Source organism: Paractinoplanes hotanensis (assembly GCF_023717965.1).
GTDB classification, from domain to species: domain Bacteria; phylum Actinomycetota; class Actinomycetes; order Mycobacteriales; family Micromonosporaceae; genus Actinoplanes; species Actinoplanes polyasparticus.
In genome coordinates, this window is the sequence record NZ_JAMQOL010000030.1 from 1 (window position 1) to 168,178 (window position 168,178).

161 protein-coding genes and 1 pseudogene are annotated in these 168,178 nt (G+C 71.6%); 75 read left to right on the top strand and 87 right to left on the bottom strand.

Going from position 1 to position 168,178, the window contains the following annotated elements; all coding sequences use genetic code 11:
• The first annotated feature begins 203 nt into the window (after nucleotides 1-203).
• From LXN57_RS21625 to LXN57_RS21635, 3 genes are read left to right on the top strand one after another with little or no spacing between them, the layout of a single operon-like run.
• Nucleotides 204-1,838: an ABC-F family ATP-binding cassette domain-containing protein gene (locus LXN57_RS21625; RefSeq protein WP_251799985.1), complete on the top strand. Its 1,635-nt coding sequence runs from the start codon at nucleotides 204-206 to the stop codon at nucleotides 1,836-1,838.
• A gap of 60 nt (nucleotides 1,839-1,898) precedes the next feature.
• Complete coding sequence (locus LXN57_RS21630; RefSeq protein ID WP_251799986.1) at nucleotides 1,899-3,203, top strand: neutral zinc metallopeptidase; 1,305 nt, start codon at nucleotides 1,899-1,901, stop codon at nucleotides 3,201-3,203.
• Nucleotides 3,204-3,212: 9 nt separating this feature from the next.
• A complete protein-coding gene (locus tag LXN57_RS21635) occupies nucleotides 3,213-3,683 on the top strand; it encodes a molybdenum cofactor biosysynthesis protein (RefSeq protein ID WP_251799987.1) in 471 nt (156 codons plus the stop codon).
• A gap of 14 nt (nucleotides 3,684-3,697) precedes the next feature.
• On the opposite strand, the gene LXN57_RS21640 is transcribed toward LXN57_RS21635, so the two are convergent.
• Entirely contained in the window at nucleotides 3,698-4,600 is a 903-nt protein-coding gene (locus LXN57_RS21640) for a DMT family transporter (protein ID WP_251799988.1), read from the bottom strand.
• A gap of 282 nt (nucleotides 4,601-4,882) precedes the next feature.
• Here LXN57_RS21640 and LXN57_RS21645 point away from each other — a divergent pair, with 282 nt between their 5' ends.
• The 3 genes from LXN57_RS21645 to LXN57_RS21655 are packed head-to-tail and all read left to right on the top strand — an operon-like array spanning nucleotide 4,883 to nucleotide 7,914.
• Nucleotides 4,883-5,902, top strand: a complete 1,020-nt coding sequence (locus tag LXN57_RS21645; RefSeq protein WP_251799989.1) for an LLM class flavin-dependent oxidoreductase — start codon at nucleotides 4,883-4,885, stop codon at nucleotides 5,900-5,902.
• A 44-nt stretch (nucleotides 5,903-5,946) separates the two neighbouring features.
• Nucleotides 5,947-7,473: an Hsp70 family protein gene (locus tag LXN57_RS21650; protein WP_251799990.1), complete on the top strand. Its 1,527-nt coding sequence runs from the start codon at nucleotides 5,947-5,949 to the stop codon at nucleotides 7,471-7,473.
• A gap of 9 nt (nucleotides 7,474-7,482) precedes the next feature.
• Nucleotides 7,483-7,914, top strand: a complete 432-nt coding sequence (locus LXN57_RS21655; RefSeq protein ID WP_251799991.1) for a GNAT family N-acetyltransferase — start codon at nucleotides 7,483-7,485, stop codon at nucleotides 7,912-7,914.
• On the opposite strand, the gene LXN57_RS21660 is transcribed toward LXN57_RS21655, so the two are convergent.
• Nucleotides 7,911-8,702 (bottom strand): SMI1/KNR4 family protein, encoded by a 792-nt coding sequence (locus tag LXN57_RS21660; RefSeq protein ID WP_251799992.1) that lies wholly within the window; start codon nucleotides 8,700-8,702, stop codon nucleotides 7,911-7,913. The two genes, LXN57_RS21655 and LXN57_RS21660, sit on opposite strands and share 4 nt — an antisense overlap.
• Between LXN57_RS21660 and LXN57_RS21665 the strand changes: the two genes are divergently transcribed.
• Nucleotides 8,701-9,732, top strand: coding sequence for a sialidase family protein (locus LXN57_RS21665; protein ID WP_251799993.1), 1,032 nt, complete (start codon nucleotides 8,701-8,703; stop codon nucleotides 9,730-9,732). The two genes, LXN57_RS21660 and LXN57_RS21665, sit on opposite strands and share 2 nt — an antisense overlap.
• Here LXN57_RS21665 and LXN57_RS21670 read toward each other — a convergent pair.
• The 5 genes from LXN57_RS21670 to LXN57_RS21690 form a co-directional block, all read right to left on the bottom strand.
• A complete protein-coding gene (locus tag LXN57_RS21670; protein ID WP_251799994.1) occupies nucleotides 9,720-10,268 on the bottom strand; it encodes a tetratricopeptide repeat protein in 549 nt (182 codons plus the stop codon). The two genes, LXN57_RS21665 and LXN57_RS21670, sit on opposite strands and share 13 nt — an antisense overlap.
• Nucleotides 10,265-10,711, bottom strand: coding sequence for a hypothetical protein (locus LXN57_RS21675; protein ID WP_251799995.1), 447 nt, complete (start codon nucleotides 10,709-10,711; stop codon nucleotides 10,265-10,267). The genes LXN57_RS21670 and LXN57_RS21675 overlap by 4 nt, the downstream gene beginning before the upstream one ends.
• Entirely contained in the window at nucleotides 10,711-11,271 is a 561-nt protein-coding gene (locus tag LXN57_RS21680; protein ID WP_251799996.1) for an RNA polymerase sigma factor, read from the bottom strand. The genes LXN57_RS21675 and LXN57_RS21680 overlap by 1 nt, the downstream gene beginning before the upstream one ends.
• The gene (locus LXN57_RS21685) at nucleotides 11,187-12,362 is read right to left on the bottom strand and encodes a S8/S53 family peptidase (protein ID WP_251799997.1); all 1,176 of its coding nucleotides are present in this window, start codon (nucleotides 12,360-12,362) and stop codon (nucleotides 11,187-11,189) included. Before LXN57_RS21685 ends, LXN57_RS21680 begins: the two co-directional genes overlap by 85 nt.
• A gap of 120 nt (nucleotides 12,363-12,482) precedes the next feature.
• Nucleotides 12,483-13,082, bottom strand: coding sequence for a TetR/AcrR family transcriptional regulator (locus LXN57_RS21690; RefSeq protein ID WP_251799998.1), 600 nt, complete (start codon nucleotides 13,080-13,082; stop codon nucleotides 12,483-12,485).
• 61 nt (nucleotides 13,083-13,143) lie between these two features.
• Here LXN57_RS21690 and LXN57_RS21695 point away from each other — a divergent pair, with 61 nt between their 5' ends.
• The 4 genes from LXN57_RS21695 to LXN57_RS21710 all read left to right on the top strand — a co-directional run bounded on the left by LXN57_RS21695 (nucleotide 13,144) and on the right by LXN57_RS21710 (nucleotide 18,670).
• Nucleotides 13,144-14,307: an acyl-CoA dehydrogenase family protein gene (locus LXN57_RS21695; RefSeq protein ID WP_251799999.1), complete on the top strand. Its 1,164-nt coding sequence runs from the start codon at nucleotides 13,144-13,146 to the stop codon at nucleotides 14,305-14,307.
• A 69-nt stretch (nucleotides 14,308-14,376) separates the two neighbouring features.
• Nucleotides 14,377-15,579, top strand: coding sequence for an acetyl-CoA C-acetyltransferase (locus LXN57_RS21700; protein ID WP_251800000.1), 1,203 nt, complete (start codon nucleotides 14,377-14,379; stop codon nucleotides 15,577-15,579).
• Nucleotides 15,579-17,594 (top strand): 3-hydroxyacyl-CoA dehydrogenase NAD-binding domain-containing protein, encoded by a 2,016-nt coding sequence (locus tag LXN57_RS21705; protein ID WP_251800001.1) that lies wholly within the window; start codon nucleotides 15,579-15,581, stop codon nucleotides 17,592-17,594. Before LXN57_RS21700 ends, LXN57_RS21705 begins: the two co-directional genes overlap by 1 nt.
• Nucleotides 17,591-18,670, top strand: coding sequence for a CaiB/BaiF CoA transferase family protein (locus LXN57_RS21710; protein ID WP_251800002.1), 1,080 nt, complete (start codon nucleotides 17,591-17,593; stop codon nucleotides 18,668-18,670). Before LXN57_RS21705 ends, LXN57_RS21710 begins: the two co-directional genes overlap by 4 nt.
• Before the next feature lie 12 nt (nucleotides 18,671-18,682).
• On the opposite strand, the gene LXN57_RS21715 is transcribed toward LXN57_RS21710, so the two are convergent.
• The gene (locus LXN57_RS21715; protein ID WP_251800003.1) at nucleotides 18,683-19,393 is read right to left on the bottom strand and encodes an alpha/beta fold hydrolase; all 711 of its coding nucleotides are present in this window, start codon (nucleotides 19,391-19,393) and stop codon (nucleotides 18,683-18,685) included.
• Between the two features lie 62 nt (nucleotides 19,394-19,455).
• Between LXN57_RS21715 and LXN57_RS21720 the strand changes: the two genes are divergently transcribed.
• Nucleotides 19,456-20,412: a helix-turn-helix transcriptional regulator gene (locus LXN57_RS21720; protein ID WP_251800004.1), complete on the top strand. Its 957-nt coding sequence runs from the start codon at nucleotides 19,456-19,458 to the stop codon at nucleotides 20,410-20,412.
• A 9-nt stretch (nucleotides 20,413-20,421) separates the two neighbouring features.
• Nucleotides 20,422-21,180, top strand: coding sequence for a maleylpyruvate isomerase family mycothiol-dependent enzyme (locus LXN57_RS21725; protein WP_251800005.1), 759 nt, complete (start codon nucleotides 20,422-20,424; stop codon nucleotides 21,178-21,180).
• Nucleotides 21,181-21,212: 32 nt separating this feature from the next.
• Here LXN57_RS21725 and LXN57_RS21730 read toward each other — a convergent pair whose 3' ends face one another.
• Nucleotides 21,213-21,962 (bottom strand): SDR family NAD(P)-dependent oxidoreductase, encoded by a 750-nt coding sequence (locus LXN57_RS21730; protein ID WP_251800006.1) that lies wholly within the window; start codon nucleotides 21,960-21,962, stop codon nucleotides 21,213-21,215.
• Between the two features lie 89 nt (nucleotides 21,963-22,051).
• On the opposite strand from LXN57_RS21730, the gene LXN57_RS21735 reads away from it, so the two are divergent.
• Both LXN57_RS21735 and LXN57_RS21740 read left to right on the top strand, forming a co-directional pair.
• Nucleotides 22,052-22,651, top strand: a complete 600-nt coding sequence (locus LXN57_RS21735; RefSeq protein ID WP_251800007.1) for a TetR/AcrR family transcriptional regulator — start codon at nucleotides 22,052-22,054, stop codon at nucleotides 22,649-22,651.
• 106 nt (nucleotides 22,652-22,757) lie between these two features.
• Nucleotides 22,758-27,848, top strand: coding sequence for a P-loop domain-containing protein (locus LXN57_RS21740; protein ID WP_251800008.1), 5,091 nt, complete (start codon nucleotides 22,758-22,760; stop codon nucleotides 27,846-27,848).
• 81 nt (nucleotides 27,849-27,929) lie between these two features.
• Here the strand turns inward: LXN57_RS21740 and LXN57_RS21745 are convergent, their stop codons facing one another.
• The 13 genes from LXN57_RS21745 to LXN57_RS21800 all read right to left on the bottom strand — a co-directional run bounded on the left by LXN57_RS21745 (nucleotide 27,930) and on the right by LXN57_RS21800 (nucleotide 38,972).
• Nucleotides 27,930-28,742 carry a M15 family metallopeptidase gene (locus LXN57_RS21745; RefSeq protein WP_251800009.1) on the bottom strand — a complete coding sequence of 271 codons (813 nt, stop codon included), beginning with the start codon at nucleotides 28,740-28,742 and terminating at the stop codon, nucleotides 27,930-27,932.
• A gap of 60 nt (nucleotides 28,743-28,802) precedes the next feature.
• A complete protein-coding gene (locus LXN57_RS21750; protein ID WP_251800010.1) occupies nucleotides 28,803-29,822 on the bottom strand; it encodes an ABC transporter ATP-binding protein in 1,020 nt (339 codons plus the stop codon).
• A complete protein-coding gene (locus tag LXN57_RS21755) occupies nucleotides 29,819-30,670 on the bottom strand; it encodes an ABC transporter permease (protein WP_251800011.1) in 852 nt (283 codons plus the stop codon). Before LXN57_RS21755 ends, LXN57_RS21750 begins: the two co-directional genes overlap by 4 nt.
• Nucleotides 30,658-31,557 (bottom strand): ABC transporter permease, encoded by a 900-nt coding sequence (locus LXN57_RS21760; RefSeq protein ID WP_251800012.1) that lies wholly within the window; start codon nucleotides 31,555-31,557, stop codon nucleotides 30,658-30,660. The genes LXN57_RS21755 and LXN57_RS21760 overlap by 13 nt, the downstream gene beginning before the upstream one ends.
• Nucleotides 31,550-32,668 (bottom strand): ABC transporter substrate-binding protein, encoded by a 1,119-nt coding sequence (locus LXN57_RS21765; RefSeq protein ID WP_251800013.1) that lies wholly within the window; start codon nucleotides 32,666-32,668, stop codon nucleotides 31,550-31,552. The genes LXN57_RS21760 and LXN57_RS21765 overlap by 8 nt, the downstream gene beginning before the upstream one ends.
• 177 nt (nucleotides 32,669-32,845) lie before the next feature.
• Entirely contained in the window at nucleotides 32,846-33,994 is a 1,149-nt protein-coding gene (locus LXN57_RS21770; RefSeq protein ID WP_251800014.1) for an RNA polymerase sigma factor, read from the bottom strand.
• Nucleotides 33,991-34,398, bottom strand: a complete 408-nt coding sequence (locus tag LXN57_RS21775; RefSeq protein ID WP_251800015.1) for a YciI family protein — start codon at nucleotides 34,396-34,398, stop codon at nucleotides 33,991-33,993. The genes LXN57_RS21770 and LXN57_RS21775 overlap by 4 nt, the downstream gene beginning before the upstream one ends.
• A 12-nt stretch (nucleotides 34,399-34,410) precedes the next feature.
• Complete coding sequence (locus tag LXN57_RS21780; protein ID WP_251800016.1) at nucleotides 34,411-34,908, bottom strand: pyridoxamine 5'-phosphate oxidase family protein; 498 nt, start codon at nucleotides 34,906-34,908, stop codon at nucleotides 34,411-34,413.
• Nucleotides 34,909-34,978: 70 nt separating this feature from the next.
• The gene (locus tag LXN57_RS21785) at nucleotides 34,979-35,422 is read right to left on the bottom strand and encodes a VOC family protein (RefSeq protein ID WP_251800017.1); all 444 of its coding nucleotides are present in this window, start codon (nucleotides 35,420-35,422) and stop codon (nucleotides 34,979-34,981) included.
• Nucleotides 35,423-35,491: 69 nt separating this feature from the next.
• A complete protein-coding gene (locus LXN57_RS47940) occupies nucleotides 35,492-35,623 on the bottom strand; it encodes a hypothetical protein (protein ID WP_285904655.1) in 132 nt (43 codons plus the stop codon).
• A 69-nt stretch (nucleotides 35,624-35,692) separates the two neighbouring features.
• Complete coding sequence (locus LXN57_RS21790) at nucleotides 35,693-36,001, bottom strand: putative quinol monooxygenase (protein WP_251800018.1); 309 nt, start codon at nucleotides 35,999-36,001, stop codon at nucleotides 35,693-35,695.
• 76 nt (nucleotides 36,002-36,077) lie between these two features.
• A complete protein-coding gene (locus LXN57_RS21795) occupies nucleotides 36,078-36,710 on the bottom strand; it encodes a DUF2087 domain-containing protein (protein ID WP_251800019.1) in 633 nt (210 codons plus the stop codon).
• 42 nt (nucleotides 36,711-36,752) lie between these two features.
• A complete protein-coding gene (locus LXN57_RS21800) occupies nucleotides 36,753-38,972 on the bottom strand; it encodes a glycoside hydrolase family 9 protein (RefSeq protein ID WP_251800020.1) in 2,220 nt (739 codons plus the stop codon).
• Nucleotides 38,973-39,093: 121 nt separating this feature from the next.
• Between LXN57_RS21800 and LXN57_RS21805 the strand changes: the two genes are divergently transcribed.
• The 3 genes from LXN57_RS21805 (at nucleotide 39,094) to LXN57_RS21815 (ending at nucleotide 43,447) form a co-directional block, all read left to right on the top strand.
• Nucleotides 39,094-39,552, top strand: coding sequence for an SRPBCC domain-containing protein (locus LXN57_RS21805; protein ID WP_251800021.1), 459 nt, complete (start codon nucleotides 39,094-39,096; stop codon nucleotides 39,550-39,552).
• Nucleotides 39,553-39,809: 257 nt separating this feature from the next.
• The gene (locus LXN57_RS21810; protein ID WP_251800022.1) at nucleotides 39,810-42,209 is read left to right on the top strand and encodes a glycogen/starch/alpha-glucan phosphorylase; all 2,400 of its coding nucleotides are present in this window, start codon (nucleotides 39,810-39,812) and stop codon (nucleotides 42,207-42,209) included.
• Between the two features lie 62 nt (nucleotides 42,210-42,271).
• Entirely contained in the window at nucleotides 42,272-43,447 is a 1,176-nt protein-coding gene (locus LXN57_RS21815; protein ID WP_251800023.1) for an ROK family transcriptional regulator, read from the top strand.
• A gap of 97 nt (nucleotides 43,448-43,544) precedes the next feature.
• Here LXN57_RS21815 and LXN57_RS21820 read toward each other — a convergent pair whose 3' ends face one another.
• From LXN57_RS21820 to LXN57_RS21830, 3 genes are all read right to left on the bottom strand, one after another.
• A complete protein-coding gene (locus tag LXN57_RS21820) occupies nucleotides 43,545-44,960 on the bottom strand; it encodes an NB-ARC domain-containing protein (protein WP_251800024.1) in 1,416 nt (471 codons plus the stop codon).
• A 300-nt stretch (nucleotides 44,961-45,260) separates the two neighbouring features.
• Nucleotides 45,261-45,866, bottom strand: coding sequence for a TetR/AcrR family transcriptional regulator (locus tag LXN57_RS21825; protein ID WP_251800025.1), 606 nt, complete (start codon nucleotides 45,864-45,866; stop codon nucleotides 45,261-45,263).
• Between the two features lie 22 nt (nucleotides 45,867-45,888).
• Nucleotides 45,889-47,478 carry an MFS transporter gene (locus LXN57_RS21830; RefSeq protein WP_251800026.1) on the bottom strand — a complete coding sequence of 530 codons (1,590 nt, stop codon included), beginning with the start codon at nucleotides 47,476-47,478 and terminating at the stop codon, nucleotides 45,889-45,891.
• Between the two features lie 179 nt (nucleotides 47,479-47,657).
• Between LXN57_RS21830 and LXN57_RS21835 the strand changes: the two genes are divergently transcribed.
• Complete coding sequence (locus tag LXN57_RS21835; protein WP_251800027.1) at nucleotides 47,658-49,922, top strand: putative bifunctional diguanylate cyclase/phosphodiesterase; 2,265 nt, start codon at nucleotides 47,658-47,660, stop codon at nucleotides 49,920-49,922.
• A 12-nt stretch (nucleotides 49,923-49,934) separates the two neighbouring features.
• Here LXN57_RS21835 and LXN57_RS21840 read toward each other — a convergent pair whose 3' ends face one another.
• Nucleotides 49,935-51,203 (bottom strand): acetyl-CoA C-acetyltransferase, encoded by a 1,269-nt coding sequence (locus LXN57_RS21840; protein ID WP_251800028.1) that lies wholly within the window; start codon nucleotides 51,201-51,203, stop codon nucleotides 49,935-49,937.
• Nucleotides 51,204-51,275: 72 nt separating this feature from the next.
• On the opposite strand from LXN57_RS21840, the gene LXN57_RS21845 reads away from it, so the two are divergent.
• Genes LXN57_RS21845 through LXN57_RS21860 form a run of 4 tightly spaced genes read left to right on the top strand, consistent with a single transcriptional unit; the run spans nucleotide 51,276 to nucleotide 56,171 of the window.
• Nucleotides 51,276-52,604, top strand: coding sequence for a 3-oxoacyl-ACP reductase (locus LXN57_RS21845; protein WP_251800029.1), 1,329 nt, complete (start codon nucleotides 51,276-51,278; stop codon nucleotides 52,602-52,604).
• A gap of 26 nt (nucleotides 52,605-52,630) precedes the next feature.
• Nucleotides 52,631-53,410: a MaoC family dehydratase gene (locus LXN57_RS21850; RefSeq protein WP_251800134.1), complete on the top strand. Its 780-nt coding sequence runs from the start codon at nucleotides 52,631-52,633 to the stop codon at nucleotides 53,408-53,410.
• Between the two features lie 35 nt (nucleotides 53,411-53,445).
• Entirely contained in the window at nucleotides 53,446-54,657 is a 1,212-nt protein-coding gene (locus LXN57_RS21855; RefSeq protein ID WP_251800030.1) for an acyl-CoA dehydrogenase family protein, read from the top strand.
• A complete protein-coding gene (locus tag LXN57_RS21860) occupies nucleotides 54,657-56,171 on the top strand; it encodes an AMP-binding protein (RefSeq protein ID WP_251800031.1) in 1,515 nt (504 codons plus the stop codon). The genes LXN57_RS21855 and LXN57_RS21860 overlap by 1 nt, the downstream gene beginning before the upstream one ends.
• Here LXN57_RS21860 and LXN57_RS21865 read toward each other — a convergent pair.
• Complete coding sequence (locus LXN57_RS21865) at nucleotides 56,154-56,384, bottom strand: CDGSH iron-sulfur domain-containing protein (RefSeq protein WP_251800032.1); 231 nt, start codon at nucleotides 56,382-56,384, stop codon at nucleotides 56,154-56,156. The genes LXN57_RS21860 and LXN57_RS21865 overlap by 18 nt on opposite strands.
• A gap of 74 nt (nucleotides 56,385-56,458) precedes the next feature.
• Here LXN57_RS21865 and LXN57_RS21870 point away from each other — a divergent pair, with 74 nt between their 5' ends.
• Both LXN57_RS21870 and LXN57_RS21875 read left to right on the top strand, forming a co-directional pair.
• The gene (locus LXN57_RS21870; RefSeq protein WP_251800033.1) at nucleotides 56,459-57,454 is read left to right on the top strand and encodes an iron-containing redox enzyme family protein; all 996 of its coding nucleotides are present in this window, start codon (nucleotides 56,459-56,461) and stop codon (nucleotides 57,452-57,454) included.
• 32 nt (nucleotides 57,455-57,486) lie between these two features.
• A complete protein-coding gene (locus tag LXN57_RS21875) occupies nucleotides 57,487-58,353 on the top strand; it encodes an MBL fold metallo-hydrolase (protein ID WP_251800034.1) in 867 nt (288 codons plus the stop codon).
• Here LXN57_RS21875 and LXN57_RS21880 read toward each other — a convergent pair.
• Nucleotides 58,314-59,681, bottom strand: coding sequence for a hypothetical protein (locus LXN57_RS21880; protein WP_251800035.1), 1,368 nt, complete (start codon nucleotides 59,679-59,681; stop codon nucleotides 58,314-58,316). The genes LXN57_RS21875 and LXN57_RS21880 overlap by 40 nt on opposite strands.
• Before the next feature lie 108 nt (nucleotides 59,682-59,789).
• On the opposite strand from LXN57_RS21880, the gene LXN57_RS21885 reads away from it, so the two are divergent.
• Nucleotides 59,790-60,245 carry a GNAT family N-acetyltransferase gene (locus LXN57_RS21885; RefSeq protein WP_251800036.1) on the top strand — a complete coding sequence of 152 codons (456 nt, stop codon included), beginning with the start codon at nucleotides 59,790-59,792 and terminating at the stop codon, nucleotides 60,243-60,245.
• A gap of 40 nt (nucleotides 60,246-60,285) precedes the next feature.
• Here the strand turns inward: LXN57_RS21885 and LXN57_RS21890 are convergent, their stop codons facing one another.
• On the bottom strand, nucleotides 60,286-60,795 hold the full coding sequence (locus LXN57_RS21890) for a MarR family winged helix-turn-helix transcriptional regulator (RefSeq protein WP_251800037.1): 510 nt from the start codon (nucleotides 60,793-60,795) through the stop codon (nucleotides 60,286-60,288).
• An 87-nt stretch (nucleotides 60,796-60,882) separates the two neighbouring features.
• Between LXN57_RS21890 and LXN57_RS21895 the strand changes: the two genes are divergently transcribed.
• The 3 genes from LXN57_RS21895 (at nucleotide 60,883) to LXN57_RS21905 (ending at nucleotide 62,884) form a co-directional block, all read left to right on the top strand.
• On the top strand, nucleotides 60,883-61,824 hold the full coding sequence (locus LXN57_RS21895) for a DUF2332 domain-containing protein (protein ID WP_251800038.1): 942 nt from the start codon (nucleotides 60,883-60,885) through the stop codon (nucleotides 61,822-61,824).
• Between the two features lie 39 nt (nucleotides 61,825-61,863).
• Nucleotides 61,864-62,283, top strand: a complete 420-nt coding sequence (locus tag LXN57_RS21900; protein WP_251800039.1) for an MmcQ/YjbR family DNA-binding protein — start codon at nucleotides 61,864-61,866, stop codon at nucleotides 62,281-62,283.
• 130 nt (nucleotides 62,284-62,413) lie between these two features.
• The gene (locus tag LXN57_RS21905; protein WP_251800040.1) at nucleotides 62,414-62,884 is read left to right on the top strand and encodes a GvpU-like protein; all 471 of its coding nucleotides are present in this window, start codon (nucleotides 62,414-62,416) and stop codon (nucleotides 62,882-62,884) included.
• Between the two features lie 47 nt (nucleotides 62,885-62,931).
• Here the strand turns inward: LXN57_RS21905 and LXN57_RS21910 are convergent, their stop codons facing one another.
• Nucleotides 62,932-63,162 carry a hypothetical protein gene (locus LXN57_RS21910; RefSeq protein WP_251800041.1) on the bottom strand — a complete coding sequence of 77 codons (231 nt, stop codon included), beginning with the start codon at nucleotides 63,160-63,162 and terminating at the stop codon, nucleotides 62,932-62,934.
• 167 nt (nucleotides 63,163-63,329) lie between these two features.
• Here LXN57_RS21910 and LXN57_RS21915 point away from each other — a divergent pair, with 167 nt between their 5' ends.
• Nucleotides 63,330-64,535 carry a cytochrome P450 gene (locus LXN57_RS21915; RefSeq protein ID WP_251800042.1) on the top strand — a complete coding sequence of 402 codons (1,206 nt, stop codon included), beginning with the start codon at nucleotides 63,330-63,332 and terminating at the stop codon, nucleotides 64,533-64,535.
• On the opposite strand, the gene LXN57_RS21920 is transcribed toward LXN57_RS21915, so the two are convergent.
• The 9 genes from LXN57_RS21920 to LXN57_RS21960 all read right to left on the bottom strand — a co-directional run bounded on the left by LXN57_RS21920 (nucleotide 64,528) and on the right by LXN57_RS21960 (nucleotide 79,668).
• Nucleotides 64,528-65,583, bottom strand: a complete 1,056-nt coding sequence (locus LXN57_RS21920) for a glycoside hydrolase family 26 protein (protein ID WP_251800043.1) — start codon at nucleotides 65,581-65,583, stop codon at nucleotides 64,528-64,530. The genes LXN57_RS21915 and LXN57_RS21920 overlap by 8 nt on opposite strands.
• Nucleotides 65,584-65,829: 246 nt before the next feature.
• Nucleotides 65,830-67,485 carry a sulfatase-like hydrolase/transferase gene (locus LXN57_RS21925; RefSeq protein ID WP_251800044.1) on the bottom strand — a complete coding sequence of 552 codons (1,656 nt, stop codon included), beginning with the start codon at nucleotides 67,483-67,485 and terminating at the stop codon, nucleotides 65,830-65,832.
• Nucleotides 67,486-67,547: 62 nt separating this feature from the next.
• Entirely contained in the window at nucleotides 67,548-68,660 is a 1,113-nt protein-coding gene (locus LXN57_RS21930) for a hypothetical protein (protein ID WP_251800045.1), read from the bottom strand.
• 272 nt (nucleotides 68,661-68,932) lie between these two features.
• Complete coding sequence (locus LXN57_RS21935) at nucleotides 68,933-69,493, bottom strand: endonuclease V (RefSeq protein ID WP_251800135.1); 561 nt, start codon at nucleotides 69,491-69,493, stop codon at nucleotides 68,933-68,935.
• A gap of 131 nt (nucleotides 69,494-69,624) precedes the next feature.
• Nucleotides 69,625-74,376 carry a diguanylate cyclase gene (locus LXN57_RS21940; RefSeq protein WP_251800046.1) on the bottom strand — a complete coding sequence of 1,584 codons (4,752 nt, stop codon included), beginning with the start codon at nucleotides 74,374-74,376 and terminating at the stop codon, nucleotides 69,625-69,627.
• A gap of 109 nt (nucleotides 74,377-74,485) precedes the next feature.
• The gene (locus tag LXN57_RS21945) at nucleotides 74,486-76,462 is read right to left on the bottom strand and encodes a beta-galactosidase (protein ID WP_251800047.1); all 1,977 of its coding nucleotides are present in this window, start codon (nucleotides 76,460-76,462) and stop codon (nucleotides 74,486-74,488) included.
• 19 nt (nucleotides 76,463-76,481) lie between these two features.
• Nucleotides 76,482-77,825, bottom strand: coding sequence for an ABC transporter substrate-binding protein (locus LXN57_RS21950; protein ID WP_251800048.1), 1,344 nt, complete (start codon nucleotides 77,823-77,825; stop codon nucleotides 76,482-76,484).
• Nucleotides 77,826-77,848: 23 nt separating this feature from the next.
• Nucleotides 77,849-78,766, bottom strand: coding sequence for a carbohydrate ABC transporter permease (locus tag LXN57_RS21955; RefSeq protein ID WP_438872898.1), 918 nt, complete (start codon nucleotides 78,764-78,766; stop codon nucleotides 77,849-77,851).
• The gene (locus LXN57_RS21960) at nucleotides 78,766-79,668 is read right to left on the bottom strand and encodes a carbohydrate ABC transporter permease (protein ID WP_221377300.1); all 903 of its coding nucleotides are present in this window, start codon (nucleotides 79,666-79,668) and stop codon (nucleotides 78,766-78,768) included. Before LXN57_RS21960 ends, LXN57_RS21955 begins: the two co-directional genes overlap by 1 nt.
• A gap of 170 nt (nucleotides 79,669-79,838) precedes the next feature.
• Here LXN57_RS21960 and LXN57_RS21965 point away from each other — a divergent pair, with 170 nt between their 5' ends.
• The 4 genes from LXN57_RS21965 to LXN57_RS21980 all read left to right on the top strand — a co-directional run bounded on the left by LXN57_RS21965 (nucleotide 79,839) and on the right by LXN57_RS21980 (nucleotide 84,660).
• Nucleotides 79,839-80,837, top strand: coding sequence for a LacI family DNA-binding transcriptional regulator (locus LXN57_RS21965; RefSeq protein ID WP_438872899.1), 999 nt, complete (start codon nucleotides 79,839-79,841; stop codon nucleotides 80,835-80,837).
• A 77-nt stretch (nucleotides 80,838-80,914) separates the two neighbouring features.
• Entirely contained in the window at nucleotides 80,915-81,802 is an 888-nt protein-coding gene (locus LXN57_RS21970) for a GIY-YIG nuclease family protein (RefSeq protein ID WP_251800050.1), read from the top strand.
• Nucleotides 81,803-81,807: 5 nt separating this feature from the next.
• Nucleotides 81,808-83,307 (top strand): serine/threonine-protein kinase, encoded by a 1,500-nt coding sequence (locus tag LXN57_RS21975; protein WP_251800051.1) that lies wholly within the window; start codon nucleotides 81,808-81,810, stop codon nucleotides 83,305-83,307.
• 96 nt (nucleotides 83,308-83,403) lie between these two features.
• Nucleotides 83,404-84,660: an RICIN domain-containing protein gene (locus tag LXN57_RS21980; RefSeq protein ID WP_251800052.1), complete on the top strand. Its 1,257-nt coding sequence runs from the start codon at nucleotides 83,404-83,406 to the stop codon at nucleotides 84,658-84,660.
• A 23-nt stretch (nucleotides 84,661-84,683) separates the two neighbouring features.
• On the opposite strand, the gene LXN57_RS21985 is transcribed toward LXN57_RS21980, so the two are convergent.
• The 4 genes from LXN57_RS21985 to LXN57_RS22000 all read right to left on the bottom strand — a co-directional run bounded on the left by LXN57_RS21985 (nucleotide 84,684) and on the right by LXN57_RS22000 (nucleotide 87,529).
• Nucleotides 84,684-85,097: a VOC family protein gene (locus tag LXN57_RS21985; protein ID WP_251800053.1), complete on the bottom strand. Its 414-nt coding sequence runs from the start codon at nucleotides 85,095-85,097 to the stop codon at nucleotides 84,684-84,686.
• A gap of 9 nt (nucleotides 85,098-85,106) precedes the next feature.
• Complete coding sequence (locus LXN57_RS21990) at nucleotides 85,107-86,540, bottom strand: flavin-containing monooxygenase (protein ID WP_251800054.1); 1,434 nt, start codon at nucleotides 86,538-86,540, stop codon at nucleotides 85,107-85,109.
• Entirely contained in the window at nucleotides 86,537-86,701 is a 165-nt protein-coding gene (locus tag LXN57_RS21995; RefSeq protein ID WP_251800055.1) for a hypothetical protein, read from the bottom strand. Before LXN57_RS21995 ends, LXN57_RS21990 begins: the two co-directional genes overlap by 4 nt.
• Nucleotides 86,702-86,770: 69 nt before the next feature.
• Nucleotides 86,771-87,529 (bottom strand): alpha/beta fold hydrolase, encoded by a 759-nt coding sequence (locus LXN57_RS22000; RefSeq protein WP_251800056.1) that lies wholly within the window; start codon nucleotides 87,527-87,529, stop codon nucleotides 86,771-86,773.
• A 37-nt stretch (nucleotides 87,530-87,566) separates the two neighbouring features.
• Between LXN57_RS22000 and LXN57_RS22005 the strand changes: the two genes are divergently transcribed.
• Nucleotides 87,567-89,222 (top strand): GMC oxidoreductase, encoded by a 1,656-nt coding sequence (locus LXN57_RS22005; protein WP_285904656.1) that lies wholly within the window; start codon nucleotides 87,567-87,569, stop codon nucleotides 89,220-89,222.
• On the opposite strand, the gene LXN57_RS22010 is transcribed toward LXN57_RS22005, so the two are convergent.
• Nucleotides 89,147-90,283, bottom strand: coding sequence for an NAD(P)/FAD-dependent oxidoreductase (locus LXN57_RS22010; RefSeq protein WP_251800057.1), 1,137 nt, complete (start codon nucleotides 90,281-90,283; stop codon nucleotides 89,147-89,149). The genes LXN57_RS22005 and LXN57_RS22010 overlap by 76 nt on opposite strands.
• A 63-nt stretch (nucleotides 90,284-90,346) precedes the next feature.
• Nucleotides 90,347-91,282 carry a sigma-70 family RNA polymerase sigma factor gene (locus tag LXN57_RS22015; RefSeq protein ID WP_251800058.1) on the bottom strand — a complete coding sequence of 312 codons (936 nt, stop codon included), beginning with the start codon at nucleotides 91,280-91,282 and terminating at the stop codon, nucleotides 90,347-90,349.
• A gap of 56 nt (nucleotides 91,283-91,338) precedes the next feature.
• Here LXN57_RS22015 and LXN57_RS22020 point away from each other — a divergent pair, with 56 nt between their 5' ends.
• Nucleotides 91,339-92,808: a HEAT repeat domain-containing protein gene (locus LXN57_RS22020; protein ID WP_251800059.1), complete on the top strand. Its 1,470-nt coding sequence runs from the start codon at nucleotides 91,339-91,341 to the stop codon at nucleotides 92,806-92,808.
• A 313-nt stretch (nucleotides 92,809-93,121) separates the two neighbouring features.
• Here LXN57_RS22020 and LXN57_RS22025 read toward each other — a convergent pair whose 3' ends face one another.
• The gene (locus LXN57_RS22025; protein ID WP_251800060.1) at nucleotides 93,122-94,795 is read right to left on the bottom strand and encodes an alpha-amylase family glycosyl hydrolase; all 1,674 of its coding nucleotides are present in this window, start codon (nucleotides 94,793-94,795) and stop codon (nucleotides 93,122-93,124) included.
• A gap of 359 nt (nucleotides 94,796-95,154) precedes the next feature.
• The gene (locus LXN57_RS22030; protein WP_251800061.1) at nucleotides 95,155-96,009 is read right to left on the bottom strand and encodes an NmrA family NAD(P)-binding protein; all 855 of its coding nucleotides are present in this window, start codon (nucleotides 96,007-96,009) and stop codon (nucleotides 95,155-95,157) included.
• Between the two features lie 83 nt (nucleotides 96,010-96,092).
• Between LXN57_RS22030 and LXN57_RS22035 the strand changes: the two genes are divergently transcribed.
• The gene (locus LXN57_RS22035; RefSeq protein ID WP_251800062.1) at nucleotides 96,093-96,815 is read left to right on the top strand and encodes a TetR/AcrR family transcriptional regulator; all 723 of its coding nucleotides are present in this window, start codon (nucleotides 96,093-96,095) and stop codon (nucleotides 96,813-96,815) included.
• Between the two features lie 775 nt (nucleotides 96,816-97,590).
• Here the strand turns inward: LXN57_RS22035 and LXN57_RS22040 are convergent.
• Nucleotides 97,591-97,995, bottom strand: coding sequence for an HIT family protein (locus tag LXN57_RS22040; protein ID WP_251800063.1), 405 nt, complete (start codon nucleotides 97,993-97,995; stop codon nucleotides 97,591-97,593).
• Between the two features lie 51 nt (nucleotides 97,996-98,046).
• Nucleotides 98,047-98,661: a DinB family protein gene (locus LXN57_RS22045; RefSeq protein WP_251800064.1), complete on the bottom strand. Its 615-nt coding sequence runs from the start codon at nucleotides 98,659-98,661 to the stop codon at nucleotides 98,047-98,049.
• 58 nt (nucleotides 98,662-98,719) lie between these two features.
• On the opposite strand from LXN57_RS22045, the gene LXN57_RS22050 reads away from it, so the two are divergent.
• Nucleotides 98,720-99,634 (top strand): alpha/beta fold hydrolase, encoded by a 915-nt coding sequence (locus LXN57_RS22050; RefSeq protein WP_251800065.1) that lies wholly within the window; start codon nucleotides 98,720-98,722, stop codon nucleotides 99,632-99,634.
• On the opposite strand, the gene mmsB is transcribed toward LXN57_RS22050, so the two are convergent.
• The 3 genes from mmsB to chvE are packed head-to-tail and all read right to left on the bottom strand — an operon-like array spanning nucleotide 99,561 to nucleotide 103,464.
• Nucleotides 99,561-100,808, bottom strand: coding sequence for a multiple monosaccharide ABC transporter permease (gene mmsB / locus LXN57_RS22055; protein ID WP_251800066.1), 1,248 nt, complete (start codon nucleotides 100,806-100,808; stop codon nucleotides 99,561-99,563). The genes LXN57_RS22050 and mmsB overlap by 74 nt on opposite strands.
• Nucleotides 100,805-102,337 carry a multiple monosaccharide ABC transporter ATP-binding protein gene (gene mmsA, locus LXN57_RS22060; protein WP_251800067.1) on the bottom strand — a complete coding sequence of 511 codons (1,533 nt, stop codon included), beginning with the start codon at nucleotides 102,335-102,337 and terminating at the stop codon, nucleotides 100,805-100,807. The genes mmsB and mmsA overlap by 4 nt, the downstream gene beginning before the upstream one ends.
• On the bottom strand, nucleotides 102,337-103,464 hold the full coding sequence (gene chvE / locus LXN57_RS22065) for a multiple monosaccharide ABC transporter substrate-binding protein (protein WP_221377270.1): 1,128 nt from the start codon (nucleotides 103,462-103,464) through the stop codon (nucleotides 102,337-102,339). The genes mmsA and chvE overlap by 1 nt, the downstream gene beginning before the upstream one ends.
• Nucleotides 103,465-103,671: 207 nt before the next feature.
• On the opposite strand from chvE, the gene LXN57_RS22070 reads away from it, so the two are divergent.
• From LXN57_RS22070 to LXN57_RS22085, 4 genes are all read left to right on the top strand, one after another.
• Nucleotides 103,672-104,490, top strand: a complete 819-nt coding sequence (locus LXN57_RS22070) for a class I SAM-dependent methyltransferase (protein WP_251800068.1) — start codon at nucleotides 103,672-103,674, stop codon at nucleotides 104,488-104,490.
• A gap of 113 nt (nucleotides 104,491-104,603) precedes the next feature.
• Nucleotides 104,604-105,005, top strand: a complete 402-nt coding sequence (locus LXN57_RS22075; RefSeq protein ID WP_251800069.1) for a GNAT family N-acetyltransferase — start codon at nucleotides 104,604-104,606, stop codon at nucleotides 105,003-105,005.
• Nucleotides 105,006-105,181: 176 nt separating this feature from the next.
• Nucleotides 105,182-105,334 (top strand): hypothetical protein, encoded by a 153-nt coding sequence (locus LXN57_RS22080; RefSeq protein WP_251800070.1) that lies wholly within the window; start codon nucleotides 105,182-105,184, stop codon nucleotides 105,332-105,334.
• The gene (locus tag LXN57_RS22085; protein ID WP_251800071.1) at nucleotides 105,331-105,933 is read left to right on the top strand and encodes a P-loop nucleotide/nucleoside kinase family protein; all 603 of its coding nucleotides are present in this window, start codon (nucleotides 105,331-105,333) and stop codon (nucleotides 105,931-105,933) included. The genes LXN57_RS22080 and LXN57_RS22085 overlap by 4 nt, the downstream gene beginning before the upstream one ends.
• Nucleotides 105,934-106,018: 85 nt before the next feature.
• Here LXN57_RS22085 and LXN57_RS22090 read toward each other — a convergent pair whose 3' ends face one another.
• Both LXN57_RS22090 and LXN57_RS22095 read right to left on the bottom strand, forming a co-directional pair.
• Nucleotides 106,019-106,468, bottom strand: a complete 450-nt coding sequence (locus LXN57_RS22090) for a hypothetical protein (RefSeq protein ID WP_251800138.1) — start codon at nucleotides 106,466-106,468, stop codon at nucleotides 106,019-106,021.
• A 257-nt stretch (nucleotides 106,469-106,725) separates the two neighbouring features.
• Nucleotides 106,726-106,872: a hypothetical protein gene (locus LXN57_RS22095; RefSeq protein WP_251800072.1), complete on the bottom strand. Its 147-nt coding sequence runs from the start codon at nucleotides 106,870-106,872 to the stop codon at nucleotides 106,726-106,728.
• A gap of 75 nt (nucleotides 106,873-106,947) precedes the next feature.
• Here LXN57_RS22095 and ybiA point away from each other — a divergent pair, with 75 nt between their 5' ends.
• Nucleotides 106,948-107,511, top strand: a complete 564-nt coding sequence (gene ybiA, locus LXN57_RS22100) for a riboflavin biosynthesis intermediates N-glycosidase (RefSeq protein ID WP_251800073.1) — start codon at nucleotides 106,948-106,950, stop codon at nucleotides 107,509-107,511.
• Nucleotides 107,504-107,827, top strand: coding sequence for a cupin domain-containing protein (locus LXN57_RS22105; protein ID WP_251800074.1), 324 nt, complete (start codon nucleotides 107,504-107,506; stop codon nucleotides 107,825-107,827). The genes ybiA and LXN57_RS22105 overlap by 8 nt, the downstream gene beginning before the upstream one ends.
• On the opposite strand, the gene LXN57_RS22110 is transcribed toward LXN57_RS22105, so the two are convergent.
• The gene (locus LXN57_RS22110) at nucleotides 107,800-108,675 is read right to left on the bottom strand and encodes an MEDS and STAS domain-containing protein (RefSeq protein ID WP_251800075.1); all 876 of its coding nucleotides are present in this window, start codon (nucleotides 108,673-108,675) and stop codon (nucleotides 107,800-107,802) included. The genes LXN57_RS22105 and LXN57_RS22110 overlap by 28 nt on opposite strands.
• Before the next feature lie 250 nt (nucleotides 108,676-108,925).
• Between LXN57_RS22110 and LXN57_RS22115 the strand changes: the two genes are divergently transcribed.
• From LXN57_RS22115 to LXN57_RS22125, 3 genes are all read left to right on the top strand, one after another.
• On the top strand, nucleotides 108,926-109,858 hold the full coding sequence (locus tag LXN57_RS22115; protein ID WP_251800076.1) for a glycosyltransferase family 2 protein: 933 nt from the start codon (nucleotides 108,926-108,928) through the stop codon (nucleotides 109,856-109,858).
• A complete protein-coding gene (locus tag LXN57_RS22120) occupies nucleotides 109,851-110,948 on the top strand; it encodes a glycosyltransferase (protein WP_251800077.1) in 1,098 nt (365 codons plus the stop codon). The genes LXN57_RS22115 and LXN57_RS22120 overlap by 8 nt, the downstream gene beginning before the upstream one ends.
• Before the next feature lie 77 nt (nucleotides 110,949-111,025).
• The gene (locus tag LXN57_RS22125; RefSeq protein ID WP_251800078.1) at nucleotides 111,026-111,475 is read left to right on the top strand and encodes a hypothetical protein; all 450 of its coding nucleotides are present in this window, start codon (nucleotides 111,026-111,028) and stop codon (nucleotides 111,473-111,475) included.
• Between the two features lie 6 nt (nucleotides 111,476-111,481).
• Here LXN57_RS22125 and mraY read toward each other — a convergent pair whose 3' ends face one another.
• The 3 genes from mraY to LXN57_RS22140 form a co-directional block, all read right to left on the bottom strand.
• Entirely contained in the window at nucleotides 111,482-112,585 is a 1,104-nt protein-coding gene (gene mraY, locus LXN57_RS22130) for a phospho-N-acetylmuramoyl-pentapeptide-transferase (protein WP_251800079.1), read from the bottom strand.
• Between the two features lie 97 nt (nucleotides 112,586-112,682).
• Nucleotides 112,683-114,128: a class I SAM-dependent methyltransferase gene (locus LXN57_RS22135; RefSeq protein WP_251800080.1), complete on the bottom strand. Its 1,446-nt coding sequence runs from the start codon at nucleotides 114,126-114,128 to the stop codon at nucleotides 112,683-112,685.
• The gene (locus tag LXN57_RS22140; protein ID WP_251800081.1) at nucleotides 114,125-114,994 is read right to left on the bottom strand and encodes a hypothetical protein; all 870 of its coding nucleotides are present in this window, start codon (nucleotides 114,992-114,994) and stop codon (nucleotides 114,125-114,127) included. Before LXN57_RS22140 ends, LXN57_RS22135 begins: the two co-directional genes overlap by 4 nt.
• A gap of 223 nt (nucleotides 114,995-115,217) precedes the next feature.
• Between LXN57_RS22140 and rho the strand changes: the two genes are divergently transcribed.
• Nucleotides 115,218-116,333 (top strand): transcription termination factor Rho, encoded by a 1,116-nt coding sequence (rho, locus tag LXN57_RS22145; protein WP_251800082.1) that lies wholly within the window; start codon nucleotides 115,218-115,220, stop codon nucleotides 116,331-116,333.
• A gap of 5 nt (nucleotides 116,334-116,338) precedes the next feature.
• On the opposite strand, the gene LXN57_RS22150 is transcribed toward rho, so the two are convergent.
• From LXN57_RS22150 to LXN57_RS22160, 3 genes are all read right to left on the bottom strand, one after another.
• Nucleotides 116,339-117,100, bottom strand: a complete 762-nt coding sequence (locus LXN57_RS22150; RefSeq protein WP_251800083.1) for a hypothetical protein — start codon at nucleotides 117,098-117,100, stop codon at nucleotides 116,339-116,341.
• Nucleotides 117,097-117,627: an RNA polymerase sigma factor gene (locus LXN57_RS22155; protein ID WP_251800084.1), complete on the bottom strand. Its 531-nt coding sequence runs from the start codon at nucleotides 117,625-117,627 to the stop codon at nucleotides 117,097-117,099. Before LXN57_RS22155 ends, LXN57_RS22150 begins: the two co-directional genes overlap by 4 nt.
• A 127-nt stretch (nucleotides 117,628-117,754) precedes the next feature.
• Nucleotides 117,755-118,438: a nucleotidyltransferase domain-containing protein gene (locus tag LXN57_RS22160; protein WP_251800085.1), complete on the bottom strand. Its 684-nt coding sequence runs from the start codon at nucleotides 118,436-118,438 to the stop codon at nucleotides 117,755-117,757.
• A 12-nt stretch (nucleotides 118,439-118,450) separates the two neighbouring features.
• Between LXN57_RS22160 and LXN57_RS22165 the strand changes: the two genes are divergently transcribed.
• Entirely contained in the window at nucleotides 118,451-118,594 is a 144-nt protein-coding gene (locus LXN57_RS22165; protein WP_251800086.1) for a hypothetical protein, read from the top strand.
• Between the two features lie 160 nt (nucleotides 118,595-118,754).
• Here LXN57_RS22165 and LXN57_RS22170 read toward each other — a convergent pair whose 3' ends face one another.
• From LXN57_RS22170 to LXN57_RS22180, 3 genes are all read right to left on the bottom strand, one after another.
• Entirely contained in the window at nucleotides 118,755-120,647 is a 1,893-nt protein-coding gene (locus LXN57_RS22170) for a pectate lyase-like domain-containing protein (protein WP_251800087.1), read from the bottom strand.
• A gap of 201 nt (nucleotides 120,648-120,848) precedes the next feature.
• Entirely contained in the window at nucleotides 120,849-122,012 is a 1,164-nt protein-coding gene (locus tag LXN57_RS22175; RefSeq protein ID WP_251800088.1) for an RNA polymerase sigma factor, read from the bottom strand.
• Nucleotides 122,009-122,347 (bottom strand): YciI family protein, encoded by a 339-nt coding sequence (locus tag LXN57_RS22180; RefSeq protein ID WP_251800089.1) that lies wholly within the window; start codon nucleotides 122,345-122,347, stop codon nucleotides 122,009-122,011. Before LXN57_RS22180 ends, LXN57_RS22175 begins: the two co-directional genes overlap by 4 nt.
• Before the next feature lie 182 nt (nucleotides 122,348-122,529).
• On the opposite strand from LXN57_RS22180, the gene LXN57_RS22185 reads away from it, so the two are divergent.
• Nucleotides 122,530-123,906 carry an FAD-binding oxidoreductase gene (locus LXN57_RS22185; RefSeq protein ID WP_251800090.1) on the top strand — a complete coding sequence of 459 codons (1,377 nt, stop codon included), beginning with the start codon at nucleotides 122,530-122,532 and terminating at the stop codon, nucleotides 123,904-123,906.
• Between the two features lie 125 nt (nucleotides 123,907-124,031).
• On the opposite strand, the gene LXN57_RS22190 is transcribed toward LXN57_RS22185, so the two are convergent.
• Complete coding sequence (locus LXN57_RS22190) at nucleotides 124,032-124,772, bottom strand: hypothetical protein (protein ID WP_251800140.1); 741 nt, start codon at nucleotides 124,770-124,772, stop codon at nucleotides 124,032-124,034.
• A gap of 215 nt (nucleotides 124,773-124,987) precedes the next feature.
• Between LXN57_RS22190 and LXN57_RS22195 the strand changes: the two genes are divergently transcribed.
• The 3 genes from LXN57_RS22195 (at nucleotide 124,988) to LXN57_RS22205 (ending at nucleotide 126,770) form a co-directional block, all read left to right on the top strand.
• Nucleotides 124,988-125,452, top strand: a complete 465-nt coding sequence (locus LXN57_RS22195; protein ID WP_251800091.1) for a hypothetical protein — start codon at nucleotides 124,988-124,990, stop codon at nucleotides 125,450-125,452.
• A 158-nt stretch (nucleotides 125,453-125,610) separates the two neighbouring features.
• Nucleotides 125,611-126,351, top strand: a complete 741-nt coding sequence (locus tag LXN57_RS22200; protein ID WP_251800092.1) for a hypothetical protein — start codon at nucleotides 125,611-125,613, stop codon at nucleotides 126,349-126,351.
• Entirely contained in the window at nucleotides 126,348-126,770 is a 423-nt protein-coding gene (locus LXN57_RS22205; RefSeq protein WP_251800093.1) for an RDD family protein, read from the top strand. Before LXN57_RS22200 ends, LXN57_RS22205 begins: the two co-directional genes overlap by 4 nt.
• Here the strand turns inward: LXN57_RS22205 and LXN57_RS22210 are convergent.
• Nucleotides 126,767-127,684: a LysR family transcriptional regulator gene (locus LXN57_RS22210; RefSeq protein WP_251800094.1), complete on the bottom strand. Its 918-nt coding sequence runs from the start codon at nucleotides 127,682-127,684 to the stop codon at nucleotides 126,767-126,769. The genes LXN57_RS22205 and LXN57_RS22210 overlap by 4 nt on opposite strands.
• A gap of 65 nt (nucleotides 127,685-127,749) precedes the next feature.
• Here LXN57_RS22210 and LXN57_RS22215 point away from each other — a divergent pair, with 65 nt between their 5' ends.
• On the top strand, nucleotides 127,750-131,133 hold the full coding sequence (locus LXN57_RS22215; RefSeq protein ID WP_251800095.1) for a bifunctional proline dehydrogenase/L-glutamate gamma-semialdehyde dehydrogenase: 3,384 nt from the start codon (nucleotides 127,750-127,752) through the stop codon (nucleotides 131,131-131,133).
• A gap of 153 nt (nucleotides 131,134-131,286) precedes the next feature.
• On the opposite strand, the gene LXN57_RS22220 is transcribed toward LXN57_RS22215, so the two are convergent.
• Nucleotides 131,287-131,901 carry an MSMEG_1061 family FMN-dependent PPOX-type flavoprotein gene (locus tag LXN57_RS22220; RefSeq protein ID WP_251800096.1) on the bottom strand — a complete coding sequence of 205 codons (615 nt, stop codon included), beginning with the start codon at nucleotides 131,899-131,901 and terminating at the stop codon, nucleotides 131,287-131,289.
• A 9-nt stretch (nucleotides 131,902-131,910) separates the two neighbouring features.
• The gene (locus LXN57_RS22225) at nucleotides 131,911-132,852 is read right to left on the bottom strand and encodes a phosphoglycerate dehydrogenase (RefSeq protein WP_251800097.1); all 942 of its coding nucleotides are present in this window, start codon (nucleotides 132,850-132,852) and stop codon (nucleotides 131,911-131,913) included.
• A gap of 24 nt (nucleotides 132,853-132,876) precedes the next feature.
• On the opposite strand from LXN57_RS22225, the gene LXN57_RS22230 reads away from it, so the two are divergent.
• Both LXN57_RS22230 and LXN57_RS22235 read left to right on the top strand, forming a co-directional pair.
• Nucleotides 132,877-133,965 carry an aminotransferase-like domain-containing protein gene (locus LXN57_RS22230; RefSeq protein WP_251800098.1) on the top strand — a complete coding sequence of 363 codons (1,089 nt, stop codon included), beginning with the start codon at nucleotides 132,877-132,879 and terminating at the stop codon, nucleotides 133,963-133,965.
• Between the two features lie 134 nt (nucleotides 133,966-134,099).
• Complete coding sequence (locus LXN57_RS22235; protein WP_251800139.1) at nucleotides 134,100-134,714, top strand: HNH endonuclease family protein; 615 nt, start codon at nucleotides 134,100-134,102, stop codon at nucleotides 134,712-134,714.
• 232 nt (nucleotides 134,715-134,946) lie between these two features.
• Here LXN57_RS22235 and LXN57_RS22240 read toward each other — a convergent pair whose 3' ends face one another.
• The 3 genes from LXN57_RS22240 to LXN57_RS22250 form a co-directional block, all read right to left on the bottom strand.
• Nucleotides 134,947-135,399 (bottom strand): helix-turn-helix transcriptional regulator, encoded by a 453-nt coding sequence (locus LXN57_RS22240; protein WP_251800099.1) that lies wholly within the window; start codon nucleotides 135,397-135,399, stop codon nucleotides 134,947-134,949.
• Nucleotides 135,372-136,091, bottom strand: a complete 720-nt coding sequence (locus LXN57_RS22245; RefSeq protein ID WP_251800100.1) for a hypothetical protein — start codon at nucleotides 136,089-136,091, stop codon at nucleotides 135,372-135,374. The genes LXN57_RS22240 and LXN57_RS22245 overlap by 28 nt, the downstream gene beginning before the upstream one ends.
• Before the next feature lie 148 nt (nucleotides 136,092-136,239).
• A complete protein-coding gene (locus LXN57_RS22250; RefSeq protein WP_251800101.1) occupies nucleotides 136,240-136,806 on the bottom strand; it encodes an HdeD family acid-resistance protein in 567 nt (188 codons plus the stop codon).
• Between the two features lie 350 nt (nucleotides 136,807-137,156).
• Between LXN57_RS22250 and LXN57_RS22255 the strand changes: the two genes are divergently transcribed.
• The 7 genes from LXN57_RS22255 to LXN57_RS22280 all read left to right on the top strand — a co-directional run bounded on the left by LXN57_RS22255 (nucleotide 137,157) and on the right by LXN57_RS22280 (nucleotide 142,889).
• Nucleotides 137,157-138,059 carry an acetyltransferase gene (locus LXN57_RS22255; RefSeq protein WP_251800102.1) on the top strand — a complete coding sequence of 301 codons (903 nt, stop codon included), beginning with the start codon at nucleotides 137,157-137,159 and terminating at the stop codon, nucleotides 138,057-138,059.
• Between the two features lie 11 nt (nucleotides 138,060-138,070).
• Nucleotides 138,071-138,979, top strand: coding sequence for a phosphotransferase family protein (locus LXN57_RS22260; protein ID WP_251800103.1), 909 nt, complete (start codon nucleotides 138,071-138,073; stop codon nucleotides 138,977-138,979).
• 9 nt (nucleotides 138,980-138,988) lie between these two features.
• Nucleotides 138,989-139,708 carry a lysophospholipid acyltransferase family protein gene (locus LXN57_RS22265; RefSeq protein WP_251800104.1) on the top strand — a complete coding sequence of 240 codons (720 nt, stop codon included), beginning with the start codon at nucleotides 138,989-138,991 and terminating at the stop codon, nucleotides 139,706-139,708.
• A 174-nt stretch (nucleotides 139,709-139,882) separates the two neighbouring features.
• On the top strand, nucleotides 139,883-140,398 hold the full coding sequence (locus LXN57_RS22270; protein WP_251800105.1) for a monooxygenase family protein: 516 nt from the start codon (nucleotides 139,883-139,885) through the stop codon (nucleotides 140,396-140,398).
• A gap of 106 nt (nucleotides 140,399-140,504) precedes the next feature.
• The gene (locus tag LXN57_RS22275) at nucleotides 140,505-142,043 is read left to right on the top strand and encodes a glycosyltransferase (RefSeq protein ID WP_251800106.1); all 1,539 of its coding nucleotides are present in this window, start codon (nucleotides 140,505-140,507) and stop codon (nucleotides 142,041-142,043) included.
• 97 nt (nucleotides 142,044-142,140) lie between these two features.
• Nucleotides 142,141-142,272 (top strand): hypothetical protein, encoded by a 132-nt coding sequence (locus LXN57_RS47945; RefSeq protein WP_285904657.1) that lies wholly within the window; start codon nucleotides 142,141-142,143, stop codon nucleotides 142,270-142,272.
• Between the two features lie 137 nt (nucleotides 142,273-142,409).
• The gene (locus LXN57_RS22280) at nucleotides 142,410-142,889 is read left to right on the top strand and encodes a VOC family protein (RefSeq protein WP_251800107.1); all 480 of its coding nucleotides are present in this window, start codon (nucleotides 142,410-142,412) and stop codon (nucleotides 142,887-142,889) included.
• Here LXN57_RS22280 and LXN57_RS22285 read toward each other — a convergent pair.
• Nucleotides 142,852-144,252: an aminotransferase-like domain-containing protein gene (locus LXN57_RS22285; protein WP_251800108.1), complete on the bottom strand. Its 1,401-nt coding sequence runs from the start codon at nucleotides 144,250-144,252 to the stop codon at nucleotides 142,852-142,854. The two genes, LXN57_RS22280 and LXN57_RS22285, sit on opposite strands and share 38 nt — an antisense overlap.
• 22 nt (nucleotides 144,253-144,274) lie before the next feature.
• Here LXN57_RS22285 and LXN57_RS22290 point away from each other — a divergent pair, with 22 nt between their 5' ends.
• On the top strand, nucleotides 144,275-145,201 hold the full coding sequence (locus tag LXN57_RS22290; protein ID WP_251800109.1) for a DMT family transporter: 927 nt from the start codon (nucleotides 144,275-144,277) through the stop codon (nucleotides 145,199-145,201).
• Between the two features lie 38 nt (nucleotides 145,202-145,239).
• Here the strand turns inward: LXN57_RS22290 and LXN57_RS22295 are convergent, their stop codons facing one another.
• Complete coding sequence (locus tag LXN57_RS22295; RefSeq protein ID WP_251800110.1) at nucleotides 145,240-145,608, bottom strand: VOC family protein; 369 nt, start codon at nucleotides 145,606-145,608, stop codon at nucleotides 145,240-145,242.
• Nucleotides 145,609-145,671: 63 nt separating this feature from the next.
• Here LXN57_RS22295 and LXN57_RS22300 point away from each other — a divergent pair, with 63 nt between their 5' ends.
• Nucleotides 145,672-146,130, top strand: a complete 459-nt coding sequence (locus LXN57_RS22300; protein WP_251800111.1) for a MarR family winged helix-turn-helix transcriptional regulator — start codon at nucleotides 145,672-145,674, stop codon at nucleotides 146,128-146,130.
• 51 nt (nucleotides 146,131-146,181) lie between these two features.
• On the opposite strand, the gene LXN57_RS22305 is transcribed toward LXN57_RS22300, so the two are convergent.
• Nucleotides 146,182-146,352, bottom strand: coding sequence for a hypothetical protein (locus tag LXN57_RS22305; RefSeq protein ID WP_251800112.1), 171 nt, complete (start codon nucleotides 146,350-146,352; stop codon nucleotides 146,182-146,184).
• A gap of 112 nt (nucleotides 146,353-146,464) precedes the next feature.
• Between LXN57_RS22305 and LXN57_RS22310 the strand changes: the two genes are divergently transcribed.
• The gene (locus LXN57_RS22310; protein ID WP_251800113.1) at nucleotides 146,465-146,992 is read left to right on the top strand and encodes a GNAT family N-acetyltransferase; all 528 of its coding nucleotides are present in this window, start codon (nucleotides 146,465-146,467) and stop codon (nucleotides 146,990-146,992) included.
• Here the strand turns inward: LXN57_RS22310 and LXN57_RS22315 are convergent.
• The 4 genes from LXN57_RS22315 to LXN57_RS22330 all read right to left on the bottom strand — a co-directional run bounded on the left by LXN57_RS22315 (nucleotide 146,952) and on the right by LXN57_RS22330 (nucleotide 149,102).
• Nucleotides 146,952-147,788, bottom strand: coding sequence for a metallophosphoesterase (locus tag LXN57_RS22315; protein ID WP_251800114.1), 837 nt, complete (start codon nucleotides 147,786-147,788; stop codon nucleotides 146,952-146,954). The two genes, LXN57_RS22310 and LXN57_RS22315, sit on opposite strands and share 41 nt — an antisense overlap.
• Before the next feature lie 10 nt (nucleotides 147,789-147,798).
• Nucleotides 147,799-148,149 carry a UBP-type zinc finger domain-containing protein gene (locus LXN57_RS22320; RefSeq protein WP_251800115.1) on the bottom strand — a complete coding sequence of 117 codons (351 nt, stop codon included), beginning with the start codon at nucleotides 148,147-148,149 and terminating at the stop codon, nucleotides 147,799-147,801.
• Between the two features lie 30 nt (nucleotides 148,150-148,179).
• Nucleotides 148,180-148,647 carry an aminoacyl-tRNA deacylase gene (locus tag LXN57_RS22325; protein WP_251800116.1) on the bottom strand — a complete coding sequence of 156 codons (468 nt, stop codon included), beginning with the start codon at nucleotides 148,645-148,647 and terminating at the stop codon, nucleotides 148,180-148,182.
• Between the two features lie 62 nt (nucleotides 148,648-148,709).
• Nucleotides 148,710-149,102, bottom strand: a complete 393-nt coding sequence (locus LXN57_RS22330) for a hypothetical protein (RefSeq protein WP_251800117.1) — start codon at nucleotides 149,100-149,102, stop codon at nucleotides 148,710-148,712.
• 227 nt (nucleotides 149,103-149,329) lie between these two features.
• Here LXN57_RS22330 and LXN57_RS22335 point away from each other — a divergent pair, with 227 nt between their 5' ends.
• On the top strand, nucleotides 149,330-149,710 hold the full coding sequence (locus LXN57_RS22335) for a DUF427 domain-containing protein (protein WP_221377215.1): 381 nt from the start codon (nucleotides 149,330-149,332) through the stop codon (nucleotides 149,708-149,710).
• A 40-nt stretch (nucleotides 149,711-149,750) separates the two neighbouring features.
• The gene (locus LXN57_RS22340) at nucleotides 149,751-150,644 is read left to right on the top strand and encodes an alpha/beta hydrolase family protein (protein ID WP_251800118.1); all 894 of its coding nucleotides are present in this window, start codon (nucleotides 149,751-149,753) and stop codon (nucleotides 150,642-150,644) included.
• Here the strand turns inward: LXN57_RS22340 and LXN57_RS22345 are convergent.
• The 4 genes from LXN57_RS22345 to LXN57_RS22360 form a co-directional block, all read right to left on the bottom strand.
• A complete protein-coding gene (locus tag LXN57_RS22345) occupies nucleotides 150,616-151,605 on the bottom strand; it encodes a TIGR03617 family F420-dependent LLM class oxidoreductase (protein ID WP_251800119.1) in 990 nt (329 codons plus the stop codon). The two genes, LXN57_RS22340 and LXN57_RS22345, sit on opposite strands and share 29 nt — an antisense overlap.
• 7 nt (nucleotides 151,606-151,612) lie before the next feature.
• Nucleotides 151,613-152,851 (bottom strand): hypothetical protein, encoded by a 1,239-nt coding sequence (locus tag LXN57_RS22350; protein ID WP_251800120.1) that lies wholly within the window; start codon nucleotides 152,849-152,851, stop codon nucleotides 151,613-151,615.
• Nucleotides 152,852-152,941: 90 nt separating this feature from the next.
• Complete coding sequence (locus LXN57_RS22355; protein WP_251800121.1) at nucleotides 152,942-153,439, bottom strand: RICIN domain-containing protein; 498 nt, start codon at nucleotides 153,437-153,439, stop codon at nucleotides 152,942-152,944.
• A 24-nt stretch (nucleotides 153,440-153,463) separates the two neighbouring features.
• A complete protein-coding gene (locus LXN57_RS22360; protein WP_251800122.1) occupies nucleotides 153,464-154,324 on the bottom strand; it encodes an alpha/beta fold hydrolase in 861 nt (286 codons plus the stop codon).
• A gap of 34 nt (nucleotides 154,325-154,358) precedes the next feature.
• Here LXN57_RS22360 and LXN57_RS22365 point away from each other — a divergent pair, with 34 nt between their 5' ends.
• Nucleotides 154,359-156,392 carry an AfsR/SARP family transcriptional regulator gene (locus LXN57_RS22365; RefSeq protein WP_251800123.1) on the top strand — a complete coding sequence of 678 codons (2,034 nt, stop codon included), beginning with the start codon at nucleotides 154,359-154,361 and terminating at the stop codon, nucleotides 156,390-156,392.
• Here LXN57_RS22365 and LXN57_RS22370 read toward each other — a convergent pair.
• Nucleotides 156,367-156,939 carry an NADPH-dependent FMN reductase gene (locus tag LXN57_RS22370; RefSeq protein ID WP_251800124.1) on the bottom strand — a complete coding sequence of 191 codons (573 nt, stop codon included), beginning with the start codon at nucleotides 156,937-156,939 and terminating at the stop codon, nucleotides 156,367-156,369. The genes LXN57_RS22365 and LXN57_RS22370 overlap by 26 nt on opposite strands.
• Nucleotides 156,940-157,180: 241 nt before the next feature.
• Here LXN57_RS22370 and LXN57_RS22375 point away from each other — a divergent pair, with 241 nt between their 5' ends.
• From LXN57_RS22375 to LXN57_RS22395, 5 genes and pseudogenes are all read left to right on the top strand, one after another.
• A complete protein-coding gene (locus tag LXN57_RS22375; RefSeq protein ID WP_251800125.1) occupies nucleotides 157,181-160,126 on the top strand; it encodes an alpha-mannosidase in 2,946 nt (981 codons plus the stop codon).
• An 11-nt stretch (nucleotides 160,127-160,137) separates the two neighbouring features.
• Complete coding sequence (locus tag LXN57_RS22380; RefSeq protein ID WP_251800126.1) at nucleotides 160,138-160,629, top strand: LURP-one-related/scramblase family protein; 492 nt, start codon at nucleotides 160,138-160,140, stop codon at nucleotides 160,627-160,629.
• Nucleotides 160,626-160,817 (top strand): annotated as a pseudogene (locus LXN57_RS22385) (sulfite exporter TauE/SafE family protein); the annotation flags it as partial. The gene LXN57_RS22380 and the pseudogene LXN57_RS22385, both read left to right, overlap by 4 nt.
• Before the next feature lie 228 nt (nucleotides 160,818-161,045).
• Nucleotides 161,046-161,831: a CAP domain-containing protein gene (locus LXN57_RS22390; protein ID WP_251800127.1), complete on the top strand. Its 786-nt coding sequence runs from the start codon at nucleotides 161,046-161,048 to the stop codon at nucleotides 161,829-161,831.
• A gap of 122 nt (nucleotides 161,832-161,953) precedes the next feature.
• A complete protein-coding gene (locus LXN57_RS22395) occupies nucleotides 161,954-162,385 on the top strand; it encodes a deaminase (protein ID WP_251800128.1) in 432 nt (143 codons plus the stop codon).
• 45 nt (nucleotides 162,386-162,430) lie between these two features.
• Here LXN57_RS22395 and LXN57_RS22400 read toward each other — a convergent pair whose 3' ends face one another.
• Complete coding sequence (locus LXN57_RS22400) at nucleotides 162,431-164,668, bottom strand: PAS domain-containing hybrid sensor histidine kinase/response regulator (RefSeq protein ID WP_251800129.1); 2,238 nt, start codon at nucleotides 164,666-164,668, stop codon at nucleotides 162,431-162,433.
• Between the two features lie 261 nt (nucleotides 164,669-164,929).
• Here LXN57_RS22400 and LXN57_RS22405 point away from each other — a divergent pair, with 261 nt between their 5' ends.
• The gene (locus LXN57_RS22405; RefSeq protein ID WP_251800130.1) at nucleotides 164,930-165,760 is read left to right on the top strand and encodes a hypothetical protein; all 831 of its coding nucleotides are present in this window, start codon (nucleotides 164,930-164,932) and stop codon (nucleotides 165,758-165,760) included.
• Here LXN57_RS22405 and LXN57_RS22410 read toward each other — a convergent pair.
• The 3 genes from LXN57_RS22410 to LXN57_RS22420 all read right to left on the bottom strand — a co-directional run.
• Entirely contained in the window at nucleotides 165,753-166,367 is a 615-nt protein-coding gene (locus LXN57_RS22410; RefSeq protein WP_251800131.1) for a maleylpyruvate isomerase N-terminal domain-containing protein, read from the bottom strand. The two genes, LXN57_RS22405 and LXN57_RS22410, sit on opposite strands and share 8 nt — an antisense overlap.
• Nucleotides 166,364-167,515 carry an alpha/beta hydrolase-fold protein gene (locus LXN57_RS22415; protein ID WP_251800132.1) on the bottom strand — a complete coding sequence of 384 codons (1,152 nt, stop codon included), beginning with the start codon at nucleotides 167,513-167,515 and terminating at the stop codon, nucleotides 166,364-166,366. The genes LXN57_RS22410 and LXN57_RS22415 overlap by 4 nt, the downstream gene beginning before the upstream one ends.
• Before the next feature lie 81 nt (nucleotides 167,516-167,596).
• A partial coding sequence (locus tag LXN57_RS22420; RefSeq protein ID WP_251800133.1) for an NAD(P)(+) transhydrogenase (Re/Si-specific) subunit beta occupies nucleotides 167,597-168,178 on the bottom strand: 582 nt, incomplete at its 5' end.

Sequence of the window (168,178 nt, forward strand, 5' to 3'; positions counted from 1 at the left end):
CGGCAACCACACCAACCACGACGTCCCAGGCCTGGCCAGCCGCCCAACCACCCAACACCGCAACCGGCGGCAACCACACCAACCACGACGTCCCAGGCCTGGCCAGCCGCCCAACCACCCAACACCGCAACCGGCGGCAACCACGACACTCCCAGGCCCGGCCAAGACCGCCCTCTCGCTGCCTCCCCTAAGATGACCCCGCGATGAGTGCCACGTTGATTGCCCGGGATCTCGCCGCTGGGCACGGCGACCGCGTTCTGTTCTCCGGCCTCGACCTGGTGGTAGCCCCAGGCGACGTCATCGGCCTGGTCGGGGTGAACGGCGCCGGCAAAACCACCCTCCTGCGCACCCTGGCCGGACTGGTGCCGGTCGAGAGCGGCACAGTCACCCTGAGCCCGCCCACGGCGAACGTCGGCTACCTCCCGCAGGAACGGGAGCGCCGCGAAGGCGAGACCGTGCGCGGCTTCTTGGCCCGGCGCACCGGCGTCGGGCCCGCCCAACTGGCTCTCGACAGGGCCACCGAAGCCCTCACCGAGGGGCGGCCGGGCTCGGACGACGAATACTCGGGCGCGCTGGAGCGCTGGCTCGATCTGGGTGGCGCCGATCTGGAGGAGCGGGCCGAGCAGGTGGCGGCTGACCTGCACCTCACGGTCAGCCTCGACCATGCGATGACTGCGCTCTCGGGTGGGCAGGCCGCCCGGGCCGGCATGGCTTCGCTGCTGCTCAGCCGGTATGACATTTTTCTGCTCGACGAACCTACCAACGACCTCGACCTGGACGGGCTGCGGCGGCTGGAGCGGTTCGTGGGTGGGCAGACCAAGGGGACGCTGCTGGTCAGCCACGACCGGGAGTTTCTCACCCGTACTGTCACCAAGGTTCTGGAACTTGATCTGGCTCAGCAGCAGGTGAACCTGTTCGGCGGTGGCTACGGCAGCTATCTCGAGGAGCGGGAGCGCGGGCGCCGGCACGCGCGGGAGCAGTTCGAGGAGTACTCGGACAAGAAGGAGGATCTGCTCGAACGCGCCCGCACCCAGCGTGCCTGGATGGACAAGGGGGTGCGCAACGCGCGGCGTAAGGCTCCCGACAACGACAAGATCGCCAAGCATCAGCGGGGCGAGACCAGTGAGAAGCAGGCGGCCAAGGCTCGGCAGACCGAGAAGATGATCGAGCGGCTGGAGGTGGTCGAGGAGCCGCGCAAGGAGTGGGAGCTGCGGATGGAGATCGCCGCGGCGCCGCGGTCGGGATCGGTCGTGGCGACTCTGCGCGATGCCGTGGTGCAGCGGGGGGACTTTCGGCTCGGGCCGGTCACGGTGCAGATCGACTGGGCCGACCGGGTGGCGATCACCGGGGCGAACGGGGCCGGCAAGTCCACCTTGCTGGGGGCGATGCTGCAGCGGATCCCGCTGTTCGAGGGCAGCGCGCACCTCGGGGCGGGGGTGGTCGTCGGTGAGATCGATCAGGCTCGGGGGCTTTTCCTGGGCGAGAAGTCGCTGATGGTGGCGTTCGGGGAAGCCGTGCCGGAGCTGAGCGACGCCGAGGTGCGCACCCTGCTGGCCAAGTTCGGGCTGCGTACGTCGCATGTGCCGCGGCCGGCGGCCAGCCTGTCGCCCGGTGAGCGCACCCGGGCGGCGCTGGCGTTGCTGCAGGCCCGGGGCGTGAATCTGCTGGTGCTGGACGAGCCGACCAACCACCTCGACCTGGCCGCCATCGAGCAGCTCGAATCTGCCCTGGCGTCGTACCAGGGAACGCTTCTGCTCGTCACGCACGACCGGCGCATGCTGGAGGCGGTGACGGTCACCCGCCGTCTGGAGGTGGCCGACGGTAAAGTCACAGGTTGAGAACCCATCAATGTGGGGAAGCACCGTGGCGCAGGCCGGGATCTCGACTGGGAGTGGCCCATGGCTACGAAACGTCTGTTCACCACCGCGCTGGTCGCGGCGATCGGCCTGCTCGGCGGGTGCTCGATCGTGGACATTCAGGAGGAACGCCAACAGGGCCGGCCCAGCGGCGACGTAGTCACGTCGGCCCTCAAGGACGTCGAACGGTTCTGGGCGGCCAACTTCGGGTCAGTGGCTGAGGGCGCCGAGTTCGTGCCGGTGCAGGGTGGCAAGTTCCCGTACACGGAGAACGATCCGCCTCCGCCGTGCGGCGGGCAACCGAGCGAGTACCAGCCGAACGCCTTCTACTGCCCGCCGGACGACTTCATCGCCTGGGACGCTCAGCAGTTGATTCCGGAACTCCAGGAGACGTACGGCGAACTGCTGGTCGGCTTTGTCATGGCGCACGAGTACGGGCACGCCATCCAGGCCCGGATCGGCCCCGGGAACCAGCCGACCGTGGTGCTGGAGCAGCAGGCCGACTGCTACGCCGGGGCGTGGCTGGCGGACGTGCTGGCCGGGAAGTCGTCGGCGTTCAAGGAGGTGACACCGGCCCAGCTCGACGACACCGTCGCCGGCATGCTGTCGCTGCGGGATCAGCCCGGCACGTCCGCGCTGGCCGAGGGCGCGCACGGCAACGCGTTCGACCGCATCCGCGCCCTGCAGGACGGTGTGGACGAGAGTGTGACCACCTGCGCCGGCTACCGCACGAACAACCTGCCGGTCACCGAGGTGCCGTTCACCACCCGGGAGGACGCGGCGAGCGGCGGCAACCTCAGCTACGACGACGCGGTCAGCGCGCTGGCCGACGACGCCCAGAAGTATTGGCAGAAGACGTACCCGCGGCTGACCGGCCAGGCCTGGGCCGACCTGGCGATCCAGCCGTTCCGGGCCGGTGAGCCGCCGGACTGCGCGCAGCCGGACGCCTCGGCCGAGGGCGCCGCGTTCTACTGCCCGGACGGCGACTTCGTGGCTTTCGACAGCACCCGGCTGGGCCCCGCGCTGCACCAGCGGATCGGCGACTTCGCGATCGGCATGCTGCTGGGCGACCTGTTCGCCCGGGCCGCGCAGACCCGCCGCAGCCAGCCCACCCGCACCGAACAGGGCCAGCTGACGGTCGACTGCCTGGCCGGCTCGTGGACGAACGACCTGCTGCTGCGGGACCCGAAGAGCGGCCTGACCCTCTCCCCCGGCGACCTCGACGAGGCCGTGCAGGCGCTGCTGGCGTTCGGCCGCAGCACCGAGGGCAGCGGCCCGACCGCGTTCGAACGGATCGGCGCCTACCGCGAGGGCACCCTCGAAGGGCTGAGCGCCTGCACCGACTAAGATCGCCGGATGCCGGTGATCGTGGAGCTGCTCGCGTCGCCGGTGCACCGGTTCGAGGGGCGCCCGTCCGACGGGCCGGCGCCGGCCCCGCCCGGTGAACTCGTCGATCACGTGCGGGTGCGGGCCGGGCTCGGCATCGTCGGCGACCGCTACTTCGGGCAGGCGGCCCACCGCGACGCGAGCGTCACGGTGATCAGCCAGGAGTCGCTGCCGCCGGGCGCCGGCCTGGCCGCCGTGCGCCGCAACGTGCTGCTCGCCGGTCTGGCGGTCGACGACCTGATCGGCTCGGTGCTGACCCTCGACTCGGGCGACGGGCCGGTGCGGCTGCAGGTCAACCAGCGGGCCCACCCGTGCGCGTGGATGGACGTGACGGTCGGCCCGGGCGCGTGGAAGGCGCTGCGCGGCAAGGGCGGCATCCGCTGCACCCCGCTCGATGACGGCATCCTGCGGGTCGGACCGGTGCGGGCGACCGTCGGCTGACATGCCGGCTCGGCTCAGCGCCGGGCGCTGAGCCGGCTCTCCACCGCGAGGGCGACGATCAGCAGCACCGCGCCCGCCCCGCCGGCCAGGGCCAGCCGCTCGCCCAGGATCAGCACGGCCAGGGCCGTGCCGACCAGCGGTTCCAGCAGCGCCATGAGGGCCGCGGTGCCGGGCGCGGTGGTGCGCAGGCCCCGGAAGTACGCGGCGTAGCCCAGCGCCGTCGGGCCGAGCCCGAGCAGCAGGAGCAGGCCGACCGAGGCCGGGGTCGCGGTGAAGCTGAGCCCGCCGGCGACGGCCAGCGGGGCCAGGGCGACCGCGCCCAGGGTGAAGCCGAGACCGGTGGAGGCCAGCTCGTCGAGGCCCTCGACCGGGCGCGCGCCGACCAGGGTCATGGTCGCGAAGCCGGCGGCGGCCAGCAGCGCGAAGCCGGTTCCGGTCAGCATCCGGCCCAGGTCGAGACCGTCCGCCGGCACGCCGACCAGTAGTCCCAGTCCGGCCAGGGCCAGTGCGGCGGTGCCCACCGCCCCCGCGGTGAGCCGTCGGCGGCCGGTGACCGCCTCGGCCAGCAGCACGAGCACCGGGGCGGCGCCGATGGTGAGCAGGGTGGCCAGGCTGACGGTGGTGTGCGCGACGGCCGCGAAGTAGCAGGCCTGGAACTCGGCGGCGAGCAGGCCGACCACGACGATCCGGGTCCGGGCGGCGCGTCCGCGCGGGACGGGCTGCCGGGTGAGGACGAGGAAGGCGACCAGCAGCAGGCCGCCGACGCCGAGCCGGCCGGCGGCCACGCCCAGCGGGGACAGGCCGCCCTCGCGGGCCAGCAGGGTGCCGGTGAGACCGCCGGCGCCCCACAGGCAGCCGGCGACGATCAGAGGGACGAGTCCATGGGTGGCCCGACGGGCCGGGGTGATGACAAGCACGGGTTATCGCTCCTGCGACGAAGGAAGACATGGTCGCGGAAGCGGGACGAACGAGCCCGGTGAGGCGCCGCCGCGCGGAGAGGGTCGCGCGGAGGATCAGGAAGCCGTCCCGCTCAGGAGCGGGGCGGGGAGAACGCGATCGGGCGGCGCATGGGGTCATCGTAGCGGCACGTCCCCGGGCCGGCACGCTGCGCACCGCCTCCGGCGGACGGCCGTAGCGCGTACGAGAAAGGTCCGTGACCGGCGGGAATCGCCGGACCACCGGCGGGGTTGGGGCCAAGCGTGAAGAAGAAGATCGGGTTCCTGTCGTTCGGGCACTGGCGCGCCGCCACCGGGTCGCAGACCCGCACGGCCGGCGACTCGCTGCTGCAGACCATCGAGCTGGCCGAAGCCGCCGAGGAGCTCGGCGTCGACGGCGCGTTCGTGCGGGTGCATCACTTCGAGCGGCAGCTCGCGTCCCCGTTCCCGCTGCTGGCCGCGATCGGCGCGCGCACCTCGCGCATCGAGATCGGCACCGGCGTGATCGACATGCGCTACGAGAACCCGCTCTACATGGCCGAGGAGGCGGCGGCGGCCGACCTGATCAGCGGCGGGCGCCTGCAGCTGGGCGTGAGCCGGGGATCGCCGGAGACGGTGCTGCGCGGGGCCGAGGTGTTCGGCTACGTGCCGCCGGAGGGCGCCACCGCCGCCGATCTGGCCCGGTCCAAAACGGAGATCTTCCTGGACGCGATCTCGGGCGCGGCGGTGGCTCGCACCGACCCGGCGCGCACCGGCGTCAGCGGCGGGCTGGCGATCCAGCCGCAGTCGCCCGGCCTGCGCGAGCGCATCTGGTGGGGCGCGGGCACCCGGGCCACGGCGCAGTGGGCGGCCGGCATCGGCGTGAACCTGCAGAGCTCGACGCTGCTGTCGGAGGACACCGGCGTGCCGTTCGACGAGTTGCAGGCCGAGCAGATCTCGCTCTACCGCGCGGCGTGGGCCGAGGCCGGTCACGACCGGGAGCCGCGGGTGTCGATCTCGCGCAGCGTGCTGCCGATCACCGAGGAGATCGACCGCGTCTACTTCGGGCGGCAGGAGAACGAGGACCAGGTCGGTCTGCTCGAGGGGGTCCGGTCGCGCTTCGGGCGTACGTACGCCGGAGAGCCGGACCAGATCGCGGCCGAGCTCGCGGCCGACGCCGCCGTGCGGGCCGCCGACACGATCCTGTTCACCGTCCCCAACCAGCTCGGCGTGGCCTACAACGCCCGGATCCTCGAGACGATCACCCGGCACATCGCCCCGGCCATCGGCTGGTCACGCGCGTAATCAAGCGCAGCGCGACGGCGTGATCACGTGGCACTATGCCTGGCATGACCATGTCGGCACGGGCATGGCGGGCCGGGATCAGCATCGGCACCGCGCACACGGTCGCGATGCTGCGCGCGCCGGGCACGCTTCCCCGGCCCATCCTGGCCGGCGGGTCGCCACTCATGCCGTCGTCGGCCGACCCGGTCTATCCGGGCCACCGTGATCCGCTGCTCCCGGGCTCGCCGCTGCCGCGGCACCTGGCCCGCGTCGCCGTCGAGGTGCGGCGGGCAGCCGGCGCCGACGCCGTCGAGACGACGGTGGCCTGCCCGCCCGAGTGGGCGGCGCCCCGGCGGGCCGCCCTGGCCGACGCGGTGAGCCGCACCGGATTGACCGGCGTCGAGGTCGTCGGCGAGACGGTGGCGGCCGCCGCCCTCCTCGGTGAGCGGCTCGCCACCGGCAGCACGCTACTGGTGGTCGACGCGGGCGCGAGCAGCTGCGACGTCGGCCTGGTGCGGCGCACGGCCGGCGGCTACGTACAGGCCGGCTTCGAGACGCTCCCCGACACCGGCGGCATCCGGCTCGACGTCGACCTCGTCACGCTGGCCGGCGCCCGGATAGCCGAGCACGACCGGACAGTCTGGCACCGCCTGGACGACCCGCTGACGCCGGTCGACCGGGCCGCGCGGCTGCTGCTCCGGGAAGAGGCGCGGGCGCTGAAGGAGCGGCTGTCGTCCGACGAGTCGGCCTCGTTCACCGTGCCGCTGGCCGACACCGAGCTGACGGTCACGCGGACGGAATTCGAAGCTCTGGCCCGGCTGGTCCTCCTGCGCGTCGTCCAGGCGGTGACCGGCATGGGACCGGCCTCGGCCCTGCTGGTGGTGGGCGGGGGCAGCCGCATCCCGCTGCTGCGCGCGCTGCTCGAGTCGGCGACCGGGCTCGAACCGATCACGGTGCGACAGCCCGAGCTGGCCGTGGCCGAGGGATGCGCGCTGCTGCCCCGGCTCGAGGCGCCGCTGCCCGTCGTCCCGCACCGGGCGGCGCCACCGCCGGTTGCCGCCCCGCGATCGCCGATGCCGCTGCCACCGGCATCGGGGACGCGGGCGCGAGCCTGCCTCCACGTGGCGGGGGCTGCCACCCAGTTCACCCTCCCCACGGAGCGCGCGGTGCTGATCGGCACGGCCCTCACCGCGGATCTGCGGCTGACCGATGCGTACGCCAGCCGCCGGCACGCCGAGGTCAGCTGGTCCGGCGGCCGCCACTGGGTCGCCGATGCGGGCAGCACGAACGGCACGAGTTTGAACGGCCACCGGGTGGGGCAACCCGAGCCGCTGCGCGCCGGCGATGTCATCGGCGTCGGCAAGACGCGGCTGACCTACGCCACCGCCCCCGCGACCGACCCTTCACCGGCCGAGGACCCGGGCACCCGGCGGGGGGCCGTGGCAGTCATCGCAGCCGGCGTCGGGCTGGCGGTGGCCGGCCTCGGGTGGTGGCTGCTCTCGGCGTACGCCGCCCTGGTTGTCGGTCTGAGCGCGCTGGCCGTGGGGCTGGTGCTGCTGGCGGTGGGCGTGGCCCGGATCGGGAGGGGGTGACCTGTGGACGTGGAGCTCGCGCGCGACGCCGGCGGAGTGCGGCGGCTGGTCGACGAGGCGTTCACGCACTACATCCCGCGCGTCGGCGGCAAGCCGATGCCGATGCTGGCCGACTACGACGAGCTGGTCGGCGCGGGCCGCTGCTGGGTGGTGGCCGGCGGCGGCGAGCTGCTCGGGATGGTACACCTGGAGGCGCTCGACGACCACCTCGAGGTGGTGACCGTCGCGGTGGCGCCGGCGGCCCAGGGGCGCGGCATCGGCGCGCGGCTGCTGGCGTTCACCGACGAGCGGGCACGGGCGCTGGGCCTGCCCGAGGTGCGGCTCTGCACGAACGAGGCTATGACCGAGAACATCGCCTACTACCCTCGGCGGGGCTTCCGCGAGGTCGGGCGCTCGACGGAGCAGGGCTTCCGGCGCGTCTTCTTCGCGAAGAAACTCTAGTCCTTGCCGAAGTCGAACTCGAACGTGCCGGACTCGATCCGCGCGATCAGCTGCGAGACGTCGGCCGACTGGCGGAACGTGGTGTTCCAGCCCTCGCTGGCCAGGCCGGCCAGCAGCACGGGGGCCGGGTCGTGCCGCAGGTCGAGCACCAGCTGCTCGCGCGAACCGTCGCCGCCGATGATGGCGATGCCGGGGTGGCCGGCCACGGAATCCTGCCAGGCCCGGTGGATCTCGAGCATCTCGCGCGGGGTGTGCAGCCAGACGTACGCGCCGCTCGCGGTCAGCCAGCCCCGGCGGAGCCACGACGGGGACTGCAGGTGCTCGCGCCACGCTGCCGGCAGCGGCCGCCCGAGAGCGGCCTCGGCCTCGGCGAACTCGTCGTCGCCGACCGGCCCGCGATAGTCGGCCTCTTCGACGATGGCGCCGGTGATGTGCTTGTTGAACTCGTCGACCTCGTCGGCGGCGATCTCGACGACGTCGCCGCGGCCGTCGACACCGGCCCGCTCGACCTCGAAACGTGTCACGTAGCCGACGCCCTCGGCGGGCACGTGCTGCTCGCGCGCGAGCCGCGTGGCCTCCCGCCGGTCGGCCACCGCCACCAGGTCGGCCCGCGGCCACGCCCGCCAGCCCGACCCGGCGACTTCGTCGAGTTCGGCCTGTCCGGTGGTCCGCCAGAGCGTGACTGTGCTGTCGATGGCACCGACTCTACCCGCCGGGGGCGGGGGCCACAGCCGGTCGCGGGAACGGTTAGATGGGTGCGGACACGCCGAACTTGGAGGTTTGAGCATGCCGACGCCGTTCACTGTGGCCCGGGCCCGAGACGGTCTGCTGGCGCACTTCCCCGACATCGTCAAACTGGCCGACGGCCGCCTGCTGGCGGGCTACCGCGAGGGTACGGCCCACGTGCGTTCGGACGGGCGGATCAGCCTGGTCGAGAGCGCCGACGACGGCCGCACCTGGTCGGAGCCGCGGGTGGTGGTCGACGGGCAGTGGGACGACCGCGACCCGAAGCTGGGCGTGCTGGCCGACGGCACCGTCCTGCTGAGCTACTTCGTGATCAACTGGAGCACCAACCCGCCGCTGCACTCGACGTACGGCACGTTCGTGCACCGCAGCACCGACGGCGGCCGCACCTGGAGCGACGCCATCGAGGTCGGCACCAACATGATCCACGAGAACGGCCGCTACCACCCCGCCGTGCCGACGTGGGCGGCCTCGCACGGCGCGGCCACCCAACTGCCCAACGGTGACGTGCTGCTGCCGCTCTACGGCCGGCTGCCCGGTCGCACGTGGATGCAGGCGACGGTCGTCCGCAGCACCGACGGCGGCCTGACCTGGCCGGCCGACAGCGAGGTGCTGCTGGCCGAGGACGAGGCCGGCGGCATCCACTTCCAGGAACCGACGCTGACGCTGCTCGACGACGGCGAGCTGGTCGCCCTGATCCGGACGACGGACAACCGGGCGTACCTCAGCCGCTCGGCCGACGGCGGCCACACCTGGACCGAGAAGCAGCCGACCGACATGCCGGCGTCGTCGCACCACGCGCTGCCGCTGAGCTCGGGCGAGGTGCTGGTGACCTACGGCGACCTGTCGTCGCGGTGGGTCGAGCACCGCGAGACGGTGGGCCGGCTCGTCCGCGACCCCCGCAAGACCTGGGACGGGTACGGCGACGTGCAGCTGTACGACTCGGGCCACGCCGACCAGGCCAACCCGTCCAGCGTGGAGCTGGCGCCGGGCCGGTTCCTGACGCTCGGCTTCGACGTCAACGAGGCCACGGTGATCGGCTTCTGCACGACGCTCGACGACTACCCGGCCTGACCCCCGCCGAGGCACACGAAGCCGGTTCCCGCGGCCGCCCCGGCCAGGGCCGCCGCGGGCGACCGGCCGGCCACCAGCGCACGGTGGAAGCGCACCGCGTGGCTGAGGTCGGCACGGGCGGCCGCCACCCGGCCCGCGTCCGGGTGCACCAGGCTCCGGTTGTTGAGGGCCTTGATCAGATCGAGCGGCTCACCGGCGGCCACCAATCCGGCTATCGCACGGTCGAACTCCGGCAGCGCGCGTTCCCCGCGGCCGTTGCGGTGCAGCAGCACCGCCCGCTGGGCGTACAGGACGGCCCGGGCCGCTTCCGGCAGCAACGGCTCGGCCTCGTCGAGCAGGCGGAAGCCGAGGTCGACCCGGCCCCGCTCGCTCTCGGCCCAGGCCAACGTGACGAGCACCCGGCCTCGTACGGCATCGGAAGCGGTCAGCCGCAGCGCCGCCCGCAGCCGGCGCACCGCGAGAGCCGGCCGCCCGTCCTCGCTGGCCTCGACCCCGGCCGCGTACAGCCGACCGGCCCGGCCCTCGAGCAGCGTCACAGCAGCAGCGATGGCGTCACCACCCGGGCGGTGCCGTTGTCGCCGTGCACCAGCAGCTGGGCCAGGCCGTGCGGCACCTCGTCGAAGACGAACCGGCCGGTGTCGTCGGCCGTCACCGTGCGGGCCGGAGCCGGTTCGGGCCGGCGCAGCTCGACTCGCAGCGCGGCGCCGGGGGCGAGCCAGCCGTCGATCCGGACCAGGTTGTCGGGGCGATCGACCACGGTGATCATCACCGAGCGGCTGTCGGCGTCGAACGTGATCGTGCGGGTGCGCTCGCCCGCCGCCCGGGCGCCCGAGCCGACCAGCGTCTCCTCAGCCCGGTGAGCCACCTCGGCTTCCGGCGAACCGAGCTCGACGGCGAACAGGACCCGGTCGTCCAGGTCCGGTGGGGGTGGGTCGAAGCGCGCGATCCGGTCGAGGATCTCGGCGTCCAGGGGATCCATCACGCGCCCCAGGTGGGGTCGGCCAGCAACATCTCGCGCAGCTTGGCCAGGCAGCGGCCGCGGGTGGGCCCGATGCTGCCGTGCGGCATCCCGAACGCCTCGGCGATGGCCGAGTAGTCGGGCCGGGACACCTGCGCGACGATGCCGAGCAGGTCGCGGCAGCGTTGCGAGAGCCGGGAGAAGTGGGTCCACAGCACCCTGTCCCGCTCGTCGGTGAGCAGGCGCTGGTCGGGCGGCGGGCCGGGGTCGGCCACGCCGTCGAGCGCGAGCGCCCCGTCCGGCACGTCGCGCCGGCCGCGGTGCCGGCGGTGCCACGCCTCGCGGCGGGTGGCCGTGATGAGCCAGGCGGTCACGGCCCGGGGCGTACGGATCTCGTGCAGCCGCCACAGCAGTTCGAGCCATGAGGTCTGCACCACGTCGGCCGCGTCCTCGGCGGTCAGTCCCTGCCCGCGGGCGACCCGCCACAGCACCGGGTTCAGCTCGCGCACCAGCTCCTGCAGCGAGTCGCGGTCGCCGTCCCGGGCCCGTTCGAGCAGCGCGCCCAGGCGCACGTCAGACATGGCCGCGGTCGACCTGCGGCCGGGCCAGGTCGGCGGCGAAGGCGGCGGCCGCGAACGACGTGCCGCTCCACTTGACCCCAGCGTCCTTCGGAGCCGTCGACGGCCGCGCCGGGCAGGATGCCCACGACGTCGACGCCGTCGCGGTAGCGGTTCACCCAGTCGCCGTAGTTGCTGAAGTCGGCGTGGTAGCGGCCGAAACCGGCGCCGACCGCGATCACCGCCTCCGAGGCGGCCGGCTTCACCTCCTTGTCGGTGTGGTCGTTGCCGGCCGAGGCGACCAGCGGGATGCCGGCGTCGGTGAACGGTTTCATCGCGTTCTCGACGTCGGCGAACGGATCGGGGTCGTCGGGCTCGCGTCCGAACGCCATGCACACCACGTCGACCGGGCGGCCGGCGCCCAGGTCGGGGCCGGTCAGCCCGGCGTAGTCGGACAGCCAGGACAGTGCCTCGAGAACCCGGGACTCCTGCACCTTGCCCCGGTCGTCCATCACCTGCAGCGAGAGGATCCGCGCGCTGGGCGCGGCGCTGCGGATCAGCCCGGCGATGAAGGTGGCGTGCCCGGCGTCGCGGCCCGGTCCCTCGCCCGGCGAGAACACCGGCAGCATCCGGGGGAACGGCCGCGGCCGGTCGACCTCTTCGGCGTGGATGACGAACGGGTCGTCGGGCGTGCCGACCCGGATCCACGGATGCTGTTCGACCCCGGTGTCGAGCAGGGCGATCACCGGGCGGCGCAGGCCGGCGGGAAGCTTCTCCCACGGGGGCCGGGGCGGCTTGTCCGCCTCCAGCAACGCGAGTTCCGACCAGGTGAAGCCGTGTCCCCAGTGCTTGCCCATGAACTCCCAGCCGCCGACGTGCAGGTTGTCGAGCCGCAGATCGAGGCCCGAGCCGCACAGCGCCTCGAACGCCGGCACCGCCTGGCCCTTCTCGACCGTGACGATCCTGCGGGCGCCGGCGCGGCGTCCGGGCGCTACGAAGGGCCGGCCGAGGCCGTCCCGGTCGAGCCGGTCGTTCAGTTCTTCGACGTCGACCTCGCCGCCGATCGTGAGGGTGTCCGCGCTGTATCGATCCTTGTCGAGCTTGGTGTCAGCCATGTCAGGCTCCGGGAACGAGAGGTTTGGGTACCCGTGACGGGTGTGAGCGGAGCACGCAGATACCCATCGTTCCCACGGGAGCGATCCCGCACAGTCCGTCGATCGGCTGGACGCGGACCACTAAGCGTCCGGGAAGACCTGCTCCACCATGGTCAGCAGGGTGGCGGCGAGCAACCGGTGCACCTGGGCCCGGGTGAGCACGCCGCGTTGCAACCACTCGCTGGCGGTCGAGACGGCCAGGCCCACATAGGACCGGGCCATCGCGTGCGGGGCCGGGCCGGGGGCCGGGTGGCCGACAGCGTGCAGCACGGCGTCGGCCGCGGCGTCGATGGCCTCGGCGATCACCCGGTCGACGTCGGTGTCGCCGGCCATGCCGCCGGCGGTGATCGCGGCCAGCCACGAGCGGCTGTGCCGGGAGACGACGTCGAGGAACCAGGTGACGATCGCGTCGATCCGGGTCGGCAGGTCGCCCTCGGGCAGCCCGGCGATGGCCACCCCGGGCACGGTCAGCATGACCCGGATGACCTCGAGGTAGAGGTCTTTCTTGGTGCCGAAGTAGTGGTTGACCAGCCCGCGGGCGACGCCGGCGCCGCGGGCGACGTCGGTGGTGGAGACGTCGGCGTAGCCGCGTTCCCCGAACAGGCGCACGGCCACGGACAGGATCTGCGCCCGCCGCGCGTCCGGTTCCAGCCGCCGGCGCGGTCCCGCCTGCACACTCACGGCGATGACCTTACGGCAAGTCATTGTTGACACTGCGCCAACAAGTCGAAAGGGTAGGACGATGCCCACCCCCGGACTGGACGGGTACGCCCCGGCGTGGCTCGCGCCCGAGCACGAGGCCCTCGCCGAGCTGGCCCGCGACTTCTTCGTCAACGAGGTGCTGCCCCACGCGGCCCGCCATGAACAGCAGGGACATCCCGACCGCGAGCACTATCGCGCGGCAGGCAAGCTGGGCCTGCTCGGGCTGAGCGTGCCCGAACAGTACGGCGGCGGGGGTGGCGACTTCACCCACGAGGCGGTGCTGCTGCACGAGCAGATGGCATGCGGCGAGGGCAGCCTCGGCCTGGCGGTGCACAGCGGCATCGTGACGGGCTATCTGGTGGCGTACGGGAACGAGGATCAGAAGCGGCGGTGGCTCCCCGGTCTGTGCTCGGGCGAGCTGGTCGGCGCGATCGGCATGACCGAGCCCGGCGGCGGCTCCGACCTGCAGGAGATCCGGACCCGCGCAATCCGGGACGGGGACGACTACCTGGTCAGCGGGTCGAAGACCTTCATCACCAACGGCGGCCTGGCCGACCTGCTGATCCTGGCCGTCAAGACCGACCCGTCGCAGCGGGCGGCCGGCATCAGCCTGCTGGTCTGTGAACTCGGCGACGACCGGCCCGGCTTCCGGCGCGGCCGGCTGCTGGAGAAGATCGGCCTGCACGCCAACGACACCGCCGAGCTGTTCTTCGACGACTTCCGCGTGCCGGCGGCCAACCTGCTCGAGACCGAGGGCTCGGGCTTCCTCCAGATGATGCGCCAGCTGCCCCAGGAACGCCTCGTCATCGGCGTGGGCGCGGTGGCGGCGATGCAGCGCGCGGTCGAGCTTTCCACGGCGTACGCCAAGGAACGGACCGCCTTCGGCAAGCCCCTGATCGGGCACCAGAACACCCGGATGGTCCTGGCCGACTGCGCGACCCGGACGAGGGTGTCGCGCGTGTTCCTGGACGACTGCGTCACCCGGCACACGAGAGGGGAACTCGACGTCGCCACGGCCGCGATGGCCAAGGCCTGGCTCACCGAGGGCCAGTGCGAGGTGGTCGACCGCTGCCTGCAGATCTTCGGTGGCTACGGGTACACCACGGAGTACCCGATCGCCCGGATGTACGCCGACGCGCGCGTGCAGAAGATCTACGGCGGCACGAACGAGATCATGAAGGAGCTGATCGCCCGTGCGCTGTAACGCCCCGCGGCGGAAAACAGAGACCAAAACCATGGGTAACGCCCCGCGGCGGAAAACCGAGGCCAAAACATGAACGAGGCTTATGTGTACGACGCGTTGCGCACCCCCCGGGGGCGGGGCAAGCCGGACGGCGCGCTGCACGGCGTGAAGCCGATCTCGCTGGTCACCGGCCTGCTCGGCGCGTTGCGGTCCCGGCAGCCCCGGCTCGACCCGGCCCGCATCGACGACCTGGTGCTCGGCATCGTCACCCCCGTCGGCGAGCAGGGCGGCGACCTGTCGCGCGCCGCCGCGTTGCTGGCCGGCCTGCCCGACACGGTCGCCGGCGTGCAGCTCAACCGCTTCTGCGGCTCCGGCCTCGAGGCGGTCAACCAGGCCGCGGCCCGCGTCCGCTCCGGCTGGGAACACCTGATCGTGGCGGGCGGCGTCGAGTCGATGTCGCGCAACCCGATGGGCTCCGACGGCGGCGCCTGGTTCCTCGACCCCGAAACGGCGTTCGCCACCGATTTCGTGCCGCAGGGCGTCAGCGCCGACCTCATCGCCACGCTCGAGGGCTTCACCCGTGAGGACGTCGACACGTACGCCGTGCAGTCGCAGGACAGGGCGGCCAAGGCGCAGGCCGGCGGGCACTTCGCCCGGTCGGTCGTGCCCGTCCGCGACCCCAACGGCCTCGACATCCTCACCGCCGACGAGCACCCCCGGCCCGGCACCACGGTCGAGGGGCTGGGCCGGCTCCGGGCCTCGTTCGCGCGCACCGAGTTCTTCGACTCCGTCGCCCTGCGCAAGTTCGGTTGGCTGGAGAGGATCGAGCACGTCCACCACGCCGGCAACTCGTCCGGCATCGTCGACGGCGCGGCTCTCGTGCTGATCGGCAGCGCCGAGGCCGGCGAGCAGCTGGGTCTCACCCCGCGCGCCCGCATCGCCGGCGCCGCGGTCACCGGCGCCGACCCGACGCTGATGCTCACCGGGCCCGGCCCGGCCACCCTCAAGGCGCTGGCCGTGGCCGGCCTCACCCCGGCCGACATCGACCTGTACGAGATCAACGAGGCGTTCGCCGCGGTGGTCCTGAAGTACGTCCGCGACCTCGGCCTCGACCCCGAGCGGGTCAACGTCAACGGCGGCGCGATCGCGCTCGGGCACCCGCTCGGCGCGACCGGCGCGATGCTGCTCGGCACCGCGCTCGACGAGCTGGAACGGCGCGACCAGCGCCGGGCCGTGGTCACCCTGTGCATCGGCGGCGGCATGGGCGTCGCCACCGTCCTCGAGAGGCTCTGATGATCACGTACGAGCGCGACGGCGACGGCGTCGTCACCCTCACCCTCGACGACCCCGGCCAGTCGGCCAACACCATGAACGCGACCTACGTGTCCGCCATGACCGCGGCCGTCGACCGCCTCGAGGCCGAGCGCGAGCAGGTCACCGGCGTGATCGTGACCAGCGCCAAGACGACGTTCTTCGCGGGCGGCGACCTGCCCACGATGGCCCGCGCCACCCCGGAGGACGCTCCGGCGCTGTTCGAGTTGCTCACCACGATCAAGCGCGACTTCCGGCGGCTCGAGACGTACGGCCGCCCGGTCGTCGCCGCGATCAACGGCGCCGCGCTCGGCGGCGGCCTCGAGGTGGCGCTCGCCTGCCATCACCGCATCGCGCTCGACACGCCGGGCACCCGGCTCGGCTTCCCCGAGGTCACGCTCGGGCTGCTGCCGGGCGCGGGCGGCGTCACCCGCACGGTCCGCATGCTCGGCCTCGCCCCGGCGCTGACCGTCTGGCTGCTCACCGGCCGCCGGCTGCGCCCGGCCGACGCCCGCGACAACGGCCTGGTCGACGACGTCGTGTCCACGCCGGACGAGCTGCTCGCCCGGGCCCGCGAGTGGATCGCCGCCAACCCCGGCGCGGCCCAGCCCTGGGATCGTGAGGGTTACCGGATGCCCGGCGGCACACCGTCGTCTCCCCAGCTCGCCGCGCAGCTGCCGGCCTTCCCGGCCACCCTGCGCCGGCAGCTCAAGGGCGCCTCCCTGCCCGCGCCCGAGAAGATCCTGGCCACCGCGGTCGAAGGCGCCCAGGTCGACTTCGAGACCGCGCAGGTCATCGAGACCCGCCACCTGATCACCCTGCTCACCGGTCAGATCGCCAAGAACCTGATCGGCGCCCTCTTCTTCGACCTGCGCGCGGTCAACGGCGGTCTGGCCCGGCCCCGGGCCGAGGTGCCCCCGGCCCGCAGGGTCGCGGTGCTCGGCGCGGGCATGATGGGCGCCGGCATCGCCCTGGCCTGCGCCAAGGCCGGCCTCGACGTGGTCGTCATGGACGTGACACCCGAGCTGGCCGCGCGGGCCGCCCAGCACGAGCGGATCACCACCACGGCCGAGGTGGCCGGCCTGGCCGGTTGCGACGTGGTGATCGAGGCCGTCTTCGAGGACCCCGCGCTCAAGCGAGCCGCCTTCGCCGAGGTCGAGCCCGTGCTCGCGCCGGGGGCGCTGCTGGCCTCGAACACCTCCACGCTGCCGATCAGCGGGCTCGCCGAGGGCGTCGAGCGGCCGGCCGATTTTGTCGGCATGCACTTCTTCTCCCCGGTCGGCCGGATGCCGCTGCTCGAGATCGTCGTCGGCGCGGCCACGAGCGACGAGACGGTGGCGCGGGCGTTCGACCTGGGACGGCGCATCGGCAAGACGCCGATCGTGGTCAACGACGGGCGCGGCTTCTTCACCAGCCGGGTGATCGGCCGGTTCATCGACGAGGCGATCGGCATGCTCGCCGAGGGGGTGCCCGCGCCGGCGATCGAGCACGCGGCGCTGCAGGCCGGGTATCCGACCGGTCCGCTGGCCCTGGCCGACGAGGTCAGCCTCACGCTGGTGCAGCACATCCGCCACCAGACAGCGGCCGCGGCCGGGCCGGCCTTCGTCACGACACCCTCCCACGCCGTGGTCGACGCCATGGTCGACGAGCACGACCGGCCGGGCCGCGCGGCCGGGCGCGGCTTCTACGCGTACGAGGAAGGAAAGCGCACCGCCCTCTGGCCGCACCTGGCCGGCATGGCCACGGCCGAAGGCCGCGCCGTGCCGTTCGACGACCTGAAGGACAGGTTCCTGTTCGCGGAGGCGATCGACGCCCGCCGCTGCCTCGACGAGGGTGTGCTGCGCACCGCCGAGGACGGCAACGTCGGCTCGATCCTGGGCATCGGCTATCCGGCGTGGACGGGAGGGGTGCTGCGCTTCGCCGAGCAGCACGCCGACTTCCGCGGCCGGGCCCTCGCGCTCGCGGCCCGCTACGGCTCGCGCTTCGAGCCCGCATGACGGCCCTTCAGGGGGTACGGGTCGTCGAGCTGGCCGGTCTCGCGCCGGGCCCCTTCGGCTGCATGATCCTGGCCGATCTGGGCGCCGACGTCGTGCGCGTCGACCGGCCGGGCGGGCCGCTCCTGCCCGACGGCCCGCTCGACCGGGGCCGGCGCACGGTCACGCTCGACCTGAAAACCGAGGCGGGCCGGGCCGACTTGATGCGCCTCGTCGAGCACGCCGACGTCCTGGTCGAGGGCTACCGGCCCGGCGTCGCGGAACGCCTCGGCTTCGGACCCGCCGAGTGCCGGACGATCAACCCGGGCCTGGTGTACGCCCGGATGACCGGCTGGGGCCAGGACGGGCCCCTGGCCGAGCGGGCCGGGCACGACATCGACTACATCGCCGTCGCCGGAGCCCTCGAGCCGCTCGGCCGGGCCGGGCAGCGCCCGCACGCGCCGATCAACCTGCTGGGCGACTTCGCGGGCGGCGGCATGCTGCTGGCGGTCGGAGTGCTGGCCGCGCTGCTGGAACGCACCCGGTCCGGGCTCGGGCAGGTGGTCGACGCGGCCATGGTCGACGGGTCGGCGCTGCTCACCACGTTCCTGCACGGCATGATCGGCGGCGGCGCGTGGCCGGGCGGGCGGGGGGCCAACCTGCTCGACGGCGGGGCGCCGTTCTACGACACGTACGAGACGGCCGACGGCGGGTTCATGGCCGTCGGGGCGCTCGAACCGCCCTTCTACCAGGCTCTGCTGAGCGGACTCGGGCTGCAGGACGAGGAGCTCCCCGGCCGGGACGACCAGTCGGGCTGGCCCGAGCTGCGGGACCGCTTCGCGTCGCGCTTCGCGTCCCGGTCCCGCGACGAGTGGACGGAGGTGTTCGCCGGCCTGGACGCCTGTGTGGCACCCGTCCTCTCCCCCGCCGAGGCGCCCGCCCATCCGCACAACCGGGCCCGGCGTACGTTCCTCGACGTCGCCGGGGTCACCCAGCCCGCGCCGGCGCCGCGCTTCGGCCGTACGCCCGCCCGGGAACCGCAACCACCCGCGGCCGCGACCGTCGCCGAGGTCCTCGACGACTGGACCGCGCGGAACTGATCGGCGGTCCGCTCATTCGCCGCCCACGGAGGCGAGGATGCCGGCCAGCTTCCCGGGCTCGCTCAGCATCGGCCAGTGGCCGGTCGCCAGCGGGATGATCTCGGCTTCCGCCAGGCCCGCGAAGAACGGGTGACCGGCGGCCATCATCTCGTGGATCTGGTCGAGCGGGAACGTGCACGCGATCAGCACCGCCGGCAGGTCGGCCGAGGTGGCCCGGGCGCCCAGCGGCTGCTTCACCGAGGCCAGCGGGTGGCCCGTGCTGCGCGTACGCAGGAGATCGAGCGCCGTGCCGTCGAGGCCGGCCAGCAGCACCGGATCGGCCGCCGCGTCCCACGGCCGGGGCGGCACGGCGTCGCCGGCCGGTTCCGTCCCGTCCGCCGAGACGTCCAGCTGGGACATGCCCTCGGGCAGCGGCCCGCTGTCGACGTAGACGACCGCCCGGATCCGGTCGCGCAGCCGCAGCGCGGCCGCGCTCACCGGCAGGCCGCCGTAGCTGTGGCCGACCAGCACGATGTCGCGCAGATCCTCGGCCTCGGCCAGCCGCACGATGTCGGTGATGTGCGTGTCGAGGCCGACGTCCGGGCCGAGCAGGTGCGACCGGTCGGCGACGCCGGTGAGGGTGAGCGGATGCACGTCGTGGCCGCCCGCGCGCAGCTCCGAGGTGACCTGCCGCCACGCCCAGGCGCCGATCCACATGCCAGGTACCAGGATGTATGTGCTCATGGGACGAGCCTAGGAGCGATACCGGACAGGTTCCGCCCGGTATTGCTGGAAAACTGGGCGGCATGGCTCATTCCGCGTCCCGGGTGCTCGCGATGCTCGAGATCCTGCAGGCCCACCGGCGGATGACCGTGGGCGACCTGGCGGCCCGCCTCGGTGTCGACGAGCGGACCGTACGGCGCTACGCGACCACCCTCACCGACCTGGGCATCCCGGTCACCGCCGAACGCGGCCGCTACGGCGGCTACCGCCTCTCCCCCGGCTTCCGTTTGCCGCCGCTGATGCTCACAGGCGACGAGGCGGTGGCCGTCGTGCTGGGCCTGATCGCCGCCCGGCAGATCGGTCTGACCGCCGAAACCCCCGCCGCCGAGGCGGCCGAAGCGAAGATCAACCGGGTGCTCCCGGCCGACCTGGCCGACCGGCTCGCCGCGCTGCGGTCGGCGCTGGGATTCACCCGGGCCGCCGCCGGTAGCGGCCAGGACAGCCCCGCTTCGCAGATCCTGCTCGTGCTGGGCGCGGCGACCCGGGCGGGCGAACGCCTGACGATCACCTACCGCGAGTCCGGCGACCGCGACCTCGACCCGTACGGCCTGGTCTTCCACTCCAGTCGCTGGTACGCCGTCGGCCTCGACCACCGCAGCGGCGAGATCCGCTCGTTCCGCGCCGACCGCATCGCCGCCGCCCGCCCCACCGGCCACCATTTCGACCCGCCGCCCGGCTTCGACGCGGTCGCCCACCTCAATCGGCAGTGGGCCCGGCGCGGCTACCGCTGGCAGGTGGAGGTGCTGCTCCAGGCCGACCTCGCGACCGTACGGCGCCGGATCCCTGCCAGTGTGGCCGAGCTGACGCCGGCCGACGGCGGCCTGCTGCTGACCTGCCAGGCCGAACACCTCGACGGCATGGCCCAGATGCTGGCCGGCCTGGGCCACCCGTTCACCGTCCGGGCCCCGGCCGAGCTGAGAACCGCGATCGAGCGGTACGCGGCCCGCCTCACCGAGTGGGCCCGGCAGGGAACGATCTAGGGTTTGGTCATGACAACTCTCGCGGCCCGCACCATCGCGGCCCTGCGCGCCGAGCACGACGGCCTCGTCGCGTTCTCGTCCGAGCAGCTCACGGCCCCGTCCGGCGCGTCCGACTGGACGGTCGCGCAGGTCTTCTCACACCTGGGCAGCGGCGCCGAGATCGCCCTGGCCGGCCTCCGATCACCGACGGGGCCGGACTTCAACCAGAGCGTCTGGGACCGCTGGAACGCCCTGACCCCCGACGCTCAGGCAGCCGGCTGGCTGAAGTCGGACGACACCCTCGTCTCGGCTCTCGAGGCCCTGACGCCGGAGCAGCGGGAGACGATGGAGATCAACCCCGGCTTCCTCCCTCAACCGGTCCCCCTGGCGTCGATCGCCGGCCTGCGGCTCAACGAGGTGGCCCACCACAGCTGGGACATCCGCGTCGCCACCGACCCCGCAGCCGGCCTCTCCCCCGAGTCGGCCACCCTGCTGGCCGAGCACCTGAGCGGCGGCCTGAGCTTCCTGCTCGGCTTCATCGCCAAGCCCGACCTGATCGCCGAGCCGGCCGTGGTCGACATCGCCGGAACCCCGTACCGCATCGTCATCGGCGACGACAGCCGCCTGACCACCGAACCATTGCCGGCCACTGCCACCTTCACCGGTTCCCTCGAGGCCGCGTTGCGCCTGCTGGCCGGTCGTCTCGGCCCGTCGTACACCCCCGCCGACGTCACGGTGACCGGCAATGTCACCCTCGACGACCTCCGGGCAGCGTTTCCCGGCTTCTGAGGCAGCACAGATCTGACCCGGCGGGCGCCGGGTCAGATCTGGTTCTCGCCCCCGTCGACGTAGAGGTTGGCGCCGAGCATGAAACTGCTGTCGGACGAGGCCAGGAAGGCCACCGCGGCGGCGATCTCGTCCACGTGCGCCATCCGCCCGATGGCGATCCGGGCGGCCTCGCTCGCCTTGAAGGGCGCCGAGTTCTGCTCACCCACGAGCTCGGTGATGCCGGAGGTGTCGGTCGGCCCGGGCGAGATGGCGTTGACCCGGATGTCGCGGCCCTTGAGCTCAGCGGCCCACGAGCGGGCGAAGGTACGCAGGGCGGCCTTGGACGCGGCGTAGGCCCCGAAACCAGGCGTGCCCCGGTCTGCGGCGGTGGAGGCGTTGATGATGACCGAGGCCCCCTTGTTCAGCACCGGAAGCGCCTTCTGGACCGTCAGCATGGTGCCCTTGACGTTGACGCCGAAGACCTGGTCGAGGTCCTCTTCGGTGATCGTCTCGATGGTGGCGAACGACGCCGTGGCCGCGTTGGCGAACAACACATCGAGCCCCTGCCCACGAGCGGCGACCGTCTCGTAGAGCCGCTCCAGGTCGCCCGGGTCGGTGATGTCGCCCGGCACCGCCGTCACACCCTGGCCGATGACCTCGACCGCCTCGTCCAGCTCGGCCCGGCGCCGCCCGGTGATGAACACGTGCGCCCCCTCGGCCACCAGCCGGGCGGCGGTGGCCCGCCCGATGCCTCGCGTGCCGCCGCCCGTGACGACGGCGGTCTTCCCTTCGAACCTGCGCATCTCAACCTCCCCAGATTCAGCACCGATCGGTGCTGAATGCGACCGTAGCACTTCGGCACCGACCGGTGCACAAGAGGTACGATGCGGAGGTGGAGAAGGCACAACTGGGCCGGCCGCGGGCCTTCGACGCCGACGAGGCGCTCGACAAGGCGATGGTGGTCTTCTGGCAGCAGGGCTACGAGGGGGCCAGCCTCACCGACCTCACCGAGGCCATGGGCATCTCCCGCAAGAGCCTGTACGCGGCCTACGGCAACAAGGAAGAGCTGTTCCGAAAGGTGCTGCGGCGCTACACCGACGGCCCGGCGTCCTATGTGGTCGACGCCCTGAAGGCCCCCACCGCCCGCGAGGCGGCAGCCATGTTTCTGACAGGCTCGGTCCACGCCAACACCACGCCCGGCTGGCCCACCGGCTGCCTGGGCGTGCAGGGCGCACTGGCCGTCGGCGAGACCGGCCAGGTCGCCCACGACGTCCTGGCCGAGTGGCGCGCCCTGGGCCAGATGCACCTGCGCGACCGCTTCCGCCGCGCCGTCCGCCAGGGCGACCTGCCCGTCGAGGCCGACCCGGAAATGATCGCCCGCTACGTCATGACGATCGCGAACGGCCTGGCCGTGCAGGCCTCGGGCGGCGCCTCCCGCGACGACCTCCAGCAAGTGGCCGACGCCGCCCTGCGCAACTGGCCACCCACGTAGCGGCGCCAGGCAATCGGGACGTTCCTCAGGAGGGTGATCGCCCCCAAGGCCCACAAGCGGATCGGACAGGCGCGACAGCTGCGCATCATGCGTCACAATGACGGGTGTGGAGGACCAAGCCGACCTGGATCTGCGCGGTGCCCGCGGGGTCATCATCGGCGACCACGGCACGATGCATCTTCATCTTCACCATGGGCGCCCGTCCTGGTGGACTCGTTCGGGGTACCTGGACCAGGTCCGTGACATCGCGCCCGGTCACGGCGTCCCAGGCGCTCTGCTCGACCGTGAACAGGTTCTCGCGGAGCTGGCGGCGTTCTGCGCGGGCGAAGACAGCTACCTGTGGTGGATGGCCGGACCGTGGGCGGGCAAATCGGCGCTGCTGTCCACTTTCGTCTTGCAGCCACCACCCAAGGTGGAGATCGTCTCCTTCTTCATCACCGCACGTCTTGCGGATCAGTCCGACAGCACGGCCTTCACCGACATGCTCATCGATCAGCTGTCGGCCATCATGGGCGAAAGCGTTCCGGGGTCGCTGACGCCGGCAGCCGCAAACACCTACCGGCGTGCGTTACTGAGCGCCGCCGCCAAGAAGGTCCGTGATGAGGGACGCCGACTCGTACTGGTCGTGGACGGTCTCGACGAGGACATTGGCGGGCGGCCGGGATCCAAGATCGCCAGCGTTGCCTCGCTGCTGCCGGCGGTGTCCGAGCACGGGCTCAAAGTCGTGGTGTCGAGCCGTCCGCATCCCGAACTTCCCCAGGACGTCCCGTCCGATCACCCGCTTCGGGTGAACTGCCGGATCCGTCAGCTGGATCCCTCGACCCATGCGGGCGAGGTGGCCGAACGCGCAAACGGAGAGCTGCTCGAACTGCTGAGCGGGGACAAGCTGCAACGGCAGACCCTCGGGCTCATCACCGCCAGCGGAGGCGGCCTTACCGTCCGGGAGCTGGAGCACCTCACCGGCAAGCCGCCATACGCCCTGGAGCAGATGCTCGGCGGTGTCTTCGGTCGCACCGTGGTGGGGCGTGCTGACGCAGATCAGGGCCGCTTGTATCTGTTCGCCCATGAGACCTTGCGGGAGACGGCGGTCCGTGGCCTCGGGAAGCACATCGAGACGTACCGACGGAAGATTCATGGCTGGGCCGACGGCTACCGGCCGAAGTGGCCGGCCGACACCCCGCAGTACCTGTTGCGGGGTTACGTGCGCATGCTCACCGATCAGCGCGACACCGACCGGCTCACCGCCCTGGCGGTGGACGCGGTACGCCACGACCGCATGCTTAGCCTGTCCGGTGGTGACGTGGCCGCGCTCGCGGAGATCCGCGCCTGCCAGAACCTGATCCTGGCTGACGACGACCTGACAGAGACCGGCCTGTTTCGACTGCTCCGCCTGTCCCACCATCGCGATCAGCTCGAGAGCCGAAACAGCAACACGCCGGCTGACCTGCCCGCGGTGTGGGCGGCAGTCGGCCAGCCGACCCGTGCGGAAGCCCTCGCCCGCAGCATCACCGACCCCGCCCGGCAGGAACAGGCCCTGGCCGGTCTCGCGGGTGCGATAGCGGTCGCGGGTGATATCCGGCGCGGAGCGCAGGTTGCTGCCGGCATCGACGACACATCCCTCCGCAAGGTGACGCTAGACAATCTTGCCCGCGTCGCGGGCGCGGCCGGCGATCTGGAATTGGCCACCGAGATCGCAGTCACCGTCGGCGATCAGAGGCTCCAGTTGCGTACGCTCACCGACTTGTCACGGGCTGCAGCCGCGGGCGGTGATCTGCGGCTCGGGCGGCAGATCGCCGAAAACATCGTCAGCACACCGGCGCGGGCCGCGGCCCTGGCGAAACTGGCGACCAACGCAGCCTCTATCGGCGACCCGGCACGCACGGCGGCTCTGGCCGACGCGGCGGCCGAGGCAGCCGCCACCCTCGCGGAGGCATCGAAAGCGGTGGAGGTTCTGGCCGAGATTGTGCGTGCGGTCGGCCGGATCGGCGACCGTAACAGAGCGACCGAGTTCACGGAGCAGGCGAAGGAATTCACGAGGACGGTCCGGAACGACTTCGAACGTGGAGCACTGCTGGCTGCTCTGGCGCTGGCGACGGCCGCCGCCGGGGACCGCTCACACGCGGGGCAGATCGCCGGCGACATCACCGACCAGAAGTTGCGCGCGCAGACGCTGGCCGATCTGAACGGAGCGGCTGATCAGACCGATGACAGCGGTCGCCGGCCGACGTCATCGGAGTGCGCGCGAATGCTCGCGGACGGGATTACCGATCAGCGGTTGAAGGCTGTGGCCCACGCCGGCCTCGGAAGGCACGGCGCATCCGCCGGGCTCACGGCCCGACCCTCCCCCGGCCTGACTGGCCCGCGACACACCTTGGACGAGGCGGTCGCAGCCGTTCTGCGCCCGGTCAGGACGCTGGCCGACGCCGCCGTGCGAGTCGCGGAATGCGTCGCCGATCCGGCTCGGCACCCCGACTTGGTGCGGCAAGGACAACGGTTGACGAAACTGGCGGACGATACCGATCGGCGGCACGCCATGAGCCTGTCGGACGGTGCCCGGCTCGCCGCGGACGGAGCCGGCGGCGCCTCCCGGCAGCCGCTCGAGAATCTGGTACGTGCCCTGCTGGGCAGCGACTTGCTTCACCAGGTGACTGAGCTCGCCGAGATCGCGGAGCACGTGGCCGGGGACATCGCCATGGCGCACAGCCAGGGAAAGCCGTTGTCCGAGCTGGAGCCCGAGATTCAAGCTCTGCGTGGTCAGGCGGACACAGTGCTGGCGACTGCCTCCGTGTGGCGGCGGACGGATGTCGTGATCGTCGCCGGGTTGACGGCGGCCGCCATCGCCGATCCGTTCCGGCGAGTGCGGACGCTGACCGATACGGCCCACGCGCTGGCTGTTGACGGTGACCTGACATCGGCACGGCGACTGGCCGAGTTCGCTGACATGGGCGTCGGCGTCATCACCGAGTTGACTCAGCGAACCCGAGCTCTGAGCGAGCTGGCGAGAGTCTTCGCCGATGTCGGCGACCTGCCACGGAGCGTCGAATTCGCTGAACGCATCCCCGACTGGCAGAGCCGGGAAAACGCCTTGGCCGGCCTCGCCTCCCGCGGCGCGTCAGCGGACGACGTCGAGACTGCCGTCCGGGCCGCTCGTGCCATGAAAGACTCGTCCCGTCAGACACAGACCCTTGCCGCCGTGGCCCGGGAAGCCGGCACCACAGGTCACCACGAGCGGGCTTTCCGGATCGCCAAGGGTATCGCCGACCCGTCCCAGCAAGCGCACGTCCTGACCGACTTGGCCCGGACCGCCGCGGCTGCCGGTGACATGGAACGGGCCGTACAGCTGGCCGACGCGGCCGAGCGCACGGCGCGCAGCATCGTCGACCAGTCGCGGGCGGCCGAGGCACTGACCGAGCTGGCCCGGGTGACGGCCTCCGCCGGCGATGCACAACAGGCCATGGAACTCGTAGAGGCCGCCGAGCAGACCGCCCGGGGCATCGTCGACTCGGCCCGGCAGGCCACCGCACTGGCCGAGGCAGCCCGGGCCATGGCCCAGGTGACCGACATCCAGCGAGCGGTACGAGCTGCCCGCACGATCACACAGCACTCCGAGCAGGCGTCGGCGCTCACCGAACTGGCGCGTTCGGCGGCTGCGGCGGGCGATCGCGAGTTCGCCGAGCGTATTGTCCTCGAGATCACTGATCCGTTCCGTAGGGCAGAGGCGCTCGCCACCCTTGCCGGCTCAGCGGCGGCTGAAGGGGACATGCAGGCCGCCATCCATGCCGCTGATCTGATCGTCGACCCGACGCGCCGCGCGGCCACGTTGACCGATCTCGTGGGCATCGGCGCCGCGGCCGGTGACGCCCGCCAGTCGGCGGCGCTCGCCGATGCGACTGCCGTGTTCGCGAACACGGTGCCCGATCCCTATCAGCGAGCACAGATACTGTCCGGCCTCGCCGGTGCAGTCGCCGGCGGAGGTGAGCTCACCAGAGCCGTGGCCATCGCCGAATCCATCCCCAGCCCATCCCGGCAGGTTCAGACTCTCGTCGACCTGGCTCACTTCGAGGCGGCCGCCGGCGAACCGGAACGAGCGTTGCCGATCGCCCTGGCGATCCCCGACCCCCGCCTGCAGTCGCAGACGCTGATCGATCTGATCCGGCTCGTGGCCGCGTCCGGTTCGCTCGACCGTGCGCGTCAGATCGCCCACGAGATCAATGATGACGCCCTGCGCGCCCAGACGTTCGCCGAACTGGCAGCCGCGTGCCGGCGGTCGACGACCGTGACCGACCCCGCCGAACAGATGGCCCACCAAATCAGTAACCGGCAGCTTCAGAAGCGAGCGATGGCCAACCTGGCGGGCCGGGCTGCCACGGCGGGCGACATGGCACGAGCCTTCCGTATCGCATGGCGGATCACTGACTCGAGGTCTCGGGGCCTGGCGCTGGCCAAACTGGCACGCGCTCTGGCCGACAGGGGTGACATGGAGGAGGCCGTCAAGGTCGCAGCGCTAATCGAGGACAAGTTTCGTCAGAGCGTCGAGGTGGCCGGACTCGCGCGCCGCGCGACCGAGTCGGGCCATCTCCCGCGGGCCGCGGAGATCGCTGCCAAGATCCAAGACCCGGCAGTGCAGGCGCAAGAGCTGATGATGCTGGCGTCCCGGTTGGCGGACGCGGACGACATACCGAAGGCGGTCCTCGTCGCGCTCGACATCACGGCCGCCGACCAGCGTGCCCGCATGCTCGCCAACTTGGCGGCCCGGGCCGCCGCCACCGGTCAGGTCGACGAGGCGCTCCACATCGCGCGCCGCATCATCGCCCCGTCCCTGCGCGCGCCCGCGTTGATTGAGCTGTCGGCTACCCGACCGGAGTTCGCTGAGGCGGCCGAGAACGCCACAGCGCAAATCACGATTCCCAGTCAGAAGGCGCTGTGTCTCGCGCGTCTGGCAGGCCAAGCCGCGGCGCGTAGACCCGAGAAGGCGAAGGCCCTCGCCGACGCCGCCAGACAGGTAGCCAAGGGAATCACCGACGTGCCGGTGCAGGCGCAGACCCTGGTCGAGATGGCCCAGGTGCCGGCCATGCCCGGCTCCCTGCGCCTGATCGGCGAGGCCCTGGTCATGACCTCTTGGCGGATCTCGCTTCCGTCGCTGGCGAACGCCTACCCGCATGTGCTGCGGAAATTCACCACCACCGATTTGCAGTAGGCTCTGGTCTCGTTTCATAGGGGTGCCGGTAGAGCGGATCAACGGGGCGCACGGCCTGAAGCAGTCAGAGTGCGCAGGTTGTCAGCGGTTGGTGAGACTGAAATGCATGTAGTCCTTCAGGCTGGTCCAGCGGCCACCCCAGTGGAAGCCGTTCCAGAGGAAGGCCCGGGCTGCCCCCTCCCGGTGGATCATGCCGATCAGGTACTGGCTGCGGTTCAGGTAGAGGGCGCTGTTCGCCGGGGAGAGGGAACTGCCGCGCAGCATGGGGTTCTGGAACGGGTTGATGTCGATGGCCGTGCCGGAGGCGTGTTCGGACCAGACTCGGGTGCCGCCTACGTTTCGGCAGTTGTAGCCGGCGGTGACCACGGCCATGTTGCGTTGCTGGGGCATGTTGACGCGCATGGGGGCCATGGCCATGATGCGGAAGCGCCAGTTGTAGAGGATCCGGAAGATCTGCTGGGCGCGGCGGGCCACGTCGTAGCGGACGACCACGCTGCCCACGTGGTAGTCGCCATGGAAGTCTATGTAGGACACCCACAGTTTGCGCAGGTTGCCGGGGATGACGGGGCAGCTTGATCCGGGCTTCCAGTTGACCTCGCCGGGGGTGACCGGCACGATTTTCGACTGGAACGGGGGCAGGAGGACCGGCGGCGGGCCGAGGCGCAGGACAGCGTCGGGCTGGATGGCGTTGTTCAGGGGGATCTGGTTCCAGGCGGCCAGGTTTCGGGCGCTCACTCCGTAGCGGGCGCCGATCCAGCTCAGCGTGTCGCCGGGGCGGACCACGTGCCACGCCGCCGCCCGTGCTGCCGGCTGGGCGGCCGCTGCCTGGGTGGGTGCCAGGAACAGCGCGAGCAGCAGGGCGGTCAGGGCGGCGGCAGGGAGTCTCTTGGGCACGGGTACAGACCGTACGAAGGGACTCGGGCGTGTCGCAGGGAAACGTGAAACTTACCCAAGTTAGGCGAGCGCCACCGGCACGGGTTGCAGGGTGACGCGTACGGGCGTGCCGGGCGCCAGCGAGCCGAGCCGGTCGGTCGCCACCTGGGCCACGACCAGCACCTCCCCTACTGTGACGGTCACCTTGCTGATCGGGCCCAGGAAGCTGGTCGTCAGCACCCGGCCGTTGCCGCCGGTCTCCGGTGTGACGTGCACGGACTCCGGTCGTACGAGGGCCGTGACCGCAGCCGACGACGCGGGCGCGAGCAGCGGCAGAAGCGTGCCCAGCACCTCGACCTCCTGGCCCACCACGCGGCCGGGCAACCGGTTGCTCAGGCCCACGAACTCGGCCACGAACGGCGTCGCGGGAGTCAGGTAGATGTCGGCCGGGGCGGCCAGCTGCTCCAGCCTGCCGGAGCGCATGACGCCCACCCGGTCGGCGACGGCGAGCGCCTCCTCCTGGTCGTGCGTGACGAACAGCGTCGTCGTGCCGACCTCGGTCTGGATGCGGCGGATCTCGTCGCGCAGCTGCACGCGCACCTTCGCGTCCAGCGCCGACAGCGGCTCGTCGAGCAGCAGCACGCTCGGCTCGATGGCCAGCGCCCGGGCCAGCGCCACCCGCTGCTGCTGGCCACCCGACAGCTGGTGCGGGTAGCGGTCGGCGAACTGCGCGATCCCGACCAGTTCGAGCATCTCCTTCGCCCGTGCGGACGACTTCGAACGGCCGCGCAGCGACAACCCGAACGACACGTTGGCCGCTGCGGTCAGGTGCGGGAACAAGCTGTACGCCTGGAAGACCATGCCCATGTCGCGCCGGTTGGCCGGCAGGCTGGTGACGTCCTTGCCGCCCACCAGCACCTGCCCGCTGTCGGCGTCCTCGAGACCGGCCAGCACACGCAGCGCCGTCGTCTTGCCGCAGCCGGACGGGCCGAGCAGCGCTACGAACTCGCCCGGCTCGATGGACAGGTCGAGGTTGTCGAGGGCGTGCACGGTGCCGAACGTCCGGCGCAGCGAGTTGAGATGCACGGCGACGCCGGTCATGCGGCAGGCTCCTTGGAAGCGACAGAGGCGGGGGCGGCCGGGGCGGCCGGGGCGACAGCAACGGAAGAACGGCGCCGCCCACCCAGCAGGGACAACAGAAGCAGCAGGACGAAGGCGAGCAGCAGCGCGGTGAGCGAGACCGCGACCGACATGGTCGCGCTGCTCTTGCCCAGGAAGTTGATCGCGACCTGCAGGTTCGTGCGGTTGAGCAGCGACGCGATGGTGAACTCGCCGAGCACCAGCGCCACCGTCAGGAACGCGGCCGAGAGCACCGCCGAGCGGATGTTGGGCAGCACGACCCGCCACATCACCGTGCCCCAGCCCGCGCCCAGCGACCGGGCCGCCTCGGCCAGCGTCTTCACGTCGATCGCCGACAGCCCGGCGTCGATCGCGCGATAGGCATAGGGCAGGACCAGGATGGTGTACGCGAAGACCAGCGTCAGTGACGAGCCGCCGAAGAAATACGTGACCCAGGCGTAGACCGGCGCCAGCCCCACGACCAGCACGATGGCCGGGATCGTCAGCGGCAGCAGGCACAGGAACTCGACGACGCGGCGCAGCCGGGGCAGCCGCAGACGGACCCAGACGGCCGTCGGAACCAGCAGCACCAGCATCAGCAGGGCCGTGAGCGCCGCCTGCGACAGCGACGACGTGATGCCCTCGGCCAGCGCCGGATACCGCTCGCTCAGCTCCGGCCAGTTGACCAGCGCGGGCCAGGTCGACGGGTCGCGCGTCGAGAACTCGACCATCGCGATGAGCGGCAGCACGAAGAAAACGCCGAGAACGATCAGAACCGTCCACCGGAACGCGCGCTGCCTGCGCGCGCGACGGGCGATCACCCCAGCCATTTGGACGTCCGTTTCTGCAGCAGCGTGTACAAGGCCATCACGACCGACACGACGACGACCATGCCCAGCGCCATCGCCTTGCCGACGTTCTGCTGGCCGAGCAGCACCTCACTGGTCAGGGCGCCGCGGATCTGCAGCGGCACGAGCGGGGAGCCCTGGCTGACCAGGGCGGCCGCGGTGGCGTACGCGGAAAAGCTGTTGGCGAACAGAAGCAGCGCCGAGCCGAGGAAAGCGGGGGCGAGCAGCGGGCCCGCGACCCGGGTCCAGTACTGCCAGGTCGTGCCGCCCAGACTCTCGGTCGCCTCGCGCCACTGGGGACGGATGCCGTCGAGCGCGGGCAGGAACACGATCACCATGAGCGGGATCTGGAAGTACGTGTAGACGAGGGTGAGCCCCGGCAGTTCGAAGAGCCACACGCCGTTCTCGTACAGGTTGACGTTGAACGTGTCCTGCAGCCAGACGGTGATGAAGCCGGACAGGCCGATGGTGGCCAGGAACGCGAACGCCAGGGTGACGCCGCCGAACTGGGCGAGGACGCCGGCCGCCGCGGTCACCACCCGGCGCAGCACGCCGTCGGGCTTCGCGGTCACCAGGGCGTACGCCAGAAGGGCGCCCAGCACCGCGCCGACCAGCGCGCTGAGGGCCGAGAGCGCGATGCTGCGGCCGAAGGCGTCCAGGATGTACGAGTTGCCGAGCGCCTTGACGCTGTCGAGGCTCGCGCCGCCCTCGTTGCCCGCGAACGCGCCGATCACCACCACCAGCGTCGGGATGACCAGGAAGATCGTCACGTAGGCGAAGAACGGCACCGTGCCGAGCAGGGCGGCGACGCCCCGCAGGCGTGGCCGCCGGGCCACGCGCTGCGGGACGGCCGCGACGGTCTCAGCCAATGGCCTTGGCCCAGTCCGAAGCCAGGATTTCCTTGGCCTTGGTGTTCTGGGCCTCGGTCGGGATCACGGGGCTGCCTTCGATCTCGGGCAGAGCCGCGAACGCCGTCTTGTCGATCGTGCCGGCCTTCGCCATGGCGTCGGCCCGCACGGGACGGGCGCCGCCCTTGAGCCACAGGTTCTGACCCTCGTCGGAGTAGAGGAACTCCTGCCACAGCCGCGCGGCGGCCGGGTGCGGGGCGTCCTTGTTGATGGCCTGCGCGTAGTACGAGCCGAGCACCGCGCCGGTGGGGACGAAGGTCTTCCAGGTCTTGAGCTTGGTGGCCCCGGCCGCGTTCAGGTAGTCCCAGTCGAAGACGACCGGGGTCTGACCGGACTGGATGGTGGCGGAGTCGGGGTCGACCGGCAGCAGGTTGCCGGCCTTCTTGAGCCGGCCGAAGAAGTCGACGCCGGGCTTGATGTCCTCGACGGTGCCGCCGTTGCCGAGCGAGGCGGCCTGCACGGCGCCGAACGCGGAACCGGCCTGGGTCGGGTCGCCGTTGAGCGCGACCTTGCCCTTGTACTCCGGCTTGAGCAGGTCGGCCAGGCTGGTCGGAGCCGGCACCTTGGCGCTGTCGTAGCCGACCGACATGTAGCCGCCGTAGTCGTTCGTCCAGGCGCCGTTGGCTTCCTTCAGGTTGTCCGGGATCTCGCTGTGCTTCTCCACCTTGTACGGCGCGAACATGGCCACGTTGGCCGTGGCGACCGCGGCGCCCAGGTCGAAGACGTCGGGGGCGCCGTCCTGACCCTTGAGCTGGTTGGCCGCGTTGATCTCGTCCTGGCTGGAGCCGTCCGGCTGGGCCGAGTTGACCTTGATGCCGTACTTGTCGCCGAAGGTCTTGATGATCTCGCCGTAGTTGGCCCAGTTCGGCGGCAGGGCGATGACGTTGAGCTGGCCCTCGGCCTTGGCCGCCTCGACCAGCTTGTCGAGGCCGCCCAGGTCGGCCGCGCTGGTGGCGGCGGCCGCGCTCGAGCGCGAGGACTCGGACTCCTTCTCGGGCGGCGAGCAGGCCGTGATCGCGGCTATAGTGGTGGCCGCCACAGTGACGGCGATCGTGCGGATGAATGGACGCACCGTTGTTCCTCCCTCTGCGCGCACCGGGCCGATACGCGCTGGGTGATCATGAAAGTGCTCCCTGGACAGCAGGCGTCGGCAAGGCGTCCACCCGGCAACAACTTTTCGCTGATCAGGCGGACTTCCGGCGCCGCGTCCAGCCGTTGCCGTGATCGTAAACCCCACGGTGATCAATGCCTAGAGCTCGCCCATCAGGACTCGCACCCGCGCCGCCTCGCGGGTGAGATGGTCGCGCTCGGGCACACTGCCGGCCCGGCGGGCGGCCTCGGCGTACAGCTCGGCCGCCCGGCCCAGGTCGCCGGCGCGTTCCAGCAGGTACGCGTGGACAGCGAGGTAGCGGGGCAGATCCGGGTCCAGTTTGCTCAGCTCGGCCAGGCCGGCCCGCGGCCCGTCGGCCTCGCCGACCGCGACGGCCCGGTTCAGCCGCACCACCGGGCTGTCGGCGAGCCCGAGCAGCTCGTCGTACCACTCCACGATCTGCACCCAGTCGGTCTCGCCGGTGCTCGGGGCATCGGCGTGCAACGCGGCGATCGCCGCCTGCGCCTGATACTCGCCCAGCCGGTCGCGGGCCAGCGCGGCCTGCAGGATGGCGACCCCCTCGGCGATCAGCCCGGTGTCCCAGCGGGAGCGGTCCTGTTCGGCGAGCGGCACGAGCCGGCCACCCGGACCGGTGCGCGACGCCCGGCGCGCGTGGTGCAGCAGCATGAGGGCGAGCAGCCCCGCCACCTCGGGATCGCCGGTCGCGGCGGCCAGCTGGCGGGTCAGGCGCACCGCCTCGGCGGCCAGGTCGACGTCACCGCTGTAGCCCTCGTTGAAAACCAGGTAGAGCACCCGCAGCACCGTGCCGAGATCGCCCGGCCGGTCGAGCGGAAGCCCGGCGAGCCGGCGCTTGGCCCGGCTGATCCGTTGCGCCATGGTCGCCTCGGGAACCAGGTGGGCGGCCGCGATCTGACGGGTCGTCAGGCCGCCGACGGCGCGCAACGTCAGGGCCACGGCCGATCCGGGCGGCAACGACGGATGCGCGCAGAGGAAGTAGAGCCACAGCGAGTCGTCGGTGGCCGGCGCCGGACCGGGCGGCGGCTCGACGTCCACGGCCAGTTCGCGCCCCCGGCGGGACGATTCGGCTCGCGCCGCGTCCAGGAACTTGTGCCAGGCCACCGCGACGAGCCAGCCCTTCGGATCGCGCGGCGGATCGTCCGGCCAGGCGCCCAGGGCCCGGATCAGAGCCTCCTGCACGGCGTCCTCGGCCGCGGCGAAATCCGCCCCGCGCCGGACGAGGACGCCGATCACCGCCGGCACGAGCTCCCGGACGAGCGACTCGTTCACTCGGTCGCCGGATGACCCGCGGTCAGGAACGGCCGCAGCTCGAGCCACTCCCGGATCGGCTTCCCGCCCGCGCCGGGCGCCTCGGACAGCTCGGCGGCCAGTTCCAGGGCCCGGTCGTACGACTCCACGTCGATGATCATCCAGCCCGCGATCAGGTCCTTGGTCTCGGCGAACGGGCCGTCGGTCACCGGTGGCCGCCCCTCGCCGCCGGACCGGACGAAGGTGCCCTGCGTCGAGAGGGCCTGACTGTCGACGTACTCGCCGGTGGCCTCGATCCGCTTCGCGAAATCCTCCATGTACTGGACGTGAGCCGTCAGCTCCTCGGGCGTCCACCGATCCATCGGCACGTCGTTCTCCGGAGCCGGGGCGCCACGGTAGTGCTTGAGCAGCACGTACTTCGCCATGGTGGTCTCCTCTCAGGCATTCTGGCGCTCGGCCCGCTGCCGCACCAGTTCCTCGACCGCGCTGGGCAGGGTGGTCTCGAAGTCGATCAGCTTGACCCAGGCCGGCGTGATCACGATGCGGACCATGCCCGCGTACAGCGAGCGCACCTCGGCCTCCCACTCGACCCGCTGCTCGGCGCTCATCTGGTAGCTGCCGTTCATCCGCAGGTACTCCTCGGGAATGCCGTCCACATCGTCCAGCTCGGCGCGCCCGCGCAGCAGCAGGATCTTCGGCGGGTGCACCTCGGTGTCGATGGTCAGCGCCACCTGCGGGTTGTGCCGCAGCGCGGCCAGCTTGGGCGCGTTCCTGGTGGTGCAGAGCACGATCCGCGACCCGTTCCAGGTGAACGCGATCGGGACGGTGCGCGGGGTGCCGTCCGTGGCCACGTAGGCCAGGCGGGTCAGATCACGGGCCAGCAGCTCCTGGCTGTACGGGCGGTTCAGAATCTCGGTGATCTCGTGCTGTTCCACGGTCGTCGGCTCCTGTGGTCGCTGGTGTGGTGCCCCGGGGACGGAGCCGATCCCCCGCTTTCGACACGGTTCAGGAAATTTCTTCGGCGAGACCCACGATGATGCCCTCCGGCCCGCGCAGGTAGCAGAGCCGGTACGTGTTCTCGAAGTCCACCAGTTCGCCGACCAGCTCGGCGCCGTGCTTGTCCCGCAGGCGGGCGATCACGTCCTCGACGTCGTCGACCGCGAACATGATGCGACGCAGGCCCAGCGTGTTGGCCGGCGCGGCCCTCGGCTCCGGACTGACCGGCTCCGGCCGGTGGAACCGCGCCAGCTCGACGCGGCCGGGGGCGCCCGGGATCCGCAGCATCGCGATGTCCTGCTTGACGCCGGAGACGGCGATGACCCGCTCCACCCACAGCCCCTCGGCCGGCCCTCGCCCCTCCAGCTCCATGCCGAGCTCGACGAAGAACGCGATGACGGCGTCCAGGTCCTCGACCACGATGAGGACGTTGTCCATCCGCTTGATCGCCATGTCAGTCTCCTTGAGTCGGTTCCCGCACCCGGGACGAAGCCGCGGCCGGCTTCTCGACACGAGCCACCCTCAGAAGCCCAGCCCGTCGAGAATGCGCAGGACGACGGTGCTCTTGCTCTCGCCCGCCTGCGGCTCCGTCCCGGCCAGCACCAGGATCACGTCGTCGACCTCGGCTACGACGTCGGCCCGCCCGGCTCGCACCGGTCACCACCGCTACCCGCGGCTCAGTCATGGCAGAGAGAATGACAGGGCGGTACGACAAGAAGCGGCTCAGCCGGCGGTGACCCCGAGGCCGCCCGCGATGATCGTCTCGCGGCTGCTGAACTCGCCGGTCAGCAAGGGCATGGCCCGCGTGATCGCGGCGCGTGTCTCGGGCAGCCGCAACGACGCGTCGTGGTGGTCCTTCGACTCCCACACCTCGGACACCCAGATGGTCACGTCGTCCGCCGCGTCCAGACCCACCACATAGAGGCGGCAGCCGGCCGCGCGCAGCCCGTCGGCTCCGCCGGTCAGAATGGCGGCCACCTCGTCGCGGTGGCCGGGCCTGGTCTTCATCGAGTTCACGTATCCGTACGGCATTGGATCATCCTGGCACCGCCGGTGACCCAGCGGAGGCCTTCGCCGGCCCGGGCCACGGTCGGGGCCGGCGGCGCGGTCAGGATGCGGGCGGTGTCGATGAGCGGGACACGGCTGAAGGCCTGGGGGAAGTTGCCGACCAGGCGGCCGGCCTCGGTGTCGGCGCCGGGCGGCCGGCGCCGTACGTCGTGCCGGCCTGGTCGCGTTCGAGCCAGCCCGTCTCGACGAGCATGCGGCGCACCGCGGCCACGTCGTCGGTGACCGCGGACAGCCGCCGGTTGATCTCACCCTCGTCGTGCAGGCCCTCGAGCGCCAGGAAGCGGGCCAGCAGCTCGCCGAGCAGAGCGTAGCGCTCGCTGAGCGTGGGCGGCATCGTGGTCAGGCGCCCGTGGGTGAAATTGCCGCGCAGCTGCGGATAGTCGCCGAGAAACACGGTGATCGGCTGCTCGCGGTCGAGTGCCTGCGCGGTCTCGCGCAGGATGCCGGGCGACGCGCGGTAGATGCCGTTGCCCGTGCCGGTGGCCAGGCCCGCGCCGACCAGGCGGGCCAGGGTCTCGCCGGCGGTCTGCACGGGCACGTCGATCGTGTACGCGAGCTCGGCGATCGAGGCGCCCTCGGCGCCCCGGCGTACGAGCTCGGCGAACGCCCGCAACCGCAACGGGGTGGCGAGCTGGTTCAGGATCTCGGCGGCGCGGGCGGCTTCGGCGGACATTCCGTCACCGTAGACTCACCCGCGCCACCGGGGCGATCCCTTTTAGAGCTCGGCCACGTACGCGGCGATCCAGGCCAGCGGCGCGTTCCAGTTGATGGTCAGCTCGTTGGTCGACCACGACTGGATGTCGTCGATGTAGCAGAACTGGCCGACGCAGCCGGTGAGCTTGCTCTGCGCGAACGGGTCCTGGATCGACGAGTTGGCCCCGCCGGCCAGCGTGCCCTTCGGCGGGTTGGGCAGGGCCGGGTCGAGCTGCCGGGCGTACCAGCGGCTGTGCTGGTTCTGCGAGCTGACCGTGCCGTAGCCGGTGACGTACGAGATGTTGAGCGCGTTGCGGCCGAAGATGTAGTCGAGGCCGGTCAGCACGCCGTCGCGGTACTTGTCGCGGCCGGTCAGCTCGTGCGCCGCCGCGATGACGACCATGTTGTTGAGGATGGTGCTGTTGGAGCCCCAGTCCCACATGTTGTTCGCCGGGGCGTAGGGGACGCCGTACGCGTGGTTGCGCTGGATGGCCAGGTACTTCTCGGCCCCGGCGATCACCGACGCCTTGACCGCGGCCAGGCCGGGCAGGCGGTTCGGCACCAGCGCCAGGTCCAGGCGACCCGCTGCGGCGGTGTTCCCCCAGTCGAAGGCGCCGGCGCCGAACACGTCGGCGGTGTGCTCGGGCGACGAGAGCACATCCGCCTGGTACTTCTTCTCCCCCGTGGTCAGGAACAGCTCCGCCGCGGCCCAGTAGAAGTCGTCGGAGACCTTGGCGTCGTTGTAGGCGCCACCGCCGACGCCGTCGGACTCGGGGGCGAGCCGGTCGGGGTTGGCCCGGGCGGCCGCGTAGGCGGTGCGGGCGGCGGCCAGCGCCTTCTTGGCGAAGGCCGGGTCGTACGCCTTGTAGATGCGCGCGGCCTGGGCAGCGGTGGCGGCCAGGTTCAGCGTGGCCGCGGTCGACACCGGGTGCAGCTCACGCGGCTGCGGGTCGAGGTGCGGCAGCAGGGGCAGCCCGGTCCAGGCCTGGTCGTGGATCTTGTGGTGGGCCATGCCGGCGTACGGCTGACCGGCCGGCACCTGCATGCGGAGCAGGAAGTCGAGCTCCCAGCGCACCTCGTCGAGCAGGTCGGGAGTGCGGGTGCGGCTCTCCGGGATGTTGAGGCCGACCTTCCTGAGACCCGGGCTGCGCTCGTACGCGTTGAGCAGCTCCCACACCGAGATGCCGCCGTTGACGACGTACTTGCCGTGGTCGCCGGCGTCGTACCAGCCGCCGCGCACGTCGAGCCGGTAGTCGCACACCCCGGCCTGGCAGGGAACGTTCCCGTCACCCTGGTTGGGCGCGACGTCGACGTGCCCGGCCGGGCGGCCGTAGCCGGGCCGCAGGGCGTCGTCGATCGCGATCCCGCTGCGCTGGGTGTAATAGAACTTGAGCGCATCGGAGCGGAGCTTCTCGTACGCGTCGGCGCCGATCGCGAACGGGCGGCTGGTCTCGCCGTCGGCCGTCAGCGTGTAGCCGCTGCCCTTGCGGATGTAGCGCCCGAAGTCGATGGTGTGCACGTTCTGCCCGGACGAGACGTCGACGCCCCGGGGCTTGCTCTGGCCGCGCGCCACGACCTTGCCGGACTTGTCGGCCAGCTGCCAGGGCAGGGCGGCGGTCGCGGTGGTCACCAGGGTGGCCCCCTTCGGACCCTTGGGCAGGTACGCGACCTGGTTGACCCGCACGCGGGGGCCGGTGTCGGGCTCGTACACCTCGGGCGGGACGCCGCCGACCAGGGAGACGTTGTCCAGGCAGAACCGCCACGGATCGGGGCTGCCGCCGAGCTGGAAGGCGATCTGGGCCTGAGCCGTCGTCGTGCCGGCGGTGAACGTCCACTCGTAGTGCTGGGTGTCGCCGAGCACGGGCGACTGCTCGAAGTACGTGTCGTAGGGGTCGACGGCCAGGCCGACGACCGCCCGGACGCTGCGCCCGGCGGGAGCCCCGCTCGCGTCGAACGAGAACCGGTAGTTCTCGCCCGCCACGAGGTCGATGTCGTTCTGCCCGACGATCGCGTCCCACTTGTTGGCCGTGCCCCCCGGCACGTCCACACAGGCCCGGCCGTCCTCGAGCGCCAGCGTCATCTCCGCATTGGCCCAGAACGGCGCCGTGCCGTTGTCGAAACCGCCGTTGACCACCTGCTCGACCTCGGCGGCGTGGGCAGCCGGCGCGGCGGCCCCGGCCGCCAGCAGTACGGCCGACCCCACAATGGCCACCGTGCGGGAGCGCTCCCAGATTCGCGACATGAAGTCATCCTGATCGATCCGGTGACGCCGTGTCAACGAACCCGAAACGACGTGTTCATCCGCGCCGTCCCGGCCGCGTGGCGAGTTGCGGGCCGTCCGCGCCCGTGATGGGGTGACCACCATGAGCACCTGGACGCCCGTGGTCGACGTCTCCCTGCTCGTCCGCCGGCCGTCGGCCGAGGTCTACGAGGCCTTCGCCGATCCCGGAATCATCCGGAAGTTCTGGCTCGCGCACAGCTCAGGACGGCTCGAGACCGGCGCCCGGGTGCGCTGGGCCTTCAAGATCGCCGGCGCCGAGACCGACGTCGAGGTCATCGCGGCCGAACCCGGCCGGCGGCTCGACCTGCGCTGGGACGACGGTCAGCCGCTCACGATCACCTTCGAGGACCGCGGCGACGCCACCGTCGTCAGGATCCGGGTCGCCGAGTTCGGCGGCGATGAACCCGCTGCCGTCGCCGTGGAGACGATGTCCGGCTTCACGCTCGTGCTCGCCTCCGTGAAGATGCTGCTCGAGCACGGCATCGAGGGCGACCTCATGTACGACAGATTCCCCGACGCCGACTACGCCGACGCTCGCTGACCATTCCGGAGCGCCCCGCTGGGTTTGACCTTCCGAGCGCCACCATTCACTCAGGTCGCCCGGGTGGGCCGAGCGTTCCGGCGCGCCAGCGCCTGCTCGGCCCACCCGGGCCCTCGGCGTGAGCGACGGTCCGTACCCACCACCCCGCCACGACAGCACGACCTTGACGTTGACGTTGACGTTGCCTTGGTGTGACCTTTGTCGAGATGTAGCCCCCCTTCTGTTGCCGGACACCTCGGTGCGGAAGGCTGCGGGGCATGGACCTTCGTAACGGGCTGCGGCCGCTGGGGAGCACGCCGGCAGAGTTCGAGCAGGACCTGCTCAGCAACCTGTACTACCGGCGCGGCACCACCGTCGAGTCGGCCAGCGCGCAGGACGCGTACGAGACCCTGGCCCTCACCGTGCGCGACCGGCTGGCCGCCCGCCGCGCCCGCACCGCGGCGGCGCAGTACGACAGCAACCCCCGCTGGGTTTACTACCTGTCAGCGGAGTATCTGCTCGGTCCCCAACTGGACCAGAACCTGCTCTACAGCGGCACCACCGACCTCGCGCCGGCCGCGCTCAAGGCCCTGGGCTTCGACCCGGCCGAGGTGGCCGCGCTCGACGTCGAGCCGGGCCTGGGCAACGGCGGCCTCGGCCGGCTCGCTGCCTGCCTGCTCGACTCGCTCGCCACCATGGACATTCCCGCGGTCGGCTACGGCATCCGCTACGACCTGGGCATCTTCAAGCAGTCGTTCGAGAACGGCGAACAGGTCGAGAAGCCCGACGACTGGGCCTTCCAGGGTGACCCGTGGGAGTTCCCGGCGCCGGACGACCGGAACCGGGTCGGCTTCTACGGCCACGTCGGCCCGGAGGGCTGGGTGCCCGGTGAGGTCATCGACGGCGAGCCGAGCCACCTGCTGGTTCCCGGCTACGGCACCGAGACGGTGAACTTCATCCGGTTGTGGCGGGCCCGCGCCACCGAGGCGTCGTTCGACCTGTCCCGCTTCTCGGCCGGGCAGTACGCCGAGGCCGTCGACCAGGCCGTGCGGGCCGAGAACATCAGCAAGGTGCTCTACCCCGACGACAGCACCGAGTCGGGCCGCGAACTTCGCCTCAAGCAGCAGTACTTCCTGGTGTCGTGCTCGCTGCGCGACATCATCCGGCGGTTCCGGTTCCGCAACCACGACTGGGCCGAGTTCCCGGCCAAAGCGGTCATCCAGCTCAACGACACGCACCCGACGCTGGCCATTCCGGAGCTGATGCGGCTGCTGGTCGACGAGGAGGGGCTGGACTGGGACCAGGCCTGGTCGATCGTGCGGCAGACCTTCGCGTACACCTGCCACACGCTGCTGCCCGAGGCGCTGGAGACGTGGCCGGTGGCCATGCTGGGCCGCCTCCTCCCCCGGCACCTCGAGATCATCTACCGGATCAACGACGGGCTGCTCGGCGAGGTCCGCTCCCGTTTTCCCGGCGACCTCGACCGCGTACGTCGGATGTCGCTGATCCAGGAGGAGCCGGAGCGCCGGGTCCGGATGGCCAACCTGGCCGTCACCGGCACGTTCGCGGTCAACGGCGTGGCCGAACTGCACTCCCAGCTGCTGACGGCGACGACCTTCCACGACTTCGCGACAATGTGGCCGGACCGCTTCCGCAACGTGACCAACGGCGTCTCCCCGCGGCGGTTCGTGCGGCTCGCCAATCCCGGGTTGTCGTCGCTGATCACCTCGGGCCTGGGCACGGACGCCTGGCTGCGCGACCTGTCGCTGCTGGCGGGACTGGCGCCGCTGGCCGGGGACAGCGCGTTCCGGGCGCAGTGGCGCACCGAGAAGCGACGGGCCAAGGCGGCCCTCGGGCTGGGCGATCCGGGTGCGCTGCTCGACGTGATGATCAAGCGGTTCCACGAGTACAAGCGGCAGCAGTTGAAGCTGCTGCACATCATCACGCTGTACCACCGGCTGAAGTCCGACCCGGGCCGGTTCGGGGTGCCGCGCACGGTCCTGTTCGGCGGCAAGGCGGCGCCGGCGTACACCGCGGCCAAGTCGATCATCCACCTGATCAACGCGGTGGCGGCGACGATCGCGGCCGACCCGGTCACGTCCGGGCAGCTGCGCGTGGTGTTCCCGCCCAACTACAACGTCACGCTGGCCGAGAAGATCATTCCGGCCGCCGATCTGAGCGAGCAGATCTCCATGGCCGGCAAGGAGGCTTCCGGTACGGGCAACATGAAGCTCGCGCTGAACGGGGCGATCACGATCGGCACTCTCGACGGCGCGAACGTCGAGATCCGCGACCGGGTCGGCGGCGAGAACTTTTTCCTGTTCGGGCTGGACGCGACCGGCGCCGCCGCGCTGCGCGGCTCCTCGTACCAGCCGCGGTCGTACTACGACTCGGACCCGGAACTGAAGGCAGCGCTGGACGCCGTTCTGGCCGGCGCGTTCGGCGGGGTGGGACACGACGTCGCGCAGTCGCTCCTCGACCGCGACGAATACCTCACGCTGGCCGACTACCGGTCCTACGTGGACGCCCAGGACGAGGTGTCGGCGGCCTGGCAGGATCAGGAGCGGTGGACGCGCATGTCGATCCTGAACGCGGCCAACAGCGGCTTCTTCTCCTCCGACCGTACGGTCGCCGACTACCTCGACCGCATCTGGCGGGCCACCCCCGTACGCCCCTGACGGCCCGCTTCCCCAGCGGGCCCTTGGCAACCGGGGTTCCGGCGCGTTTGATGACCGGTGAGATGCGCCGACACCGATCGAGCCTGGGCGCCCTGCTCCACCACGTGCATGTGAGCGGGCCGCTGTCGCGTGCCGCGCTGGCGACGAGGATGGGCGTCAACCGCAGCACGATCCTGGCGCTCACGGCCGAACTGGTGGCGGCGGGCCTGGTCAGCGAGCAACCCCCGTCCGGTACGACCGGAGCCGGTCGCCCGTCGCTGGTCGTGCGCCCGTCGCCGCGGTTCTTCGTGCTCGCCTTCGACGTGGCGGTCGACCGTTTGACGGCCGCCCGGGTCGGTCTGGGCGGCACGATCCTCGACCGCCGCTCGGCTCCGCGCAGCCGCATCGGCGTCGACCTCGAGACGGTGGTCCGCAAGCTGGTGTCGCTGGGCCGCTCCCTGATCGACGCCGCTCCCCCGGCAACGGTGTGCGTGGGCATCGGCGCCTCCTACTGCGGCATGATCCGCCCCGGCGACGGCATGGTCCGCTACGGCCCCGAGCTGGGCTGGGTCGATCAGGCCTTCGGCGCCGAACTGGCCAAGGCGCTCGACCTGGGCCTGCCCGTCGCCGTCGGGAACGAGGCCCACCTGGGCGCGATGGCCGAACACGAACGGGGAGCCGGCGTCGGCGTCCCCGACCTGATCTACCTGCACGGCGACGTGGGGGTGGGCGGCGGCATCCTGGTCGGCGGCAAGCTGCTGGGCGGCGACGCCGGCTACGGCGCCGAGGTCGGCCACATGCTGGTCAACCCGGTCGACGGCCGCCCCTGCCTGTGCGGCTCTCAGGGCTGCCTGGAGGCCGAAACCGGCGAGTACGCCCTGCTGGCCGCCGCGGGCCGTGCTCCCGGCCCGTCCGGCGCCGGCGCCGTACGAGCGGTGGCCCGCGACGCCGTGACCGGCGACCCCGCCGCCGCCCGGGCCGTGGCCGAGATCGGCGACTGGCTGGGCATCGGCGTAGCCAACCTGATCAACCTGTTCAACCCGGGCGTCGTCATCTTCGGCGGCATGCTCCGCGACGTCTACGAGGCCGCCGCCCCGCAGGTGGCCGCCCGCATAGCCCGCCACGCGATGCCCGTCTCCCGCGAGCGGGCCCGCCTGCGCCTCTCCGCCCTGGCCGACGACGCCACCCTGCTGGGCGCGGCCGACCTGGGCTTCGCCGCCCTGCTCGCCGACCCCCTGACGACCCCGGCGCTCCGATAGGGTCGCGGTATGGCGCGCTGGGGTACCGAAGAGCCAGACCGACTGGTGAAGCCGCAGATCTCAGGATGAGGCCGCCGGGGCGCAGCACCCGCACGGACTACTTGGCAGATTGACGACCGCGCAGTCGGGGCGCGGGTAGGGGCCACCCTTCGGCGGCGGCGTACTCGGCTGCGGCGGCCAGGTCGGCCTCGTCGGCGCCGGTGGTCAGCAGGTGGTCGAACAGGCGAGTGAGGGCGGCTCGCCGGTCGCTGCGCCGGTCCTCGTCGGCCGAGCGGCCCGCGGCGTACGCCCGCACCAGGTCGTGCATCGCCCAGCGGCCGGGGCCGGCCGGGAGCAGCAGGTTCTCAGCGACCAGTTCGCGGAGCGCCCCGTCCGCGGCCGCACCGGTCAGCGCGGCCGCCGCGGGCGCGTCGAAACTGCGGCCGGGGTGGTGGGCGAGCAGGCGCAGCAACTCGCGGGCCCGGGCGGGCAGGTTGCGGTACGAGACGTCCAGAGCCTGCCGTACGGCGGGGTCGAGGCGCCCGGAGCGGCGGCGCTCGGCCAGCCAGTCGGCGTGGTCGGCCAGCGTCCAGCCGGGCCTGTCGCGCATGTGGGCGACCACGCGGGCCAGCGCCAGCGGCAGATACCCGCAGGTCTCGGCTATCCGGTCGGCCGCTGCGGGGTCGGCGCCGGGCGGTGACGCGGTCAGCAGCAACTCGCGGGCCTCGTCGGGTCGCAGCACGCCGACCGGGACGTGCCGGGCGCCGGTCAGGTCGTCGAGGGTGCGCCGGCTGGTCACCAGGGTGACGCTGCCGGGGCCGGGGGCGGTCAGGGGACGTACCTGGGAATCGTCGGCCGCGTCGTCGAGCAGCACCAGGACCCGGGCGCCGGAGAGCCGGGCGCGGTAGCCCGCCGACTGGGCCGCGAGGCCGTGCGGCAGGTGCTGCCCGGGGACGCCGAGCAGGCGCAGGAAGCCGTCGAGCACCGCGTCGGGGCCCGCCGGCGGCTGGTCGGCATGGCTGCCGCGCAGGTTGACCGCGAGCACGTGGTCGAACGGCCGGGTGGTCGCGAGCCGGTGGGCGATCTGCAACGCGAGGGTCGTCTTGCCGGAGCCGGCCATCCCGGAGAACACAGTCATGGGGCTGGGGGCGATTTCCGGCGTACGCCCGACGAAGCCGGTCGGCAGGGCGGGCAGGCTGCCGAGAACCCGCACCTGGGATCCCGCGCCCCGGCTCTCGCCGCTGGCCACGCGCAACGCCTGCCGCCACTGGTTGGTGTAGCCGGGGTCGGCGTGCAGGGCCTCGACCACCGCGACGACCAGGTCGGGGTCGAGCCGGCGGCGCCCGGTCCGGAAGCAGTCGACGACGGTGGTCTTGCCGACCTGTTCCCCCGGCGGCCGGCGGGTGTTCACGCGGGCCGTGATGGTCTCGTACGACGGGTTGCCGGCCCAGGTCTTGAGCAGGCGCAGGCAGGCGGCGACCTCGTCGAGGGTCTGCGCCGGCCCGGGGTCGGGCAGCGCGGCGAACTGCGACACGGAGTGCTCCGGGGGGTCGTCCGAAGTCGGAGCACCGACGGTAGTCCCCTCCTGCCACTGCGCACATCCGGATTCGTTCGGATTCCGCATCCGGATGCCACACGGGCGGCATGGTGGGTGTTGCCGACAGGGATCCGAAACGGGGGGTCGTTCCCGCAACGGGGGTGGGAGCGACGCGGACCCTAAGGCGCGTGCCGGGCGTGGTGCCGATGGGCCCACGCCCGGTTCGCTTTGCCTCCGAGCAGCGACGCTACGGCGCAGCACCGCGTCGACGGCGCAGCACCGCGCCGAGCAGCGACGCTACGGCGCGGCGCCGCGCAGCACCGCGTCGACCAGCGCCTCGGCGAAGCCCTCGCGAGGCACCCGGGGCTGCTGCGCGAACAGGCCGTTGAGCATGTTGGGGCCGACCAGCATGAGCAGCGTGAGCTCGACGTCGAGGTCGGAACGCAGCTCACCGGTCTCGATGCCGCGCCGCAGCACGCCGCGCATGACCTCGCGCCGGGGCTCGATGACGGCCTGGTAGCCGGCCATGATCTGATCGTCACGCATCAGCTCGGGCATGAGGCAGGCCGTGACCTTGCCGTAGTTGTGGTGCTGGTTGCTGCGGTTGGCCTTGATCAGGGTGACCAGGTCGTCGCGGACCGACTCGCCGGCCAGCTCGGGCACCGGGCCCTTGAGGGCGGCCACGGCATCGATGATGAGGGCTTCCTTGTTGGCCCAGCGACGGTAGATCGTCGCCTTGCCCACCCCGGCCTTGGCCGCCACCGCCTCGATCGAGATGGCGGCGACGGTCTGGCCCTCGCTGAGCAGGTCGAGCACCGCGTGCAGGATCGCGGAGTCGGCGAGGGCGTTGCGGGGCCGGCCAGGCGCCTTGCGCTCCTGGCCGGCCAGTGGTGCCGTGGTCATGGCGTTCATTGTTACCGACCGGTCACGCTTCGACCAGTTCGACGCCCTGTTCCTCGGCCAGTCCCTCGGAGTTCGTGGGCTTCGGGGCCGAGGCCGGGCGCTTGCCCGGCAGCCAGAGCAGGGCGACCAGCGCGCCGAGCAGCGCGAACACCATCGAGCCGATCGCCGCGTAGTGCATCGCGTCGAGGAAGGCCGCGTTCGCCTGCGAGATCAGCGCGGGCGCGGCCGCGCCGGCCTGCTCGGCCACCCCGTACGCACCGGAGATCGACTCCCGGGCCGTTTCCGCCGCCCCGGCCGGCAGGCCGTCGGTGGCGTTGCCCAGGTTGCTGCGGTAGACCGAGGAGAGCACGGCCCCGAGGACAGCCACGCCGAGCGCGCCGCCGAGCTGACGGATCGTGTTGCTGACGGCCGAACCGACGCCGGCCTTCTCCCGCGGCAGCGCCGCCATGATCGACTCGGTGGCGGGCGGCATCACGTTGGCCATGCCGGTGCCCATGATGAAGAAGGCCGCGCCGACCACCCAGATCGGGGTGTCCTGCCCGATGAACATCCAGACCGCGAGGCCGGCCGCGACCAGCAGCAGGCCGACCGTGCTGACCGCCTTGGGGCCGTACCGCTTGACCATGGCCGCGCTGCGCGGGGCGAAGACCAGCTGACCGACCGCGAACGGGACGAACAGCGCGCCGGAGGCGAGCGGACCGTAGTCGCGGACCAGTTGCAGGTAGAACGCGCCGAAGAACATCGTGCCCATGGCGGCGAAGAAGACCAGCCCGATCATGCCGGTGGAGGCCGAGAACTGGCGGTTGCGGAACAGCCGGACGTCCAGCGACGGGAACTCGGTGCGCAGCTGCCAGAAGACGAAGGCGGTCAGCACGACCACGGCGCCGGTCAGCGTGCCCCACGACAGCGGGTCGCCGAAGCCGGCCTCGCCGCCCTCGATCACCCCGTACGTCAGCAGGCTGAGACCGATGATCGAGAGGATGACGCCGAAGACGTCGATGCGGCCGGGCTTCGGATCACGGGACTCCGGCACCAGGACGAGCACGAGAATCACACCGGCCACGGCGACCGGCACATTGATCAGGAAGACCGAGCCCCACCAGAAGTGCTCGAGCAGCAGGCCGCCCAGGATCGGGCCGATGGCCACGGCGAGGCCGACGGCGCCGGCCCAGATGCCGATGGCACGCGGGCGCTCCTGCGGCGAGAAGACGTTCGCGATGATCGACAGGGTGGCCGGCATGACCGCCGCCGCGCCCAGGCCCATCAGCGCACGGGCGCCGATCAGCTGCCCCGGCGTCTGGGCGTAGCTGGAGATCAGCGAGGCCAGCGCGAAGACGGCCAGGCCGGCGACCAGGGTGATCCGGCGCCCGAGACGGTCGGCCAGGATGCCCGCGGTGAACAGCAGACCCGCGAAGACCAGGGTGTAGGAGTTGATGGACCACTCCAGCTCGCTCTGCGTGGCGCCGAGGCCGTGCTCGGGGTCGGCGATCGTCCGCAGGGCGACGTTGAGAATGGTGTTGTCGAGCACGACCACCAGCAGGCTGATGACCAGTACGCCGAGGATGACCCACCGCCGGGGGTGCCCGGCGGGGGCGGCCGCTGATGCGTCCATGAGGTTCCCCCCGTTTTCGATACGGAACCGTTCCGTATCACGTGAGCACTCTAACGCCGCCGAATTGCGAAACGGAACGTCTCCGTATCGCAATGTGCCGACGATCACGTGCCCGGCCGCAACCGGTTCGCTCCCGGGCCACCCTGTGGGCGGCAACCGGGTGCGCCGAAGTTGAGCGCATGGTGACGGGGAGGAACGCGCTGCACCGCTGGCTGCCCACCGGCGGCGGGCTACGCGACGAGGCCTGGGCCGGCCGGCATCGGCTGATGACGCGCCTGCTGGCCGCCTGCGTGGCCGCGCTCGTCGTCTACGGCGCCCTGCAGGACGAGCTCGGCGGCGGGAACCTGACCACCTGGCTGCTCCTGCTCGTCCTGCCCTGCGTCGTGGCCGCGTCCGTGCTGCCCGGGCGCCGGCTGCCGTCGATTCTCGTCGCGCTCGGCTTCACCATGGTCTGCGCCGCCTTCGTGGCGATGACGCACGGCCAGACCGAGGCGCACTTCACTTTCTTCATCGCCGTCGGCGCGCTCGCCCTGTACCGGGACTGGGCGCCGTTCGGCGTGTTCCTGGTCGCCACCACGGTCCACCACGGCGTTTTCGGGATCTTCGACGCCGAGCTGACCTACGGGCACCACTCCGCGCAGACCCACCCGCTGTTCTGGGCCGTCATCCACGGCGTGGCCGTGCTCTTCGCGGCCGCGTTCCAGGTCGTCCAGTGGCGGCTGACCGAGGCCGAGGAGGAGCGCGCCCAGGAGAACCTGGACGAGAGCCAGGCCCAGCTCAGCGTGGCGTTCGACGAGACGCCGGTGCCGATGGCCATCTTCGCGCCGGACGGCCGCGTCGTCCGCACCAACACCGCGTACCGGAACTGGCTGCGCCTGCCCGCCGAGCTGCCCGCCGGCACCCTGGTCACCGACCTGCCCATCGCCCTGGCCGACCCGTCCGCCCGGCCCGTCTTCGACCAGCTCGTCGAGCAGAACGGCTCCTCGATCCACCTGGGTCGGTACCGCCGCAAGGACACCGGCGAGCTGCTCTGGGTCGAGGTGCACGGCACCGCTCTGCAGGACCGCACGGGCCGGCTGCGGCTCATCTTCGTGCACTGCCTCGACGTCACCGAGAGCCGACGCCACCAGGAGGAACTGCAGCAGCAGGTACGCCACGACGCGCTCACCGGCCTGCTGTCCCGCTCGGCCTTCGAGAACGACCTGGCCCTGCTGCTGTCCGGCGCCGAGCCGGTCAACGTGCTCTACCTCGACGTCGACCGCTTCAAGTCGATCAACGACGGCGCCGGCCACGCCGCCGGTGACGAGCTGCTGCGCGGCCTGTCGGCCCGGCTGGCCGCCACGGTCCCGTCCGGCGCGCTGGTCGCCCGCCTCGGCGGCGACGAGTTCGTCGTCGCCCTGGCCGGCTCGCCGCAGGCCGGCGCTCGCGTCGGGCAAGCCGTCCTGAGCGCGTTCACCGAGCCGCTCGAGGTCGGCGAGGGCCACCTCCAGGTGTCGCTGAGCCTCGGCCTCGCCGCCGGGTACGGCGCCGAGCGGGCCGACGACACGGTGCTGGCCGCCGACACCGCGATGTACGCGGCCAAGCGAGCCGGCGGCAACCGCATGCAGATCTTCAGCGACGACATGCGGGTCCGGGTGCGCGAGCGGATCGTCGCCGAGACCCGCCTACGGGAGGCGCTCTCGGCCGACCTGACCGAAACCCTGCCGATCTGGTTCCAGCCGATCGTCGCCGCCGGCACGGGCCGCGTCGTCGGCGCCGAGGCCCTGGTCCGCATGCGCACCCCGGAGGGCGACCTGCTCGGCCCGGGCCACTTCATCCCGGCCGCCGAGGAGACCGGCCTGATCGTCCCGCTGGGCGAGCACGTCCTCCGCCGGGCCGTGATCCGCCTGCTCGAATGGTCGGACCACCTGGAGTACGTCTCGGTCAACGTGAGCCCGCGCCAGCTGGCCGAGCCCGACTTCGTGCCGATGCTGGCCGGCCTGCTGGCCGCGCACCCCACGCTGGACCCGTCCCGCCTGATCCTCGAGATCACCGAGACCGCCCTGCTGGGCTCCTCGGTCGACATCCGCGAGCGACTGGAGACCATCAAGCGCCTGGGCGTACGCATCGCCCTGGACGACTTCGGCACCGGCTACAGCAGCCTGACCTGGCTCCAGTCGGTCCCCGCGGACGTGGTCAAACTCGACCGCTCCTTCGTGGCCGGGCTGTCCGCCGACCCCCGCAAGGCCTCGATCATCCAAGCCGTCCTGTGGCTGGCCCGCAGCCTGAACATGTCCGTGGTCGCCGAGGGCGTCGAGGACCCGGCCGACTGGCACGCCCTGCGCGAGCTCGACTGCCCGTCCTGCCAGGGCTACCTCTTCGCCAAGCCCATGTCCCCGGCCGAGTTCGCCGCGTTCGTGCAACCCGCGGCGACCCGCCGGGAGGCCCTGCCGCTCGCGTCCTGACGCTCGCTGCGGTCAGCGTTCCAGGATGGCTACCACGCCCTGGCCGCCGGCGGCGCAGATGGAGATCAGGCCTCGGCCGGAGCCCTTGTCGGCCAGGAGCTTGGCCAAGGTGGCGACGATGCGGCCGCCGGTGGCGGCGAAGGGGTGGCCGGCGGCCAGGGAGGAGCCGTTGACGTTGAGCTTGGCCCGGTCGATCGCGCCCAGCGGGGCGTCCAGGCCCAGCTTCTCCTTGCAGAACTCCGGGGACTCCCAGGCGGCCAGCGTCGAGAGCACCTGCGACGCGAAGGCCTCGTGGATCTCGTAGAAGTCGAAGTCCTGCAGGGTCAGGCCGTTGCGGGCCAGCAGGCGGGGGACGGCGTACGCGGGGGCCATCAGCAGGCCCTCGTCGCCGTGGACGTAGTCGACGGCGGCGGTGGCGCTGTCGACCAGGAACGCCTGGGGGGTCAGGCCCTGTTCGGCGGCCCATTCCTCGGAGGAGAGCAGCACCGTCGACGCGCCGTCGGTCAGCGGGGACGAGTTGCCGGCCGTCATGGTGGCATCCGTCGTGCCGAAGACGGGGCGCAGCTTGGCCAGCTTGTCGAGGGTGGTGTCGGCGCGCAGGTTCTGGTCGCGGGTCAGGCCCAGGTACGGGGTGATCAGGTCGTCGAAGAAGCCGCGCTCGTAGGCGGCCGCGAGGCGTTGGTGGGAGGCGAGGGCCAGCTCGTCCTGGGCGTCGCGGGTGATGTTCCAGCGCAGGGCGGTGAGCGCGGCGTGCTCGCCCATGGACAGGCCCGTGCGCGGTTCGGCGTTGCGCGGCACGTCGGGCTTGAAGGCGAGCAGCGGGTTGAGCTTGGCCGCTGCCCGCAGGCGATCGGGCAGCGTACGGGCCCGGTTGAGGGCGAGCAGGGCCCGGCGCATGTCGTCGTTGAGCTGCAGCGGGGCGTCCGAGGTGGTGTCGACGCCGCCGGCGATGCCGACCTCGATCTGGCCGAGGGCGATCTTGTTGCCGACCAGGATGGCCGTCTCGAGGCCGGTGCCGCAGGCCTGTTGCACGTCGTACGCGGGGGTGCGCGGGTCGAGCCGGGAGCCGAGCACCGTCTCGCGGGTGAGGTTGAAGTCGCGCGAGTGCTTGAGCACCGCCCCGGCCGCGACCTCGCCGACGCGCCGGCCGGCCAGCCCGTAGCGGGCGATCAGGCCGTCGAGGGCGGCGGTCAGCATGTCCTGGTTCGAGGCCTGGGCGTACCGGCCGTTGGACCGGGCGAACGGGATCCTGTTCCCACCGAGTACGGCGACGCGGCGCATGAGGGCCTCCCAGAAACGACGACACTACCGGTGAGTAGGTTACCAACGCCGGCGCCGAGTAGGCTGCGGCGCATGGGCGACAGGTACGCGAGCTTCGCGAACTCCGGTCCGGGGCACGCCATGATCAAGCGGCTCGGCCTGCCCGATCCGCCCCGGCTGCGGCGCTGGACCCCGGGCGATCCGCTGACCGAGGGGCCGGTGCTGATCGGCGCGGCGCCGGGCGGCCGGCTGGGCGACCAGGTGCGCAAGGTGCTGGCCGGGGCGGGTGTGCGGACGCTGGACGAGCCGCTGAGCGAGGGCAGCCACGGCGCGCTGATCTTCGACGCCTCCGGGATCACCGACGCGGCCGAGCTGCACGAGCTGTTCGACTTCTTCCACCCGTACGCCCGGTCGGTGCACCGGTCGGGCCGGGTGATCGTGCTGGGCACTCCGCCCGCGTCGTGCGACAACCCGCACGAGGCGACCGCGCAGCGTGCCCTCGAGGGGCTGACCCGCAGCATCGGCAAGGAGTTCGGGCGGGGCATCACGTCGCAGCTGGTTCACGTCGAGCGGGGCGGCGAGGGCGCGCTCGAGTCGACGCTGCGTTTCCTGCTGAGCGGCCGGTCGGCCTACGTCTCGGGCCAGGTGGTGACGATCGGGGCCGGCAACCCGCCCGCGCCCGCCGACTGGCAGCGGCCCCTGGCCGGCAAGTCGGCCCTGGTCACCGGGGCGGCGCGCGGGATCGGCGCGGCCATCGCCCGGGTGCTGGCCCGCGAGGGCGCCGACGTGATCGCGCTCGACGTGCCCGCGGCGGGCGACGCCCTGGCCGGGGTGGCCAACGACGTACGCGGCCGGGCCGTGCAACTCGACCTGACGGCCGACCGCGCCGGGCAGCGGCTGGCCTCCCACCTGACCCGCCCGCTCGACATCCTGGTGCACAACGCCGGCATCACCCGCGACCGCACGATCGCCAAGATGGACGCGGCCGGGTGGAACTCGGTGCTCGCGGTCAACCTGGTCGCGCCGTCCCGGATCAACGAGGCGCTGCTCGGCCAGGGGCTGATCGCCGAGGGCGGGCGGATCGTCGGGGTGGCCTCGATCGCCGGCATCGCGGGCAACCGCGGGCAGACGAACTACGCGACGAGCAAGGCGGGCGTGATCGGGCTGGTGCAGTCGAGCGCGCCCGGGCTGCTGGAGCGGGGCATCACGATCAACGCGGTGGCGCCCGGCTTCATCGAGACGGCGATGACGGCCAAGATGCCGGTGTCGCTGCGCGAGGCCGGGCGGCGGATGAACAGCCTGGCCCAGGGCGGGCTGCCGGCCGACGTGGCCGAGACGATCGCCTGGTTCGCGTCGCCGGGGTCGGGCACGATCACCGGCAACGTCGTGCGCGTGTGCGGCCAGAGCCTGCTGGGAGCGTGAGGGCGGTGGACGCCGGTCGCGGCACGATGCTCCGGGCGGCGCTGGGGGTGGTCCCCCGCCGCCGGCCCTCGACGCTGCCGGCGCTCACGCTCGAACAGGCGGGCGCCGCGGTCGATCGTGAGCATCTGGCCGCGTACGACCGCGTCTGCGGTTTCCGGCTCAGCGACCAGCTTCCGCCGACCTATCCGCACGTGCTGGCCTTCCCCCTCGCCATGCGCCTGCTGACAGCGCCGGACTTCCCGTTCCCCGCGGTCGGGCTCGTCCACATCGCCAACCGGATCACCGTGCATCGCCCGCTCACGGCGGAGATGTCCCTCGATCTGGCCGTGCACGCCACGGATCTGCGCCCGCACGAACGCGGCCGCCAGGTCGACGTCGTGACGAGCGCCGCTGTGGACGGCGCCACGGTGTGGACAAGCGTGTCGACGTACCTCTCCCGCTCCCCCTCCACAGGAGCCGCCGTCACGCCGCCGCCGACGAAAGCCGGGGAACCGAGTGCGGTCTGGTTCGTGCCGGCACGGGTCGGCAGCGACTACGCCGCGGTCAGCGGCGACCGCAACCCCATCCACACGTCGCGGATCGGCGCGCGCCTGTTCGGATTCCCGAAGCCGATCGCCCACGGCATGTGGAGCCTGGCCCGCTGTCTCGCCGCTCTCGAGGGCCGGCTCCCCGGCAGCTGCACAGTGGACGTCCGGTTCCAGCGGCCGATCCTGCTGCCGGCGCGCGTGCGATTCGCCTACGCCGACGGCCACTTCGCGCTGACCGGGAAGAAACCGCACCTTGCGGGGCAAGTTACGCCTGCGTAGCGTTACCGGCCAGTACACCGGCCGGAGGGCGTCGCATGGAGTTCTGGCTCGACCTGAACGAGGAGCAAAACGATCTGCGGGAGTGGGTGCACGGGTTCGCCGAGAGCGTGATCCGGCCCGCCGCCTCCGAATGGGACGAGCGCGAGGAAACCCCGTGGCCGGTCCTCCAGGAGGCCGCGAAGATCGGCCTGTACGGCTTCGAGTTCCTGATCAACACGTGGTCCGACTCCAGCGGGCTGTCGCTGCCGCTGGTCAACGAGGAGCTGTTCTGGGGTGACGGCGGCATCGGGATGGCGCTGTCCGGCACGTCCCTGGCGGTGGCCGCGATCTACGGCTCCGGCTCGCCCGAGCAGCTCGTCGAGTGGGTGCCGCAGTGCTTCGGCGACGAGGCCGACCCCAAGGTGGGCGCGTTCTGCTCGACCGAGCCCGAGGCCGGCTCCGATGTGGCCGCCATGCGCACGCGCGCCGTCTACGACGAGGCGTCCGACGAGTGGGTGCTGAACGGCCAGAAGGCGTACGCGACCAACGGCGGCATCGCGAACGTGCACGTGGTCACCGCTTCGGTCGAGCCGTCGCTCGGCTCGCGCGGACAGGCGGCGTTCGTCGTGCCCCCGGGAACGCCCGGCCTGGCCGCCACCAAGAAGCTGCGCAAGCTGGGCCTGCGCGCCTCGCACACGGCCGATGTCTTTCTCGACGACGTCCGCGTTCCCGGCAGTTGCCTGCTCGGCGGCAAGGAGGCCCTGGATGCGCGCCTGGCCCGCGCCCGCGAGGGAAAGCGGGCCTCCGGGCAGGCCTCGATGCGCACCTTCGAGCTGTCCCGCCCGGCTGTCGGCGCGCAGGCGCTGGGCATCGCACGGGCAGCGTACGAGTACGCGCTCGAGTACGCTCAGTCCCGCGTGCAATTCGGCCGCCCGATCGTCGACAACCAGGCGATCGCGTTCGCCCTGGCCGACATGCGCACCGAGATCGACGCCGCCCGCCTGCTGGTGTGGCGGGCAGCATGGATGGGCCGCAACGACCGGCCGTTCTCGGCCGGCGAGGGCTCGATGTCGAAGCTCAAGGCCGGAGAGGTGGCGGTGGCGGTGACCGAGAAGGCGGTGCAGATCCTCGGCGGGGCCGGCTATCTGCGCGACCACCCGGTCGAGCGGATGTTCCGGGACGCCAAGATCTACACGATTTTCGAGGGCACGTCCGAGATCCAGCGCCTGGTCATCTCGCGCGCGATCACCGGACGGCAGATCCGCTGATGTCCGGCGCGGCGTTCGTCCTTCGCACGATGGCGCGGCGCGGCCTGCTCAACCCCGGCGCCCCGCAGCGTGTGGTGCGCCAGCTCTCCGCGCTGCACACGTGGGGCTTCGGCCTGGCCGGCGAGCTGCGCCAGGCGACCGCTCGCGATCCCGGCCGGGTCGCGCTCATCGATGAGCAGGGCTCACTGACGTACGCGGAACTGCTCGACCGCTCCTCCCGGCTGGCCGCCGCCCTGCCCGTGCAGCCGCGCGACCGGGTGGGCCTGCTGTGCCGCAACTCGGCCGAGATGGTCGTGGCCCTCATCGGCATCGCCACCCGCGGCGCCGACCCGGTTCTGATCAACACCGGCCTGTCCGGCCCGCAGCTCGCCGACGTGGTGCGCGACCAGAGCCTGGCCGTCCTGATCCACGACGACGAGTTTCCCGCACCGCCCGGCGTGCGGGCCTTCCCCACCGCGTCCGGCGCGTTGGCGGCGGCGGCCGGGGTGACCGAGCCACCCGTGCGCCCCGGGCGCACGATCGTGCTCACCTCGGGGACGACCGGCGCGCCGAAGGGAGCGCAGCGGCCCACGCCGGGCGGGTTCCGTCCGCTCTGCTCGATCATCGATCGGATCCCGCTGCACGCCGGCGTGCGCATGCACATCGCCGGGCCGCTGTTCCACACGTGGGCCTACGCCGGACTGCAGATGGCCCTGGCCCTGCGGGCCACCCTCGTGCTGCGCCGCCGCTTCGACCCGGCACAGACGCTCGAGACGGTGGCGCGGCACGACTGCTCGGCCCTCATCGCCGTACCGGTGATGCTTCAGCAGATCATGGAGCAGCCCTACCGCCCGGTGCCGCTGAGGGTGGTCGCGGTCAGCGGCTCGGCGCTGCCCGGCGGCCTGGCCGGCCGGTTCATGGACCGCTACGGCGACATCCTCTACAACCTGTACGGCTCGACCGAGGCGTCCTGGGCCTCGATCGCCACCCCGGCCGACATGCGCGCCGCCCCCGGCACCGCGGGACGCCCGCCGTACGGGACCAAGGTCGTGGCCCTCGGCGAGGACGGCCGACCGGCGCCGACCGGCACGACCGGCCGGCTGTTCGTGGGCAACGAGATGCTGTTCGAGGGCTACACGAACGGGGCCGCCCAGGAACGGCGCGACGGGCTGCTCGCCATCGGCGACGTCGGCCACCTCGACCGGGCCGGCCGGGTGTTCGTCGACGGCCGCCAGGACGACATGATCGTCTCCGGCGGCGAGAACGTCTTCCCCGCCGAGGTCGAGAACCTGCTGGCCGACCTGCCGCAGGTGCTCGAGGTGGCGGTCGTCGGCGTCGCCGACGACAAGTACGGCCAGCGCCTGGCCGCGTACGTCGTGCTCCGCGAGGGCGCCGCGCTCACCACCGACGACGTCCGTGACCACGTGCGCCGTCACCGCGCCCGCTTCAGCGTGCCCCGCGACGTCGTCTTCCTGCCCGAACTGCCGCGCAACGCCACCGGCAAGGTGCTCAAGCGCTCACTCCCGCAGCCCTGACCGCGGCGCCGGCGTCTCGCGACCGGCCTCGGCGTGGAACTTGACCACCTTGTGGGTGCCGTCGCAGAACGGCTTCGCCGCCGACTTGCCACACCGGCACAGGGCGATGGTGCCGCGGCCGGGGTCGATGGGCTCGCCGTCGGGAGTCAGCAGGTCGAAGTCGCCGCGAACGATGAGCGGGCCGTCCGGATAGGGCACGATCGAGGTCGTCATGGCCGCCCGAATGCCCGCTGAGCTGCGGCCGAAACAGATCGTTTACCGGTCCGGGATTCGGGAAGCTTGCGGTCATGCAACTTCCTGTGGCCCGCGGCCGCGTTTCCGCCGCTCTCCTCGACGTGCTCGGCGGCCGCGCCGCGAAACTCCCGGCCTTCGCCCGCTTCGACGGCGACGAGGACCTGCACCTGACCCTGTTCGTCTGCTACGAGCTGGCCTACCGCGGCTGGGACGGCGTCGACGACCGCTGGGAGTGGGATCCCGGCATGCTGCGGCTGCGCACGGCGGCCGAGAACCGTTTCCTCGGTTTCCTGTACGACCTGGTCGGCGAGCCCGGCGAGCACGTCGACCCGGCACGGGTGCCGGACGAGCTGGCCCGGATCGTCGAGGAGGACGACGGGCCGGGGCTCTCCGGGTATCTGCGCGGCCGGGCCACGTACGAGCAGTTCCGGGAGTTCGTCACCCACCGCTCGGTGTACCACCTGCGCGAGGCCGACCCGCACTCGTGGGCGCTGCCCCGGCTCGGCGGGCGGGCCAAGGCGGCGCTGGTCGAGATCCAGACCGACGAGTACGGCGGCGGGGCCGAGCCCCGCATGCACCAGGAGCTCTTCAAACGCACCATGAGCTGGTTCGATCTCGATCTCTCGTACGGTGGCTACGTCGACTCCGTGGGCGCGCCGACGCTCGCGGTCAACAACCTGATGTCGCTGTTCGGGCTGCACCGCGCGCGCCGGGGCATGATCCTCGGTCACCTCGCGGCCTTCGAGATGACCTCGTCGCTGCCCAACCGGTCGTACGCCAACGGTCTGCGCCGCCTGGGCGGGGACGCCGACGCCACCGCCTTCTACGACGAGCACGTCGAGGCCGACGCCGTGCACGAGCAGATCGCCGCGCACGACCTGTGCGGGTCGTTCGCCGCCGCCGAGCCGCGCCGGGCGGGGGACGTGCTGTTCGGGGCGCGCTGCGCGCTGGCGGTCGACTCGCTGTGGGCGGGATCGATTCTCGACGCCTGGCAGAACGGGCGTACGTCGTTGCGGACGCGGGCGGTTGAACCCGTGCTGGCGGGGTAGTCGTGCCCTCCCCGCACAGGCCGGAGGCCCCGATGCACGCCAGCGTCACCTTCATCGGCAACGCCACCACCCTGCTTCGGCTCGGAAACTTCACCCTGCTGACCGATCCGGCGTTCGGGCCGGCCGGCAGCCGGGTCCACCTGGGCTACGGCGCGTGGACCAAGCGGGTGCGCGATCCGATCCTCGACGCACTGGCCGGGACGGCGGTCGACGGGATCCTGCTGTCCCACCTGCACGGCGACCACTTCGACGCGGCGGCCCGCCGGTGGGTCGAGCCCACCCTGCCCATCCTGACCACCCCGTCGGCCTGCCGCCGGCTGCGACGCCGGCGCCACCTGGCCGTGCGCGGGCTGCCGGCGTGGGAGTGTTTCGAGTGGACCCGCGACCGCCAGCGACTGCGGGTCACCGCAGCGCCGGGCCGGCACGGGCCGGGCCTGGCCGACCGCCTGCTGCCGGAGGTCATGGGCTCGGTGGTGGAACTCGAGGTCGACGGGCGGCTGGCGCTACGCGTCTACATCACCGGCGACACGCTGATGCACGACGCGCTGGAACAGGTGCCGCGGCGGTTCGGCGAGGTGGACGCCATGCTGATCCACCTGGGCGGCACCAGGCTGCTCGGCATGCTCCTCACCATGGACGACCGCCAGGGCGCCGACCTGACCTCGCTGATCCGGCCCGGGCTCACCGTGCCCATCCACTACGACGACTACCAGGTGATGAAGTCCCCGCTCAGCGACTTCGTGACGCGTGCCGAGCAGCAGGGCCTGACCGGGATCACGCCGATCGTCCGGGGCGGAACGCTGCCGCTGCCGCTGCGCGACGGCTTCGGCAGCCGGCACGCCGAGCAGCGGGCGATGCCTCAGGTGAACAGCATGCCGAGGGTCGAGCCCGACCGCTGAAGCCGGTCCAGCGCGTACGCGACGGGCATGGCCGGCGGCAGCGGCCGGAGCTGGGCGCCGGCGAGCATGCGGGTCGCGTGACCGGAGGCGACGGGCAGCATCGGGTAGCGGCTCGCCGCGAACCGGTCCACCGGCTCGCGGCGACGCCCGAACGAGGCCAGCGACCGCCACTGCGCCAGCGTCGCCACGTGGACGCCGGCGTGACCGGGCGGCTCGGGCAGCACGGCCACGCGGTCGAAGCGGGCGCTCCCGGCCAGCCACATCTCGGCCGCCTCGACCGTCGTGCGGGCGGCCGACTCGGCCCAGTACGGGACCAGCGCGCCCGCCCGGGCCAGCCAGGGTTCGAGCAGGCGGCCGCACTCGATCACGCACCGGTCTTCCGCGCCGGCCCGCCACTGCCGCAGCAGGTCGGCCACGCAGGCGCTGAGCGTCTCGGGCCGGGCGTAGAGCAGCCGGTGCGACGCCGAACCGAGCCGGCCGAGATCGACACCGAGCGACGGCTCGCCCGACCGTTCGGCGTAGCGCGGCGGGGTGTCCGCGTCGATCCGCGCCCAGGACGCCGCTCCCAGCGCTTCGAGGACCCGGCGGAACTCCGGGTTGGTCAGCGAGTAATCCTCCGGGTTGCTGCCACCGACCGGGCTGCCGACCTGGAAACTGTGCCGGGCGGTGACCGCGGTGACCGGCCAGGTGCGCAGATCCCGGGTCAGCAGGGTGCTGCCACCGGGCGCGAGCCGGGTGCGCAGGAAGCGCTCGTACACGGCCGGCAGCGTCGCCCACCGCAGGTGGAACCGGACGGTCGCCCCGCACAGCGGCCCGCCCCGCAACGGGTCGTGCACCTGCCGCACGGTGATCGACGGATGGTGCGCGGTGATCCGGGAGGCCAGCTCCGCGCCCCACTCCAGCGCGCCCGGCCAGTCCCCCGGCGAGCCGCCGGGCCAGGTCACCGTGATCGGCACGCTGGTCGGCAGCCAGGCCGCCCCGAGCGCCACGGCGAGGTGCGCCGCCGACCCGTGCGGCGACCCGAGCAACACCGCCGGATACTCGGCGTCCCGGTAGTGCCCGACGATCCACCCGGCGATCGCCTCGGCGTCGATCGAGCCCACCAGATCGTGCGGAACCGCTTCGGCGTACGCGTCCCGCGCCAGCTCGAAATGCCGGCGCGCCGGCGGCAACTGCCCCCGGCGGCCCAGCAGCGGCGTGCGCGCCACCCAGCCACCCAGCGTCCCCGACACGGTCGACAGCAACGCCCGGCACAGGCTGTCCGCATCGATCAGGCCGTCGGCCGGCAGCCCGCCGCGCGGCTCCGACATCGTCTCGTAGGTCGTCACCCCAACTCAGCTCCCCCCAGAGTGCATCGGGGGTTCCCGCCGTTTCCGCCGACGAACCTCGTTTCGCGTGTGAGCTGACTCAATGCGCCCGCCTGTCACACTTCGCCCATGGCTGACGCCGAGGTGCGCCTGCGACCGGTCCGGATCACCGACATCGACACCTTCCACGACCACGAGCAGGAGCCGGAGGCGCAACGGCGAGCGAACTTCGAGGCCCGCGAGCGCCCCGAGTTCGTCACGCACTGGATCACGCGGATCCTCGGCGACCCGGCCGTCGGCGCCCGGACGGTCCTGGTCGGCGATGCGGTAGCCGGCAATGTCGTCTCGTGGAACCAGAACGGCCGGCGCGAGGTCGGCTACTGGCTGGGCCGGGCCTTCTGGGGCCGCGGCGTGGGGACGCGGGCGCTGACGCAGTACCTCGACATCGAGACGGCCCGGCCGCTGCACGCCACCGCGGACGTGGGCAACACAGCGTCGATCCGGCTGCTGGAACGCTGCGGATTCGCCCGGATCGACACCGTCCGCGAAGGAGCCGCGGAGTTCGCCGTCCTCGAACTGCCGTGACTCAGAAGCGCGCCGGACGCCGGCGAGGTGGTGGGTGCGCTCATCGCGCGGCCTCCAGGGTGTGCGTTTCTTCCAGTACGGCGGAGAGGGCGGCCACGAGCCGTCCGAGATCACAGCTGACCCGCTCGGCGTCGCCGGCCGGCCAGTCGGCGAGGGCCCGCCCGATCAGGGCGCCGAACCACGCGCTCGCCGCGGCCAGCAGGTCGCGTCCGGCCGGTGTGAGCGCCAGCGTCGACGCCCGGCGGTCGGCGTTGTCGACGCGGCGTTCGACCAGCCCCTGCCCCACCGCGGCGGCAACCTCCCGGCTGACCGTGGACGGGTCGAGCCCGGAGCGCTCGGCCAGGTCCTTGGCATGGCAGCCGCCGCCGGGCCCGGTCCCGATCTCGCCGATCAACTTGAGGATGCTCACCGTGCCGATCGGCACGTCGGGCCGCTCCCGCAGCCACTGCTGCCGTGCCTTGCGGATGAGCTGGGACAGCTCCAGCAGCTGGGTGGCCAGCACGTCTTCCATCTTGTCGGGCTCCCGTGGTGCGTTGCTTGAGCCAAGCATCCAGCAATATTGCGCGGTGGGCAAGTTTGCACGTCGGGCACGCTTCAATCGCCCTCCCGCCGCGGGACGCTCTGGCACCATGCGGGCATGACCGCGGCCTACTGGTACCTCGATTTCGCCGAACGGCAGGCGCGCGGCGTCTCCCCCACCTATGAGCGGCTGGCGAGAGCCGTGGCCGGCGACGACGAACTGCTCGCCCTGCTCGACACGGTCCCGGAGCCGAAGCGGCAGCCCAATCTGCTCTTCGCCGTCGTGCAGTGGCTGGCCGGACCGGTCGGCGACTATGGCCGCTTCCGAGCGTTCGTCGTGTCGCAATGGGCGCGGGTGGCTGCCGAATTGCGCGTGCGAGCAACGCAGACCAACGAGATCGGCCGGTCGGCGCTGCTGCTGCCGGTGCTGGCGGCGCTGCCCCAGCCCCTCGCGCTGATCGAGGTGGGCGCCTCGGCCGGGCTCAACCTCTATCCCGACCGGTACTCCTACCGGTACGGCGATGTCATGCTCGGTTCGTCCGGCCCCCAGCTGGACTGCGCCGCCACCGGCCTGACGCCGCCGGCCGCGCTGCCCGAGGTGGTGTGGCGGGCGGGCATCGACCTGAACCCGCTCGACATCACCTCGCCGGCCGACCGCGGCTGGCTGGAGGCGCTGATCTGGCCCGAACACGACCACCGCCGCGACCGGCTGCGCCAGGCGGCGGCCATCGCGGCGGCCGACCCACCCCGGCTGGTCCGCGGCGACCTGGTCGACGAGCTACCGGCGCTGGTTGCCGAGGCGCCGGCCGACGCCACCCGCGTCGTCTTCCACACGTCGGTGCTCTACCAGGTGCCGGACCCCCACCGCCGGGCGTTCATCGCGCTGACCGCCTCGCTGCCGGTGTGCTGGGTCGCCGTCGAGGACCCCGACATCATCGAGTACGCCGATCTGCCCGCCCCGCCCGGCGACGGCCGCCACAAGAACGTCCTGTCCCTGGACGGCAAGCCGCTGGCCTGGACCGAGGGCCACGGCCGGAGCATGTCCTGGTTCGGCGCCTGAGGGTCCCGGGCGCCGGCCGGGCTCGACTAGGCTGACGGCATGTCCGATGGCGACGATCGGCCCGCGCGGGTCGAGGACATCCATGAGCTGGCGACCGCCCTGCCCGACGTCGTGGTGGGCGGCGACGCCGAGCGGCCCGGATTCGCCGTCGGCAGCAAGACCTTCGTCTTCTTCCGCGCGCCGCGCAAGGACGCCTTCGACCCCGAATCGGGCGAGCCCTACACCGACGTGATCGCCTTCCACGTCGAGTCCGAGGCCGAGAAGCAGGCCCTCGTCCAGGACGAGTCCACCCCGTTCTTCACCACGCCGCACTGGAACGGCTACCTGGCCGTGCTCCTGCTGGGCCGCGACATCGGCCGGCTGAGCCGGGCCGAACTGGCCGAGGTCGTGCAGGACGCCTGGCTGGCCCGGGCCCCCAAGCGCAAAGGGGCCGCGTGGCGGGCGGCCCGGCACGCATGAACGCGCCCGTCGAGGCCGCGACTCGGTCGTCTCGCTCGTGGTAGCGCCGCCGCTCGTGACCGGTCGGCCGGTGTGATCAACTCCGCTGTTAGCGCCCGCACGGCCCGCCGCTGACCTTAGAGTCGGCTGCGTGGATCTCAACGGGGCCGCCGACCGGATCGACTGGGCCGAACCTGACAGCGTCCTGGGCACGTACGTGGCCCAGATGGACCGCCTGACCGAGCCGGTGAACCCGGGCGTGCCGCTGAGCCTGAGCGTGCACGGCCTGCTGGTGAGCGGCGAGCTGATTCCTCAGTGGCAGTGGTTCGCCGAGGTGAGCGAGCTCAACGACCACGAGGACGCCTTCTACGTGGGCACCGCCGAACACGTGAAGGAACAGTCCGACCTGGCCCACGAGGCCATCAAGATCCGTGACACCGGCGGCGAGATCACCCACCGTCAGTACACCGCGCTGATGGCCCCCACCCGCCACATCCACCTGCGCAACACGCACATCCACAGCCCCGGCACCAACCACAGCGAGCCCGGCTCCCTCTGGCGCGGCCGCCTGGCCGACGTCTCCGGCTGGACGCCCGGCACCACCCTCCTGTACGAGGACTGAGTCCGAGTCACGCCCTCGGCCCGGCGGAGACCAGCCGACCCACCCGATCAAGCGACCAGGGCCACCTCGCGGGCCGGGGAGCGGGTGAGGGCCGCGGCGGTGACCATCACGGCCAGGCCGGCGAGGGTGATCACGGCTCCGGCCCAGATCGGCGACCTGTAGCCCAGGCCGGCCGCGATGGCAGTTCCGCCCGCCCACGCCCCGAGCGCGTTGCCCAGGTTGAAGGCCGCGATGGTGGCGCCCGACGCCAGCGTCGGAGCAGTCGACGCGTAGTGCATGACCCGGGTCTGCGGCCCGGGAACCGTCGCGAACGCACGACGAGATCCTCCGCCAGGCGCTCGCCGACGCCCGCCACATCCCGGAACTGGCCGATCTGGTCGACCATCTGCGGGACGGAAACGTCATTTGGCGTCGCCACCACCCCGCCACCCCTGATGGTCGGGGTATGGGGATGACCTCGCTGGTGGCGGCAATGCGCGCGCAGATGTTCGGGCTGCTGGTCCGGCGCCTGCCCGGCGGCCTTCTCTGGCCGCTTCAGCGCGATGGACTCGACCCCGTCCGGCACGGCCGCGGCCCGGTGGCCCGGCTGCCGGTGCCGTGCGGGCTCCGCGCCTGGCTGATCAGCGGCTACGAGCCGGTCCGGGAGGTGCTGGGCAGCCTCGACGGTTACAGCAACGACTTCGGGCGGTTCGCGGGCCGCGTCGGGATCCGGGTCGACCAGGACCCGGGCGGGCTCGGATTCGCCGATCCCCCGGTGCACACGCGGCTTCGCAAGCTGCTGACGCCGGAATTCACGTTGCGGCGGCTCTCCCGGCTGCGTCCCCGGATCGAGGCGATCGTGCGGGAGCGGCTCGACGGGATGGGCCGCGAGGCGGACCTGTGGCACGACTTCGCGCTGCCGGTGCCGGCGCTCACGATCTGCGAGCTGCTGGGGGTGCCGTACGAGGACCGGAAGCACTTCCAGGAGCTGAGCACGGCCCGGTTCGACCTGGTCGGCGGCACGGGAGCCTCGCTGGACGCGGTCGGCGGCTCGCTCGCGTACCTCGGGGACCTGATCGAACGGCAACGCCGGGCACCCGGGGAGGGGCTGCTCGGATCGCTCATCCGCGCGCACGGTGACGCCATCGACGATCGCGAGCTGGCCGGCCTGGCCGACGGAGTGCTCACCGGCGGGCTGGAGACGTCGGCCAGCATGATCGCGCTCGGCTCGTACGCGCTGATGACCGACCGCCACCTGCGCGGCCGGCTGGACAGTCAGCTCGACCCGACCATCGAGGAGCTGCTGCGCTACCTGACCGTCGTCCAGGTCGCCTTTCCGCGCGTGGCCACCGCGGCCCACACGATTTCCGGAGTGGATATCCGCGAGGGCGACGTCGTGGTCTGCTCGCTCAGCGGCGCCGACCGCGACCCGCGCTTCGAGAACCCGGACAGCATCGACCCGGCGCGACCGCTGGGCCGCTCCCACCTGGCCTTCGGCTACGGGGTGCACCGCTGCATCGGCGCCGAGCTGGCCCGCATGGAGTTGCGGATAGCCTATCCGGCTCTGTTCGACCGTCATCCACAGATGCGCCCGGCGGTGCCGCCGCACGAGCTGCGACTCCGCCGGGCATCCATCGTCTTCGGTCTGGATTCGTTGCCGGTGCTTACTTGAGCCTGAGCTGGACGGTGAACTTCGGGCTGGCGGCGAGCTTGCGGAACGCGGCCAGGCTCGACGGCGCGCTGTCGATGCTGATGTCGCGGTCGCCGAACTTGTCAGCCTTGGTGTCGAAGTAGACGATCGCCTTCACCTTGGGCCGCTTGGCCAGCTCGGGCAGCACGCTGTTGAACTGCCGGGCCTTGTCCACAACCTTGCCGATGCGGTGGTAGGCGCCCCACTCGGCGACCATCAGCGGCTTCGACGCGTGCTTGGTGGTCGCCCACGAGTAGAAGCCCTCGCCGCCCTTGGCCTTGCGGTCGAGCAGGTCGGCGAAGACGCCGGCGTGGTAGTAGTTCTTCTCGGCGCTGACGTACGAGTCGAGGCCGATCCAGTCGACGACGTCGTCACCCGGGTACAGGTCCTTCCACCACGACTGCGCCATCCACTTCTCGTTGCCCATGTAGGCGACGACATTGACCATGTTGCCGAGGCCCTTCGACTTCAGCCGCTTGATCACGTGACGGTACGACGCCGCGAAGTGCTTAGCGGTCATTCCCGATGCGGCGTCCGTGCGCACGTCGTCCTCGGGCTCGTGGTTGAGCACCAGGAAGAACTTCTCGGGCAGGGTCGCCTTGACCCGGGCCGCGAAGGCGTCGATGCGCGCGTCGAGCTTGCCCGCGGCCACGTTGGCCCACGTCGAGCCGTACTCGACCCGCCAGTTCAGCAGCAGCACCCGCGGCTTGCCGGGCTCGCGCACCATGGCGATCTCGGCAGCGGTCGGGAACTTCTCGTCACCCTTATGATACGTGTGGAAGATCGTCGCGGTACGCCCGCTCAGCTTCTCCCAGTTCCTGTGCTCGAGGTCGCGCGGCCGGTTGGTGAACCCGCCGGCGGCGGCTCCCCACAGCACGCCGCAGCTCGGAACCAGCTTCGCATCGGTCACACAGGGCGCGGGCTTGGCAGCGGGCGTCGTGGCGGCCTGAGCCGTGGCCGGGCCGGTCGCGAACACGGCGCCGAGCCCGGCGACGAGTGCGGCCAGCGAGTACACGGACTTACGAAGCATCGAATCTCCTCCTGTTGTCCAGCCGTTGTCGGCCGGGCATGGAAGAGATTCCAGGCCGCTCGGTGCGCGCCCGGTGCCCGTCCCGGTGCGGACGGGTTGCGCCTCGCAGACGTCACAAGCGTCGGCCCTGCGATCGGTTCCGGCGGGCGGTGGTTGAGCTTTCTTCTCGTACGGAATTCTGGGGCGCAGCCTCGCCCGGAGCACACAACCCGCAGGTAACCCAGGTAGCGGTCGGATCGATCGGCCTCAGCGGGGGCCCAGCGCCATCCCGTTCTCGCGGCCGTAGGCGGCGAAGAACTTGTCGCGGAACTCGTCCATCCGCCAGACCGGGCCGTCCGCCGCCGGCTTCAGGCCGTCGGTCCAGCCCCAGGCGGCGATCTGGTCGAGCACCGCCGGGTCCTTGGCGATGATCGATACGGGCACGTCGTGGCTCGCGTTGCGGCCCGTGATGACGGACATCGGCTGGTGGTCGCCGAACATGATGAGGACCGCGTCGTCGTCGGCGTAGTCGGCGGCCCACGAGGTGAGGCTGTCGACGGAGTAGGCGAGCGTCTTCGCGTACGCGGCCTGGGCCTTCACCGGATCGGCCCAGAGCTCGCTGCGTTCCGGCGCCCCCACCACCTGCGACTCGAAGACCTTGCCGTCGCCGACCGAGTCCCACGGCACCATCGAGGGGATGTGCGTCCACGGCTCATGGCTGGAGGTCAGCGTGATCTCGGCCATCACCGGCTTGGTGGCCTTGGCGTAGATCTCGCGCTGGAACGTGTCGAGCACGAACTGGTCGGGCATCCGCGACCACCCGAAGTCGGGCCCCTGGTAGCCCATGTTCCGCGAGTCGAACACGGTGTCGTAGCCGTAGAAGCCCGCCTCGGGCCAGTCCTTGGTGTTGCCGGGCTCCATGCCCGCGGTCTGCCATCCGGCGTCCTTGAAGGCCCGGGTCAGCGTCAGCCGGTCGCCGGTGACCATCTCGTCGTACCGGCGCTGCGAGGTGATCCACAGCCCGGACTGGAACGAGCCGTGCGCCAGCCAGCTGCCCCCGCCGTACGTCGACGAGGTCAGCCAGCCGGTCCGCGCGTGGAAGCCGGCCCCGCCCAGCTTGGCGTTCGCCGCGTCGAGGGCCGGGTTGACGACGGCCGACATCTGCGGATCGGTCAGCGAGCTGTGGCCGAGGCTCTCGACCACCCCGATGATCACGTCCTTGCCCTTGAGCCCGGCGACCAGGTCGCCGGCGGGCACCGAGGCGTACGGGTCGTGCCGCACCGCCGCCGCGAACTGCCGCTCGTCGCGGATCGTGGCGGGGATCTGCCGCACGGTCGACTTGGCCAGGGTGATCCCCGAGTCGGAGGCGACGGGCGCGTTGGGGAACAGCGTCAGCCCGCTCAGCGCCAGGGCGACCCAGACCGCGCTCAGGCCGGCCAGCAGGCGCCGGGCCGGCAGCGTGTGCCGCGTGCTCACCTTGACGAGGCGGACGGCCGACAGCACCAGGGCCGCGACCAGCGCGACTACCCCGACGACGGCCAGGACGACGGTCAGGTTCGCGTACGTCCGGCCGTCGGTCTCGGTCAGGGCGTTGTAGCCGTCGCGGAGCAGCGGCGGGTCGAGCACCGGGTCGAACTTGCGCCCGAGCACCGTACGGAAACCGGCGTTGGCGATCTTGAGGACGACCAGCGCCGCGAGTCCCAGCCCGGCCAGCACCGCGAACGGCTTGCGCCAGCGCGCGGGCAGGGCCAGCGCGACCGCGCCGGCCAGGATCACCTCGATCGGCACCCGCAGGAAGGCCCCCGGCAGGAACGTGCCCGCCTTGGCCCGGGTGACCGCGTCGGGCACGACCAGAGCCACGACGATCAGCACGGCCGCGGCCACGGTCAGGAGGCCGCCCAGAAGGCGACGGATCTTCGGCAAAGCGGAGTCTCCCGGTTCGAGGGCGTGGCCTCCCTCGGATACGGGTCAGAGCCGTACAAGGTTCAGAATCTCTGCCGCGGGGCCGCCTTCACCTTCCGCAGGCCCCGCTTCACCTTGCCGGCGGCGCGGCGGCGCAGGCGCTCGATCGAGCTGACCCGGGGCTCGGGCACCAGGCCGTGCAGCTGCTCGGCGTGGCTGATCATGCCGATGATGGTCTCGATCGCGGTCTCCAGCAGCTGGTCGTGGCGCACACGATCGGGCGTCGGCTGGGGCCGCGGGTCGACCGGGCGCAACTCGGCCAGGTCGCCGACCACCTCGCACGGGTAGTCGTCGAGATCCTTGATCTGCTGCTCGGCCAGGTCGAGCACCCACTCGGCTCGTTCCGGGCCCACGCCGAACCGCAGGTCGTTCGTGCGGTTCTTGAGCACCGCGTCGACCAGGTGCCGCTGCACGGCGCGCTGGTAGGGCGCCCGGTGCGGATACCGGTCGCCGAGCGCCTGGTTGACCCGGCGCAGCACCTCGACCTCGGCCGCACCGAGCGACGTGTTCGCCCCCATCGGCACGGTCAGGTCGCAGACCTCGTCGGGGATACCGATGACCTCGGCGAACCGCCGCCACAGCGTGTCCCGTGGCGCACCCGGCCCGGGCACGGTGATCAGGTGCCGGTTCCCGGCCGGCACCAGGTCACCCCACCGGCGCAGCATCCGGTTGGCCGTGTAGTGCTCCCAGAAGTCCTCGAAGCGTCCCCGCTCCACGGCCCGGATGAAGTCCTCGAAGCTCCAGACGCTGCGCGACCGGATGCTCTGCTGCCACATGGACGGGAAGGTCCGCCAGAGGTCGCGGGCAGCCACGACGATGTGCACCTCGGCCGGCTGCAGGCTGCGGACGGCGCGAGCCGCCTGCTCGCTGGTGGCGGCGCCGAGCCCCTCGTTCGTGATGACCACGTCGCCCGGGAAGGCGGCCGCGCGGCCGGCGAGCCGGTCCCACGACCAGGCCGGCGTCGCGTGCCAGTTGAGCCCGCGCAGGTCGGCCATGGCCTCGTCGTGGGCCGAGAACTTGCCGGGCAGCAGAATGCCCGCCCGCTGCAACGGCTCCGCGTTGTTCCACAGCACGTTCTGGACGTAGGTGCTGCCCGTCTTGGGCGCACCGATATGAAGAAACACGCGTCGTGCCATGCCGCCTCCCAGGGCGCGGGGTTTACGTCAGCACAACGTGCCCGAGGGCCCCAGGTAGCGGCTTTGAATGCATTGTGTACGAGCTGTGATCTTGCGCCCCACCGGCCACGACAGCACCGGTCGATGCCCGGCTTTGTCCGCGTTTCACCCGGTCGGGTGATGTTCCCGGGACACCCCGATACGGAGCACAGCCCTTCAAGGGAGCGAACCCATGCGTCAACGGGGATTCGCGCGGCGCTTCACCGTCTTCTGAACGCCCACAGCGCGAACAGTCAGAGCGACCGCAACGTGCTCCGCGAGACGATGTCGGCCTGGCGGGTCGGTTCGGGAATGCGGTAGCGACCGCTGAGCCGGACCGTCAGGTCGACGCAGTCGGCCAGGCCGATGCGGTGGCCGGCCGAGACGAACACCGGCTTCACGTCGGTGCGGGTGCGCACGACGCTCCCGACGACCTCGCCCTCGTCGACCAGCGCCGACGACGCGCCGCGAGCAGGCGCCGGGTCGGTGGAGCGACCGACGAAGGCGGTCTTGGCCACGCCGTACGACGGGAGGTCGAGCAGCACGCCGAGATGGCAGGCCAGACCGAAGCGCCGCGGGTGGGCCAGCCCGTAGCCGTCGCAGATCAGCAGGGACGGCGGTGCGGACAGGCGCTCGACGGCGGCCAGCAGCAGGGGCACCTCGCGGAAGGCCAGCAGACCGGGCACGTACGGGAAACGGCTCTCGCCCGCGAAGGTCGCCACCTCGGCGACGGCGAGGGTGGCCACGTCGACCACGACCGCCGCCGCGACGGCCCGCGCCGAGCCCACCTCGTACGTCACGTCGAGCCCGACCACCGTGCGGGGCAGCTCGATCGGCGCCGAGCCGCCGACCAGTCCCGCCCGCAACTCGTCCTGGATCTTCTCCGCCTCGGCCACGGTGGCGGGCTGGGGAAAGGACAGCATCCCCGCACGCTACGCGGCGGGCGCTAAGAACTGACGGCCGGGCGGGGTGCGGCCCGGCGACCGGTCCGCACCTGGTCGCGCCCGCCCCGCTTGGCCTCGTAGAGCCCGTCGTCCGCGTCCGCGACCAGGTCGGCGACGGTACGGTCGCCCGCGGGCACCTCGCAGCTGACGCCGACGCTGACCGTGACCACGCCGCCGGGCGCCGCCGGGTGGGCCTCGCCGAGCTCGTGCACCGCCCGCTGCACCCGTTCGGCCAGCTCGACCGCCGCGGCCGTGCCGGCGCCGGCCAGCACCACGGTGAACTCCTCGCCGCCGTACCGGGCGACCAGGCCCTTCTCCCCGACCGCGGCCGCGATCGCCCGGGCCACCTTGCGCAGGCAGTCGTCGCCGGCTGCGTGTCCCAGGCGGTCGTTGTAGAGCTTGAAATGGTCGATATCGATCATCATGAGACCCAGCGGCTCGGCCCCGTCGGCCTGCCACGAGCGCTCGAGCACCTGGTCGAGGTGGCGGCGGTTGGCCAGCCCGGTGAGCGCGTCGGTGCCGCTGAGGATCTGGAGCTGGGCGTTGGCCAGCCGCAGTTGCTCGGTGCGGTCGGCCACCTTGCGTTCGAGCGACGCGTACAGGTCGGCGTTCTCGATGGAGACGACGAGCTGACTGCCGATGATGCGGACGACGTCGAGCCGCTGGTCGGTGAATGTGCCGCGCCAGAGGCGGTTCTCGAGCACGAGCATGGCCCTCGGCTCGCCGTGCGACACCACGGTCACCGCGAGCACCGCGCAGAGCTCGACCCCGTCCAGGTACGGGTCCTGGGCGAACCGGGGGTCGTCGACCGCGTTGTCGAGCACCAGCGGCGCCTGGGTGCGCTCGACGTAGCGGACGATGCTCAGCGGCACCCGGCCGGCCGTGATCACCGACCGCCCGTCCGTCCAGTCCCCCGCCTCGTCGTCGCGGGTCAGCAGGTGCACCCTGGTCGCGCCGGTGAGCGAGGCCAGGATCTCGACCACCCGGACGCGGAGCTGACCGATGCGGGTCTCGGAGCTCAGCGCGCGCGACGCCTCGACGACCGCCATCAGGTCGACCGCCTCGGAGGCGAAGGTGGTGGACGTGCCGGCCCCCGCGGCCGGGGCGCCCGTCCGCCGCTCGCGCAGGAACGGGAACTCGCGCTCCTGCGCGGCCACCTTGGCTGTCGCGCCCCAGTCGGTCCAGCGCTCGTGGGAGTCCCGCAGCAGCCGGTGCCCGACGTAGCCGAGTCCGGCCGCGAGCTGGTAGCGCCCGGCGCGCTCGGCCAGGAACGCGTGCTGCCAGGGGCGGCGCTGGCGGCCGGCAGCCTGCAGCGCCTCGTCGAACAGGCCGCCGGCGGCCGAGTCGCCGGCCGCCCACGCTCGTTCGGCGGCCAGCCACCGGGCGAGGTGCTGGAAGTTCGCCGGGGCGTCGGCCGCCCGCTGGTCCAGCCAGCTCAGCAGCGGCTCGGCCTCGTCGGCGCGGTTCGCGGCCAGGAGGGCGTAGGCGCGCACGAACCGGGCGGTGGCGGTGAAGTAGTTGCCCTCGATGAACGGCAACGAGCGTTCGATGGCATCGGCCCGAGCGACCAGCGCCGGAACGTCACCGAAGAAGGCCGCGGCCAGCGCCTGCAGGATGCTGCGGTAGGCGTTCGCCATCGGATTGCCGCCGGGGCCGGTGTCGGCCGGAGGGCCGCCCGGGCCGGTGGTCAGCAGCTCGTGCAGCTCGTCGAACTCGGCCATGATGGCGGCGTTCTGCTCGTTGGCGACGCGCTTGGTGAACGCGGTGGACCGCACCAGCTCGGCCTCGAACGCCGGCAGCGTGGGCGCGCAGTCCAGCAGGGCGGGCACGGTCGTGTGCGCGGTGAAGCAGGCGAAGGCCAGGTCGCCGCCGTGCACGAGCCGCTCGTAGGCCAGCCGGGCCAGCTCGACACTGTGCTCGACCGGCTCGAACCAGTGCGTGGTGCTGACCGAGGCCAGGAACCGCACCGCGGCCGTCTCGGCGTCCCAGCCGCGGGCGTCGCCGGCCTCTTCCAGGTGCCGCAGGACGCGGTAACCGGTGGCGTGATCGCGCCGGAACCCGATGGCGGCGATGCCGGAGTGGGCCAGCGGCACGACCAGGGCGGCCGACGGGCCGTGCTCGGACCAGATCCGGCGAGCGGCGGTGATCAGCCACACCATCGTCTCGTGGTCGCTGAAGAAGGCGGGCGGCATCATCCGCGCGAGCAGGCGGCACGCCGCCACCAGCGCCGGTTCGGCGACGTCGGCCCGGATCAGGTCGTCGTCCACCCGTAACGTGGGCGCCCATTCGCGCAACTGGTCGAGCCCGTCGTCCAGCTCCCGGGCGGGCAGCGCCACTCCGAGCCGGCCCAGCAGTGCCCGGCCCAGGTCGAGCGCGTCGGCGGCGCGTCCGCGGACGGTCAGGCTCTCGATCTGGACGACGGCCGGCTCGGCCAGTGCCACCGGGTCCAGGCGGCCGGCCAGCCCGGCCCAGAGGGTGTCGGCCTCGGGCAGGCGGCCGAGGCTGTAGAGGGCGCGGTGGTGATCGATCAGGATTTGGTCGAGCAGCGCGGGGTCGTCGCCGGCCAGCGGCGCGGCGGCAGCCAGATAGCGTTCGGCGACCGGGTAGTTGATCATCCGGAGGCCGGCCGCGGTCGATCGGAGCAGCTCGGCCACCTGACGACGGTGCCCGGTTCCGGCGACCAGGCCCGCCGCGGGCAGGTACTGCTGGGCGGCGACAGCGGCATGCTCCGGCCGGCCGGCCAGCCGCTCGGCCAGCACCAGGTGGAGCAGCCGCCGGGCCGCGGGCGGGGTGAGGGCGTACGCCGCCTGCTGCACCCGGTCGTGCCGGAACGCGACGCCCTCGTCGAGGACGACGAGCCCGTCCTCCAACGCGGGCCGCAGCCGGGTCTCGACGTCGGCCGCGGTGCTGCGAAGCCCGGCCGCCAGCAGGTCGAACCCCGTCTCACCGCCCAGCGCGGCCATCACCGTGAGCACCCGGCGGCAGGAACGCGGGAGCCGGTCGAGCCGGGCCACCAGCAGGTCGCCGATGTCGGAGTCGCCGACCCAGCGGCGGACGGCGTCGACGTCCCAGTCCCACCCGTCGTCCGAGGGGGCCAGGACGCCGCCGGCCCGCAGGCTGTTGATCAGCTCGACGGAGTCGAACGGGTTGCCGCCGGTGCGCGGCGCGATGGCGGCGGCCAGGCCGGCGGCCCGTTCGGCCGGCAGCCGCAGCACCTCGGCCAGCAGCGTGGTGACGTCGTCCGGAGGCAGGTTGCGCAGGCGCAGCTCGCCGGGCGGCGGTTCGAGGCGCTGCCAGCGGGTGAGCACGGCCGACAGCGGATGCGAGGCGTCGACCTCCTCCTCGCGGTACGCACCGATCACCAGCAGACCCGGCAGCCCCTCCGCGGTGAGCAACGTCTCGATGAACGCGGTCGGGGTGGCGGCCGCCCATTGCACGTCGTCGACCACGAGCACCAGGGGCCGGGCGGGCGAGACGACCGTGCGGATGAATGCCAGCGCGGCCTGGAACAGCCGGCCCTGCACCTCGGCCTGATCGCCCCGGGGCGGCTCCGGCTCGATCCCCAGCAGCGGCGCCACCTCGGGGACGAGGGCGGCGAGCAGGCCGGCGTTGTCGCCCAGGGCCGGGCCCAGCACGGCCCGCAGCCGCGTCAGGTCGGTCTCGTTCTCGCCCAGCAGCAGCCGGGCCAGCGCGCGGAGGGCAGCGGCCATCGCGTCGGACGCCGTGTCCTGGCGGTACTGGTCGAACTTGCCGGTGACGAACCAGCCGCCGGCCGCCGTGACCAGCGCCCGCAGCTCGTTGACCAGGGCGGTCTTGCCGACCCCGGAGGGCCCGCTGATCAACAGGCCGCGCACGCGGCCCGCCAGCGCCTCGTCGAAGGCGGTCCGCAGCACGGCGACCTCGGCGTCCCGCCCGATCAGGCGCGACGGGGCGGTCAGCCGGGCCGGGAAGTCGCGGGCGCCCAGCTCGAACGGGCCGTCACCAAGACGGGCCAGGTCGTGGGCGCACCCCTCGGCGCTCTGATAGCGCCGGTCCGGCTCCTTCTCGAGCAGCCGGTCGATGATCGCGGCCAGCATCGGCGGCGCGGCCGGGACGAGCTGGGTGACCCGAACCGGACGCCGGGCCAGGTGGTCGTGCAGCAGTTCGAGCGGGTTGGCGCCGGTGAACGGCGGGCGCCCGGTGACCAGCTCGAACAGGGTCGCGCCGAGCGCGTAGAGGTCGGAGCGACGGTCGACGGCCCGGCCGGTGCGCCCGGTCTGCTCCGGCGCGAGATAGGCCAGGGTGCCCGCCACCTGGCTCTGGTGGGTGAAGCCGGGCCGCTCCTCGGCGGCCGTGGTGGCCAGCTCGAAGTCGATGAGCACCGGGTCGAGCCCGTCGAGCACGACGTTGGCCGGGTTGATGTCCTTGTGCACGACGCCGGCCGCGTGCACGGCAGCGACCACCCGGGTGAGCCGGAGCGCGACGTCGCAGACGGCGCTCATCGGGCGGTGGCCGGCCCCGATCCAGGTGGCGAGGCTGTCGCCCACGTCGAGCAGCACCAGCTCGGTGTCGCGTGGTGTGCCACCGGCCAGCCGGACGACACCGGGAACGGCGGCCAGGCGTGTCAGGGTCTCGCGCTCGCGCCGGCAGCGCTCGACCGCGTCCGGCCCGCGCAGCTCCTTGCGGATCAGGCCGGGCCGGTCGCCCGCGGGCGCGGATCGTACGACTCGGGTGCGCGCGCTCTCGTAGAGCACTTCGACCTGAGCGTCCGACACAAGGCAACCTCCGAGGGACCTATCGGCCGTCCCCGGCCGTCCCTGAGAGAACAACCGGCCCGGCCGCGGATTTCTCCGCTGCCGGGCCGGGTCGCGCCTGGGCTGGGACTCAGGCGCGGAGCACCGCCACTCCCCTGGCGGTGAGAGTGCGGCCGGAGCCGCCGAGGGCGGTGATGTCGACCGGGTCGTCGGTGCGGTTGATGACGAATCGGGTTTCCCCGCGGACGGCCAGCTCGACCTTGCCGCGCAGCTCGGCCGGCAGCTCGCTGGTCACGCCGGCCCGGGCCAGCAGGTCGCCCAGCACCAGCGCCAGGCCGTCGGGGCCGAGCCGGGTCGAGACGTACGCGGCCGAGCCGTCACCGACCTCGCGGCGGGTGATGGCGGGACGGCCGGCCTGGTCGCCGGTCTTGTAGGAGGCCAGCACGGCCGTGTCGTCGGTGGCCAGGTCGATCCGGTCGGTCCACAGCGTGCCGGTCAGACCGTTGTCGAGCTCGGCGGTCTCGCCGTCGAGCAGCGGCCCGAACTCCTCGATGCGGATGCCCAGCAGGTCCCGCAGCGCGCCCGGGTAGCCGCCGAGCCAGACGTGGTCGTTCCCGTCGACGATCCCCGAGAAGTACGTGGTGATCAGGTGACCACCGTTCCCGGCGAAAGCGCCCAGACGAGCGGCCAGCGGCGCCGGCGTCACGTGCAGGATCGGCGCCACCACGACGTCGTACCCGCCGAGGTCGGCCTCGACCGGCACGACGTCGGCCCGTACGCCCAGGTCGAGGAACGCCGTGTACCAGTCGAGCGCCTCCTGGCGGTAGCGCAGCTGCTCGGTCGGGTGCGAGTCCTGCTCGACCGCCCACCACGAGGTCCAGTCGAACAGGATCGCCGCCTTGGCCGGCGTACGCGGTGTGCCCGCCAGATCCGCCAGCGAGCGCAACGTGCCGCCGAGCGCGACCACGTCCCGGAACAGCTGAGAATCCGTGCCCGCGTGCGGGTACATCGCCGAGTGGTACTTCTCGGCCCCGGCCCGCGACTGCCGCCACTGGAAGAAGCAGACCGCGTCAGCGCCGTGGGCCACGTGGGTCAGCGAGTCGCGTTCCAGCTCGCCCGGCTTCTTGGCCTGGTTGATCGGCTGCCAGTTGACGGCGCTGGTCGAGTGCTCCATGAGGAACCACGGCCGGCCGCCCGCCAGGTTGCCGGTGAGGTTGGCCGAGAACGACAGCTCGTCGAGCGTCTGCTCGCCGGGCAGCCGGTAGTGGTCGTTGGAAATGAAGTCGACTTCGGCCGCCCAGTCCGCGTAGTCCATGCCCCGGGTCTCGCCCATCACCATGAAGTTGGTGGTGACCGGGATGTCGGGCGTGATCTCGCGGAGCAGGTCGCGCTCGGCGATCAGGTAGTCCTTGAGCGCGTCCGACGAGAACCGCTTGAAGTCGAGCTGCTGGGTCGGGTTGGGGTGGGTGGCCGCCTGCCGCGGGGGCAGGATCTGCTCGAAGTCGGTGTACCACTGCGACCAGAACGCGGTGCCCCAGGCCTCGTTGAGCTCGTCGATCGACGCGTAGCGGGCCCGCAGCCAGGTGCGGAACGCCGCCGCCGCGTCGTCCGAGAAGTCGTACACGTTGTGGCAGCCCAGCTCGTTGCTGACGTGCCAGGCCACGACAGCGGGGTGGTTCCCGTACCGCGAAGCGAGCTCACGGACCAGTCGCAGCGCGTACGAACGGAAGATCGGCGAGGTCGGCCGCCACTGCTGGCGGCCGCCCGGCCAGATGGTGTTGCCCTGCTTGTCCACCGGCAGGATCTCCGGGTGCCGGGTCGTCAGCCACGGCGGCGGCGAGGCCGTCGCCGTGGCCAGGTCGACCGCGATCCCGTTGGCGTGCAACAGGTTGATCGCCTCGTCGAGCCAGCCGAAGTCGTACTCGCCCTCGGCCGTTTCGAGGCGCGCCCACGAGAAGATGCCGAGCGAGACGATGGTGACGCCGGCCTCGCGCATCGCGCGCACGTCGTCGTCCCACACCTCGCGGGGCCACTGCTCGGGGTTGTAGTCCGCGCCGTACTCGAGACGAGGGTCTCCGGCCCGGCGCAGCCAACGGGGGTTTTGCACAGAATCTCCAAAGAGGGAGTTACTTGACGGTGAAGCCCTGCTCGTTGCCGTACTTGGCGGACTGGTCCTGCCAGGCCTTCAGACCGTCGGCGAGGGTGGTGCTCGAGACGTACGCCTTGCCCACGGTGTCGTTGAAGACGCTGTTCGAGTAGACCTGGAACGGCAGGTACGACCAGCCGGTGACGACGTTCTGGGCCGACTTGGCGAAGATCTCGTTGGCCTTCTGGCCGCCGAAGTACTCGAACTCGTCGCCCAGCCACTTCGGGTCGGCCAGGGTCTTGCTGGTGGCCGGGAAAGCGCCGCCGTCGACGCGGACCTGCACGCCGTCGCCGTCGTTGGCGTACTTCAGGAAGCCGTACGCGAGCTCCTTGTTGGCGCCCTTCTCCATGATCGAAAGAGCGCTGCCGCCGTTCTCGGCGCTGGCGTTCTGGCCGGCGGTCCACTGCGGCAGCTCGGCCGCGCGCCACTTGCCCTTACCGGCCGGGGCGCTGGTGACGAAGTTGGCCGGCATCCACGCGCCGGTGGCGACCGTGGCGATCGAGCCGTTGCCCATGCCCTGGAACCACTGGTCGCTCCACGAGCTGATCGGCGCGAGCAGCTTCTCGGTGATCAGCGTCTGCCACACCTTCACGAACTCCTGCGAGCCGGCGTCGTTGAAGTTGATCGTGACGTTCGTGCCGTCGACCTGGTAGGGCTTGCCGCCGGCCTGCCAGATGAGGCTGGTGGTGAGGCCCGCGTCACCGGTGTCGTTGGTGATGTAGGCCTTCGGGTCCGCCTTGTGCAGCTTGCGCGCGGCCTCCAGATACTCGGTCCACGTCTTGGGGACCTCGATCTTGTGCTTGTCGAAGACTTCCTTGTTGTAGAACAGCGCCATCGGGCCCGAGTCCATCGGCAGGCCGTAGACGCCGCCGCCCGAGTTGACCGAGTTCCACGGGCCGGGGTTGAAGTCGGCCTTGAGGGCCTCGGCGCCGTACGAGTTGAGGTTGGTCAGCGCCTTGCCGATGGCGAACTGCGGCAGGGCGTAGTACTCGATCTGCCCGACGTCCGGGACGCCCTTGCCGGCGGCGATGGCGTTCTGCAGGGCGGTGTACTGCTTGTCGCCGGTGCCCGCGTTGACGAGGTCGACCTTGACGTTCGGGTACTTCTCCTGGAACTTCGTGACGACGTCGGAGAGGGTCGGCTCCCAGGCCCACACCGTGAGGGTGCCACCCTTCTGGAGCGCGGCCTCGACCTGGGCGTCGGTGACGGTGGCGCCGCCGCCGGCGGAGCCGGTGGACGACGAGTCGTCCCCGCCTCCGCCGCAGGCGGCCAGGGCCAGGACGGCAGCCGACGCAGCGGCCGCCACCTTGATGAATCGGGACATGCGAGCGGGTCCTTTCGGGGTGTTCATTCTTTGACGGAGCCGGCGGCCAGGCCGGACTGCCAGTAACGCTGCAGCGAGAGGAACGCTGCGAGGAGCAGGACGACGGTGATCAGCGAACCGGTGATGACGAGGTTGAAGACGGCCTCGCCGCCCGCGGTCGCGGCCTGGGCGTTCCACGAGTTCAGGCCCACGGTGAGCGGGTACCAGTCCGGGTTCTTGAGCATGATCAGCGGCAGGAAGTAGTTGTTCATGGTCGCGACCATGGTGAAGAGCAGGGTCGTGATGAGGCCGGGCATGAGCAGCGGCACGCTGAGGCGGAACAGCGTGCGGAACTCGCCGGCCCCGTCGACCCGGGCCGCCTCGAGCATCTCGGTCGGCACGGCCTGGGCGGCGAAGGTCCACATCAGGTACAGCCCGAACGGCGAGATCAGCGACGGGATGATCACGGCCCACGGGGTGTTGGTGAGCCCCATCTTGCTGAACATCAGGAACGTCGGGACGGCGAGCGCGGTCGGCGGCACGGCCACCGCGCCGATGACGATCGCGAAGACCGCCTTCTTGCCGACGAAGTCGAACTTGGCCAGCCCGTACCCGCCCAGCAGGGCCAGGAACGTCGCCCCGCCCGCGCCGACGACCACGTACAGCAGGGTGTTGAGCAGCCAGCGGGTGAAGATGCCGTCGTTGTACGTGAACGTGTCGGCGATGTTGCTGAAGAACGCGAACTTGCCGTCGTCGAACCAGAGCCCGAAGGAGGAGAACAGCCCCTCCTGGGTCTTGGTCGAGTTGATCAGCAGCCAGACCAGCGGGAACAGCGAGTAGATGGCCATCACCGCGGTGAGCACGGTCAGCAGGACGCTGCCCTTGCGGCGGGGCCGCTTCGGCGACAGGGTCACCGGCTTCGACGTACGCGGGGAGGTCTTCGGCACCGAGGTCGTGGTCATCAGAGGTCCTTCGTCCCGCGCAGCTGCACCACGTAGGCGACGATCATGGTGATCACGGCCATCACGACCGCGATCGCCGCGGAGTAGTTGATCTGCTGGCCCGAGAAGGTCAGCGAGTAGGCGTAGAAGTTCGGCGTGAAGTACGTGGTGATCGCGTTCGGCGCCAGGTTGCGCAGGATGGCCGGCTCGTTGAACAGCTGGAAGCTGCCGATGATCGAGAAGATCGTGGCGATGACCAGCGCGCCCCGGATGGCCGGCAGCTTGATCGAGCGGATGATCCGGACCTGGCCGGCGCCGTCGATCGCAGCCGACTCGTAGAGCGACTTCGGCACGACCTGCAGGGCCGAATAGAAGATCAGCATGTTGTAGCCGACGAACGTCCAGGTCGTGATGTTGCCGATCGAGGCCAGGATGAGGCTGGGCTTCAGCGGGTCGGGCAGGGTGATCCCGAGGGCGTCGTTGAGGTTGCCGATCAGGCCGAACTGCGACCCGTAGATGAAGCCCCACATGAGCGCGGCGACCACGGCCGGCACCGCGTACGGCAGGAAGATCGAGACCCGGAAGAAGCTCTTGCCGTAGAGGCGGCCGCTGTCCAGGGCCAGCGCCACCAGCAGGGCCAGGAAGAGCATGATCGGCACCTGGACGACCAGGAAGAGCCCGACGCGGCCGACGCCGGACCAGAACTGCGGGTCCTGCAGCGCCTGGGTGTAGTTGTCCAGGCCGACGAACGCGTTACCGCCGATGAGCCGGTTGCGGTAGAGGCTGAGGTAGATCGCGTACACGATCGGGGCCAGGAAGACCAGGGCGAACACGATCATGAACGGGCCGACGAACTGCCAGCCCCGATATGAGCGGCGCGCTCGTCTGGTCGCCGGCGGCGCTGCCGCGAGTGGAACTGCCATCTGCCCTCATCCTGTCTTGCCCGAAGCCGAGATGTTTACGCAAACATGACGCGTCGCGGAGCGTTCGACAATGTTTCTTTCGGTTCACTGCTGTGATGTTTGCGTAAACATGCGGGTGATAGTTTCACCGAGTGCAGCGAACGTCAAGCAACCGTCGCCGCGGCGTCTCGATGGCCGACGTGGCGCGTCTAGCTGGGGTCTCCGCCCAGACGGTCAGCCGGGTCTCGACCGGTCACCCGGGCGTGCTCGAGTCGACGCGCCGCGAGGTTCTGAACGCGATGCAACAACTGGGCTATCGACCTAATAGTGCCGCGCGTGCGCTGAAACGCGGCGAATTTCGCACAATCGGTGTCATCTTGTTCACACTCGCGACCACCGGCAACAGCCGGACGGTCGAGGCGATCGCGGCCCATGCCGCCCGCGAGGGGTACGCGATCACGCTGATCCCGGTCGCCGTGCCGACCCAGGACGGCGTGCTCGGCGCCTTCACCCGCCTCGGCGAACTGGCCGTCGACGGCATCATCGTGATCATGGAAGTGCACCTCCTGGACGCGGTCGACCTCACGCTGCCGCCGGGCGTGCCGGTCGTGGTCGTCGACTCCGACGCCGGCGACCGCTACCCCGTCGTCGACGTCGACCAGGCCGAGGGCGCCCGCCAGGCCGTACGCCACCTGCTCGCCCTCGGCCACGAGACGGTCTGGCACGTCACCGGCCCCGACGAGTCGTTCTCCAGCTCCCGCCGCGCCCAGGCCTGGCGGCAGGTGCTCGAGGACGCCGGACGCCCGGTCCCGCCGAGCGAGCACGGGGACTGGTCGGCCGAGTCGGGCTACCGTGCCGGGCTGAGGCTGGCCGCCCGCCCCGAGTGCACCGCGATCTTCGCCGCCAACGACCAGATGGCCCTCGGCGTGCTGCGCGCCCTGCACGAGAACGGCCGCCGGGTCCCCGAGGACGTCAGCGTGGTCGGCTTCGACGACATCCCCGACGCCGCCTCGTACATGCCCCCGCTGACCACGGTCCACCAGGACTGGGCCGAGGTCGGCCGGCGCTGCGTGCAGGCCCTGCTCGAGCAGATCAACCGCCACACCGTGCCGCCCGGCACCGTCCTGGTGCCGACCACCCTCATCGAGCGCGCGAGCGCCGCGCCGCCGTCAACGGATCAACGACAGTAAGCGGAACGATCAGCTCGACTACCCGCCGATCGGCGAGTTGCCTTCGGCGTACGTCTGACGGGATCTACTCTTCGGCGGTGAGCAGTCGTCCGGGGGCCGACCTGCCGGCAGCGCCCGGGGTCTACCGGTTCCGGGATGCCGGCGGGCGGGTGCTCTATGTCGGGCGGGCCACGCATCTGCGCAGCCGTGTCGGATCGTACTGGGGTGACCTGCGGGACCGGCGGCATCTGCGGCGGATGGTTCCGCAGATCGCCCGGGTGGAGGCCGTCGCCTGCGACTCGGCGCACGAGGCGGCCTGGCTCGAACGCAACCTGCTGGAGCGCTCGAAGCCGCGGTGGAACCGGATCCGTGGCGGCCTGGAGGCGCCCTTCTGCATCCGGGTGTCGGCGTCGAGGATCGAGCCGGCGCACTGGCGGCCGGGCGTGGCGGCCGACTTCGGTCCGTACCTGGGTGGCACGCAGGCCCGGCTCGCGGTGTCGGGGCTCGAACGCGTGCTGCCGCTGCGCTACACGGACGAGCGGCTCGACGGCGGGCTACGCGACCTCGCCCGGATTCGGGGTGTGGGCCCCGAGGACCGGGACGCGATGCTGGCTTCCATCAAGGCCGTTCTGCGGCGCGAGGCGGGCGCGCTTTCCGGCGTACGGCGGGAGTTGGCGCTCCTGCGCGACCGGGCCTCGGCGAACCTGGCGTTCGAGCTGGCCGGCCGGATCCAGCAGGAGATCGAGGCGGTCGCGTGGATCGGGGCCGAGCAGAAGGTGACCCTGCTGGCGGCCGGCTCCGATTTCGAGGTGCACGGGTACGCGGACGGCATGCTCGTGAAGTTCCAGATGCGCGCCGGACGGCTCGACCGGTGGGAGCAACGGGCGTGCGCACCGGCCGCCTCGCGGCGCTATCTCGACCGTACGCCGCCGGAATGGTCCGAATTCGCTGCGCGCAACGCGGAGCTGGCCCGCTCTCTAAACTGACCGGCGTGGAAACGGTCGGGGCGCTCCTGACCCGGCTCGTCGGGCAGCGGGCGCTCCTCACAGTCGCGCTGCGGGCCCGGGTCAGCCCGCGGCACCTCCGGCAGTACCTCACGGGCGCAGCGCTGCCCCCGACCACGGCGCCCCTCGAGGCGATCGGCGCTGTGTGCGACGCCGACGAGCAGCGGCTGAACGCGCTGGTCGACGCCTGGTATCAGCAGACCCACCCGCCGATCGAGGTGAGCCACCACGGTTTCCGGTTCCGCGACGACCGCCGCGGCGCACCCGGATTGCCGCCCCACGGCCTGTACTACCGCGTGCTGCACGCGGTGTGGCTGCGGACGGGGAAGCTGCGACCGCTCCCGGGCCAGCGGCCCGGCGCCGAGGAGGCGCTGCGCGCGTGGCACCTCGATCGGCTGCTGTCCGACGATGCCCTCCGCGCGTCCGTGCGGGCCGAGCTCGCGCCGGGCGTGGACGACCGGGCGTGGCGCGCCACGTCGCCGCCCGATCCCGAAGCGCTGGAACGACGGGTGGACGCGGCCGGTCCGGAGGCGATCGGCGCCGCGCTCCTGCACCCGGACGAGGCGATGCGGAACCGGGCGCGGGCCATCGCGTCCCGGCCGGGGCGGCCACGGCAGGACGCCCGGCACGCGCAGGCCGCGATGGCTTGGCGCCCCTGGGAAGCGCCCCTGGCCGGGCCCTCGTGGCTGACCCGGCTGGCCGACCCGGCCGAGGTGCTCGCGGACGTGCCGGTCCGCGCCGACCCGCGCTGGCTGGAGTGGGCGTGGCTGACCGCGCCGGCCGGCCGTGAAACGGTGGAGGCGGGAATCCGGGCCTGCTACCGGCTCGACGGACTGGCCGAACCCGCGTCGATCGTCTGGGCCGACTCGCCGTACACCGGGGTGATGCTGCGCCGGCTGGCCCAGCCGCTCTACGACGACGGCCCTCCCTTGTGGAACGCGGTCGAGCGGGCACGCGATCTCGAATCGGTCCACTCCCGGCCGCCGGACGGGTTGCGGGCGCGGATGACGAGCGAGCTCCGGACGCTGCTCGGCGCCGTGGAGGCGCCCTGCGCGAGCCCGGGCATTCCCCTCGACGTGGGCGACCACCTGGAGCTCAGCGGCCGGGACGCGCTCCGGGCGACCGACCCGCCGCGGGCACGCGCGGCGCTCGAATCCGCGGCCCGGCAGCTGCCCCGGCCCCGGCCCCGCCTGGGCCCGGGCGTCCCGCCCCCGGCCGAACGGAACGACCGCTACTTCCACCTGCACGGGCAGAGCCTGGCCCCGTGGCTCGACATGGCGACGAGGCTGACGGAGGCGGTGGCCGCGACCGGCCACCCGCTGGGCGAGCTGCCGCAGCGGCTGGCCGCCTACCGCGACGCGAACGCGGCGGGTCCGTGGTGGCCGGGCCGGCGCGTGGTCATCGTCGCCGAGCGGCCGGTGTCGATCGAGCCCGGGCCCGTGCTCCGCTGGTGCGACGGCACCGCGTACGACCCTTTTGGAAATTAGCTTAACTATTGCTTGTATCAAGTCCTGTCGATGCCTCAGGATGAGAGCGCGGCGCCGCTCCCCACCATCCCCGCACTCATCCCCTGAGGTATCGCCATGCGTCTGCTCAAACGCGCCCTCGCGGCCGCCGCCATCCTCCTCGGCGTCGTCGCCGCGCCGGTGCAACCCGCGCACGCCGCCGACCCGTTCAAGGTGCTCGCCTTCTACAACGGAACGTACGACGCCGCGCACATCGACTTCGACAAGGAGGCGCGGGAGTGGTTCCCGCAAGCCGGCGCCCAGAACGGCTTCACCTGGGAGGCGACCACCGACTGGAGCCGGCTGAGCGCGTCCGGCCTGGCCGGCTACCAGGTCATCATGTTCCTGGACGACGCTCCCCCGGCCAACCGGCGGGCCGCCTTCCAGCAGTACATGGAGAACGGCGGCGGCTTCCTGGGCTTCCACGTCAGCGCGTTCACCACGAACGCCAACGACTGGAGCTGGTACTACAACACGTTCCTGGGCTCGGGCAACTTCGCCACCAACACGTGGGGCCCCACGGCCGAGACGCTGCGGCTCGGCACGCACCCGACCACGGCCGGCCTGCCCGCGACCATCCCGTCGGCGGTCAGCGAGTGGTACTCGTGGAGCCGTGACCTGCGGCAGAACCCCGACATCGACATCCTGGCGTCGATCGACGCGTCCAGCTTCCCGGTCGGCACCGACCCGAACCAGCAGTGGCGCAGCGGCTTTTACCCGCTGATCTGGTCCAACCGGAACTACAAAATGATCTACACCAACGTCGGCCACAACGCCATGAACTACGAGACCAACACCCGCACGTCGTCCACCTTCGCCAGCCCTCAGCAGAACACCTGGCTGATCAACAGCATCAAGTGGCTGGCCGGCGCGGGTGGCGGTCAGCCACCCACCGAGACGCCCATCGACCCGGCCGCCTGGTATCCCGTGGTCAACAGGAACAGCGGAAAATGCCTGGACGCCCGAGCCGCCGGCACGACGAACGGAACCGCGATCCAGCAGTACGCCTGCAACGGCAGCAACGCCCAGCAGTACCAGTTCGCCCCGACCAGCGGCGGCTATGTCCGCATCAACCAGCGAGGAAACCCCGCCCAGGCCCTGGACGTCACCAACGTGTCCACCGCCGACAACGCCCCGATCCAGACGTGGATGTACGGCGGCGGCAACAACCAGCAGTGGCAGCCCGTCACCGAGGGCGGCGGCTACTACCACTTCGTCAACCGCAACAGCGGCAAGTGCCTGGACGTCCCGGCCGCCTCCCAGGCCGACAGCGTCCAGCTCGTGCAGTACACCTGCAACGGCACCGCCGCCCAGAGCTTCCGCCTCACCAGCTGACAGCAGCCGGCCCGCGGGCGAGCTCAAAACGCCCGCAGGCGACGGGCCGCCGGAGGCTGGAGGATGCAGAACTCGTTGTCGTCGGGGTCGGTCAGGACGTGCCAGGTCCAACCGTGTTCCTCGATGGGGTCGGTGGTGAGACGGCGGGCGCCGAGTGCCGTCACGCGGGCGGTCCCGGCTTCGAGGTCGGGCACGCGCAGGTCCAGGTGCAAGCGGGTCTTGGTGGTCTTGGGTTCGGGCACTTGCTGGAGCAGCAACTCGATGCCGTTGCCGTCGGGAGGTAGCAGAGTCTGGTAGCGGCCCGGTGAGCCGTGCTCGGCCCGGTAGCCGAGCACGCCGCACCAGAAGGCCGCCGACCGTTCCAGGTCGGCGCAGTCCAGGACTATCGCCAGTTCCACGTCGTTGCGTCCGCCGAAGCGGGCCGGGCCGTCGGTCATGACAGCACGTTACGACGAGGGTTCGTAGTCCGTGGGGTCGAGGCGGGCGACCCGGCGTCGGTATTCGGAGGCCATGCCGGGCCAGTTGGTGACGATGCGGCCGGCGGCGTTGCGGTACCAGCTCCGGCAGGCTGTCCAGACGCTGTCGGCGAGGCGGCGCTGGATCTCGCTGTCGAAGGCTGCGGCCACCGAGCGACGCACCTCCAGGGGACGGCCGCCGGCGGCCAGGCGTTGCACGGCCTGGACGATGTAGGCGGCCTGGTGCTCCAGGAAATACAGGACCGACGTGTTGCCCGAGTTGGTGTTGGGGCCGTACATCAGGAAGAGGTTGGGAAAGCCGGGAACTGCCAGTCCCAGGTGGGCGTAGGCGCCGGTCGCCCATTCGTCGGTCAGGCGGCGGCCGTCGCGGCCTTCGACCGTCATGCCGGCCAGGAAGTCGGTGGCGGCGAAGCCGGTGGCGTAGATCAGCAGGTCGCACCGGTGGACTGTGCCGTCCGCGGTTCGTACGCCGGACGGGGTCTTCTCGAGGATCTTCTCGGTGACCAGGGAGACGTCGGGGCGGGACAGCGCCGGCAGCCATCGGTTGGTGAACAGCACCCGTTTGCAGCCCATCGGCTCGTCCGGTGTGACCCGGGCCCGCAGGGCGGCATCGCGCACCTGGACACGGCGCTGGAGCCGGGAGACCGTGCGCACGAAGGCGCTCGCCACCCGGCCGCCGGTGAGGGCTCGGCCGGTGACCAGCGTCATCGCCCACACGCCGGCTCGCGGCAGCTTCATCAGCGCGGGCATTTTCCCGTACGCGAAACGGCGGCCTGCACCATAGCGGCGATCCGGGCGTGGGATCGTCCAGGGTGGAGTCCGCTGGAAGACAGTTATGTGAGCGGCGCGGCCGGCGAGCGCGGGCACCAGCTGAATGGCGCTCGCCCCGGTGCCGATGACCCCGATGCGGGCGCCGTCGATCGGCAGATCCGCACGCCACCGGGCCGTGTGCACAGCTGGTCCGGCGAAGTCGCCCGGGATCGGCGGCAGCACCGGGTTGCCGAGCTGACCCACCGCCGGCACCAGAACGTCCGCCTCGACCACGAGACCGTCCCGGGTCGTTACCAGCCACCGGCCGTCCGACCAGACCGCCGATGTCACCTCCGCGTTGACCCGCACCCGGGATGCCACGCCGAGCGCGGCCGCCGTCGACCGCAGGTAGGCCAGTATCTCGTCGTGCGACGGGAAACGCCGGCTCCAACGTGGATTCGGCGCGAACGAATACGAGTACAGCGGCGCGGGAACGTCGCACGCGCAGCCCGGATAGGTGTTGTCGCGCCACACCCCGCCGATCGACGGCGCCTTCTCGAGCACCACGACGTCGTCGAAGCCGGCCTTCAGCAGGGCGGCAGCGGCCGCCGTCCCGCCGAAGCCGGCTCCGACGACGACGATCCGGGGATTCACGGGCTGTACTTCCGGTGGTCGTCGAGCGTGGTCAGCTCGGTGCCGCACCAGGTGTTCATGTAGTGCGAGCCCCAGCGGTCGGCGAGGTGCGCGGCCGGCAGGAACGAGATGGCACGATCACCAAAACGCACGCCGACGAGCGGGGCCGTGGAGTGGCTCATGGCTGACCGCCTTAGCCGTCGGGGATGTGTGCCGAAAGTAGCAGCCTGTTGGCGGTGTGCCAATAGGCTTCAGGCAGTCTCGAGGAGCAGCCGCGCGCACACCGCCGGATCGTCGCCGAACGGCAGGTGACCGCACCCCTTCAGCCGTACGTGCCGGGCCTCGGGAAGCAGCCGCCGAGCGCGCCTCGCCTGGCCGTAGGGCAGCACCAGATCGCGCGTCCCCCAGGCGATCGTCGTCGGCACGGCGCCCGCCCCGGCGAAGCGCCAGGCCCCCAGCTCGCGGCGGGCACCGGCGAATCCGGGCGCCGCCACCAGTGCCCGGGCGTCGTCCACCGCCTCGTCCGGGGTCAGGCGCAGCGGACGCGCATAGAAGAGCCCGCACAGCGCGGCCCGCCCGGCCCGGGTCCGCAGCAGGGCAGGGAGAACCGGGCCGAGCAGAGCGCCGCCACTGCGCGCCGCGCCCACAGTCCCCTGACACCACCGGGCCCCGGACGAGCCGTAGAAGCCGACCGGAGCGAATGCCGTCACCACCCGCGCCACCCCCCGGCGTCCCAGTTCCAGCGCGACTGCCCCACCCAGCGAACTGCCGCCCACCGCCGGCCGCGTGACGCCGAGCGCATCGAGCAATTCGGTGACCCGGTCGGCGAGATGCGGCACGTCGCCCGGCCCACCGTCCGGTGGCGACGACCCGAAACCCGGCAGATCGACCGCGATCACATCACGCTGCGCGGCCAGCGCGGGCAGCACCGGCTTCCACACCTGCCACCGGCTGCCGATCCCATGTATGAGAACGAGCGGACTTCCGGCGCCCTCTCGGTGATACCGCACCCGACCCACTCCGCTTATTGACAGACCGCCAACAACGATGTCACCGTACGCCATGGCGTACGACTACGACGTGCTCGTCGTCGGATCAGGATTCGGCGGCAGCGTCAGCGCGCTGCGGCTGACCGAGAAGGGCTACCGGGTGGCCGTGCTCGAGGCCGGCCGCCGCTTCGCCGACGATGAGCTTCCGCGCACGTCGTGGCGGTTGCGCCGCTACCTCTTCGCGCCCGCGCTGCGCTGCTTCGGCATTCTGCGGCTGACCCTGCTCGACAATGTGCTGATCATGTCGGGGGCCGGGGTCGGCGGCGGGTCGCTGGGCTATGCCAACACCCTCTACGAGCCGCCCGACCGCTTCTTCGCGGATCCGCGCTGGGCCGCGGTCACCGACTGGAAGGCCGAACTGGCGCCCGCCTACGACCAGGCCCGGCGCATGCTCGGCGTCACCGACAATCCGCAGGAGACCGCGTCCGACCGGGTGCTGCTCGAGGTGGCCACTCGACTGGGGGTGGAGAAGACCTTCCGGCGTACGCCCGTGGGCGTGCATTTCGGTCCCGCAGCGCACGACCCGTATTTCGGTGGCGCCGGACCGGCCCGGGAAGGCTGCACCTTCTGCGGGTCGTGCATGACCGGCTGCCGGGTCGGGGCGAAGAACACGCTCGTCAAGAATTACCTGTATCTGGCCGAGCGGTCCGGCGCCACGGTCCATCCACTGACGACGGTCACCGACGTACGGGCCCGGGCGTCCGGCGGATTCACCGTGCGTACCCGCCACACCGGCGGCGTCCGCCGTCGCACGTTCACCGCCGGGCAGGTCGTCTTCGCCGCGGGCGCGCTCGGCACCCAGCGCCTGCTGCACCGCCTGCGTGACCGCGGCCGCCTGCCCCACCTCTCGCCGCGGCTCGGCGAGCTCAGCCGCACCAACTCGGAGTCGATCCTGGGCGCCCGCACCCGCCGCCGCGACACCGACTACAGCCGCGGCGTTGCCATCACTTCGTCGATCCACGTCGACGCCGACACACACGTCGAACCCGTCCGCTACGGCCGCGGCAGCAACCTGCTGGCCCTGATGTCGACGGTGCTGGTCGACGACGCCGGCGGCCGCTCCCGGCTCGCGGCCGGCGTGCGCGAGCTCGTGCGCGACCGCCGGAACCTGCGGCTGCTGGCCTGGCCGCGCCACTGGTCGGAACAGACCGTCGTGCTGCTGGCCATGCAGTCGCTCGACAACTCCATCACCGTGCACAGCAGCGGCGACCGGCTGCGGACCCGCCAGGGCGTCGGCGTGCCCAACCCGGACTGGGTGCCGGCCGCCCATGATGCGGCCCGGTGCGCCGCCTCGCTGGTCGACGGCGTGCCGCTCGGCGCCGTGACCGAGCTGGCCGGACGCCCGGTGACCGGCCACTTCCTGGGCGGCTGCGCGATCGGCACGACGGCCGGCGAGGGCGTCATCGACCCGTACCACCGCGTCTTCGGGCACCCCGGCCTGCACGTCGTCGACGGCTCGGCGGTGGCCGCCAACCTGGGCGTGAACCCGTCGCTGACGATCACCGCCATGGCCGAGCGCGCGCTCTCGCTGTGGCCCAACGCGGGCGAGCCCGACCCGCGGCCACCGCACGGTGCGCCCTACCGCAGATTGCCCGCGGTTTCCCCCGTACGCCCGGTCGTGCCGGCCGGCGCGCCCGGAGCACTCCGGATGTGACGGCGCCGGCTCGGCAGCATCATGGTCGGGTAGGCGATGTTCCAGGCCGCCCCGGAGCAGACCCACTCCTTGATCCGCGCCGCCCGCCGGCCCGTGACGACGGTCGACGTCGGTTCGTCGTCCGCCGTCGTGATCTGCAGAATGCCGTCGCGACGGCCCAGGCTGATGCACTGCCCGTAGTAGCGCAGCGGAAGCTCCTTCGCCAGTCGCCCGGTCAGGCGCTCGGCGATGGCATCGGCGGCACGCCACGCCATCGGCACCGCCGACGCGCAGCACATCCGCATCGGACGGCCGTCCGGGCCCTCGGCCGAGGCGGCGTCGCCCACCGCGTACACGCTGGGGTGTGACACCGAGCGCATGGAGCCGTCGACGACGATGCGGCCCACGTCGGAGACCGTCAGCCCCGAACCCGCAGCAATCGGGGTCGCGCTGAATCCCGTTGTCCAGACGGTCACCGCGGCGTCCTGCTGCTCGGCCACCTCGGTGATGGACAACCGGCTCAGAGTCGCTTGCAGGTGCTGTTGCGCCTTGTCGCTGAGCCACGTGCCGACGCCCCGGCGTGCCGTGATCCGCACCCGCAGGTCCGGTCGCGACTCGGCGATCTCGGTCGAGGCCTCGATGGCAGTCAGGCCTCCACCCACGACCAGCACGGTCTCGCCCGGACCGAGTTCGCTCAGCCGCTCCCGCAGTCGCAGCGCGGCGGCCCGGCTCGACACGTGATGGCGTCCCGGCTCGGCCCGGGTGCTGCTGCCCAGGGCGACGACCAGGGTTTCGTACGGGATCTCGCGGTCGCCCAGAACCACGGTCCTGCGCTCGGCGTCGATGCCGGTGACCCAGGCCGGCAGCAGCTCGACGGGGGTGCCCGCGAAGATGTCCCGCAGCGGGCGGTACGGCAGATCCTGGCCGGCGGCGAGCTGGTGCAGGCGGATCCGTTCGACGAAGTCGGGGTCGGCGTTGACCAGGGTGACCCGGGTGTCGCCCGGATGCAGCCGGCGGGCCAGCCGACCCGCGGCGTGCGCTCCGGCATACCCGGCTCCGAGGACGACGATGCGGTGCTTCATGGATGGCGCTCCTGTCCGGTAGGCGTACCTCCTGAACCGGGGCGGGCCGCCTTTCCTGACAGGTCAGCCGATGACCTGAATCACATCGTCGTCGCTCGCCCGCCAGCGGCCGGCGAGCCGCCGCAGCTTCCGCGGGTTGGCCTGGATGTGCAGGGCGGCGATGCCACCGGGCGCCACGTCGAACGAGATCACCCCGAGAACCGCGACGCCATCGGCCGCGACCACCACCGCCGGACCGTCGTTCACCACGGCCGCGTAGAAGCCGACCCGGACGTCGCCGATGAAACGCCGGATCGTGTCGGCGTTGAACCCACCGCGCAGCACCCGCGCGATGGCCAGGGGCCCGATGATCGGCGTGCTGCGGGCCGGAACCTCGCCGCCGCCGTCGGCCACGCCGCGCGCGTCGTCGGTCAGCAGCCGGACGAGCGGCTCGATCTCGCCGCTGAGCGCCGCGGCCAGGAACTCCTCGACAATCTTGCGGGTGGCGGCGGCGTCGACCTCGACCCGGACCTGCTCGGTGACCAGGTGCTGCCGGGCCCGCCGCAGCAACTGCTGGCTGTTGGACTCGCTGATGTCGAGGATCTGCGCGATCTCGGCGTGCGGGTAGCCGAACGCCTCGCGCAGCACGTAGACCGCCCGCTCGCCGGCCGGCAGGCGTTCCATCAGCGCGAGCATCGCGATCGACACCGACTCGCGCTGCTCGGCGGTCTCGGCCGGCCCGAGCATCCGGTCGCCGTCGAGCACCGGCTCGGGCAGCCACTGCCCCACGTAGCTCTCCCGCCGCACCCGGGCCGAGGTCAGCTGATTCAGGCACACATTGGTCAACGCCTTGGTGAGCCAGGCTTCCGGCGTACGGATGAACTGCCGCTCCGCCCCCTGCCACCGCAGGAACGTGTCCTGCACGGCGTCCTCAGCGTCCTGAGCGGACCCCAGCAGCCGATACGCGATCGCTTCGAGCCGGCCCCGCGACCGCTCGAACACCTCGACCTCGCCCGACATCGTTCCACCCTGCCACGCCGCGCAAAATTGTCGTAGGGGCGAAGTAGGGTCGCGCCGTGCTCGAAAAGCTGGACGACGTGCCCTGGTCCGACCTTCATCACGCCTATGGCCCCGCTGACGACGTGCCCGCTCAGCTGCGGGCGCTGCGCTCCGACGACGCCGACGTGCGCAAGAAATCACTGTGGAGCCTGTTCGGCACCATCTTCCATCAGGGCACGCGCTACGAGGCCAGCTCGCATGCGGTGCCGTTCCTGCTCGAGCTGGCGGCCGCCCCGGCCACACCGTCCCGGGAGTCGGTGATCGAGCTGCTGGTGGCGCTGGCCATCGGCTCCGACGAGTCCTATCTGCCCGGCGGCTTCCCCCTCGCCGAGCTGCAGTCCGCCGCAACCGGCGGCGCCGCTCTGCTCCGCGACGGCGGCCCGCTCGCATCCCTGCCCGAGGCCGATCAGGATCGGCTGCAGGCGCGCATCGAGCTGAACGCCTACGAGGCGGTCGCCGCGGGGGTTCCGCTCTTCGTGCCGCTGCTGAAAGATCCCGACCCGGCCGTACGGCGAATGGCCGCGTACGCCCTGGGCTGGTTCCCCGCCCCCAGCCCCCACTTTTCTTCATCCGGCCCCGACGTGCCCATCGCCCCGCCTCTCCCACTCAATCCCGCCGCACCCCTCCCAGCCAACCCCGACACCGCCGCACCCCTCTCACCCAGCCCGGAGACGTCCACCGACGCACTGCCCTCAGCCAGCCCTGCGGCGCACACCGCCGCTCCGCCGCCACCCAGCCCTGCGGCGCACGCCCCCGCTTCGCCGTCACCCAACCCTGAAGTACACGCCGCTCCGCCGTCGGACCGCCCTGACGTGCACGCAGCTCCGCCGTCGCTCAGCCCAGAGGTGCCGATCGCCGGAGCTGCCTCACCCAGCTCTGTTGCGCTTGCCGAAGCGCTCGCCGATGAAGACGCGTCCGTGGCAGCGACTGCCGCCCTGTCGCTGGGGCTCCTCGGCGAAACGGCCGGGAGCGTGCTCGCCGAGGCCGCGATCGCGAGCGCCTTGGGCGATCCACGCGAAGTCGTCCGGGGCGGAGCCGCCATCGCGCTGGCCAAGGCGCACGGGCGTGCAGCCCCACGACGAGTGGTTGACGAGCTGCTCAGCTGGGCGGCCGGCGGCCAAGCGACCGAGGTCCCCTATCTCGACGGTGACCTGGCCGGCTACGCCGCCCGGTCGCTGGCGCTGGTGCTGCCCGACGAGTCCGACGAGGCGCTCGACGCCCTGCTGGGCCGCCTGCCGACGGTATCCGGAGCCGAGGCGCTGCCGGTGGTCGGCGAGGCGTTGCGGCGGGTCTTCCCGGGCGGCCCGATCGTCTCGGGCACTCCGTTCGACGCCCTCACCGAACGCCAGAAACGGGTTGTCCGCGCGCTGGCCGGGTCCCCGTCGACTTGGCTGTTCCTGGAACGGGCATACGGCAACTTCGCCTGGCTCATCGGCAGCTACGGCCTGCCCTCCGACGAGGAGGCGATGCGCGCCTACGCCACCTGACCAAACGCTGCCGTCCGACGGGGGCCCGAAGAGCACCCGCGTCGCACGACCGAGACGCTGCCATCGGCACGGACCCGACGGGCGGCCGCACAGCCTGACCACAACGCCGCCGTCCGCGACGGGGTAACGGGCGCCCGTGCCGCTCACCAAACGCCGCCCTCAGGCACAGACGCGCTAGGTGCCCGCGGCGCCTGACCGAAACGCCCGCGTCCAGCGCCGGGAACGGGCGCCTGCGCCGCGTTACCGGATCTCTGTCGCCTGCTGTGCGCTTCGGGGCGGGTGACGCCGGGCTGGGTCGCGCTTTCGTCGCGCCCTACGCCTCAAGGGTGAACACGCCGTAGCCGAAGCCTGCCACTCGGAGCTCGCCCGGCCGCGCCTCCACGCCCGAGGCCCACAGTGGGGTCACACCGTCGAAGGCCAGGGTGGCCGGCTCACGGCGCGGGTTCACGACGACCAGATGGGAGTCGCCGCGAACGTACGCCAGGGGGTAGCCCTCGGAAACGATCCGGGTGGAGGCCCGTGTGCCCAGGGCCGGCGTGGCGCGGCGCAGGGCGATCAGCTCACGCACCAGGGTGAGCGTCGACGCCGGATCGTTCTGCTGTGCGGCTACGGTCGGCCGGTCCGGGTCGGGGTCGATCGGCAGATAGAGTTTTGCGGCGTCGGCGGTAGAGAAGCCGGCGTTCGGGCTGTCGTCCCACTGCATCGGGGTGCGGCAGCCGGCGCGGTTGTAGCCGGGGTCGCAGATCGAACCCTCGACGTTGGGCAGGCCGGGCAGGTAGCGCATGCCGATCTCGTCGCCGTAGTACAGGCACGGGACGTTGCCCCACGTGAACAGGAATGTCAGCGCGGCGCCAAGCTGCTCGGGGCCGCGCGGGCCGCAGCGTAGCCGGTCGAAGTCGTGGTCGGCCGTGGCGAGGATGATCGGGCGGTCCGGGTGTTCCTCCCGGGCGGCCGCCCAGGCGTCGAGGAACGGCCGGGTGCTGCCCCCGCCATCGGCGTCGAAGAACGGCTCGCGCGGCGCCTGGAAGGGCAGGCGGCCAGCGTACTGGTTGTTGAACAGGCTCGCGTGCGCGTCGTGGATGACCAGGAAGAAGTCGGCGTCGAAGGCGAGCGGCCCGCCGACGCGCGGCTCGGCGCCCTCGGGGATCAGCACCGCGTCGGGGTAGGCGCTGTCCAGCCACTGGCGGATCTCACGCCACAGCGCGACCGTCTCGGCGTACCCGTGGGTCAGTTCCTCGTCCTTGACCAGCGAGAACGCCATGTCGACGCGGAAGCCGGCCACGCCCAGGCCGAGCCAGTGGCCGATGATGTCCTTGAGCGCCTGCCGGTTGCGCCGCGGGCCGGGCGCGTCGATAGCGTCCCGCCACGAGTCGTCCCGCGGGCGCGCGACCTGTACGTCCACCGGCTGATCGGTCTCGCCCTGAAGCCCGTCGGGGGTGTCCTGCGCTGCGGCGCCCCGGGACACCCAGCCGAAGTTGAGCGCGGGCTGCTCGTCGTAGAAGTTCTTGAGGTAGTAGCCCGGCCGCGGACCGGGCGAGCGCACCCAGGCCGGGGTGCCCGGCTGCTGACGGGTCCAGGTGCGCTCCGGCAGCTGCTCGCTCCAGATGTAGCGGTCGCCTTCGGGGTCGGGCCCGTCGGCGTTGAGCTCCTTCTGGAACCAGGGGTGCTCGATGGACGTGTGCCCGGCGACCAGGTCGAGCACGACGCGGATGCCGCGCTGCCGGGCCTTGGCGACCAACTCGGCCATGTCGTCGTTGGTGCCGTAGCGAGGCGCGATCGTCAGATAGTCGGACACGTCGTAGCCGGCATCGACGAACGGCGACGCGAAGCAGGGGTTAAACCAGATGACGTCGATCCCGAGCGACGCGATGTGGTCGAGCTTGTCGATGACCCCGCGCAGGTCCCCGACGCCGTCACCGTCGGAGTCAGCGAACGACTGTGGATAGATCTCGTACATGACAGCGTCGGCCAGCCATTCGCGCCCCATGTCCGCCAGCTAACCACGCCCGTCCCGAAACCGCCGCGCTTCCCCCGGTGGCGTCCGGCCCGCCTGCGGCCCGCACGCCGCCCGACGGTTTCGCCTGCGTCGAGTTGGGTCCGGCACTCCCGTAGCGGCAGCACCTGCGCTTCCCAAGGGACCGGCAACTACCCGCCCCGAAACCCGGTCACCGTCAACCACACGGCTGCCGGGCCGAGACGAACACACACCCCACAAGCCCCCGGACGGGACGGTGGCCCCGCCCGGATCGACCCGTGCGGGACTGGGCCGAGCGATGGTCGCCCGCTCAGATCACCCGTGCGGGACGACGCGAACCGAGGTCCCGGGCGGCCAGGATGGCGCCCTGCTCAGATCAGCCCTTGCAGGACGGCGCGAGCCGGGATCGCGGGACGGCCCAGGAGCTTCTCGAGCGTCGGGTCGGCGACGGCGAACTCCCCGCGACGGGCGGCGCGGAACATGCCGAGGGTGAACTCGGCCGCGGGCTCGGGGACTCCGTCGGCCACCGCGGCGGCCTTCCACTCGTCGTCGCCGGCTGTCACGCGCGTGATGCGGCGACCGCTGAGTTCGCTCAGGATGGCGGCGACTGCCTCGAAGTCGAGCAGCTCGGGTGCGGTCAGCGGCGGTGTCACGCCGTCGAGGACTCCGTCGTCGGCGAGGGCGATCGCGGCCGCCTCGGCCAGGTCGTCGTGCGCCGTCCACGAGAACGGGCCGTCCTCCGGGACGACCAGCTCGCCGGTCCGGAGCGCCGCGCCCACGTAATAGCCGAGCGTGCTCGCGTAGAAGCCGTTGCGCAGGGCGGTGAACGGGATGTCGAGGCCGGCCAGGTAAGCCTCGGTATCGGCGTGGGTCAGCTGCGGAGCGAAAAGCGAATCCTTGGAGGCGGCCTGGTGGCTCGTGTAGAGGATGCGGCGCGCTCCGGCGGCGCGGGCAGCGTCGACGGCCGTCTTGCTGGCGGCGACAGCGGCGTCCCCGCGGATAGCGGCGGAAATGATCAGGACGCGGTCCGCGCCTTCGAAGGCGTGCTCAAGGCCCGCCGGTTCGGTGAAGTCGCCCGTACGGACGCGTACGCCCCGCTCGGCCAGCGACGACGCCTTCGCGGCATCGCGGACGCTGACGCCGACCTCGTTCGCGGGCGCCCGTTCGAGCAGACGCTCGACGATCCGGGATCCGAGCTGCCCGGTGGCGCCGGTAATGATGATCATGCTGACTCCTCGTTTCCGTCGTTACTCGTACGACGTTAGCACCGATACACCGCCCGATAACAAGACCCTGTTAGCATTGCTACATGACCCACCCGGAGGCGACGACCGACAGCGGCAGCCGAGCCAAGATCGTCGAGGCTGCCGCGCGTCTGCTTCGCGAGCAGGGAATCCGCGCCGTGACGACCCGCGCCGTCTCCCAGGCCGCCGGAGTGCAGGCGCCGACCATCTACCGCCAGTTCGGCGACAAGGACGGCCTGATCGATGCCGTGGCCGAACACGTGATGGCCACCTACGTGGCCGCCAAGGCGCAGACCGCCGCCGCCGAGAGCGACGACCCGGTGGCCGACCTGCGCGCCGCCTGGCAGGCTCACATCGAGTTCGGCCTGGCCAACCCCGGCCTGTACGCGCTGTTGTCGAACCCCGAGCGCGCCCACCACTCCCCCGCGACGGTCAACGGCATCAAGGTCCTTCAGGCCCGCGTACGCCGCCTGGCCGCAGCCGGCCGCCTGCGAGTGGACGAACCCCGAGCCGTCAACATGATCCACGCAGCCGGCTCCGGCACCGTCCAGGCGCTGCTGGCCGCACCCCCCGACGACCGCGACCTCACCCTGTCCGACGCGATGTTCGACACCGTGGCCGCCGCGATCCTCACCACCGCTCCCGCCACCCCCGAAGCCGGCACAGCCGCCGTGGCCGTCACGTTCGGCACGGTCCTCCCGGACCTCCCCGCCCTCACCGACGCCGAACGCGCCCTCATGGCGGAGTGGCTCGACCGCTCCCTGACCCATCTCCGTCCCGCCCGCTGACCAGGTGGTTCGATCCCTGCCGAGTCGGACCGCTCCTGGAGCGAGCAACTGCGCGACCGTGCTCCCGAGGCCTTCGCCGACATAGTCATCCACCAGCAAGATGGACGGACCACCGCAGACAAGAGGGACGGATCACCGCAACCGAACAGGCCGCGCCGCCCGGCATCAGCCGCTTCGCGACCGGCCTGACCACCGACCTCGCCGTCGTGACCGCCGGACGGAGTCGGCCCGCCCCCGTCGGTCGGCCGGCGAGCGATCGCGGTCGACGGCAAGACCCGGCGCGGATCTCGCACCGCCGGCACTGCGGCCGATCACGTGATGGCCCCCTGCGACCAGCGTGGTCCTGGCCAGCACGGACGTCGACGGCAAGTCGAATAGGATCACGAAAACACACGGATCTGCCACGATGATCGCTCGGATCGCAGTCAGGCTGGTCACTGCGGGGGAGCAAGGGAGCCTTGCCAGTTCGCCCGCTGCTCGGCTCGGCTGAGCGTCGGTAAGGCGAGGAAATGCCACGAACCTGGGACTCGACCAGGCTGACAACGGCTGAGACCGGAGACGAGACCCGAGATCCGAGCGCCGGGAGATGCCAGCCGCGCCAAGACCCGGCTTCGAATCGCTCGGGCATACCTGACGGCCGAGGCCAACGGAGCTGATCAATCCCACCCGAGACAATTCCTGATCACAGCTGATCTCGAATCCGTTGGGCGAGTGCCGCCTGGGCCGCGTCGTCAACCGCCAGGACCCCGTTCTCGGCCATGAGGGCATGAAACTGTTACTGGTGGTACGGCACGCCCGGCGGTAACGCGGCGAGATGCCAATGCACGTGCGCGTTGCCCTGCTGACTGCCCAAGCTCAGCGAATACATCCGCTCGGTCGGCACAGTGGCCGCCACTGCCCGTGCCACTCTGCGCACCACGCCCTGGAAGCGTAGGAAATCCGGCTCCTCCAGGTCGTCGATCCAGCTCTCGACATGTCGCTTCGGCGCCACCAGGCAGTAACCCAGCTGCACAGGGTGGCGGGTCAGGAAGGCGATGGTGTCGTCGTCCTCGTACAACGAGTGGTGCCGGTAATCCGGGTGGCCGGCGAGGTACGCACAGACGAAGCACGGCCCCTCCCGCACTCGACGACCGTACTGGTCGAAATCGAAGTCGACCCGCGCCGGTTGATCGTCGTCCACATCGGCACGGTAGACCCCACAGCAGCGCACTCAGACGAGTGGGCGGTGCGGTCAGTGTGGGGTGCCGTCCCATTTCCAGGTTGTGCGGGCGGGCAGGCCGGGGAGGGTTCCGCGGCCGGTCGCCCAGAGCAGCGTCGCCCACGGGTCGGTTGTTGTCGGCGCGGTGGGGAACAGGCGGGCCAGGGCGGCAGCGCACAGATCGGCGGGCGGGGACCACGGCAGGCCCAGGCCACCGGTCACGTCGCGCATGTGGACCAGCACCTCGACCACGCCCATGGCGGCGAAGCCGGAAGGATCGGACGGGCCGTAGGGGTGGAACGACACGCGGTCGGCCGGTACGGCATCGGCCGTCACCGCCAGCATCGCGCCGCAGACTTCGAGGGTCTGGATCAGGCCGGACTGGCCCGCGGGACGCTCGGCGAAAATCGTCAGCCCGGGGCCGCCTTCGCGGAGATGCCGCCAGCCGATCGGAACGTAGGTGGTCGTGGACGGGGTCGCCGGCGCGAGCTGGGCCGTGTAGGCGAAGAGGCAGTCCGCCATGTGCTCGATCGTCTCCCAGCAGGTCCACTCGAGTCCGGCTGCCGGTTTCTGCCAGTCCAGGTCGAGGGCCCCGGTCAGGGCCTCGCGGGTCAGGTCGCACGCGCGGGTCACACCGTGGCTGATCATCAGGAGATTACGGCCCGCCGGAGAGATCGGCGCAAGCGAATTCGGGTATCCGCGGGGGATGTTCGAGGGGTTCACCGACGAGATGGTCGACGTGGGCGAGGTGGCGCTGCGGGTGCGGCACGGCGGGGACGGGCCGGCCGTGCTGCTGATTCACGGGCACCCGCGTACGGGATCGACCTGGCACCTGGTCGCGCCGCGGCTGGTCGAGGCGGGACTGAGCGTTGTCTGCCCGGACATGCGCGGATACGGCCGATCGACCCCGGCCGCGATCAAAGACGACCATTCTCAGCAGTCGAAACGTGCAGTCGCGCAGGATTTTGCGCGGCTCATGCACCGGCTCGGGCACGAGCAGTTCGCCGTGGCGGGACACGACCGCGGCTGCTATGTGGCGTTCCGCCTCGCCCTTGACCATCCTCACGCCGTACGCCAACTGGTTGTCATGGACGGTGTGCCGATCAGCGAAGCCCTCGCCCGGTGCGACGCGCGCTTCGCCGCCGCCTGGTGGCACTGGTTCTTCTTCGCCCAGCCGGACAAGCCCGAGCGAGCGATCCTGGCCGACCCCGACGCCTGGTACGTGGGCTCACCCGAGCGGATGGGACGGGACAACTACGAGGAGTTCCGCGCCGCCACCCGGGATCCGGCGACCGTCCGGGCCATGCTCGAGGACTACCGCGCGGGACTGACCGTCGATCTCGAGCACGAGCGGGCCGGTCCGAAAGAAATCACCTGTCCGGCGCTGTTCCTGTGGTCCACGGAGGACGACATGGAACAGCTGTACGGCGACCCACTCGCCATCTGGCGCGAGTGGGCCGCCGACATCCGTGGCGTGCCGATCGAGTCCGGGCACCACATGGCCGAGGAGAATCCGGCCGCGGTCGCCGCGGCCTTGACCGGGTTCCTCAGCGGCTCGCGCCGGCCCGCCGCTTCGTCCACACGTCGAACGCGACCGCGGCCAGCAGCACCGCGCCCTTGACCAGCATGACCTGCTCGCTCGGAGCGCCGATCAGGCTCATGCCGTTGTTGATGACGCCCATGATCAGGCCACCGGTGATCGCGCCGACGACCTTGCCGACGCCACCCTGCACGGCCGCGCCGCCGATGAAGGCGGCGGCGATCGCGTCCAGCTCGAGCTGGTCGCCGCCGGTCGGGTTGGCCTGGTTGAGCCGGCCCGCGAAGATGATGCCGGCCAGCGCGGCCAGCACGCCCATGTTCACGAAGATCCAGAACACGACGGCCTTGGTCTTGACGCCCGAGAGCGTCGCCGCCTGCAGGTTGCCGCCGACGGCGTAGATCTGCCGTCCGAAGACCGCCCGGTTGGTCAGCAGCGTGTAGCCGAGCACGAGCCCGGCCAGCAGCACGAGGACCCACGGCAGGTTGCGGAACCGGGCGAGCTGCACGACGACGAACATGACGACCACCGAGGCCGCCACGATCTTCGCCACGAACAGCGCGAACGGCTCGACGACCTGCCCGAAGCGCGCACGCCCGGCCCGCGAGCGCCACTGCGAGACCACGATGCCGCCGACCGCCAGGACCCCGATCAGCACGGTGAACAGGTCGGCGCCCCCGAGCGCGCCGAGCCCGATGTTGCCCAGGTAGCCCTCGGTGAAGCCGTTGGCCAGGGTCCGCACCTCGTCGGGGAACGGGCCGATGCCCCGGTTGCCGAGGACGTTGTACGTGACCGCCCGGAACAGCAGCATGCCGGCGAGCGTGACGATGAACGCCGGGATGCCGAAGTACGCCACCCAGTAGCCCTGCCAGGCGCCGATCAGTCCACCGACGATCAGGGTGATCAGCAGGGCCAGCGGCCACGGCACATCGTGGTTGACCATGAGAACGGCCGCGACCGCACCGGTGGCCGCCACGATCGACCCGACGGACAGGTCGATGTGCCCGGCGATGATCACCAAGATCATGCCGATGGCCAGGACCAGGATGTACGAGTTCTGGACGATGACGTTGCTGATGTTCTGCGGGGCGAGCATGTCGCCGCCGGTGAGGATCGTGAACAGCAGCACGATGGCCGCGAACGCGATGTAGATGCCGCTCTGCCGCAGGTTGATGCGGAACCGGCGGGGGCCGCCGGGACGGCGGTCGTCCGGAACGGCCGGCTGCTTGCCGGGAGCGAAAGTCGGCGCGACGCTCACGAGCGTGCCTCCTGTCCGGCGGTCATGAGGGTCATGAGCCCTTCCTGGGTGGCCTCGGCGCGCGGCACCTCACCGGTGATCCGCCCGGACGAGAGGGTGTAGATGCGGTCGCACAGCCCGAGCAGCTCGGGCAGCTCGCTCGAGATCAGCAGGATCGCCTTACCGGCCTCGGCGAGCTGGTTGATGATCGTGTAGATCTCGTACTTGGCGCCGACGTCGATGCCCCGCGTCGGCTCGTCGAGGATCAGCACGTCGGGGTCGGTGAAGATCCACTTGGACAGCACGACCTTCTGCTGATTGCCGCCGGAGAGCTTGCCGGTGATGCTCGAGACGCTCGGCGCCTTGATGTTCATGCTCTGCCGGTACGACTCAGCGACCTTGTACTCCTCGTTGTCGTCGACCCAGCCCCGGCGGGCCAGCTTGCCCAGCCCGGCCGACGAGACGTTGCGCTTGATGTCCTCGATGAGGTTGAGCCCGTACCGCTTGCGGTCCTCGGTGGCGTACGCGATGCCGTGCTTGATCGCCTCGCCGACGGAGCGCAGCTTGATCTCGCGCCCGTCCTTGATGATCCGCCCGCTGATGCCGGTGCCGTAGGCCCGGCCGAAGATGCTCATGGCCAGTTCCGTACGCCCGGCGCCCATCAGCCCGGCCAGGCCGACGATCTCGCCGCGGCGCAGGTTGAGGTTCGCGCCCGCGACGAGCAGCCGGCCGTGCTGGGTCGGGCTGTGCACCGTCCAGTTCTCGACCCGGAAGACCTCATCGCCGATCTTGGGCTCGCGCGGCGGGAAACGGTGGTCGAGGTCGCGGCCGACCATGCCACTGATGATCTTGTCTTCGGTGAGGCCCCGGGCCTCCAGCGTTGTGATCGTCTTGCCGTCGCGCAGGATCGTCACGCGGTCCGCGATCTCGAGGACCTCGTTCAGCTTGTGCGAGATGATCACGCAGGTGATGCCCTCGTCCCGCAGGCCGCGCAGCAGGTCGAGCAGGTGGGCCGAGTCCTCGTCGTTCAGCGCCGCGGTGGGCTCGTCGAGGATCAGCAGCCGCACCTGCTTGGACAACGCCTTGGCGATCTCGACCAGCTGTTGCTTGCCGACGCCGAGGTCGAGCACCTGGGTCATCGGGTTCTCGTGCAGGCCGACCCGGCTCATCAGCTCGGTGGCGGCCGCGTTGGTGCGGTTCCAGTCGATCAGGCCACGCCGGGCCCGCTCGTTGCCGAGGAAGATGTTCTCGGCGATCGACAGGTTCGGCGCCAGCGCCAGCTCCTGATGGATGATCACGATGCCACGGTGCTCGCTGTCCCGGATGCCACCGAAGCGGCACTCCTGGCCCTCGAACGTGATCTCGCCTTCGTAGTCGCCGTGCGGGTAGACGCCGGAGAGCACCTTCATCAGGGTGCTCTTACCGGCGCCGTTCTCCCCGCAGATCGCGTGGATCTCGCCGCGGAGCACCTCCAGGTTGACGTCGTCGAGCGCGCGAACGCCCGGGAACGTCTTGGAGATGCTCCGCATGCGGAGGATGGAGTCGCTCATTACTGGAGCTGAGCCTCGGTGTAGTAGCCCGACTCGACCAGTTCCTTCTTGTAGTTGGTCTTGTCGACGATGACCGACTCGAGCAGCATCGAGGGCACGATCTTCTCGCCGTTGTCGTAGTCGGTCGTGTTGTTGGTCTTCGGGGTCTGACCCTTCAGCACCGCGTCCGCCATCTCGACGGTCGTCTTGGCCAGCTCGCGCGTGTCCTTGTAGATCGTCGAGTACTGCTCGTTGCGCAGAATCGATTTGACCGAGGCCTGCTCGGCGTCCTGACCGGTGACGGTCGGGTAGGGCTTGGCCGAGGTCCCGTACCCGTTGCTCTTGAGGGCCGAGAGGATGCCGATCGAGAGCCCGTCGTAGGGCGAGAGCACGCCGTCGACCTTGGCGCCGTCACGGTAGGTGGAGGTGAGCAGGTTCTCCATCCGGTCCTGCGCGGTCTTGGCCTGCCACCGCAGGATCGCGACGGTCTTGAAGTCGGTCTGCTTGCTCTTGACGACCAGGGTGCCGTCGTCGATCTTCGGCTTGAGCACGCTCATGGCGCCGTTGAAGAAGAACGTGGCGTTGTTGTCGTCGGGCGAGCCGGCGAACAGCTCGATGTTGAACGGGCCCTTGGCGTCGCCCGCCGACCCGTCCGCCTTCAGCACCTTGAGACCGGTGAGCAGCGAGGTCGCCTGCTGCACGCCGACCTTGAAGTTGTCGAACGTCGCGTAGTAGTCGACGTTGGGGCTGTTGCGGATGAGCCGGTCGTAGGCGATGACCGGGATCTTGTTGGCCTTCGCGTTCTCGAGCTGCGTGGTGATCGCGGTGCCGTCGATCGACGCGATGATCAGCAGCTTGGCGCCCTTGGTGATCTGGTTGTCGAGCTGCTGGGTCTGGGTCGGGATCTTGTCCTCGGCGTATTGGAGGTCGACCTGGTAGCCGAGCGCCTCGAGCTGCTTCTTGAGGTTGTCACCGTCGCTGATCCAGCGCTCGGACGAGCGGGTCGGCATGGTGACACCGATCAGAGCGCCCTTGCTGTCACCGGCGCCGGCTTCCTTGTCGACGGTTTTCTCGCTCGAACCACATGCGGCCAGGGAGGTCGCAAGCACGGCGGCGGACACCACCGCACCCATCCTGGACAGTCTCATGCGGTACTCCTTCATCGGGTCCATCGGAGTTGAATGGCCACGAGTGTGAACGGTCACACGAAGACGTGTCAACCGCGCTTAGCAACGTTGCCGACATTTGAGCGAAACTTTGTTATCGATAACAGGACGGTCTCGAACGCCGCCACGATGGTCGATGCGTGGTAAACCAGGCTGGATACACGACCGTCGCTGTGGCTGGATGGAGGCATGGATTTCGACACGGCGACCCGGCAGCGGATGGCAGCGATCGAGGCCAACTGGGACGAACGAACCCCGATCCACGCGGCCAGCCAGTTCTACGCGCGCGACCCCGAAGCGTGGTTCGCACCGTACGAGTGGGAGGATCTCGGCCCCCTGACCGGCCGCGACGTGCTGCATCTGCAATGCCACCTCGGCACGGAGACGCTGGCCTTCGCCCGGCGCGGCGCGGGCACGGTGACGGGCCTCGATGTGTCAGATTCGTCCTGTACGTCGGCCCGGCGGCTCGCCGCGGCGGCCGGCCTCGCCGTCGAATACGTGCGGGCAAACGTCTACGACGCGGTCGAGGCGCTCGGCAACCGGCGGTTCGACGTCGTCTACACCGGCAAGGGCGCCCTGCTGTTCCTGCCGGACCTGACCCGGTGGGCCGCGCAGGTGGCCGGCCTGCTGCGGCCGGGCGGGGTCGCGTACGTCGTGGAGTTCCACCCGCTCTTCTCGTCGCTGGGTGTGATGCCCGGCGATTCGCTGCTGCTGCGCAACGACTATCTCGCCGGCCGCGGGGCGCGCGAGGTCGACGCGACCTGCACCTACACCGACGGGCCGCCGCTGACCGGCGCCACCGCGAGCTACGAATGGGCGCACGGCCTGGGCGAGGTGGTCACCGCGCTGATCGGAGCCGGCCTGACCATCTCGTCGCTGCGCGAGAGCGACGAGATCCCCTGGCCCAACTGGCCCGGCATGGAGCCCACCGCGAACGGCTTCTTCCGGCTGCCCGCGTCGGCCCCGAAGATCCCACTCGTCTACGCGTTGCGGGCAACCGCCGGATGACCAAATCAGCGGCGCCTCGGCGAGCACTCGCTGAACCCGAGCGGCGATCTCGACGCCGTCGGCCGGTCCGCGGAATTCCGATGTCCCCGCCCGCCGGCCGGTAGCCTGCCCCGGTGACTGTGTCGCTGGTCGTCAAGTTTCCCGTGGACGACGCGGAACTGACCGCCCTGCACGCCCGCGCCTTCGACGCCGGCCCGTCCCCGATTCACCCCTGGGCTGAGCGCCTGGCCCGCCACGCGCTCACCTGGATCGGCGCCTACGATGACGACCACCTGATCGGTTTCATCCAGGTCAGCTGGGACGGCGGCGCCCACGCCTTCCTGCTGGACACCGCCGTGGACCCGGCGAGCCGGCATTCCGGCCTGGGCACCGCCCTGGTGGTGGCCGCCACCCGGGAGGCGCGCAACGCGGGCTGCACGTGGTTGCACGTCGACTTCGAGCCCCACCTACGCCTCTTCTACCTCGACCGCTGCGGCTTCCGTCCCACCGAGGCCGGCCTGATCCGCTTGAACTGACGTCCTTGCCTGCCAACGGCGCCCGGCCTCGCCCGTGGAGCTTGCGCGCCCGACGGCCGGCCATCCGACGAGGGCCGACGACTGCGCCGACATGGGCGAGGCGCCCGACAACCGCGCGGGCCTGTTTGTAGGCACCTGGTCCGGCCCCACCGGACGAATTTCTCTCGGGACAAAGTGTGACCGAGCAGAACTCTTTCGGCTCCACCCGGGCGGCGATCGAGGATGCCCTCGGACTGCGCGGGTCGGAGGCCTTGATCGGCCCGATTGGCCGGCTTTGCGGATGGTCGCGGATGCTCGTCGGCGAGGGCCGTGCACTCTGGAGCACGTGAATGAGACGGTGAAAGATGCGCGCGCCGCCGATGGCCCGACATTGTTCTTGATGGTAGGTCTTCCGGGGTCGGGGAAGACCTTTCGAGCGCGGGAGCTGGCGCAGGAGCGTGGGGCCCTGCGGCTCACCCCTGATGAGTGGGCCCTCACCATCTTCGGCCAGGAAGACCGTCACCAGGAGCCCGGCGGTATGCGGTGGCTGCTGGAGGGCCGGCTTGTCGCACTGGCCATCGATGCCCTGCGCCTGCGGCTCAGCGTCGTTCTCGACTTCGGACTCTGGTCGCGCGACGAGCGCTCCGCCCTGCGGTGGATGGCCACTTCAGTGGGAGCCTCCTGCGAGATCGTGTACCTGCCTGTGGACCGCGACGTGCAATGGAGCCGGATTCAGAACCGCTGGAAAGACACGCCAGAGCAGACATTTCCTATGGCCGAGGCGGAGCTCGACCCCTGGAGAGAACAGTTCCAGGTCCCTGAAGCAGACGAGCTCTCCGGTCCGTTACCGCCCTCGCCGCCGCCCGGGAATGAGAGCTGGTTCGACTGGGCAAAGCAATTCTGGCCCTCCCTCGCTCCGAGCTTGAACGGGCGACTCATCGAGAGATGACTGTCAACCGAGCCCGTCGCCGGCGCCATCGGCGAGGACGTACAGCAGCTCGGCAGCTTCGCTGAGCCGTTCGAGCAGGACGGCGTCACGGGGACAGCGGGGCGGTCGACCCGTCGTCGAGGGCTCGCCTGATTTTCTCCATGCCGGTGCGGATCAACCTGCCGTAGTCGTCGTCCGGGAGGGTGTCGATGTCCGCCTCGGCGGCGGTCAGGTGATGCCGGGCGGCCGGGACGTTGCCCAGGCGGCGATGGGCGTCGGCCAGGTTGAGATGCAGGGACGGCATGAACGCCCGCACCTGGAACGACGCGTCGTGCTGCCGGGCGCGTTCGTCGGTGAGCTCGGCGGCCACCGCGAGCGCCCGCTCGTCCCACATCAGCTCGTCGGCCACCGAGTCCTGCAGATCGGCCACGAAGTGCGCGATGGTGCACCGGTGCAGAGCGTCGCCGGTCTCGACCCACAGCCGTTCCAGCTCGGCGCGCGCGCCGGCCCGGTCACCGGCGTGGCCCAGCCCGATGGCAGCGGTGATCGCCGCCATGATCTCGTCGCCGTTGTTGCCTGCCGCCTCCGGCACAGTTCGCTCCCCCACAGGACGCCACATCAGGACCCCGTGATCCTGCCCCCTCGACCAACTCGAGAGTCAAGTCGAGGAGAACCGCGCGGCAGTCGCCACCCCGGCCGGCGAAAGCGCAGGCACGGCGCGCTCGGACAAACCCGGCCCGACGAACGAGACCCGCCGAGCGAGCGACCGCACCGAGCCCGCCAGGCCGGCGCGAACCGAGCCGGCGCGAACCCTCATTGGGCGGCCCGGCGGATCGCGGCGGTCGCGGCCGCTCGGAGTCTGGCCCGGTGGGCTCGGCGGGCGCGGAGAGCGGCCGGCACCACCGAGGGCCGCGAGGGCGACGAGACGGGGCGGGTGGTGGGCTTGGCGTCGGGGTTCATGGGACGAACGTAGGGGTGGGGTATGACAGAAAATGGGGTCTGCAAGGCGGCTCGGTGTGGGGCAGACTCGCGGGCATGTCTGTCATGGTCCGCAGCGTCGGCGAGCTCACCTCGTACGTGGCTCAGGAGAACCGCGTCAAGTATCTGTTCTTCTGGGGGCATCAGCCGGAACGTGACGGCAGCACGGGCGCCGGGTGCCTCAGTCAGTGGTGGCCGCAGGCGTTCGAGGCGGATGGTCACGAGTTCGCCAGCGCCGAGCACTACATGATGTGGCGCAAGGCCGTGCTCTTCGGGGACGACGCCATGGCTGCGCGGATTCTGCGCGCGCCGCATCCCAAAGTGGCGAAGACCCTGGGTGGCCGGGTGGCCGGGTTCGAGCAGGCTACGTGGAACCAGCACCGCTTCGAAATCGTCGTGTCCGGCAACCTGGCCAAGTTCGGCTGCCATGACGAACTGCGGGACTACCTGCTGACCACCGGCGACCGCGTTCTGGTCGAGGCCAGCCCGCTCGACCGCATCTGGGGCATCGGCCTCGACCGCAACGACCCGGCCGCGGCCGACCCGCGCCGCTGGCGGGGCGCCAACCTGCTCGGCTTCGCGCTCATGGAGGTCCGCGACCGCCTGCGTAGCCATGGCTGACTTCGTGATACGCCGCTGGGATCTTGCGCACTTCCCGGGCGACCAGGCGCCGCCGCACGTCCATCACGGCGGCGACGAGGCGTTCTGCGTGCTGCGTGGGCGCCTCGAGGTGCTGATCGGCGACGAGCGGCGGGTCCTGGCGGCCGGCGACTTCGTGACCGTGCCGGCCGGCACGGCGCACACGTTTGCAACCGTCGACGAGGCGGGGGCCGAGGTGCTGGCGGTGATGACGCCCGAGATCGACGAAGTGGTCCGCGCCCTGCACGGCGCGGAACGGACGAGGAACCGCTACCGCTCGTCGGTCGTCGCCGGGTAGCCGGACGAGACGACCAGGCCGGGCATCGACGCCGCGCCGTGGAAGTTCAGCAGGCGGAGCATCACGGCTGAACACCCGACGATGTGCGTCGGGCCCTGGTGGGCCGCGTCGAGAAGGACGCGGGCGGCGGCGGTGTCGGCGAACCTCAGGGCGGTCGCGTCGATCGTCACGAGCGCCCCGGGCTCGCGGACGGCGAAGATCTCCCTCACCATGGCCGCCAGCGCGTCGCGGTTGGACATGTCGGCCTCGCCCGACAGCCACAGCCCGTACGGCTCCTCGGTCTTGCGGATGCGCAGCGACGTGTCGGGATCGAAGGGCAACAGCGGTCCGGCCGCGCCGGGGTGCGCGAGGGCCAGGCGCCTCAGCGTCATGGGGTCGAACAACCTCTGGTCGTACACGCAGACGCCCATCACGAAGCCGTCGGCGAACATCTTGTTGCACCGGGCCTCGTACCACTCGAGACGTTCCGTGCCGGGGAACCGCCGGAGCGCCCAGTTCATCTCGCCGACCACACGCATGCCCCGGTAGCCCTCGGCGCGCGTGCGGGCCTTCTCGGCGCTCCAGAGCGCGAGCGTGCCCTCGGCGTCGAACGAGCCGCCGGCCAGATAACTGCCCTCGGGGGTCACCGCCACCAACTGCCCCGACCCGATCGCGGCCTCGGTGGCGACACCCCGGCGGGCCAGCGCCGACAGCACCGCGCCGGGCTCGTCGCCGGAATAGATGACTTTGTGATCGGCACGAAGCCCGCCGAGCAGAACGCCGGCGATCGCGTCCCGCCGGATCTCGTCGTCGTCGACTGTCCAGCACACGTGGTCGCCGAGTTCGAGGCGATCGAGCAGCCCCGCCACGGCCATTCTCCTTCGTCCGCCCGGACCAACGTGCGGTTCACCGTACGCTTCGAAACGCTTCCGTCGCGTTACCTCGGTCGAGTGACTTCGCCCTGTGAAACCACCCAAGAGCGCTGTGAAACCACCCAGGAGCATGCAACCGGGACACATGGCCTTCGCATCGACGCCTCCTGCCATTAACCGCACGGCTGCCGGGCCCGCCTAGTGTCCGGCAGAACCACTCCGGCAGCCTGAAGCAGGTATCCACGACATGGACGTCAGCGTCGTCATCCCGACGTGCAACCGCCCGGAACTGGCCACGCGCGCCGTCCACAGCGCCCTGAGCCAGACCCACCGCGACCTCGAGGTCATCGTCGTGATCGACGGGCCGGACGACGACACGGTCCTCGCGCTCAAGGAGATCGGCGACGAGCGGCTGCGGGTGCTCGTGCTGCCCGAACGCGGCAAGGCTCCCAACGCTCGCAACCAGGGCGTGAAGGCGGCCGAGGGCCGGTACGTGGCGCTGCTCGACGACGACGACGAGTGGATGCCCGCCAAGATCGAGACGCAGCTGGCGCTGGCCGCCAGGGCCACCAAGGCCTCCCCCATCGTCGCCACCCGCATGATCAACCGGACGCCGCGGGCCGACAGCGTGATGCCGCGCCGGCTGCCCGGGCCGGGCGAGCCGCTCAGCGAGTATCTGACGGTGCGCCGCGGCCTGTTCTACGGCGACGGCTTCATCCAGACCTCGACGATCATGGCGCCGACGGAGTTGCTGCGGCGCGTTCCGTTCACCGTGGGCCTGCGCCGCCAGCAGGAGCTGGACTGGACGCTGCGCGCGCTCCAGCACGAGGACGTCGAGCTGCTCTACGCCCCCGAGGCGCTCGTGCTGTGGCACCAGGACGAGAACCGCGACCGGATCAGCCTGCACAACCCGTGGGAGGAACAGCTCGCCTGGCTGCGCTCCAGCCGTGACCTGTTCACTCCCCGTGCGTACGCTGCGGTGACGATGAGTGTGATCAGCTCGATGGCAGCGCCCACCCGTGACCCGAAGGTCTTCCGGGAGCTGCTGTCCGAGGCGCGCGCCCCCGGCCGGCCGGGCGCGCTCGACTACGTGACCTTCCTGCAGATCTGGGCGTTGCCGCCGAACGTCCGTCACCGCGTCCGCGATCTGGTTGTCGGCCGCAAGAACGCCGATGCCTAGGGTTCTCGTCTGGCGAAGCGCGATGCTCCTCGGCTCCGAGACGTTCATCCGCAACCAGGCCGACGCGCTGACCCGCTGGCAGCCGGTCTACGCGGGCGCGGCGAAGGTCGACTCGGTGCTGGCCCGCGACGACGACCTGATCGCCTTCCCCACCGAGGCCGACCGGCGCGCGTTCCTGCGCCTGCGGCTCACCGGCTCGTCGCCGCACCTGCACAAGCTGATGGCGACCGTACGGCCGGACCTGGTGCACGCCCACTTCGGCGGCGACGGCTGGCTGGTCAGTGGCGCCGCCGCCGGGGCCCGCGTGCCCCTGGTGGTGACCTTGCACGGCCACGACGTGACCCGCCAGCCGTCGAGCACCGGCCCCAAGGGCGTCCGCTACCGCCGCAACCTGCGCACGGTGTTCGAGCGGGCCCGGGTGCTCATCGCCGTCTCCGAGGTGATCCGCCGCAAGGCCATCGAGCGGGGCGCCGACCCGGCCAAGGTCCGCGTGCACCACACCGGCGTGCCCGTCCCGGCCACGGTTCCCAGCGCTCCGAAGCAGTGGGACGTGGCGTTCGTGGGCCGTTTCGTCGAGAAGAAGGGCGCCGACGACCTGATCGCGGCCCTCAGCACGCTCCGGGCCAAGGCCCTGTTCATCGGCGACGGCCCGCGCTTCGCCGAGATGCAGGGCTACGCCCGGAGCCTGGGGGTGGACGCCACGTTCGCCGGCGCCAAGCCCGCCGCCGAGGTCTACCGCCTGCTGGCCGAGTCCCGGGTGCTGGCCGCCCCGTCGCGCACGGCGGCCGACGGCGACAGCGAGGGATTGCCCACCACGATCGTCGAGGCGATGGCGCTGGGTCTGCCGGTGGTGGCCACGCACCACAGCGGCATCCCCGAAGCCGTGACCGACGGCGTGACCGGCCTGCTGGGTCCCGAGTCCGATCGCGAAGCCCTGGCCGCCAACCTGCGCAAACTGCTCGCCGACCCGGCGCTGCAGGCTTCCATGGGCGCGGCCGCCCGGTCCCGGGCCGAGTCCGGCTTCGACGTCGTCCGGCAGAGCCGTCGCCTCGAGGACATCTATGACGAGGCGATCGCGGCACGCCACTGACGCGAAGTGTGGCCGGCGGGTTACCATCCGAAGTGGACGATCGCAGGTGAGCATCCCATCGACGAGGAGCCCGGTGCATGTCCGACTCAGAGTTCAGCCCTGACGCCCTGCGGACATTGATCCGTGCCGGCGCGTGGATCGACCGCCCGGACGCCAGGAAGGCCGCGGTGCACCTGCTGACCTTCACCAAGCTGCCGGACCAGCCCGGTTTCGCCGAACTGGTCGAGGTCGTGCAGATTCCCGAGTACGACGACGGTCAGGACATCCAGGTGGCCGTGATCCGGGACTGGGCGGCTGTGTTCGCCTTGCCGGCGGTCGCGCGCCTGTCCGAGGACGACCGGCGGTTGCTCGCCCTCGCGGAAAGCCTCCTCACCGGGCAGCCCGTCGATCTGGCGGCCAACGTCGCGGTCAGCGGGCACGACCACGCTCTCCGGATCATGGAGGCGATGGTGATCGCCACCGGCTACCACATGAAGTACACCCTCACGCCGACCGCGAGGCTCACGACGAGGTACGCCCAACGCTGACCACCGTCATCCGACGGCCGCCAGGAAGTCCGAGTAGAACAGGCCCAGGCCGGCCGCCACGCACATGCCGGCCACGATCCAGAACCGCACGACGATGTTGACCTCGCTCCACCCGGCCAGCTCGAAGTGGTGGTGCAGCGGAACCATCCGGAAGACCCGCCGGCCGGTGGTCCGGTACGAGACGATCTGGATGATCCAGGTCGTGATGATGAGGACGAACAGCCCGCCGATCACGATCGAGAGCAGCGTGGTGCGGGTGGCCACAGCGAGCCCGCCGATCAGGCCGCCGAGCCCGAGCGAGCCCACGTCACCCATGAAGATCCGCGCCGGGGACGTGTTCCACCACAGGAAGCCCAGGCAGGCGGCGGCCGCCGCGGCCGCGATCATGGCGATCTCCAGCGGATCCCGCACCTGGTAGCAGTAGTCGTTCGCCCGGGTGTACGCCTCGTCGGCGCACCAGTGCCGGTACTGCCAGAAGCCGATCAACGCGTACGCGCCCAGCACCAGGATCGACGCGCCGGTGGCCAGCCCGTCGAGGCCGTCGGTGAGGTTCACGCCGTTGGACATCGCCGTGATGACCAGGACGAACACGATCACCGAGCCGACCTTGCCGACGTCCAGCCAGCTGATGTCGCGGATGAACGAGATGTTCTCGCTGGCCACGGTCTGGCCGTTGGTGCTGGCCACGGAGAGCGCGGCGATGCCGAAGCCGGTGCCGACGATCGCCTGGCCGAGCAGCTTGCCCTTGGCGGACAGCCCGTCGGAGTTGCGCCGCCGCACCTTGAGGAAGTCGTCGAGGAAGCCGACGACGCCGCAGAAGACGAACAGGCCGAGCAGGACCAGCGCCGTCATGGTCGGCTGCTCCTGCGCGATCTGCCGTTCGGGCAGGGTGGTCAGCGCGATGTGCCCGGCGGCGTACGCGAACACCGTCGCGACGATGAACGCGACGCCACCCATCGCGGGCGTGCCGTGCTTGCCCTCGCTGCTCGCCAGCCCGAGGGAGCGGATCGGCTGGCCGGCCTTGAGCGCCGTGAAGACGCGGATCGCGACCGGGGTGCCGAACAGGGAGATGATGAAGGCGACCGCGGCCGCGACGATGACCGCCCTCACGAGCGCGCCGCCACGGGACCCGGATTTCTCACGTCGTCGATCACGGGACAGGATCTTGCCATCCGGCCCCGGGCGGAGCAGACCCGACGTCCGGGCGTCAGCTGCCGCGGGTGCGGCGGACCACCGAACGCATGGCCCGCTTTCCGGCTCGCAGGCCGCCGACCAGCGTGGTGGCGGCCCTGCCGGGCACTGTCGCGGAGAGGAGCGCGTTCATCTGGCGTACGCGCTTCAACTCGGCCTCGCGGCGGAGCAGCAGCTGCTCGTACCACTCGTGCTTGGCCTTCGCCTCGGACAACTCGCGGGTCAGGCGGTCGCGGTCGGCCAGCAGGTCGCCGACGGCGTGCGCCCGGGGCTTGTCCGCCGGCGGGACCTCGGACGGTTCGAGTTCGCGGCCGGTCATGCCGGCCAGGACGGCGGTCAGTTCGGCCTCGTCGGCTCGGATCGGCCACAGAGGGGCGTAGCCGCCGGAGATCGCTGAGGCGGCGAAGGTGCGCAGGGCGGTGAGCGGATCTGCGGCCGGCGCCAGGGCGGTGAGTTCGCCTTTGTCGCCGACGACGGTCTGGGCGGCGGGCACGCCCGCGCAGGGTGACGCCTGCCAGGTGGTGAGCAGGTCGCGCAGGGTGGGCAGGTCGCGGCGCTGGGCGGCGGCCAAGAGGTGGTCCTCCAGAGTGCGGCCGCGGGGCAGCTCGGTGGCGGGGAGCCGGAACTCCCGGCCGTGGATCACCGCGTCCGGCGCGGCGGCATCCGGGGGTGCGCCCGGGCCGCGGTGCGCGATGACCACCCAGGCCGGGGCCAGCTCGGTCGCCAGGCCGTTGCGGACGGCGGCGGTGGCCAGGCGGACGGGGTCGGTCAGCACGTCGGCGGTGGGCTGGACGGCGGTGGCCACCGCTGCTTCCAGGGCGCCGGCGAGCGCGGCGTCACCCTGGATCTCCCGGCTCAGCAGCACGGTCGGTGAGGGCAAGCCCGGGTACGCGGCGTAGTCCCGCTGGACGCGCAGACCACTGCGGGTCAGGTGGGTGAGGAGCCGAGCGTGGCCGGCCGGGCGTTGCGGATCGTGGTCGTCGGGGATCGTCCAGTCGGCGTCGGTGGGCGTGGCCGGCAGGGCCGTCAAGCGGTGGACGCCGAACAGGTTCTCCACGCCCAGCAGCAGACGGCCGCCGGGTTTCAGGACGGCCAGCAGGAGGTCGAGTGTCTCGGTCCAGGAGTGCGGCTCGGCCTCGGCCGAGTGGAGGCGGTCGAGGCCGTCCAGGGCGATCACTGTGTCGTACGCGGGGACCGCGGCCAGCTTCTCCAGGCTGCCGCACACGACCGTCGACCCGCGGGCGGCCAGCAGCTCCGCGTCGGCGGCGCCCCGCACGAGCACCGTGACCTGCGCGGGCGGCAGGGCCTCGAGCAGCTCGGGAGCGTGCGGACCGGCCACCAGCGTACGGCCGAAGCGTTGTGACAGCAGGGACCGCAGCGCCTCGCCCGAGACGGGATCGCGGCCGTGGCTGCCGTCGAGGTCGGACCAGAGGAGCATCTCGCCGCCGATCAGCGTGGTCATCGGGTCAGCACTCCGGTCAGCTCGAAATCGGGATCGTGACGCAGGGACGGCCAGCCGAGCACGCGGCGCAGCTCGGCCGGGGGCAGCAGGCGGTCAGCGCCCAGCTCGGCCGTGGCGATCCGGCGCGCCACGGAGACGTCCAGCACAGGTCCGTGCAGGTCCGCCCATTCCCGTACGATCCTCCCCTGACCGCCGAAGGCCGACTTCTCGCGCTCGAGCTGCATGGGGTCGCCGTAGACCGCGGGCTCGCAGCCGGCCAGCGTGCCGTACATGATCGCGCTGCACAGCCGGTTCGACGCGACCCGGGAATGCCGGCGCTGCTCAGCCAGTTGACGGTAGAGGAATCCGGGGTCGAGGTCCTTCCACCAGCCACCCCGGTAGCCGTGGCAGATGACCCGGAAGCCCGCCCGCTCGTACGTGGCCCGCACCCGCTTGTCGCGGTATTCCTGCCAGTAGAGACACACCGTCACCGGGCCTTCCTCGGTGGCCCGGATCTCCTCGATCAGGCCCTCGTGGTTGCCGATGATGTGCTGCCCCTCCCAGCCGTGGAACGGGTAGAACAGCGTCCCCCGCCGCGGCGGCGCGTCGGCCGGTTCCGGTTCCGGTTCCATCGCGAGCAGGTACGCCCACGGCGAGCCCACCACGTAGACCTCACGCCGGCCGAGCGACCAGGCCCGCCGCCGCACCCGCTCCGACCAGACGAACTTCGGGACGCCCGGGACGTACTCGTGGTCGGGGGCCATCCCGTCGCCGATGTTCCAGCCGTGCTGCAGATAGCCGTGCAGGCGGGGCGGATCGGTGTCGTCGAGGCCGCAGTAGCGGGCCAGGACGTGGCTGTGGCCGTAGTAGTGGTTCGCGTGGTGCACGAGGCATTCCATACCGCGCAGGCGTACGCCGGGCAAACTCGGCGTGTCGGCGGGATGTCATCTCGCGACCCCGTGCTATCTTCAACGCAGCCTCCGGGCGTGGCACCAGTTCTGGTAGCCCCCGGGGCGAACATCCGGCCGAGACCATTCCGGCCTTCCTTACAGCGCCTCTCCCGGCGTTTTCTCTCACCCTGCGTGTCGCAGGCTCTTGAGGAGTACCCCCATGACAGTCACACCCACCCGAGGCCGCACCACGCAGGCCTACGAAGACGTCGCCTTCGACGCCCTGCTCGACGTGGTCGACGACCGCGCCTGGCTACGCGTCGACGGCTACCTGCCCGGCAAGAACGACATCCCGGTGAACATGGCCGAAGTGCGGCGGCTCGGGCTGCGCCGCGGCGACCGGATCAGCGGCACCGCCCGTACGACCGGACGCAAACCCGCCACCCTGCAGCTCGACCAGCCGATGGGCCGCCGGCCCGACTTCTACGAACTGACTGCGCTCTATCCGCAGGAGCGGCTGCGCCTCGAGACCGACCCGCAGCTGCTCACCACCCGCGTCATCGACCTGGCCATGCCGATCGGCAAGGGACAGCGGGCGCTGATCGTGGCGCCGCCCAAGGCCGGCAAGACGACGATCCTCAAGCAGATCGCCCACGCCGTCGCCCGCAACAACCCCGAGGCCCATCTGATGGTCGTGCTCGTGGACGAGCGGCCCGAGGAGGTCACGGACTTCAGCCGTACGGTGCGGGGCGAGGTCGTGGCGGCGACGTTCGACCGTCCCCCGCACGAGCACACGGCGCTGGCCGAACTCGCCGTCGAGCGGGCCAAGCGCCTGGTCGAGCAGGGCCGGGACGTCGTCCTGCTGCTCGACTCGATCACCCGGCTGGGCCGCGCCTACAACCTGATCGCGCCGGGCCGGGGGCGTACGCTCTCCGGCGGCCTCGACGCGTCGGCGCTGTACCCGCCCAAGCGGTTCCTGGGCGCAGCCCGCAACATCGACGGCGGCGGCTCGCTCACCATCATCGCCACGGCGCTGGTCGAGAACGGGTCGGCCATGGACACGGTGATCTTCGAGGAGTTCAAGAGCACCGGCAACGCCGAGCTCAAGCTCGACCGCTCGCTGGCCGAGGCCCGCGTCTTCCCGGCGATCGACCTCTCCTCGACCGGCACCCGCCACGACGAGACCCTGCTCTCCCCCGCCGAACTCGCGATCGTCACCCAGGTGCGGCGCGTGCTGGGCACCCCCGACGCGATGCGCCAGCTGCTCGACCAGCTGCGCGGCACGTCCTCCAACAACGAGTTCCTGCGCCGGGTGGCCCACTCCCTGGCCGCATGACGCCGTCAACGCGCCGGCCGCGCGTCCCTGAGGATCCGGCCGTCGTTCAGCAGCACGTCGTAGGTGCGCGGCACGTCACGCCACTTGCCGTTGCCGTCCTCGACCAGCGCCCGGCCCGGCCACCACGCGACCCAACGGCCGTTGTGGACCGTCGCCTGCACGGATATGCCCTCGGTGTGGATGGTCAGACCCGCCACTCCCGGCCCGGCCGCCCCCTCGGTGATCGAAACGCCTTCGGGGAAGACTGAGAGGGCCCCTTCCATGAACCGGCCCGCCGGAGCCTTCTCGAACGGGCCGGAACTGCCGGAGGCGGTCGTCTTCACCTCGTCGACGTCGTCGGTGCCGGGCAGATTGCGGGCCAGGCAGGACGCCTCCGATGCCGGGTTGTCGTAGCGGTAGACCATCGCCACGTATTCGCCCCGGCGTTCGGCCAGCACCAGTTCGGCCCGATCGAGGTCCAGCGCACGGTAGATGCGCAAATCGTCCTGGCAGGCCGCACCGACCAGCCCGGTCTCGGCCGAGGTCAGTGGCATGGGGACCGCTGTCCACGTGGCGTACGCGCGGCCGTCGCCGCCCCACGGCGCTACCGCCAGCACGACGGCAACCGCGGCGGCCACGGCCGGAATCAGCATCCAGCCCCTTCGCCCGGCGAAGCGGCGGGGCGGATCGGGTGGAGTGGCGACGATGCGGTCCAGAGTGGTGGCGGCCCGCTCGTACTGCTCGAAGGTGGGTGCGGTGGCGATGTCCAGGGCTCGCAGCGACTTCACGACTGGGCCTCCATGAGCTCGGTGAGAAAGGCGCCCGGGGCGAGATGGCCGCGCAGGGCCCGGCGGGCGCGCATGAGCCGGATCCGGTAGGTCGCGGCGCTGATGCCGAGCACACGGGCCGCCTGCGCCGAGGTCAGATCCTCGAACACGGTCAGGGCCAGGACCTCCTGCTCGGCCGGGCGCAGCCGCCGCCACGCGGCCGCCAGGTCGATCAGCTCGGCCGAGGGCTCGCCCGGCTCGTTTCTCGAGGCGGACGCGACGCGGACCTCGAGGGCATCTTGGCGGCCCTGCCCACGGCGGGCGTTGAGCAGGCAGTGCCGGACGATGCCGAACACCCAGGCGCGGGCGTCGTCCCGTCGCCGGGGCGCGTCGTCGAACCGCCGCCACACCACCAGGAAGGCCTCAGCGACAACGTCCTCGGCCTGGTCCGGGTGCCCGCGGCGCTGAGCGAAGGCCAGGACGTCGGCGTACGCGTCGGCATAGAGCGCCCGGAAGCGCCCCTCCCGATCGGGTTGCAGTGTCGTCACACCCCTACCTGTCCGGCCGCCCGGCTGTTGTTACCCGGGTGCCGCGTTGATCGACGATTCCCCTGTGGAGCGATCGGCGAGAACGCGGGCGTCCGCCACGAGGTGGCCGCCCCGTGCCGGTTCCTGGTCAGAGCGCTCGGGACAGGATGAGGTCGATGTCGGCGCCCCACTCGTCGAGGACGTCGCCGTGGCCGTGGGCGAGGGCCAGCTCGGCCACGGCCGGAAACAGCTCGACCGGGTGGTCGGCCACGTGGGCCGGCGCCAGGGCTTCGTTCCACGGGTCCGGCAGCGGGTGGGTGGCCAGCTCCCACTCCAGGTACTTGTTGTACGGGCGGATCCGGCCGTGCAGGGCGAACACCGTTTCCAGCAGCCACGGGACGCTCTCGCGCTCGTCCATCAGGGCGGCCTCCGGGTGTCCGTCGCGGCGGCTCTTGACGGCTCGGTAGAGCTGATTCACGTACCCGTCGAGGGCCTCCCGCGCCCACGAGCGGGCCTCGTCCGCGGTCGGGACGGCCTGGCGTTCGACCAGGGCCGCCACGCCGCCCCGGTCGAGCAGCACCTGGGCACCGCGGAAGCCGTACCGTGGCCACCGCACCGACGTGTCGGCCAGCTGCTCCGGGGTGAGCACGCCGAGGTCCAGCTCCGGCGAGCGATCACGCTGCCAGGCATCCGCGGGGGCGGTGACGACCACGATCACGTCGACGTCGGAGTGCTCGGTGGCCAGGCCGCGGGCATGCGAACCGGTGAGGATCACGGCGGCGACTCTGGGGTCGGCCGTCGCGCGGGTCAGGAGGTCGTCGAGGAGAGGCACGAGAATGATCCTATGGATCTTCAGGACGTTGTCGACCGGGTTGTCGCGCGCACACCGGGCGTGAGGTGGTCGATCGCCGTGCCGGGGCGGGCCGCGCCCGGCGACACCGCCGTGGTCTTGCACGCCATGCGCGAAATGGGAACCGCACTGTCGTAAAGCCGCAGCATCCTGAGCTGTTCGGACAATGCCGAAACGGCTGGGCGGGGGCAGAATGGCGAACGGGACGGGTGCCTACCCCGCCAGGAGGCATCCTTCCCCTGAACGTGGAAAAGGCCGGAACTCCCCGAGAGGGTTCCGGCCTTTCCTCATCCGATCGTCACGGCGCCGGATAGTCCGTCACGAACACCGGCTGTCCGACCTTGGTCATGTCGGCGGCCGCGCCCTCCCCGTTGACGACGTGGTTGATCACGCCGGCGCTGAGGTTGACGGTCATGATGTGGTGCAGCTTCACACCGGGGCGCTTCGGCACCTCGAAACCGTTCTCGGTCTCGATGGCCGGGTTGTTCTGGTTGAAGACGTAGACCCCCGCGCCGTACAGCGTGTGGTTCCTGACCTTGTCTCCGACCTTGTACCCGGCGTAGCCCTTGACGTTGCCGTTCATCCAGTCCGCCTGCGTCGGCGGGTCGTACGGCAACTCGTTCTGGTAGAGCACCGTGACGCCCTTTTCGCCGTTCCAGATGGTGTTGTACTTCTGGAAGTGCTCGACGAACAGGCCCGTTGCGGTCACGTTGTCGCCGTTGATGACGGCGCCGTAGCGGCCGGTGTTGGTGCGCCACCGCTGGGTGTCGCCGTTCACGCCCTCGGTGAAGCCCTCGACGCCGTGGTCACCGCGCCACACCCAGGTGTGGTCGATCAGCACGTTGTCGCTGTTCACCTCGAGCGCGGTGTCGACCTTGCCGATGTGCGGGCCGCCCACCCGGAAGTAGACGTCCGACAGCGTGGTCGGGTTCGCGGCCGAGCTGATGCCCAGCCCGTTCTTGTTGCCGACCTGCAGCAGGTTCTTCGACTCCTTGAGACCCGCGTCGATCGTGACACCCGCGATGATCACACCGGGGACGTCGGCCACCTTGATCGGCGTGGCCCCGTTGACCGCGGTCAGCGTGGCGTGGCCGATCCCGAGCACGACCTGGTTCGGCCGCAGCACGTGGATGGTCTGATCGATGTTGTAGACGCCCGGCGTGAACAGCAGGTTCTTGCCGAGCAGGAGGTTCGCGTTGATCAGCCACTCGGGGTCGGACGGCTTCGCGACGAAGAAGTCGCTCAGCGGGAGCGTCCGGCCGCTGGTGAGGTTCTCGTCCCAGCTCACACCGCTGGTGTTGCGGTGCGCGCTCGGCACGCGGACGGCGTACTTGCCCTTCGCGTCCACGAACAGGAACGGCTTCTCCCGGCTGAGCGGGGTCTTCTCCAGGGTCGTGTACGGCGGGTCGGGGAACGTCGCGTCGTCCGGCGCGCCCTCGACGCCGGCGAACACCTGGTTCCACACCGCGTTGGACCAGTTGCCGACCTTGCTGTTGCGGGTCAGCCACTGCTGCTGCGAACCGTTGGTGACGCCGCCGAACTGCGAGTCGGCGATGAAACCACCACTGGCGTACTGCGGACCGGCAGTGCAGTAGTCCATCAGCGTGAAGCCGCCGTCGACGTTGAGCCGGCGCAGCGACACGGCCTGCGAGACGGCCCAGAAGTTGGCGCCGGCCCGGCACCCGTCCTGGCCCGCTCCGTTGACCTTGATGGAGAGGTTCGACAGCGTGCGCCAGAAGTTGACCAGCGCGAGGCAGTTCGCGGTGCCGTTCTCGGTGAGGCAGCGGTTGTAGACCTCCACCTTGCCGTTGATCACCACGTCGTTCGGGGAAGCGCCGAGGCCGGAGACCTCGGTGTAGTAACCGACCTTGATCTGCAGCGGCTGGGCATCGGTGCCATAGGTGCCCGGCTTGAACAGGAAGGCGTACCGGTTGGTTCCCATTTCGGCGTTGACCTGCTGCGCGTACGCGGCGTCGAGCTTCGCCTGAATGTCGGCGACCGGCATGCTCGGGTCGAAAATGGTGACGTTGGCGCCGAATCGGGGGGTGGCCGCGCTGGCGGCCGGAATTGCGGTGGGGGCTGCGGCGGCGGGCACGCTGGTGAGCGCACCCACGGTGACCGTGGCGAGCCCAACGGCGAAAATCCGTCGCAGTTGCCGGCGACCGGACGGCCGCCCGGCGTTTGTCGTCATGCGGGAAGGTCCCTTCCGTTAACGGGGGAGCAACAAACTGGATCACAGCAAGCAATAGACACATCGACATGTCAAGGACCGGAACGGGCGCCGGGTGCGGCATTCGCACAGGCATCGGACATCTCGCCGCGGTTCCGGAACGCACCTTGCCCGAATGGCCCCGGGGAACGGATGTTCGGACGCCGGAACCGGTACCGGCGATCACCCGGTACCGGTACCGGGAGCGCTTTCCCGACGCCGCCGGAGGTGGTCACGCTCCGTGTCGGTCAGGGCCAGCGCCAAGGCGATGTCGAACTGTTCCGTTGCCGCGGCAGTCCGGCCGAGTCGCAGGAGCATCTCGGCCCGGGCGGCCGGCAGGTGATGGTTGCCGGGCAGGTCGACATCGAGCAGATCGAGCGCGGCGGCCGGGCCTTCGGCCTCGGCGACGGCGACGGCTCGGTTGAGGCGCACGACGGGTGAGCCGGTCAGATCCTCGAGGCGCGCATAGAGCGCGGCGATCGCCGGCCAGTCGGTGTCGGCGGCCTGCCGGGCGACGGCGTGGTGGGCGGCGATCCGAGCCTGCAGGCGGTACGGCCCGACGGGCGCCGGCGCGTCGAGCAGGGTGAGCGCCTCGACGATGTCGCGGTCGTCCCACCGGCCACGGTCCTGGTCCGGCAGTAGGACAATATGACCGTCGGACAATCGGGCGTGCCGGCGCGAGTGCTGCAGCAGCATGAGTGCCAGCAGCGCGGTCGTCTCGGGTGCGGGCGGCATCAGCCGGCAGATCCGGATCGCTTCGGCCGCCAGTTCGTGCCGGTGCGACCGGTACCCCTCGGTGAACAGCAGGTAGAGCACGGCGAGAACGCCCTCGGCCCGGACCGGCAGGTCGTCGGGCGACGGCACACCGAGCGGTATCCCGGCGGCACGGATCTTCTGCTTGGCCCGGGTGATCCGGGCGGCCATGGCCGGCTCGTTCACCAGGAAGAGGCGGGCGATCTCGGGAACCGTCAGCCCGGCCACGAAGCGCAGGGTCAGGGCGACGCGGGCCTCGAGGGCGAGCGCGGGATGGCAACAGGCGAAGAGCAGTTGCACGGAATCGTCCTCCGCCTCTCGCGTGGAGAGCGCTGCCTCCGGGGTGATCAGTCGTGGGAGGTAGCGAAGCAGGGTCTCGTCGCGGCGGCGGCGGTCGACGGCGCGGCGCCGGGCCACCGACAGCAGCCAGGCCGCCGGGCGTTGCGGGACGCCCTCGCCCGGCCATTGGCTGGTGGCGGCGGCGAAGGCGTCCTGCAACGCGTCCTCGGCCAGGTCGAAGCTGCGCAGCTCGGCGACCAGGGTGGCCAGCAGCGGTCCCCGGTGCTCGCGGAAGGCGGCCTCGACGGCGCTCATTCGTACGCGACCACCGGCCGCACCTCGACGATGTCACCCAACTCGGCGAGGGCGTGCCCGAACTCGAGCGCCTCGTCGAGGTCGCGCGCCTCGACCAGGTAGAAGCCGCCCAACTGCTCGGCTGTCTCGGCGTACGGACCATCGGTGAGCAGGCCGCCGGGGCGGATGGTCGTGGCCGTGCCGGAGAGCGCGAGCTCCTCGCCGCCCCGGTCGGCGCCCCGCTCCTTCAGCAGGGCGGCGAACCGGCCGTGCGCCTCGTACGCCTGGCGCCTCTGTTCCTCGTCGGCTTCGGCCCAGTTCTTCTCGGTCTGGTAGATCAGCAGCGCGTACTTCATCCGTACCTCCCGGACTCATCATGGATGTCATCCGGTCGTCGCACGACGTCCCGCGAAATCGACAATGCGGCGCGATCGGAGCCGGCGCCCGCAAGAATTTCCCAGGCGAGCCTTAAGCCGATCGCAAGTGGGCTCGGTCAGAGTCCCCGGTGTCGCCACATAGCAGACCGGAAGGGACCACCATGACCACCGCCGTCGAAACGTTCGAGGCGCTCCGTCGCCGGCTCACCGGGGCACTCGCCGTGCCCGGGGAGCCGCTCTACGCCGAGCTGGCGACCGGATTCAACGTCGCGATCGCCGCGACACCCGCGGCCGTCGTCGAAGCCCGCGACGCGCGGGATGTCGCCGAGGCCGTGCGCTTCGCCGCCGCGACCGGACGGGCGGTCGCCGTGCAGGCCACCGGGCACGGCCTGGCCGGCCCGCTCGACGGCGCGATCCTCCTGCACACCCGGCGTCTCGACGAGTGCGTCGTGCACCCCGACGGGTGGGCGCGGGTCGGCGCCGGGGTGCGCTGGCAGCAGGTGCTCGACGCGGCCGCCCCGCACGGTCTGGCCCCGCTGTGCGGCTCCGCCACCGGCGTGGGCGTCGTCGGCTACACCACCGGCGGCGGGCTCGGCCCGGTCGCTCGCACCTTCGGCTGGGCTTCCGACCGCGTACGCGCCATCGAGATCGTCACCGGCGACGGCGTGGCCCGCCGGGTGACAGCGGTCGACGAGCCCGAGCTGTTCTGGGGAGTGCGCGGCGGCAAGGGGGCGCTGGGTGTCGTCACGGCGCTCGAGTTCGACCTGGTGCCGTTGCCGTCGTTGTACGCCGGGGCGCTCTACTTCGCCGGCGCCGACGCCTCCGTGGTCATGCACCGATGGCGGGAGTGGTCGTCCGCCCTGCCGCCCGAGGCGACCACGTCGCTCGCGCTGCTGCAGCTGCCGCCGATGCCGGGCGTGCCCGAGCCCCTGGCCGGCACCTTCACGGTCGCAGTGCGATTCGCCTGGACCGGGACCCCGGAGTCCGGGGAAGCCGTGCTCGCTCCCCTGCGGGCGGCCGCGGCGCCTCTCATCGACGCCGTTCGGACCATCCCGTACGCGGCCATCGGCATGGTGCACGCCGACCCGCCCGGCCCGATGCCCGCGCTCGAGGAGACCGACCTGCTGTCGTCGCTGCCCGCCGAGGCCGTGGACGCCCTGCTGGCCGTGGCCGGCCCGGACGCCCGCTCGCCGCAGGTGATCGTCGAGCTGCGCCAGCTGGGCGGCGCGCTGGCCGCCGAGCCGGCGCACCCGAGCGCCCTCTGCCACCGCGACGCGGCGTTCGTCCTGACCATCATCGGCGTCCCCGCGCCGCCCGTCGCCGAGGCGATCGTCCCGCACGCCGCCGCACTGCGCTCGGCGCTCGCCCCGTGGGCCACGGGCGGGGCCCTGCCCAACCACGGCGCTGCGGCCGGCCAGGAGCGGATCGCCCGCTCGTACGACCCGGCGACCCTGGCCCGGCTGACGTCGCTGGCCGAGCGCTACGACCCGGCGAACGTCCTGCGCGCCGGCCAGGTCCCGCTCCGCTCCGCCGCCTGACCTGGCGCCGGCTCTCCTCTTCCGTGGCGCGTGACCTGGCGGGGTCGCGCGCCACGGATCGGTTCTGCCCCGTAGCGCGTGATTCGCAAGCCTGGCGCCCACGCCGGCGGCGCTCCTCACCGGGCTCACATGAGCCAGAGGTCCATCCCGGAGCTGCCCTGCGGCGGGTCGGCGAAGACGGGCGGCGGGCGGCGACGCCGCCGGATCATCCGGGGCAGAATCACCGCGGCCGGCCCCGATCGGCCGACCCCCAGGCGGGCCAGCTCGCGTGCGCCCGGTCCGGTGGGGATGTCGCGGGGCAGCGCGGCCACGGCGACCAGCCACGTCGGCAGGCCCAGCAGCCGCAGCACCCGCGACAGCCGCTCGGACTCGATGACACTGTCCGGGTCGAGCGGCTCCCGCAACACCTCGGTCAGCTCACCGCCCCGCTCGGGATGCCCCGCCACCGCGGCGATCGAGGCGACGTCCTCCAGACCGAGCGGATCGTCCAGGACGTCCTCCTCGGCCCCCGGTTCGCGCGCCGGGTCGCTGACGTAGCGCCCGGCCTCCTCGCCGTCCGCCCAGGCCACCAGGGCCAGCTGCCGATCGGCCAGCACCCGCGCCACCAGCACGGACGCGCCGAGCCCCCCGGCCAGCGCCTCCCCGACGCCGACGATCCCCCGCCGCCCGGAGGCGACAGCGCCGTCGCCGGGAACCGCCACCACCGGCAGCCACCCGTCCTGCACCGGCGCGATCCACCCGGTGAACCGCAGCCGCCGCAACAACCCGGTCACGCCGGCCGCGTCGGCCGATCGGACGAGCGCCACCGCGTACGACTCACCGGCCGGGCCGCCGACCTCGGGACCAGGACGGAACGGGTAGACCATCCCTGCATCGTCGCACCGCCCCGGCGACCGCGCTCGTCGTCCGGGCTCACCGCAGACCGGTGGCGACCTTCCCCTACCGGGGGCGGAACCTGGGGAGGAGTCCCCGCAGCCACTGAGGGCCACAGCAAGAACTGCGGTCGCGAGCATCGAAAACGATCAAAGCATGCACCGAAGCCTATTCAAACGATGGGAGCTGTAGGAAGAAGCATCGATGGATGGCCGCTTCCGGCCAGATCGTCGAGGCCGGTCCACTGTGGTCCTACGGTGGCTGCATCGCCGAAACAGAAACGGAGGAACACCGGATGATTCGCCACCGGAACGTACGCCGAGGGGTTCTGCTGACCCTTCTCGCCTCGCTCTGCTCCGTGCCCGTCGTGGTCACCGGAGCCACCGCGGCCAGCGCTGCGGCCTGCACCGGTCTGCTGTCGAACGCTACGCCCAGCGTCGGGATCGTGGGATACCAGCGCAAGTACGGCTATACCGCCACCATCATCGCGGGCGAGACCACCAACCAGAACGCGGCCGACCCCGTGGACCGATTCCGGATCTTTCCCGGAGGGGTTGCCACGGTCGTCTACTACGACCTGGTGACGGGCGCTTACCTCGCCACCCACCACAACGTCATCCCCGGCAACTACTGGAAGAACATCTGTCACTGGGCGATCGTGACGGTCTCCTGACCGTGACCCGAGGCGGGCGCCCGCCGTCCGCCGCGGTCATTCGTCCCCGGCGGATGGCTCCGGGCACTCATCCTCGACAGATGAGGTGCGGGCGGAACGCCGGAGGGACCATAGCCGCGGCGGCCGGGAACACCGGCCCGGGTAGCTGGAGGTCCACGATGCTCGGTTTCTCCGGCCAGGAGCCGGCGGCGAACGACCCGATCCTGGAGCCGACAGCCCAGCAGCCAACTGCCGATGAGCCGACAGCCGGCCCGGTCGGATGGGGAGACGCCGCGATCGGCGCGGGGGCCCGGCTGGTGCGGGGCGCGGTGGACGCGGGCACGGCGGTCCGCGTACGGGTGGACGGCAGCGCGGCCGGCTTGCGGCGCTGGGCCGGCGAGCTGGCGGAGCAGGGAGCAGCCGAGCGCGGCCGAGCAGCCGAGACCATGGCCGAACAGCGGAGCCGTGCGGCGGCCACCGTGTCGAGCCGGCGGAGCCGGATGGCGTCCGCAGTGGCAGCCGCGGTCGACACTGTGGCCACTTCGCCGCTGGTCGACCGGGTGGTGGATGCTCAGGTCTCCCGGATCCTGCGGCCACTCGTGCGCACCGTGCTCGACGATGTGCTGACGCTGCTCGAGCAGGAGGCGGAACGCATCCAGCCGCTCGTGCGCGGGCAGCGCGACTCGATGGTGGACGAGTTGGTCGGCCGGATCCGCACCGGAGCGGCCGCCGGTGACGACGCCGTCGACCGGATGACCTCGCGGATGAGGTGGGGCAGGACCCGCCCGGCGCGGATCGGTGAGGCGCCGGTCGCGCCGCCGCCGGTGAACGAGCCCACCGTCGCGCCCGTGCCCGCCAACGGCGAGATTCCGTCCGCGACGCCCGGGGTTCCATCCGCGCCGCCCGGCGACCGGCGGTGACCTATGCCGGCGCGATCAGCCGGCTGCTCGCCTATCTGGTCGACGCCCTGCTGCTCGTGGCCGCCGCCACCGGCGCCATCGCCACGGTGGCGCTGGTCGCCCAGGTCGGCGGCGCTCCCCTCGAAGGACTGGCCCGGCTGCTCGCCGCGACGTACGCCCTCGGCCTGCCCATGGTGTTCGCGGCCGGCTGCACCCTCTTCTGGGCGCTGGCCGGGCGCACCCCGGGCATGGCCCTGCTCGGGTTGCGGGTGGTCACCCTCGACGGTCGCCCGCTGCGCTGGCCGGCCGCGCTGCTTCGGGCCGTCGTGCTGGCCTATTTCCCGGTCGGCGCGGCCTGGCTGCTGGTGGACCGGCGGCGCCAGGCCCTGCACGACAAGCTCGCTCGCACCGCGGTGACGCGCCCGGCGGACGGCGGCTAACCCGCCACCCGTTCCAGCGTTTCGCGCAGGGCCCGCGCGGCCGGGGAGGCGGCGCCGGAGAGGCGCTGCGCGGTGAAGATGGTGCGGCGCGGAAGGTCGGGGAGGTCCAGCAGGCGGCAGGAGGTGTCGCGGCCGGCCCAGACCAGGTCGGGGATCAGGGCCACGGCGTTGCCGGACTCGACGAGGCGGATGTGAGCCTGCAGGTCGGCGGTCTCGTAGCGGACGTCCGGTTCGAAGCCGGTGGAGCGGCACAGTTGCTCGGCGAAGTGGCGGGACGCGGTGCCGCGCGGCTCCATCACCCACGGCATGTGGCGGGCCTCGTCGAGCGACGCCACCGGGTGCAGCGCCGCGCCGGGGGCGGGCAGGGCGAGGCGGATCGCGTCGGTGGTCAGCGGGCGGCGGTCGAGGCCGGGGTGGTGTGGCGCGGCGTGGGCCGGGTATTGCTCGGCGATAACCATGTCGAAGTCGCGGGCCCAGGTCTCGCGCAGTGCCTGTTCGGGCTCGCGTTGCACCATCTCGACCCGTACGTCGGGAAAGCGGGTGGCCATGGCCAGCAGAGTCGCCGGCATGAGGGCCAGCGCGGCCGATTGGAAGACGGCCACGCGCACCCGGCCGCTGACCGTCGCGGTCGAGGCCTGCAGCCGGGCCTCGGCCCGCTCCAGCGTGTCGAGCACCTCGCCCACCGAGCCGACCAGCACCTCGGCCTGCGGGGTCAGCTGGACACCTCGGCCGGACTTGCGCAGCAGCGGCATGCCGGCCTCCTTCTCGAGCTGGCTGAGCTGCTGCGACACCGCCGACGGCGAGAAGTTGAGCGCCTCGGCGACGGCCGCGATCGTGCCCCGGACGGCCAGTTCGCGCAGCAGCACCAGGCGGCGGATCTCCAGCACGTCGACCTCCGCGGGAAGATTAAGCAAAACTGAAGAGTACTCGTCGAAAACCGTCGCTTTTCCTGAACGGAACCCGGAAGGACACTTTCGGCATGTCTGATGTCGCCCAGTCGCCGGCCGAGAAGGTCGAGCACGCCGAACTCGCTGATGAGGCCATCGCCCTGGTCCGGCGCTGGCTGCACGAGGCTTCCACCATCAAGCCCACCGCCTCGGCGGCGCAGCTGGCCGGCCTGCTGCGCGACCCGAAGGGCCTCGCGTTCGCGGTCGGCTTCGTCGACGGCGTCGTGCGCCCCGAGGACGTCCGGGTCAGCGCCCGCGCCCTGCACGCGCTCGCGCCCGATGTTCCCCGCTTCCTGCCCGCTCCCCTGCGCGGCGCGGTGCGGCTCGGCGGCGCGCTCGCCCCGGTCCTGCCCGGCGTGGTCGTGCCGATCGCCCGCCGCGTACTGCGCCGCATGGTCGGCCACCTCGTCGTCGACGCCACCGACGCCAAGCTGGGCCGGGCCATCGCGAAGATCAAGCGCCGGGACGTACGCCTGAACGTCAACCTGCTCGGCGAGGCGGTGCTCGGCCGCGGCGAGGCGACCCGCCGGCTGCGCGAGACCGAACGGCTGCTCGGCCGCGACGACGTCGACTACGTGTCGATCAAGGTGTCGTCGACCGTCGCCCCGCACAACCCGTGGGCGTTCGACGAGGCCGTCACCGAGATCGTCGAGCAGCTCACGCCGCTGTTCACGCTGGCCGCCACCGCCCGTACGCGCAAGTTCGTCAACCTCGACATGGAGGAGTACAAGGACCTCGACCTCACGATCGCGGTCTTCACCCGCCTCCTCGACAAGCCCGAGCTGCGCGACCTCGAGGCCGGCATCGTGCTGCAGGCCTACCTGCCGGACGCGCTCGCCGCGATGATCCGCCTGCAGGATTGGTCGGCCGGGCGCCGGGCCGACGGGGGCGCCGGCATCAAGGTGCGCCTGGTCAAGGGGGCCAACCTGCCGATGGAGCAGGTCGAGGCGACCGTGCACGGCTGGCCGCTGGCCACCTGGGGCAGCAAGCAGGAGACCGACACCAACTACAAGCGGGTGCTCGGCTACGCGCTGCACCCCGACCGCATCGGCAACGTGCGGCTGGGCGTGGCCGGTCACAACCTCTTCGACATCGCGTACGCGTGGCTGCTGGCCGGTCGCCGCGGGGTGCGCGCGGGCATCGAGTTCGAGATGCTGCTCGGCATGGCCGAGGGCCAGGCCGAGGTGGTCCGGCGTGAGGTCGGCGGGCTGCTGCTCTACACCCCGGTCGTACGGCCGGAGCAGTTCGACGTCGCCATCGCCTACCTCATCCGCCGCCTCGAAGAGGGCGCGAGCAGCGACAACTTCATGTCGGCGGTGTTCGAGCTGGACAGCGACTCCGAGCTGTTCGCCCGCGAGCGCGACCGTTTCCTGGCTTCCCTCGAGCAGGTGGACGACGAGGTGCCCGCCCCGCGTCGCGTCGCCGTCCGGCCCGCCATCGAGACCGGGCACTTCGCGAACACCCCCGACACCGATCCGGCCATCGCGGACAACCGCGCCTGGGTCCGCGCGACCCTGACGAAGGCGCCCACGTCGACGCTGGGCGTGGACACCATCAACGCCGCCCGGGTCACCGACGAGCGCCGCCTCGACGACCGCCTCGGAGCGGCGGCTGCCGCCGCCACGGCGTGGGGCGCGCTGACCGGCGCCGAGCGCGGCGCCGTCCTGCACCGGATCGGCGAGGCCCTCGAAGCCCACCGGGCCGACCTGCTCGAGGTCATGGCGTCCGAGGCCGGCAAGACGGCCGATCAGGCCGACCCCGAGATCTCCGAGGCCGTCGACTTCGCGCACTACTACGGCGAGCTGGCCGCCGGTCTCGACACCGTCGACGGCGCGGTCGCCGTGCCCGAGAAGCTCACCCTGGTCACGCCGCCGTGGAACTTCCCGGTGGCGATCCCGGCCGGCTCCGTGCTGGCCGCCCTGGCCGCCGGTTCCGCGGTCGCCCTCAAGCCGGCCGGTCCGGCCGAGCGCTGCGGCGCCGTGCTGGCGAGCATCATCAAGCCGGTGCTGCCCGACGCCGACCTGCTCACCCTGATCCAGGTCGAGGAGCGGGCGCTCGGCAAGCAGCTGATCAGCCACGCGCTGGTCGACCGGGTCATTCTGACCGGCGCCTACGAGACGGCCGAGCTGTTCCGCTCGTTCCGGGCCGACCTGCCGCTGCTGGCCGAGACCAGCGGCAAGAACGCCATCATCGTGACCCCCAGCGCCGACCTCGACCTGGCCGTCAAGGACGTCGTCACCTCCGCCTTCGGGCACGCCGGCCAGAAGTGCTCGGCCGCGTCGCTGGTCGTCCTGGTCGGCTCGGTGGCCCGGTCCGAGCGCTTCCGCCACCAGCTGCTCGACGCCGCCTGCTCGCTGACCGTGGGCTGGCCGTCGGACCCGCGCAGCCAGGTCGGTCCGGTGATCGAGCCGGCCGCGGGCAAGCTGCTGGACGGCCTGACCGAGCTCGGCCCGGGCGAGTCGTGGCTGCTCGAGCCGAAGTCGCTGGACGACACCGGCCGGCTGTGGAGCCCGGGCATCCGCGACGGCGTGACCCGCGGGTCGGACTACCACCGCACCGAGTACTTCGGCCCGATCCTCGGCGTCATGACCGCCGAGACCCTCGACGAGGCGATCGACCTGGTCAACGACGTCGACTTCGGCCTCACCTCGGGTCTGCACTCGCTCGACCCGGACGAGCTGGCGCTCTGGCTCGACCGGGTGCAGGCGGGCAACCTGTACGTGAACCGCGGCATCACCGGCGCGATCGTGCGCCGCCAGCCGTTCGGTGGCTGGAAGCGCTCGGCGGTCGGTCCCGGCACCAAGGCGGGCGGCCCGAACTACCTGGTCGGCCTCACCGGCTGGCAGTCGGCCTCGTCGTCCTCTTCTGCCAAGATCGATAACGTTGCGGTGCGGACGCTGCTCACAGCGGCCGGCAACGACCCGATGCTCGAGCGCGCGGCCCACAGCGACGCCGCGGCGTGGGCGTCCTCTTTCGGTACGACGGCGGACGTGTCCGGGCTCTGGGCCGAGCGCAACGTGCTGCGCTACCTGCCGGTGCCGGTCGAGGTGCGGCTGGCTCCCGGCGGTTCGGTCGCCGAGCTGCTGCGGGTCGTCGCCGCGGGTCTGCGCGCGGGCGCGCCGTTCCGGGTCTCGACCGCCTCCTCCTTGCCGGTTGACCTGCCGGTCGACGTACGGATCGAGGATGACGCGACGTTCGCGGCCGGTCTGCGGGGCGTCAACCGCGTACGGCTGGTCGGCGGTTCGCCCGAAGCATTGGCCCGGGCCACCGGCGGGCGCCCCGACCTGGCAGTCTGGTCGCACCCCGTGACCGAGGCGGGCCGCGTCGAGATGCTGCCGTTCCTGCGCGAGCAGGCGGTCAGCATCACGGCCCACCGCTTCGGCAACCCCGACAAGCTGGCCCAGTCAGTCCTGTAAGCACCTCATTCGGCCGACGGCCGCGTGGCATACCACCGCGCGGCCGCCTCCAGCTGTTCGGCAAATCACGACCGGCAACCCTGTGGACAACCCGGATTGCCCACTTTGCGCCGTGTACTTTCCGGCCAGCCCCCTGGGTGGGCGGGGTGGGGCTCAGTAGGGGTCGGCGGCGGCCAGGTCGAGGGCGTCGTCGATGACCTCGGCCTCGACCTCCGTGCCCGAGATGCTCTTGGCGATCCGGCCCGCGCTGGGGACGTCACCCTTCACCGGCCACGTGGCCGTGTCCCACAGGCGCGAGCGCGTGAAGGCCCGCGCACAGTGCAGGAACAACTCCTCGACGACGACCTCGACGGCCAGCTGAGGGACCACGTTCCTCATCGCCAGGCGGTCCAGGTACGGCGCTTCCGCCACGATCCGGGCGCGGCCGTTGACCCGTACGGTGTCGCCCGAGCCCGGCACCATGAAGACCATCCCCACCCGGGGCCGCTGCAGCAGGTTCGTCAGGCTGTCCAGGCGCCCGTTGCCCTTGCGGTCGGCGAACGCCAGCGTCCGGTCGTCGAGCACCAGCACACTGCCGGCCGGGTCGCCCCGCGGCGAGACGTCGCAGGTGCCGTCCGCGGCCGAGGTGGCCAGCAGGAAGAACGGGCTCATCTCGATGAACCGGCGCGACTCGGGGTCGATGTGGTCGATGCCCTTCTCCGCGATGAACCGCGGCGGCGGGGCCACGTATTCGCGAAGCTCCGCCTCGGACCCGATCACCCTCATCATCAGGCGAGGCTAACCTTGCACGACGTTGCGGAGCGAGCGCCCCTCCTGGAATGCGACCAAGTTCTCGCTGACCAACGCGTCGGCCCCGACGGGCCGGCCCCCCGCGACGTGCGGCGTGATGATGACATTGGGTTCGTTCCACAGGCCGGACGACTCGGGCAGCGGCTCGGTCTCGAACACGTCGAGCGCGGCCCCGCCGATGCGCCCCTCCTCGAGCGCGTCGAGCAGCGCGTCCTCGTCGAGCGTGACGCCCCGGCCCACGTTGACCACCCAGGCGTGCTCGGGCAGCAGGTCGAACACGTCCGCGCCGAGGGCGTGGGTGGTCGACTCCGAAGCGGGCAGGATGCCGATCAGCACGTCCGTGGCGGGCAGCAGCCGCGGGAGGCCGGCCTCGGTGACCACGTCGAAGCCCGCGCGCGTGCCGGCCGTGCGGGCCACGCCCGTCACCTTGGCGCCCAACGCCTTCAGGAGCGGCGCCAGGACGGCCGCGATGCTGCCGAACCCCCAGATCACCACGGTGGCGTCGCGCAGCGTGTAGAAGCCCTGAGTGGCCTGGGCGGCCTGCAGCTCGCGCATCTCGTCGGCCCAGTGGCGGGCGGCCTGGGCCCGCAGGAGCACATGCAGATGGCGTACGGCGGCCAGCGTCAGCGCCAGGGTGTGCTCGGCCACCGTCCCGTCGTGCAGGCCGCGTCCCGAGGTGACCACGACGTCGGGCCCGAAGCCGGCCGCGAGCACGGCGTCGGGCCCGGCGGCCAGGGTCTGCACCCAGCGCAGCTGCTTGAGCCGCCCGGCCGCGTCCCGCAGCTGATCGCCGGGGTTGTTCCAGACGACGAGCATCTCGGCGTCGGCGTGCTCCTCGGGAATCGGCCGGGCATGCGCATAACGGACGGCGGTGACCCCTTCCGGCAGCTGCGGGTCGAGGTGCGCGCTGTCCGGCAACAGAATCTTCATGGTGCCCAGACTAGATTCGGGACGGTGACGATCGTCCAGTTCGAGCACCGGCCCGGGATCCTCGACCTCGGCTGGGGGCACCCGCGCCCGGCTCTGCTGCCCCTCGCCGAGTGGTCACAGGCCGGGGCACAAAGCATTGCGGCGCACGGCTGGCAAGCCCTCACCTACGGCCACGCGCCCGGCCCGGCGCCGCTGATCGACTGGCTCTGCGCCCACGTCGGCGACGCCGCCGCCGACCAGACGTTCGTGACGGCCGGCGCCTCGCACGGGCTCGCCCTGCTCACCCAGCTGCTGGCCGAGCCGGGCGACACCGTGCTGGTCGACTCCCCCACGTACCACCTGGCGTTCAAGATCTTCACCGACCACGGCGTGCGGCTCGTGCCGGCGCCCGCGGACGAGCACGGCTTGCTGCCCGCCGAGACGGCCGCGCTGGCCCGGTCGCTCGACGCCGCCTTCCTCTACCTGGTGCCCACGTTCGGCAATCCGACCGGGCGCAGTCTGCCGCCCGGACGCCGGCGCGAACTGGTCTGCCAGGGCCTGACGATCATCGAGGACGACACGTATCGCGAGCTGTACTACGGCGACGCCGCTCCGCCCGCGCTGTGGCAGCTGGCCGAACAGGACGGCGTCATCCGCCTCGGGTCGTTCGCCAAGACCGTGGCGCCCGGGCTGCGGCTGGGCTGGATCAACGCGTCCCCCTTCCTGGTCGACCGCCTGACCCGGCTGGGTTACGTGCACAGCGGCGGCGGTGTCAACCACTCGGTGGCGATGACGATGGCCGCGTACGGCTCGTCCGGGGCGTACGCGAAGCACGTGGCCGCCCTGCGCGGGCGGTACCGGGACCAACGGGACGCGCTGACCGGCGCCCTCGGAACGCCCCCACCGGACGGCGGCTGGTTCGTCTGGCTGCCGCTGCCGCCCCACCTCGACGCGGCGACCCTGCTGCCGGTCGCGGAACGTCACGGCGTCTCGTTCGTGCCCGGCACCGCCTTCTACGCCGGCGGCCGGGGTGGTTCCGACCGCGTCCGGCTGAGCTTTTCCCACCTGTCCCCGGCCGACCTCGCCCAGGCCGCGGCACGGCTGGGTGCCGCCATCGCAGCAACCGGCCGGTAAACATTTATTTTCATCAATAGTTGTTCGGTAGGACAGAACAGGGATCTCCCGCCCGGCCCGATCGCCATCGACACTGATCGACATCTGTTCGAGAAGGTCGAGAGGAGCCGGTCATGCGTCGTCTTGTCCGCCGAATGTCCCTGCTTGCTGCCCTGACGGCAGTGATCGGAACGACTGCCGCCGCACCCGCCGCGGCCGCCCCGCCGAACATCCCGTCCGCCACCACAGCGCGGTCGCAGCTCGCCGCGCTGACTGTGGCCACGCAGGGCTCCATGAGCGGATACTCCCGCGACCACTTCAACCACTGGATCACCATCAGCGGCAGCTGCAACACCCGCGAGACCGTGCTCGAGCGCGACGGCAGCAACGTCGTCACCAGCTCGGCCTGCGCGGCGACGTCGGGCAGCTGGTACTCCCCCTACGACGGCGCGACCTGGAGCGCCGCGTCCGACGTCGACATCGACCACGTCGTGCCGCTGGCGGAAGCGTGGCGTTCCGGAGCGAACTCGTGGACCGCGGCCGAGCGGCAGCGCTTCGCCAACGATCTGAGCCGGCCTCAGCTGATCGCTGTCACCGACAACGTCAACCAGTCGAAGGGTGACCAGGACCCGTCGACCTGGCAGCCGTCGCGTACGGCCTACCGCTGCACCTACGCCCGCATGTGGATCGGTGTGAAGCACTACTGGGACCTCACGCTCCAGCAGGCCGAGAAGACCGCTCTCGAGACAACCCTCGCCACGTACTGCTGAGGCGTTCGCCGGACGTGGAACCGAGCCACCTCGTGCAGGTCGCTGTCGTCGCCCTCGCAATGCTTGGTGGTGGCGCCGCTGAGTCAGGCGTGGTCGCCGGCGGCCGCCGCGCGGAACGGCCGCCGGGGATCCACGCCATGCCGGTGGCCGGCGGGCTCAGGGCCTCGGCCATGGATCGAGCATCGGCGTGGGGCGGTCCGCCGGTCGTCATCCGCGTCGGATGGCTCCTCGGTCAGAGCAGACCCAGTTCGCGGGCCCGGCGGACCGCCTCGTTGCGGCGGGTCGCCGCCAGCTTGCGCAACAATCCGCGCACGTGCGTCTTGACGGTGTTGATCGAGACGTACATCGTGCGGGCGGTCTCCTCGGTGGAGAGCAGTTGGGCCAGGTGGGCGAGCACCTCGGTCTCCCTCGTGGTGAGGGACTCCACGACCACCGGTGCGGCGAGCGGACGCGCGGCCCGAGCCGCCGGGAGTGTCACCCCGAGCCAGGCATGGCGGACGCTGAGGTCACGTTCTTCGCGCAGGAAACGCCGCACCGCCATCGGGGCCTCGAGCAGAGGGCGCCGCAGACGCTCCCTCTCGGCCAGGTTCAGCGCCTTCACCAGCACCCGCCGGGCGCGGTCGCGGTGCCCGTCGGCCAGCTCGGCGCCGGCCCGGATCAGCCAGCTGTCGACCCGGACGTCCATCGGGAGGCTCGGGCGGTCGCCCAGGACAGCCACCACCGACCGGGCGCGGCCGGTGTCGCCGTCCGCCAGCGCGGCCGCGGCCTCGGCGATCGCGTGCTGAGCGGTCGTGCCGCCGCCAGCGCGGCCGCGGCCTCGGCGATCGCGTGCTGAGCGGTCGTGCCGCCGCCCGCCGGCCGGCTGCCGGGCGCCAGCAGTGCCGTACGGGTCAGGTCGACGACCTCGGCCAGCCACGCCGGAAGTCCTTCGTGCGGCTGTCCCAGAATCCCGGCCGCGCGGGCGACCTCGCCCCGCGCGCGATGGATCCGGGCCCGCACGAGGGCCAGCAGACCGGACAGCAGCGCGTCCGGGCACGCGCTCAGCCGCATTTCGGCGTGCTCGCTGTGCAGGCCGGCGGCGGACAGGTCGTACTCGTCGGTGCGGACCCAGGCCAGAGCGACCTCCGGGGCGGCCGACGGGGGTTCGCCGTGGCCGTCGGTGAGGCTCAGCGCCAGACGCGCGTGCTCGGCGGCCCGCCGCAGCCGGCCCGCCAGCGCCTCGGCCAGCGCCAGACGACCGAGCAGGTCGCGGGCCGCACCGGCCGGGAAAGCCTCCGGGTCGTCCACGACAACCTGCAGAACCTGACGTGTGCCGGCCAGATCATGCTGGCGCAACAGGCTCTCGGCCCGGGCGAGACGAATCCGCGCGGACGTCACTGGCGCTGCTCGTCACCCCGCGGGGATGACCGTCTCCGGGGGCGGTACGGCCTGCCGGTCCCGGGCCACCCGTCTCGGGCTGCCTGGCCGGTCCGGGCCAGGGGCCCGATTCGGCGCCGATTTCGGGGACCACCCTTCCGGAACGGCGTCAGGCGGTGACGCGGCGAAGGCGGAAGCCCAGCGCGATCTCGAACAGGCCGACCACGATGCCGCTGATGCCGGTGAGCACGATCATCACCCCGAGCGACAGGCTCGGCGTGAAGACGAAGACGAGCCCGGCGATGACGGACAGGCCACCGACGACCAACAGCAGCGCGCGGGCGCCGCCGGTCTCCTGCAGGCCCATCACGAAGGTGGCGATGCCGCCGAGCAGCCAGGTCAGCGCCACGATGGCGGCCAGCACACCGAGCGCGGTGACGATGTTGCGCAGGCAGATCACGCCGGCCACCACCAGGATCATGCCGACCAGGCCCGACAGCACGCTGCGGGCCAGGCCCCGGCCGACCGGCAGGAAGGCGCCGACGATGCGGAACAGGCCGGCGAGCAGCAACCAGATGCCGACCAGCGCGGCCATCACCCGCAGCGACAGGCCGGGCCAGGCAAGCACCACGATCCCGAAGATCACGCTGAACACGCCCAGCAGCAACGAGGTCCACCAGGGGAAGGGCGATGCGGACGGCTCTTCCCCGGCGATGGTCTGCGACGTCAAGGTCATGGCGAGCCTCCCGGAGTGCGTACGCCTCGGATCGCTCCCGAGCGTCGTCCGGCCGGCCCGGGAAAGCCTCATCCCGGTTGGGTGATGTCGCGCCGGTCGGCGAGGTACGGCGGCGCCATGAGCGGCCGGGTGCGTGCCGCGGCGGCCCGGGCGACGAAGCGCTGGCCGGCCGGGCGGTTCTGAGCAGCCTGCAGGCCGCACCTTCGGGGCCGCGAATGATAGGTTCCCGGTACGCCTACGAGCCCGGAAGGAGGTCGCACCGTGTCCCACGTTTCGCGCCCCTTCCGCGGCCCGGCGTCTCCGCGGATCTGATCCGGGGCGCCCGCACCACGCGCCCTGGGGGTTCCACCATGAGTTCCGTCGTCTACCGCCCGCTCGTCGACGGCGAGGAGTCGCTGTTCGACTCCCTGCCCGATCTCCTGCCGCTGCGCCAGATCTCGTACGCCGAAGGTCTGGCCGGCGGAGGCTTCCACCCGTCTCGAACCTGGGTCGCCCTGCGCGACGGCCGGGTTGTGGGCCGCGCCGCCTGGGTGCTGCCGCCCGGCGCTGCGGGCGGGCCCTGGCTCGAGCGGTTCGACCTGATCGACACGCCGCGGGTGGGCGCCTCGCTGCTGTCGGCAGCCCACGAGGCCCTCGGCGGCCCGCGTCCCTACTACCCGGCGTTGCCCGCCGGCTGGCACACGTCGCCGTCGGTCGTCTCGGCGATTGCCCCGGCCCTCGTGGCGGCCGAATCAGCCGGCCTCGTTCCCCACGGCGAACGGCTCCGCCTGCGCTGGACCCCCGGCGTTGCGGACGACCGGCCGGCGGCTGATCCGTCCGTGCGGCCGGCTTCGGGTCCGGCCGAGATCGACGAGCTCGTGGACCGGATCGTCACCCCCGACGTGCTGACCGGCAGCGAGACGGCCCGTGCCGTGGCGGCACTCGACCTCGCCCGGCAGCCGCGCCCCTGGCTCACCGGGGAAGCCACCGCCTGGCATGTCGCCCACGGCGGTGACGAGCCCCTCGGCCTGCTGGGCACGGCCGGACAGGCGTGCTGGCCCATGCTCGGCTATCTGGGTGTCCTTCCCGGCCCGCGTTCGACGACGGCACGGGCCGCGCTGATCGGCGCCGCGCTGACGGTGCTCGTGGGCGACGGCGCCGAGGAGGTGGTGGCCGACGCCGACGCCGACCGGTCGGATGTGCTGGCCGACCTGAAACGGGCCGGTTTCCGGCCGGTCCGGGCCCGGCTGACCTTCGAGCCCGCGGGAGCGTAGGGTCGCGGCTCGTGAAGCCTGCAATCACGGCCTGGGTCGAAGAAACCGCGCTGCCCGGTCAGCGGATCGCCGAGACCCGGCCGCTGACCGGCGGATACAGCAACGACAACACCGTCCTCACCATGACCGGCGGCGGTCAGTACGTCCTGCGGCGCTACCTCCGGGGCAACAAGTGCGCCCTGGAGGCGGCGCTGGCACACCGCCTGACCGGGGTCGTGCCGGTCGCCGAGGTGGTCGCGGCCGACCCTGCTGGTGACGCCGCGGGCGAGCCCGTCCTGCTGTCCGTTTTCGTGCCCGGCACCCCCGTCAACGAGCTGGACGAGGACGCGTTCGCCGCCGTCGCTCACGACGTCGGCGCCACGCTGGCCCGCATCGGCGCCGTCGAGTTCGCGGCCCCCGGCTTCTTCACCGGGGGCCGCCTCGAGCCCGACGGCGCCGAGCCCGCCGAGGGCCTCGACCGGTGGGTCGACCGCTGCCTGACCGAGGGCAACGCGGCCGGCCACCTGACCACCGCGGAGCAGGACGCCCTGCGTCGGTGGGCCCGCGCGGCGGCTCCGCAGCTGGCCGAGCTCAAGGGCTCCCGCCGGCTGGTCCACTCCGACTACAACCCCAAGAACCTGCTCGCCACCCGCGCGGGCGACGGCCGCTGGCGGGTGGCCGCCGTTCTGGACTGGGAATTCGCGTTCAGCAGCAGTCCGCTCGTCGACATCGGGAACATGCTGCGCTTCCCCCGTTCCGAGTCCTTCACCGCCGGGTTCCTGGCCGGCTTCCGAGACGGCGGCGGCGCCCTGCCGCCCAACTGGCGGCGCCTCAGCCAGGCGCTGGACCTGTTCGCGCTGGCCGACTTCCTCACCCGCCCGGTCGAGCACCGCTACTTCGCCAAGGCCGTCGACCGCATCCGGGTGCTGCTGGCTGATTAGGATGACCGCATGCTGCGGGTGTTCTCGGTGGCGTACTGGGCGTTCATCGGGATCACCTGCGTGGTGTTCTTCGCCGGTGCGGTCGTCGTCTGGCTGGTGACGCTGCCCTTCGACCGGCGGCGACTGGTGCTGCACCTGTACTCATCGGCGTGGGCGTCGTTCTACGTCTACGTCAACCCGTTGTGGCGCCTGCGAGTCATCGGCCGCGCCCGGCTGCCCTGGCACGGCGCCGCGGTGCTGGTGGCCAACCACGCCTCACTCATCGACATCCTGGTGTTGTTCGCCCTGTTCCGCCCGTACAAGTGGGTGTCCAAGCAAGAGATCTTCAAGGTCCCCCTGATCGGCTGGAACATGCGCCTCAACGACTACGTCCCCCTGGTCCGCGGCAGCAGCGCCTCGGTGCGCACGATGATGGACCACTGCGACCGCCTGCTGACCGCCGGTTCCCCCGTCCTGCTGTTCCCCGAGGGCCGCCGCACTCCCGACGGTTCGCTGCAGCCGTTCAAGAACGGGGCCTTCGACCTTTCCGTACGACACCAGGTGCCCGTCTACCCCATAGCAGTGCACGGCACGCGAGCAGCCCTCCCCCGCAACGGCGTCATCCTGCGCGAACACGTGTCCGCCCGCGTCGAGGTCCTGCCGGCCCTGGATCCCGCAGACTTCCCCGACAGCGAGTCGCTCCGGGAAGCAGCTCGCCAGGCCATCGCCAACGCCCTGCAACAGGATTGACACCCGCCAATCACCATCGGCGCTACGACCATCCATGGGCGCGGATCAATGGGCGGGCTGACCGTCGTGCTGATCCTGGGCTGAGACCTGATCGTGAAGGCCGCGCGCAACAAGTAGATGGTCGGTTGCGCGGGCTTACCATCGGAGGATCCCTGACCGGAAGGAGATCCGGTGATGCTGAGCCGCGTCAATCGAGAGACTGTCGACCTGTCGTCCTATCCCGACCTGGTGGTGGTCTATCTGGGTATGCGCGTCAACCGGCTGTACGGCCTGCGCACCCTGATGACCCGCGGCCCGCGGATCGACCGGTCGGACCAACCGGAGGGGCTGCTCGCGCACGAGTCGCTCCTCTGGTCGTTGTTCCCCATGCACCTCGGCATCCGCCAGTACTGGCGAGACCTACCCACGCTGCTGGCCTGGGCCCGCTCCGAGCCGCACCGCCTGTGGTGGCGCGACTTCCTGCGCGACAGCGGCGGCACCGGCTTCTGGCACGAGACCTACCTGCTGCGCGGCGGCATGGAGGCCGTCTACGACGACATCCCGCAGCGCCGCGGCTTCGCCTCTTTCGCCCCGGTGCACCCGGCCCGTGGCGCGATGTTCGGCTCGGCCACGCGGGTCGGCCGCCCGGAGGACGATATCGCCCCGGTCGTCACCGAGGACGACCTCTACACCCCCGGAACCGGACAGTAGGTTCTGTCTCTTAGATCAAAGGCCCCCTTCAAACGCGTCAAGTCGAGTCAGCATGAGCGCGCCGCCCTCGTCGCCGCTTTGACGGTCATCTCTACGATGGCGGCCCGTGAGGATCGCGCATTTCTGCGACAGCCACGCCGGCCGCCCGGACGGCGTCTCCCGCTCGGCCGCGTTGACCGTGGCGCTGCTGCGCGAGGCCGGGCATACCGTCGATTTCTATCAGCCCGGCCCGTTCTGGTCGTTCCGCCCGGCGCCGGGCCTCGTCCGCTCGCTGCCCGTGCCCGGCCGGCAGGTACGCCTCGCGTCACCGTGGCCGCGCTGCCGTCCGGCCGATCTGGTCCACGCGCACACAACCGGCCCGCTGGGAATGGCCGGCTTCCGCCTGGCGGCCCGCTGGCGGGTGCCGCTGATCGTCACCTGGCACACCGACCTGCTGGCCTACGCCGACATCTATCCGGAGGTCCCGATCGGCGCCGCCTGGTGCGCGGCCCAGCTGCGCTTGCGTTGGTCGCTCCGGGAGCACCTGGAGCTGGCCCAGCCCGGCGCCGAACGTCAGCGCCGGCTGGCCGCTCTCGGCCAAGGCATGTTCGCCCGCGCCGCCGCGGCAATTGCCCCTTCCGCCAAGACAGCCGCCGGCTTTGCGGTCTTCGGCCCCGGCCCGGAGATCTGCGTACTCCCGACCCCGGTCGACTCCCCGCGCACGTCCGTTGTTCACACCCCCGCGCCGCTCGAACCGCGCGTCCCGACGAGCGAGCCGGATCGCACAGTTGGCGTGTCGGACGCGCTCCCCGACGCCATGCGCATTCCACACAGCAGAGCGCACGATGCCGCCACCAGAGCAGAGCGCCCGGGCACCGCGAACGGCATCGCGCAGAGCCGATCGCACGACGGCGACAACCGACCGCAGCGCCCAAGCACCGCGGGTCCCATCGTGCCGAGCGGACCGCACGACGCCGACAACAGACGAGGTCGACCAATGACCGCGGCCCACAACGCGCAGAACGAATCGCACGATGCCGGCGACCGATCGGAGCGGCCGACCTACGCGGACGGCATCGCACAGACCGGGTCGGACGGTGCGGTCCGTGGATCGGGGCGACCGAGTCGTGCGGGCGGCGTCATCTTGTCGGTGGGCCGGGTGACGGCCGAGAAGAATCCGGAGCTGCTGCTTCGAGCATTTGCCCTGCTGCTCACCGAGAAACCTGAGGCACGCCTCGTTCTGCTCGGGGTACGCCTCGGCCGGGCACGCCTGCTGCGGTGCTTGGGGGCGCTCGGGCTGTCCAGGAGCGTCGACGTCGTTCCGCCCGTGCCGCATGCGGACGTGGCCGCCTTCTTCAGCGCGGCCGACGTGCTGGCTTTCTGCTCCACGAGCGACACGCAGAGCCTCGTGCTGGCCGAGGCCGAGGCGCACGGCCTGCCTGCCGTCGTGGCCGATCCGGGGCTCGCCGACCGGCCGGGCGGCGGACCGCCCCGGTTCACCTGCGAGGCCGGCCCACATGAACTGGCCGCCGCGCTGCGCCGGATGCTCGATGACAGCAGCTTGCGTACGAGAGTTGTCCACAACGGGTTGCAGGCAACCGCCGCCTATCCTCGATCGGTCTATCTCGAGCGCCTGGTCGACCTGTACCGCCGGCACCTGAGTTGAGTACGCCTGTCACGATCTCCGGCCGACCCGCTCGACTTCGTCACCGACTTCGGCGAGCTGAGCGGCAATCGCGGCATGCCGCAAGGGATTCTGGGGATTGGGCGGCGAGACGTCCTGGCCGGTCGTCGAATGGCTCCAGGAACAGGCGTACGACGGAACCCGCCCGGGCATCGGAAGGATCGTGCGTCCGGACAAGAAGTCCGAGACGACGCGCGCCCTGCGCGAGTGAGCTGCGAGGTCTCCGGGGGCGACACCGACCACACCGGACTCCCTCCGAACGACCACGCAGAAACGATCCACCGGAAAATGAGCGGCACGTACACAAACGGCCAGGAAGTGACCTGAACGGCTGCTTCGCTGGTGGGTATGAACATTCTGCACGCGCCGGCCGAGGGCGCCGTCCTGAACCCGTTCGTCATGGTGGAGAACGCCGCCGGTCTGATCACCTTCGTGTCCGAGGTCTTCGAGGCGACCGAGACCGAAGCGGCGCACACGGAGATGCCGGACGGGACGCTGATCCACTCCGAGGTCCGGCTGGGGACCGTCGACCTGATGATCGTCGACCGGCAGAGGGGCTGGCCGCTGCGGCCCGGGCTGCTGCAGGTGTGGGTCGAGGACGTCGGCGCCCTGCTCGAGCGCGCCACCGGTCACGGCGCCACCGTGGTCACCCCGGCGACGCCGTTCTACGGCGAGACGACGCTCGGCCGCATGCTCGATCCCTGGCAGAACCTCTGGTGGTTGTACGCGCCGGCGCCGGGCCAGCCGGATCCGGCGCCGCACTGGGACGACGACGGCTCGGACACCATCTTCACGACGTTGGACGCGACGCTGCGATCGCTGCGCTGAGCCGGCGGACGGCCTCGTCCATCAGGTCGGGCGGGGCCGCTGCGTACGTCAGCCGCAGGTAGGACGCGGGCGCCTCGGCCGCGAACCAGGGGCGTCCCGGAAAGACGATCACACCCTCGGTCGCGGCCGCGGCGGCCACCCGGACGTCGTCGAGGCCCTCGTCCAGGCGGGCCCAGAGGTGCAGTCCGCCCTGGGGTCTCGGCGCGGCGGTCGCCGGCAGGTGCTGGCGCAGCGCCGACAGCAACGCGTCGCGCCGTGCCCGCAACGCCGTGCGCAGCTGTCGGCGATGCCGGTCCCAGGCCGGCGAGGTGACGAACTCGAGCGCGGCCTGCTGCAACGGCCCGGCCACGAACAACTCGTCGACCAGCCGCACCGCCCGCAAGCGCGCACCGGCCGGCCCCCGCGCGCCGACGGCAGCGATCCGCAGCCCGGGAGCGGCCGGCTTGGTCAGTGATCGCAGATAGATCACATGCCCGTCTGCCTCCTCCCGGGCCAATGGCGGTGGCGGATCCCCGTCGATCGTCAGGTCGCGGGCATAGTCGTCCTCGATCAGGAAGGCCCCGGCTTCCCGTACGGCCGACAGCACCACACCCCTGCGGTCCGCCGCCAAGCTCGCGCCGGTCGGGTTCGTGTGCAGCGGCTGGCAATAGAACAGCCGCGCTCCCGTCCTCGCGAACGCCGCCGCCAACTGGTCCGGCAGCACGCCGCCGGCGTCGGCCGGCACCGGCACGACCCGCAGACCCGCCGCCCGGGCAGCCGCCAGCGCACCCAGATAGGTCGGCGACTCCACCAGCAGCGTGTCGCCCGGAGCGGCCAGCGCTCGCAACGCCGACGAGAGCGCCGCCTGTCCACCGGGGCAGATCACCATGTCGTCCGCCCGCAAGCCGATCTCGGCGGCGAACCAGGCCCGCAGGTCATCGCGGCCTTCCGCCGGTCCACGCTGCCAGGCCGCCGGTTGCCGCGCCACCCGAGCCAGCGCCGCCCCGAGCGCCGCCGCCGGTTGAAGTTCCGGTTCCAGATAGCCCCCGGAGAGCGGAATAGCCCCAGCCGGCGGCGTAGCGAGTAACGCTTGCAGCTCGTCCTCGCCCGGCCGCCGCGCGCCCAGCGCCACGGTCTGCCACGACAGGTCGGGCGCCGGCCCGGTCGCGGCCGCTCGCCGGGCCACGAACGTGCCCTGCCCCGGACGCGTCTCGACCAGCCCTTCCTTGACCAGGGCGCGAACCGCGGCGGCCACGGTGACGGGTGACGCCTGATGGCGCGCGGTCAATTCCCGTACGGAAGGAAGCCGTGACCCGGCCGCGGCCGAGCTCACCACGCCGCGCAGATCTTGGATAACACGCGCGGCTGCGTTACCGTCATTCATGACAGTACAGAGTAGCGCTATCGTGCAACGAACGATAACGCCCGGCGGCCTGGCCCTGGGCGCACTGGGCGTGCTGGCGTTCAGCCTGTCGCTGCCGGCCACCCGCCTGGCCGTGCACGACCTCGACCCGTGGTTCGTAGCGTTCGGCCGCGCCGTCGGAGCGGCCGGGTTGGCCGCGGCCTACCTGTGGCTCACCGGCGCGCCCCGGCCCACCCCGCGGCAATGGCGCCGACTGTCGATCGTCGCGCTGGGCGTGGTCGTCGGCTTTCCGCTGTTCACCTCCCTGGCCCTGACCACCCAGACGTCCGCACACGGCGCCGTGGTCATCACCGTGCTGCCCGCGATGACCGCCGTCTTCGCCGTCCTGCGCGCCGGCGAACGCCCACCGCGAGCCTTCTGGCTGGCCGCCGTCACGGGCCTGCTCTCGGTGCTGGCTTTCGTCGCGGCCACCGGCGCTACCAGCGGCGCCCTCTCCCCCGCCGACCTGTTCCTGCTGGCCGCCGTCATCCTGTGCGGACTGGGCTACGCCGAGGGCGGCGCCCTCTCCCGCGAACTGGGCGGCGCCCGCACCATCTGCTGGGCGCTACTGCTCGCCCTGCCCGCTACCCTGCCGGTCACGTTGGTCAGCGCGACTGTCCATTCGCCGCACGGCACCGCACAGTCCTGGACGGCCTTCGCCTACCTGACCGTCGTCTCGATGTTCCTGGGCTTCTTCGCCTGGTACGCCGGCCTGGCCCGCGGCGGCGTGGCCCGGATCGGCCAGATCCAACTGGGTCAGCCCGTCCTGACCTTGCTCTGGTCGGCCCTGCTCCTGGGCGAAACAGTCCCACCGGCCGCGCTGGCCGTGGCCCTACTGGTGCTGCTGTGCGTGATCCTGACCCAGCGCGCCCGCACGAGCCCCGCCCAGCACCCGACCCGAAACCAACTCGCCACCCAGCGCAACAACTGAGCTTCCGGCTGTCGTTGCTGTGGGACGGCGGCGGCCGGTCAGGCGCGGTCGTGGAGGGTGACGTGGTAGCCGTCGGGGTCGGCGAAGGTGAACGTCCGGCCGAAGGGTCCGTCGATCGGCGCGGAGACGATCGTGTGGCCGTCGGCGACGAGGGCGTCGTGGATGTTTTGGACGTCTGTGGCGTGGAGCCAGATCGCCGCGCCGATGCCGGGCTGGGGGACGGACGCGAGATCGGTGCCGGGGACGATGTCGCGGAGGGCGAACGCGATCGGCTTCGTCTCGAAGACGACGGCGTGCGGAGGGCCGGCCGGAGAGCGCACGAGGCCGAGGTACCGCTCGTAGAACGCCCGCGAGGCATCGAGGTCGCGAGCCTGCAGGGAGATGAAGTCGGGGCCGGTGACCGGCATGATGACGCTCCTTCGATATATGTCAGTTTTCTGACATGCACCAAGGTATGTCAGAATGCTGACATGAGTCAAGACGACACGGGCGTCGACCTGGAAACTTCGCTCGGCTACCTGCTGAAGGAGACGTCCAGCGCTCTCCGTGCGGCCATGGAAGCGGTGCTGCGGCCGCTGGGGATGACCGTGACGCACTACTCCTGCCTCGAGCTGCTGGCGCAACGCCCGGGCTTGTCGAACTCCGAGCTGGCGCGCGGCACGTTCGTGACCAGGCAGTCGATGAACGTCCTGCTGCAGGCGCTGGAACGGGACGGGTACGTGACCAGGCCGGCGGAGGCGCCCGTGGGGAAAGCTCTGCCGACTCGGCTTACGCCACGCGGCCGGCGGAGCCTCGCGAAGGCGTCCGCCGCGGTCCGCAGGGTCGAGGTCAGGATGCTGAGCGGTCTGACCGAGGCGGAGCAGTCGGCTGCGCGGACCATCCTCCGGAGCATGATCCGTTCTCTGCGGGAGCCCGAGGAGGACGCGTGAGAACGCCGGGATGAACAACAATTGAGAGCTGGGCGGGAGCCCAGGCAGAACTCAAGCGCGGCTCAGCCCGTCGAGCTCGGCCACGACCGTCTCGGGCGCGGGCATGGTGCTGCGGCTGACGAGCACCCGCGGGATCGACAACGTGCCGGCGACGATCGCGCCCGCCTCGCTCAGCGACTCGAAGACGATCAGATCGGGCCGTTCCCGCGCGGCCAATCGCATCACCGGCATCCCGGCAGGCCGCGGCCAGCGGCAGCAGCGGCAGCAGCGGCGCGGCGACGACCAGGATTCGCATAGGCGTCATCTGCCACGACCGCGCCACTATGATGCGCCGGTGACCACGCCCATCCGCATCATCCACCTGGACGCCGACTCGTTCCGCGCCCTGAGCGAGGGCGACCTCGCCGCGGCGAACCGGGTGACGCCCGTGCCTGTCTCGGCCTATCTGGTCGGCCCCGAGCCCCGCGGCACCTGGCTCCGCCGGCTCGGCCAGGCTTTGGCGGACCCGGCCAGCGCGGCTTGGACGACCGGCATCATCTGGGACGACCGGGCCGGCGCGGCGGTCGGGCGGGCCGGTTTCCACGGGCCGCCCGACGAGACCGGCATGGTGGAGATCGGTTACGCCGTCGACCCGCAGTTCCGCCGGCAGGGTTACGCGCGGGCGGCCTTCGAGGCGCTGCTCGCCCGCGCCCGCGCGGAGCCGTCCGTCCACCGCGTACGCGTCTCGATCCGCCCCGACAACGTCGCCTCGGCCAACCTGGCCCTGCCCTACGGCTTCGTCAAGGTGGGCGAGCAGGACGACGACGAGGACGGCCTCGAGTTCATCTACGATCTGGAGCTTCCGGACGCCACCGGGCGATGAGGGCCGCCATGGTCTCGGCGTCGTGCTCGTGAGCCGTCCGGCCGGCGTACGGATCGCGGGCATGCAACACATGCAGCAGCGGAGAGCCCGGTCCACCCAGCTCGACCAGGGTTGCCGAGGCGCCCCGGACGGCTCGTTCGCCGCCGGGCGGCCCGGTCAGGTCGATCCGGTTGACGACGCCGGGCGTGACCCAGACCGGCACCCCGGCGAGCAGGCCGAACAGTTGCAGGTGGAAGTGACCGGTGAGAACGAGCCGCACGTCGGTGCCGCGGATCACCTCGGCCAGGTCGCCCGGGTTGGTCAGACCGAGCGTGCGCTGCACCTCGTTGTCCAAGCCGATCGGCGGGTGGTGGAAGGCCAGCACGGTGGCCTGCGGGGCCGGGGTGGCCAGCACCGAGCGGAGCCACAGCAACTGCTCGTCGTCGAGATGGCCGTACACCCGGCCGGGCACCAGCGAGTCGAGCGTGATGATGCGGTGGCCCCCGATGACGGTCACCGATGTCAGCTCCGCGCCGAGGCCGGCCGTGAACGCCTTGCGCTCGTCGTGGTTGCCGGTGGTGTAGAGGGCCGGGATGCCCCGCTCGGCGGCGAACGCCCCGACCAGCGAGCGGACCGCCGCGTAGGCCTCGGCCGAGCCGTCGTCGGCCACGTCGCCCGTCACCAGCACGGCGTCGAGCCCGGCCAGTTCGCCACAGTCGTTCAGGATGCGGGCCAGCGACTCGCGCGGGTCGATCCCGTCGGCGTTGGGACCAGCCGCGCGAGTCAGATGCGTGTCTGACAGGTGCAGGATCCGCATGCGGCGGACCCTAGCGGTTGAGCTTGCTGCGCCAGTCGCTCGGCACCGAGCCGGCCGGGCCGGGCACGGGCTGGTCGGCCGGGCGGCTGTCGGCGGGCGCCAGCTTCGGGCCGGAGCCGGCCTCTTCGGTGGTGAAGTCCCAGTACCAGTCCTCGCCGGGCTCGAACGACTGGATGATCGGGTGGCCCGTCTCGCGGAAGTGGGCGGTGGCGTGCTGCGCGGGTGAGGTGTCGCAGCAGCCGACGTGGCCGCACTGGGCGCAGCGCCGCAGGTGGAACCACCAGCCACCGGCGTCGAGGCACTCGACGCAGCCGGTGCCGGAAGGGGGTACGTCGGGCTGGATCGCGTTTTCGCTCGTCACGACCGAGAATTTACCCCAGCCGCCGTGGGCTCAGGCGGCCTCGTCCGTCACATCGGCGAAGGCGCCGCCCAGCTTGACAACGGCCTCGTCCGCCGGCACCTGCAGCCCCACGCCGCGCTCCCCGGCCCCGAGGTTGATCGTGCGTCCTTCCGTACGGGAATCCGCGATGACCGGCCAGGCCGTGCTGGCGCCGAACGGGGTGATGGTGCCGCGCTCGTAGCCCGTCGCCGCCTTCGCCGTGGCCGCGTCCGGCATCGAGAGCCGGTTGACGCCGAGCAGCGCCCGCAGCTTGGGCCACGAGATCGACCGGTCGCCGGGCACCAGCACGAACACGTAGTCGTCGTCGGCCCGCCGCACCACGAGCGTCTTCACCAGGTCGCGGACCTCGACGCCCTGCGCCTCGGCGGCCTCGGCGACGCTGCTGACCGGGCCGTGGCGCAGCAGCTGGTAAGGGATGCCCAGGGCGGTGACGGCGGCCTCGGCCGGATTCGACGACATGGAAACGAAAATAGCGCCAGGCCATACCCGATCGGGTATGGCCTGGCTCTCTTACTTCAAGATCAGTCGTCGTCGCCACCGCGGCCACGGTCGTGGTCGCGGTCACGGTCACGGTCACGGTCACGGTGGTGGCCGCGGTCGCGCCAATCCCACGACTTCTCGACCGTCAGCCGCCACTCGCCCCGGTAGGGGCCGAAGCGGACCCGGTCGCAGTCGTAGTCGTCCCACCGGTCACGCCACTCGCCGCGCCTGCCGGCCCACTCGCACTCGCGCCGCGAGTCGTAGTAGCCCTCGGTCCACTCGCGGTCACGACGCGGCGAGTCCGCCGTGGTCGTGGCCGCTCGGGCCGCCGTGTCTGGTGCGGATGTCGACGCCATGGCCGGTGCAGCCCCGAGCGTCGCGCCCGTCATCAGGCTCAGTCCGACGAGTGTCAGAATCCGCGTTGCCGCTTTCATGGTTCACCCTTCCTCGAGCCGATTTGTGCCCTGTCAGGTCATCACGCGCAGCGGCCCGGCATGCGGCAATAGCGGGCAATAGTCCGTTCGGTGGAGGTAGGAGGAGATATCTGTCTTGAAAACGGTGGCGTGGCTGACGCCGCAGCAGCGGTATGCGCCAAGCACACCGGGAATGGAGGTGCCGGAGAGCGACTTGTTCCCGCTGGAGACCTACCGATGGAGGCACCATGTCGAACAACCGTCCCGAGCTCGTGCCCGGCCCCGACCACCCCATCACGATCACGCCGAACGCCGGCCACATCGTGGTCAAGGTCGGTGACAAGGTCGTCGCGGACTCCCGCAACGCGCTCACCCTGCAGGAGTCGACCTACCCGGCGGTGCCGTACATCCCGCTGGCCGACGTCGACCAGTCACTGCTCGAGCGCACCGCGACCTCGACCTACTGCCCCTACAAGGGCGACGCGACCTACTACTCGATCCCGGCCGGCGGCGAGAAGTCGGTCGACGCGATCTGGGTCTACGAGAACCCGCGCGACGCCGTGGCGCAGATCAAGGACCACGTGGCGTTCTATCCCGACCGGGTCGACTCGATCGAGATCACAGCCTAGGCACAGGCGCCGCACAGGGTCTGCGGGCACCGTCGGTCACGTGCGGAGACGAACATTGTTGCTCAGCGTGTCGGCGGCTGTGGCCGGCGGGCTGGCTGTCAGGACCGGGCAGGCGTCGGCGAGCGAGCGCACCGTTCTCTCGTCGACCAAGAACTCCACCCTCGAGGCGCGCGCCGTCACGCCGTACCGGCCGATCGAGGGCCGCGCCCCGGGCGGAGTGCGTTCGGTGGCGCGGCGCGATTACTCGTTCGCCCGGGACGGCCGGGCGCTGCGGACGCAGGTGTGGGCTCCGGTCGGGTCGGGGCCCCACCCGCTCGTCCTGTTCAGTCACGGACTGCACTCGCAGCCCGACGACTACGCGTCGCTGCTGATCCGGTGGGCCCTGGCCGGATTCGTCGTGGCCGCGCCGCGCTATCCGCACACCGCGCTGGGCACTTCCCAGTTCACCGCGTACGACCTGGTCAACCAGCCTTCGGACGCGTCCGAGGTGATCTCCCGCATGCTGGAGAAGGAGAACATCGACTCCTCCCGGATCGCGTCGGCGGGGCACTCGGGCGGCGGCATCACCACGGCCGGCCTGCTCAGCAGGTATCGCGACGACCGCCTCAAGGCGGGCATTCTGATCGCGGGCACCGATTTCCTGGGTACGCCGTTCAGCGGCCAGCCCGCGGCCGTGCTCCTGGTGCACGGCCGCGAGGACACCTCGGTCAAATACGACGCCGCCCGCACCGTCTACGAGGCCGTGCCCTGGTCGCGGGCCATGCTGAGCATCACCGAGGGCGGCCACCAGGTCAGCGACCTCCCCGTCGTCGCCGACACCACGACCGCCTTCCTGCGCTGGAGCTTCTACGGCGGCGAACCCGAACTCGCCGGCCCGGGCGGCGAGGCCACGCTCGACAACGAGCTCACAGCTGTTGCCGCACCCGCGCGATGAGGGCCGGATCGACGTCGTACGGCGTGTAGAGCGAGATCCGGTCGACCAGGCCACCGAACCGGGACCGCACGCCCGCCGCCACGTCACCGGTGACCGCGAACGTGTCGAGCACCTCGTCGCTGATCAGCGCGGTCATCTCGGCCCAGGCCTGCCGCCGCGACAACCCGTTCAGCTGATCGGCCAGGTCGCCCCAGCCGTGCAGTTCCAGCACCGGCCGGTACGCCGCGGTGGAGGCGTAGAACGCGATCTGCCCCTTGACCGCCTGCTCGGCCCGCGACCGCGCGGCCTCGTCGGCCCCGAGCACGACCATGGCCGACAGGCACACGGTGAAATCGCCGAGGTCACCGCCACGCGCCTCGCGCAGGACCGGCCGGGTGCGCTCGCGGAGGTAGGCCTCGCTGGTCAGCGGGTGCGCCAGCAGACCGTCGGCGACCCGGCCCGCCGTCTGCGTCATCCGCTCCCCCACCGCCGCCAGCAGGACGGGCGGATTCCCGTACGGATGGGGACCGGGGTTGAAGAAATCGGTCATCAGCGTGTGCCGGTAGAACTCGCCGCGGAACGCCAGCCGCTCGCCGCCGCCCCAGGTTGCCCAGACGGCCCGGATCGCGCGGATGAACTCCTCCATGCGGGCCGCCGGCTTGCTCCAGGGCATCGCGAACCGCCGCTCGATGTGCGGCTGCACCTGGGAGCCGAGGCCCAGCTGGAAGCGGCCCTCGCTGATCAGCTGGAGGTCGTTGGCCAGCACGGCCACGCTCATCGGGTTGCGCGCGAAGGCCACCGCGATCGCCGACTGCAGGGTGATGCGCGAAGTGGCCCGGGCGGCCAGAGCGAGAGCCGGGAAGACGTCGTGCTTGGTCTCCGCGGCGCCGAAACCGTCGTACCCGTCCTTCTCGGCGGCCACGGCGGCGGCCTCGACCTGGATCGGCGTGGCCGCGACGTCGGCGGCGAAATCAACCAGCATGGAACAGCTATAGCACCTGCTGCCGGATCCACTTCAGGCACGCCCGGTCGACCGCCGGGAAGGGCACCCCGTACGCGTCCCGCGCGGCCTGGTCGTACTCGTTGTCCTGGGCCAGAACCAGGCGTACGAAGGTGAAGAGCTTCTGGTCGCCGTACTTGCGGGCCATGCAGTCGACGGCGAGGTGGCTCAGCCCGTAGAAGGCGTCCCCGGCCCGCGCGGGCGCGTCCGGCCCCGGCTGCGACGGGATCATCGACCGGGCCCGGGCGCCGCCGTTCAACGCCCACCGCACGCTGTGCCGGCGCAGCGTCTCGGCGGCTCTCATCGGCGACCACCCGATGTATTCGGCGATGCCCTCGCTGAGCCACGTGTCCTCGGCCGCGTCGGCACGGTAGGCGCCCGCGAGGGTCACGACGTGGCCGAGCTCGTGCTGGAGGGCGACGCGCAGCATGACCGGGTTGCCGGCCAGCGACTTCATCCGCAGCATGACGTCGATGCCGTGCATGTTGAGCGGGACGGCCAGGCCGATCGCCCAGTTGTCGCCCTCGCCGCCGTACCAGCTGCGCCACTGCGCCTCGCCGGCCAGATAGATCCGGTAGCGGGACTGCGATGTGCCGGCCAGCGCCGCGAACCGGTCGTCCACCTTGGCCGCGGCCTCGGCCACCGGCAGCACCTGGGCCAGGTGGTGGCGTTGCCCGGGAGCGGCGATCAGGGTCACCCGGGTGCCGCGCAGGGCCACCAGCTCGCCGTTCTCCCAGGGGGCGGGCCGGCGCGGGTCGTCGCTCGGCCCCGGCGCGACGGCGCTGATGACGTAGCGGCCCCCGACCGGCCGCAGGGTGAGGCGCTGTTCGATGCGCGGCGGTTCCTGCCACCGGCTGCCGGCCGAACCGGGGCACATGTCGGGGCCGAGGCAGTACGAGATCTCCGTACGGAAAGAAAGCTTGGTCCCGGCCTTCTGCTCGGTGCCCGGCCGGTAGTCGAAGCGGGTCACCTCGAGCGCCCGCAGCGAGCGGAACATGCCCCGGTACCGCTTCTTCAGCGGCGCGTCGACAGCTCCCAGCCAGCCCTGCTCGTCGCCGCTCAGCAGCGCCGCGGACTGCGCGTTCAGAGCAGCGACGGCTTGCTCGTACGGTGTGGCCGGCTTGCTGCGGGCAGCCACCGCCGTGCGCGTCGTGGGGCGGGAGACGACGACCGCGGTGGCGAGCAGCAGCACGCCGACCGCGACGACGGCGAGAATGGCGCGGCGCATCGCGCTCCGTTCGGGGATGGCGCATCGGGGCTGGGTTCACATCCCAGCAGATGCACCACGATGACATCCATCCCCATCACGGCGGAAGCGTCACATCAGCCCGGGAATCGGCACGCTGAGCACGCGTACGGTCCACCGGCGCGACCCGGCCGTGCCGGCGCACGAGCCCTGCACGGCGACGCCGCTCGCGACCTGCAGGCACTGGCCGGTCAGCGTGTTCACCATCTTGGCTGTCTCGCCGAGCGAGTCGCGCAGCTCCCACCGGCGCGACTGCACGGCCGCGCACGGCTCCAGGCCGGCCCGCGCGCCGGTGGTGCGCGTGCCGCGCGGCATGCTCAGACACCGGCCGGTCCGCACGTTCAGGATCTCCAGCTTGCCGGTGACGTCGACCGGGCGGAACCGCCACCGGTAGGGGTCGGTCCGCGCGCACGGCAGCTCGGTCAGCCCCGAGGTGAGGCACCACCCACTGCCCGCGTTGATCACTTGGAAGTCGAGCCCGACCAGGTCGATCGGGGCGGGCGCGGCCTGGGCGGGAGCGGCCGGCAGGAGGACGAGGGCGGCGATGACGGCGAGCGCACGGCGAAACATGCGCCCACTTTATCCGATTTGTCCCTATCGTTGCAGCAGCCCGCGGAGGGCCTCGACCACGACCTCCGGCGCCTCCTCGGCCATGAAGTGCCCGCACTTCACCGGAAGGTGCTCGAGATCAGGCGCCCACGCCCGCCACAACGCCTCCGCGTCGAACCCGAGCATCGAACCCCAGTCCTGCTGCAGAACGGTCACCGGCATGCCCAGGACGCGGCCGGCTTCGCGGTCGGCCCGGTCGTGCTCCACGTCGATCCCGGCCGACGCCCGGTAGTCGGCCACGATCGACGGCACGGCGGCACGGCACGCGTCCAGGTAGGCGGCCCGCACGCCGGGCGGGATCGCCGCCGGGTCCTGGATCCACAGGTCGAGGAAGTAGCCGAAGAACTCGTCGGCCGCGCCGGCGATCATCTTCTCGGGCAGGCCCGGCGGCTGCGCCATCAGGTAGAGGTGAAACCCGACGGCGGCCGAGGCGCCGTGCATGACGTCCCACATGTCCAGGGTCGGCAGCACGTCCAGCGAGGCCAGGTGGGTGACGTGTCGTGGGTGGTCGAGCCCGGCCCGGATCGCCACCAGGGCGCCCCGGTCGTGCCCGGCCAGCGCGAACCGGTCGTGCCCGAGCTCGGCGGCCAGCCGCACGACGTCGCGGGCCATGGTCCGCTTCGAGTACGTGTCGGGGCCGGCCTCGGCGGGCTTGTCGCTGGCGCCGTACCCGCGCAGGTCGGGGCAGATCACGGTGTGATCCCGGGCCAGGTCGGCGGCGACGTGCCGCCACATCAGGTGAGTCTGCGGGAAACCGTGCAGCAGGACGATCGGACTGCCACTGCCGCTCACCCGCACGAACAGTTCCACGTCGTCGTCAACTCGTACTGTGCGCTCTTCGAACATGCTCCCGATTCTTCGGCGCGCGAATGAGCGTTTGATGAGCGAGTTGTACGGTGGCCGGGTGGCGGTGCGGTTCGGGGTGCTGGGGCCGGTTACGGCATGGCGTGCCACCGGCGAGCTCGTCCCGCTCAGGGGCCCGATGCACCGGGCCGTGCTCGCCCGCCTGATCGTCGCGCGCGGTCGCGTCGTGCCGGTCGGTCATCTGGTCGACGATCTGTGGGTCGCGCCGCCCGACGGTGCGGTCTCCGCCGTACGGACCTTTGTCGCGGCCCTGCGCCGCGCGCTCGAGCCCGATCGCCGTCCCCGTACTCCCCCGGCGCTGCTGGTCACTGAGAGCCCGGGATACGCCCTGCGCCTCGCGCCCGACGCGGTCGACGCCTGGCGTTTCGAACAGGCGCTGACCACCCCGGCCGCCCTGCCCGAGGCCCTGAGCTGGTGGCGCGGCCCGGCCTACGCCGACTTCCCCTCAGCCCCCTGGGCCCGGGCCGAGCGCGCCCGCCTGGCCGAACTACGCCTGCACGCGGTCGAAGTGCTGGCCGCGGCCCGCCCGCCGGCCGAAGCGGTTCCCGACCTGGAAGCCCATGTCACCGAACACCCGTGGCGCGAGGAGGGGTGGCGGCTGCTGGCGCTGGCCCTCTACCGGACGGGACGACAGGGCGACGCCCTCGCGGTGCTGCGCCGCGCCCGCGAGCAACTGATCGACCGGCTCGGCCTCGACCGCGGTCCGGCGCTGCGCGAGCTGGAGACGAGCATCCTGCGGCAGGACGTCTCGATGACGCCTACCCCGATCCAGGCCGAGCCGCCGGCCTCGGTGCATGCTGGGCCGCCAGCCTCGGTGCATGCTGGGCCGCCAGCCTCGGTGCATGCTGGGCCGCCAGCCTGGGTCCGGGCCGAGCAAACAGGCTCGATCCAGGCCGAGCAAACAGGCTCGATCCAGGCCGAGCAAACAGGCTCGATCCAGGCCGAGCAAGCAGGCTCGGTCTGGGCTGAGGCGGCGGCAGACTACGAGCGAACGGTCGGGACCCGCGCGCGGCTGGGCTCGACCGTGGGTCTGCTGCGCAACCTGGCGGTCACCGGAGGCGGGGGCGGGCTCGAGGCGGCCGGCCGGCACCGCCTGGCCACGATCGCCGCCGCTGAGGAACTGGGCGATCCCGCGCTGACCGCCCGGGTGATCGGCGCGTACGACGTCCCGGCGATCTGGACCCGCTCCGACGACCCGGAACGGGCCGCGCTCATCGTGGCGGCGGCACGTCGCACCCTGCCGTCCGCCACTGGTGCGGCGCGGGCTCGCCTGCTGGCCACGATCGCCGTCGAGTCCCGGGGCATTCCCGACCGCGAACCCGCGGCGGAGGCGGTCGCCCTGGCCCGGCAGCTCGACGACCCGGCCCTGCTGGCGTTCGCCCTGAACGCCCTCTACATGCAGACCTTCCACCGCTGCGGCCTGGCTCCGGCCCGCGACGAGATCGGCGCCGAGCTGATCGCCCTGTCGGCGCAGCACAACCTGCCGACGTACGAGGTCCTGGGCCACCTGATCCGCGTGCAGTCCCGATCCGCCGAGGCCGACTTCGCCGCCGCCGACGCTCACGCCCGTGCCGCCGACCGCCTGGCCGCCGACCACGAGCTGCCGCTGGTGGGAGTGTTCACCGAGTGGTACCGCGCGATGCGCCAGGGCACCCCCGACGCCTACCGGGTCGCCGCGGCCCACCTCACCGGTGCCGGCATGCCCGGCCTCGAACACGGCCTGCTCGCCCTGGCCCTGCTGTGCCTGGGGGAACCCGACCACACGCTCGACTACGGCTCGTACCGGCCGTGGGCGCAGCCGCATGTTCTGCTGGCCCAGGGCCGTACGGAAGAAGCCCGGGACGCGTTGCGCACCGTCCCGGACCCGCCGGCCGACCTGCTCGCCGAGGCACTGTGGTGCCTGACCAACCGCGCGGCCGAGGCGCTCGGACAGCCGGAGACGGCCGCACGAGCCCGGGCTGCCCTGCTCCCCGCCGCCGGCCAGATCGCGGCGGGGAGCGGCGTGCTGAGCGCCGGCCCGGTCCCTACTTCGCGTCGCGCAAGGGCTTGAGGGCAGTCGAGACCTTGGCCAGCTCGTTGAGCACGCCGGTGGCCGCCGCGGTCATGATCTCGGTGGGGCGGAGCTCGCCCTCCTGCACCAGGCTGTGCACGAACGGGATGTTCACCGACTCGGGGATCATGAAAAGCTTCAGCGCGTACGCGGAACTCTGCAGCTGCAGGGCCGACCGCGTGCCCGCCGAGACACCGCCGTAGCTGACCACGCTGGCGGCCTTGTAGTTCCACTCGGCGTGCAGGTAGTCGAGCGCGTTCTTGAAGGCGGCGCCCAGCCCGTAGTTGTATTCCGGGATCACGAACACGATGGCGTCGGCCGCGGCGACCTTCTCGCTCCAGCGCTTGGTGTGGTCGTACTGGTAGTTCTGCAGACGCGGGTGGTGCGGCTCGTCGAGCAGCGGCAGGTTCTCGTCGGCCAGGTCGGCCACGCTCACCTGGAACCCGCCGTGCGCCTTGGCGGCGTCGACGAACCAGTCGGCGACCTTCGGGCCGACCCGTCCGGGCCGCGTGCTCCCGACAACCACCAGCAGATTGAGCTCACTCACGGCGCGTTCCCTCTTCCTCGACCACCGTTTACTTGCGTTCGCAACAATATCGGTGCGCCCCTGTTCCAACCCCGGCCAGTCAGATACATCACACCCCTATAGATCTACGGGGCCTGCTGGGTTGAGGCAGCCGTCGCCGACGCGCTGCGGCCCGGCAGAGCCGGACCGGCCATGCTGCGAGGCTGAGCCGCACCCGGTGGGCCCGCTGGCGCAGTAGCGGGCGACGGCTGAGGATGTTGTGGTGCATACGAATCCGGCTCACGTCGTCGCTCGGCTCGAACGGGTTGTGCGGGAACGCCTTCAGCCCCGGCTCCACGAACCCGTCGCCGATGTCGAGGTGGCGGCCTGGCGGGTGGGCGGGGACGGGGAGCCCGTGCCGCCCGCGCACGCCCTCGGGGCCACCTACGAACCACTCGCGGTGGGCGCGACGTGGGGGCCGCGGTGGGGCACGACCTGGTTGCGGGTCGAGGGGCGGGTGCCCGCGGGCGAGCGGCCGGTGGAGCTCGTGCTTGATCTGGGGTGGTCCGGGCGCTTCGTCGGTGGGCAGGGCGAGGCGCTCGTGTTTCGGGCCGACGGCGTACCGCTGAAGGCTCTTCACCCCCGCAACGGCTGGTTCCGGCTGACCGGGCCGGGCGCCGCCGAGGGTGTCGTCGCGGCGGACGGCCGCTTCACCGTGTTCGTCGAGGCGGCGGCCAATCCGCTGGTGCTCGACGCTCCGGCGTTCGGCGAGACGACGTACGGCGAAAAGCCCGGCCCGGACGAGCCCGAGCCCTACCGGCTGGTTTCCGCGAAGCTGTGCGCGTTCGACGCCGAGGTGTTCGAGCTGCTGCGCGACCTCGAGGCCACCGGCGACCTGATGCCGCAGCTCAGCCCGGACGAGCCGCGCTACTGGAAGATCCTGCGCGCCGTCGAGGCGGCCCTGGACGCCACCTCCGTCGCCGAGGCGCGGGAGGCCCTGGCCGAAGCGCTCTCGCAACCGGCGAACGCCAGCGCGCACCGGATGACGGCGGTCGGGCACGCGCACATCGACTCGGCCTGGCTGTGGCCGTTGCGCGAGACGCGGCGCAAGGTGGCGCGGACGCTCGCGAACGTGCTCACGCTGATGGAGACCGAGCCGGGGCTGGTGTACGCGATGTCGTCCGCCCAGCAGTACGCCTGGGTTCAGGAGGACCACCCCGAGCTGTTCGAGCGCGTCCGGCAGCGCGTCGCCGAGGGGCGCGTCGTTCCGGTCGGCGGCATGTGGGTCGAGTCGGACGCGGTGATGCCGGGCGGCGAGTCGCTCGTGCGGCAGATCAGCTTCGGCAAGCGGTACTTCGCCGAGACGTTCGGGCACGAGTCGGAGGTGGTGTGGCTGCCGGACAGCTTCGGCTATTCGGGGGCGTGGCCGCAGATCGCGCGCCGTGCCGGGTACCGGTGGTTCCTCACGCAGAAGCTCTCGTGGAACGACACCACCGTCTTCCCGCACCACACGTTCGCGTGGGAGGGCATCGACGGCAGCCGCATCCTCACGCATTTTCCGCCCGCTGACACGTACTCGGCCGAGGTCACCGCGGGCGAGTTGCGGCACGCGGTGAGCAACTTCCGCGACAAGTCCGTTTCGGACCACTCGCTGCTGCTGTTCGGCTACGGCGACGGGGGCGGCGGCCCGACCCGCGAGATGGTGGCCCGCGCGCACCGCTTCCGCGATCTGGAAGGCGCGGCCCGGGTCGAACTGGGAGCGCCCGAGCAGTTCTTCGCGGCCGTCGAGGCCGAGCTGGGCGACGACGCGCCGGTGTGGGCCGGCGAGCTGTATCTCGAGCTGCACCGGGGCACGCTGACCTCGCAGATCGCGATGAAGCAGGGCAACAGGCGGGCTGAGGCTCTGCTGCGCACGGTCGAGTATCTGAAAGCGGTCTCCGCCGTACGCGATGACGTGCCCTATCCCCACGCCGAGCTCGACGAGGCGTGGCGAACCGTGCTGCTGCACCAGTTCCACGACATCCTGCCCGGCTCGTCGATCTCGTGGGTGCACCGCGAGGCCCGCGACACGTACGCCCGTCTGGAGAAGCAATTGCGGGCGCTCGTCGAAGGCCCCGGCGCCCCGGGCCGGATCGTGGGCTGGCAAGTCGTGCGCGACGCGAACAGGGTGGCGCCGACCAAGGCTGTCGCTTTGAGCGAAGCAGACCGGTTGGTGAGCGACCGGGACGGAAGCGAGCTGAGCGTGGATGTCGTTTTGGACAACGGGATCCTGCGCGCTTCGCTCGATGCGAACGGAAACGTGCAATCGCTCGTCGACGTGCGCGACGGGCGGGAGATCGCCGCCGGGCCGCTCGGAGTGCTGCGGCTGTTCCGCGACGAGCCGGTGCGGTGGGACGCCTGGGATGTCGACCGGCACGTGCTGCGACTCCCGGTGCCGCTCGAGTTCGCCGGCGTGGAGGCCACCGGTGACGCGATCGTCGTGACACACCGGCGCGGGGCTTCGACGTTCGTCACGACGTACGCGATGGAAGCGGGCCGGCCGCGGCTGGACATCACCGTCGACGTCGACTGGCAGGAGCGGGAGCACCTGCTCAAGCTGTCGTTGCCGGTGGCTGTGCACAGCATGCGGGCGCGCTACGAGACGCAGTACGGCTCGATCGAGCGCCCCACCCACGAGAACACGCTTGCCGACGAGGCGCAGTACGAGGTCTGCTCGCACCGCTGGGTGCACGTCACCGAGCCCGGGCTCGGCGTCGGGGTGATCAACGATTCGACGTACGGGTGTGACGTGCGCCGGATCCCCGGTGGCACCGACATCCGGCCGACGCTGCTGCGCGCGCCCCGCTACCCCGACCCGCACACCGACCGCGGCCGGCACACGCTGCGCTTCGCCGTGGTGGCCGGCGACGAGACGCAGACCCGGAAAGAGGCCGACGACCTCAACGCGCCCCGCCTGGACGCGCTGACCGACCTCGAACCGCTGGTGACCCTCGACGTCGCAGCGGGCGCGGCGGTCATCGACTGGATCAAGCTCGCCGACGACCGGAGCGGTGACGTGATCGTCCGCCTGCACGAGACGCGCGGCGGGCGCGCCCTCGCCCGGCTGAAGCCCAGCTTCCCGGCCGCTGTCGCCGAGACCGACCTGCTGGAGCGGGATCCCGTGCCCGTCGATCAGCTCGTCCTCGGCCCGTTCCAGATCACCACGCTGCGACTGGTCCGCGAATCCTGAAGAATCGGCCCATGTATGTCATCCGGGAACGATTCTTCTCCATCGGCGACGACTTCGATGTGCTCGACGAGCACGGCGCCAAGGTCTTCCACGTCGACGGCAAGGTGCTGAGCGTCCGCAACAAAGTGGTGATCGAGGATCCATCCGGGCAGGAGGTCGCCTCACTGCACCGGCATCTGGTGTCACTGCGGCCGACGTACGAGATCCGGATCGGCGGTGAGAAGGCGGCCGAGGTCCGCAAGAAGCTGTTCACGCCGTTCCGCGAGAAGTTCACCATCGACGTGCCCGGGCCCGACGACCTGGAGATGAAGGGCGACCTGCTCGACCACGAGTACGTGATCGAGCGCGGCGGCGAGGAGGTGGCCGCCGTCTCCAAGCGCTGGCTGACGATCCGCGACACGTACGCCGTCCAGGTCGCCGCCGGCATCGACCCGCTGCTCGTCATCGGCAGCGTGCTCGCCCTCGACCTGGCCCTGGACCGCGACAAGAACGACGACAATTGACCCTCGGCGAGATCCTCGCCCTGCTGGGCGGCGGCCTGACCGCCGGCGCGATCAACTGCATCGCCGGCGGCGGGTCGCTCATCACCTTCCCGCTGCTGGTCGCCCCCGGCCTGCCCGGCGTGGCGGCCAGCGTGAGCAACACGCTCTCGGTGGCTCCCGGCTACGCGGCCGGCCCCGTCGGCAGCCGTTTCCGCCCTCACCGGCCAGGGTCGCCCGCCACCTGCCCGTTGAGGTGCTGCGCTGGACCAGTGTCGCCGTCACCGTCACCGTCGCCGTGGTCCTGTTCGTCACGTGACCCGGCGCCGCGGCCACGTTAAAGCCCGCTGAGCGGATCTTTAAGCATTCCTTAGGATCGACCGGACTCGGCACGGATGTGGATATTTTGATCCGCCGTCCCCCATCCGAGGAGATTCACCGTGCCCGCGCATGCCGCCCGCCGTTTCCGCCCTGTCCTGACAGCCGCCCTCGCGGTCGGGGTGATCGGTGTCAGCTTCGCCGGCATCGCCGTGGCACGGTCCTCATCCGACGACGGCGGGGCTCGCCTGACCGCGACCGCGCCCCTCGACGCGCCACCCGCTGACGCCTCGACCGAGCCGAGCATCGACACGGAGCCGGCCGCCGATCCGCTGCCGACAGCGTCCCCGGGCACAGCAAGCCCGTCACCCAGCCCCACCACGCCGAGCGCCAAGCCCACCACGGCCCGGCCGACCAGCACCGCGACCAAGCGCCCGGCCAAGGCGAAGACGACGGCCCCGACGAAGACCGAGGCCCCGGCGCCGACCCGGACGACCCAGCGGCCCGCCTCCGGCGGCAGCTCGTCCACGGTCACCGAGGTGATCCGCCTGGTCAACGTGGAGCGCAAGGCAGCCGGATGCGGCTCCCTGGCCGGCGAGACGCGCCTGCACCGGGCGGCACAGAAGCACTCCGAGCGGCAGGCGTCCCAGGACTCCATGTCGCACCAGCTGCCCGGTGAGGCCTCGATGGGCGACCGCGTCACCGCCGAGGGATACCGGTGGGGCGGCGTCGCCGAGAACGTCGCGGCCGGCTACCGCACCCCGGCCGACGTCATGGACGGCTGGATGAACAGCCCCGGCCACAAGGCCAACATCCTGAACTGCGGTTACAAGCACATCGGCGTCGGCCTGGCCAAGTCCGGCAAGGGCACCCAGTACTGGACGCAGAACTTCGCTTCGCCGCTCTGACCGGGCGCCGACCGTGCGAGCCGCCACCGCGGCCGATCGAGCGTGGGCTATCGCGTAAGTTGCGAGCTGGTGCGGCTTGCCTGAACGGCCGCACGTCCGGTAGGCACGCCGATGGGAACCACATGGATGACGACCGCTGGATGAGCCGCGCGGTGGAGCTGGCTCATCGGTCGCCGCGCTCGTCGACCGCGTTCGCGGTGGGGGCCGTCATCGTCGGCGCCGACGGCGACGAGATCGCGTGCGGCTGGTCGCGCGACGTCGACCCGATGGTCCACGCCGAGGAGTCCGCGCTGCTCAGAGCGGGCGTCGGGCTACGGCAGGCGACGCTCTACAGCAGCCTGGAACCGTGCTCCAAGCGCGCCAGCCGGCCCGGCGCCACCTGCACGAGCCTGATCATCGCGGCCGGCATCCCCCGCGTGGTGCTGGCCTGGCGCGAGCCGGACCTGTTCGTGACCTGCGAGGGCGTGGCCTTGCTGACCGCGGCCGGCATCGAGGTCGTCGAACTGCCGGCCTTCACGGAACAGGCACGCGCCGCCAACGCCCACCTGCTCTGAACCGAGCCGCGACTGCGGCCGGCGGCGTGAACGTCTCGTCTCCTCTCAAGTCGCCGCGCTGGACATCGTGGCGGCCACCGCCGTGCGGAGTTGGTGTTCGGTGAAGGGCTTTTCCAGCAGGATCGCGTCGTCGCCCAACGTTCCTTGCTTGTTGAGGGCGGGCTGGGCGTAGCCGGAGATGAACAGCACCCGGACCGCGGGCAGGTCCGCCACGACGCGCCGGGCGAGTTCCGTGCCGAGCATTCCGGGCATGATGACGTCGGTGAGGAGCAGGTCGATCGGTTCGGTCCGGGCGGCCACGAGTTCGAGCGCGGCGGGGCCGCCGGCCGCTTCGAGCACGGTGTGTCCGTCGCGGAGCAGAAAGCGTCGGGTGACTTCCCGGACGCCGTCCTGGTCGTCCACGACGAGCACCGTGTACCGGGCGCCGTCCGCCTCCGCGGGCTTGGGCGGGAGGGCGTCCGATCCGACCGGGCCCTGGTATGCGGGCAACAGAATCGTCAGCGTCGTTCCTTGTCCCAGCTGTGAGTCCAGCCGGGCGTGGCCCTGGTGCCGGACGGCGATCCCGTAGATCGTCGACAGGCCGAGTCCGGTGCCTTGGCCCGGTGGCTTGGTGGTGAAGAACGGCTCGAACGCCTTCGCCGCCGTCTCCGGGGTCATGCCGTTGCCGGTGTCGCGCACCCGCAGTCGCACGTACCGGCCCGGTGGCAGGTCCGGAATCGAAGCCTCGTCCGCGTCCTGGACCGTGTTCGCTGTCTCGACGGTCAGCCTGCCGCCGTCCGGCATGGCATCGCGGGCGTTGACGGCCGCGTTGATGATGATCTGTTCGATCTCGCCCGGATCCGCCATGATCGGCCACAGGTCGTCGGCCAGTCGCTGATCGATGGTGATGTGCTCGCCCAGGGTGCGTTCCAGCAGGGTGGTGGAGTCCCGGACGGCCGCGTTGACCTCTACCACGCATTTGCGGAGCAGTCCGCGGTTGCCGAAGGCAAGCATCTGACGCGTCAGATCGGTGGTGCGTGCGACGGCGCCTTGGATCTTGTGAGCCTGCACAGCGATGTCGGCCAGGATCCCGGTGCCGTCGGCTGCGGCGCCGCTTTCGGCGTCGTCGATGATGAAGGCGGCGTGCCCGCCGACGATCGCCATCAGGTTGTTGATGTCGTGCGCTACTCCGCCGGCGAGTTGGCCGAGACTGTCCAGACGACGGGTCTGCTGCAATTGATCTTCCAGCCGCTCCCGGGCCGCCTGCTGGCTCAGGTCCCGCACCGCCGCCGCCACCAGTAGGCCATCGTCGGTGTCGATCGCCGACAGCGACACCTCGACCGGGAACTGGCTGCCGTCCTTGCGCTGCGCCTGCAGCTGCAGTCCGACGCCCATCGGCCGCGTCTTCGGATGGGTCAGGAATCCGCTGCGCAGCCCTTCGTGGGCCCCGCGCACGGCCTGCGGGACCAGAATCTCCACGGGCTGGTCGCGCAGCTCGTGACGGCGGTAGCCGAACAGCCGCTCGGCCTCGGCGTTGACCAGCAGGATCCGTCCCGCTTCGTTGACGCCGATGATGGCCACCGTCGCCGCCTCGAGCAGGGCCTGGAACCGGGCTTCGGCCCGCTGCTCGCCGCCGGTGTCGGTGGTGATGGAGGCGGCCCCGACGATAGCACCGGCGGTGTCGAGGATCGGCGCGACCGTCACCGAGACCCGCAGAACGGTGCCGTCCTTACGACGGCGCTGGACCCGTCCGAGGACCGCCGGACGGCCCTCGACGACCTGCGCCAGCACCTTCGCCATCTCCCGTTGCGGATCCACCACGTAGAGCATCGCCAGGGACTGGCCGATCGCCTCGCCTGCGGTATATCCGTACAGCCGGCCGGCGGCCGGATTCCAGTAGGTGATCTCACCGTCCAGGGTGGCGCTGATGATGGCGTCGCCGGCCGAGTCGGCCAGCGACCGGAACAGGCTGCGGGTGACCGCGACCCGATCGCAGAGCGGCGCCTCACGCAACTGCGCCCAGACCTGCGTTCCCGTGCCCGACCTCACCGTGGAAAGATGAAGGTCCGCCATGAACCTGGTGCCGTCCTTACGACGGAATGGCGTATGAACGACCAGTGGCTCCGGCGTCGGCGAATGGTCCGACAACAGATCCGTGAACAACGACGGCAGATCGACGAGAGTCGCGACGGACCTCCCCAGGAGCTCCTCGTCGCGGTAACCGAGCAAGGACCGCACCTCGGCCGTCAGCGAAATCGTGCCGTCCCGATCGACGCCGATCAGGGCCGCGGGGGGATCTTCCACAAGACGACTGAGCGGCTGGCTCTGAACGCTGACCATTGGCCTCATCCCCGTAATTGAGATCCGTTCAATTATCATCGAACGCATCACGGCCCGAGGGATTTGGTGAGAATGCATCCAGATCTCCAGGCAGTCGTCGGCGGGTCATAGCCCTGAGATCCGGGGCGTACCCGGCGTGGCGGATGACCTCAACCGGGCGGAGGACCGTACGGCTCTGGCCGATTGGCGACAGTCCCGGCGCGGCGGGCGGCACAGACTGACGGCATGGGGCTTCCGCCGCTCGCGCTGGGGCTGGTGCTCTCGTCCGCGCTTCTGCACGCGCTGTGGAACGTGCTGCTGGCGGGAGCGGCGGCTGACAAAGGCGCCGGGACGGGCAAGGGCTTCGACGTCACCATCGCCGGCAACGCGTTCGGCTTTGTCGCGTGGACGCCGCTCGCCCTCGCCCGGTGGCGGGTGGAGGACGCGGCATGGGGCTACCTGGCCCTCTCGGCCTGCTTCTCGGTCACCTATTTCCTGCTGCTCAACGTGGCCTACGCCCGCGCACCGGTGCATGCCGCCTATCCGATCGCGCGCGGTCTGGCCCCCGTACTGCTGCTGCTTCTGACCCTGCCGACCGGCGGCTTCCACGCCGGGGCGGTGCTCGGCGTCCTGGTGATCAGCGGCGGCATCTTCCTGACTTCGTCCGGGGCGGACCGGCGGTCGGTGCTGGCGGCGGCTCCGGTCGCGGTCTCGCTGACCTGCTACACGTACGTCGCCTCGCTGGGTCTGCGGCATGCCGACCCGGCCACCTACTTCTGGCTGACGATGGCGCCGCTCGTTGTCGTGACCTGCCTGGCCCGGCCGGGAGCCATCCGGTCCCGCTTCCAGCCGGCGCCCCTGGTGATCGGCCTGGGCTCGTTCGCGGCCCACGGGCTGGCCCTGGCCGCGATCTCGCTGGTCTCCGCGGCCCAGGTCGCGGCCGTCGCCGCCCTGCGCGAGACCGGCATCCTCTTCGTGATCGCCCTCACGTGGTGCACGGCCCGCAAGCCGACCAGAACGGCCGCGCTCGGCGCCGGAGTCATCTTCGCGGGCGTCGTCATTCTGGCGGTCACGTGAGGACGGGGAAGACCTCGGCGCCGGTACGGCCGGTGGCGGCCTCGATGAAGTCGACCGGGTCGGCCATGGCGGCCAGCACGGACGCCGTGAGCGCGAGCCCGCTGGGCGGCGCCGACGGCCGTACGCCCAAAGCCCGCTGCAGGTCGAGCAGGTGCACGGTCGCCTCGAGGATGCCGATGCTCAGCACCTCGTCGAGCCGCAGCCGGGCCAGGCCGAGGTAGTCGACGACCACGTCGCCGAGAGCGCGCGCCGCCTCGAGAGCCTGCGGCCCGACCTCGGCGCACGCCGCGATCATCTGTTCCGTCGTGTGCTCCCGGCCGTCGTCCACCGCCTTGTCGGCGGTCGACTGCCGCATCCGCGTGGCCAACCCGTCGGGCGCGTTGAAGTCGAGCAACAGCGCCGCCGCCGTGGGATGGGTCGGTGGCGTCTCGCGCTCCTGGGTCACGATGTACGCCAGCCAGCGCGGCCACGCCGAGGCATGGGCGAACAGGGCGCGGACGTCCCAGGGCGGCAGCCGGGTCGGCGTGGCCCACTGCTCCTCGGTGAGCGCCTCGCCCTGCGCGGCCCAGGCCTGCCACAGCGACCCGAGCGTGTCGGCGCGGTTCATGACGCGTGGACGCCGGCGACCGCGATCAGGCCGTCGGCGAAGGTCCGCCGCCAGTTCACGTAGTCGTGGCCGCCGGTGTACTCGGCGTACGAGACCGAGTAGCCCCGCCGGCGCAGCGCGTCCCGCATGGACCGGTTGACGTCGATCTGGCTCGGGCCCCCGCCGGGCGCGGACACGGTCTCGCGGATGCCGACGTCCAGATAGAACCGGATGTCGGCCGGCGGCCGCTGATCCACCTCGCGGATCAGGGCGCCCGAGTTGTCGCTCGGCCACCAGAAGCTGCCCGACTGCGCGATAACCGCGCCGAAGCAGTCGGGCGAGCGGAGCGCTATCCCGGCCGCGGCGAGGCCGCCTCGGGACACCCCGGCGATGACGTTCGCCCGGCCGTCGGCCCCGGCGCCCAGTTCGGCGCGCGCCCACGGCAACAGCTCGTCGGTGATGAAACGGGCGTGTTCGGAGCCCGGGGTCAGCTCGGCGTCGCGGGTGGCCGCGTAGTTGCTGACGAACAGGGCGACGACGGGCGGGATCTCGCCCGCCGCGATCAGGTTGTCGAGGATGGTGGGGATGCGCTGGACCGTCCGCGAGATCCAGCCGTCGAAGACGACCAGCACCGGCAGTCCCTCGGTCGGGATGCCGGCGGGCCGGTAGACCGCGACCGGCGGCGACAGCGGCGCGTCGACGATCGTCCCCGCCGGCACGCCGGGACGCGGTTCGATCCACGGCTCGCCGGGGGCGTCGGGCAGCGACAGCAGCGACAGCCAGGCGTCGGGGTCGTCCGGGTCGCCGGGCTCGCCCGGGAAGAACTCCCGATGCGGGTTGAGGACGTCGATGTGGCTCCGGCCCCGCCCGCGGTCGTCGGTCGGCAGGCCCTTCTCGCCGTCGTGCGCGATGCAGTAGATGGTGCGCAGGTCGGAGGGCAGCACCCGGGTCGCGTACCAGAGATCTGTGCCGGGCATCTGCTCGAGTTCGACGTCGAGCCCCCACCACACCCGTGTGCTGCGGGCCGGCCCTCGCCACAGGAACGTGACCAGGCGGGAATCGTCGCGCCAGGGCTCGACCAGCGGGGTGCCGTCCGCTGTCACCCGCTGCCAGAACTCGTCGAGGGAGGCGGGTTCGTCGAGCAACGCGGCGATCTGCGGACTCTGCACGGCGGCACTCCCGAAAGGGCGGAGGGTGAGCGATCCGCCACTGAGAGTTCCAACACGATCTATCGATGTCAAGGAAACGATCTACTTCGCGTACGCCGAGAGCCCGGCCAGCAGTGCCGTCAGTCCGGCTTTGGCGTCGGCGAACAGCATCGCGGTTCGGGGGTCGTTGTAGAGTTCGTTGTCGATGCCGGCGTAGCCGTGGCCCAGTGAGCGTTTGATGACGATCACGCTTTTGGCCCGGTCGACGTCGAGGATGGGCATGCCCGATACCGGGTTGCCGGGTCGTCGGGCGGCGGGGTTGGTGACGTCGTTGGCCCCGATGACCAGCGCTACGTCGGTGCGGGGGAAGCCGGGGTTGCTTTCCTCGAGGTCGGCGAGTTGCTCGTAGGGGGCGTTGGCTTCGGCCAGCAGTACGTTCATGTGGCCCGGCATGCGTCCGGCGACCGGGTGGATCGCATACGAGACCTCGACTCCGCGTGCGGTCAGCGCTTGTGCGAGGGCGACGGCTTCGTGTTGTGCCTGGGCGGCGGCGAGTCCGTAGCCGGGGACGATGACCACCCGTGCGGCATACGCGAGTTGGATGGCCGCGTCGTCGGCGGTGATCTCACGGACCGGCAACGACCCCGGCCCGGGCCCGGCTGTGGCTGTGATGGTGTCGCCGGT

What these genes read in the sequence shown, in the direction of transcription:
- LXN57_RS21625 (WP_251799985.1), top strand. Translation starts at nt 204, where the DNA reads ATGAGTGCCACGTTGATTGCCCGGGATCTCGCCGCTGGGCACGGCGAC.
- LXN57_RS21630 (WP_251799986.1), top strand. Translation starts at nt 1,899, where the DNA reads ATGGCTACGAAACGTCTGTTCACCACCGCGCTGGTCGCGGCGATCGGC.
- LXN57_RS21635 (WP_251799987.1), top strand. Translation starts at nt 3,213, where the DNA reads ATGCCGGTGATCGTGGAGCTGCTCGCGTCGCCGGTGCACCGGTTCGAG.
- LXN57_RS21650 (WP_251799990.1), top strand. Translation starts at nt 5,947, where the DNA reads ATGACCATGTCGGCACGGGCATGGCGGGCCGGGATCAGCATCGGCACC.
- LXN57_RS21665 (WP_251799993.1), top strand. Translation starts at nt 8,701, where the DNA reads ATGCCGACGCCGTTCACTGTGGCCCGGGCCCGAGACGGTCTGCTGGCG.
- LXN57_RS21660 (WP_251799992.1), bottom strand. Translation starts at nt 8,702, where the DNA reads ATGCTCAAACCTCCAAGTTCGGCGTGTCCGCACCCATCTAACCGTTCC.
- LXN57_RS21675 (WP_251799995.1), bottom strand. Translation starts at nt 10,711, where the DNA reads ATGGATCCCCTGGACGCCGAGATCCTCGACCGGATCGCGCGCTTCGAC.
- LXN57_RS21680 (WP_251799996.1), bottom strand. Translation starts at nt 11,271, where the DNA reads ATGTCTGACGTGCGCCTGGGCGCGCTGCTCGAACGGGCCCGGGACGGC.
- LXN57_RS21685 (WP_251799997.1), bottom strand. Translation starts at nt 12,362, where the DNA reads ATGGCTGACACCAAGCTCGACAAGGATCGATACAGCGCGGACACCCTC.
- LXN57_RS21695 (WP_251799999.1), top strand. Translation starts at nt 13,144, where the DNA reads ATGCCCACCCCCGGACTGGACGGGTACGCCCCGGCGTGGCTCGCGCCC.
- LXN57_RS21700 (WP_251800000.1), top strand. Translation starts at nt 14,377, where the DNA reads ATGAACGAGGCTTATGTGTACGACGCGTTGCGCACCCCCCGGGGGCGG.
- LXN57_RS21705 (WP_251800001.1), top strand. Translation starts at nt 15,579, where the DNA reads ATGATCACGTACGAGCGCGACGGCGACGGCGTCGTCACCCTCACCCTC.
- LXN57_RS21710 (WP_251800002.1), top strand. Translation starts at nt 17,591, where the DNA reads ATGACGGCCCTTCAGGGGGTACGGGTCGTCGAGCTGGCCGGTCTCGCG.
- LXN57_RS21715 (WP_251800003.1), bottom strand. Translation starts at nt 19,393, where the DNA reads ATGAGCACATACATCCTGGTACCTGGCATGTGGATCGGCGCCTGGGCG.
- LXN57_RS21720 (WP_251800004.1), top strand. Translation starts at nt 19,456, where the DNA reads ATGGCTCATTCCGCGTCCCGGGTGCTCGCGATGCTCGAGATCCTGCAG.
- LXN57_RS21725 (WP_251800005.1), top strand. Translation starts at nt 20,422, where the DNA reads ATGACAACTCTCGCGGCCCGCACCATCGCGGCCCTGCGCGCCGAGCAC.
- LXN57_RS21730 (WP_251800006.1), bottom strand. Translation starts at nt 21,962, where the DNA reads ATGCGCAGGTTCGAAGGGAAGACCGCCGTCGTCACGGGCGGCGGCACG.
- LXN57_RS21750 (WP_251800010.1), bottom strand. Translation starts at nt 29,822, where the DNA reads ATGACCGGCGTCGCCGTGCATCTCAACTCGCTGCGCCGGACGTTCGGC.
- LXN57_RS21755 (WP_251800011.1), bottom strand. Translation starts at nt 30,670, where the DNA reads ATGGCTGGGGTGATCGCCCGTCGCGCGCGCAGGCAGCGCGCGTTCCGG.
- LXN57_RS21775 (WP_251800015.1), bottom strand. Translation starts at nt 34,398, where the DNA reads ATGGCGAAGTACGTGCTGCTCAAGCACTACCGTGGCGCCCCGGCTCCG.
- LXN57_RS21785 (WP_251800017.1), bottom strand. Translation starts at nt 35,422, where the DNA reads ATGGCGATCAAGCGGATGGACAACGTCCTCATCGTGGTCGAGGACCTG.
- LXN57_RS21790 (WP_251800018.1), bottom strand. Translation starts at nt 36,001, where the DNA reads ATGCCGTACGGATACGTGAACTCGATGAAGACCAGGCCCGGCCACCGC.
- LXN57_RS21795 (WP_251800019.1), bottom strand. Translation starts at nt 36,710, where the DNA reads ATGTCCGCCGAAGCCGCCCGCGCCGCCGAGATCCTGAACCAGCTCGCC.
- LXN57_RS21800 (WP_251800020.1), bottom strand. Translation starts at nt 38,972, where the DNA reads ATGTCGCGAATCTGGGAGCGCTCCCGCACGGTGGCCATTGTGGGGTCG.
- LXN57_RS21805 (WP_251800021.1), top strand. Translation starts at nt 39,094, where the DNA reads ATGAGCACCTGGACGCCCGTGGTCGACGTCTCCCTGCTCGTCCGCCGG.
- LXN57_RS21810 (WP_251800022.1), top strand. Translation starts at nt 39,810, where the DNA reads ATGGACCTTCGTAACGGGCTGCGGCCGCTGGGGAGCACGCCGGCAGAG.
- LXN57_RS21815 (WP_251800023.1), top strand. Translation starts at nt 42,272, where the DNA reads ATGCGCCGACACCGATCGAGCCTGGGCGCCCTGCTCCACCACGTGCAT.
- LXN57_RS21825 (WP_251800025.1), bottom strand. Translation starts at nt 45,866, where the DNA reads ATGACCACGGCACCACTGGCCGGCCAGGAGCGCAAGGCGCCTGGCCGG.
- LXN57_RS21830 (WP_251800026.1), bottom strand. Translation starts at nt 47,478, where the DNA reads ATGGACGCATCAGCGGCCGCCCCCGCCGGGCACCCCCGGCGGTGGGTC.
- LXN57_RS21835 (WP_251800027.1), top strand. Translation starts at nt 47,658, where the DNA reads ATGGTGACGGGGAGGAACGCGCTGCACCGCTGGCTGCCCACCGGCGGC.
- LXN57_RS21840 (WP_251800028.1), bottom strand. Translation starts at nt 51,203, where the DNA reads ATGCGCCGCGTCGCCGTACTCGGTGGGAACAGGATCCCGTTCGCCCGG.
- LXN57_RS21845 (WP_251800029.1), top strand. Translation starts at nt 51,276, where the DNA reads ATGGGCGACAGGTACGCGAGCTTCGCGAACTCCGGTCCGGGGCACGCC.
- LXN57_RS21850 (WP_251800134.1), top strand. Translation starts at nt 52,631, where the DNA reads ATGCTCCGGGCGGCGCTGGGGGTGGTCCCCCGCCGCCGGCCCTCGACG.
- LXN57_RS21855 (WP_251800030.1), top strand. Translation starts at nt 53,446, where the DNA reads ATGGAGTTCTGGCTCGACCTGAACGAGGAGCAAAACGATCTGCGGGAG.
- LXN57_RS21860 (WP_251800031.1), top strand. Translation starts at nt 54,657, where the DNA reads ATGTCCGGCGCGGCGTTCGTCCTTCGCACGATGGCGCGGCGCGGCCTG.
- LXN57_RS21865 (WP_251800032.1), bottom strand. Translation starts at nt 56,384, where the DNA reads ATGACGACCTCGATCGTGCCCTATCCGGACGGCCCGCTCATCGTTCGC.
- LXN57_RS21870 (WP_251800033.1), top strand. Translation starts at nt 56,459, where the DNA reads ATGCAACTTCCTGTGGCCCGCGGCCGCGTTTCCGCCGCTCTCCTCGAC.
- LXN57_RS21875 (WP_251800034.1), top strand. Translation starts at nt 57,487, where the DNA reads ATGCACGCCAGCGTCACCTTCATCGGCAACGCCACCACCCTGCTTCGG.
- LXN57_RS21885 (WP_251800036.1), top strand. Translation starts at nt 59,790, where the DNA reads ATGGCTGACGCCGAGGTGCGCCTGCGACCGGTCCGGATCACCGACATC.
- LXN57_RS21890 (WP_251800037.1), bottom strand. Translation starts at nt 60,795, where the DNA reads ATGCTTGGCTCAAGCAACGCACCACGGGAGCCCGACAAGATGGAAGAC.
- LXN57_RS21895 (WP_251800038.1), top strand. Translation starts at nt 60,883, where the DNA reads ATGACCGCGGCCTACTGGTACCTCGATTTCGCCGAACGGCAGGCGCGC.
- LXN57_RS21900 (WP_251800039.1), top strand. Translation starts at nt 61,864, where the DNA reads ATGTCCGATGGCGACGATCGGCCCGCGCGGGTCGAGGACATCCATGAG.
- LXN57_RS21910 (WP_251800041.1), bottom strand. Translation starts at nt 63,162, where the DNA reads ATGCACTACGCGTCGACTGCTCCGACGCTGGCGTCGGGCGCCACCATC.
- LXN57_RS21915 (WP_251800042.1), top strand. Translation starts at nt 63,330, where the DNA reads ATGGGGATGACCTCGCTGGTGGCGGCAATGCGCGCGCAGATGTTCGGG.
- LXN57_RS21920 (WP_251800043.1), bottom strand. Translation starts at nt 65,583, where the DNA reads ATGCTTCGTAAGTCCGTGTACTCGCTGGCCGCACTCGTCGCCGGGCTC.
- LXN57_RS21930 (WP_251800045.1), bottom strand. Translation starts at nt 68,660, where the DNA reads ATGGCACGACGCGTGTTTCTTCATATCGGTGCGCCCAAGACGGGCAGC.
- LXN57_RS21950 (WP_251800048.1), bottom strand. Translation starts at nt 77,825, where the DNA reads ATGTCCCGATTCATCAAGGTGGCGGCCGCTGCGTCGGCTGCCGTCCTG.
- LXN57_RS21955 (WP_438872898.1), bottom strand. Translation starts at nt 78,766, where the DNA reads ATGACCACGACCTCGGTGCCGAAGACCTCCCCGCGTACGTCGAAGCCG.
- LXN57_RS21960 (WP_221377300.1), bottom strand. Translation starts at nt 79,668, where the DNA reads ATGGCAGTTCCACTCGCGGCAGCGCCGCCGGCGACCAGACGAGCGCGC.
- LXN57_RS21965 (WP_438872899.1), top strand. Translation starts at nt 79,839, where the DNA reads ATGGCCGACGTGGCGCGTCTAGCTGGGGTCTCCGCCCAGACGGTCAGC.
- LXN57_RS21980 (WP_251800052.1), top strand. Translation starts at nt 83,404, where the DNA reads ATGCGTCTGCTCAAACGCGCCCTCGCGGCCGCCGCCATCCTCCTCGGC.
- LXN57_RS21985 (WP_251800053.1), bottom strand. Translation starts at nt 85,097, where the DNA reads ATGACCGACGGCCCGGCCCGCTTCGGCGGACGCAACGACGTGGAACTG.
- LXN57_RS21995 (WP_251800055.1), bottom strand. Translation starts at nt 86,701, where the DNA reads ATGAGCCACTCCACGGCCCCGCTCGTCGGCGTGCGTTTTGGTGATCGT.
- LXN57_RS22005 (WP_285904656.1), top strand. Translation starts at nt 87,567, where the DNA reads ATGTCACCGTACGCCATGGCGTACGACTACGACGTGCTCGTCGTCGGA.
- LXN57_RS22010 (WP_251800057.1), bottom strand. Translation starts at nt 90,283, where the DNA reads ATGAAGCACCGCATCGTCGTCCTCGGAGCCGGGTATGCCGGAGCGCAC.
- LXN57_RS22015 (WP_251800058.1), bottom strand. Translation starts at nt 91,282, where the DNA reads ATGTCGGGCGAGGTCGAGGTGTTCGAGCGGTCGCGGGGCCGGCTCGAA.
- LXN57_RS22025 (WP_251800060.1), bottom strand. Translation starts at nt 94,795, where the DNA reads ATGGGGCGCGAATGGCTGGCCGACGCTGTCATGTACGAGATCTATCCA.
- LXN57_RS22030 (WP_251800061.1), bottom strand. Translation starts at nt 96,009, where the DNA reads ATGATCATCATTACCGGCGCCACCGGGCAGCTCGGATCCCGGATCGTC.
- LXN57_RS22035 (WP_251800062.1), top strand. Translation starts at nt 96,093, where the DNA reads ATGACCCACCCGGAGGCGACGACCGACAGCGGCAGCCGAGCCAAGATC.
- LXN57_RS22045 (WP_251800064.1), bottom strand. Translation starts at nt 98,661, where the DNA reads ATGATCAGCCACGGTGTGACCCGCGCGTGCGACCTGACCCGCGAGGCC.
- LXN57_RS22050 (WP_251800065.1), top strand. Translation starts at nt 98,720, where the DNA reads ATGTTCGAGGGGTTCACCGACGAGATGGTCGACGTGGGCGAGGTGGCG.
- mmsA (WP_251800067.1), bottom strand. Translation starts at nt 102,337, where the DNA reads ATGAGCGACTCCATCCTCCGCATGCGGAGCATCTCCAAGACGTTCCCG.
- chvE (WP_221377270.1), bottom strand. Translation starts at nt 103,464, where the DNA reads ATGAGACTGTCCAGGATGGGTGCGGTGGTGTCCGCCGCCGTGCTTGCG.
- LXN57_RS22070 (WP_251800068.1), top strand. Translation starts at nt 103,672, where the DNA reads ATGGATTTCGACACGGCGACCCGGCAGCGGATGGCAGCGATCGAGGCC.
- LXN57_RS22090 (WP_251800138.1), bottom strand. Translation starts at nt 106,468, where the DNA reads ATGGCGGCGATCACCGCTGCCATCGGGCTGGGCCACGCCGGTGACCGG.
- LXN57_RS22095 (WP_251800072.1), bottom strand. Translation starts at nt 106,872, where the DNA reads ATGAACCCCGACGCCAAGCCCACCACCCGCCCCGTCTCGTCGCCCTCG.
- ybiA (WP_251800073.1), top strand. Translation starts at nt 106,948, where the DNA reads ATGTCTGTCATGGTCCGCAGCGTCGGCGAGCTCACCTCGTACGTGGCT.
- LXN57_RS22105 (WP_251800074.1), top strand. Translation starts at nt 107,504, where the DNA reads ATGGCTGACTTCGTGATACGCCGCTGGGATCTTGCGCACTTCCCGGGC.
- LXN57_RS22115 (WP_251800076.1), top strand. Translation starts at nt 108,926, where the DNA reads ATGGACGTCAGCGTCGTCATCCCGACGTGCAACCGCCCGGAACTGGCC.
- LXN57_RS22120 (WP_251800077.1), top strand. Translation starts at nt 109,851, where the DNA reads ATGCCTAGGGTTCTCGTCTGGCGAAGCGCGATGCTCCTCGGCTCCGAG.
- LXN57_RS22125 (WP_251800078.1), top strand. Translation starts at nt 111,026, where the DNA reads ATGTCCGACTCAGAGTTCAGCCCTGACGCCCTGCGGACATTGATCCGT.
- LXN57_RS22135 (WP_251800080.1), bottom strand. Translation starts at nt 114,128, where the DNA reads ATGACCACGCTGATCGGCGGCGAGATGCTCCTCTGGTCCGACCTCGAC.
- rho (WP_251800082.1), top strand. Translation starts at nt 115,218, where the DNA reads ATGACAGTCACACCCACCCGAGGCCGCACCACGCAGGCCTACGAAGAC.
- LXN57_RS22165 (WP_251800086.1), top strand. Translation starts at nt 118,451, where the DNA reads ATGGATCTTCAGGACGTTGTCGACCGGGTTGTCGCGCGCACACCGGGC.
- LXN57_RS22170 (WP_251800087.1), bottom strand. Translation starts at nt 120,647, where the DNA reads ATGACGACAAACGCCGGGCGGCCGTCCGGTCGCCGGCAACTGCGACGG.
- LXN57_RS22175 (WP_251800088.1), bottom strand. Translation starts at nt 122,012, where the DNA reads ATGAGCGCCGTCGAGGCCGCCTTCCGCGAGCACCGGGGACCGCTGCTG.
- LXN57_RS22180 (WP_251800089.1), bottom strand. Translation starts at nt 122,347, where the DNA reads ATGAAGTACGCGCTGCTGATCTACCAGACCGAGAAGAACTGGGCCGAA.
- LXN57_RS22185 (WP_251800090.1), top strand. Translation starts at nt 122,530, where the DNA reads ATGACCACCGCCGTCGAAACGTTCGAGGCGCTCCGTCGCCGGCTCACC.
- LXN57_RS22190 (WP_251800140.1), bottom strand. Translation starts at nt 124,772, where the DNA reads ATGGTCTACCCGTTCCGTCCTGGTCCCGAGGTCGGCGGCCCGGCCGGT.
- LXN57_RS22195 (WP_251800091.1), top strand. Translation starts at nt 124,988, where the DNA reads ATGGCCGCTTCCGGCCAGATCGTCGAGGCCGGTCCACTGTGGTCCTAC.
- LXN57_RS22200 (WP_251800092.1), top strand. Translation starts at nt 125,611, where the DNA reads ATGCTCGGTTTCTCCGGCCAGGAGCCGGCGGCGAACGACCCGATCCTG.
- LXN57_RS22215 (WP_251800095.1), top strand. Translation starts at nt 127,750, where the DNA reads ATGTCTGATGTCGCCCAGTCGCCGGCCGAGAAGGTCGAGCACGCCGAA.
- LXN57_RS22220 (WP_251800096.1), bottom strand. Translation starts at nt 131,901, where the DNA reads ATGATGAGGGTGATCGGGTCCGAGGCGGAGCTTCGCGAATACGTGGCC.
- LXN57_RS22225 (WP_251800097.1), bottom strand. Translation starts at nt 132,852, where the DNA reads ATGAAGATTCTGTTGCCGGACAGCGCGCACCTCGACCCGCAGCTGCCG.
- LXN57_RS22235 (WP_251800139.1), top strand. Translation starts at nt 134,100, where the DNA reads ATGTCCCTGCTTGCTGCCCTGACGGCAGTGATCGGAACGACTGCCGCC.
- LXN57_RS22240 (WP_251800099.1), bottom strand. Translation starts at nt 135,399, where the DNA reads ATGGACGTCCGGGTCGACAGCTGGCTGATCCGGGCCGGCGCCGAGCTG.
- LXN57_RS22250 (WP_251800101.1), bottom strand. Translation starts at nt 136,806, where the DNA reads ATGACCTTGACGTCGCAGACCATCGCCGGGGAAGAGCCGTCCGCATCG.
- LXN57_RS22255 (WP_251800102.1), top strand. Translation starts at nt 137,157, where the DNA reads ATGAGTTCCGTCGTCTACCGCCCGCTCGTCGACGGCGAGGAGTCGCTG.
- LXN57_RS22265 (WP_251800104.1), top strand. Translation starts at nt 138,989, where the DNA reads ATGCTGCGGGTGTTCTCGGTGGCGTACTGGGCGTTCATCGGGATCACC.
- LXN57_RS22270 (WP_251800105.1), top strand. Translation starts at nt 139,883, where the DNA reads ATGCTGAGCCGCGTCAATCGAGAGACTGTCGACCTGTCGTCCTATCCC.
- LXN57_RS22280 (WP_251800107.1), top strand. Translation starts at nt 142,410, where the DNA reads ATGAACATTCTGCACGCGCCGGCCGAGGGCGCCGTCCTGAACCCGTTC.
- LXN57_RS22285 (WP_251800108.1), bottom strand. Translation starts at nt 144,252, where the DNA reads ATGAATGACGGTAACGCAGCCGCGCGTGTTATCCAAGATCTGCGCGGC.
- LXN57_RS22295 (WP_251800110.1), bottom strand. Translation starts at nt 145,608, where the DNA reads ATGCCGGTCACCGGCCCCGACTTCATCTCCCTGCAGGCTCGCGACCTC.
- LXN57_RS22300 (WP_251800111.1), top strand. Translation starts at nt 145,672, where the DNA reads ATGAGTCAAGACGACACGGGCGTCGACCTGGAAACTTCGCTCGGCTAC.
- LXN57_RS22305 (WP_251800112.1), bottom strand. Translation starts at nt 146,352, where the DNA reads ATGCGATTGGCCGCGCGGGAACGGCCCGATCTGATCGTCTTCGAGTCG.
- LXN57_RS22315 (WP_251800114.1), bottom strand. Translation starts at nt 147,788, where the DNA reads ATGCGGATCCTGCACCTGTCAGACACGCATCTGACTCGCGCGGCTGGT.
- LXN57_RS22325 (WP_251800116.1), bottom strand. Translation starts at nt 148,647, where the DNA reads ATGTCGTCGAATCCGGCCGAGGCCGCCGTCACCGCCCTGGGCATCCCT.
- LXN57_RS22330 (WP_251800117.1), bottom strand. Translation starts at nt 149,102, where the DNA reads ATGAAAGCGGCAACGCGGATTCTGACACTCGTCGGACTGAGCCTGATG.
- LXN57_RS22335 (WP_221377215.1), top strand. Translation starts at nt 149,330, where the DNA reads ATGTCGAACAACCGTCCCGAGCTCGTGCCCGGCCCCGACCACCCCATC.
- LXN57_RS22345 (WP_251800119.1), bottom strand. Translation starts at nt 151,605, where the DNA reads ATGCTGGTTGATTTCGCCGCCGACGTCGCGGCCACGCCGATCCAGGTC.
- LXN57_RS22350 (WP_251800120.1), bottom strand. Translation starts at nt 152,851, where the DNA reads ATGCGCCGCGCCATTCTCGCCGTCGTCGCGGTCGGCGTGCTGCTGCTC.
- LXN57_RS22355 (WP_251800121.1), bottom strand. Translation starts at nt 153,439, where the DNA reads ATGTTTCGCCGTGCGCTCGCCGTCATCGCCGCCCTCGTCCTCCTGCCG.
- LXN57_RS22360 (WP_251800122.1), bottom strand. Translation starts at nt 154,324, where the DNA reads ATGTTCGAAGAGCGCACAGTACGAGTTGACGACGACGTGGAACTGTTC.
- LXN57_RS22365 (WP_251800123.1), top strand. Translation starts at nt 154,359, where the DNA reads ATGAGCGAGTTGTACGGTGGCCGGGTGGCGGTGCGGTTCGGGGTGCTG.
- LXN57_RS22380 (WP_251800126.1), top strand. Translation starts at nt 160,138, where the DNA reads ATGTATGTCATCCGGGAACGATTCTTCTCCATCGGCGACGACTTCGAT.
- LXN57_RS22395 (WP_251800128.1), top strand. Translation starts at nt 161,954, where the DNA reads ATGGATGACGACCGCTGGATGAGCCGCGCGGTGGAGCTGGCTCATCGG.
- LXN57_RS22405 (WP_251800130.1), top strand. Translation starts at nt 164,930, where the DNA reads ATGGGGCTTCCGCCGCTCGCGCTGGGGCTGGTGCTCTCGTCCGCGCTT.
- LXN57_RS22410 (WP_251800131.1), bottom strand. Translation starts at nt 166,367, where the DNA reads ATGAACCGCGCCGACACGCTCGGGTCGCTGTGGCAGGCCTGGGCCGCG.